Origin of the sequence: Candidatus Nanosynbacter sp. TM7-057, assembly GCF_022828295.1 — a bacterium.
Lineage (GTDB): Bacteria > Patescibacteriota > Saccharimonadia > Saccharimonadales > Saccharimonadaceae > Nanosynbacter.
This window is the reverse complement of sequence record NZ_JAJQJT010000002.1, coordinates 1-229,045: the sequence shown is the minus strand read 5'-3', so window position 1 is coordinate 229,045 and position 229,045 is coordinate 1. Positions and strand designations below refer to the sequence as shown.

At 44.5% G+C, this 229,045-nt stretch carries 250 protein-coding genes, 10 tRNA genes and 2 pseudogenes (1 of these 262 cut by a window edge); 48 read left to right on the top strand and 214 right to left on the bottom strand.

Going from position 1 to position 229,045, the window contains the following annotated elements; translation table 11 throughout:
• The 8 genes in view from rplM to infA are tightly spaced (at most 54 nt apart) and all read right to left on the bottom strand, a layout consistent with a single transcriptional unit that may run on beyond the window.
• Positions 1-56, bottom strand: partial view of a 50S ribosomal protein L13 gene (gene rplM / locus LRM45_RS03880; RefSeq protein ID WP_129632888.1) — the start only. Its footprint begins 376 nt before the window's first position; the window shows 56 of its 432 coding nt (coding positions 1-56); its start codon is at positions 54-56; the stop codon falls past the left edge of the window.
• Position 57: 1 nt separating this feature from the next.
• Positions 58-444 carry a 50S ribosomal protein L17 gene (gene rplQ / locus LRM45_RS03875; RefSeq protein WP_129636875.1) on the bottom strand — a complete coding sequence of 129 codons (387 nt, stop codon included), beginning with the start codon at positions 442-444 and terminating at the stop codon, positions 58-60.
• Between the two features lie 2 nt (positions 445-446).
• Positions 447-1,370 (bottom strand): DNA-directed RNA polymerase subunit alpha, encoded by a 924-nt coding sequence (locus LRM45_RS03870; RefSeq protein WP_129743800.1) that lies wholly within the window; start codon positions 1,368-1,370, stop codon positions 447-449.
• Between the two features lie 21 nt (positions 1,371-1,391).
• Positions 1,392-2,012, bottom strand: coding sequence for a 30S ribosomal protein S4 (rpsD, locus tag LRM45_RS03865; RefSeq protein WP_129632896.1), 621 nt, complete (start codon positions 2,010-2,012; stop codon positions 1,392-1,394).
• Positions 2,013-2,014: 2 nt separating this feature from the next.
• Positions 2,015-2,404 carry a 30S ribosomal protein S11 gene (gene rpsK / locus LRM45_RS03860; protein WP_129745336.1) on the bottom strand — a complete coding sequence of 130 codons (390 nt, stop codon included), beginning with the start codon at positions 2,402-2,404 and terminating at the stop codon, positions 2,015-2,017.
• 15 nt (positions 2,405-2,419) lie between these two features.
• A complete protein-coding gene (gene rpsM / locus LRM45_RS03855) occupies positions 2,420-2,806 on the bottom strand; it encodes a 30S ribosomal protein S13 (RefSeq protein WP_039327369.1) in 387 nt (128 codons plus the stop codon).
• A 2-nt stretch (positions 2,807-2,808) separates the two neighbouring features.
• Positions 2,809-2,925: a 50S ribosomal protein L36 gene (gene rpmJ, locus LRM45_RS03850; protein WP_129637195.1), complete on the bottom strand. Its 117-nt coding sequence runs from the start codon at positions 2,923-2,925 to the stop codon at positions 2,809-2,811.
• Between the two features lie 54 nt (positions 2,926-2,979).
• On the bottom strand, positions 2,980-3,222 hold the full coding sequence (gene infA, locus LRM45_RS03845) for a translation initiation factor IF-1 (RefSeq protein WP_129635133.1): 243 nt from the start codon (positions 3,220-3,222) through the stop codon (positions 2,980-2,982).
• Positions 3,223-3,327: 105 nt separating this feature from the next.
• Between infA and LRM45_RS03840 the strand changes: the two genes are divergently transcribed.
• The gene (locus tag LRM45_RS03840) at positions 3,328-3,903 is read left to right on the top strand and encodes a hypothetical protein (RefSeq protein WP_243826820.1); all 576 of its coding nucleotides are present in this window, start codon (positions 3,328-3,330) and stop codon (positions 3,901-3,903) included.
• Positions 3,904-3,954: 51 nt separating this feature from the next.
• Here LRM45_RS03840 and secY read toward each other — a convergent pair whose 3' ends face one another.
• From secY to LRM45_RS03805, 7 genes are all read right to left on the bottom strand, one after another.
• Positions 3,955-5,430, bottom strand: a complete 1,476-nt coding sequence (gene secY, locus LRM45_RS03835) for a preprotein translocase subunit SecY (RefSeq protein ID WP_243826819.1) — start codon at positions 5,428-5,430, stop codon at positions 3,955-3,957.
• Positions 5,431-5,604: 174 nt separating this feature from the next.
• Positions 5,605-6,078: a 50S ribosomal protein L15 gene (rplO, locus tag LRM45_RS03830; protein ID WP_129745344.1), complete on the bottom strand. Its 474-nt coding sequence runs from the start codon at positions 6,076-6,078 to the stop codon at positions 5,605-5,607.
• Entirely contained in the window at positions 6,078-6,668 is a 591-nt protein-coding gene (rpsE, locus tag LRM45_RS03825) for a 30S ribosomal protein S5 (RefSeq protein WP_129745346.1), read from the bottom strand. Before rpsE ends, rplO begins: the two co-directional genes overlap by 1 nt.
• Before the next feature lies 1 nt (position 6,669).
• The gene (rplR, locus tag LRM45_RS03820) at positions 6,670-7,020 is read right to left on the bottom strand and encodes a 50S ribosomal protein L18 (protein ID WP_129745349.1); all 351 of its coding nucleotides are present in this window, start codon (positions 7,018-7,020) and stop codon (positions 6,670-6,672) included.
• Between the two features lie 2 nt (positions 7,021-7,022).
• Positions 7,023-7,556, bottom strand: a complete 534-nt coding sequence (gene rplF / locus LRM45_RS03815) for a 50S ribosomal protein L6 (protein WP_129632941.1) — start codon at positions 7,554-7,556, stop codon at positions 7,023-7,025.
• A gap of 91 nt (positions 7,557-7,647) precedes the next feature.
• Positions 7,648-8,178 carry a hypothetical protein gene (locus LRM45_RS03810; RefSeq protein WP_243826818.1) on the bottom strand — a complete coding sequence of 177 codons (531 nt, stop codon included), beginning with the start codon at positions 8,176-8,178 and terminating at the stop codon, positions 7,648-7,650.
• Positions 8,179-8,206: 28 nt separating this feature from the next.
• Positions 8,207-9,145, bottom strand: coding sequence for a hypothetical protein (locus LRM45_RS03805; RefSeq protein WP_243826817.1), 939 nt, complete (start codon positions 9,143-9,145; stop codon positions 8,207-8,209).
• A 78-nt stretch (positions 9,146-9,223) separates the two neighbouring features.
• Here LRM45_RS03805 and LRM45_RS03800 point away from each other — a divergent pair, with 78 nt between their 5' ends.
• The gene (locus tag LRM45_RS03800) at positions 9,224-9,877 is read left to right on the top strand and encodes a non-canonical purine NTP pyrophosphatase (RefSeq protein WP_243826816.1); all 654 of its coding nucleotides are present in this window, start codon (positions 9,224-9,226) and stop codon (positions 9,875-9,877) included.
• Between the two features lie 5 nt (positions 9,878-9,882).
• Here the strand turns inward: LRM45_RS03800 and LRM45_RS03795 are convergent, their stop codons facing one another.
• The 19 genes from LRM45_RS03795 to LRM45_RS03705 form a co-directional block, all read right to left on the bottom strand.
• A complete protein-coding gene (locus LRM45_RS03795) occupies positions 9,883-10,302 on the bottom strand; it encodes an NUDIX hydrolase (protein WP_243826815.1) in 420 nt (139 codons plus the stop codon).
• Positions 10,303-10,369: 67 nt separating this feature from the next.
• On the bottom strand, positions 10,370-10,771 hold the full coding sequence (gene rpsH / locus LRM45_RS03790; RefSeq protein ID WP_146423292.1) for a 30S ribosomal protein S8: 402 nt from the start codon (positions 10,769-10,771) through the stop codon (positions 10,370-10,372).
• Positions 10,772-10,791: 20 nt separating this feature from the next.
• Positions 10,792-11,061, bottom strand: a complete 270-nt coding sequence (rpsN, locus tag LRM45_RS03785; protein ID WP_129630942.1) for a 30S ribosomal protein S14 — start codon at positions 11,059-11,061, stop codon at positions 10,792-10,794.
• Positions 11,061-11,645, bottom strand: a complete 585-nt coding sequence (rplE, locus tag LRM45_RS03780; RefSeq protein ID WP_146423291.1) for a 50S ribosomal protein L5 — start codon at positions 11,643-11,645, stop codon at positions 11,061-11,063. The genes rpsN and rplE overlap by 1 nt, the downstream gene beginning before the upstream one ends.
• A complete protein-coding gene (rplX, locus tag LRM45_RS03775) occupies positions 11,645-11,965 on the bottom strand; it encodes a 50S ribosomal protein L24 (RefSeq protein WP_129637438.1) in 321 nt (106 codons plus the stop codon). Before rplX ends, rplE begins: the two co-directional genes overlap by 1 nt.
• Positions 11,965-12,333 carry a 50S ribosomal protein L14 gene (gene rplN, locus LRM45_RS03770; protein ID WP_129630950.1) on the bottom strand — a complete coding sequence of 123 codons (369 nt, stop codon included), beginning with the start codon at positions 12,331-12,333 and terminating at the stop codon, positions 11,965-11,967. Before rplN ends, rplX begins: the two co-directional genes overlap by 1 nt.
• Positions 12,330-12,641 (bottom strand): 30S ribosomal protein S17, encoded by a 312-nt coding sequence (gene rpsQ / locus LRM45_RS03765; protein ID WP_129630953.1) that lies wholly within the window; start codon positions 12,639-12,641, stop codon positions 12,330-12,332. Before rpsQ ends, rplN begins: the two co-directional genes overlap by 4 nt.
• Positions 12,641-12,850 (bottom strand): 50S ribosomal protein L29, encoded by a 210-nt coding sequence (gene rpmC / locus LRM45_RS03760; RefSeq protein WP_129635100.1) that lies wholly within the window; start codon positions 12,848-12,850, stop codon positions 12,641-12,643. The genes rpsQ and rpmC overlap by 1 nt, the downstream gene beginning before the upstream one ends.
• Positions 12,850-13,263, bottom strand: coding sequence for a 50S ribosomal protein L16 (gene rplP, locus LRM45_RS03755; protein WP_129635102.1), 414 nt, complete (start codon positions 13,261-13,263; stop codon positions 12,850-12,852). The genes rpmC and rplP overlap by 1 nt, the downstream gene beginning before the upstream one ends.
• A complete protein-coding gene (rpsC, locus tag LRM45_RS03750; RefSeq protein WP_129743751.1) occupies positions 13,264-13,899 on the bottom strand; it encodes a 30S ribosomal protein S3 in 636 nt (211 codons plus the stop codon).
• Complete coding sequence (rplV, locus tag LRM45_RS03745; protein ID WP_243826814.1) at positions 13,900-14,358, bottom strand: 50S ribosomal protein L22; 459 nt, start codon at positions 14,356-14,358, stop codon at positions 13,900-13,902. It abuts the gene before it with no gap.
• 2 nt (positions 14,359-14,360) lie between these two features.
• A complete protein-coding gene (gene rpsS / locus LRM45_RS03740; RefSeq protein ID WP_129630968.1) occupies positions 14,361-14,627 on the bottom strand; it encodes a 30S ribosomal protein S19 in 267 nt (88 codons plus the stop codon).
• 6 nt (positions 14,628-14,633) lie between these two features.
• Positions 14,634-15,473 carry a 50S ribosomal protein L2 gene (gene rplB / locus LRM45_RS03735; protein WP_129630971.1) on the bottom strand — a complete coding sequence of 280 codons (840 nt, stop codon included), beginning with the start codon at positions 15,471-15,473 and terminating at the stop codon, positions 14,634-14,636.
• Positions 15,473-15,793, bottom strand: coding sequence for a 50S ribosomal protein L23 (locus tag LRM45_RS03730; protein WP_243826813.1), 321 nt, complete (start codon positions 15,791-15,793; stop codon positions 15,473-15,475). Before LRM45_RS03730 ends, rplB begins: the two co-directional genes overlap by 1 nt.
• 1 nt (position 15,794) lies before the next feature.
• Complete coding sequence (rplD, locus tag LRM45_RS03725; protein ID WP_129635108.1) at positions 15,795-16,394, bottom strand: 50S ribosomal protein L4; 600 nt, start codon at positions 16,392-16,394, stop codon at positions 15,795-15,797.
• A complete protein-coding gene (rplC, locus tag LRM45_RS03720) occupies positions 16,394-17,008 on the bottom strand; it encodes a 50S ribosomal protein L3 (protein WP_129630980.1) in 615 nt (204 codons plus the stop codon). The genes rplD and rplC overlap by 1 nt, the downstream gene beginning before the upstream one ends.
• A 190-nt stretch (positions 17,009-17,198) precedes the next feature.
• On the bottom strand, positions 17,199-17,531 hold the full coding sequence (locus tag LRM45_RS03715) for a hypothetical protein (protein WP_129630986.1): 333 nt from the start codon (positions 17,529-17,531) through the stop codon (positions 17,199-17,201).
• Positions 17,532-17,600: 69 nt separating this feature from the next.
• Positions 17,601-17,918, bottom strand: coding sequence for a 30S ribosomal protein S10 (gene rpsJ / locus LRM45_RS03710; RefSeq protein ID WP_178142850.1), 318 nt, complete (start codon positions 17,916-17,918; stop codon positions 17,601-17,603).
• A 94-nt stretch (positions 17,919-18,012) separates the two neighbouring features.
• The gene (locus LRM45_RS03705; protein WP_243826812.1) at positions 18,013-18,954 is read right to left on the bottom strand and encodes an L-lactate dehydrogenase; all 942 of its coding nucleotides are present in this window, start codon (positions 18,952-18,954) and stop codon (positions 18,013-18,015) included.
• A gap of 145 nt (positions 18,955-19,099) precedes the next feature.
• Between LRM45_RS03705 and LRM45_RS03700 the strand changes: the two genes are divergently transcribed.
• The gene (locus LRM45_RS03700) at positions 19,100-19,873 is read left to right on the top strand and encodes a hypothetical protein (protein ID WP_243826811.1); all 774 of its coding nucleotides are present in this window, start codon (positions 19,100-19,102) and stop codon (positions 19,871-19,873) included.
• A gap of 73 nt (positions 19,874-19,946) precedes the next feature.
• Here LRM45_RS03700 and tuf read toward each other — a convergent pair whose 3' ends face one another.
• The 3 genes from tuf to LRM45_RS03685 form a co-directional block, all read right to left on the bottom strand.
• Positions 19,947-21,131, bottom strand: coding sequence for an elongation factor Tu (gene tuf, locus LRM45_RS03695; protein WP_129637477.1), 1,185 nt, complete (start codon positions 21,129-21,131; stop codon positions 19,947-19,949).
• Positions 21,132-21,245: 114 nt separating this feature from the next.
• On the bottom strand, positions 21,246-22,457 hold the full coding sequence (gene tgt, locus LRM45_RS03690) for a tRNA guanosine(34) transglycosylase Tgt (RefSeq protein WP_243826810.1): 1,212 nt from the start codon (positions 22,455-22,457) through the stop codon (positions 21,246-21,248).
• Positions 22,458-22,473: 16 nt separating this feature from the next.
• A complete protein-coding gene (locus tag LRM45_RS03685) occupies positions 22,474-24,156 on the bottom strand; it encodes a hypothetical protein (protein ID WP_243826809.1) in 1,683 nt (560 codons plus the stop codon).
• A gap of 72 nt (positions 24,157-24,228) precedes the next feature.
• Between LRM45_RS03685 and LRM45_RS03680 the strand changes: the two genes are divergently transcribed.
• The 4 genes from LRM45_RS03680 to LRM45_RS03665 all read left to right on the top strand — a co-directional run bounded on the left by LRM45_RS03680 (position 24,229) and on the right by LRM45_RS03665 (position 28,819).
• Positions 24,229-26,196, top strand: a complete 1,968-nt coding sequence (locus tag LRM45_RS03680; RefSeq protein ID WP_243826808.1) for an alpha-amylase family glycosyl hydrolase — start codon at positions 24,229-24,231, stop codon at positions 26,194-26,196.
• A 112-nt stretch (positions 26,197-26,308) separates the two neighbouring features.
• A complete protein-coding gene (locus LRM45_RS03675) occupies positions 26,309-26,695 on the top strand; it encodes a hypothetical protein (protein WP_243826807.1) in 387 nt (128 codons plus the stop codon).
• Positions 26,696-26,822: 127 nt separating this feature from the next.
• On the top strand, positions 26,823-27,326 hold the full coding sequence (locus LRM45_RS03670; RefSeq protein WP_243826806.1) for a hypothetical protein: 504 nt from the start codon (positions 26,823-26,825) through the stop codon (positions 27,324-27,326).
• Positions 27,327-27,427: 101 nt separating this feature from the next.
• Entirely contained in the window at positions 27,428-28,819 is a 1,392-nt protein-coding gene (locus tag LRM45_RS03665) for a threonine/serine exporter family protein (RefSeq protein ID WP_243826805.1), read from the top strand.
• A 69-nt stretch (positions 28,820-28,888) separates the two neighbouring features.
• On the opposite strand, the gene fusA is transcribed toward LRM45_RS03665, so the two are convergent.
• From fusA to LRM45_RS04235, 12 genes are all read right to left on the bottom strand, one after another.
• Entirely contained in the window at positions 28,889-30,979 is a 2,091-nt protein-coding gene (gene fusA / locus LRM45_RS03660; protein ID WP_243826804.1) for an elongation factor G, read from the bottom strand.
• 89 nt (positions 30,980-31,068) lie between these two features.
• On the bottom strand, positions 31,069-31,920 hold the full coding sequence (locus LRM45_RS03655) for a serine protease (RefSeq protein WP_243826803.1): 852 nt from the start codon (positions 31,918-31,920) through the stop codon (positions 31,069-31,071).
• A gap of 4 nt (positions 31,921-31,924) precedes the next feature.
• Positions 31,925-32,128: a hypothetical protein gene (locus tag LRM45_RS03650; RefSeq protein WP_243826802.1), complete on the bottom strand. Its 204-nt coding sequence runs from the start codon at positions 32,126-32,128 to the stop codon at positions 31,925-31,927.
• 198 nt (positions 32,129-32,326) lie between these two features.
• A complete protein-coding gene (locus tag LRM45_RS03645) occupies positions 32,327-32,533 on the bottom strand; it encodes a hypothetical protein (RefSeq protein WP_243826801.1) in 207 nt (68 codons plus the stop codon).
• A gap of 12 nt (positions 32,534-32,545) precedes the next feature.
• Positions 32,546-33,040, bottom strand: coding sequence for a YajQ family cyclic di-GMP-binding protein (locus LRM45_RS03640; RefSeq protein WP_243826800.1), 495 nt, complete (start codon positions 33,038-33,040; stop codon positions 32,546-32,548).
• 80 nt (positions 33,041-33,120) lie between these two features.
• On the bottom strand, positions 33,121-33,600 hold the full coding sequence (gene rpsG / locus LRM45_RS03635) for a 30S ribosomal protein S7 (RefSeq protein ID WP_243822735.1): 480 nt from the start codon (positions 33,598-33,600) through the stop codon (positions 33,121-33,123).
• Between the two features lie 2 nt (positions 33,601-33,602).
• On the bottom strand, positions 33,603-34,016 hold the full coding sequence (gene rpsL, locus LRM45_RS03630; protein WP_129631024.1) for a 30S ribosomal protein S12: 414 nt from the start codon (positions 34,014-34,016) through the stop codon (positions 33,603-33,605).
• Positions 34,017-34,287: 271 nt separating this feature from the next.
• Entirely contained in the window at positions 34,288-38,121 is a 3,834-nt protein-coding gene (rpoC, locus tag LRM45_RS03625; protein WP_243826799.1) for a DNA-directed RNA polymerase subunit beta', read from the bottom strand.
• A 1-nt stretch (position 38,122) separates the two neighbouring features.
• On the bottom strand, positions 38,123-41,464 hold the full coding sequence (gene rpoB, locus LRM45_RS03620; protein ID WP_243826798.1) for a DNA-directed RNA polymerase subunit beta: 3,342 nt from the start codon (positions 41,462-41,464) through the stop codon (positions 38,123-38,125).
• Positions 41,465-41,634: 170 nt separating this feature from the next.
• Positions 41,635-42,282, bottom strand: a complete 648-nt coding sequence (gene tmk / locus LRM45_RS03615; RefSeq protein WP_243826797.1) for a dTMP kinase — start codon at positions 42,280-42,282, stop codon at positions 41,635-41,637.
• Positions 42,282-42,725, bottom strand: coding sequence for an HIT family protein (locus LRM45_RS03610; protein WP_243826796.1), 444 nt, complete (start codon positions 42,723-42,725; stop codon positions 42,282-42,284). The genes tmk and LRM45_RS03610 overlap by 1 nt, the downstream gene beginning before the upstream one ends.
• Positions 42,725-43,444: a dCTP deaminase gene (locus LRM45_RS04235; protein WP_243826795.1), complete on the bottom strand. Its 720-nt coding sequence runs from the start codon at positions 43,442-43,444 to the stop codon at positions 42,725-42,727. The genes LRM45_RS03610 and LRM45_RS04235 overlap by 1 nt, the downstream gene beginning before the upstream one ends.
• 104 nt (positions 43,445-43,548) lie before the next feature.
• Here LRM45_RS04235 and LRM45_RS03600 point away from each other — a divergent pair, with 104 nt between their 5' ends.
• Both LRM45_RS03600 and LRM45_RS03595 read left to right on the top strand, forming a co-directional pair.
• The gene (locus tag LRM45_RS03600) at positions 43,549-44,043 is read left to right on the top strand and encodes a dihydrofolate reductase (protein ID WP_243819209.1); all 495 of its coding nucleotides are present in this window, start codon (positions 43,549-43,551) and stop codon (positions 44,041-44,043) included.
• Positions 44,044-44,077: 34 nt separating this feature from the next.
• Positions 44,078-44,377, top strand: coding sequence for a hypothetical protein (locus LRM45_RS03595; RefSeq protein ID WP_243826794.1), 300 nt, complete (start codon positions 44,078-44,080; stop codon positions 44,375-44,377).
• Between the two features lie 34 nt (positions 44,378-44,411).
• Here the strand turns inward: LRM45_RS03595 and LRM45_RS03590 are convergent, their stop codons facing one another.
• The 4 genes from LRM45_RS03590 to hisS all read right to left on the bottom strand — a co-directional run bounded on the left by LRM45_RS03590 (position 44,412) and on the right by hisS (position 48,693).
• The gene (locus LRM45_RS03590) at positions 44,412-45,350 is read right to left on the bottom strand and encodes a thymidylate synthase (protein ID WP_243826793.1); all 939 of its coding nucleotides are present in this window, start codon (positions 45,348-45,350) and stop codon (positions 44,412-44,414) included.
• A gap of 91 nt (positions 45,351-45,441) precedes the next feature.
• The gene (locus LRM45_RS03585; RefSeq protein ID WP_129635252.1) at positions 45,442-46,035 is read right to left on the bottom strand and encodes an ATP-dependent Clp protease proteolytic subunit; all 594 of its coding nucleotides are present in this window, start codon (positions 46,033-46,035) and stop codon (positions 45,442-45,444) included.
• Positions 46,036-46,042: 7 nt separating this feature from the next.
• Positions 46,043-47,332, bottom strand: a complete 1,290-nt coding sequence (gene tig / locus LRM45_RS03580) for a trigger factor (RefSeq protein WP_243826792.1) — start codon at positions 47,330-47,332, stop codon at positions 46,043-46,045.
• A gap of 26 nt (positions 47,333-47,358) precedes the next feature.
• Positions 47,359-48,693, bottom strand: coding sequence for a histidine--tRNA ligase (hisS, locus tag LRM45_RS03575; RefSeq protein WP_243826791.1), 1,335 nt, complete (start codon positions 48,691-48,693; stop codon positions 47,359-47,361).
• Between the two features lie 316 nt (positions 48,694-49,009).
• Here hisS and LRM45_RS03570 point away from each other — a divergent pair, with 316 nt between their 5' ends.
• The 4 genes from LRM45_RS03570 to LRM45_RS03555 all read left to right on the top strand — a co-directional run bounded on the left by LRM45_RS03570 (position 49,010) and on the right by LRM45_RS03555 (position 51,404).
• Positions 49,010-49,213, top strand: coding sequence for a hypothetical protein (locus tag LRM45_RS03570; RefSeq protein WP_243826790.1), 204 nt, complete (start codon positions 49,010-49,012; stop codon positions 49,211-49,213).
• A gap of 61 nt (positions 49,214-49,274) precedes the next feature.
• Positions 49,275-49,859, top strand: coding sequence for a hypothetical protein (locus LRM45_RS03565; RefSeq protein ID WP_243826789.1), 585 nt, complete (start codon positions 49,275-49,277; stop codon positions 49,857-49,859).
• A gap of 69 nt (positions 49,860-49,928) precedes the next feature.
• Positions 49,929-50,360 carry a pentapeptide repeat-containing protein gene (locus LRM45_RS03560; protein ID WP_243826788.1) on the top strand — a complete coding sequence of 144 codons (432 nt, stop codon included), beginning with the start codon at positions 49,929-49,931 and terminating at the stop codon, positions 50,358-50,360.
• A 90-nt stretch (positions 50,361-50,450) separates the two neighbouring features.
• On the top strand, positions 50,451-51,404 hold the full coding sequence (locus LRM45_RS03555; RefSeq protein ID WP_243826787.1) for a hypothetical protein: 954 nt from the start codon (positions 50,451-50,453) through the stop codon (positions 51,402-51,404).
• Between the two features lies 1 nt (position 51,405).
• Here the strand turns inward: LRM45_RS03555 and LRM45_RS03550 are convergent, their stop codons facing one another.
• Complete coding sequence (locus LRM45_RS03550; RefSeq protein ID WP_243826786.1) at positions 51,406-51,945, bottom strand: TrmH family RNA methyltransferase; 540 nt, start codon at positions 51,943-51,945, stop codon at positions 51,406-51,408.
• A 268-nt stretch (positions 51,946-52,213) separates the two neighbouring features.
• Here LRM45_RS03550 and LRM45_RS03545 point away from each other — a divergent pair, with 268 nt between their 5' ends.
• Complete coding sequence (locus LRM45_RS03545) at positions 52,214-52,444, top strand: hypothetical protein (RefSeq protein ID WP_243826785.1); 231 nt, start codon at positions 52,214-52,216, stop codon at positions 52,442-52,444.
• 305 nt (positions 52,445-52,749) lie between these two features.
• Positions 52,750-53,208: a hypothetical protein gene (locus tag LRM45_RS03540; protein WP_243826784.1), complete on the top strand. Its 459-nt coding sequence runs from the start codon at positions 52,750-52,752 to the stop codon at positions 53,206-53,208.
• A 127-nt stretch (positions 53,209-53,335) separates the two neighbouring features.
• Here LRM45_RS03540 and LRM45_RS03535 read toward each other — a convergent pair.
• Both LRM45_RS03535 and LRM45_RS03530 read right to left on the bottom strand, forming a co-directional pair.
• A tRNA-Leu gene (locus LRM45_RS03535) sits at positions 53,336-53,422 on the bottom strand.
• A gap of 40 nt (positions 53,423-53,462) precedes the next feature.
• Complete coding sequence (locus LRM45_RS03530) at positions 53,463-55,073, bottom strand: FAD-binding oxidoreductase (RefSeq protein ID WP_243826783.1); 1,611 nt, start codon at positions 55,071-55,073, stop codon at positions 53,463-53,465.
• A gap of 84 nt (positions 55,074-55,157) precedes the next feature.
• On the opposite strand from LRM45_RS03530, the gene LRM45_RS03525 reads away from it, so the two are divergent.
• Positions 55,158-55,242 (top strand) — tRNA-Leu (locus LRM45_RS03525).
• A 96-nt stretch (positions 55,243-55,338) separates the two neighbouring features.
• Here LRM45_RS03525 and LRM45_RS03520 read toward each other — a convergent pair.
• Complete coding sequence (locus tag LRM45_RS03520) at positions 55,339-55,887, bottom strand: non-canonical purine NTP pyrophosphatase (protein ID WP_243826782.1); 549 nt, start codon at positions 55,885-55,887, stop codon at positions 55,339-55,341.
• A 363-nt stretch (positions 55,888-56,250) separates the two neighbouring features.
• On the opposite strand from LRM45_RS03520, the gene LRM45_RS03515 reads away from it, so the two are divergent.
• The 3 genes from LRM45_RS03515 to typA all read left to right on the top strand — a co-directional run bounded on the left by LRM45_RS03515 (position 56,251) and on the right by typA (position 58,789).
• Positions 56,251-56,327 (top strand) — tRNA-Val (locus tag LRM45_RS03515).
• A gap of 19 nt (positions 56,328-56,346) precedes the next feature.
• Positions 56,347-56,868 carry a hypothetical protein gene (locus LRM45_RS03510; protein ID WP_243826781.1) on the top strand — a complete coding sequence of 174 codons (522 nt, stop codon included), beginning with the start codon at positions 56,347-56,349 and terminating at the stop codon, positions 56,866-56,868.
• Positions 56,869-56,965: 97 nt separating this feature from the next.
• The gene (gene typA / locus LRM45_RS03505) at positions 56,966-58,789 is read left to right on the top strand and encodes a translational GTPase TypA (RefSeq protein WP_178142890.1); all 1,824 of its coding nucleotides are present in this window, start codon (positions 56,966-56,968) and stop codon (positions 58,787-58,789) included.
• Between the two features lie 64 nt (positions 58,790-58,853).
• On the opposite strand, the gene LRM45_RS03500 is transcribed toward typA, so the two are convergent.
• Positions 58,854-59,423 carry a hypothetical protein gene (locus LRM45_RS03500; protein WP_243826779.1) on the bottom strand — a complete coding sequence of 190 codons (570 nt, stop codon included), beginning with the start codon at positions 59,421-59,423 and terminating at the stop codon, positions 58,854-58,856.
• Positions 59,424-59,459: 36 nt separating this feature from the next.
• Positions 59,460-60,632 carry a replication-associated recombination protein A gene (locus tag LRM45_RS03495; protein ID WP_243826778.1) on the bottom strand — a complete coding sequence of 391 codons (1,173 nt, stop codon included), beginning with the start codon at positions 60,630-60,632 and terminating at the stop codon, positions 59,460-59,462.
• A gap of 101 nt (positions 60,633-60,733) precedes the next feature.
• Here LRM45_RS03495 and LRM45_RS03490 point away from each other — a divergent pair, with 101 nt between their 5' ends.
• Entirely contained in the window at positions 60,734-61,480 is a 747-nt protein-coding gene (locus LRM45_RS03490; protein WP_129743970.1) for a slipin family protein, read from the top strand.
• A 56-nt stretch (positions 61,481-61,536) separates the two neighbouring features.
• Here the strand turns inward: LRM45_RS03490 and LRM45_RS03485 are convergent.
• Positions 61,537-61,611 (bottom strand) — tRNA-Gly (locus LRM45_RS03485).
• A 68-nt stretch (positions 61,612-61,679) separates the two neighbouring features.
• Between LRM45_RS03485 and LRM45_RS03480 the strand changes: the two genes are divergently transcribed.
• The 3 genes from LRM45_RS03480 to LRM45_RS03470 all read left to right on the top strand — a co-directional run bounded on the left by LRM45_RS03480 (position 61,680) and on the right by LRM45_RS03470 (position 63,390).
• Positions 61,680-61,755 (top strand) — tRNA-Phe (locus LRM45_RS03480).
• A gap of 49 nt (positions 61,756-61,804) precedes the next feature.
• Positions 61,805-61,880: transfer RNA gene (locus LRM45_RS03475), tRNA-Gly, on the top strand.
• 532 nt (positions 61,881-62,412) lie between these two features.
• Positions 62,413-63,390 carry a DUF4238 domain-containing protein gene (locus LRM45_RS03470; protein ID WP_243826777.1) on the top strand — a complete coding sequence of 326 codons (978 nt, stop codon included), beginning with the start codon at positions 62,413-62,415 and terminating at the stop codon, positions 63,388-63,390.
• Here the strand turns inward: LRM45_RS03470 and LRM45_RS03465 are convergent.
• The 3 genes from LRM45_RS03465 to LRM45_RS03455 form a co-directional block, all read right to left on the bottom strand.
• Positions 63,317-64,480, bottom strand: a complete 1,164-nt coding sequence (locus LRM45_RS03465; protein WP_243826776.1) for an AAA family ATPase — start codon at positions 64,478-64,480, stop codon at positions 63,317-63,319. The two genes, LRM45_RS03470 and LRM45_RS03465, sit on opposite strands and share 74 nt — an antisense overlap.
• Entirely contained in the window at positions 64,467-65,216 is a 750-nt protein-coding gene (locus tag LRM45_RS03460; RefSeq protein WP_243826775.1) for a DUF6414 family protein, read from the bottom strand. Before LRM45_RS03460 ends, LRM45_RS03465 begins: the two co-directional genes overlap by 14 nt.
• A gap of 524 nt (positions 65,217-65,740) precedes the next feature.
• Positions 65,741-67,987 carry a hypothetical protein gene (locus tag LRM45_RS03455; protein WP_243826774.1) on the bottom strand — a complete coding sequence of 749 codons (2,247 nt, stop codon included), beginning with the start codon at positions 67,985-67,987 and terminating at the stop codon, positions 65,741-65,743.
• Positions 67,988-68,199: 212 nt separating this feature from the next.
• Here LRM45_RS03455 and LRM45_RS03450 point away from each other — a divergent pair, with 212 nt between their 5' ends.
• Entirely contained in the window at positions 68,200-69,783 is a 1,584-nt protein-coding gene (locus LRM45_RS03450) for an alpha-amylase family glycosyl hydrolase (protein WP_243826773.1), read from the top strand.
• Positions 69,784-69,799: 16 nt separating this feature from the next.
• On the opposite strand, the gene LRM45_RS03445 is transcribed toward LRM45_RS03450, so the two are convergent.
• The 7 genes from LRM45_RS03445 to tyrS form a co-directional block, all read right to left on the bottom strand.
• The gene (locus LRM45_RS03445; RefSeq protein WP_243826772.1) at positions 69,800-70,114 is read right to left on the bottom strand and encodes a hypothetical protein; all 315 of its coding nucleotides are present in this window, start codon (positions 70,112-70,114) and stop codon (positions 69,800-69,802) included.
• A 129-nt stretch (positions 70,115-70,243) separates the two neighbouring features.
• Positions 70,244-70,876 (bottom strand): DUF421 domain-containing protein, encoded by a 633-nt coding sequence (locus tag LRM45_RS03440; protein ID WP_129637248.1) that lies wholly within the window; start codon positions 70,874-70,876, stop codon positions 70,244-70,246.
• A gap of 59 nt (positions 70,877-70,935) precedes the next feature.
• Positions 70,936-71,481 (bottom strand): 16S rRNA (guanine(966)-N(2))-methyltransferase RsmD, encoded by a 546-nt coding sequence (rsmD, locus tag LRM45_RS03435; RefSeq protein ID WP_243826771.1) that lies wholly within the window; start codon positions 71,479-71,481, stop codon positions 70,936-70,938.
• A complete protein-coding gene (locus LRM45_RS03430; RefSeq protein WP_243826770.1) occupies positions 71,471-72,295 on the bottom strand; it encodes a phospholipase C/P1 nuclease family protein in 825 nt (274 codons plus the stop codon). Before LRM45_RS03430 ends, rsmD begins: the two co-directional genes overlap by 11 nt.
• Position 72,296: 1 nt before the next feature.
• Complete coding sequence (recG, locus tag LRM45_RS03425) at positions 72,297-74,339, bottom strand: ATP-dependent DNA helicase RecG (protein ID WP_243826769.1); 2,043 nt, start codon at positions 74,337-74,339, stop codon at positions 72,297-72,299.
• Complete coding sequence (locus tag LRM45_RS03420) at positions 74,340-75,095, bottom strand: HAD-IIB family hydrolase (protein WP_178142960.1); 756 nt, start codon at positions 75,093-75,095, stop codon at positions 74,340-74,342.
• Positions 75,095-76,315: a tyrosine--tRNA ligase gene (gene tyrS, locus LRM45_RS03415; protein ID WP_243826768.1), complete on the bottom strand. Its 1,221-nt coding sequence runs from the start codon at positions 76,313-76,315 to the stop codon at positions 75,095-75,097. The genes LRM45_RS03420 and tyrS overlap by 1 nt, the downstream gene beginning before the upstream one ends.
• Before the next feature lie 73 nt (positions 76,316-76,388).
• On the opposite strand from tyrS, the gene LRM45_RS03410 reads away from it, so the two are divergent.
• Positions 76,389-79,049 (top strand): transglycosylase domain-containing protein, encoded by a 2,661-nt coding sequence (locus LRM45_RS03410; protein WP_243826767.1) that lies wholly within the window; start codon positions 76,389-76,391, stop codon positions 79,047-79,049.
• Positions 79,050-79,054: 5 nt separating this feature from the next.
• On the opposite strand, the gene LRM45_RS03405 is transcribed toward LRM45_RS03410, so the two are convergent.
• From LRM45_RS03405 to LRM45_RS03375, 7 genes are all read right to left on the bottom strand, one after another.
• A complete protein-coding gene (locus LRM45_RS03405) occupies positions 79,055-79,861 on the bottom strand; it encodes a PIN/TRAM domain-containing protein (RefSeq protein WP_243826766.1) in 807 nt (268 codons plus the stop codon).
• An 11-nt stretch (positions 79,862-79,872) separates the two neighbouring features.
• Complete coding sequence (radA, locus tag LRM45_RS03400; RefSeq protein WP_243826765.1) at positions 79,873-81,222, bottom strand: DNA repair protein RadA; 1,350 nt, start codon at positions 81,220-81,222, stop codon at positions 79,873-79,875.
• Positions 81,222-82,202, bottom strand: a complete 981-nt coding sequence (locus LRM45_RS03395; RefSeq protein ID WP_243826764.1) for a GumC domain-containing protein — start codon at positions 82,200-82,202, stop codon at positions 81,222-81,224. The genes radA and LRM45_RS03395 overlap by 1 nt, the downstream gene beginning before the upstream one ends.
• Positions 82,186-84,642 carry an ATP-dependent Clp protease ATP-binding subunit gene (locus tag LRM45_RS03390; RefSeq protein ID WP_243826763.1) on the bottom strand — a complete coding sequence of 819 codons (2,457 nt, stop codon included), beginning with the start codon at positions 84,640-84,642 and terminating at the stop codon, positions 82,186-82,188. The genes LRM45_RS03395 and LRM45_RS03390 overlap by 17 nt, the downstream gene beginning before the upstream one ends.
• Positions 84,643-84,682: 40 nt before the next feature.
• Positions 84,683-85,804 carry a transcription termination factor NusA gene (nusA, locus tag LRM45_RS03385; protein WP_129743989.1) on the bottom strand — a complete coding sequence of 374 codons (1,122 nt, stop codon included), beginning with the start codon at positions 85,802-85,804 and terminating at the stop codon, positions 84,683-84,685.
• A gap of 116 nt (positions 85,805-85,920) precedes the next feature.
• A complete protein-coding gene (locus tag LRM45_RS03380; protein WP_243826762.1) occupies positions 85,921-86,379 on the bottom strand; it encodes a GNAT family N-acetyltransferase in 459 nt (152 codons plus the stop codon).
• Between the two features lie 36 nt (positions 86,380-86,415).
• The gene (locus LRM45_RS03375) at positions 86,416-87,105 is read right to left on the bottom strand and encodes an HNH endonuclease family protein (protein ID WP_243826761.1); all 690 of its coding nucleotides are present in this window, start codon (positions 87,103-87,105) and stop codon (positions 86,416-86,418) included.
• 20 nt (positions 87,106-87,125) lie between these two features.
• Here LRM45_RS03375 and LRM45_RS03370 point away from each other — a divergent pair, with 20 nt between their 5' ends.
• Both LRM45_RS03370 and LRM45_RS03365 read left to right on the top strand, forming a co-directional pair.
• Positions 87,126-89,627 (top strand): M1 family metallopeptidase, encoded by a 2,502-nt coding sequence (locus LRM45_RS03370; protein WP_243826760.1) that lies wholly within the window; start codon positions 87,126-87,128, stop codon positions 89,625-89,627.
• Positions 89,628-89,886: 259 nt separating this feature from the next.
• Positions 89,887-90,330, top strand: coding sequence for a hypothetical protein (locus LRM45_RS03365; RefSeq protein WP_243826759.1), 444 nt, complete (start codon positions 89,887-89,889; stop codon positions 90,328-90,330).
• Positions 90,331-90,456: 126 nt separating this feature from the next.
• Here the strand turns inward: LRM45_RS03365 and rnhB are convergent, their stop codons facing one another.
• From rnhB to rplS, 3 genes are all read right to left on the bottom strand, one after another.
• The gene (gene rnhB / locus LRM45_RS03360) at positions 90,457-91,446 is read right to left on the bottom strand and encodes a ribonuclease HII (RefSeq protein WP_243826758.1); all 990 of its coding nucleotides are present in this window, start codon (positions 91,444-91,446) and stop codon (positions 90,457-90,459) included.
• The gene (locus LRM45_RS03355; RefSeq protein ID WP_243826757.1) at positions 91,430-91,927 is read right to left on the bottom strand and encodes a hypothetical protein; all 498 of its coding nucleotides are present in this window, start codon (positions 91,925-91,927) and stop codon (positions 91,430-91,432) included. Before LRM45_RS03355 ends, rnhB begins: the two co-directional genes overlap by 17 nt.
• A gap of 69 nt (positions 91,928-91,996) precedes the next feature.
• A complete protein-coding gene (gene rplS, locus LRM45_RS04270) occupies positions 91,997-92,518 on the bottom strand; it encodes a 50S ribosomal protein L19 (RefSeq protein ID WP_129636976.1) in 522 nt (173 codons plus the stop codon).
• A 164-nt stretch (positions 92,519-92,682) separates the two neighbouring features.
• Here rplS and LRM45_RS03345 point away from each other — a divergent pair, with 164 nt between their 5' ends.
• Positions 92,683-93,816 (top strand): NAD(P)-dependent malic enzyme, encoded by a 1,134-nt coding sequence (locus LRM45_RS03345; RefSeq protein ID WP_129635289.1) that lies wholly within the window; start codon positions 92,683-92,685, stop codon positions 93,814-93,816.
• A 2-nt stretch (positions 93,817-93,818) separates the two neighbouring features.
• Here the strand turns inward: LRM45_RS03345 and LRM45_RS03340 are convergent, their stop codons facing one another.
• Complete coding sequence (locus LRM45_RS03340; protein ID WP_243826756.1) at positions 93,819-95,390, bottom strand: hypothetical protein; 1,572 nt, start codon at positions 95,388-95,390, stop codon at positions 93,819-93,821.
• A 37-nt stretch (positions 95,391-95,427) separates the two neighbouring features.
• The gene (locus LRM45_RS03335) at positions 95,428-97,050 is read right to left on the bottom strand and encodes a GspE/PulE family protein (protein ID WP_243826755.1); all 1,623 of its coding nucleotides are present in this window, start codon (positions 97,048-97,050) and stop codon (positions 95,428-95,430) included.
• A gap of 51 nt (positions 97,051-97,101) precedes the next feature.
• On the opposite strand from LRM45_RS03335, the gene LRM45_RS03330 reads away from it, so the two are divergent.
• Positions 97,102-97,662 carry a TrmH family RNA methyltransferase gene (locus tag LRM45_RS03330; RefSeq protein ID WP_243826754.1) on the top strand — a complete coding sequence of 187 codons (561 nt, stop codon included), beginning with the start codon at positions 97,102-97,104 and terminating at the stop codon, positions 97,660-97,662.
• Positions 97,663-98,142: 480 nt separating this feature from the next.
• Here LRM45_RS03330 and dnaE read toward each other — a convergent pair whose 3' ends face one another.
• The 11 genes from dnaE to LRM45_RS03275 form a co-directional block, all read right to left on the bottom strand.
• Positions 98,143-101,883, bottom strand: a complete 3,741-nt coding sequence (gene dnaE, locus LRM45_RS03325; RefSeq protein ID WP_243826753.1) for a DNA polymerase III subunit alpha — start codon at positions 101,881-101,883, stop codon at positions 98,143-98,145.
• A 19-nt stretch (positions 101,884-101,902) separates the two neighbouring features.
• Positions 101,903-102,199: a DUF5665 domain-containing protein gene (locus LRM45_RS04230; RefSeq protein WP_129635164.1), complete on the bottom strand. Its 297-nt coding sequence runs from the start codon at positions 102,197-102,199 to the stop codon at positions 101,903-101,905.
• Positions 102,168-102,455, bottom strand: a complete 288-nt coding sequence (locus LRM45_RS03315) for a hypothetical protein (protein WP_243826752.1) — start codon at positions 102,453-102,455, stop codon at positions 102,168-102,170. The genes LRM45_RS04230 and LRM45_RS03315 overlap by 32 nt, the downstream gene beginning before the upstream one ends.
• A gap of 15 nt (positions 102,456-102,470) precedes the next feature.
• Positions 102,471-103,364, bottom strand: a complete 894-nt coding sequence (locus LRM45_RS03310) for a UTP--glucose-1-phosphate uridylyltransferase (protein WP_243826751.1) — start codon at positions 103,362-103,364, stop codon at positions 102,471-102,473.
• 35 nt (positions 103,365-103,399) lie between these two features.
• Positions 103,400-104,848, bottom strand: coding sequence for an Asp-tRNA(Asn)/Glu-tRNA(Gln) amidotransferase subunit GatB (gatB, locus tag LRM45_RS03305; RefSeq protein ID WP_243826750.1), 1,449 nt, complete (start codon positions 104,846-104,848; stop codon positions 103,400-103,402).
• Positions 104,848-105,267 (bottom strand): hypothetical protein, encoded by a 420-nt coding sequence (locus LRM45_RS03300; protein ID WP_243826749.1) that lies wholly within the window; start codon positions 105,265-105,267, stop codon positions 104,848-104,850. The genes gatB and LRM45_RS03300 overlap by 1 nt, the downstream gene beginning before the upstream one ends.
• Positions 105,267-106,637: an Asp-tRNA(Asn)/Glu-tRNA(Gln) amidotransferase subunit GatA gene (gatA, locus tag LRM45_RS03295; protein WP_243826748.1), complete on the bottom strand. Its 1,371-nt coding sequence runs from the start codon at positions 106,635-106,637 to the stop codon at positions 105,267-105,269. The genes LRM45_RS03300 and gatA overlap by 1 nt, the downstream gene beginning before the upstream one ends.
• Positions 106,637-106,924: an Asp-tRNA(Asn)/Glu-tRNA(Gln) amidotransferase subunit GatC gene (gene gatC, locus LRM45_RS03290; RefSeq protein ID WP_243826747.1), complete on the bottom strand. Its 288-nt coding sequence runs from the start codon at positions 106,922-106,924 to the stop codon at positions 106,637-106,639. Before gatC ends, gatA begins: the two co-directional genes overlap by 1 nt.
• A 65-nt stretch (positions 106,925-106,989) precedes the next feature.
• Positions 106,990-107,784, bottom strand: coding sequence for a hypothetical protein (locus LRM45_RS03285; RefSeq protein ID WP_243826746.1), 795 nt, complete (start codon positions 107,782-107,784; stop codon positions 106,990-106,992).
• 30 nt (positions 107,785-107,814) lie between these two features.
• Entirely contained in the window at positions 107,815-109,785 is a 1,971-nt protein-coding gene (gene uvrB / locus LRM45_RS03280; RefSeq protein ID WP_243826745.1) for an excinuclease ABC subunit UvrB, read from the bottom strand.
• Between the two features lie 27 nt (positions 109,786-109,812).
• Complete coding sequence (locus LRM45_RS03275) at positions 109,813-110,412, bottom strand: hypothetical protein (RefSeq protein WP_243826744.1); 600 nt, start codon at positions 110,410-110,412, stop codon at positions 109,813-109,815.
• A 120-nt stretch (positions 110,413-110,532) separates the two neighbouring features.
• On the opposite strand from LRM45_RS03275, the gene LRM45_RS03270 reads away from it, so the two are divergent.
• Entirely contained in the window at positions 110,533-111,204 is a 672-nt protein-coding gene (locus tag LRM45_RS03270; protein WP_243826743.1) for an LOG family protein, read from the top strand.
• Here the strand turns inward: LRM45_RS03270 and LRM45_RS03265 are convergent, their stop codons facing one another.
• From LRM45_RS03265 to gap, 8 genes are all read right to left on the bottom strand, one after another.
• Positions 111,205-111,684, bottom strand: coding sequence for a hypothetical protein (locus tag LRM45_RS03265; RefSeq protein ID WP_243826742.1), 480 nt, complete (start codon positions 111,682-111,684; stop codon positions 111,205-111,207).
• Positions 111,684-112,646, bottom strand: a complete 963-nt coding sequence (locus LRM45_RS03260) for a carbohydrate kinase family protein (RefSeq protein WP_129744505.1) — start codon at positions 112,644-112,646, stop codon at positions 111,684-111,686. The genes LRM45_RS03265 and LRM45_RS03260 overlap by 1 nt, the downstream gene beginning before the upstream one ends.
• Positions 112,646-113,557 (bottom strand): class II fructose-bisphosphate aldolase, encoded by a 912-nt coding sequence (locus tag LRM45_RS03255; protein ID WP_243826741.1) that lies wholly within the window; start codon positions 113,555-113,557, stop codon positions 112,646-112,648. The genes LRM45_RS03260 and LRM45_RS03255 overlap by 1 nt, the downstream gene beginning before the upstream one ends.
• A gap of 432 nt (positions 113,558-113,989) precedes the next feature.
• Positions 113,990-114,952 carry a transketolase family protein gene (locus LRM45_RS03250; RefSeq protein ID WP_243826740.1) on the bottom strand — a complete coding sequence of 321 codons (963 nt, stop codon included), beginning with the start codon at positions 114,950-114,952 and terminating at the stop codon, positions 113,990-113,992.
• The gene (locus LRM45_RS03245) at positions 114,949-115,785 is read right to left on the bottom strand and encodes a transketolase (protein ID WP_243826739.1); all 837 of its coding nucleotides are present in this window, start codon (positions 115,783-115,785) and stop codon (positions 114,949-114,951) included. The genes LRM45_RS03250 and LRM45_RS03245 overlap by 4 nt, the downstream gene beginning before the upstream one ends.
• Positions 115,785-116,435, bottom strand: a complete 651-nt coding sequence (locus LRM45_RS03240; protein WP_243826738.1) for a ribulose-phosphate 3-epimerase — start codon at positions 116,433-116,435, stop codon at positions 115,785-115,787. Before LRM45_RS03240 ends, LRM45_RS03245 begins: the two co-directional genes overlap by 1 nt.
• Entirely contained in the window at positions 116,432-116,884 is a 453-nt protein-coding gene (locus tag LRM45_RS03235; protein ID WP_129631214.1) for an RpiB/LacA/LacB family sugar-phosphate isomerase, read from the bottom strand. Before LRM45_RS03235 ends, LRM45_RS03240 begins: the two co-directional genes overlap by 4 nt.
• 17 nt (positions 116,885-116,901) lie before the next feature.
• Positions 116,902-117,924, bottom strand: coding sequence for a type I glyceraldehyde-3-phosphate dehydrogenase (gene gap / locus LRM45_RS03230; RefSeq protein WP_243826737.1), 1,023 nt, complete (start codon positions 117,922-117,924; stop codon positions 116,902-116,904).
• A gap of 70 nt (positions 117,925-117,994) precedes the next feature.
• On the opposite strand from gap, the gene LRM45_RS03225 reads away from it, so the two are divergent.
• Positions 117,995-119,512 carry a RelA/SpoT family protein gene (locus LRM45_RS03225; RefSeq protein ID WP_129744816.1) on the top strand — a complete coding sequence of 506 codons (1,518 nt, stop codon included), beginning with the start codon at positions 117,995-117,997 and terminating at the stop codon, positions 119,510-119,512.
• A 42-nt stretch (positions 119,513-119,554) separates the two neighbouring features.
• Here LRM45_RS03225 and LRM45_RS03220 read toward each other — a convergent pair whose 3' ends face one another.
• The 8 genes from LRM45_RS03220 to LRM45_RS03185 form a co-directional block, all read right to left on the bottom strand.
• On the bottom strand, positions 119,555-120,085 hold the full coding sequence (locus tag LRM45_RS03220; protein WP_243826736.1) for an inorganic diphosphatase: 531 nt from the start codon (positions 120,083-120,085) through the stop codon (positions 119,555-119,557).
• Between the two features lie 3 nt (positions 120,086-120,088).
• A complete protein-coding gene (locus LRM45_RS03215) occupies positions 120,089-121,021 on the bottom strand; it encodes an NAD(P)/FAD-dependent oxidoreductase (protein ID WP_243803729.1) in 933 nt (310 codons plus the stop codon).
• Complete coding sequence (locus tag LRM45_RS03210; protein ID WP_243826735.1) at positions 121,014-121,691, bottom strand: FKBP-type peptidyl-prolyl cis-trans isomerase; 678 nt, start codon at positions 121,689-121,691, stop codon at positions 121,014-121,016. Before LRM45_RS03210 ends, LRM45_RS03215 begins: the two co-directional genes overlap by 8 nt.
• Before the next feature lie 58 nt (positions 121,692-121,749).
• Positions 121,750-124,263, bottom strand: a complete 2,514-nt coding sequence (gene pheT / locus LRM45_RS03205; protein WP_243826734.1) for a phenylalanine--tRNA ligase subunit beta — start codon at positions 124,261-124,263, stop codon at positions 121,750-121,752.
• 227 nt (positions 124,264-124,490) lie between these two features.
• Positions 124,491-125,357, bottom strand: a complete 867-nt coding sequence (locus LRM45_RS03200) for a tyrosine-type recombinase/integrase (RefSeq protein WP_243826733.1) — start codon at positions 125,355-125,357, stop codon at positions 124,491-124,493.
• Positions 125,358-125,653: 296 nt separating this feature from the next.
• Entirely contained in the window at positions 125,654-126,031 is a 378-nt protein-coding gene (locus tag LRM45_RS03195) for a hypothetical protein (RefSeq protein WP_243826732.1), read from the bottom strand.
• Positions 126,032-126,269: 238 nt separating this feature from the next.
• Positions 126,270-126,416: a plasmid mobilization protein gene (locus LRM45_RS03190; protein WP_243826731.1), complete on the bottom strand. Its 147-nt coding sequence runs from the start codon at positions 126,414-126,416 to the stop codon at positions 126,270-126,272.
• A 50-nt stretch (positions 126,417-126,466) separates the two neighbouring features.
• Positions 126,467-126,895 (bottom strand): hypothetical protein, encoded by a 429-nt coding sequence (locus tag LRM45_RS03185; protein ID WP_243826730.1) that lies wholly within the window; start codon positions 126,893-126,895, stop codon positions 126,467-126,469.
• A 328-nt stretch (positions 126,896-127,223) separates the two neighbouring features.
• Here LRM45_RS03185 and LRM45_RS03180 point away from each other — a divergent pair, with 328 nt between their 5' ends.
• Positions 127,224-127,613: a hypothetical protein gene (locus LRM45_RS03180; RefSeq protein WP_243826729.1), complete on the top strand. Its 390-nt coding sequence runs from the start codon at positions 127,224-127,226 to the stop codon at positions 127,611-127,613.
• Here the strand turns inward: LRM45_RS03180 and LRM45_RS03175 are convergent.
• A complete protein-coding gene (locus LRM45_RS03175; RefSeq protein ID WP_243826728.1) occupies positions 127,610-127,960 on the bottom strand; it encodes a hypothetical protein in 351 nt (116 codons plus the stop codon). The two genes, LRM45_RS03180 and LRM45_RS03175, sit on opposite strands and share 4 nt — an antisense overlap.
• A 149-nt stretch (positions 127,961-128,109) precedes the next feature.
• Between LRM45_RS03175 and LRM45_RS03170 the strand changes: the two genes are divergently transcribed.
• Entirely contained in the window at positions 128,110-128,391 is a 282-nt protein-coding gene (locus tag LRM45_RS03170; RefSeq protein WP_243826727.1) for a hypothetical protein, read from the top strand.
• 2 nt (positions 128,392-128,393) lie between these two features.
• Entirely contained in the window at positions 128,394-129,365 is a 972-nt protein-coding gene (locus LRM45_RS03165) for an H-type lectin domain-containing protein (RefSeq protein WP_243826726.1), read from the top strand.
• Between the two features lie 79 nt (positions 129,366-129,444).
• On the opposite strand, the gene LRM45_RS03160 is transcribed toward LRM45_RS03165, so the two are convergent.
• Genes LRM45_RS03160 through LRM45_RS03120 form a run of 9 tightly spaced genes read right to left on the bottom strand, consistent with a single transcriptional unit; the run spans position 129,445 to position 137,402 of the window.
• Entirely contained in the window at positions 129,445-129,702 is a 258-nt protein-coding gene (locus LRM45_RS03160; RefSeq protein ID WP_243826725.1) for a hypothetical protein, read from the bottom strand.
• A 9-nt stretch (positions 129,703-129,711) separates the two neighbouring features.
• Positions 129,712-131,109 (bottom strand): glycoside hydrolase family 25 domain-containing protein, encoded by a 1,398-nt coding sequence (locus LRM45_RS03155; protein WP_243826724.1) that lies wholly within the window; start codon positions 131,107-131,109, stop codon positions 129,712-129,714.
• A gap of 13 nt (positions 131,110-131,122) precedes the next feature.
• Positions 131,123-131,455, bottom strand: coding sequence for a hypothetical protein (locus LRM45_RS03150; RefSeq protein ID WP_243826723.1), 333 nt, complete (start codon positions 131,453-131,455; stop codon positions 131,123-131,125).
• Between the two features lie 21 nt (positions 131,456-131,476).
• On the bottom strand, positions 131,477-131,899 hold the full coding sequence (locus tag LRM45_RS03145) for a hypothetical protein (RefSeq protein ID WP_243826722.1): 423 nt from the start codon (positions 131,897-131,899) through the stop codon (positions 131,477-131,479).
• Complete coding sequence (locus tag LRM45_RS03140) at positions 131,896-132,351, bottom strand: hypothetical protein (RefSeq protein ID WP_243826721.1); 456 nt, start codon at positions 132,349-132,351, stop codon at positions 131,896-131,898. The genes LRM45_RS03145 and LRM45_RS03140 overlap by 4 nt, the downstream gene beginning before the upstream one ends.
• Positions 132,348-132,848, bottom strand: a complete 501-nt coding sequence (locus LRM45_RS03135; protein WP_243826720.1) for a hypothetical protein — start codon at positions 132,846-132,848, stop codon at positions 132,348-132,350. Before LRM45_RS03135 ends, LRM45_RS03140 begins: the two co-directional genes overlap by 4 nt.
• A complete protein-coding gene (locus LRM45_RS03130; RefSeq protein ID WP_243826719.1) occupies positions 132,845-133,933 on the bottom strand; it encodes a hypothetical protein in 1,089 nt (362 codons plus the stop codon). The genes LRM45_RS03135 and LRM45_RS03130 overlap by 4 nt, the downstream gene beginning before the upstream one ends.
• Positions 133,933-134,820: a phage distal tail protein gene (locus tag LRM45_RS03125; RefSeq protein ID WP_243826718.1), complete on the bottom strand. Its 888-nt coding sequence runs from the start codon at positions 134,818-134,820 to the stop codon at positions 133,933-133,935. Before LRM45_RS03125 ends, LRM45_RS03130 begins: the two co-directional genes overlap by 1 nt.
• Positions 134,821-134,822: 2 nt before the next feature.
• Positions 134,823-137,402: a phage tail protein gene (locus LRM45_RS03120; RefSeq protein WP_243826717.1), complete on the bottom strand. Its 2,580-nt coding sequence runs from the start codon at positions 137,400-137,402 to the stop codon at positions 134,823-134,825.
• Between the two features lie 47 nt (positions 137,403-137,449).
• On the opposite strand from LRM45_RS03120, the gene LRM45_RS03115 reads away from it, so the two are divergent.
• Entirely contained in the window at positions 137,450-137,677 is a 228-nt protein-coding gene (locus tag LRM45_RS03115) for a hypothetical protein (protein WP_243826716.1), read from the top strand.
• A 2-nt stretch (positions 137,678-137,679) separates the two neighbouring features.
• Here the strand turns inward: LRM45_RS03115 and LRM45_RS03110 are convergent, their stop codons facing one another.
• From LRM45_RS03110 to LRM45_RS03050, 13 genes are all read right to left on the bottom strand, one after another.
• Positions 137,680-137,988 (bottom strand): hypothetical protein, encoded by a 309-nt coding sequence (locus tag LRM45_RS03110; protein WP_243826715.1) that lies wholly within the window; start codon positions 137,986-137,988, stop codon positions 137,680-137,682.
• Between the two features lie 2 nt (positions 137,989-137,990).
• The gene (locus tag LRM45_RS03105; RefSeq protein ID WP_243826714.1) at positions 137,991-138,380 is read right to left on the bottom strand and encodes a hypothetical protein; all 390 of its coding nucleotides are present in this window, start codon (positions 138,378-138,380) and stop codon (positions 137,991-137,993) included.
• Between the two features lie 78 nt (positions 138,381-138,458).
• A complete protein-coding gene (locus LRM45_RS03100) occupies positions 138,459-138,968 on the bottom strand; it encodes a hypothetical protein (protein ID WP_243826713.1) in 510 nt (169 codons plus the stop codon).
• A gap of 16 nt (positions 138,969-138,984) precedes the next feature.
• Positions 138,985-139,371 carry a hypothetical protein gene (locus LRM45_RS03095; protein ID WP_243826712.1) on the bottom strand — a complete coding sequence of 129 codons (387 nt, stop codon included), beginning with the start codon at positions 139,369-139,371 and terminating at the stop codon, positions 138,985-138,987.
• 340 nt (positions 139,372-139,711) lie between these two features.
• On the bottom strand, positions 139,712-139,981 hold the full coding sequence (locus LRM45_RS03090) for a hypothetical protein (protein ID WP_243826711.1): 270 nt from the start codon (positions 139,979-139,981) through the stop codon (positions 139,712-139,714).
• A 61-nt stretch (positions 139,982-140,042) separates the two neighbouring features.
• The gene (locus LRM45_RS03085; RefSeq protein WP_243826710.1) at positions 140,043-140,690 is read right to left on the bottom strand and encodes a hypothetical protein; all 648 of its coding nucleotides are present in this window, start codon (positions 140,688-140,690) and stop codon (positions 140,043-140,045) included.
• Positions 140,691-140,708: 18 nt separating this feature from the next.
• The gene (locus LRM45_RS03080; protein WP_243826709.1) at positions 140,709-142,607 is read right to left on the bottom strand and encodes a head maturation protease, ClpP-related; all 1,899 of its coding nucleotides are present in this window, start codon (positions 142,605-142,607) and stop codon (positions 140,709-140,711) included.
• A 90-nt stretch (positions 142,608-142,697) separates the two neighbouring features.
• A complete protein-coding gene (locus LRM45_RS03075; protein ID WP_243826708.1) occupies positions 142,698-145,010 on the bottom strand; it encodes a phage portal protein in 2,313 nt (770 codons plus the stop codon).
• Positions 145,011-145,214 carry a hypothetical protein gene (locus LRM45_RS03070; RefSeq protein WP_243826707.1) on the bottom strand — a complete coding sequence of 68 codons (204 nt, stop codon included), beginning with the start codon at positions 145,212-145,214 and terminating at the stop codon, positions 145,011-145,013.
• A gap of 27 nt (positions 145,215-145,241) precedes the next feature.
• The gene (locus LRM45_RS03065; RefSeq protein WP_243826706.1) at positions 145,242-146,639 is read right to left on the bottom strand and encodes a hypothetical protein; all 1,398 of its coding nucleotides are present in this window, start codon (positions 146,637-146,639) and stop codon (positions 145,242-145,244) included.
• A gap of 3 nt (positions 146,640-146,642) precedes the next feature.
• Complete coding sequence (locus tag LRM45_RS03060) at positions 146,643-147,188, bottom strand: hypothetical protein (RefSeq protein WP_243826705.1); 546 nt, start codon at positions 147,186-147,188, stop codon at positions 146,643-146,645.
• A 10-nt stretch (positions 147,189-147,198) separates the two neighbouring features.
• Positions 147,199-147,519, bottom strand: a complete 321-nt coding sequence (locus tag LRM45_RS03055) for a hypothetical protein (protein ID WP_243826704.1) — start codon at positions 147,517-147,519, stop codon at positions 147,199-147,201.
• Between the two features lie 149 nt (positions 147,520-147,668).
• Positions 147,669-148,301, bottom strand: a complete 633-nt coding sequence (locus tag LRM45_RS03050; RefSeq protein WP_445083024.1) for a pentapeptide repeat-containing protein — start codon at positions 148,299-148,301, stop codon at positions 147,669-147,671.
• Between LRM45_RS03050 and LRM45_RS04265 the strand changes: the two are divergent.
• Positions 148,210-148,494: pseudogene (locus LRM45_RS04265) on the top strand (hypothetical protein); the annotation flags it as partial. The gene LRM45_RS03050 and the pseudogene LRM45_RS04265 overlap by 92 nt on opposite strands.
• Here the strand turns inward: LRM45_RS04265 and LRM45_RS03045 are convergent.
• The 15 genes from LRM45_RS03045 to LRM45_RS02980 all read right to left on the bottom strand — a co-directional run bounded on the left by LRM45_RS03045 (position 148,431) and on the right by LRM45_RS02980 (position 155,483).
• On the bottom strand, positions 148,431-148,868 hold the full coding sequence (locus LRM45_RS03045) for a VRR-NUC domain-containing protein (RefSeq protein WP_243826702.1): 438 nt from the start codon (positions 148,866-148,868) through the stop codon (positions 148,431-148,433). The pseudogene LRM45_RS04265 and the gene LRM45_RS03045 sit on opposite strands and share 64 nt — an antisense overlap.
• Positions 148,868-149,440 carry a hypothetical protein gene (locus LRM45_RS03040; RefSeq protein ID WP_243826701.1) on the bottom strand — a complete coding sequence of 191 codons (573 nt, stop codon included), beginning with the start codon at positions 149,438-149,440 and terminating at the stop codon, positions 148,868-148,870. Before LRM45_RS03040 ends, LRM45_RS03045 begins: the two co-directional genes overlap by 1 nt.
• Complete coding sequence (locus LRM45_RS03035; protein ID WP_243826700.1) at positions 149,437-149,841, bottom strand: YopX family protein; 405 nt, start codon at positions 149,839-149,841, stop codon at positions 149,437-149,439. Before LRM45_RS03035 ends, LRM45_RS03040 begins: the two co-directional genes overlap by 4 nt.
• Positions 149,842-150,072, bottom strand: coding sequence for a hypothetical protein (locus LRM45_RS03030; protein WP_243826699.1), 231 nt, complete (start codon positions 150,070-150,072; stop codon positions 149,842-149,844). It abuts the gene before it with no gap.
• Positions 150,069-150,422 carry a hypothetical protein gene (locus tag LRM45_RS03025; RefSeq protein ID WP_243826698.1) on the bottom strand — a complete coding sequence of 118 codons (354 nt, stop codon included), beginning with the start codon at positions 150,420-150,422 and terminating at the stop codon, positions 150,069-150,071. The genes LRM45_RS03030 and LRM45_RS03025 overlap by 4 nt, the downstream gene beginning before the upstream one ends.
• Positions 150,415-150,540 carry a hypothetical protein gene (locus tag LRM45_RS04225; RefSeq protein ID WP_275973435.1) on the bottom strand — a complete coding sequence of 42 codons (126 nt, stop codon included), beginning with the start codon at positions 150,538-150,540 and terminating at the stop codon, positions 150,415-150,417. The genes LRM45_RS03025 and LRM45_RS04225 overlap by 8 nt, the downstream gene beginning before the upstream one ends.
• Before the next feature lie 199 nt (positions 150,541-150,739).
• On the bottom strand, positions 150,740-151,336 hold the full coding sequence (locus LRM45_RS03020; RefSeq protein ID WP_243826697.1) for a hypothetical protein: 597 nt from the start codon (positions 151,334-151,336) through the stop codon (positions 150,740-150,742).
• Between the two features lie 44 nt (positions 151,337-151,380).
• Positions 151,381-151,608, bottom strand: a complete 228-nt coding sequence (locus tag LRM45_RS03015) for a hypothetical protein (RefSeq protein ID WP_243826696.1) — start codon at positions 151,606-151,608, stop codon at positions 151,381-151,383.
• A gap of 170 nt (positions 151,609-151,778) precedes the next feature.
• Complete coding sequence (locus tag LRM45_RS03010; RefSeq protein WP_243826695.1) at positions 151,779-152,105, bottom strand: con-10 family general stress protein; 327 nt, start codon at positions 152,103-152,105, stop codon at positions 151,779-151,781.
• A 17-nt stretch (positions 152,106-152,122) separates the two neighbouring features.
• Complete coding sequence (locus LRM45_RS03005; RefSeq protein ID WP_243826694.1) at positions 152,123-152,578, bottom strand: single-stranded DNA-binding protein; 456 nt, start codon at positions 152,576-152,578, stop codon at positions 152,123-152,125.
• Between the two features lie 2 nt (positions 152,579-152,580).
• A complete protein-coding gene (locus LRM45_RS03000; RefSeq protein WP_243826693.1) occupies positions 152,581-153,387 on the bottom strand; it encodes a hypothetical protein in 807 nt (268 codons plus the stop codon).
• Between the two features lie 10 nt (positions 153,388-153,397).
• The gene (locus LRM45_RS02995; protein WP_243826692.1) at positions 153,398-154,225 is read right to left on the bottom strand and encodes an ATP-binding protein; all 828 of its coding nucleotides are present in this window, start codon (positions 154,223-154,225) and stop codon (positions 153,398-153,400) included.
• 13 nt (positions 154,226-154,238) lie between these two features.
• The gene (locus LRM45_RS02990; protein ID WP_243826691.1) at positions 154,239-155,006 is read right to left on the bottom strand and encodes a PD-(D/E)XK nuclease-like domain-containing protein; all 768 of its coding nucleotides are present in this window, start codon (positions 155,004-155,006) and stop codon (positions 154,239-154,241) included.
• Positions 155,007-155,076: 70 nt separating this feature from the next.
• Positions 155,077-155,277 (bottom strand): hypothetical protein, encoded by a 201-nt coding sequence (locus tag LRM45_RS02985; protein ID WP_243826690.1) that lies wholly within the window; start codon positions 155,275-155,277, stop codon positions 155,077-155,079.
• Positions 155,274-155,483: a hypothetical protein gene (locus LRM45_RS02980; RefSeq protein WP_243826689.1), complete on the bottom strand. Its 210-nt coding sequence runs from the start codon at positions 155,481-155,483 to the stop codon at positions 155,274-155,276. Before LRM45_RS02980 ends, LRM45_RS02985 begins: the two co-directional genes overlap by 4 nt.
• 473 nt (positions 155,484-155,956) lie before the next feature.
• Here LRM45_RS02980 and LRM45_RS02975 point away from each other — a divergent pair, with 473 nt between their 5' ends.
• The 3 genes from LRM45_RS02975 to LRM45_RS02965 all read left to right on the top strand — a co-directional run bounded on the left by LRM45_RS02975 (position 155,957) and on the right by LRM45_RS02965 (position 157,267).
• Positions 155,957-156,232, top strand: a complete 276-nt coding sequence (locus LRM45_RS02975; RefSeq protein ID WP_243826688.1) for a hypothetical protein — start codon at positions 155,957-155,959, stop codon at positions 156,230-156,232.
• 175 nt (positions 156,233-156,407) lie between these two features.
• Entirely contained in the window at positions 156,408-156,791 is a 384-nt protein-coding gene (locus LRM45_RS02970) for a hypothetical protein (RefSeq protein WP_243826687.1), read from the top strand.
• Between the two features lie 95 nt (positions 156,792-156,886).
• Positions 156,887-157,267: a hypothetical protein gene (locus tag LRM45_RS02965; protein WP_243826686.1), complete on the top strand. Its 381-nt coding sequence runs from the start codon at positions 156,887-156,889 to the stop codon at positions 157,265-157,267.
• 67 nt (positions 157,268-157,334) lie between these two features.
• Here LRM45_RS02965 and LRM45_RS02960 read toward each other — a convergent pair whose 3' ends face one another.
• From LRM45_RS02960 to LRM45_RS02950, 3 genes are all read right to left on the bottom strand, one after another.
• Positions 157,335-157,676: an ASCH domain-containing protein gene (locus LRM45_RS02960; RefSeq protein WP_243826685.1), complete on the bottom strand. Its 342-nt coding sequence runs from the start codon at positions 157,674-157,676 to the stop codon at positions 157,335-157,337.
• Positions 157,677-157,755: 79 nt separating this feature from the next.
• Positions 157,756-158,973: an ATP-dependent nuclease gene (locus LRM45_RS02955; protein ID WP_243826684.1), complete on the bottom strand. Its 1,218-nt coding sequence runs from the start codon at positions 158,971-158,973 to the stop codon at positions 157,756-157,758.
• 57 nt (positions 158,974-159,030) lie between these two features.
• Positions 159,031-159,681 carry an ATP-binding protein gene (locus LRM45_RS02950; RefSeq protein WP_243826683.1) on the bottom strand — a complete coding sequence of 217 codons (651 nt, stop codon included), beginning with the start codon at positions 159,679-159,681 and terminating at the stop codon, positions 159,031-159,033.
• A gap of 70 nt (positions 159,682-159,751) precedes the next feature.
• Between LRM45_RS02950 and LRM45_RS02945 the strand changes: the two genes are divergently transcribed.
• Positions 159,752-160,747 carry a serine aminopeptidase domain-containing protein gene (locus LRM45_RS02945; protein ID WP_243826682.1) on the top strand — a complete coding sequence of 332 codons (996 nt, stop codon included), beginning with the start codon at positions 159,752-159,754 and terminating at the stop codon, positions 160,745-160,747.
• A gap of 7 nt (positions 160,748-160,754) precedes the next feature.
• On the opposite strand, the gene LRM45_RS02940 is transcribed toward LRM45_RS02945, so the two are convergent.
• The 4 genes from LRM45_RS02940 to LRM45_RS02925 form a co-directional block, all read right to left on the bottom strand.
• Entirely contained in the window at positions 160,755-161,216 is a 462-nt protein-coding gene (locus LRM45_RS02940) for an HIT family protein (RefSeq protein ID WP_243826681.1), read from the bottom strand.
• 9 nt (positions 161,217-161,225) lie between these two features.
• Positions 161,226-162,548, bottom strand: coding sequence for an FAD-dependent oxidoreductase (locus LRM45_RS02935; protein WP_243826680.1), 1,323 nt, complete (start codon positions 162,546-162,548; stop codon positions 161,226-161,228).
• Between the two features lie 122 nt (positions 162,549-162,670).
• Positions 162,671-163,714, bottom strand: coding sequence for a phenylalanine--tRNA ligase subunit alpha (gene pheS, locus LRM45_RS02930; protein ID WP_243826679.1), 1,044 nt, complete (start codon positions 163,712-163,714; stop codon positions 162,671-162,673).
• Between the two features lies 1 nt (position 163,715).
• Positions 163,716-163,952: a hypothetical protein gene (locus LRM45_RS02925; protein ID WP_129631287.1), complete on the bottom strand. Its 237-nt coding sequence runs from the start codon at positions 163,950-163,952 to the stop codon at positions 163,716-163,718.
• A gap of 57 nt (positions 163,953-164,009) precedes the next feature.
• Between LRM45_RS02925 and LRM45_RS02920 the strand changes: the two genes are divergently transcribed.
• Entirely contained in the window at positions 164,010-164,945 is a 936-nt protein-coding gene (locus tag LRM45_RS02920) for an MIP/aquaporin family protein (protein WP_243826678.1), read from the top strand.
• A gap of 52 nt (positions 164,946-164,997) precedes the next feature.
• Here LRM45_RS02920 and LRM45_RS02915 read toward each other — a convergent pair whose 3' ends face one another.
• From LRM45_RS02915 to LRM45_RS02905, 3 genes are read right to left on the bottom strand one after another with little or no spacing between them, the layout of a single operon-like run.
• On the bottom strand, positions 164,998-166,068 hold the full coding sequence (locus LRM45_RS02915) for a DNA recombination protein RmuC (RefSeq protein WP_129635359.1): 1,071 nt from the start codon (positions 166,066-166,068) through the stop codon (positions 164,998-165,000).
• Positions 166,069-166,086: 18 nt separating this feature from the next.
• Complete coding sequence (locus LRM45_RS02910; protein WP_243826677.1) at positions 166,087-166,581, bottom strand: hypothetical protein; 495 nt, start codon at positions 166,579-166,581, stop codon at positions 166,087-166,089.
• Between the two features lie 45 nt (positions 166,582-166,626).
• Positions 166,627-167,109: a phosphatase PAP2 family protein gene (locus tag LRM45_RS02905; protein ID WP_243826676.1), complete on the bottom strand. Its 483-nt coding sequence runs from the start codon at positions 167,107-167,109 to the stop codon at positions 166,627-166,629.
• A 79-nt stretch (positions 167,110-167,188) separates the two neighbouring features.
• Between LRM45_RS02905 and LRM45_RS02900 the strand changes: the two genes are divergently transcribed.
• Positions 167,189-167,263 (top strand) — tRNA-Gln (locus tag LRM45_RS02900).
• Positions 167,264-167,284: 21 nt separating this feature from the next.
• Here LRM45_RS02900 and LRM45_RS02895 read toward each other — a convergent pair.
• Positions 167,285-167,704, bottom strand: coding sequence for a hypothetical protein (locus LRM45_RS02895; protein WP_243826675.1), 420 nt, complete (start codon positions 167,702-167,704; stop codon positions 167,285-167,287).
• Between the two features lie 178 nt (positions 167,705-167,882).
• Positions 167,883-168,551: a tRNA (guanosine(37)-N1)-methyltransferase TrmD gene (gene trmD / locus LRM45_RS02890; protein ID WP_243826674.1), complete on the bottom strand. Its 669-nt coding sequence runs from the start codon at positions 168,549-168,551 to the stop codon at positions 167,883-167,885.
• Between the two features lie 107 nt (positions 168,552-168,658).
• On the opposite strand from trmD, the gene LRM45_RS02885 reads away from it, so the two are divergent.
• Positions 168,659-168,826 carry a hypothetical protein gene (locus LRM45_RS02885; RefSeq protein WP_243826673.1) on the top strand — a complete coding sequence of 56 codons (168 nt, stop codon included), beginning with the start codon at positions 168,659-168,661 and terminating at the stop codon, positions 168,824-168,826.
• A gap of 355 nt (positions 168,827-169,181) precedes the next feature.
• On the opposite strand, the gene LRM45_RS02880 is transcribed toward LRM45_RS02885, so the two are convergent.
• The 5 genes from LRM45_RS02880 to LRM45_RS02860 all read right to left on the bottom strand — a co-directional run bounded on the left by LRM45_RS02880 (position 169,182) and on the right by LRM45_RS02860 (position 171,466).
• Entirely contained in the window at positions 169,182-169,571 is a 390-nt protein-coding gene (locus tag LRM45_RS02880) for a KH domain-containing protein (RefSeq protein ID WP_243826672.1), read from the bottom strand.
• Between the two features lie 70 nt (positions 169,572-169,641).
• Positions 169,642-170,358, bottom strand: coding sequence for a ribonuclease III (rnc, locus tag LRM45_RS02875; RefSeq protein WP_146422716.1), 717 nt, complete (start codon positions 170,356-170,358; stop codon positions 169,642-169,644).
• On the bottom strand, positions 170,359-170,856 hold the full coding sequence (locus LRM45_RS02870; RefSeq protein ID WP_164999844.1) for an NUDIX hydrolase: 498 nt from the start codon (positions 170,854-170,856) through the stop codon (positions 170,359-170,361).
• Complete coding sequence (nusB, locus tag LRM45_RS02865) at positions 170,837-171,295, bottom strand: transcription antitermination factor NusB (protein WP_243826671.1); 459 nt, start codon at positions 171,293-171,295, stop codon at positions 170,837-170,839. Before nusB ends, LRM45_RS02870 begins: the two co-directional genes overlap by 20 nt.
• 24 nt (positions 171,296-171,319) lie before the next feature.
• On the bottom strand, positions 171,320-171,466 hold the full coding sequence (locus LRM45_RS02860; RefSeq protein ID WP_164999843.1) for a hypothetical protein: 147 nt from the start codon (positions 171,464-171,466) through the stop codon (positions 171,320-171,322).
• Between the two features lie 136 nt (positions 171,467-171,602).
• Here LRM45_RS02860 and LRM45_RS02855 point away from each other — a divergent pair, with 136 nt between their 5' ends.
• On the top strand, positions 171,603-172,133 hold the full coding sequence (locus LRM45_RS02855) for a hypothetical protein (protein ID WP_243826670.1): 531 nt from the start codon (positions 171,603-171,605) through the stop codon (positions 172,131-172,133).
• Positions 172,134-172,141: 8 nt separating this feature from the next.
• On the opposite strand, the gene leuS is transcribed toward LRM45_RS02855, so the two are convergent.
• The 21 genes and pseudogenes from leuS to LRM45_RS02755 form a co-directional block, all read right to left on the bottom strand.
• On the bottom strand, positions 172,142-174,643 hold the full coding sequence (gene leuS, locus LRM45_RS02850; RefSeq protein WP_243826669.1) for a leucine--tRNA ligase: 2,502 nt from the start codon (positions 174,641-174,643) through the stop codon (positions 172,142-172,144).
• A gap of 65 nt (positions 174,644-174,708) precedes the next feature.
• Positions 174,709-175,794, bottom strand: coding sequence for a hypothetical protein (locus tag LRM45_RS02845; protein ID WP_243826668.1), 1,086 nt, complete (start codon positions 175,792-175,794; stop codon positions 174,709-174,711).
• Between the two features lie 39 nt (positions 175,795-175,833).
• Positions 175,834-177,123, bottom strand: coding sequence for a glutamate ligase domain-containing protein (locus LRM45_RS02840; RefSeq protein ID WP_243826667.1), 1,290 nt, complete (start codon positions 177,121-177,123; stop codon positions 175,834-175,836).
• Between the two features lie 175 nt (positions 177,124-177,298).
• The gene (ligA, locus tag LRM45_RS02835) at positions 177,299-179,320 is read right to left on the bottom strand and encodes an NAD-dependent DNA ligase LigA (protein WP_243826666.1); all 2,022 of its coding nucleotides are present in this window, start codon (positions 179,318-179,320) and stop codon (positions 177,299-177,301) included.
• On the bottom strand, positions 179,295-180,392 hold the full coding sequence (locus tag LRM45_RS02830; protein WP_243826665.1) for a hypothetical protein: 1,098 nt from the start codon (positions 180,390-180,392) through the stop codon (positions 179,295-179,297). Before LRM45_RS02830 ends, ligA begins: the two co-directional genes overlap by 26 nt.
• A 2-nt stretch (positions 180,393-180,394) precedes the next feature.
• Complete coding sequence (gene htpX, locus LRM45_RS02825) at positions 180,395-181,270, bottom strand: zinc metalloprotease HtpX (protein ID WP_243826664.1); 876 nt, start codon at positions 181,268-181,270, stop codon at positions 180,395-180,397.
• Between the two features lie 63 nt (positions 181,271-181,333).
• Positions 181,334-181,903, bottom strand: a complete 570-nt coding sequence (locus tag LRM45_RS02820; RefSeq protein ID WP_243826663.1) for a LemA family protein — start codon at positions 181,901-181,903, stop codon at positions 181,334-181,336.
• A gap of 48 nt (positions 181,904-181,951) precedes the next feature.
• A tRNA-Leu gene (locus LRM45_RS02815) sits at positions 181,952-182,037 on the bottom strand.
• 124 nt (positions 182,038-182,161) lie between these two features.
• A tRNA-Cys gene (locus LRM45_RS02810) sits at positions 182,162-182,235 on the bottom strand.
• 68 nt (positions 182,236-182,303) lie between these two features.
• Positions 182,304-182,391 (bottom strand) — tRNA-Leu (locus LRM45_RS02805).
• 24 nt (positions 182,392-182,415) lie between these two features.
• On the bottom strand, positions 182,416-184,206 hold the full coding sequence (locus tag LRM45_RS02800; RefSeq protein WP_243826662.1) for a peptide ABC transporter substrate-binding protein: 1,791 nt from the start codon (positions 184,204-184,206) through the stop codon (positions 182,416-182,418).
• Positions 184,207-184,216: 10 nt separating this feature from the next.
• Positions 184,217-184,453, bottom strand: coding sequence for a preprotein translocase subunit SecG (gene secG / locus LRM45_RS02795; protein WP_129631344.1), 237 nt, complete (start codon positions 184,451-184,453; stop codon positions 184,217-184,219).
• A 1-nt stretch (position 184,454) separates the two neighbouring features.
• Positions 184,455-184,829 (bottom strand): phage holin family protein, encoded by a 375-nt coding sequence (locus LRM45_RS02790; RefSeq protein WP_129637061.1) that lies wholly within the window; start codon positions 184,827-184,829, stop codon positions 184,455-184,457.
• A 50-nt stretch (positions 184,830-184,879) separates the two neighbouring features.
• Entirely contained in the window at positions 184,880-186,457 is a 1,578-nt protein-coding gene (locus tag LRM45_RS02785) for a helix-hairpin-helix domain-containing protein (RefSeq protein WP_243826661.1), read from the bottom strand.
• Positions 186,458-186,512: 55 nt separating this feature from the next.
• Positions 186,513-186,860 carry a DUF488 domain-containing protein gene (locus LRM45_RS02780; protein WP_243826660.1) on the bottom strand — a complete coding sequence of 116 codons (348 nt, stop codon included), beginning with the start codon at positions 186,858-186,860 and terminating at the stop codon, positions 186,513-186,515.
• 96 nt (positions 186,861-186,956) lie between these two features.
• Positions 186,957-187,571: a GyrI-like domain-containing protein gene (locus LRM45_RS02775; RefSeq protein WP_243826659.1), complete on the bottom strand. Its 615-nt coding sequence runs from the start codon at positions 187,569-187,571 to the stop codon at positions 186,957-186,959.
• A 63-nt stretch (positions 187,572-187,634) separates the two neighbouring features.
• A pseudogene (locus LRM45_RS04260) lies at positions 187,635-187,754 on the bottom strand (WCX domain-containing protein); the annotation flags it as partial.
• Positions 187,755-187,771: 17 nt separating this feature from the next.
• On the bottom strand, positions 187,772-188,233 hold the full coding sequence (locus LRM45_RS02770) for an NUDIX hydrolase (RefSeq protein ID WP_243826658.1): 462 nt from the start codon (positions 188,231-188,233) through the stop codon (positions 187,772-187,774).
• Positions 188,234-188,274: 41 nt separating this feature from the next.
• On the bottom strand, positions 188,275-188,670 hold the full coding sequence (locus tag LRM45_RS02765; RefSeq protein ID WP_243826657.1) for a cupin domain-containing protein: 396 nt from the start codon (positions 188,668-188,670) through the stop codon (positions 188,275-188,277).
• 19 nt (positions 188,671-188,689) lie between these two features.
• Complete coding sequence (locus tag LRM45_RS02760; RefSeq protein WP_129637096.1) at positions 188,690-189,019, bottom strand: thioredoxin family protein; 330 nt, start codon at positions 189,017-189,019, stop codon at positions 188,690-188,692.
• The gene (locus LRM45_RS02755; RefSeq protein ID WP_243826656.1) at positions 189,019-189,411 is read right to left on the bottom strand and encodes a Fur family transcriptional regulator; all 393 of its coding nucleotides are present in this window, start codon (positions 189,409-189,411) and stop codon (positions 189,019-189,021) included. The genes LRM45_RS02760 and LRM45_RS02755 overlap by 1 nt, the downstream gene beginning before the upstream one ends.
• A gap of 198 nt (positions 189,412-189,609) precedes the next feature.
• Between LRM45_RS02755 and LRM45_RS02750 the strand changes: the two genes are divergently transcribed.
• Together LRM45_RS02750 and LRM45_RS02745 are read left to right on the top strand one after the other, a co-directional pair.
• Positions 189,610-191,382, top strand: a complete 1,773-nt coding sequence (locus tag LRM45_RS02750; RefSeq protein ID WP_320412725.1) for an ABC transporter ATP-binding protein — start codon at positions 189,610-189,612, stop codon at positions 191,380-191,382.
• Positions 191,383-191,419: 37 nt separating this feature from the next.
• A complete protein-coding gene (locus LRM45_RS02745) occupies positions 191,420-192,070 on the top strand; it encodes a DedA family protein (RefSeq protein WP_146475640.1) in 651 nt (216 codons plus the stop codon).
• Between the two features lie 2 nt (positions 192,071-192,072).
• On the opposite strand, the gene uvrA is transcribed toward LRM45_RS02745, so the two are convergent.
• Positions 192,073-194,886: an excinuclease ABC subunit UvrA gene (gene uvrA, locus LRM45_RS02740; RefSeq protein ID WP_243826654.1), complete on the bottom strand. Its 2,814-nt coding sequence runs from the start codon at positions 194,884-194,886 to the stop codon at positions 192,073-192,075.
• A gap of 121 nt (positions 194,887-195,007) precedes the next feature.
• Here uvrA and LRM45_RS02735 point away from each other — a divergent pair, with 121 nt between their 5' ends.
• A complete protein-coding gene (locus LRM45_RS02735; protein ID WP_243826653.1) occupies positions 195,008-195,394 on the top strand; it encodes a hypothetical protein in 387 nt (128 codons plus the stop codon).
• Positions 195,395-195,398: 4 nt separating this feature from the next.
• On the opposite strand, the gene LRM45_RS02730 is transcribed toward LRM45_RS02735, so the two are convergent.
• From LRM45_RS02730 to pyk, 25 genes are all read right to left on the bottom strand, one after another.
• Complete coding sequence (locus LRM45_RS02730) at positions 195,399-196,649, bottom strand: sialidase family protein (protein ID WP_243826652.1); 1,251 nt, start codon at positions 196,647-196,649, stop codon at positions 195,399-195,401.
• Between the two features lie 64 nt (positions 196,650-196,713).
• Positions 196,714-198,132 carry an exodeoxyribonuclease I gene (sbcB, locus tag LRM45_RS02725; protein WP_243826651.1) on the bottom strand — a complete coding sequence of 473 codons (1,419 nt, stop codon included), beginning with the start codon at positions 198,130-198,132 and terminating at the stop codon, positions 196,714-196,716.
• 46 nt (positions 198,133-198,178) lie between these two features.
• The gene (obgE, locus tag LRM45_RS02720; RefSeq protein ID WP_243826650.1) at positions 198,179-199,501 is read right to left on the bottom strand and encodes a GTPase ObgE; all 1,323 of its coding nucleotides are present in this window, start codon (positions 199,499-199,501) and stop codon (positions 198,179-198,181) included.
• 65 nt (positions 199,502-199,566) lie between these two features.
• On the bottom strand, positions 199,567-200,763 hold the full coding sequence (locus LRM45_RS02715) for a LysM peptidoglycan-binding domain-containing protein (protein ID WP_243826649.1): 1,197 nt from the start codon (positions 200,761-200,763) through the stop codon (positions 199,567-199,569).
• A gap of 189 nt (positions 200,764-200,952) precedes the next feature.
• Complete coding sequence (gene mltG / locus LRM45_RS02710) at positions 200,953-202,029, bottom strand: endolytic transglycosylase MltG (RefSeq protein WP_243826648.1); 1,077 nt, start codon at positions 202,027-202,029, stop codon at positions 200,953-200,955.
• Positions 202,016-202,429: a Holliday junction resolvase RuvX gene (ruvX, locus tag LRM45_RS02705; RefSeq protein ID WP_243826647.1), complete on the bottom strand. Its 414-nt coding sequence runs from the start codon at positions 202,427-202,429 to the stop codon at positions 202,016-202,018. Before ruvX ends, mltG begins: the two co-directional genes overlap by 14 nt.
• Positions 202,419-204,050: a hypothetical protein gene (locus LRM45_RS02700; RefSeq protein ID WP_243826646.1), complete on the bottom strand. Its 1,632-nt coding sequence runs from the start codon at positions 204,048-204,050 to the stop codon at positions 202,419-202,421. Before LRM45_RS02700 ends, ruvX begins: the two co-directional genes overlap by 11 nt.
• A gap of 1 nt (position 204,051) precedes the next feature.
• Positions 204,052-205,314 carry a cell division FtsA domain-containing protein gene (locus tag LRM45_RS02695; protein ID WP_129636425.1) on the bottom strand — a complete coding sequence of 421 codons (1,263 nt, stop codon included), beginning with the start codon at positions 205,312-205,314 and terminating at the stop codon, positions 204,052-204,054.
• A gap of 49 nt (positions 205,315-205,363) precedes the next feature.
• Positions 205,364-207,247 carry an alanine--tRNA ligase gene (locus LRM45_RS02690; RefSeq protein ID WP_243826645.1) on the bottom strand — a complete coding sequence of 628 codons (1,884 nt, stop codon included), beginning with the start codon at positions 207,245-207,247 and terminating at the stop codon, positions 205,364-205,366.
• Between the two features lie 73 nt (positions 207,248-207,320).
• Positions 207,321-207,668, bottom strand: coding sequence for a 30S ribosomal protein S16 (gene rpsP, locus LRM45_RS02685; protein ID WP_129634821.1), 348 nt, complete (start codon positions 207,666-207,668; stop codon positions 207,321-207,323).
• 76 nt (positions 207,669-207,744) lie between these two features.
• Complete coding sequence (mnmA, locus tag LRM45_RS02680) at positions 207,745-208,797, bottom strand: tRNA 2-thiouridine(34) synthase MnmA (protein ID WP_243826644.1); 1,053 nt, start codon at positions 208,795-208,797, stop codon at positions 207,745-207,747.
• On the bottom strand, positions 208,794-209,390 hold the full coding sequence (locus LRM45_RS02675) for a YdcF family protein (protein ID WP_243826643.1): 597 nt from the start codon (positions 209,388-209,390) through the stop codon (positions 208,794-208,796). Before LRM45_RS02675 ends, mnmA begins: the two co-directional genes overlap by 4 nt.
• Positions 209,387-210,544 carry a cysteine desulfurase family protein gene (locus tag LRM45_RS02670; protein ID WP_243826642.1) on the bottom strand — a complete coding sequence of 386 codons (1,158 nt, stop codon included), beginning with the start codon at positions 210,542-210,544 and terminating at the stop codon, positions 209,387-209,389. The genes LRM45_RS02675 and LRM45_RS02670 overlap by 4 nt, the downstream gene beginning before the upstream one ends.
• A 12-nt stretch (positions 210,545-210,556) precedes the next feature.
• Complete coding sequence (locus tag LRM45_RS02665) at positions 210,557-210,994, bottom strand: hypothetical protein (RefSeq protein WP_243826641.1); 438 nt, start codon at positions 210,992-210,994, stop codon at positions 210,557-210,559.
• Entirely contained in the window at positions 210,995-211,294 is a 300-nt protein-coding gene (locus LRM45_RS02660) for a hypothetical protein (protein ID WP_243826640.1), read from the bottom strand.
• An 11-nt stretch (positions 211,295-211,305) separates the two neighbouring features.
• Positions 211,306-212,124, bottom strand: a complete 819-nt coding sequence (locus LRM45_RS02655) for a TatD family hydrolase (protein WP_243826639.1) — start codon at positions 212,122-212,124, stop codon at positions 211,306-211,308.
• A 3-nt stretch (positions 212,125-212,127) separates the two neighbouring features.
• Positions 212,128-213,639: a methionine--tRNA ligase gene (metG, locus tag LRM45_RS02650; RefSeq protein WP_243826638.1), complete on the bottom strand. Its 1,512-nt coding sequence runs from the start codon at positions 213,637-213,639 to the stop codon at positions 212,128-212,130.
• 28 nt (positions 213,640-213,667) lie between these two features.
• Positions 213,668-214,456, bottom strand: a complete 789-nt coding sequence (rsmA, locus tag LRM45_RS02645) for a 16S rRNA (adenine(1518)-N(6)/adenine(1519)-N(6))-dimethyltransferase RsmA (RefSeq protein WP_243826637.1) — start codon at positions 214,454-214,456, stop codon at positions 213,668-213,670.
• Positions 214,456-215,475, bottom strand: coding sequence for a resuscitation-promoting factor (locus LRM45_RS02640; protein WP_243826636.1), 1,020 nt, complete (start codon positions 215,473-215,475; stop codon positions 214,456-214,458). The genes rsmA and LRM45_RS02640 overlap by 1 nt, the downstream gene beginning before the upstream one ends.
• A gap of 97 nt (positions 215,476-215,572) precedes the next feature.
• A complete protein-coding gene (locus LRM45_RS02635) occupies positions 215,573-216,763 on the bottom strand; it encodes a resuscitation-promoting factor (protein WP_243826635.1) in 1,191 nt (396 codons plus the stop codon).
• A 35-nt stretch (positions 216,764-216,798) separates the two neighbouring features.
• Positions 216,799-218,901, bottom strand: coding sequence for an ATP-dependent helicase (locus tag LRM45_RS02630; protein WP_243826634.1), 2,103 nt, complete (start codon positions 218,899-218,901; stop codon positions 216,799-216,801).
• A 4-nt stretch (positions 218,902-218,905) separates the two neighbouring features.
• Positions 218,906-220,144, bottom strand: a complete 1,239-nt coding sequence (locus tag LRM45_RS02625; RefSeq protein WP_243826633.1) for a hypothetical protein — start codon at positions 220,142-220,144, stop codon at positions 218,906-218,908.
• Between the two features lie 14 nt (positions 220,145-220,158).
• The gene (tpiA, locus tag LRM45_RS02620; RefSeq protein ID WP_129637313.1) at positions 220,159-220,917 is read right to left on the bottom strand and encodes a triose-phosphate isomerase; all 759 of its coding nucleotides are present in this window, start codon (positions 220,915-220,917) and stop codon (positions 220,159-220,161) included.
• Between the two features lie 24 nt (positions 220,918-220,941).
• Positions 220,942-222,180: a phosphoglycerate kinase gene (locus tag LRM45_RS02615; protein ID WP_243826632.1), complete on the bottom strand. Its 1,239-nt coding sequence runs from the start codon at positions 222,178-222,180 to the stop codon at positions 220,942-220,944.
• Between the two features lie 11 nt (positions 222,181-222,191).
• A complete protein-coding gene (gene pyk / locus LRM45_RS02610; RefSeq protein WP_243826631.1) occupies positions 222,192-223,613 on the bottom strand; it encodes a pyruvate kinase in 1,422 nt (473 codons plus the stop codon).
• Positions 223,614-223,748: 135 nt separating this feature from the next.
• On the opposite strand from pyk, the gene LRM45_RS02605 reads away from it, so the two are divergent.
• Positions 223,749-225,101, top strand: a complete 1,353-nt coding sequence (locus LRM45_RS02605; RefSeq protein ID WP_243826630.1) for a hypothetical protein — start codon at positions 223,749-223,751, stop codon at positions 225,099-225,101.
• On the opposite strand, the gene LRM45_RS02600 is transcribed toward LRM45_RS02605, so the two are convergent.
• The 3 genes from LRM45_RS02600 to LRM45_RS02590 all read right to left on the bottom strand — a co-directional run.
• Positions 225,098-226,453 carry an HlyD family type I secretion periplasmic adaptor subunit gene (locus LRM45_RS02600; protein WP_243826629.1) on the bottom strand — a complete coding sequence of 452 codons (1,356 nt, stop codon included), beginning with the start codon at positions 226,451-226,453 and terminating at the stop codon, positions 225,098-225,100. The two genes, LRM45_RS02605 and LRM45_RS02600, sit on opposite strands and share 4 nt — an antisense overlap.
• Positions 226,446-228,587, bottom strand: a complete 2,142-nt coding sequence (locus LRM45_RS02595) for a type I secretion system permease/ATPase (RefSeq protein WP_243826628.1) — start codon at positions 228,585-228,587, stop codon at positions 226,446-226,448. The genes LRM45_RS02600 and LRM45_RS02595 overlap by 8 nt, the downstream gene beginning before the upstream one ends.
• Before the next feature lie 64 nt (positions 228,588-228,651).
• Positions 228,652-229,045, bottom strand: a 394-nt coding sequence (locus tag LRM45_RS02590) for a calcium-binding protein (protein WP_243826627.1), incomplete at its 5' end; no start/stop codon positions are given.

The window sequence follows — 229,045 nt, the reverse complement described above, 5'->3', positions numbered from 1 at the left end:
TCAAACAATACCCAACGGCGAGAAACTTCAGATGGTTTTTGTGAATAAGTCTTCATCTTATTTTCCTTCCTTTGGCATTGGTTTAATATCGTCAACAAACTCGATAATCGCCATTTGAGCGCCGTCGCCGACTCGCAAACGTGTTCGTTCAACGCGAACGTGTCCGCTGGTTCGACCACTTAGCTGTGGCGCGATTTCATCAACTAGTTTGTAAGCAGCGGCGCGTGTGCTTAATGCTGCAATCACCTGACGTCGGCTTGCTAGGTCGCCCTTCTTAGCCTTGGTGATGATTTTTTCAATGTGACGCTTTAGTTCCTTAGCCTTTGGCAAGGTGGTCTCGATTTTTCCGTACTCAACCAAGCTGGTAGCCAGACCTTTGAGTAGGGCTCGTCGCTGATCACGCTCGCGGCCGAACTTGCGCCCTTGATATCCGTGTCTATGCATAGTTAAAACTCCAACTCCGCCATCTTGTCACGTACTTCGTCTAGTGCCTTTGAACCGAAACCTTTCAATTCTCGCAAATCTTGCTCAGTCAAAGTTACCAAATCGCGAATAGTGCGGATTTCATTGTTAATTAGCGCGTTCGTCGTGCGGGCGCTTAAGTTTAATTCTTCAATTGGCATTGCTAGCTCTGACTCTTCGTCTTCCTTAGCTGCGCCAAGTGCTGGTGCGCCAGTTACCATCGTGTTGCCAGCCAAAGCTGTGTATTGATTGACAAGGATCGCTGCTGCTTCTTCGAACGCCTCACGAGGTGTGATTGTGCCGTTAGTTTCAACAGTGATTGCCAACTTGTCCAAGTTTGTCTCCTGGCCAACACGAGTTGAGTCGACTTTGTAGCGAACGCGTAGAACTGGTGAGTACATTGCATCAATAGCAATCATGTCGCTGTGCAAACGCTTTTCGCTTGACTCTTCAATTGTCTGGTAACCGCAACCTGCCTCAACTACCAAATCCATAACCAAATGCTTGTTTGGGTCGTCGATTGTAGCAATTACTTGCTCTGGGTTAACGACTTCAACGTCAGCATTAGTTTTAATGTCAGCGGCAGTTACTTCGCCAGCGCCAGTTTTCTCAATGCGCAGTTCAACTGGATCATCAGTAAATACGCGCAGGTGAACGTTTTTCAAGTTCAACATAATGTCGACAACATCTTCTTTGATGCCTTCAACAGTAGTAAACTCGTGAGTTGCGCCTTCAATCCTGAAAGCCACAACCGCGCCACCGCGAACGCTCGACAATAGAACGCGTCGCAATGAGTTACCAAGAGTATTACCGTAGCCTGGGTGAAGTGGCTCGATTAGAAAAGTAGCACTGGTTGCTGAAATATCATCAACGCTCGCGAGTGCTGGATTGTAAATTGCTTTTGCCATAATTCTTCCCTAACCCTTCTTTTATCGTGAGTAATACTCAACAATTAATTGCTCGTTGATGTCAGCTTCTGCTTCCTCGCGCTTTGGCAAACCAGTTACTTCAATCTTCAGCTTCTTGCTATCAGCTTTTAGCCAACTTAGCGGGCCTTGGACTGAATTGTTGATTACATCGTCAATTCGTGTAAAGTACTCTGACTTGGTACTCTTTGGACGAACCGTGATGACATCGCCAGCTTTAACGCGAATCGATGGAATATCGACGCGTCGACCGTTCAATTCAAAATGTCCGTGGCTAACTAGTTGACGAGCTGCGCGGCGTGATACGGCAAATCCAGAACGATAAACAACGTTATCCAAGCGGCGCTCTAATAGCTTCAACAAGTTTTCGCCCGCCAAACCTTCTTGAGCGCGTGTTGCTTCGTCCATCAAGCGAGCAAACTGCTTCTCGACTAGGCCATACAAGCGACGAACCTTCTGCTTTTCGCGTAGCTGTGTAGCGTATAGGCTTGGCTTATTCTGACGACCATGTGCGTGCTGACCTGGAATGCCAGATTTTTTCGCCAAAATTTTATGTGCTTTTGGATGAAGCGCATAACCTTCGCGGCGGCTTTGCTTGACAATTGGTGAATTATCTCGTGCCATAATTATGCCCTCCGTGCCTTTCGTGGACGAACACCACCGTGAGGCACGCCAGTTACGTCCTTAATGCTTTCTACTGAGATGTCGAAGGCGCTGACCGCACGAATAGCGGCATCACGACCTAAGCCGACACCTTTCACGAAAACGTCAACAGACTTCAAGCCGTATTGAGATTTCGCAGCTTCAGCAGCTTTTTCAGCAGCAACCTGTGAAGCATAGGCTGTACCTTTTTTACTTCCACGGAAACCACATGCACCAGCTGATGAAGCGGTTAGTACGTTACCCTTCTTGTCGGAAAAAGTAACGATAGTATTGTTAAATGTTGCCTGAATGTGCAGCTGACCAGCTGGGACTGATCGGCGCTGCTTCTTCTTGGTAGATTTTGCGTCTGCCATTTCTTAGTCCTTTCTTTAGGTCTTACTTGCTGCTTTTGGTTGTGTACCGCCCACGGCGATGGCGCGACCCTTGCGAGTTCGTGCATTCGTACGAGTCCGCTGTCCGCGTGTTGGCAGTCCTGCTTTGTGGCGAAGACCGCGATAGGCGTTGATATCCTTCAAGCGCTTAATATTATTTGTCACCAAGCGCTGGAGATCACCTTCAACGGTGTATTCGCTGTCAATAATTTCGCGAATCTTGTTTTCTTCAGCCTCGGTGAGATCTTTCACCCGAGTGGTCGGCTCAATTTTAGCCGCCGCAAGGATGCTCGAAGCGTGCTTTGGCCCAATACCGTAAATATAGGTGAGCGCAATTTGCACCTGCTTCTCTGTTGGGATAACTACCCCAGCAATTCGAGCCATGCTTAACCCTGCCTTTGCTTATTCTTAGGTTTTTTCTTGTTGATGATATATAGTCGGCCTTTGCGGCGAACGAACTTATCATCGGGACTGATTTTTTTCACACCTGCACGAACTTTCATAAAGTGCTTAAATCTCCCTTCCCGAGTAAACCCGAGATTACCGTTAATATTTAACTACCGACCTTGAGGTCGATCGTCACGTAGGCGGAAGCTGATTCGTCCCTTTGTAAGATCGTAAGGGGTCATCTCAACCTCAACCTTATCACCAGGCACCAGACGGATATAATGCTTGCGCATTCGTCCTGAAATGTGCGCGATGATACTATGGCCATTCTCCAGTTCCACCTTAAATTGAGTATTAGGCAGTGCTTCCACTACCTTTCCTACCATTTTGATGACTTCCTTTTGACTCGCCATAAGTTACAGTTGTCAATTATACAGTACTAAACACAGTTTGACAAGGGTTTTCGCCGTAAATTTAAGTGCTATAATTGTACTATCAAATTTAACATAAGGATTTTTATGGCAAGCAAGAAAAAACCAGCAAACTTTAAGGTTACAAAATCGAAGAATGAGATAATGACCGCGGTGCTAATCGGTCTGGTGACGACTTTGATAGTGATAGTTATTGGCGTAATTTTATTACACGCCAACCGAACTTCCGACAAGACGTTTCAAACAGTCGAAAATGTTGACGGTGGATCCGTGAACTTGGGGTCTTTGGGCTTCCGAATTGAAGGAGATAAAATAGTTATTCGCAACGATTCAACTACGCAAGAGGTTCGCTATTTCCTGAAGACAGAAACTAAAAAATCAGGCTGCAAGGATAACAACAGCGTAACTACGGTAATTGCCCATTCCCAGGACGAGAAACAGTTGTTGCTGGGCTATGGTTGCGGCAATTCTGAGGCGCGAATGTTTGCAGTCAAGAAAGATGGCGGATGGAAAACGATTTCCCCAACCAACCAATTTAATTTGTTCAACATTCCGAGCTGTAAGATGGTTGATGAAAATAACATTAGTAATGAAATTGCGCCAGTCTGCCAAAATGAGAAAAAAGTTGGCGACAATCTATCTTACGATTACAAAATACGATAATCCCTTCACAAAAAGAATTCCCCGCTTTTCGGCGGGGATTTTTAATGTCAATTATTTTCTCTTAAACAAACGACGCTTCTTACTCTTCTTTTTGTCGCTATCAAGCAGCTCGTCTGGGTCAAAGTCATCATATGTAACCATCAGCGCACGCGAGTTGACTTGTCGCAGAGTTTCAAGGGCAACAGATACGATAATCAAGATTCCAGTACCACCGATTGACAAACGCAAACCTTGCAAACCTGTCAAATTGTACGTGAGATATTCCGCAACGAATGGCAAAATAGCCACGATTCCTAGGACAATTGAGCCGAACAAAATCAAGCGATTGACAGTTCTCATAAGGTATTTTTCAGTCTGAGCGCCTGGACGCACACCTTCAATAAATCCGCCTTGCTTCTGCAGATTTTCGGCAATTTCGTTAGCGTTAAAGACAATTCCAGTGTAGAAATATGTAAAGGCGATAACCAGAATAAAGTATAACGTTGGGTAAATAAACGCTTCAGCGGTGCTTCCTGTGAATGAGCCCGCGTTTGGAGCTTGGAACCAAGTGATCAATTTATTGGCGGTCGGCAGAAGATCGGCGTTACCAGACGCTTTCATGACTTGACCAACAAATTGCGGCAAGCTTAGGAATGCAACCGCGAAGATGACCGGAATAACTCCCGCAGCAATCAATTTAACCGGCAAAATACTTTTTACGTCGCCGTAATTACTATTTCCGTGAACGCGCTTTGCGTAGTTAATTGTAATAACGCGCTGAGCTTCGTTGATTTTAACTAGGAAGTAAAGGACGATGAGTCCGGCAATTGACATGATTAATATCGTCCAGAACATAACTGGGTTTACAGGGAGAGTGAACCAGTTGAAGACGTTTAAGCTGCCAGATGAGGTGTTAAACAATGATGAGATTAATGACGCGAGCATTTGTGGCAATTGGCTGATGATACCAGCGAAGATTACAATAGAAATACCGTTGCCGATTCCCTGCTCAGTGATCAACTCGCCAAGCCACATCAGAAGAACAGAGCCTGCCGTCATTGAAGTGATTGAAACGATCCATTCCATCATCGTAGGGTCGGCCAATGTCGTACTGCCGCCTTGAAGAACTGTCTGTCTTAAGATGAAGATGAAAGCGATTGATTGGACAATAGCAAGCGGCACAGTAATAACACGTGTCCATTGCTGAATTTTTCGACGTCCAGATTCACCATCTTTGTGTAGTTCCTCAAGCCTTGGAATGGCTTTGGTCAGAAGCTGAATAATAATACTGGCAGTAATAAATGGGCTAAGCCCAACCAACACTAGAGAGAAGCTCGACAACGCGCCACCAGATAGCAAGTTCAAGATACCACCAAGGTCAGATTGTCCAAGTACCGACGAAATCGCGTTACGCAGCTGCGTTGGTTCCGCTAATGGCACTGGAATGTGCGCTAATAATCGATAAACAACGATTATTCCCACGACAATAAATAGCCGTTTTTGCATATCTTTATTTTTCAGCGAGCGAAAAATTATTCTCCAATTCATGTTTTAGCCCCTCATAGTCACTAACAATTCTTAACTCTGTTAATTATACAGTACCTTAGCGGATATTTCCATACTAAAAACATAAAAGCGTATGCTCTATAGATGAAACCGCTATTTTAGGACAAAAGAAAATCCCCTTCTCTTTCGAAGGGGATTTATTATTACCGAGAAAATTTATTTCTCTTCAGCTTCTTTCGCACTTTGGCGTAGAGGTGTAGCTACTTTCTCGAATGAGCCACCAGCTTTTTCGATGGCAGCAACAACTGAAGCTGAGGCAGCTTGTACTTTCAAGTCAACCTTAGCCTTCAATTCACCACGAGCAATCACCTTAACCGTATGGAATGGAGTTGCAATGTAGCCCTCAGTGAACAACAAAGCGTTGTCAACGGTTTTGCCGTCAAATGCGTTCAAGTGATCCATGTACACAACTTGAGCTGGGGTTCGCAAGCTCTTGAATCCGCGAGCCTTTGGCACAGCTTGAGCTAGTGGACGCTGACCACCCTGGAACATTACGCGAAGCTTCTTACCTGTTCGAGCGTTCTGACCTTTAGTACCGCGACCAGCAGTTTTACCTTGACCAGCAGCAATGCCGCGACCAACGCGCTTTTTATTCCTGTTTGCTGAAACTTGGAGATCATTGTACTTCATTATTTAGCCTCCTTTTTAGCAACCTTTTTTACAGGCTGAGCGCTTAGCCATTGATCGCGTGGAACTAATGACTTTAGAGCTTCAATAGTCGCGTAAGCAATGTTGACCTTGTTGGTTGAGCCAAGAGATTTGGTCAATAGGTTGCGAATTCCTGTTACGCCGATAATCTGACGAACTACACCACCAGCGATAATACCAGTACCAGGAGCGGCTGGCTTGATCAATACGCGTGCACCAGAGAATTTAACTTCGCTGTCGTGCGGAATTGTCTCACCGTTTAGCGGCAATGTAATTAGGTGCTTTTTAGCGACTGACGTAGCCTTAGCGACTGCGGCTTGAACGTCTGCGCCCTTGGCAACACCGACGCCAACCTTATCTTTGCGGTTACCAACAACCACCAAAGCCTTAAATCGGAAGCGGCGACCACCTTTAACCACGCGAGAAACGCGGTCAATGTTGATTACCAACTCTTCAAACTCTTTTGGCGCGTCATCGCGCACATTTCGCCGGTCATCGCGGCGACCACCACGTGGATTTCGAGGTCGACGACCTTCTGCACGTGGGGTAGTATTTGCAGCTTGCTCTGCCATACTAAAACTCCAATCCTTCTTGGCGCGCAGCGTCAGCCAAAGCCTTTAGGCGGCCAGCGTATTGACGACCATTTCGGTCAAACACTACTGCGCTAATCTTAATTTTCTTTGCTTTCTTAGCAATTTCAGTACCGATAGCAGCACTTTTTTCAGTCATTGTGCCAGTCGCTTTTGTACCAACTGTAGTTGCTGCAGCTAATGTCTTGCCAGCTACATCATCAATCAATTGCGCGCTAACGTGCAAATTGCTAATAGTAACTGTCAAGCGTGGGCGCTCTGCCGTGCCTGAAACCTTAGCGCGAACGCGGTTTTTGCGAAGAGCGCGGTTGAGTAGCTTCTTATTTTCAGCCATGATTACTTACCTGTCTTTCCTGCTTTACGCAAAATCTGCTCGTCGACGTACTTGATACCCTTGCCCTTGTATGGTTCAGGCTTCTTCAAGGCGCGGATTTCCGCTGCAACTTGGCCGACTTGTTGTTTATTGATACCGCTAACAACGATAATCATTTTTTCGTTGGTAACAGTTACGCCTTCTGGGGCTTTGTATTTGACTGGATGTGAAAATCCAAGTGCCATTTCTAGCTCATTATTACTTGAGCTAACACGGAAACCGACACCGTTAACCTCTAGGCGTTTTTCATAACCTTTGGTTACACCGATTACCATGTTGTTGATTAGCGCGCGCATCAGACCATGCTGACTACGGGCTACTTTGGACTCGTCCTTAGGATGTACCGTGACTTGTCCGTCTTCGACTTTCACCTCAACTGCTGGTGTGATGAATTGCTTCAATTCACCCTTTGGTCCTTTAACGACCACATCACCAGAGTCAACCGTGATTGTCACACCGGCCGGAATAATCACCGGCAGTTTTCCGATTCGACTCAGACTCATTACTCACCTTTCGTGTGATTTGATATTAACCCTGATATTTTAGCATAGATTAGGGGTGAAATGCAAGGTTTTTTGAGCACTCTGCCTAGTTACCGTACGGGATGAGCAGAATAATCGCCAAGATGCCGAGAGTAATATATGTTACTAGGGCGGCTTTGGTCAAATACGGCTCTTTCATATCGTAGATTTTACGCACTTCGTAATAATCCCATAGCCGCCAGCCAGAGATCATTAAAAGAATGCCAGCGAAGATGCTTAAATAGCCGCTGACATCGATATGCCAAAGAAAGTTTGGTACATCAACTAGAGCGATGAGTGTAGCCACTCCCACTGTCGACCAGAAGCGTGCCTGCGGCTTTTGTCCAACAGCAATAAAGCAAGCGGCGGCGACCATGATTAACTCAACGAGAGGGTTTCCCATAAATAGCACCTGAATATAATAACTGGGGATTCCCTGCCTGGGGTCAGCACTGCCGATAAGCCAGCTTATCCCGTGCAGTAGCAGCACCATAACGACAATAGATAATAAGAAAGGCAAAAAATCGACAGCTAAGACGTCTTTAACAGTTATTTCTGCTTGGTCTGGTGTTTTTGTTATATGGAGGAAGCTACGCATATGATTACAGTATAGCAAAATATAATTCTTAAATATCGTAAACGTCTATCTCGATCGCCTTAAGTATCTGCCCGATTAGCGTATTGTCTGCCATCTTTAGCCACCCTTTGCCACCAATAACACAGCCGCCGAGAATTGAATTCAACGCACCTCTGTCTAGCAGCACTTGCTCATAGTTATGTGAACACCTAACCAACGCTGCTTGTAAATTATCGCAAAATGGCGACACTGATAAAAATTGTACATATTCCATGAATTCGCACTTTAATTGGTCGACTATGTTATCGTCTTTCTTGATTAGTCCGAGGAACATCCGATAGCCAACCGAAAGCGACGCCTCCGACCACTGATCGCCACGATCATACACTGTATATTTTTCTCGCACGACCGTCAAGAAATTGAGAGCCACAATCTGCATAACAATTGCCGCCAGAGCTTGATCAATAGGCGTCTGTATGTAACTTTCATCAATTGAATACTCCAGAACGCATTCACGAAAAAGATCGTCAGACTCTTTACTGTATTTTATATACGAAGTACGAAAAAGCGTATTAACAGAGCTCTCATTGCGAGCTTTACGATACGCCATATCAATTTGCTTACGCCACGGAGAAATCTGAACTTCGCGTAGCTTTTTACTCAGTTCACTTCGGTCGACTTCTACTATATTTCGATTCATTTCTATTCCGCACTCGCCAGCAGCCCTCAAAATATCATCTTCTGGAATGACTAATTTATCAAACTCTCGCAATGCCTCGTCATATGTCTTTTTCGCTTCTGGGCTATATAATTCAGCATCCATAAAACAAGTGTCGCCATATGTTTTTGCAGACAGTATGATATCGCTCAGAACAAATAACTCATTGTCTTGAAGACGCTTCAAAACGTACTGAGCTAATAAATGTTCATAAATATGAGCGATTAGTCCGTCGTTATCGGCTGTTTTGTATATGGATGAAATTATCATTGCTTGGTTCGATAATATTATAATGCCACCAAATTAGCAATTTTTCGATATTTATGATAATTGATATAATCATACTTAATGACAGCAACTATACTTTTCGCCACCAGAAACCCAGGCAAGCACGCAGAATTCGTTGCCGCGTTTCATAAATTCTCTCCGCAAACGTCAATTATTTCGTTGGCAGATTTAGATTATCAAATACCTGACTGCATAGAAACAGGTACGACATTTGAACAAAACGCCCTATTGAAGGCGCAACACACAAGGAATCATTTACACGGAAATGACAAAAACCTGATAATTATCGCCGATGATTCCGGCATGGAAATTGAAGCCCTAAATGGCGAGCCTGGCGTATTTACAAGGCGTTGGAATGGTCATGAGATGAGTGACCAAGAGATCGTAGATTATTGCCTGGAGAAACTTGAAGGTAAGGCAAACAGACGAGCACAATACACGACGTGTCTTGTAGTAAACTTCCCTGATGGTCGTGAGAAAGTGATTTTTGGAGAAAATTCTGGTGTTATCTTAACTGAGTCGCGCGAGGAATCTCGGCTCAAAGGCATGCCGTTTCGGGAATTATTTTTCGTACCCGAGCTTAATATGATGTTTCACGAAGTGCGCGAACTGCCGAAATTGAAGCGCAATGGATATTCACTCGGGCATGAAGTTGCAGTCGAAAAATGTGCTAGTGTGGTACGGGAAAATTACTATAGCGAATGTGTAAACTGAGAGTACTAGCGGTCAATTTGATATATCTTTGAAAGATTGTCAACCAGCGTAGAATCCAGCTTTTCTTGTTTGATTTCATGAATATCGAAATAGTTAAAGTTTGAAACTTCATCTGTTTTACGAGGTGTCGTTAATAGAGTAACTTTGTAGGCAACAATCAAAACGGGGTCATCGAACTTTGTATTCCAAGTTGGAATGATCAAGGGATTTTCTGCAGCGACTTCGATATCTGTCTCTAGTTCTTCCAGAAACTCTCGTTTCAACGCTTCTGTAATATCCTCACCATGTTCCAGCCCACCGCCAGGAAGGTCCCATGAGTCACTTCTCTCTTGAACGAACAGCAGTCTACCTAATTCATCACGCACTAATCCCTTTACTGCTACTCGATATGCCGACTTTATGTCTTTTAGCGCTCCAGCTCCCATACGATAAAAGTTTATCATAAAAAATAAACGCCCTGCAGTGAGGACGTTTATTTGATTTGCGTGAGGCTTAGTAAACCTTCAACAACAATTCGCCGCCAAGTTTAGCCTTGACTGCTTCGGCGCCAGTCATGACACCTTTTGATGTTGAGATAAGTACTAAACCGCGGCCGCTCTTTACCTTTGGAATCTCGCTAGCGCCGACGTAAACGCGACGACCAGGTTTTGAGATGCGGGTAATTTCGTTGATGGTGCTGTTAGTTCCTTTTTCATTGATAGTAACTACCAACACGCCACGAGGTTTAGCGTCTTCCAGTTTGACATCTGCCAAATAACCGTTTTTGACTAATTGCTCAGCGATGACTTTCTTCATCTTGCTGGACGGAACACGAACTTCCGTTTTGCCAACCAATTTCGCATTGCGGATGCGAGTCAGAAGGTCGGCGATTGGGTCTGTAGTTTGCATAGACATATTCTAATCTCCTTTCCTTCTTACCAACTACTCTTTGTTATGCCTGGGATTTCACCCTTGGCTGCTTTTTCGCGGAAATTGATACGGCTCAAGCCGAATTGACGCATGTAGCCGCGTGGGCGACCAGAGATGCTATCACGGTTCTTGTGCCTGGTTGGGCTAGAATTGCGAGGCAATTTTTGCAAACCATCGAGGTCGCCAAGTTCTTTCAACTCAGCACGCTTGGCTGCAAACTTGGCAATCATCTTCATACGCTTCTTATCACGAGCGACCATTGATTTCTTAGCCATTACTTGACGCCTCCTTTCTTCTCAAACGGCATGCCGAATTTTTCTAGCAACGCCTTAGAAGCTTCCTTGTTGCCGTTCTTGATAACAAATGTAATCTGCAAACCGTGCAAAACCTGAGTTTCCTCAAATGTCAATTCTGGGAAAATTGATTGCTCGGTGATGCCGAGATTGTAATTGCCACCTTTATCAAACTTCAAGCCAACGCCGTGGAAGTCACGAACGCGAGGCAAAGCAACGTTAATCAAACGATCCATGAACTCGTACATACGAGCGCCGCGCAAAGTTACGCTAACACCAATTGGCGCGCCCATACCTTTACGAATGCTAAATGTCGCGATTGATTTTTTAGCTTGTCGAGCCACTGGTGCTTGACCGGTGATTTTCTCGACAGTATTTTTGACAATTTCAAAATGACGCTTGTCATCTTTCTTTTTGCCGGTACCAACGCTCACGACGATCTTTTCCAAAGCTGGCACTTCATGCACGTTCTTTAGATTCAATTCGGCTTGTAGTTCCTTAAGGTAAGTTCCTTGATACAAGGCTTTCAAGCGAGGAGCTGGCACGACAGTTTTCTTTTCTGCCATTATTTAATCTCCTTATTTTTTACCTGGCGAGCAACACGAGTTTTGCCGCCGTCAGCATTCTTTACTAAACCAACCCGACTGGTTTTGCCTGATTTCTCATCAACAACCAAAGCGACTTTGCTGATATCCATTGGTACGTGAATATCTTTCTTACCGCCTTTTGGATTGTACTGGCTTGGCTTAACGTGGCGATGTCCAACGCCGACACCTTCGACCAAAACAGTTTGGTCTTTTGTGTTAACTTTTAGAACTTTACCAGTTGTGCCTTTATTTTTACCAGCAATAATTTTTACGGTATCGTCTTTATGAATTCGAGCCATTAGAGTACCTCCGGAGCTAAGCTGACGATCTTCATGTAGCCCATATCGCGAAGTTCGCGTGGAACTGGACCGAAGACACGAGTAGCTTTTGGCTGCTTGTCATCGTTGATAATCACTACGGCATTGTCGTCAAAACAGATTGTTGAGCCGTCTTTGCGATGAATTTGATCGCGAGTACGAACAACTACAGCCTTAACAACAGATTTTTTCTTAACGTTACCGGTTGGGCTAGCGTCTTTTACTGAGCAGACGATTACGTCGCCAACGCGAGCGTAACGGCGTCGTGTACCGCCAAGAACGCGAATACACAAAACTTCCCTAGCACCTGAGTTGTCGGCTACCTTAAGGCGAGATTCTTGTTGAATCATTTGTCGTCCTCCTTAGCCTCTTCCTTAGTTTCGCCAGAAACTTCATCCTTTAGTTTGATAGAACCGCGAGACTTTTCAATCACCTTAACTAGAGTAAAGCTCTTAGTCTTGGAAATTGGGCGAGTCTCTTCGATTTGCACCTTGTCGCCTTCACCTGCTTCGTTGGTTTCATCGTGAGCAGTGTATTTGCGAGTCACGGTGTACTGCTTGCCGTATAGCGGATGCGTTTCGCGGCTAGTGACCGTCACGGTGATGGTCTTGTCGCGCTTGGCACTCGTTACGACGCCAATCAATGTTCGTCGGGCCATTACTTGCTCTCCTTTGTGTTATTAATTTGTGTCAGCAGGCGTGCAATTTCCTTTCGGAGTGAACGCAACGCTTTTGGATTAACTAATTCGCCAGCAGCGTGAGAACGTTTTGCCTGAAGTAGGTCGTTTCGCTTTTCAGCCAATTCCTTCTTCAAGTCGTCAATAGTCTTAACAACTGCCGCTTTAACAGATTTCTTCGTTTCAGCCATTATGCGTCCTCCCGCTTGATGAACTTACATTTGACTGGCAATTTGTGGCTAGCCAGACGCATTGCTTCGCGAGCAACTTCCTCTGAAACACCCTGCATCTCAAATAGAACAGTACCAGCCTTTACCTTAGCAACGAAGAACTCTGGGTTACCTTTACCGCCACCCATCTTCAAGCCAAGTGGCTTTCGGGTAACTGGAGTGTGAGGGAAGATTCGAATCCAAATCTTACCACCACGCTTGATGTAACGAGTCATCGCCTGACGAGCAGACTCGATTTGGCGGGAGTTGATGCGCTCATTTGATTGTGATTGCAATGCAAAGTCGCCGAACGCGATGTAATTGCCACGAGTTGCTTGACCGCGGTTTTTTCCAATACGCACTTTGCGGTGCTTAGTTTTCTTTGGTAACAGCATTTAGCGACTCCTTTCTCCCTTATAAATCCACACTTTCACGCCAATGATACCAGCTGGTGTCTGAGCGCGAGCACAGTGGAAGTCAATATCAGCGCGCAAGGTGTGTAGAGGCACTGAACCTTCAATTACCTTTTCGCGACGTGCCATTTCAGCACCGTTCAAACGACCAGCCACCTCAATACGAATACCTTTAGCGCCAGCATTCATGGTGTTTTGTGCGGTCATTTTAGTTGCACGGCGGAAATTGATTCGGCGCTCCAATTGGCGAGCGATGTTCTCAGCTACCAATTTGGCTGCCAATTCTGGACGGCGAACTTCTTCGATGTTAATACGAACAGCCTGACCAGCAATCTTCTCAACTTGCTTCTTCAATTCGTTCACGCCAGCACCACCGCGACCGATAACAACACCAGCTTTTGCTGTGTGAATTGTAATCGTGATCAAGTTAGCGCTACGCTCAATCTCAATGCGATTGATAGTTGGGCGTGAGGCAAATTTCTTTTCAATCAACTCGCGGATTTCGTGATCCTGACGAATCGCCTCTGCAAACTCTTTTTTATTGGCCGTAAACCAACGAGAGCTCCAGTTCTTATTGACCTGTAGGCGGAAGTTGATTGGATTCACTTTTTGACCCATTTACTTCTCCTCCTTTTTTGCTGCCGGTTTAGCGGCTTTTTTAGCTGCAGGCTTAGCAGTTTTTGCTTCTGCCTTAGCTTCGGCCTTTTTTGCAGGCGCTTTCTTTGGCTTTTCTACACCAGTTACTTCAACCAAAATATTTGAAGTCTTTTTCTGGAATGGCAAAGCGCGACCGCGCGATGCTGGCTTAAAGCGGCGCAAGCGTGTACCAGTAGTAACGCTCAAAGTAGTAATTACCAAACTTTTAGCGTCCAAGCCGTGGTTGTTAATAGCATTTGCCTTAGCGCTTTCGATAGCCTTTTTAACTGGGCTAGCAGCGCGCTTTGGAACGTGCTCTAAGATAACTAGTGCATCAGCTACAGTACGGCCTCGTACCAATGCGGCAACCAAGCTTACTTTACGTGGTGCCTGATCAACGCCTTTTGCGTAAGCGCGAACAGTATAAGTTGTATCAGCCATGATTACTTCTTATCCTTTCCGCCGTGCTTACGGAACTTACGAGTTGGGCTAAACTCACCGAGTTTGTGACCAACCATGTTTTCGGTAATCAGCACTGGTACGTGCACTCTACCGTTGTGGACAGCAATCGTTCGACCAACCATTTCTGGTGTGATAGTCGAAGCGCGCGCCCACGTTTTGATAACGGTTCGATCGTCAAGGCTAAGAGCAGCAATTTTCTTTGCTAGCTTTACATCGACGAATGGACCTTTCTTTAATGAACGACTCATCGTGATTTACCTCTTCCTCTTCGCGTCGTGACGCGTGCGTACGATTAATTTATTCGAGCCTTTACGGCGACGAGTTCGATAACCTAATGTCAATTGACCCCAAGGAGTACGTGGTGCTTTACCAGTACCGTGGCGACCACCGTCACCACCACCATGTGGGTGATCTGCGGCGTTCATAACGACACCACGAACAGTTGGGCGAATACCCTTGCGGCGCTTACGACCAGCTGAACCGATCTTAACATTTTGGTGCTGGACGTTACCGACTACACCGATAGCAGCGGTAGCTTCCAAGCGAACTTTGCGAACTTCGCCAGATGGCAATTTGATAGTTGCGTAGTTGCCTTCTTTCGCCATCAACTGAGCTTTAGCACCGGCAGCGCGTACCATTTGTGCGCCCTTACCAGCGGTCAACTCAATAGCGTAAATCATCGTACCAACAGGAATAACTGACAATGGCAAGCGGTTTGAAGCCTCAATTGGAGCTTCTTCGCCGGTTCGGATAGTTTTACCCTTAACCATTGATGTGTCAGCCAAGATGTAGTGGTACAAATTGTACTGATCCTTAACTCGAGCAATACGAGCTGAGCGGTTTGGATCGTATTCGATTTCTTCAATCGTCAAGGTCAAGCCTGCTGGCAAATTGTGGTTCACCAAGCGGTAGTGACGACGAACGCCGCCTCCGCGATGACGAACAGTAATTCGACCTTGGTTGTTGCGACCGGCATTTTGCTTTTTAGCTTTAATCAGACTTTTAAGAGGTTTTCTTGTTGTAATGTCTGACAAATCCTGACTCGTCATGCCGCGACGAGCAGGAGTGGTTGGATTGTAAGCTTTCACTGGCATTACTTGGTCTCCTCCATCTGCTGCTCTACTGCGTCAAACACATCGAGCTTATCGCCTTCTTTCAGCGTCACGTAAGCCTTCTTCCAATCCTTGCGCGTTGTTGTGCCAGGATAACGATTCTTGCCTCGTGAGAAGCGTACAGCCTTGCCGTCTTGTACTAAGGTTTTAACCTTAACTACAGTAACGCCAAATTGCGCTTCTACAGCTGATTTGATTTCGTTCTTATTCAAGTTAAGTGGAACGCGTAGCACGTATACACCATCGGCGCTCTGTGCGTAAGCCTTTTCACTAACGCGTGGGATAATAATCGTCTGTTTCATATTACGCTTCCTCCTTACCCAACCATGCAGTAATTACAGGTAGAGCTTTCGGTGTTATAACGATTGTATCCGCATTCAGAATGTGATAAACGCTTAGATAATTAGCGCGAACCACCAAAACGTTCTGAATATTGTTTGTAGCACGCATAAGTTCTGGCGTCTTCTCATCTACAACGATTAGAACACGGCGCTCGAACTTGTTGTCAGCTAGGAATGTTGCGACTTCCTTGGTCTTGCCAGTAGTCTTAACATCTTTAACGACAATTTTCTTAGCTTCGTTAGCTACAGTCAAAGCTTGGCGAACTGCCACTTTCTTAGCAGTCTTTGACAATTTTTTAGTGTAGTTTTCGTTGCCGCGTGGGCCAAATACCACACCACCGCCGCGCCAGATTGGGTTACGGCTTGAGCCAAAACGTGCTCGACCAGTTCCCTTTTGCTTCCATGGTTTTTTACCACCACCAGAAACTTCGCCGCGCTGCTTGGTTGTAGCGCTAGCTAGGCGTGCGTTTGCCAAGTAGCTGTCGTATGCCAATTTCAACAATTCGTGATTTGGCACTTCCACAGCAAAAATGTCTTTAGGAAGTTTGGTTGAATCTGCCATTACTTGTTACCTCCTAAAATAATCAGCCCCTTTCGTGGTCCAGGAACAGCGCCCTTAACCCCGATTAGATTGGTCTCTGGATCAACATATGCCACTTCCAAGTTCTTAACAGTAACACGCTCGTGACCCATGTGGCCAGCCATCGTCTTACCCTTGAAGACTTTTTGTGGATACATCGAGCCAATTGAACCTGGCTTACGAGTATTACCTTTACCACCGTGCGTCTTACGATGACGCTTAAAATTGTGGCGTTTAATGGTTCCAGCGAAACCTTTACCTTTGCTGGTTCCGGTTGCATCGACAAAATCGCCGACTTCAAACGCGGAAACATTAATTTCACTGCCAACTTTCAGATCCTCTGGAATCTGGTCGACACGGAATTCCCGAATATGTTTCGGGGTCACTTGGGCTGGCTTAACGTGTCCAGCCACGGCCTTGCTCAGGTTCTTACCCTCTCCAAAAGCTACCTGTACCGCATTGTAACCGTCGGTTTCGACAGTCTTCACCTGAGTAACGGTGACAGGGCCGGCTTGGATCAGCGTTACCGGAATGGCTTTGCCGTCTTCAGCCAAGAGCTGGGTCATACCAAGTTTGGTACCGAGAAGTGTTTTCACTTTTCCTCACTCCCACTTAAATACTCCTGATGACGTGCGGTTTCTGGATTCTGGGAGAACGTTAAATGTAAACATCCGCTCATAACCAGACCTGCTCATTCACCAAGGAGAACAGTTGATATTACGCGTAATAGAAATTACTTCCTCACTATAGCACGTTATGTATATTATTGTCAATAAATGACAGGCTCTAAATCATCACGCCAACCGGCGTAAACGAAGTCAGAATTGCCATGAAAATTATCGTGACGTACCAAATTTTACGGTTGAATTGGTATTTCTCAATTTTTAAGACCAGCAGCAACGCAATAAATAGACCGACAGGAATGGCTTGGACGACCAAACCGCCAACTTCAACTGGATTTTTTAGACGAAGCCACAACGCACTTAATATCACAAAAACCACCAATTTCAAGAAAAATGAACCGTCATTGTCATAAATACGTTCGCGCCCTTTGCGACTAAACAGCTCGCTAGACTTCGAGCGATTGCGAGCATAAGTACGAGTTTTTTGTTTTGTCATAAGCTAAATGGAATTATAGCATAAAAAATCCGCCCCACTCAAGAGGCGGAAATTTTATATATCGTTAAATTACATACGAATTTCAGCGTCAACGCCAGCTGGCAAGTTCAAGTTCTGCAAGCTATCAATCGTCTTTGGTGTAGCATTTGTAATGTCAACCAGACGCTTGTGAACGCGGCGCTCGTAAGATTCACCACCAGTTTTGTAAACGTGCGGACTCTTTACGACAGTGTAAGTGCTGCGTCGAGTTGGCAAAGGCACTGGACCAGCCACGTTAGCACCTGTGCGAATTGCAGTGTCGATAATTTGTTTTGCTGATTGGTCGATGACTTTGTGGTCATAAGCCTTCAGACGAATACGGATTTTGATTCCTGTATCTTGAGCCATAGCTCCTCCTTGTGTGCGATCTCGTAACCTCTAATTGTCCTATTTATAGTCAATCGAGTTCTCGAGATAAATTATTATTAACTATGCGATTATATCAGCAATTTTCCGCTTTATCAAGATGAGAAATCATTTCTGCAATAATTCCAGCGGATTTATTCAGCGATTCTTTTTCTCGCTCGGTAAGCGGATAGCCCGCCAAAATCTTCACGCCGTCGCTACTGATTGTCGATGGCAATCCAAGTACAACATTATTCAAGCCATATTCGCCTTCAGCCAAAGAGCAAACAGGATAAACCGTGTGTGTCGATTTTCGGAGCGCCGAAACGATCTTAGACACAACAAACCCAATTGCAAAATACGTTGATTTCTTTGTTTCAATCACCCGATAAGCTCGGTCGCGAACCTTCTGCTCAATCCCGTCAATCATTTCCTCTGTAAATCCAGGATATTCTCTAATCGGCACTTCACCAATTTGCGCCGTTTCAATTGTCGAAAATGATGAATCGCCATGCTCGCCCAGAATATAAGCGTCAACCGCCTTACTGTCGACATTGAAAGCATCTGCCAAATACGACTTCATTCGTGAAGTATCAAGCGTCGTGCCCGTCCCAAACACACGATTTTTCGGCAAACCAGATTCCTTAAGCGCCACGTAAGTCAGAACGTCAACTGGATTACTGACAATCACCAAATACGGCTTCGTACCGTTCGCCATAATATTTTTCACAATATCACGCATAATTTTCGCATTAACGTCAATCAATTCTAATCGAGTCTGACCAGGAAGTTGCGGCGCACCCGCAGTAATCACAACGATGTCATCGTCATTGATATCAGAATAATTTCCCGTATGAACCACGACATTTCTGTCAATTCCCATCGCGTCATTAATGTCAGCCGCTTGACCCCAAGCCAAATCCTCACTACGGTCAATCAACACAATCTCTTCAATGACACTACGCAATGCGCACGCATAAGCCGCCGTTGCACCAACCATTCCACCGCCGCCAACAATTAGCAATTTCTGTTTATTCACCAAAATCTCCTTTTTCTGTTTTATATTAGATGTATTTATTCTGCCATAAACATTACCGCTTTGTCAATTAACTTTACTTTACAGCAAAAAACATGTATAATATCGGCAATCTATTAACTTTTACATATTATCAACGGGAGGATATATGGAAAAAAGAATGTTTGCAGAAAAAGCGCCACGCGTCGATACTGCAAAAGTATATCGAGCACTTGCAATGCTAGCTTTATTACCATCGTGTGTATTGGCTGGATGCGCAGGCGAAAAAGGAGTTGATGCTGGAAGCTCAAGTTCAGCCCCATACGGCGGCTCTGAAACCGCTACATCTCAACCAGAAAACAGCAATACCGAGAATCCGTCACAAAATAAAAAAGACGATTCTGCGGGAAAAATAGATATAGAAAAGAACTCAATGTATTACGCAAAATACAACGTTCGCGAAGGTTTTTCAGCTTACTGTGTACAACACGGTTACGAGGATCCTCAAATAGTAGACTGCTCGGTATATTTTTGCGATGGGGATGATATGGTTCGGCTTAAATTCGATTTTTTAGATCTCGCCGAACAAACTCAGAGAAAAAGAGTACCTGAAGCTTCGGATCTAATGAGAGAAACAAACACACTAGCAATACAATACGAGGATTATGTTCCAACCGAAATCACAAAGAATGAAGACGCATGTCGAGAGAAGAAAAGCAGCGTAGGGCAATTCACTAAGCCCGTATCTTTTCCGCGTCCGCGCGAAGAAAATGAGCAATACCTCTGCCTTCCTCAATTTATGGCCACGATAGATGGTAAAAAGGTGGGCATGAAAATCACAAAGACTACATCTGTCGATGAGAAAGAGAATAACGGACCGTACTATCCTCTATACAAGATTGGTACTTCTGAACAATGTTTTGACACAAGATTCCTTGATTAGACATACATTATCACAGCGACATCAAAAATCCCCCGAAAGTTCGGGGGATTTAATTAGGCTTGTGTTATCAAGATTATTTGTTGATCTTTGTAACAACACCAGCACCAACTGTACGGCCACCTTCGCGGATAGCAAAGTTCAAACCTTGCTCCATAGCGATTGGTGCAAGCAACTTAACCTTGAAGGTTACAGTGTCGCCTGGCATAACCATTTCTTTGTCAGCTGGCAATTCAACTTCACCAGTAACGTCAGTTGTGCGGAAGTAGAACTGTGGCTTGTAGCCCTTTGAAAATGGAGTGTGGCGACCGCCTTCTTCCTTCTTCAAGATGTAAACTTCAGCTTCAAACTCAGTATGTGGAGTAATTGTGCCTGGCTTTGCCAAAACTTGACCACGCTCAATGTCGCTGCGCTCAATACCACGTAGCAAGACACCTGCGTTGTCACCTGCTTGACCTTGGTCAAGAGATTTCTTGAAGGCCTCAATACCAGTTACAACTGACTTCTGAGTTGGCTTCAAACCAACGATTTCAACTTCGTCGTTCAATTTAACAACACCCTGCTCGATACGACCAGTTGCTACTGTACCACGACCCTTAATTGAGAAGACGTCCTCAATTGGCATAATGAATGGTTTGTCCATGTCACGTGCTGGCTCTGGAATGTAGCTGTCCATTGCGTCAACCAATTCCATAATAGCGTCTTCGTATTTCTCTTCACCCTCAAGAGCCTTAAGAGCAGAACCCTTGATGATTGGAGCGTCTTTGTCGAAGCCGTTCTTTTCAAGAAGTTCGCGAACTTCTTCTTCGATCAGCTCAACCATTTCTTCGTCAGCCATGTCCATCTTGTTCAAGAAGACAACGATCTTTGGCACACCAACCTGCTTTGCAAGCAAAACGTGCTCACGAGTCTGAGGCATTGGGCCGTCAGTTGCAGCGATAACCAATACCGCACCGTCAACCTGAGCAGCACCGGTGATCATGTTCTTGACGTAGTCAGCGTGTCCTGGCATGTCAACGTGTGCATAGTGACGATTCTTTGATTCATACTCTTGGTGTGAAGACGCGATAGTAATACCACGTTGCTTCTCTTCTGGTGCGTTGTCGATCTGGTCGTACGCAACAGGTTTGTTAACTGCGCTTGGTAGGCGCTTTGCCAACACTGCAGTAATCGCAGCAGTCAGCGTAGTCTTACCGTGGTCAACGTGGCCCATTGTACCAACGTTAACGTGCGGTTTGCTTCGGTCAAATGCATCTGCCATTTGTAGAAGTTCTCCTTAATTTAATTATTATTTTTCACGCGGGTACAGTCCATAAAAAAGACCTCACGGCGTATGAGTTTAATTATAACGATTTTCCAACCAGTTGTAAATAGCCTATTTCTTACTATAATACTTCGCCAAGAACGAATCGCGAAACTCGTAAAAAGTTCCATCCTCCAAGCTGGCTCGAATATCATCAACCAACTTAACGATAAATCGCTCGTTGTGGATTGACAACAACGTTCCAGCCAACGACTCGCGGGCGTGCAGAAGATGACAAAGATAAGCCGCCGTGTAATTCTTGCAAGTATAGCAATCGCAATCGTCCATAATTGGCGCAAACATCTCACGGTATTTTCGACCACGCACATTGACTCGACCAAACGGCGTATACGCGGCGCCATTCCTAGCCACTCGCGTCGGGCTCACACAGTCAAAAGTATCAATTCCCTGCTCAATTGCCGCAAAAATATCATCAGGCTCGGAAATTCCCAGTAAATGACGCGGTTTATTCTCAGGCAGAATTTGATTGACCCACTGAATCGTTTGTGCCATAGTTTCCTTTTCCAACGCGCCACCAATTCCATAGCCATCAAAATCCATCGCGCCCAAAAACTCGGCAGTTTGCTTTCGCAAATCCTCGTAATTCGCGCCTTGCAAAACGCCAAATAAAGCTTGATACGGCTTATCTGGACGAGCCGCCCTTAGGCGCTTAACCTCCGCCAAACTTCGCTCCGCCCAGGCATGCGTCCGAGCCAGCGCCTCAACTTGATATTCGTACGGATCAATCAAAGAGGTCAATTCGTCAAACGCAAAAGTAATGTCAGCGCCAATTCCAGCCTGAATTTGCATAGACAATTCTGGCGTGAATTTATGGTAAGAGCCGTCCAGATGCGACTTAAACATCACACCGTTTTCGTCCACCCAAGCATGTCGCGACGATTTTTTAGCAATTGCAATTTCTTCATCAACATCAGTGCTCATTGCCAAAACTTTCTTAAAGCCAGAACCCAAACTCAGCACCTGAAAGCCGCCGCTATCCGTGAACGTCGGACCGTCCCAATGCATAAATTTGCCAAGATATCCAGCCTTTTCAATCAACTCATGCCCCGGCTGCAGATATAAATGATAAGCGTTCGCCAGCACCGCCTGCGCGCCAACACCCTTCACCATCTCAGGAATCATCGCCTTAACATTAGCCTTAGTTCCAACCACAATAAACGCCGGCGTTTTAATATCACCGTGTGGCGTGTGAATAATTCCCGTTCGCGCCAACGTGTCGTTAAATCGTGAAGTTATTTCAAAAGAAAAAGGTTTTTCCTGCATAATCTGTTTGATTATATCACGAAATGGTCGACGGGTCGTTTCGCGACAAGCTGATCACATCGCTACATCGCACCAAGTAATATTTATTCTCTTCCGCGTTATTAACTATTAGCACAGGCTCACCGCGACTAAGTGGCAATTCCGACACACTTAATATTCGGCCGTCAATATCTGGCCTATCGTTAATTTCTGGATTCCAGACCACCAAATTATCCGCACATAGCGCAAATTTTTCAACATATTCATGACTATTCACCTCTTCTAACGGAACATCATTCCACGAAACCGCATTCAGCAAATCGCCAGGCAAACATCGGTATGCCGAAACTACACATTCACCCTTAAACTCTCGCACTCTGCTAATATCCTGGATTACATTACGAGCGGCGCATTCATACTGACTCAATACATCAAGCTGCTCATTAAGAGGTAGTTTATAGAAACACTCATCATTAACTACTTCACTTGCAAAATTTGCAATTTTATGAAGTTCATTTACCGCCATTTTAAGCTCTTCAGCTTCACCATCAAATCCTTCCAAACGAATAATCTTATCTCTGTCGGGTATTACATAAACCTTCTTCGAAAAGTCCCCAGATTCACCATCTATCGTCACTTCAAGCGCCGCGTAAAATTTATCATGATAGCTAACGAAACACGCCCCATCAATACACGCCCCAGAAATATCCATAAATTCATACTGTAATTCATTATTTTTCGTAGCGTCAGGGGCCAACGCAAAACCAGTCAAACTAACATCGACAAACTCGGGAAACTCAGACAACTGATCATTTAGTATTTGGGCATACTCTCTTGACACTTCGTCAAACTCCGACTTGTCAACATAAGAAAGATCCGTCGCTAACCGCCAAGCGGTCTCCTGAAAATCGTCATTAAAAACCGTTTCAAATAAATCAATAGAAGCCCCGATCTCCTCTTTGTCAATTGGCGCCATATCAAGCACATCTTTCATATCTACACAAAAAGTCGCAAATCGATTTTTAATATCAAACATTTCCAGCACGGGGCGATCATCGCGCCACGTAAAACTCGGCAACCATCCAGATAAAACCGCAGGATTAGCGTCTTCTACATTATTTCCCCTGTCGTCAATTTTAACCTTATACGCCTGGCATTTAACTTGAATTCCGCCATCATACGGAATCTCATTCAAAACATCATTCATCTCATCTATCAAAAGCTGCCTCGACTCCGCATCTTGAATGTTGCCGACACCAGCAACTTCTTCGATTTTGTCAGCATAGTGGCGCAATTTACGCACACATCGAGGAACGCCGCTATCATCTGGCAATAACTCTATTGATACAATCGCCTGCTTGTCAAGCGGAAAATAATAGTCCCTCTGCGAAGTTCGCACGCACAAAGCAGCCATCTCTTTGGTGTAAGTCGCAAACGGCGCTGAAACCTCAGGATCAATTTCCATGGGAGATATCAAATCCGCCACACCCTCAACCGACTGCAGACGATACGAATCATCCTCTTCGGATTGACTATATCCAACAACTCTAACCTTCTCGCCCTCAATATCGCCAGCGTGCGCAGCTTGTTCTATCTCAGCGATTGCAATCTCGTCATTTTCTTCACCAAGCAATAAATTCGCACCAGCAATTCGCCTCCAGTCCTCATCGGAGAACAGTTCGGGAGAATTAGACTCCGTATTAGGCTTTGAACGCTCCATATTGCTATATATTATACAACTTTAATAGATATTTACAAGCATAGCCCCTTCCGTATGCTGTATACTAGAAACATGAGCAATAAAACCCTCGTTGATTTGGATCAGTGGCTAGCGCCGCACAAATCCACAATTCAGGCGCGCGAGAAGTATATTTCTTCGAAGCTGAAAACGGTTTTAAGCGGCAAGACGCCAGCCGAATTCGCGATGGGTTTTTTACATTTTGGACTTCACAAAACAGATGCAGGCTGGATATTTCGCGAATGGGCGCCTAACGCCACTCGAATGTTTTTAATTGGCGATTTTTCAGATTGGAAAGAGCGCGAGGAATTTGCCTTAAATCGTGATAAAAACGGCGAATGGAGCATAAATCTTCCTGAAAATTCACTTCGCCACGGACAGAAATATAAATTGCGCGTCTATTGGCCTGGTGGCGATGGCTGGCGACTGCCTTCATACTCAAATTACGTCGTTCAGGACGAAAATTCTGTCGATTTTTCCGCAGTTGTATGGTCGCCAAAAACTCCCTATGATTGGCAATATAAAACCCCGCCCAAGCCAAAAGTTCCTTTAATTTACGAAGCGCATATTGGCATGAGTAGCCAGGAAGAAAAAGTTGCCAGTTTCAGTGAATTTACCACGGAGGTTTTGCCGCGAATTAAAGAATCTGGCTACAACACCATTCAGCTTATGGCAATCGCCGAGCATCCATATTACGGCAGTTTCGGTTATCACGTCAGCAACTTTTTCGCGGTTTCGTCAAGATTTGGCACTCCCGACGATTTTAAGAAATTGGTTGACACGGCGCACGGAATGGGACTGCGCGTCATCATTGACCTCGTTCACGCTCACGCCGCCAAAAACGAAGTCGAAGGTCTGGGCAATTTCGCTGGCGATCCGACACAATATTTCAAGCCAACAAATCATCCTGAATGGGATTCGCGATTATTCGATTACGGCAAGCCAGAAGTTTTGCATTTTTTGGCAAGTAATTGCCGTTGGTGGCTGGACGAATATCACATTGACGGATTTAGGTTTGATGGTGTAACTAGTATGATTTACCACGATCACGGACTCGGAAAAAGTTTCACTAGTTATGACGATTATTTCCGCGACAACGTCGACAAAGACGTGCTCGCTTATTTAAGATTGGCAAATGAAACCATTCACGCCGTTCGCCCCGACGCCACGACAATTGCAGAGGAAATGAGCGGTTTTCCTGGACTTGGCGCATCAACAAAAGACGGCGGGCTGGGATTTGATTATCGCTTGCAAATGGGTGCGCCAGATTTATGGATAAAAACTCTGAAAGAGAAAAATGATGAAGATTGGGATTTGGGGCAATTGGCTTACACTTTGAGTTCGCATCGGCCAGAGGAAAAAGTCATCAATTACGCCGAAAGCCACGACCAAGCGCTCGTCGGCGATAAAACGCTGATTTTCCGATTGATTGATAAAAATATGTATTGGCACATGGATAAAATTGATCCAGATCTTAAGACCGAACGCGGAATAGCCCTGCATAAACTAATTCGTCTAATGACAGCTGGGCTGCATGGCGGCGGTTATTTGAATTTTATGGGCAATGAATTCGGGCATCCGGAATGGATTGATTTTCCGCGCGAAGGCAATAATTGGTCGTTTAAGCACGCTCGTAGGCAATGGAATTTGCGCGACAATGGCTTCTTAAAATATCAATGGCTGGGAGATTTTGACGCGGCGCTGATGAAGATTATTAAGCAAATTGATAATCCTAATGTCCACCATTTGACGGTTCGCCAATCTGATCATATGGTCAGTTTTATGCACGGCGACTTTTTATTTGTTATCAATTTTTCGCCCGACAAATCCCACTCAGATTACACAGTACCCGCAGAAGCCGGCTCTTATAAATTGGCGTTAAGTAGCGACGATAAGAACTTCGGCGGACAGGAGCGAATAGACCATAATTCCCGATTTTTCACTTCCCCAGCTGATAACAATCACAATCTTAAAGTTTACTTGCCAGCCAGAACGGGCATTATTTTACAGAAAGTTGATTAAACTCCTCCCAATGTTGACTTTTTTACGCAAGTATAGTATAAGTGACGTAAGCTTTCGTCGATAATCCCGTCAACGAAAGTAGTCCTTGTACAGTTCGAGAAGGAGAGTCACCATGCTCAAGTTGAAAATTACGGTCACAGCCCTGGCTCTAGTCAGCCTAGATTTGATCATTATAGGGGATACTTATCTTACCGCCAGCGCTGCCATCGCCTGCACGGCGATGGCTCTGCCACTGGCGGGCTATCTCGCATGGAGGTGGCAGGTTCCGGACGATAATTCTCGGATTCCCTTCATTCTATGGGTGCCTGTGGCCGAACTACCGGTCATACGCGCATTCAAGGAGTTGGGGGTCATGAGCACCCCGCTTGGGGCTACCATCGAACCAGAGAAAATGACTACACTAGGAGGTTTTGTTGCGCTTACAAGCACTATAGCCATCCTTCTCGCAGTCATCGTGCCATCGTCGCCCACGCGCGACGACAGTGACGACGAGGACTAGTGTCCGTCAAGAAATAGTTCGCCTTGAGACTTTTAGTCTCGGCTTGAGCTCTCTTGGCGGGCTATTTCTTTTGGTTTGTGGAATTATTTCGTATATCCTATTGACTTTTTGATGTAGATGTTGTAAAATGAGCACAGTCTTTGTTGACAACCCCGTCAACAAAGGTAGTTCTTGTGGAAGGAAAGCCATGAACAGCAACAACACGAGTCTCGGCATCAGCCTGAGGACTGCAATCTTTACTATCAGTGCGTGCGCAGTCTTCGTGCTCACACTAGGCACGACTATCGGGGCAATTATCTGCTCCACAGCTCTCCTGGTGGCGGCGCAAGCCCTTACTATCCCCCTCGGCTGGGTCTACTTTAGTTCTACTGGTAAAATCCCAACAGTAGCGCTAAAGGTGACTGCAATACTTGGTACGGTAGTATATGTCGCGCTATTAGCCTCAAATATCGACACCCTAATCACTGATTGGGGTGACCTAACGACGGCGTTTAACGTCGTCATTGATGGAGAGGGGTGGGCCGACGCGCTGGCGTTCACGCTGTTTATGTGTACGTTGCCAGTGGTGACTGCGGTCATCGCGCCAGTGCCGCCCGAGCGCGATGATTACTGTAACGACGACGAGGACTAACCGCCCGTCAAGAGAAATAGTTCGCTTAAGGCTTAAGCCTTGAGCTAGAGCTCTCTTGGCGGGCTATTTCTATTGGCATAAAATTTGTTACACTAGATATTGTGAAGAAAAAAGTACCAAAATTCATTGAGCAATCATTAGCCCGAGTCGCTAATCTTTACAGCTTTGAGCCAGAGCATCATCTGGAGAAAATTGACGAAAGTTTGACGCCGAATATGCGAGCTTTGCGCCTGGCTATGACGATTGCCGAGCAGCTTCTGAGCATGGGCGTGGTTGCCCGCGATGTGGTTCGTATGGCGCAAGGAATCACGCGGACATATTGCCGCAGACCTGTTCATGTGGATGTGAGCTACACTTTGGTGACAATTTCTCAAGACCGCGGAGTTAGCCATGAGCCTTTGACGATGGCGCGAGTTATCGTTCCTGACGATCCTAATTATCAATTGATTCAAGCATTGCAATTATTAGCCCTCGACATTCGTCGCAAGCAACTTTCCCTAGAAGAAGCCGAGGAGCGATTGCAACAAATACTCAAAAAACCCACCGAACATTCCCGACTGGTCGTTTACGCGGCGGGCGGATTAGTGAGCGCGGGTTCTGTTATTTTGTACGGCGGCAGTTTACTCATGGCATCAATAGCGTTTCTGCTCGGATTCTCAGCAACTGGATTATTAAGATGGCTGGGACGTATTGGCGCGCCGTTGTTTTATTCGCAAGCCCTCGTGGCTATTTTCGTAACATTGGTGGCGGCGGGCGCAGCTTGGTGTAGCAATTATCTGGGACTAAGCGTCAACGCAACATTGTTGGTTATCAGCGGAATTGTCTTATTAGTCGCGGGACTAATGTTTGTCGGCGCATTTCAGGACGCAATCGACGAATATTACATGACCGCCAACGCCAGATTATTAAAAGTCGTGATGGCAACGGGCGGCGTAATTGCTGGCGTGATGGTCGGATTATACATTGCGACAAAATTTGGCATAACATTCCCTGCGACACCAGATCGATTGACATTGGCGGACGGACACACTCAGTATTTGGGGGCTGGAATTATCGCGGCGGCGTTCGTTCTGAGGAATCATTCTCGATTCTTTGGCATGATTATTTCAGCATTAATTGCTATATTCGGCTGGTGGATTTCACGATTAGCCATGAGTTTTGGTTTTGATATCGTAACAGCGAGCGGCATCGCGGCGGCGGTAATTGGACTAGTCGCAGTTATGACATCCAGATTATGGAAATTCCCTTCCCTGGCGATTATTGCGGCGGGAATCGTACCGCTAGTCCCAGGATTGTCGCTTTACAATGGATTGATGGGCGTCGTTCTATATCCACCGAACAGCGCAAACTTCCTACCAGCCTTGGCTATCTTAGCGCGAGCAATTCTCATCGGCGTGGCAGTAGCAATTGGCGCGTCATTCGGTAACATCGTCGGTCGCCCAATCCGCCGACAATTTATCAATTTATTCCGTCGCAACACGCAAGCATCATAAAAAATAACCCGAAATTTAGCCAAATAAAAATCCCCGGATTCGCTCCGAGGATTTTTTATGATGCAGAGATTATTTATTTCGCTTTTCGATAATCTCTTGCGCAACGTTTGGTGGAACCTCCTCGTATTGAGCTAATTCCATCGTTGAAGCGGCGCGACCCTGAGACATTGAGCGAATGTCTGATGTGTAGCCGAACATATTTGCTAATGGCACAAACGCCTTAATTAGCTTAGCACCACCCATCAAGTCTTCCATAGCGTCGATACGTCCGCGACGTGAGTTAAGGTCGCCGATGATGTCACCCATGAAGTCTTCTGGTGTAGTAACTTCAACCTTCATAACTGGCTCAAGCAAGATTGGGTTAGCTTGCTTAATACCTTCACGAGCAGCTATCGAACCTGCCAATGAGAACGCCAATTCTGAGGAGTCGACATCGTGGTATGAACCATCGTAAAGTGTAGCCTTAACGTCAACAACTGGATAACCAGCAATAACACCGCCTTCCAATGTTTCGCGAATACCCTTCATTACGGCTGGGCGATATTCCTGAGGAACCACGCCACCCTTAATTTCATCAACGAATTCAAAGCCCTTACCAGTCTCATTAGGCTCAAAGCGAACCCAAACGTCACCATATTGACCGCGACCACCAGACTGCTTAGCGTGCTTACCTTGAACTTCAGAGCGACCCTTGATGCTTTCGCGGAAGGCAACCTGAGGTTCACCAATATTGGCTTCAACCTTAAATTCGCGCTTCATACGGTCGATAAGAATGTCTAGGTGCAACTCGCCCATTCCTGACATAATTGTCTGACCTGTTTCTTCGTCAGTGTGAATTCGGAAAGTTGGGTCTTCTTCAGCCAAGCGTTGCAATGCCAACGCCATCTTTTCCTGGTCAGCCTTTGATTTTGGCTCAACCGCAATCGATACTGGTGGCTCTGGGAATTCAATTGACTCAAGAGCAATCGGATGAGCTACGTCTGCTAACGTGTTACCAGTCGCAGTAGATTTCAGGCCAACCACAGCGGCGATGTCACCAGCTTCAACCTTGCTAATTTCTTCACGCTTGTCAGCAAACATACGAACGATTCGTCCAATTCGCTCTTTTTCACCAGTTGTCGTATTAAGAACGTAGCTTCCTGAGGTCAAAACACCAGAATAGACACGAACGAAGATCAATTTACCAACAAATGGATCGGCAGCAATCTTAAACGCCAAAGCAGACAAAGGCTCCTTGTCTGATGGCTTGCGACTAACTTCGTCGCCAGTCTTTGGATTCTTGCCCCAAATTTCATCAACGTCTAGCGGGCTTGGCAAGAAATCAACCATCAAGTCAAGCAACTTCTCAACGATCACGCCGCGACCATCACCACCAGTGACTAGGTAAAAGTCACCAGCCAAAACGCGCTTGCGGAGAGCCATCTTTAGCTCGTCAACGGTAATAGCTTCTTCGCCCTGATCCAAGAATTTCATCATCAATTCGTCGTCAGCTTCAACAGCATTTTCAACCAACAGAGAACGTGCGTTTTTAGCTTTTTCAAGCATGTCAGCTGGAACCTCACCAACCTTCAACTCGTGATCTGTGTAGTCGTCGTAGGTGTAAGCCTTCATGTCAATCAAGTCGACAACACCGTTGATAGTCTTTTCAAAACCAATTGGCAAGTGAACTGGGAAAGCCTGCTTACTCAAGCGGTTGTGAATTGACTCAAGAGATTTGTAGAAGTCACCACCCGTCTGGTTGATCTTGTTAACGAAACAAATACGTGGTACGCCGTACTTATTAGCTTGGCGCCAAACAGTTTCAGACTGAGCTTCAACACCCATCTTACCGTCAAAGACCGTAACTGCACCGTCAAGCACGCGCAAACTACGCTCAACCTCAGCGGTAAAGTCGATGTGCCCTGGGGTGTCGATAATGTTAATCTTGTGATCTTTCCAGAAACAAGTCACAGCAGCTGACGTAATAGTAATACCACGCTCTTTCTCCTGCGCCATCCAGTCGGTGGTAGCACCGTCACCTTCACCACGAACCACACCGATCTTATGTGTCAAACCAGTGCGGTACAAAATACCCTCAGTTGTCGTCGTTTTACCGGCGTCAATATGGGCAATAATACCAATATTTCTAAAATTCTTTAGCGGAACATGCGTCTCTGCCATAAATTTTCCTTTATATTACGTTAATTTGCCGAGATTTTTGGTCAATTTTTTTGACACCAAAAAACTACTCTTGCGTTTTATTATATCAGTTATCTATGTTTTTGACTAGCTCTAAGCTGGGGGATTTTTAGACTCGTTGTCGTTCTGAACTGGTGCCGCACAGGCGGATAGTTAGCTGGAGGCTGCTCTATAGGCGGCTGCACGTATGTTGGCGGATATTGACCAGGTTGCTGCTGATAGTAATTTTGTTGCGGATATTGTTGTTGCGGCGGAATTGGCTGCTGATACGGCTGCTGTGGATATTGAGGTTGTTGCGGGAATTGTCCAGCGACAGGATATGGATAAGTATTCATCTTGCGTCGATTACTGACAGAAACGGCAATTGCGATAATTGACACTGTTAAGAATAATGCTCCCGTTGAAAGAATCACCACAACCACGATTATAACTGTAGTGTTATTTTCTGACTCGCTCATTCCAGCTTCTGCGCTAGACGCCTCGCTTTCCGTAGAATCATCTGGAGTATTGGATGAAACTTCGATCATCTTCGCCACCAAATAATTGTCGGGGTATTTTTTATCCAATTGTTCAAATTTAGCCTTTGCCTGAGAATATTTACCTTGAGAAAAACTCTCCAAGCCGTCTCCCCAGAGCTTAGTCAATTCGCCGTTCGCCGATAACGCAACATTATTTTTCTTCGCCATAGTTTTCAGATCAGCGATATCACGGAATATTCCCTCTCCAAAACAAGAATTGTTGCGCTCGCTCCTATCCGCACAGGATGAACCGCCGTAGGTGTTTAGTCCAATCTGCTTACCATCGTCATCAAACGCTGGACCACCACTGTTGCCTGCCGCAATTTGCGCACTCATTGAAAACAGCTTATGACCACCCGCGTCACTGCCCGAACCAGAAACATTCCCCTGAGTAACGGTTGGCACAGTCTTACTCTTCTTCGTATTTACGCCGTCGTCGACAATCGCTAGTGTGATATTTTAAGTTAGGATTATCTTTCTTCTGCTTGTTAATATCGCCCTGAAGCATTAAATCCAAATCTGAATATTTCTTCGTGTCCTTGTATTCCTCGGACATCGTTGAGCGATCAAAATAAGCTTTTTTGCGCGAAGTTACGATTGAGAAGTCTGGCATAATCTTCCTAAATGAAAACTTCTCCTCTTCCTCCTTCGGCTTTTCTGAACCTTTTCTGAAATGTAATCGCAAAATCGCATAAGCACGACTTTCTTTCAGCTCATCATCAGCATACGTAGTGGCGCTATACTGTTTTTCATTAGAGTCTTTATTTAAGACGTGACCTTCGCCAGTAAAAATACTCTTGTCGTATCGAATCTAATAGCCATATTTGGAAACGACTTTTTGCAAGCTCTTAGCATCTTCTTCGGCAAAAATCTTCTGGATCTTCTTTTTTGCGGTTTTACTAACTCCGGAAGAGCGGTTATTGTTAACGACAATCAGCCCAACTATAACGGAGATCAAGAAAACCACACCCAGAACGATGGCTGCAATTTTTAATTTCTTCATTGGCTTCTGATTCATACCGCTACGATCCTAACGATAATTTACAAACTGTAGAGGTGTGTCATAATCACTTTCTCGCAATAAACTAATAACTTTCTGCAGTTCATCCTTCGACGCAGAGGTAATACGAACGAGGTCGCCTTGAATTTGCGGCTTAGCTTTCGGCGCATTAGCACGAATATCAGCGGCAATTTGCTTCGCCGTCGGCTGATCAAGACCTTGCTTGAACGGAATCTCCCAAGTCGTCTTCAGGTTCGAAACAACTTTTTCTTTTGATAAATCCAGAACTTTGCTCGACTGACCACGCCCCGCCAATTTCTTGCGCACGATATCCAGAACAGCATCAACTTGCCAATCATTGTCGCCGGTAATTTTCAGACCCTTTTTGTCATCCAGCCAATCAATTGCCGCGCTCGTCCCCTTGAAATCATAACGCCCTTGGATTTCTTTTTCAGCCTGCATGAAAACATTATTCATCTCAGCCTTGTCAATTTCTGACACAATATCAAACGAAAAACTCGCCATTTCTCCCTCCTAATTTTTTCTATTATACCAAAAAATCGCCCTGTTTAGAGCGATTTCCTGATTTTGCTTTCAAGCAATAATTAGCCACGAGCAAAGTGCGCAAAAGCGCGGTTAGCTTCAGCCATCTTGTGGGTGTCTTCCTTCTTCTTGAAGGCAGCACCAGCTTCATTGTAAGCGTCAACGATTTCCAATGCCAATCGCTGTGAATATGGCATTCCGTTGCGAGCGCGGGCTGCTTGAACTAGCCAGCTAAACGCATAGTGCAATTGTCGATGTCCCTGAACTGGGAATGGAATCTGGTAGTTAGCACCACCAACGCGACGAGATTTAACCTCGAAGCTTGGGCTAACGTTCTTCAATGCTTTTTCAAACACTGCCAATGGATCTTCAGAATCCAATTTCTTAGCGGCAGTTTCTAGAGCTGTGTAGACAGCGCGTTCAGCCGCCAACTTTTTACCGTCTAGCATTGACTTGTTGATCAAACGCTGAACTAGTACGCTTTGGTATCGGCGATCAGGTTTAAGTTCACGCTGCAACTTCTTGGTAACTTTACGAGGCATGATTATTTATCCCCTTTCTTTGTACCGTACTTAGAGCGACCCTTCTTACGGTTGTTAACACCCTGAAGGTCAAGTGCACCACGTACGATGTGATAACGCACACCTGGAAGGTCAGGCACACGACCGCCGCGGATCAAGACCACAGCGTGCTCCTGCAAGTTGTGACCTTCACCACCGATATACGCCCAAACTTCATAGCCGTTATTCAACTTAACACGAGCAACTTTACGCAAAGCTGAGTTTGGTTTCTTTGGCGTCTTAGTCGTCACACGCACACAAACACCACGCTTAAGCGGTGCATTCTGGTCGTAATAACGTGTTTTTAGGGCGTTATGAATACGACCTAGTGCTGGCGACTTGGACTTTTTCTTAGCCGTTTGGCGCGGTTTACGCACCAATTGGTTGATTGTTGGCATCCAATTTCTCCTTGGTTGATTTACTAATTACGGCAATTCGCCTTACGGTTTGGATTCAGCAACTCCTCTCCGTGTCTATACCTTTTCCGCCGAGATTGCAGTCTGTACACATTCAAACCACCGCGCACTCCGAAAAGAGGAAACTCTGAGAAAAATTATAACACACTTGACGTCAAATATCTACCCAAAATATAAAATAATAGGTATCACTAAAATCAATAGAAAACCGCCCCGGAATTGAGGCGGTTCCCGTAGTTGTGAAGCCTACTTATTAAGCGGCGACTTCCTCTTCGACGAATTCGTCTTCGCTCGGTGTTTCGAATTCTTCATCTTCTTCGACTGCGCCAGTTCCTACTGGAATCTTGCGGCCGATGATGACGTTTTCCTTCAAACCGTGCAAGTGGTCGGCTCGACCAGATACGGCAGCGTTGATCAAAACGCGAGTAGTGTCTTGGAAGGATGCGGCTGATAGCCATGAGTCGCTCCAGATTGACACCTTCGTGATACCGAGTAGCAATTGTGTGTAGCTAATCAGGTTCTTACCTTCAGCAGCCAATTGCTTATTCGCATTGACCACAGCGGCCTTAGAAACGATGTCGCCAGTCACAAATTCGCTATCACCAGCATCTTCGATTTGCACGCGACTAAACATTTGGCGAACAATAATCTCCAAGTGCTTGTCAGCCACGTCCTGACCCTGAGCAGCGTAGATTCGCAGAACTTCGTTGATGATGTAGCGCTGAGTTGCCTCAACACCCTTAAGTCGCATCAAATCGTGCAAGTTCAACGATCCAGCAGTCAATCGATCACCAGCTTCAACAATATCGTTTGCCTTAACGACCAACTGCATATTGCCTGGGATTTCATAACGAGTTGGCGAAGCAGCCTCTGCCGCGATCACCAAAGTATCCTCAGCCGACTCAATCACACCGTCAAATGGTGCAATCAAAGGTCGAGTGTCGCTCTCGCCAGTTGCCAAAACGTCGCCAGCCTTAACGCTTGAGCCAGCCTTAACCACAACAGTTCGACCTTCTAATGGCAATCGTTCAACCTTGCCAGATTCTGGTGTAATTTGAACGATATACTTCTTGCCATCTTCCCAAACGTCGACCAAACCAGCAACTTCCGTAATGAACGCCTGACCCTTTGGTGTACGTGCTTCAAACAATTCTTCAACACGAGGCAAACCTTGGGTAATGTCACCACCAGCAACACCAGAGTTGTGGAAGGTACGAAGCGTCAACTGAGTACCCGGCTCACCAACTGACTGAGCGGCGATAACACCGACTGGCTGATGATTGCCAACCAATTTACCAGTCGACATATCAATACCGTAACTTCGCTGTGGAATACCGTTAAGGTTGTTCGTTGATAATACGGACTGAATCTTAACGCTTTCAATACTTTCGTCGTCATCAATTGAATCTGCGATTTCACGCGTGATCAATTCGTTCTTATTGACGTGACCTGGAATTGTTTCAGCAGCATAACGACCAGCCAAACGGTTTGAGAAATCAATCATCGTCTCTTCAGTTTCTGATCGGTAAATTGCGTAACCTTCATCGTCGCCATCAGTATCTTCAACGGTAAATACGTCTTGTGCAACGTCAACCAAACGACGAGTCAAGTAACCCGAGTCGGCAGTCTTAAGAGCCGTGTCAATAAGACCCTTACGTGCACCACGAGTTGCGATAAAGGCTTCAAGGCTAGACAAGCCGCCCGTGTAGGAGCTGCGGATTGGAAGCTCAATCTCATGGTTGGTTGCGTCCATCTGAACACCGATCATCGCGCTCGCCAACTTCACGTTGGAAATATCACCACGAGCACCAGAGTTGACCATCATAGAAATACTGGTGTCCATGTGCGCCAATTGGTCTTTCAGGAACGCCGTAATCTTATTGTCGACGTTTCGCCATGCGCTAACCGTCAAGTTATATCGCTCTTCCTCAGTAATCAAACCTTGGTCGAATTGCTCAGAAATCAAAGCCGCCTTAGCATCACCTTCAGCCACAAACTGAGGGATTTCCTCGAAGTGGACATAGTCGGTCATACCAGTAGACACAGCCGCAACCGTAGCAAAGCGGAAAGCTTGACCCTTCATACGGTCTGCAATCTTAGCGGTTTCCTCGGCGCCGTACTTGTTAAAGATTTGCGCCAGCACTTTCTTAAGCTGTTTCTTGGTCTGGACATTATTGTCATACGGGAAATCTTCAGGCAGAATCTCATTGAAGAAGACGCGACCCAAAGTTGTTTCACGCATTTTACCCTTCGCAAAGATACGAATTGGGGTTTGCAATTGAATTACGCCATTGTCGTAAGCCATTTCTGCTTCGTAAACAGAGCTGTAAGTCTTAATCTTGTCAGTCTGAGCTTGTGGCTTGTCGTAAGTCAAGTAATAGTTACCAAGCACGATATCCTGCGAAATGTGCAACACTGGCGCACCATCGGCAGGCTTCAATAAGTTGGCAGTTGCGCTCATCAATTCACGAGCCTCAGCCTGAGCCTCTTTTGATAGCGGCAAGTGAACAGCCATCTGGTCGCCGTCAAAGTCGGCGTTAAATCCGGCACAAACTAGCGGATGCAATTGAATAGCTTTTCCTTCAACCAAAACTGGCTGGAAGGCTTGAATTGACAAACGGTGCAAACTTGGTGCACGGTTAAGCAACACGTACTTGCCTTCAATTGCTGAATCCAGCGCATCCCAAACCACTGCTTCACCAGCTTCAATTAGGCGTGAAGCCGAGCGAATATTGTGCGCAAATTCATTCTTAATCAACCAGCTAATCACGAATGGCTTGAACAATTCCAGCGCCATTTGCTTTGGCAAACCACATTGGTTAATCTTCAATTTTGGACCAACCACGATAACCGAGCGACCAGAATAGTCAACACGCTTACCAAGAAGGTTCTGGCGGAAGCGACCCTGCTTACCCTTTAGCATATCGCTCAAGCTCTTCAAGCTGCGGCGACCACCAGTCGAGCTAACTGCACGACCGCGTGATGCTGAATTGTCAATCAAAGCGTCAACAGCTTCCTGAAGCATGCGCTTTTCATTACGCTGAATAACTTCTGGCGCGTTAAGTTCAATCAACTTCTTCAAGCGATTGTTTCGGTTGATAATTCGGCGATACAAATCGTTCAAGTCAGATGTCGCAAATCGGCCACCAGACAACGCCACCATTGGACGAAGATCCGGAGGAATCACCGGCAGAACAGTCATACATAGGCTTGATGGCTTAATGCCAGCAGATTCCATACTCTCCAGCATCTTCAAGCGCTTTAGTAACTTCTTCTGTCGCTGACCTTTTGCAGTTTCAACTTCCTCTGTCAATTCAGCGATAAGCTTTGGTAACTCAATCTTGTCCAAGAGTTCTTTGACCGCGCTAGCACCCATGCCAACTTCGATCAATTCGTCATATTCTTCTGGCAAGTTGCGATATTCGCTCTCTGAGATCAAAGCGCCGAAATTCAAGCTCTCCAATTGAGATTTCTTACCAACGTAAGCTTCCTCCAACTCCTCAACTTCACGGCTCTGCTCTTTAGCTAGTTGTTTAACATCAGCGCCATCTTCTTCAGCCATTTTTTCGTAGCGGATTTTGATAGCCTTACGAGCCAAATCAGTTTCCGCTTCCAAATCTGCCAAATATTGATCACGAGTTGCTTCGTCAACGTTTAAGATAACGTAAGTTGCAAAGTAAACGATTTTCTCAATATTGCGAACCGTCATACCAAGCAGCTGGCTCATTGCGCTTGGAGTGCCGCGCATAAACCAAATGTGCGCAACTGGAACTGCCAATTGAATGTGACCCATTCTCTCACGACGAACGATTGATTTAGTGACCAATTCACCATTCTTATCGACAGCAGCTTCGCGTGAACGTACGCCCTTAAGCTTTGAGTCGTGCGGATTGATATCCTTAACTGGACCAAAGATTCGCTCACAGAACAATCCGTCGCGTTCTGGCTTTTGTGTGCGATAGTTAATTGTTTCTGGCTTCAAAACTTCGCCATAGCTCCATTTCAGAATGTCTTCTGGGCTAGCTACTGCCAAACGAACCGCGTCAAAATCGCTGATGCCCGTTGCGTTAAATGCAGAATTTGCCATCTTACGCGTCCTCCTTTATTTCTTCTACTTCATCAATATCTTGCACGCTCATGCCATCGTCAATTTCACCGATGTCATCTGATTCGTCCAAGTATGTTTCTTCTTCCTCATTGTCAGCGGCAACGGTTTTGTCTTCTGGACCACTTGAAGCGATAACATGCTCAGCGTCAACTGCAGCCTCGTCGTCAACCAAATCAACTCGAAGACCCAAACCTTGAAGCTCCTTAACCAACACGTTGAAGGACTCTGGAAGTTTTGGACCAACAATCGGCTCATCCTTAATGATTGACTCGTAAGCCTTTGCGCGACCGTAAACGTCGTCGGACTTAATTGTCAACATTTCCTGCAAGGTTGCAGCGGCACCGTAAGCTTCCAATGCCCAAACCTCCATTTCACCGAAGCGCTGACCACCGTTTTGTGCTTTACCACCAAGTGGCTGCTGAGTAACCATCGTGTATGGACCAGTTGAGCGGGCGTGAATCTTGTCAGAAACCATGTGGTGCAACTTAATCATATGCATCACACCAACTGTTGTTCGCTCCTCAAATGGTTCACCGGTGCGACCGTCAAACAATTGACTCTTGCCGTCACGCGCCAAACCAGCTTTTTCTAGCTCGTCAGAAATCTTCTCACTTGGAACACCGTTAAATGACGGAGTTGCTACGCGGTAACCCAATGCTCGCGCCGCCATACCAAGGTGAGTTTCAAAAATCTGACCAAGGTTCATGCGGCTTGGCACACCAAGTGGGTTCAAAACTACGTCAACCGGCGTACCGTCTTCTAGGAATGGCATATCTTCAACAGGAAGAACCTTCGCCACAACACCCTTGTTACCGAAGCGTCCAGCCATCTTATCACCAACGCCAATCTTTCGTAATTGCGCAACGAAGATCTGAATTTGCATCAAAACGCCAGCCTTCAACTCGTGACCATTTTCACGACTAAAGATCTTAACGCCAACAACTTTACCGCCGCCCGCATTGTTCATTCGCTGTGAAGTATCGCGAACGTCCTTAGCTTTTTCACCGAAGATTGCGCGAAGCAAGCGTTCCTCAGAGCTCAATTCCTGCTCGCCCTTTGGTGTAATCTTACCAACCAAAACATCGCCAGCCTTAACCTCTGAACCAATTTGGACAATTCCGTTCTCGTCCAAGTGACGCAAACTTTCCTCGGAAACGTTTGGAATATCGCGCGTCACAATCTCTGGACCAAGCTTCGTCTCACGAACCTCAACGGTGTAATCTTTAATGTTAATGCTTGTCAATCGATCATCTTCGACCAAACGACGACTCATAATAATCGCGTCTTCCATGTTGTAGCCGCCCCATGGCATAAAGGCAACCAGAAGGTTTTTACCTAGGGCAATTTCACCGCCGGCAATCGAAGCGCCTTCAATCAGAATATCGCCCTTCTTAACCTTGTCGCCACGCTCGACGCGAACTTTTTGGTTGTAGCAGCGATCGTCATTGTTCTTTACGAAGTGCTTCAATGTGTAAATCTTTACGCCGTCAGCATATTTGACGTGAACTTCGTCGGCATCAGCGCGAACGACTTCGCCGTCGGCGCTAGCTTGAATCAAGTGACCACTATTCTCAGCCACAGCCTTCTCAATTCCAGTACCAACAGTTGCAGATTCTGGGCATAATAGCGGAACCGCCTGGCGTTGCATGTTTGAACCAGTCAAGGCACGGTCGACACGAGTCTTTTCAATAAATGGCACCAATGCCGCAGTCGAACCTAGAATCTGGCGGTGAGCCGCATCCATGAATGTAACTTGGCTAGCATCAACTTGTGATGGCTGCATGTTGCTGCGGGCGTTGACACGCTCGTCGCGGAAAGTTCCGTCTTCGTTAAGAGCTTCACCAGCATCAGCGATAACCTCACCAATTTCCTGTGAAGCATCCAAATAAACAAGTTCGTCAGTGACTTTGCCGTCTTTCACACGAAGATATGGAGTTTCAATAAAACCATATTCGTTAACACGCGCATAAGTCGCCAAGTTAAGCACCAGACCGATATTCGCACCTTCTGGCGTTTCCACTGAACAGATACGACCATAGTGAGTCGGGTGGGCGTCGCGAACCTCAAATCCAGCGCGCTCACGAGTCAAACCGCCAGGACCAGTCGAGCTCAAGCGTCGCTTGTGGCTCAACTCTGACAATGGGTTAACCTCGTCAAGTAACTGCGACAGCTGGCTTGAAGTAAAGAATTCACGAACAGCTGCAACAATTGGACGAGCGTTGATCAATTGACTTGGACTAACACTTTCCAAATCAGCCACGCTCATACGATCCATCGCATTGCGCTGCATTCGAAGCATACCAACACGGAATTGTCGAGCAATCAATTCACCAACCAAGCGAATTCGGCGGTTGCTCAATGCGTCAATGTCGTCAGCTGGCTCTTGCGTATTGTTCAAGCGAATAACTTCACGCAAAATCGCCACCAAATCGCTCATTTGCAATGTGCGATTTTCTGCTGTATTTGCAACATCCAGACCCAAGCGTTGGTTCAATTTATAACGACCAACCCGCGAATAATCAAACCGCTTGAAGTCAAAGAACATTCGTTCAATCATCTGACGAGCGTTATCAACTGTCGCCAAGTCGCCTGGACGCAATCGACGATAAACCTCAATCAACGCCTCATTTGCACCACGAGACGTATCCTTGTCCAAGGTTTCGTCAATGTATTTTACGTCGCCAGTATCGATATCAGCGAACAATTCCTTAATTTCGCTAGTCTTTGGATAGCCCAAAGCGCGCAACAAAGTCGTTGCTGGCATCTTGCGGCGGCGGTCAATCTTTACGTAAATTGCGCCATTAGAAGCCGTCTCAAACTCCATCCAAGCTCCACGTCCTGGAATGATTTTTGCGCCGTAGTAATTACGACCAGCCACTGTTTCAGCGGTAAAGAAAACACCAGCAGAACGAATCAACTGGCTAACAACCACACGCTCCGTACCGTTGATAACGAATGTACCGCGCTCAGTCATCCATGGATATTCACCGAGGTAAATTTCCTGCTCTTCAACTACGCCAGTTGTTTTATTCGTCAATTCAACTGTTGCGTGTAGCGGAGCCTCAAATGTCAAGTTGTTCTCTTTGGCAAATTGGTCAGTGTTTTTTGGCTCGCCAAAATAGTATTTGCCGAACTTTAATGACAACTTCTGACCAGTGTAGTCGTCAATTGGATTAATTTCTGAAAATATCTCACTCAAACCTTCTTCGACGAACCAGCGCCAAGAATCTTTTTGGTGAGCGATTAAGTTTGGTAGCGGCAGGGCATTATCACCAGAGGTGAAATAGACGCGCTCGCTACTTGTGGTTGGTTTTTTTGCCACAGGCGTAAACACTCCTCGCTTTAATTAGTGGTTAATAGACGGCCGTGAAGATCTCTAATTCATAGCCCAAAATCACGATTTGCCTACTCGCAATTTTCACCCGCCATGAATACACTACTTCTATAACTACTCATTATGACGAAAAGTGTCAATAAAATCAAGGGGTTTTACTAGTGTTTTTCAATATTATCAATCAACATATCATGAACTCCGTCAATTGTCCCGTCAGCAGAGATTACCGGAATTCCGTATACTTTGGCAATCTCCAAATATCCATCGTCGACTTTTTTCTGAAAATCTTGCCCGCGCGACTCAAAAGTGTCAGGATTTTTCAGCTCGCCGCGCATAGAAATTCGCTCTTCCCGCTTATCGCGACTCAAACTCAAAATAACCATAACGTCCGGCTTCAGATATTTTTCGTCGGTGAACAATTCCGTCAATCGCAGAATCTCCGACTCGTCATAACCTTCGCCTCGTCCCTGATAAACCAGCGTTGAAATATAATTTCTCGCGCTCAAAACAATTTCCCCACGCTCCAACGCAGGTTGAATTTTTTCCCGCCACAATTCACGCCGAGCTGCAGAAAATAGCGCCACATTCACCGCCGCAGAGCGAGCCAAATCGCCGTTTTTTATAACTTTTCGAAGCTCATTTGCTATCGGAGTTGATTTTTCCGAATCATCGCTTCCCGGCTCTTCAATCACGCAAACCGTTCGCCCGATTGATCGGAAATATTCCGCCAATTTCGCGACCTGCGTCGACTTTCCTGTCCCGTCATTACCCTCGATAACTATATATTTTCCCGCGTCACTCATCATCACCTCGTAATCACAGTATGCGGCTTATTCAGATAAAGCATCATCTTTTTCGCCTTGCCGTCAACTTTTATAAAATGCGTGTGCTGATGCGCCATCGACCTGGTTTTACTTCCTTGCGCTCGGGCGTAAATCGAATAGCCGTCATTCTCAAATTTCGCAATCTGATTCATATAGTCAATTTTTTCCTCATCGCTCAAATTCGCCAATGAATCCACGTGCCGTTTCGGTATAATCATCAAATGATCATCCACGCCGCAGCCATCCCAAAAATTATAGCCAAATCTGTTCTTAATAATCAGGCAATGCGCAGTTTCATCAACTACCTGATCTGTGTGATGCTTTACCAATTGACAAAAATCGCAGCCGTCAGACTTATGCTTTCTCCTGTGATCGATATATTCTTTTTCTTTCGTTCGTGAGCGAAACATTGAACCTGCCATCATCACAAAATCCCCTCGCTTAGACCCGGAATTTCCATCGGTTTATGACGATTATCCTTAAATGCCCGCGGCAACATCATTTCTGGACGCCAAGTCTTTATCAATTCATCCAAATCGTCAGTGTGCTGATATTTACCGCTCATTCCACCGCGTCCACTAGCATATCCGCCGTCAACCTGACCAGTGTGATGAAAAATCAATTGCCCAATACGTTCGCCGACAGGCAAAACCACACTTTCATGCTTATTCAAATTGTAAATCTCAAGCGTAATCCGATTTATATATCCCGGATCAACCCAGCCAGCATCAAAACACACCGCCACGCCGTTTCGCCCCCAAGAGCTACGACTTTTCACCTCAGCCGCGCCGCCATGCGTCCGAATTCCAACAAATTCGTGCGTATGCGCCAAAATTCGCTCACCAGGCTTCAAAACGATTATCGGATGATCTGGCGGAATATTCTTAAATTCCCGAAAACCGTGCCGCTCACACCATTCGGCGTGCGGAATCGCCTTAAGTGGACCCTTGAAGTATCGATTGACATCAGACTCGTCAAACGGATTATAAACTCGCGAAATATCGTCATATTCCTGTTTATAAAAATTAAAGCCTAGCGTAAAATCTAAGCTGGCTTCCGATACGTTTTTTGGGTTGAACGGCGTACAGACAATCGTCCCGTCTTCAATCGCCGCTAATATATCTTTATTTGAGTACACGCTCACTAAACACCTCCCATTGCGTGATTTTTCTACCAAATCTTATTATGGCAAGTTTATGCATTCCTATCAAGCTTTCGGTAAATTTTACAGCATGTTAAACTGAAATTATGGAAAAAGCCATTATTGTAGCTTACGATAAAAACCGCGCCATCGGACAAAATGGCGATATGCCGTGGGGGCGAAGTTTGCCGGCCGACTTGGTGAATTTTAAGCGCTTGACGAGAAACAGCAATGTCATTATGGGCAGAAAAACGTTTGAGTCAATTGGCTCGCGACCACTTCCAGACAGAGAAAATATTGTCATTTCATCCAAGCCAACTGGCGTCAAAAAAGTTCTGACGGCTATGAATTTACGAAGCGCCCTGGCCTTATCGCGATATCCGACTTTTATCATTGGTGGCTCACGAGTTTATAAAGACGCGCTAGATATTCCAGAAATTGACACTATTTACGCCACGGAAATTGACGCCGAATTCCCCGATGCTGACACTTTTTTCCCAGAGATAGATATGGACGCGTGGGAGGAAGTAAGTCGCACACATCATTCGGCAGATAATGAAAATAATTACGATTTTGATTTTGTGACGTATAAAAGAAAATAGCCTCCTTAAGTTGACAGTATTTGGTATTTATGGTATGATAAAGCGCATGAATGAGCAATATAATCTATGTATCATAGATCCCGAAGAGAGTGGCGATCTTAAAATTACAGATATACCAGAATATCAGAATTCAGTGCGCGCCCTCATTGCAATACTTGTCGATAATCCTGCCTGCAATGAAGATGGAACGGTCAATAGTAAAGCGTTCTTGATAGAAAGAGGAACATCTGAAAATGGCAACTCTACAGCAAAAGGAACGTATAGAGATATACAGTTTAATCCCGACACCAGACGATATAAAATTCTGCCGAAGAAAAATCTCCGTAAAAAATAAACCTTAGCCACTCAGGCTATAAGTGCAAATCACACTACACAGCAATCGGCGCCTTGATCGGTGGATGATGCTCGTAGTCCTCCAGGCGGATATCATCAATGGTGAAATCGTCGATACTCTTGATGTCTGGATTCAACCACAGCTTTGGTAGCGACAGCGGACGGCGCGATAATTGCTCGTCAACTTGCGCGCGGTGATTATTGTAAATATGTGCACTATTTAAGGTATGGATAAACTCGCCGGGTTGCTTGTCGGTGACTTGAGCGACCATAGACAGAAGCAGCGCATAGCTGGCAATGTTAAACGGCACCCCAAGGAACATATCCGCCGATCTCTGAGTCAGCGCCAAATCCAGCTTGTCCTTCTCGCTGTTTTTACCAGGTCTTACGTTAAATTGAAACATCGTATGACACGGAGGCAGCCCGCCAGCTTGGACGATGTCATCAATTTCCGCCACATTCCACGCGCTCACGATATTCCGACGCGACTCTGGACTTGTCTTTATCATGTCAATAGCGTTCTGAATCTGATCAATAGTTCCACCCTTCCCGTCCGGCCATTTTCGCCATTGGACACCATAAACAGGACCCAAATTTCCCCATTCTTCAGCAAACGCATGATCGTTCGCAATCTTATCAATAAATTCCTTCATGCCAGCGCGCCACTCGTCGCCGTTAATTTCCGGTATTTTCTGACCAGTTTTTTCTAGGTAATTTTTATATGGCCACTCATCCCAAATATGAACGCCGTTTTGCGCCAAATATTCAATATTGCCCGTACCCTTAAGAAACCATAAAAGCTCATGAGCGACACTTTTGAAATATAACTTCTTGGTAGTCATCGCCGGAAATCCGTCCGCCAAATTATATCGCGTCTGAATACCAAAAACCTCTGTCGTCCCCGTTCCCGTACGATCGCCTTTTTGTACACCGTTATCACGAACGTATTTCAATGCGTCTAAATATTGCCTCATAAGCCCTCCTTGCCTAACTCAAATTATGACAATATTCTCCAAAAACCACAAGCAGAATCACTAGTAGTTTTAACAACAAACACGCAATTTTTTACGACAATTTAGTCAAGACTTTGTCGATTAGTCCGTACTTTACAGCTTCATCTGGCGTCATCCAATAGTCACGCTCCATATCGGACTTGACCTTAGCCAACTTCTGACCGGTGTTTTTCGCCATAATCTTCGCTAGCATTTCCTTAACTTCCAAAGTTTCCTTCATGTCAATTTCCATGTCGGTCACTTTTCCGTGCGTTCCAGAAGACGGCTGATGAATCATCACCTTAGCGTGCGGCAAGCAAAACCTCTTCCCCTTAGCGCCAGAGCTGAGCAAAAACGCGCCCATACTTGCCTGCAAACCAATTCCATACGTCGCCACATCGGGCTTAATAAAATTCATCGTGTCATAAATTGCCATTCCATCATAAACACTGCCGCCTGGACTATTGATATATAGCGATATATCAGCCTGCGGGTCAACATATGCCAAATGCAGTAATTGCGCCACTACGCTGTTCGCGGTATGTTCGTTAACGTCTTCGCCAAGGAAAATAATTCTCTCATTCAACAATCTCGAATAGATATCGAAAGCACGCTCGCCGTCGGCCGATTTTTCAACGACAGTTGGAATGAGATATGATTTTGGCATATTTACCCTATTTCTTCGTGTTTAATTCGACCAATTTAGCAACGGTCTTATCTGTAATCATTCGATTGGCAATGTCGCGATGAACGTTTGGGTTGTCAAATTGCTCTAATATTTTCTTATCTTTACCGTATTGTTGCTTGAAGAAGTCAATTTGTTTCTGGATTTCATCGCGAGAAGCATCAATCTTCAATTCCTTCGATAGTTCTGCCAATACCAAGCCAGCCTTAACGCGCTTTTCAGCCGCTGGACGAGCCTCTTTCTTCGTCCACTCTTCCTTATCTTTGAAGCCCTGAGTCTTCAAATAACTCTCCAAACTCAGTCCGCTATACATCAAATTCTGAGTCAAGTCACGCTCGATTGATCGCAATTGATCCTCAACCAAAAGTTCTGGCAGCGCAGCTTTACTTTTTTCCGTCAATTCGCCAACCAACGCGTCCTTAAACTTCTCGTCAGCTTCACGCTCTTTTTGCGCGGTGAGCTCACGCTTGATGTCCGCTTTTACTTCTTTCATCTCTGTAAATGGACCGCATTTTGCAGCAAATTCATCGTTTAGTTCTGGCAATTTCAATTCATTAACCTTGTGAAGTTTCACGGTAAACACAACGTCTTGACCTGCCAAATTCTCAGCGTGATAATCCTCTGGGAATTTCAGTTTCAAATCAAATTCTTCGCCAGCCTTATGACCAATCACACCTTCTTCAAATCCAGGAATGAATTGACCTTCGCCAAGCTTCAAGCCATATTCCTTAGCCGAACCGCCGTCAAACGCCACGCCGTCTTTCTTTCCCGTAAAGTCAATCACAGCCTCGTCGCCGAGCTTAGCGGCACGCTTGACCTCTGATTTTTCGGAATAGTTTTTACGGATTCGCTCAATAACCTCGTCAACATCTTTATTCTCGACCTTGGCTACTTCTTTTTTCGCTGTCAATTTTTTGTAATCGCCCAATTTTACTGGCGGAATAACTTCAACTTCAGCCGTAAATTCCAACTCAGAACCAGGAACAAACTTTTTAACTTCAACACTTGGTCGATCCAAAGCTTGCAATTTTTCCTGCAAAAACGCCTCAGCTACTGCCTTTGACAAAGCATTCTCTAAAATCTGCTCCTGAAGCGCATTAGGATCAACATGCTTAGCGGCTATAGTTGCGGGAACTTTTCCTTTGCGAAAACCTGGAACTTTGATGTCACGCGCCAACTTCGTCAAGGAAACTTGTTCTGCGTCAGCTAATTCGCTAGCACCCAAAGAAATCGTCAATTGAACTTTAGTATCTGATAGTTTTTTTACAGTAGTCTTCATAAAGACTAATTATAACAGATATCAGACTATATCTCAAACAGAGCGTCCTCATCGCCATCGTATCGACGATCTTTGACAATTGTCACGATTCGTTCAGCGCTAACCTTTTGCTCATCAGACTCCACCAAGTTTCGAACCGTGTATGCACCGCTAGCAATTTCATCCTCACCCACGAACACCGCAAACGGAATTTGCTTTTTTAGCGCCGCTTTTATCTGCTTGTCAATCTTTCTACCAGTGATGTCCAACTCTGCTCGCACGCCTTCACTGCGCAATTTTCGCGCCAAATCGTCCGCGCCAGCCATAGATTCTTTTGACACCGGAATTATATATACATCTGTTTTAGATGTCAATTTCGGCAACAAATTGTGCACTTCCAAAAATTGTTCCATTGTCGTTGCGCCCATGCCAACGCCGACCGTAGCAATCGGTTCAACGCCAAATAGCCCGACCAATCCGTCATATCGTCCTCCGCCAAACAACGCTCGGTTATTCTCTGGCGAATTGTCAAAAAGCTCAAAAACCATGCCCGTGTAATAGTCCAGTCCGCGCATCAAAGTAACATCAAACACTGCATTCGTAATGCCTTTTTGGCTAAGCAATTTCATCACTTCGCGAAGCTGCTTGACGCTTTCATCTTCCATCAATTCGCTCGGTAAATCATCAACAGACTTCATGCTAATCATTTTTGCTAACTTCGGCAGACCCTCTGATGCTTGATTGCCAAAAATCTCAATCGCCTGACGCTTAAATTCTTCGGCAGGAATCTTATTTTTCCTATCGAGCAGCTTCATCATCATCGTCGAACCAACAATATCAAGCTTTAAAAATTGACTCATCAAACGATTGATCAATTGGCGATTATTAACCCTGACCGTAAACATTTCTTGCTTGGCGCCAAAATTCATCACGCTAGCGTGGCTCAGTTCAATAATCTCCGCGTCCGCCGCCGCGCCGTCCACGCCAAACAAATCCGCATTCAATTGCCAAAACTCACGCTCACGCCCACGTTGCGGTCGTTCATAGCGCATAAAATTAGCAATTGAATACAGCCGCGCAGGCATCGCTAATTCCTGACGCTTAGCCGCCACCATTCGAGAAATCGACGGCGTCATCTCAGGGCGGACTGCCACCATTCGACCACCACGATCTTCAAAAGCGTATGTTTGCTCGCCTGCCAATTCCTGACCTGACTTCGCCAAATAAATATCTAGCGGCTCCAGTAGCGGCGCGCCGTATTCTTCATAGCCAAAACTCTCAACCGTCTTGTGCCAAACATTAAAAATGTAATTCTGCAGACGCTTTTCCTCTGGAAAATAGTCTCGCGAACCTTTGTAACTTTGTGTAGATAAACTGCTCATGTTAGCTCCATTATGTCATTATTTCTTATTTATAGCAATCAAAAACGCCGAGGCAGAACTCGGCGCGTACAATCAAAAATCAGAGTCCTACCTCGGCAACACGTGTGAATGATGGAATTTAGGTAAAATCATACGCCTATTGTAGTAAATTTCATGATTTTTGTAAATACCTGTTGACAATAGATCAAGTAATTGATATATATATATCAGCTTTTGCAATCGCAGAGGCTGGCGTTTCGCCCAAAGCCATTGGGCTTGAGACGCCCCACTTCGCGGAGAATTACTATTCTCTGCCCGACTCCAGAAGGAGTACAAAATGGGTTGGCAGCTCTACGCTGAGAACGAGGACGAGAAGGTCCTGGAGAAGCAGCGGGACGACGGCGGCACTGAGTACCTGCACTTCTACAAGGACGAGTCCTTGTCGCAGGAGGCCGCCGCCAGTAGGGAGAATGGTCAGGATCACGACCACATCACCTTCTACCCCGACGGCAGTCTGAAGTACGACTCGACTCAGCTCTAGCCCCCAGACCTGGACACGTCATAAAACTGTCCATCTTACTTGAATATTTTACGTTATCTATATGAACACGCCGCCACTCAGCAACATCATCCGCAACGACATCGACATGTTCTGGTCGAATAGGCTCGGTTTAATTCGTAGTGCAGCTGATGTGCGGTCGTTTGTGTGCGAGTATCTGCCGTTACTTGGCATTGATTATGATACGTCAATTTCTAAGACTATCTTGCAGATTCGGTGTATAGATATTGCAGAGGCTCAACCGTTAGTTTCTGAAATAACCGCCCTAGTGAAGCTAGTTTGTAATGAGTGCACTATGAGTGCGCGCCTAAAACTTTGGCAGCGGCTGGCGAAAACGGTTGGGTATGAGAAAGAAATTAACAAAATAGACATAAATCTAACGTCTAGATCAAATATTATTAAATATATTAAAGTGCTTTTGTCAGATAGTTGCATGAATATGTGGCCAGCTCATGATATAGCGTATAAAATTGTCAACCTAATGGCGCATTATGATATTACCGAAGATGACCGCCCGCTGTATGAAATATGGGACTTAGCAACAGAGATAGAAGCAATGAATTTGGCCGAGATAAAAAAATCTGGCAAGCTGGATGAGATGATCGGACTGAGTAAAGAGCTTGACTAAATGTAGTCGGTTGAAAGCTGGCGGCGTTAGGTTGTTGCGCAGCACGACGAGCTACTCTATCCTTAACTTATGAGTCATATTACCCACCGAATCGCCGCCGCCATTCGCGCTAATGATTTGCCAGCTTACCAGCGTGAGCGCTATCCCGCCATTCAAGAAGGCGAGTTTGTTCGCTTTACGGATGAGGATTTTCATGGCGTTGATTTCGACCAGTTTGTCATGGGCTTTTTCGTGTTTCAGAATTGTAATCTGGACGACGCAAAGCACATTTATGGGCAACCAATTTATTTTACCAATTCGTCGGTTCGGAATGTGGATTTTCGTGGCGCAAAACTAATCATTGAAGCAAAGGATTGTGACTTTAGAGGAATGAAATATGACAAGGAAACACAATTTGTCTATGGTAGCGGGAAATTGGCAGCACGATCGCGTTTCATAAATTGTAAATTAGATGATGAAACTCGTGATTTTTTGAGCCAACAAGGCGTAGAAATTAGCTAGGTTTTATTATTCCCAATGCATGTTGTTGACAGCCATCAAAGACCTGAGTCGTGTCTATAAACCGACTCTTTTTCTTGCTAAACTGTTCATATGAAATATTTTACAATAGTTAAATACCACCCCTGCATTCAGCTAGCTCACGCCTATGAGTATTTATTTGTGTCTACGGTTACAGAATATCTTTACCAGCACAATAGATATAAGCTATTAGACTATTCATTAAACGGCGAAACCTACGAATCAGGCATAATAGTCATTAACGGCGAACGCTATAATAATGAATCTGAAAAATTATTAAATAATATAGCAACCATGAAAGCCGACTTAGGGTCGGAAAAATCTGGATATCTGCCGGTCGCGCAAGCGATATCCCAAATAGGCGCCGAAGAGCCCAATATGCTTTATATCGGCAATCCAGAAAGAGTAATTAAAGAACTGAAAAAGCTCAACACGAAATCCTGGAAAAATATAGATTCAGTTAGCTTACTGCCAGATACAAAGGCTGTAAATGAAGGCATTGTCGATTTAATATACCCGACAAATCAACTATCAAATATTAATTCACCTTTAGAACTAAACATCGAGATCAAAGACCAGCCTCTACAAATCTGCGCATTATGGTGCGAGCTAGCTAGATTTATAGGACTATCAGTTGGACAGAGAATTTGTCATAATTTCAGTACATATTTTAGTAGTGAACGTATAAACAATGACGACACAACCATGACATATACTGCCACTTTTTCTGTCAATAGACATTCTCAATCAGAAATAAATTTAGAAGAAGTCGCTTTATTATCCAGAAAAACCATAAATGAGATTATCACGCCGGATGTATTAATGAGGTTTTCTGCGTATTTGTCTTCCGCGTCATATTCTCACAATCCACACTTTGCACCAGATATATCTTATACGGCACAAAATCTTGGAGTTCTAATAGGTTCACAAGGATGGAAAAACATCGCCACTTCAGATAACATGAAAAAAATATTACAAGCAGGATCATACAGTCTACACTACGGAAATAGCTCAATTGATCTATAAATCACCCCTCGGACAACGTCAATACATTCTGCTGCAACCAGCAATACATCGCCACAGTCGCTGCCGCGCCAACGTTTATAGAACGAGTCGAGCCGAATTGCTCAATCGCCACAATCTGATCCGCAGCACCAGCCAGCTCCGCAGAAATCCCTGGACCTTCTTGCCCAAATACCAAAACCGCACACTTCGGTAAACTCGTCTGCGACATATTGACACTGCCAGGAATATTATCAATAGCAATAATTTCCCTACCTTCAGTCCGCATTTTTTCAACAAACTCTTCCGTCGTCGCCAGATACGTAATGTGCAGATACTTATCCGTCATCATCGCACCGCGCTTATTCCACTGCCTGCGCCCAATTACATAAATCTGCCGCACGCCAAACGCATTAGCGCTCCTGACAATTGTCCCCATATTAAAATCTCGCTCGGTATTTTCCAGCGCAATCACCAAACCGTGATCTTCAGAATCCAGCTCACTTATAATCTCCGATTCGCTCCGACCCTTAAACTTATCAATGACATTTCTTTTATCTTCCATCTCTGTTATTTTAGCAAAATTCCTGAACAAATAACAAAATTGAGAGCCTTCTATTGACTTAATCACCATAGAATGGTATAAGTAATATTGGTTTTCGTTAATGAGTTGAGATTACTCCTCATCCGAAAACGTTCATTGACAAGCAGCCAAAACACAAGGCGAGTTTTTATTTCTTCTAAAAACTTTAAGGGATAAAATCTCGTCTTGTGCATAAAGAATGCACATATATCACAGTGAGGGCGAGAAAACACCAGAAAGGTGAGGGATCGTGAATAAAAAGACCAATACGACAGCACTGGAGAATTTTCTTCGTCGAGCAACCGCGTCTGTCGAGGGGAAGAAATTGACCCTCGACTATATCCCGAAAGAAGGTCTGATATCACACGCGATTGCCACTGATGTAGAAGTTAGGAAACTTCTCGTCCAGCTAAGCGAAGAAGCCACTGCGCTGGCGCAAGTAGCGCAAAGTCTTCTGGGCCACACAGAGCCAGAAGACTAACAGCGCGGGATATATGATGAGTTGATCCACATTCTTTTTTATGGCTGCTTGTCATATATCCCCTGAAATCATTTTGGAATAGTCTCATTTGAGGCTGTTTTTTATGTGTTCTATTGACTTTTTTACACAAGTGTGATATATATAATATCAGCTTTTGTTGACAAGTTGAGTAAATCCTTGTCCAAAAGTGAACTTTGACAGGCAATCGAATACAAGATGAGGTTTTATTTCTTTTTTAAAACCACCATAAGAGAGATAAGATCTCATCTTGTGTTGTTAAAGAACAATACGTCGCAATCCTGCGGATGAGAGAACATGAACAGGAAGATAGCACAATGTTTATCGATGTCTCTGACGATCTCTTCACTACGGCGGAAGCCCTGAATGCGAAATGGCACACCGCCATGAATGTCATCTGCAAGGACGAATATATCCCTGCAATTCAAACCAGGCGATTCGTCCAACAGATTCGCGACATGTATCAGCGAGTGCAAGACCTCCAGACCTATGCGAGCACCCGTCTTGCGCAATCCCCAGCCATCGTTGTAGGTGTCAACATCTACAACGATGCCGTACGCATCTCGGCGGCTCTAGAAGAACTGAAAATCTTCGTCACTAAGCACGTCGCCATGACGGACGAAGACGAAGACCAGTTCGAGGGGGTCTTGAACGAGATTGATGGTATTCTTCTGTGCTTGATGTACGCAGGAGAATCCATGCAAAGCCGCGACGAGGCTGTACTCAGCAATCCCTGGATTGACTGACGTTATATAGTCTACATGGCGGGTGATTGTTCTTTTACGATTGCCTGTCATGTAGACTCTGAATTTACGACATTAAAAATCACCCTAACTACGGGTGATTTTCTTATGGTGAAAAATTGCCAAATATTGGTGCGGATGAAAGGACTTGAACCTTCACGTACTTGCGTACACTAGCACCTGAAGCTAGCGCGTCTACCAATTCCGCCACATCCGCATGGGCTACGCGTCAATTATAGCCCAATTTTCACCCAGTATCAAGCTTGATTACGAAGCTTACACCACGCGTTTAATTCCGCCGCCAGCTCCTTTGGTTGAGCCTCCGCTTTAATTCCTGGATTAAAAATTCCAGCTGGATCAAAGATTTGCTTCACCTTCGCGTATAATTGTTTTTCGTCATCTGGCAGATTTTTATAAATAAAGTTAGCCTTCAATCTTCCGTCACCACCAAAGCCCGCAAAAGAACCTTCGTACTTATTAACAATCTGAGAAATTTCCACCAACAACTGAAGAATCTTTTGGCGTTCACTAACCTTTTTACTGTCAAATGTCGGATGCAAAGAAATATAGTCGCTTGAAAAGTCAACAAAAACTGGCAAATCCACGCCGTACTTAGATTCCAGTGACTTCAACTCGCTAAGGAAACTGTCAATCTTTTCTGGCGCCATTAAAATCCCAGAGAAAACGCGTGGCGTAATCATATGCGGCTCGCTCGGAGTTTCCGCCAAAGCCAAAACAGAATGCAAGCTGAACAAATCCTGCTCTTCCAAATGTAGAGTTTTTATGTCAATCGCTTCTGATGATTCCAATTTTCGAGTCAATTTCTTCGCGGCTTTATTGCGCGCTCTGTCAGAAAAGTCGTCAAAGATAGCCAAGACCACCGCACCCTTAAAGCATTCTTTCGGCGCCCACTCAACCACTTTACCGACGACCGCAGCCTGACGGAAGAATCGCCCGTCGATTATTTCCACCGCCGACGCCTTATTTTTCATCGCTAATTCCACAGCTGATTGCGCGTCTGACAACTTTTTATATGATGCGGCAACAACTGAATATTCTGGACGAATAAATTGCGCCTTCATAATAACTTCGCAAATCACACCCAGACTTCCCTGGCTACCAATAAACAACGGCGTCAAATCGAACGACCCGTCTTTTTGCTTCACCCGAGAAATCCCGCTGTAGCCAACCGTATCTGGCAAAGCTGGATCCATTTGCGAAATCAGCTCGGCATTATCTGAGATTAAATTGTCAATCTCTCGATAAATCTCGCCCTCAAACGTCGATAAACCTTTTTTCTTACTCAATTCGCGTCGAGATATGCGCCCAGTCTGAATCACATCGCCATTACTTAGGACAATTTCAAGCTGCTGAATGGCATCAGCAAAACGGCCATGCGCGCCAGATAACATTCCAGACGGAGCTGTGTTAATTGCGCCACCAATCGTGCCTTCTTCCGCCACATATGAAGTTCGCGGCAGACCCAAGCCTTTATGAGTAGACAAAGTTGCGTTGATTGCCGAAAGAGAAATTCCCGCTTGAACATGAATCAGTTGCTGGCGAGGATCAATACCAAACACACGATTCATATACGTTTTTTCATCAATTGCAATGCCCTTATTCGTCGCTGCGCCAGTTTCATCATTGCCACAACCACGAACAAATACAGGTAAAACATGACCTTTCTCTGCCAATTGAGAGCAAAATCGCATCACTTTTCTGATGTCGTTCATATTAGCCGCACGAACAATCATTTCTGGTCGGCGCGCCAAAAGTCCATTGTCAACTTCAACTTGACTCAATGCAAAATCCTGCGACGCGACTTCGCCGCTAAGATGCTCATTCAAATATTTCGCAACTTTATTCATCAATCCTCCTTAGCATATTACTTCAATTTTAACATAAGCGCGGACAGTTGATAAGTAGAATTTGTTTTGATATAATCGGGTTATGCGGATGTGGTGGAATTGGTAGACACGCATGCCTTAGGAGCATGTGCCTCACGGCGTGAAGGTTCAAGTCCTTTCATCCGCACCAAGAACTGAGATTTTTCACTATAAAGAAAATCACCCATGCTCAGGGTGATTTTTAATTAATCTTTTATGGTGTCGATCAGTTTCGCCTCTGCTGAACTTATTTTTGCTGCAACCACTGCGCTAATTCCTTCCATACTACAGCTATCACGTCGGTCTTTTCATCGTCACTCATCTCAGCTATCGTCTTGTTTGCACCATCAACTTTGAAATATTTATCGTAGTCACGACCATTCTCGCCGCGTGGTTCGCTGAGTAATTCACCATGCACTTTGTACGTAAACGTCTTGATTTCTAGTCCATCTATATACGTAACCGTACGCTGAGTGTATGCCCCTCTGTCATCTTTAAGCAATTTTACTATGTTTTCTATGCCGATAGTATCAAGTGCGTACTTCGTATAAACCCCTGGAAAACCTTTGAGGCTTTTGATGAACAGTCCAGAATCCATAACAACCAGTGGGCTCTTTAGTAGTTTGTAGTATTTTTGAGCTTTATCAATGGATACTTCTTCTTGGCTATCTGATTGAATTTCCGGTACATCAGGTAGTTCCCTGTCGGGAGCTGTGAGTGTTAGACCCGCCCCCAATAATGCCTGGTTTGCTCCAGCTAATTTATATTTGTTGGTTGTGGCGTAGGTTATATTCATAAAGCCCCTCCTTTATTGAATTATTCTTTTCTTTGCCATGCAACTCTTGCATAAAAAACATTCTTCATTACCACTAGTACAGGAATTAGTATTGGAACAGACCATGATCGTATCAGTAACGAGGGACGATAGACTCATATCTGGATATTCCGACCCCTCAGTAAGCACCTTTTCTGCGCCTATTATCACCGTTCGTATAGTCTCCTTGTTTACTCAACTCATCAACGAAAGCTACTTTTGTTTATATCACACTTGTATAAAAACTCAATAGAATACACTCAGCACAACTTGTCAGGACTTGAAACCTGAACTATAATTAGCTCACATCACGAGTTCGTTAAATAAAACGACAGATGTAATTACGGGAAATTAGCTCAGTTGGCTAGAGCGCACGATTCACATTCGTGAGGTCACAGGTTCGAGCCCTGTATTTCCCACCATTTCACGTTAGGTATAAATATGGAATCTTTTTACGTTACGTCAACTCATCTTGACATAGATATGGCGACTGAACCTCATCCTTCTGGATTGGTTATATTCTCGCGAGAATTATCTACAAACGGGAAGCCGACTGGACACATAATAGTATCTCCCGAGAACCATCATACAGATGTATATTACGATTATCTTACAAGGAATGAAGCTTTAGTAGTAGAACGTGAACATTGGGGAGTAAAAAATCATCAAGGCAAGATTGTAAATTACTTCGCCCGAACAGAACCTGCTTATGGAATATACATACCTCAGCTAGACGATATGCCGGACTATCCCGAACTACTAATAGCTTGTACGAAGAATAAAAAAGCGAAGAGATTAGCCCATCAAGAATTAAGAGTAGACTCGACGCAAGTTAAATTGGCGACGAAAGCTCTCGGTATAGTAATGGCCGATCTAGATATTTTACATAGAGCCGACGGCAAAACTCGGCTGATAAATTTTCCAAAAGACCAACTTGACGAACAGCAAATTACAGTATGTTAAAGCATTAAACACAACTTTCACTCTTTTTATTTCCCTCTTATCGTGGTAAAATTTTATATTAAGAGGAAGGTCTGTGCTAATATCAGACCATATTTTTATGAAGGACGCTAGCAAGATTCGAAACATTGCCATTATTGCCCACGTCGACCACGGCAAGACAACAATGGTTGATGGACTATTAAAACAATCGCGAACATTCCGCGACAATCAAGCCGAGATGAGCCAGGAATTGATTATGGATTCCGGCGATCAAGAGCATGAGCGTGGTATCACCATCACCGCCAAGCAAACGTCAATTTTTTACGGCGATTATAAGATAAACATTATCGACACACCAGGACACGCCGATTTTTCAGGCGAAGTTGAGCGAACCCTGAATATGGCTGACGGCGTTCTGCTGATCGTGGACGCACAGGAAGGTCCGATGCCTCAGACCAAATTCGTATTAGCGAAGGCACTTGAACTGGGACTGAAGCCTGTTGTGATTATCAATAAGATTGACAAGCCAGCCAGGCGAATTGCCGAAGTTGAAGACGAGTTGAGCGATTTGTTTTTGGAGCTAGCGACCGACGATTCCCAATTGCAATATCCAATTTATTACGCAATCGGACGCGACGGAAAATCATGGAAAGAAGTTCCTGCAAACACTGACGAAGATGCGGATTTGACGCCAATTTTTGACGCGATTATTAACGATATTCCAGCGCCAGACGTGACAGAAGATGGCGCGTTTCAATTGCTTGTTACCAGCTTACAATATGACACATTCCAAGGAAAATACGCGATTGGGCGAATTGCTCGCGGATCCGTTAAGCGTGGCTTGCAAGTCAGTTTGATGAAAAATGGCGAAGTCGCGGGCTCGGCGCGAATTGAGAAAGTTTTTGGCTATCGGGGCTTGAATCGCGAAGAACTTGACGAAGCTTTTGCTGGCGACATTGTGGCGCTGGTTGGCGTGGCTGACGCACATATTGGCGATACGATTGCCGACAAAGAACAGCCTGAAGCGCTACCAACAATTGATATTGAAGCTCCAACTCTGAGTATGTACCTCGGACCAAACACCAGTCCAATGAAAGGGCGCGAAGGCGAATTTACGACATCCAGGCAAATTGGCGACCGATTGAAGCGAGAGCTTGAAACCAACGTGGCGCTACGAGTCGAGGAAAACGGAATTGGCTTTACGATTTCTGGACGCGGTGAGTTACATTTAAGCGTTTTGATCGAAACTATGCGACGTGAAGGCTTTGAGTTTGAGGTTGGACGACCGCAAGTCGTTACAATTACCGAGGACGGCGTCGAAAAAGAACCGATTGAAGAATTGCAAATTGAAGTTGGAAGCGAATTTATTGGCGCGATCAGCCAGGAGCTTGGCGCGCGACACGCCGAAATGAAATCCCAGGAAACGACCACCGCTGGCGCTGCTCGCCTGACTTACATTTTGCCAACGAGAGCGCTGATTGGTCTGCGCAACATTTTATTGACCGCCACCAGAGGTACGGTGATTATGAATTCCCTGCCTCACGGATATCAACCGCTTGGCGGAAAACTGCCAAAAACCCGCAATGGAGTTTTGATTGCATTTGAAGCTGGCACGACAACACCTTACGCCCTGCAAGCAGCCGAAGCCCGTGGCGAATTATTGGTCGGACCAGGAACAGAAGTTTACGCCGGAATGATTGTCGGGATTTACAATCGCCAAGAAGATATCGAAATCAACGTTTGTAAAGCCAAGCATTTGACCAACATGCGTTCCAAATCGTCGGATGGAACTGTGCAATTGACGCCATTTACGCAATTTAGCTTGGAGCAATGTATCGACTTTATCGAAGATGACGAGCTTCTGGAAGTTACGCCAAAATCATTACGACTTCGCAAGCGATATCTGGACGCAAACGAACGAAAACGCGCCGCGAAACAATAGTCGTGTAAAGCACAAAAATAACCGCCCCGTAATGAGGCGGTTTATTTTTATACACAGAGAGGAATTAGTTGACAAGAGTTTCTTTAACTCGTCGAGAAGCAAAGAAGTACAAGATTACCAATCCTTCTACTATTAGCATTGTAACGATTCCGGTAATAAATGCTGAAACGTCTACTCCTGACCTTCCGGATGCATATATAACTACCGCATTTGCAACATTGCCCAATCCAGCCGTGGCGATCGTAGCAACAGCTAGCCACTTACCAAGACGCTTCTGCATCGTTATAAACACAACTACACAAATAGCCAAGACTACCAGTATAGGTGAAAATATCAAGGCAATTACATTTTCAGGCTGGCTAAGATTCATTATTGCCTGGAAAAACACTGCTGTATTGACAAGGCTACCGATAACGAAACAAACCACAAAGAACATTAACCAACCCTTAACACCCTTCAGGGATTCTGCCATCACGACATATTGCACTGGCGCTGCTTGCGGCTGAGCAAAATATTGTTGGCTGACTGGTTGCTGCTCATACGGCGTGTTCTGTGGTTGTGGTGCGGGACCGTATTGTGCGTTTGGATCAGGCTGTGGCGCATATTGCGGCTGCTGAGGTTCTTGTTTTGGCATATTAACTTCTCCTTTTAAGAATATTGGTAATGCCAATTATACCACATCCTTAATTTCCTCTGGTAAAAATCCTTTGTCGTGCTTAAAGCCAGCTTGCCACTTATAGTCCTTGTTATAGCCCAAATCTTTCATCAATTTGGTCGGAGCATTTCTGAGATGCAACGGCACGGGAGAATTCGGATATTTGCGCGCCAGTTCAAAAGCGCCGTACATTAAATCGGTAATTTCACGCGACTTCTGGCTGCGAGCCAACGCAATAGCGCAATGGAATAAATTATACTTCGCCTCCGGAAGACCGACGCGCTCGACAGCCTCAAACGTTGCAATTGCCAAGCTTAGCGCACCATTACCCGCCAGTCCGATATCTTCCGATGCGAAAATCACCATTCGCCGAGCAATAAACTTCGGATCCTCGCCCGCGTCAATCATCCGCGCCAAATAATACGTCGCAGCCGTCGCGTCACTGCCCCGCAATGACTTGATAAAAGCGGAAATCACGTCGTAATGCGAATCGCCTTTTTTATCATAGCCCGGAAGCCGCTTCTGAGCCGCCGCCTTGACCACTTCCGGCGTTATTTTTTCATTAAAACTCAGCGCCAATTCCAAATTGCCCAGCGCCACCCTTGCGTCGCCGTCCGATAATTCCGCCAAATAATCCAGGACTTTGGGCGAAACTTGCTTGGACTTTTTCAGAACTTTCAGCGCTCTTTTTAATACCAATATAATTTCGTCTTTTGTCAATCGCTGGAGAACCAAAACCCGTGAACGCGACAGCAGCGGCGTGATGACTTCAAAGCTCGGATTCTCGGTCGTCGCACCGATTAACGTAATTAGCCCACTCTCAACATGCGGCAAAAACGCATCTTGCTGAGCTTTATTAAATCGGTGAATTTCGTCAACGAATAGAATTGTTCTAAGTCCTAAATTCCAGTTTTGGCGGGCGTGTTCAATCACTTGTTCAACGTCTTTTTTTCCACTTGTGACTGCCGATAATTCAATGAACTCCGCCTTCACCTCGTGCGCAATAATCCGCGCCAACGTCGTTTTCCCAGTCCCCGGCGGACCCCACAATATCAAACTGACCGGCTCGCCATTCTTAACAATCCGCCTCAATAACTCGCCCTCGCCAAGCAAATGACTCTGCCCTATCACCTCGTCCAGCGTCTGCGGCCTCATCCGTTCAGCCAGTGGCTGCCTACTATCACTCATACTCCCATTATATCGCGAAATCCATAAAGCCAAAAAGTCTCCGCCGTTTACACTTTCCTCGCACAAAATGCTACAATAGATCTATATAAATAGGAGGAAAAATGGGAGCATTTGTAGTAATAATCTTAGTATCTATCGGGCTTTATGTGCTTGGTGGCATTAAAATTGTCAATCAATATCAGCGCGGCGTGGTTTTAACACTTGGCCGATTTACTGGTGTTCGCGAACCAGGATTAAGAGTCGTCATTCCAGGATTGCAGACAATGATGTTGGTCGATATTCGTTCAACTCCAATTGACGTTCCAAAACAAGAAGTCATCACCAAAGATAACGTCACGGTCGGCGTTGACGCGGTGGTTTATTTCCGAGTCATCAACGCACCAAAAGCCGTACTGGAAACCACAAACTATATTTACGCGACTAGCCAATTTGCCCAAGCAGCGCTGCGCGACGTCACCGGTAATGTTGATATGGACGATTTGCTTGCCAAGCGCGAAGAAATTTCCCAGCAGATCAAGGAAATTGTTGATGCCGAAACCGACAAATGGGGCATCGATGTCGAGAACGTTAAGATTCAGAATATCGAACTTCCTGGCGATATGAAGCGTGCCATGGCCAAACAAGCCGAGGCAGAGCGCGAGCGCCGTGCTAACATCATCAATGCTGACGGTGAAAAAGCCGCAGCCGAAACATTAGCTCAGGCTGCAGAAATCCTAGCAAAAACTCAAGGCGCTATCAATCTGCGAACATTGAACACCTTAGAGCGAATCTCTACAGAGCCAAGCCAAAAGACGATGATGTTATTCCCCATCGAACTCATCGACGCAATTCGTGGCGGTAAGAAATAAACCACCTATCAATAAAATAAGCACTCTGTGGTTTTTACAGGGTGCTTTATAATTTCTGGTGCGGATGGGGAGAGTCGAACTCCCATCTCAACCTTGGGAAGGTCACATAATAGCCGCTATACGACACCCGCGCTCTATAAAATTATAACACCCTTGCCAGATGGCGACAACTTTAGTACAATATAAACAGCAAGTTTGTGGCTCTTTAGCTCAGTTGGTAGAGCAGAGGCCTGAAGAGCCTTGTGTCCCCAGTTCAAGTCTGGGAGGAGCCACCAAATATTGCATTTCATTCACGACTTTGCTACAATAAATCGTGAACAACATGCGGGTATAGCTCAGTTGTTAGAGCGCTTCCTTGCCATGGAAGAGGCCAGGAGTTAGAGTCTCCTTACCCGCACCATGAAAGACTTTTCAACACTTGGAAGGTCTTTTTTGTTTGTAGATAATCCGTAAAGTACGCTGATTTCAGGAGTGTAAACATTTTCGTTTTCATCAACCCAGAATCCAGCAGGAATTAGCAATTGTTTACACCGTAAGAGACAAGGTTTTGGTAGTTCGATAAAATGCCGCCCGTACTATCGGGCAAATACAATAAAATACTCTTTCTCTAAGGTTGAGCACCTGTTCACTGTCTTCATCACCAGTTCCTCTGCATAGGCTGCTAGGCCATCTTTGTTCATCTGTACGTGTATTTTGATTTCAGGTATTTGCATTGTTTTTCAGCCTCATATTCACGACTGTTGCTTACTAGTATGCTACGCCTAAAATGACAATACGTGTAAATTATTGAGGCTGCTTCCTCCGCCTTTGCTCTTTCTGTATCCAGAAAGTGTGTTACGACATATTATTCTTAGAGCTCCGTTATGCGAAAAATCGTATTGCTTAATGTGGTAAGCCTGTAACATTCTTGTTATAGCGTATATAATAATACTATGGCGACAAAGCAGGCACACTTCGTTCCGAAAACCTACTTGAGGGGCTTTCTTTTTGATGAAAAGAAGGAAAGGGTCTATGCATACAATTCACGATCCAATTTGATTACGCCAACCAAAATAGATAAAATATGCTCACAGAGTTATCTGTACAGAGTAAAGGACAAGGACGACAACGACTCAGATGAGATTGAAGAAATGCTAGCAAAGGATATTGAACCAAAATATCAGGGTTTGTTAAATACGGTAAGGCTAGGTGAATGGATCGACAAGACGACAATAGCAGATATTTCGACATTTATTGCCCTTCAGCATTTACGAGTACCAGGTACTATGGATTTTTTTGAAGAGACGGGAATAAAATTCCTAAAGGACGCCCTAAAAGATGAATTGTCTAAACTGCTCGATGACAATGCTCGAAAAGCCATAATAGATGAGTTCAAAAAGGATGATCCTGTACGTTTTGAAAAGCTATTAAAAGAAAACCCCGATTTTACCGGTGAGTTGTCCAGGCAAGATATTCAAGATATGATTGATGAAAATAATATGAAGCTTACGATAGATATTGGGAAAAACAATGTGATTAGGGGTATATTTGAACAGGTACTACCAATAGCTGAAAAATTTATCAGGCGAGGTTGGCACATCATGTTTGCACCAGACGGCTATGAGTTTATCACAAGTGATATGCCAGCTTTTGTCGCTAAGCTTATGCCTGATGGAGTGATTCATTTTTCTTTTGGCGGCTTTGGTCGACTGGATTCCGATATTATTTTCCCAATGGCTAAAGATGTGTGTATCGTAATTAACGGACCAGAATACTTTCAAAAGGTAGGCGTAGTAACGCCTGAAACAGTAGATATCATTAATAGGATGGTATCTAGTCGACCAAACATACAATATCTTATATCAGCTCAGCGGCCTTTGGTGAAGAAGTATTCTCGCTATCTGACCTCTCCTCCACAGATGCAAGAATAAAACTCGACATTATCTGCTCAATATAAGCTGTTATCTCCCTGACGTTGCTTAATTTGCGTAACGTAGACATAAATTGCTGTTCTATTTCATTTTTATTAATGGATTGCCGAAGACTATCAGGATAAGACTTGTAGACTTCATTAATCTTTCGCTGAATAATAGTAGTTTTTGCTGCTTGATTGAGCGATTCATACTTTATAAATGATGAGAACCGTGAGCTAAGGGGTTCTCCGAGATGCTGTCGTATTTCTTGCGGTGAAGAGTAGTTTGATGTACAGACTATGAGAGTGTTTGTCATATCGACGCTATAATTCTTATCGACAAAAATGCCCTCATCAAATAACTGATAGAACGCACTATGGAAGACATTCCCAGTCTTGTCGAATTCATCAAAGATAACAACATTGGATTGTCGTTCGAGTAGGTCTGCAGCGAATGATCTGCTACTAACACTTGAGCCATAAAGATAATCTGCTAGAGAACCCGTTTGAAGCATTGAAAATTGTATACGACTAGCTTCGCCACCAAGAATCTTGGCGATTATCTTTGCAGACTCAGTTTTTCCCACACCCGTTGGTCCATAAAGCATAACAGCTACAGGCTTCTTTTTATTATTCATTAAAGGAACTAAACAACGTGAAAGCGACTTAATGGCTTTATCTTGTCCAACTATAGTACTCTCTAAACTACTAGACACCTCCTTTATTAAGTCGAGACTGACGGATTTATACAGGTAATTACGCTCAGTAACCGACTCAGACCCAAATAGCAACTTAGCCTGTTCCACAAGAAGATTTGGAGGATTAACGACATAAACTTTTTGTAGATTTGTTTCCAGGACATTTCTCCATAGAGAGTTTGTAAAGTTGTCTTTCACACTAAAGAATTCATCAGGCCAAACTATAAGAGTATCTTCTTCAAAAATGAGAAGTTCTTCCTTTTTAAATAATAGTCGTGCAGCATCAAGCTTTGAAGCGAGCTGCAACAATGTTATATGCGAGTCGACAGATTGAAGGTCGTAAACCTCGCCAAACTTATCACTTGGTCCATAGAAAAAACTGACCTCCACAGCCCCTCTAGTTTGTTGCATCGTTGAATACACCAGCTAAGATAATATCGTAGACATTTAATTTTTCGTCACCTGAAGTGATCTCCTTGTTTTCAAGAATGCGATTAAGTTCATCTTCCGTATCATTAGGATTTAGGTCTAAACCTAGAGAACGGAGCGTTGAAGTATCTGTTGTGCCCACTTTCACACCATAGTATTGAAGGTCCATATTAATAATATCCGCAAGACGATAGTTATTTCGGAATGATGTACTGTTGAAACGAAGAATTGCATTTGTTTCGCCATCCCTTACGGCATTACATTCGAGATATCCTTGCAAGTTCTTCAGTACGGAACCGAGCTTTGATATTTCCATACCCACTCCTTGCCGGTCCATAGGAACATTACCACTTGCAGCGTCTGTAATCGCCGTATAGATTGTTAGACGAGTTTCTTCCGTTAGTTGGATATCGTAGCCCGATAAATGTTCGACGCCTTTACCCTGTTCAGCTTTTTCGATGAAGTCAGTGAGTATTGTGTTTGAGATAGTGCTTCGAACAATTTTTTGCGCTTCTGCAGAAGCGTGAATATCAGACTCAAGCCGAAACATTGAAAGTAGTTTTGGCGTTTTTGCCGAGACTTCTGTGGTTGTGCCTACCTCACCTTTATTTTCATTCTCAATTTCCCGCATGTAGCGACCCTTGTCTTGTATTTCAACAAAATCAAGGGCGGTTTGTTCATCAAAATATACAATCTTTGTTAATTTACTTTTAGTCATATTCTCCTCAGTACTTACTTACCTTAATTATACCCTAGCTGCAATATTGCTTCAATCTCGTGTATTACAATAAGAGTCATTACAGCAGCAGACTTACTATGCCTATTTGGTGCTTTAGAGTCTATTAGTCAACTTCGCAATCATGTCTCGAATTAAATCTAAATATCTTAGGATTTAGCAAGAACAAACTGGGAATACAAGATATATTTGCAAGCTGCGACTGATACGATCAACTAGATACTTTGAAAAACTCATATAATAACTACGCGTAAGTCTCTTGAGGAATATGACTTGACGCCCCTCTCAGATATCTTACATAACCAATGCGAAGAATATCATCCCACCTACAGATTTCAGCCTCTATTTCGTGCAAAATTGCACATTACCCCGCACCACAAACGAAATCATTTGATTCAATTAATCCTTTTCAGGGTTTATTTAGTTTCTAAAGCGCTCTTAGCTATCAAGGCATTCTGTTCGATTTGCTCATTAGCAACAGAGGCTTTATCGGACAGTGTATAGGTTTAGCTATTTTGAGATGAATGTTCTTGATTGCTTTGTTGTTTTTTCTTCTCGACATTTCTCCAGATGCTTTTTTCAAACTTATCTAAAACACTCTGACTGTGGTGTCTGGAGAACAGTTCATATGTGCCATTAAAGTACGAAGGTAGCCCAACGCCACTGTCATATGCTACATCTTGATCAGAACGAAGAAATAAGGGTGAGGGAGTATGTTGTTTGTTTTCATCGAATCCGTCTGGAAAGTATCTATCATGATACAGCTCTTCGATTTTTTTAATAAATTCAATAACTTTCCTACTTATGCCTTTATGTCCGAGGGATTGTGCGACTGCACCGATCGTCTTAGTTTTATTTACAACCCTTAGTACGTCCATTATACTGACTTTACTATCATTGCTATTTACCGCATCTTCAAGGTATTTAAAAATAGAGCTTAAAACTTTGCTTGAGTAATCTAATTGATTATTTTCTACCCCAATCAACGAGCTTTGAAGAAGTTTATCGAGAAAATCTTCTATGTCATTAAAGTTTTTTACGGCCTCCAGCTTAGGTAAGCTAGAAGGTAATGCTGCCAACTCTGATAATAAATATTTGATTTTCTGTTTATGTATTTCATTGACCTTATCGTTGGCCAAGATCTTGGGTAAAAACTCAGACATGACGAGTATGTTTCTATTCATACTTTGAACTCCGCTACGTACACCTATAGACAAGATCGCCAATCTTTTTAGTATAGAAATGGTAAGCTCCGAGATATTTATAATTTTCTTAACCTGGTTTTCAGATATATTATCTCCAATCCCTTGCGAGGCATATGCGAATATATTATCGCCAAACACAGTCAGAGTAATATCGACCAAGTCACGGTCATTCATTACGCCCAAGATGATACAGTCCGGAACATAATCTTGCATGATACGTAGCCTACGGTCAGTTAGTTCATCTTGGATGAATATTTGATTACATACGCTAGTTAAGCTATCAACCCCATTCTTTAAGACCGGATACATATCATCAGCTCCGGAAGCTTGGACTATTATCTTATGCAGATATTTTAGAATATTCTCTATTGGATCAATACGATGTTTGAACTGCAGAGCCTTTTTAGCTATTTGGTTCAGCGCATCAGAAGCTTCAAATAGCGCATCAACATTTTTCTGTTTAATGCTATTTTCTATGACTTCCGTAAAATTATAAATTGCTGTATGATAAGCAGGGTTTTCTTCTGGTCGCTCAATATGCTGGACTTCTAGGCTTGCTATCACCACATCTTGAACATGCCTGATATATTTTCTTATTGTTACAACATCATTTTCAGCTAACGCCTTTTCCCATATAAAGTACATTTTCTCTAGACTTGTCTGGATAAAAGCCGCCACATCGCTCTCAGAGATTAGACCAGCTTTGGGGTTATACTTAATTGATGTATTGTATTTTCGAGACAGTGTATATGCTATTATTAAGTTAAATGCCAGGCGTAACCAGTTATATGCAATATATGTATCTTTTTTCTCTTTGCTGACAGAATATAGTTCAATTAATCCATCAAGGTGATTTTGTAAATTATTAACTTTAGGATGAAGCTGAGTAGCGTATATGTTAGCTTGTGTAGCACGTTTATCTTTATCAGATGTCTTATTAAGTTTAATATTCAAGATATGAGAGATTCTTTTTGCAACATAGTCCATCTCATCAATTTCTTTTTTATATTTTTTTGCCAGCATAAGTACTAACTGATCATTATTCATAAGCTTAATAAGCCTGGCGTAAGAACAGTACAAAATTATGATGGATAATAAAAGCAGAAAAAGACCGATCCTAAGCATGAGTATTTCACTATCACTATTAACAGTAATGCCAATACCAAACTCGACGATTGTTATAAGTCCCAATAGAGCGTAGCTTATATCTATTACTGTATCTCGTGCAAATATTCTGTAAAATCTTGCAGGTAAGGCTTCGCTTGATCTGGATATCAATTGCGACGTAAACGCAAAAGCAATTGCAAGCATAGACCCAGTAATCGTACCAATACTAAAAAAGTGTGAGCTTAATTCCTCAGGATTTAAAATAACATTAGAGTAATCAAAACAAATTATTAACCAAGCTAGAGATATGAATATGAATACAGCAATCCAAGTAGCTGAAAACCTTTCAATAAATCTGTATTTAATTAAGTTCCGAGTACGTAATCTTGTCGCATATAGACTCAAGCCCCATTTTTGAATATATGTAGAGAAAAATGACATAGTGTCTTTATTATACAATACCACATAAGAATAAGTCATTATACACTTGTGTTGTGGCCACGGCATGGAAAGCATGATAGAACAGTAGATATAGCCCTATACATAGGACACTTCACTCATATGTCGGATAAAATAGGCAATGCTTAGGTCGTGCTCTAATTTGACATAAGGATATACTAGCAATCCTCACTCATCTCGCTTATACTTAAACTATGAAAACTTGGCAAGATGTCGCCTCTCTTTATCAAATTTATCCGCGCAGTTTTCTAGATACGAATGGCGATGGAATTGGCGATTTGAACGGCATTACCGAGAAGCTGGATTATTTATCATGGCTGAGCGTCGATTCGATTTGGATTTCCCCATTCTTCGTATCACCACTGACCGACTTTGGCTATGATATTGCAAATTATCGAGCAATTGATCCGACTTTCGGAAAAATGGACGATTTTCAGGCGCTACTTAAAAAAGCCCATGATCTCGACATTAAAGTTATGATCGACCTCGTTCCCTGCCACACTTCAGACCAACATCCGTGGTTTCAAGAATCCAGATCTTCACGCGACAACCCCAAGCGAAATTACTATATTTGGCGCGACGGAAAAGATAATAGCGAGCCTAACAATTGGCGAAGTTTGTCTGGCGGCAGTTCGTGGGAATTTGACGAACACACTGGGCAATTTTACCTGCATTCATTCCTAAAAACGCAGCCAGATCTGAATTGGGATAATCCTGAAGTGCGTGCTGAAATGAAAAACATAGTGCGGTTTTGGTTTGATATGGGCGTCGATGGAATGCGCGTCGATGCAATTTGGGGAATTTCCAAAGATCCCAACTTTAAAGACGACTCTCCAAATCCTGATTTTTATGGCAATCCAGACGATTACGGAGCATTTATCCACGACCACTGTAAAATGGGACCGCATTTTCAAGATTACCTTCACGAGCTGGCGGCGGTTTGTGACGAATACGACGACAAGCAAATGGTGTTTGAATTTTATCCCGACGATAAGCTGGGTGATATTTATCATCAATACAGCCAAATCCTGACAGTCCACCCAAAAGCCTCGGCGTTTTTCATGGAATATCGCGACAACGAATGGCACGCTAAAAATATTGAGAAAAAAATCGAAAATTACTTGCAATCAGCAAGCTCAACCACGCCATTTTTCTGCATCGGAAATCACGATCAGCCGCGAGTCGCCTCCAGATTGGGCGAAGAACGCGCCCGTGCCCTCAGCTTCTTAAATCTCCTCACTCCAGGAATTAGCGTGGTGTATTATGGCGACGAAATTGGCATGACGAATGGAGAATTGACCACTGATGACATTCAAGATAATTTTAGCCCCGCCAATTCTGTTGTTGATAGCCGAGATCTGGAACGTACGCCAATGCAATGGAATGATTCGCAATTTGCGGGCTTTTCAAGTGCGAAACCTTGGCTTCCTGTTAATGAAAATTACACAAGAGTCAACGTTGATAGTGAGAAAATCGCAAATGATTCCCTGCTTAATATGCACCGAAAGCTGCTAAAATTACGCCAAACCTTCCCGATTCTTAAAAATGGCAATTTGAGTATTGTAGAAAACACCGGCAACGGATTTATTCTTGGATTAAAAAGAGAACTGGTTGGTCAACGTGCTTACATTTTCATCAATTTCGCAGACGAGAAACAAAGCTTCTCCATTCCAGAAAACGCCAAGGTTATTACCTCGACTCACTCTGTTAATTTAATTACCGCAGAAAATCTCCAAATGACAATTCCAGGATATTGCGGAGTTTTACTTATTGCCTAGCAACAAAAACGTTCAACTAGAACAACGTTCCCATTTCTAGATCACATTCTCCCATAGGATAAATACCCGCACATCGAGCCGCCAGATCTGCCATTTTCTTTTTAGTTTTCTCATCGTTGGCAGCCTCGGTGAGAGCTTCCAAGTCTAAATAGTAATCATCAAGAACATCTGGATAGCTGTTTTGGCTAGATTCTGTCGTATCGTTTTCTAACTCCTCGTCACTAACCTTGCTGACTTCCCCATAAGTGCCGAAGCCATCTAGCTTATTGTTCAATATTACTCGTTGCGAATTTGTGTTTGTTCCACTTGGCAAATAATCAATACACGGCATTTCTCTATATTCCTCCTCTTTTCACTTTATCTATAAATTATTATACACCGCCACCAGATGTAGTGGTAGAGTTAACTTCACAACACTATCAAACAACGACGTTTTTCATCCCGTCCAGTTAATTCACTCTTAATTATAAGCAGTCAGGATCAAATCGCCGTCTACATACTCGCCCAAAAATACATCTCCATAAGATTCTAAGCCTCGTTTTTTAAGCTGACCAAGCAACCATTTCTCGTCTTTTCCAATTACGTCCAAGATATCAGCTTGCAATTGACCGTCCGTTATTAACGGGAATTTCGGATTTTCCTCGCCTTTGTGCGAAATAATGAGCTCGCCATCCTGTTCAACAACAGCCCTTTTCACGTCTTTCGTCGAGTAAATATTATGAGTTCGAAGCTTGAAAGAAACATCATGAGCACTTAAGCCGACCTTCTCACAATTTTCGATATTTATCTTCCCATTGTCTATAATTATCAAAGCTTTACCGTCAATCAGTTGCTTAGCCTTAACGCTATGCTTCTTTATCCACTTCAGTGTTAACACTAGCACGCACCATATGCACAAAATCCCAACATAGTCCAAAATCTTAATATCATTGTTATAAATAACGCCACCAATAATACCACCAAGTACGTAATTCTGAACTTGATCACTAGCGGAAGATGGTGCCAAATTACCTTTTCCTGTAACGTTAATTATTATCGTCAGTGCAAAAAATCCGATCAATAATTTTATTGCCACTAAAATAAATTCATTCATAATTTACCTGCTTTTTCCTATTAAAAACGCTCTGATATTTATCAGAACGCTCATCAGACTTATTTCAATCGCAGGAACTTGGTGAGGTGCGCCTCCCCATAACTACGACTGTCCACCACAACAGTTTTGTCTTGAACCGGCACCTCACCTATTCCTGGATGTGATAATATCATAGTTCCACCCGGTTTGAGTAGTCTCATTAACTTGGAAACTGTGGAAAACTGTGGATTATGGTACGGCGGATCGGCAAAAATAATATCAAACTCCCCTGTTGAGCTCGCGCTTTCCAACCAATTTATTATCGTTGTTTTTATTACAATAGATTTTTCTTCGACGCCCAAAATGCTTATGTTTTCAGCAATTACTCGCTGAGCGACTCGATCTCGCTCCACAAAAACCGCCGACTCTGCGCCGCGACTTAATGCCTCTAACCCAACAGCACCAGACCCCGCAAAAGCATCCAAAACCCGCGCGCCGCGTATCGATTCACCTAAAGAATTGAACATAGCTGAGCGCACTCGCTCGCCCATAGGATGTGTCGTTGAGCCGGGCGGAGTTTTTATAAATCGTCCGCCAAATTCGCCAGAGATAATCCTAACTCTCACTTTTTTCCGCCTCGAGCTTCCAGACAGACGCCAGCCAACCCAACATCACCGACTTTATAATAATCGGCATCAGCTCGCGATTTGTCTGCCAAGCAAGGTCTGTCGTCCAGCCGCTCTTGCTAAAATTGTCATACATTTTCATCGATGCCACGGCGTGAACTTGGTCCAAATAATACTCACGATAGCCGTGATTTTTCACTTGCAATATCTCATCACTACTCGGAATTGCGTCCTTAAAACGCGGATATGCCACCACGCTAGCCACGCCAGCCTCAAACGCCACGTGTGTCGTCATCATACCTTTGGCGCCCCAGAATTTCCAGTTGTTCTTAATCAGTTCAATTCCATTATCGCCCTTCATGAGATTTTTCTTCAAAATTGAGGTTCGCGTCTCCAACCCTTCACCGCCACGAAGTTCCGCCATAGCTTGTTCCAGAGGAAAATGATGCGCTGGAGTCAAACCGTCGGTAATCGCGTGCGCCATCCAAGCTGCCTCAAACGCTGCTCGCTCGGAATTATTTGTTCGCAGTGCTCGGGCTAAATTGCCAATATGTCCGTCAATCATTTCCAAGAGCGCAGTGTCGTTCGGATCGTCCGGATTTATAAAATGCCAAGGCTCGTCCACAGCCGGACTTTTTCGCTTAACGCCATCAGGACCATTCTTTCCCTCAAAATGAAGAATGTTTTTAATGTCAGGAAAATCACACCAACCCGGAAGAATTGGTTTTATATTTTTCCTTGCGACTCGATCTATTTTTTGGTGAACACCAATAAATCGACCAGAGCCATCCCTAATTGTTGTTCCTGCATACATATTAATTTAAAACAGTTAATCGCTGATAGCGACTGACGGCGTGCGCCAGATGATTATATTGTAGCAAATCTTGCCCCTCTTTGACAAAGCGTTCGGCTTCGACTTGAGCGCGAGCAATTAGCGCCGTATCCGCCAGCGAGGCAATTTTCAAGTTCAAATCCCCGTGTTGCATTTTGCCGTAAATCTCGCCAGGTCCACGCAATTTCAAATCAACCTCCGCCAAATAAAACCCATCTTGCGATTTCTCAATCTCCCGAAGTCGTTGGCTCGGCTTATCATGACCGCTCATCATCAGATGGCAAAAACTCTGATGTTTCCCGCGCCCAACTCGACCGCGCAATTGATGTAATTGGCTCAATCCGAAATTGTCCGCATTTTCAATCAACATCACTGTCGCATTCGGTACATTCACACCAACCTCAACCACGGTCGTGCTGACTAGCATATCCAGCTCGCCGTCCGCAAATTTCTGCATCACTTCAGCTTTTTCTTCAGCAGGAAGCTTTCCGTGCAACAACCCAACTCGACGATGGCTGAAAATAGTCTTGGACAATTTATTATATTCCGCCTCCACCGATTTTTTATCATTGTCTGGATTATCGTCAATCAACGGACAAATAACGTAAGCTTGGCGACCTTTGGCTAGCTCATTTTCAATCGATTCGTAAAGCTTCGGAGCTGAGGCTGGCGACCAAATCTTAGTCTGAATCGGCTGACGACCAGAGGGCAACTCGTCCAAAATGGAAATATCCAACTCTCCGTACAATGTCAGCGCCAAGCTGCGCGGAATTGGCGTGGCGGTCATACTTAAAAGATGTGGCATAAAATCAGACTTTTCCAACAAAGCTTGTCGTTGCTTTACGCCAAATCGATGCTGCTCGTCAATCACCGCAAACCCCAATTTATGATACGCAACTTTTTCTTGAATTAGCGCGTGCGTGCCGACCACAACATCAATGTTACCGCTAGCTAAATTATCCAACAATTGACTGCGCGCCGCACCTTTCACATGGCCCGTCAGAAGCGCAACAGACACACCAAATGGCGACAATAACTCGTCAAGCGTTTTCGCATGTTGCTGCGCCAAAATCTCCGTCGGCGCCATAATCGCCGTCTGGAAGCCAGCCTTCGCCACTTCCGCCGCCACCAGACCCGCAACGACAGTTTTTCCCGAGCCAACATCTCCTTGCAATAACCGATTCATCGGATGATCAGACTCCAGATCTTGCAGAATTTGCCACGCAGCTCGGCGCTGAGCGTTCGTCAAAGGAAACGGCAATTGACTGACAAAACTCTTCACGACCGACTTATTAAACGGAATCTTCCAGCCTGTTAATCTGGTCTGTTCTTGCTTATTAAATTGTGCCGCCAATATCATTTCGAACAGCTCCTCAAACGCCAGGCGCTCACGACCACGGGAAATTTCCTCGTGAGTTTTTGGCGCGTGAAGAAATTTAACCGCCTCAGAACGACTAACCAATTTTTGGCGCTGAATAATATTTTCCGGCAAAGTCTCGGGCAAAAAATCCATAATCGGACGAATATTTTTCATCAAATCTTGCACGGTTTTTGGGCGGATATTTTTTATCGATTTATAAATCGGCTGAATTCCAGATGCGTTTTCTATCGTTGTCTTAGCAACTTCTTTTGCTAACTCGACGGACGGATTGTTGATTTGATAGCGATTATATTGCATACCAAATTGGCCAGAAAAAATAAATTCCGCATCAGATTTTAATTGCGTTTCGCGATACGGCTGATTGAACCAAACCGCCTTAACTTTGCCTGATTTATCCGCCAAAACCGCGGTCGTAATTCTAAGTCCGCGCCGAACAATACGCGTCGAAACCGACTCGCAGCGCGCCTTAACCGTAACTTTTCCCGGCTGAAGATCTGCGATATTAACCGCAGTTGAATAGTCGTCATATGCTCGCGGTAAGAAATTCAGGGCATCAGAAACCGTCGTAAGACCGGCCGCCGCTAGAGCCTGAGCAGTTTTCGGCCCGACGCCTTTAATTTGCTCGAGAGGAGTTGCTAGTTTCATCTACGAAACGGCGTTGATGCCTTCCAGAGCGTAGGCTGTATCTTCCCAGCCTCTCACGCCGATTGAATCTACACCCATTTGCTTCACTGGAAAATCATTGCCGCCTTCTTCAATTTTATCGCCAAAGAACAGCGTTTCTTCTTTCGACCAGCCGTTCAGTTCAAGCAACCTGCCAATTCCATAAGCCTTATCAATTCCCGGAAGCGTGATATCAGTGCTGGTCGTACCACCAATCCGCACCTCAAGCCCAGGCAGCTTCTCAGCCACCTTGTCGCGATATATCGGACGGACATCCTTATATTTTTCAGCCCACGCATATTTATCTTCAGGTGTAGCTTGCTGACCCAAAGCCGACATAGTAATCTGACTATGTCGATCTTCAATTATTTCACCCGCAGGATTCTCACACCAAATGCCCATTTCCTTCGCAACTTCTTCCAACGCCGCGGTTATCTGAGTTTTTTGCTCGTCAGACAAATCATTCGCATACTGAATTTTCCATTCATCATCGGCGGCGTCAAATCGATAATATCGAGTGCCGCAAGTCGGCATCGCGTGGAACTTCTGAAGCAACTCTGGAGTAACGTTCAATCTGTCAATCACTTGCTTCTTTATCTGTTGAAAAGTACCTCCCGTAATCACGCAAACGTCATAATTCTCAAGTAATCGACTAAGAATCCCCGCCATACGGTCGCTAATTGGCGATTTTGTAATTGCTAGCGTATCATCCAAATCAAACCCGATAATTTTTTTCATTATTCATTCTCCCCCATAATTAGCACAAATGTATTTTTGCCTTTTTTCAGCAGCGACGTGTCATTGACGACTTTGTTTTCGGCAAGTTTTTCGCCGTTTAGGCTAATGGCGCCAGATTTTAACAATCGCTTTGCTTCGCCATTAGAGCCAACCGCACCGGATTCTACCAGCGCTTCAATCACATCAATTCCAGCATCAACGCAAGGAATTTCTTCAGCCAAAGCACCTAAATCATCGTCCGACAATTTCTTAAAATCGCCACCACAGAACAACACTTCAGTTACGCGCTCAACAGATTCACGACGCGCGCTACCGTGAACAATGTCAGTAACTTCACGCGCCAGAACTTTCTGGGCCGAACGAGCACCAGGATTTACGGCATGATTTTCAGCAATAGCCTCAATGGTATCGCGATCCAACATCGTAAATATCTTCATATATTCAATCGCGCTCTCGTCATCGACATTCAGCCAGAATTGATAGAATTTATAGACGCTGGTTTTATTTTCATCAAGCCAAACCGCGCCACCTTCAGATTTACCGAATTTACGACCAGTCGACTTATTGATAAGTAGCGGCGCAGTCATTGCATAAACTTCAGTGTTTTCTTTTTTGCGAATCAGATCCACGCCAGATAATAAATTACCCCATTGATCCGATCCACCAATTTGCAGATTCACGCCATATTGATTAAATAGATGCCAAAAATCATAGCCCTGAAGCAAAGTGTAAGTGAACTCCGCAAAACTCAAACCTTTGCCGTTGTTAATGCGCGCCTTGAAAAATTCGCGGCTCACCAAATCTGCCATATTGAAATTCTTACCGATATCGCGAAGAAACGGCAACAATTCCAGCTCAGCCAGCCAGTCAGCGTTATCAACCAAAGTAAAATCTCGTCCAGCAAAAATCCTCGAAACTTGGGATTTTAAGGCTTGCTTATTATGCTCAATTTCCTCGTACGAAAGCAAATTTCGCTCTTCCGTGTCGCGCATATCGCCAATCATTCCCGTGCCACCACCAACGAGCAAAAACACCTTATGTCCGCGCTCCAGAAAATGTCGAACCATCATATAAACCGCCAAATGCCCAACATGTAAGCTGTCCGCCGAAGGATCCGTCCCCAGATAGAGCGTGAAATTCTCCGAATCGATAAGTTTGTCGTCAGTAAATGTGGTCTGATTCCAGAATCCACGCCATTGTAATTCTTCTGATAATTTCATATCACTCCTTTTCTATATATTAGTATAGCAATTTTACAATTGAAGCGAAACATATGCGTGATATAATAGAATTGTGAAGAAAAAGACTACGATAAGCACCGCCGGACACGGCTCAAGCGATAAGAAATCTCCGTCGAAACGGATGAACTTATATGCCAATTTGGCGCAGAAACATAAGACTAAAAAAGACAAGGACGCGCGCGAACGAGCGGAATATTTGGCGACTTTGCCGAAACATCCCGTAAAGCGATTCTTTTATCGATTACACCCGAAGCGACTAGCGAAATATTGGTTCTCCAAGCGCGGCGGACTGATGGCTCTGAAAATTCTTGGCGTCGGTATTTTGTTGATGTTGCTACTTATCGGCGGAATGTTCGCCTATTTCCGTAAAGACCTCGATAAAATTCGCCCTGGCGAGCTTGCTAAGCGCGTTCAAACGACTGTCACTAAATATTACGACCGCAACGACAATTTGCTTTGGGAAGATAAAGGCACAGGCAATTATCAATTGGTTGTCGAATCTGACCAGATTAGCGACTATTTGAAAAAAGCCACTGTCGCAATTGAGGACCGAAACTTCTACAATCACCACGGCATCAGTATTAGCGGTATGTTGCGCGCAATGCTTTCAACTGCTTCACGACGCCAAGTTCAGGGTGGATCAACTCTGACACAGCAGCTAGTCAAACAAGTCTTCTTCGCAGATGAGGCCGGCGACCGATCAATTAGCGGTATTCCTCGAAAGATCAAGGAAATCATCCTTGCAATTGAAGTCGAGCGCATGTATAGCAAAGACCAAATTCTGTCATTATATCTGAATGAGTCTCCATACGGCGGTCGTCGTAACGGCGCAGAATCAGCCGCTCAGACGTACTTTGGAAAGCACGCCAAAGATCTGACACTGGCGGAAGCGGCGCTAATTGCTGGTATTCCACAGAATCCAACTTACTATAATCCATATAACACCGCTGGAAATAAGGCTTTGATTGCCCGACAACATACAGTTCTGGATTACATGGCCGAGCGAGGCGTTATTACCAAGGACGAGGCTGAAAAAGCTAAAAAGATTGATATCTTAAGCACACTTAAGCCACAGACTGAGCACTTGGAGAATATTAAGGCTCCTCACTTCCTATTGATGGTTCGCAATCAGTTGAGTAAAGAGCTTGGCGAATCAGTCGTTGGACGCGGCGGATTGACGATTAAAACCACCCTCGACTGGCGAATTCAGGAGAAACTTGAAAATGAAATGAAATCGTTCTTTGCAACAGGTCGACCAGATTCTGTGCGAATTAGTAACGGCGCCGCAACAGTCGAAGACGTTCAGACTGGACAAATCGTAGCGCTTGTTGGTAGTCGTGACTTTAATTACACTGGCTTCGGTCAGGACAACGCCGCAGTTTCCTATATCCAGCCAGGTTCCACGATTAAGTCGCTTGTCTTTGCCCAATTATTCGACAAACACGACAGCAAGCAAGCATACGGTAGCGGCACAGTCTTAGCTGACGAGAACATTGATAAACTGTACGGCGCAACTCTGAGAAACTGGGACAATAAATTTATGGGCGCCATCAATATTCGAAGAGCACTAGCTCTATCTCGAAACGTCCCAGCCATTAAAGCCGCTTACATCGTTGGTGACGGATCCGCTAAACCAGTCGTCGAGGGAATCCGCAGGATGGGCGATCCTAACTATTGCCGTCAGGAAGAAAATGCCGGTGGTTACGGACTCGGTGCAGCAATTGGCGCATGTGGAACCAAGCAGACAGAATTAGTAAATGCCTACTCAACGCTGGCGCGAATGGGAGTCCAAAAAGATATTTCAAGTGTTATTGAGGTAAAGAACAGCCAAGGTGAAATTCTGAAAAAATGGAAAGATGAAGGCAAGCAAGTTATCGACTCGCAATCAGCATACATTGTGAACGATATCTTGTCCGACCGAACCCCTGGACTTCACGGCTGGATGGGCATCAATGGCGTTCGAACCTCTGCAAAGACTGGTACATCCGACAAGGGTTCACAGCCAAAAGATCTCTGGATTATCAACTACAGTCCAGCTCTAGTCATGGGAATGTGGCTCGGAAACTCCGATACCAGCGTGATTGGTACATCAGCTTCTAACTACGGAATGCCGGTGATTAGAAAGGTTATGGAGTTCGCCCACACCCAAGTTTACGCCAAAGAAGGCAAATGGAAGTCAGGTCAATGGTATGAGCGACCAAGCGGAATCCAGACTGTCAACGGTGAGCTCTACCCGTCATGGTGGAATAAGAAACAAAGTCAATCTACAGAGAAAATCACCTTCGACAAAATCTCTAAGAAAAAGGCAACAAACTGTACTCCGGATGGCGCAAAGGAAGAGATTGAAGTGACAAAGATTATTGATCCTTTGACTAAGAAAGAGTCAATTACCGTTCCTTCAGGATACGACGCGAACGCAGAAGATGACGTTCACAAGTGCGACGACACTAAACCGCAAATTGGAGCGATATCATACACCAACAGTGGTAAGAAATATACGATAAATGTCGACGTTACAGCAGGAACTTGGGGCTTATCGGCAATCGAAATTACCGTGGACGGAAAGAGTATTAAGAGTTCAGAAATTACTTCAAGCGGCAAGCAGACCGCCACAGTAGAACTTGATACGGCAGGAGCGCACACAGTTTCTGTAACTGTAAGAGACTCGGCATATTACACCGCCACTTCAACTGGCAGCATCCAAGTTAACTAAATAAACTATTGTTTATTTACCAAATTAATCAGCTCAGCCTCGTGTTGAGCTGATGTTTTTGAGCGACCATTTGTGCGCTTTTTAGGAACGCTAGTCTTCTGCTTTACAGGTTTTTTCTGTTCAACCACAAGCTTCGCAAACATCATTTTTCCAGCGTCAGTCTGCAAGCTTCGTATAATCTCAATTTTCTTCGTTTGTCCAATGTAGCGCTTAGCGTTCTCAACAACCACCATCGTTCCATCTTTCAAATAGCCAACCGCTTGATGAGAATCTTGTCCCTTCTGTGACAACTCCAAATCCAGCTCGTCGCCAGGCAAATAACTCATCCTCAAACTTTTCGCCAGCTCATTGATATTCAAAACCTTAACGCCGTCAACTTGCGCCACCTTATTCAAATTATAGTCAAGCGTCAACACTGCTGCATCCATTTTCTTTGCCAATTTCAACAAGCGCGAATCCACACCTTCTGGCACGCGAATATTATCGTCATATAGCTCAAAAGAAGATTTCAAAATGTCCTTAAGCTCCTTAACAACATCCATACCGAATCGCGCCCTTTCACGCTTGTCATGGTCTGCGCCGTCGGCTAATAATTGCAATTCCGTTAATACACTCCTTGGTACGATAATTTTTCCCAGCAGAAATCCAGTCTTCGCCAGCTCAGTCACTCGCCCATCCATGAGTACTGACGTATCGACCAAAATCGGCGCCGCACCCACAGATGAATTTCGTCGCGGTTTTGCCAAGAAATAAACCTCAGCCGCCAAACCAAGCAACATTATAATTATTATCAATCCGTAAAAATCTTTCATTTTTTCCCTTTCTATTGTAAATAGTCAATCAGTGCCTGCCGCATATCACTGACGCCTTTTATAAATTTATCTTTATGAACTTTTGGCGCAATCGCATAAGTGAAGCCCAGTTTTTTTGCCTCCTTGATTCGCGCTTGCCAATTAACCGACGAGCGAACCTCGCCGCCCAAACCAATCTCACCAAACACCACGGCGCCTTCGTCTAGACTTCGCCCAGCACTAGCGCTAGCAATCGCCATTGCCACAGCCAAATCGGCAGCTGGATCGTTCAGCTTTAATCCACCAACCACATTGACATAAATATCTTTGTCCGCCAATTTCAACTTGGTTCTCTTCTCCAAAACTGCCACCAACAGATTCAATCGATTCAAATCAAAACCGCTCGCCGTACGCTTGGGATAGCCAAAATTCGTCGGATTAACTAGTGCCTGAATCTCCACCAAAAGTGGACGTGTGCCTTCCATGGTCGCCAACACAATTGAGCCATCCAGATTCTGACGCTCCGCCAGAAGTTCCGCCGACGGATTCTTCACGATTCTTAACCCCTGCTCGTCCATTTCAAAAATCGCCGCCTCATTAGTTGAGCCGTATCGATTCTTCTGCGCCCGAACAACTCGAAAACCGCCATATCGATCGCCTTCAAAGTTCAGCACAACGTCCACCAAATGCTCCAATATTTTCGGACCAGCAATTGAACCCTCTTTGGTGACGTGACCAACCAAAATCACCGCCGTGCCCGAAGCTTTGGCGGCACGAATAATTACATTTGACGAGTTGGTGATTTGACTGACAGACCCAGGAGCGGAGGAAATCTCACTGAGAGAAATTGTCTGAACCGAATCTACAATCGCCAGATCATATCCGCCTTGCTGAATTGACGCAGCAATATCTTCCGCGCTATTACTGGACGCCAATTGCATTTTTTCCGAATCAGCCGCACCCAAACGCTCCGCACGGAGCTTCACCTGAGAAACCGATTCCTCACCGCTTACATATAAAACCGATTTTGTTTTGGCGATATGTGCCGCAACTTGCGCCAAAAGCGTACTTTTCCCAATTCCAGGCTGACCCGCCACCAACACCACGCCGCCAACCAAAAATCCACCACCCAAAACAGTGTCCAAATCGTCAATTCCCGTACTTAATCTTTCTAGTCCAGACTCAGAAGCAGCTTCACGAATGCTAGACGTTTCTAAGGCTTTGCCGCGCCCAGCCGATTTATCGACAACGGACGACCCGCCAGAAGAAACGACCTGCTCGACTAGCGAGTTCCATTCCCCGCAATTTTCACACCTGCCAGCCCACTTTGAAAAACTAGCCCCGCACTGCTGACAAACAAATTGACTTCGAGCTTTCGCCATTATTTCGCCCCCTCCAAACTATCCAAACTTTTATTCAATTCATCAATCTGCACACCCAACTCCCTGAGCCGCAAAACATCAGAATTGTAAGAATTGATCTCAGAATTCAAATTGACACGCCTTTCGTTCAACTCCGAGAGTTCCACCTTCAGAGCTTTACGTTGACTATAAAAATCACTCTGCGACAAGAATCCGCCACTAATGCCCGCTCGCCGATTAAAGTCCGCCACGCGACCATTATAATCCGCCAAATCAGTCGAATATTGTGATAATTCTCTGTTCAATTTTTCCTTCCGGACCTTCAACGACTCACTCAATTTCTGTGCTTCATTTTCTCTGGACTCAAATTTTTCTTGATATTGCGCGTGCAATTTCACGACTTCAGATCTATCGGTAAAATATCGTCGGTAATATTCCTCCAACTCATCACCCAAATCGGCAAATTCCGTACCTAAAATTGAATGTAGCTCGTTAGCTCTCGTTCCAGGTTGCGCACGATCATAATACTCCATCCGCTCGGACAATTTCTTATTTTTCACATTATTATAAGCCTGCTCCAAAAGCTCGCTCAAATGAGATTTTTCCGACTCACTCAACCTTTCCCAGGCAGCGTGCAACATCTCATGTGCCGCCGTCACTTCTTTCACACCATCAAGCTCAGAATTGGTCACGTTATAAATATAAATATCCCTAGACGACGGATTGTAACAACCCAAAATTGCGTTTCCCTTTTCCACGCGCCGACAATCTTCATTAAACTCATTTGCCGATTTAATTTGCGGATTAGAAATATAGAACATTTTTCTGCCAGTGTCTGACATTTTCACGCGGTCAGCAATAGCGACAATTTCCGCACTTGGTTTATATTGCCACAGCGTAATCTCGTCAATGATTTGCTGACGATTCATCATCACAAAAACCGCAGCAGAAAGTACAATTATCGGCGTGAGGACGCTGAATATTTTACGCACGATTGACATTAATCACCACCTTATCATTATCAATTTTAGCCTCCAGCGTGTCGCCAGGTTTTGCTTTATTGGACAATAAAACATCGCTCAATGGATCCGCCAATTCCGACTGAATTGTTCGTCTTAAAACTCGCACGCCGCGCTGTTCATCAAATCCCCGATCAATCAACCAACGCTTCGCCGAAGAAGTAATATCAAGCGTCATTCCATGTCGACCAACAGCTTTGATCAAGTCAGATGTGAGATTGTCAAAAATCTTTCGCACGACCGAACGAGAGAGCGGCTTAAATGTAATCACGCTATCAAATCTACCAATCAATTCTGGACGCAAAAACTCCTCAAGCTCACGCAGAGCGGCACGCGAATTTTTCTCGTGACGATTTTCGCTAGCCGACTTTTTCTGCCCAGACACACCAAATCCCAGCTCCGAATCCTGAATCATTTGCTCGGCGCCGACGTTGCTTGTTAATATGATAATCGTCTGCCGAAAACTCACCGTTCGCCCGTGAGAATCGCTTAACTTGCCGTCCTCCAGAATTTGCAAAAGCAAATTCAAAACGTCAGGATGCGCCTTTTCAATCTCATCAAACAACACCACACTATATGGTCGACGACGAACTTTATCCGTTAATTTCCCGCCATCCTCATAGCCAACATAACCAGCCGGCGCACCAACCAGCCGACTAGCCGTGTGACGCTCGGAAAACTCGCTCATATCAATTTTAATCAAACTATCCTCGCCGCCAAAAACCTCCCGCGCCAGAACTCGCGCCAATTCCGTCTTACCAACTCCAGTCGGGCCCAGAAAGATAAACGACCCAAGCGGCCCGCTCTGACGATTTAGCCCAGCTTTATTACGACGAATCGCGCGCGCCAGTTGCTCAATCGCTTCATTCTGACCAAGAACACTCTGGCTCAGTCGCTTCTCCAGGCGGATCAAATCCTTCATCTGATTTAACGATAATCTGTCAATCGGAATATTCGTCATCGCCGAAACCGCTCGACGCAAATATTCATCGGTCAATACGGGTTTATCACTGGCTTCATCTTTCAGCGCTTCGGCTTGCAATTCCAATTGTCTCATTCGTATCTTAAATTCTGCGGCTTTTTCATAATCCTCAGCTTCGACCGCGGCGTCAATTTTTCCAGCTAATCGCTTAATTTGGCGAGCCAACTTGTCCTTACGTGACAATTTTATTGGCGAACTAGACTTCAATAAACTCGCCGCCTCGTCAATCACGTCGATCGCTTTATCTGGCAAAAATCGCTCCGTCACGTAACGCTGACTCAAATCCACCGCCTCAGTCAACATTTCGTCAGGAATTTGAACTTGATGATGCTTGGCTAATTTTCCTCTCAATCCTCGCATCATCTCCACCGCCTCTTCCGATGACGGCTCATTGACTGTCACCGACTGGAAGCGCCGTGACAACGCAGCATCTTTTTCGATATGCTTTCGATATTCATCAAACGTCGTCGCACCGATTAGTCGCACCTCGCCTCGCGACAACGCTGGCTTCAATACGTTCGCCGCGTCCATCGAACCTTCGGCCGAACCAGCGCCAACCAACAGATGCAACTCGTCAATAAACAAAATAACTTCTTGATGTTTTTTAACGACCGCCAGAACTTTTTGCAATCGCTCCTCAAATTGCCCGCGATATTTCGTCCCAGCAATCATCGCAGTCAAATCCAATTGAAAAAGTCGCTTACCCTTCAAAAATTCGGGAACTTTATTATCGGCAATCCTCTGCGCCAAGCCCTCAACGACTGCAGTTTTACCGACGCCAGGTTCACCAATTAGCGCTGGATTATTCTTGCTACGCCGACCCAAAATCGTGATCATTCGCTGAATTTCCGACGCTCGACCAATCACCGGATCTAAAAATCCTTCGCTAGCACGCCGCGTCAAATCGACACCGAATTTCTCCAAAACTCGCAAATCGCCAGAATTTTTACTCGCCACACTGCGTTCACTCTGCAGAGATTCAAATTGCTGTTTATCAAACACATCTTCCAAACTTCCGCGCAGATTGTCAATGTCAATGTTCATATCCCGCAGCAATTTAGTCGCTCGCGCCTCGTGCTGCTGCAGCATTCCATAAACGATGTGTTCCGTGCCAATTTTTTCCTGTCCAAATTCAACCGCTAATTGCCAAGCAATTCTTATCAATTCAACAACTTCAGCGCTCAAACCCTTACTTACAATCGTAATCACCAGCGGCTTCGCGGTCAGATTCAACGCCATTTCCGCACGATCCAAAGTTACGCCGTTTTCCGCTAAAATCTTTGCACCCAATGACGAATTCTGCGCCAACACACCAAGCAGAATATGCTCCGTGCCAACATATTCACTCCCCTCATTATGCGCCAGAAAACCAGCCCGCCCCAAACTGGCCCGAGCCGTTTCCGTCAGCCGAGGTTCTAATTCAGAAAAATCTTCTGACATATCGCCCTCCTTTCGTTTTCGGCGATTTGCAGAAGGCAGCTTATTCCGCCACCTCCTCAACTACGCTCATCAAGCTATCCTCAATATTCTTTCGAGGTTTTGGCTCTGCCTTAACAGGAGCTTTTGCTTCGATGTCTAATTCATAGCCAGTCAATCGACTTGCCAAGCGAACGTTCTGTCCGGCGCGACCAATTGCTATTGACTGCTGATCTTCGCTAACGTAAACCGTCGCACGCTTCTCATCTTCATTGACAGTCACACTCAAAACCTCTGCCGGGCTCATCGCATTAGCAATAAATCCAGCCGCATCTTCCTCGTATGGAATAATGTCAATTTTTTCCTGCTCGCCAATTTCATTCATCACAGCCTGAACGCGGGCGCCGTGACCACCAACAAACGTGCCAACTGGATCAACGCCAGGTAGCGCTGAAGAAACTGCCAATTTAGTTCGGCGACCAGCTTCGCGAGCGATTGCCTTAATCTCAACTGCACCAGTTTCCATCTCTGGGACTTCTTGATTGAACAAGAATCGCACAAACTCTTCATTGCCGCGACTAAGAATCAATTGAGGACCGCGACCTTCGCGCTCAATGTCCTTAATGTAGACCTTAATTCGACGGCCAACGCCGTAATATTCACCAGGAATTTGCTCGCTCTGAGGCATAATTCCGACAGCCTTGCCCAGCTCAATTCGCACGACACGTGGCTCAACTCGCTGAACTGTACCAATAACAACCGTACCGATTTTATCCTCAAATTCCGCCAAAACAACTTCACGCTCAGCTTCGCGCAAACGCTGCAGAATCACTTGCTTAGCAGTCTGAGCCGCAACTCGACCAAAAGTCGTCACGTTATGAGTTTCCATCACAACTTCACCGCCAAGTTCAGCCGCAGGATCTATCTCCTTAGCTTCCTCTAGGTCGATTTGATTGGCATCATTCTCAACTTCTTCAACAACCGTTTTAACAACCGACACGACAGCCGTACCGTTATTGATATTCAAGCTTGCGCGAACCAATTGATCACGTGTGCCATTATCACGACGCCAAGCCGCCGCAATCGCCTGTTCAATCACGCTCAAAACTGTTTCTTCTGGCAAGTTTTTTTCCTCAGCAATCGTACGAACCGCCAACGTCAACTGCTTAATGTTCAAGTCTTCCATTACATTCTCCTTCTTATTAATTATATCTTTTTCCGTCTCAAACTTCCATAAACGAAAAACTCCGACCTGCCGGCCGGATTAGTACTTCTCTATTGTAGCGGAAAGATTCTATTCTGTCAATCCAATTCTTTTCGCCAAAGAGATAAACATTTCTTAGTGGATGGCGATATTTGGTCAAAGCCAATTCTTCGGTAAAATTCTTCAGCGGATTTCAAGGAATACAATTTGACGGCACGCGCGTCTGGATATTCACTGGCCAAAGCTTCAATAGCCGCTCGACCAATTCCTCGCTTGCGCGCAGCTTCCCTAACAAAAAGATCTTCTATAGTAATCTCGCCGTCACCATTAGAACATACAGTCATAAGCCCGGATGATAACTCTTCACCAGAAGTGTCGATAGCAAATACATCGCTACCATAGTAATTATTCATACCTTTTAAATATTCTATTAAATCCTTTTTCGCACCATCCGGAAACTCACAGCCCAAAACAGACTCCGAATGAGCTACGGCCGCTCGTTCCAAAGCTTCATCATCATTCACCGACAATTTAGTAAGACATACTTCAGATTTCATTCTACCATTTTATCATAAAAATGTATTTTGTCAATATTACACTTCCACGCACTTTTCCAGGATTTCCGACATCGCACTTTTTTCAGCTTCCGTTACCCACAAGCGATATTTGCGTTTCACAGCCACTTGTCGCGCAATATATTGACATCTAAAAGATTTATTACTCGGCAGCCAAGTCGCCGCATCGCCATCACCTTTGGCTTGATTTGCTGGGCCATCAACCGCTAATAAATTTAACGGATCATTCGCTAATTTCTCTCGTTCTTCTGGAGAAATTTGCTGCGCACCCTTCTGCCAAGCATCACTCAAAGCCACGACGTGATCAATCTGAACCTTAGAACTGGTTTTTTCGCCGCGCTGAAATTGGATTGTTTGACCGGTGTACGGATCATTCAGCACACCCGACAAAACTCGACATTTTTCATCAATTTTCTCATCCGTCAAATCTCGCGCCAGAATCACTTCCCGCACAGAGCAGCCGTTAATTTTGCCCCAGCCGTTGCCGAATTGCTTTCTGGAATAGCCGGTTTTTGGCGCACGTCCTTTAACTTCTATCTTTTCCAATTCCGATTTGGCGTTCGAATTACCAAATAATTCTCGTTGCGTTGAAGTTTGAATTGTCTGAGGTTCGGGTTGCGAAATTCGCGAAGCCCAAATCGCCACGCCGACTATCAAAATTACCAGCGCAATCACCACTTGCCGACGTCGTATTTTATTCACCCTCATGACTGTATTATAATTAAACTATGACTAAAGTTCCACGCTTACTTGACACATTCACACCAAATCATTACAACTTAACTCTCGATTTAACGCGCGCCGAGGAAAAAGAATTTTCTGGCACAGTTATCATTTCTGGCGAGTCAACTGGCGAGTCAATTTCGCTACATTCCAAAGGCTTAACAATTCAATCAGCCACAATCGACAATCAGCCTGCCGACGTTTCATTTGGTGAGTTTGATGAATTGAGATTATCCCAGCCGAACCTTGAAAACGGAAATCACACAATTCACATCATTTTTTCCGGAACCATCACCGACGCAATGCACGGCTTGTATCCTTGCTACTTCACTCACGACGGCGTTAAAAAACAGCTTTTTGCAACTCAATTTGAATCACATCACGCCCGCGAAGTTTTCCCTTGCGTTGACGAACCAGCCGCCAAAGCTGAATATGATTTGACGCTGATAACTCACCCAGGGATAACAGTTCTGGGAAATATGCCCGTAAAATTCCAGAAAGAAAACGGCAATTCACTCACGACAACGTTCGAGAAAACCCCACGAATGAGCAGTTATCTTCTGGCCTTCGTCATCGGTGAATTGCACAAAAAAACCGCTCGCACCAAATCTGGCGTCGAGGTTAACATCTGGGCAACGCCAGCTCAGAATGAAAATACATTAGATTTTGCGTTAGATATAGCCACTCGTTCAATTGATTTTTATGATGAATATTTCGGCGTCAAATATCCACTACCAAAATCCGATCACGTCGCCCTTCCTGACTTTTCGTCTGGCGCCATGGAAAACTGGGGCTTAATCACTTACCGAGAAAGTTGTTTACTGGCAGACCCTGAGTTGACCCCAGAATCATCCAGGCGCTTCATTGCCACGGTTATCGCGCACGAACTTAGCCATCAATGGTTTGGCAATCTCGTTACCATGAACTGGTGGAACGACTTATGGCTCAACGAAAGCTTTGCCAATATGATGGAATACGTGGCGATTGATGCGCTCCAGCCAGATTGGCGTATGTGGGAAGATTTTGCCACAAATGAAGTAACAGCCGCACTCAGGCGCGACAGCTTAGACGGCGTACAATCCGTTCAGGCCGACGTCAATCATCCAGACGAAATCAGCACTTTGTTTGACCCAGCGATTGTTTATGCTAAGGGCGGACGGCTGCTTGTTATGGTTAGAAAACTTATCGGCGAAGAGGCATTTCGCGCTGGACTTAAATCATATTTTGAAAAATTCGCGTATAAAAATACCGTCGGAAATGACCTATGGCAAGAATTAGAGTCGGCGAGCGGTCAGCCAATTGTCAATCTAATGAATGCTTGGATTTCCCAACCTGGCCTTCCTGTCGTATCAGTTTCAAACAGTCACGACGCGGCGATTTTAAGTCAGGAGCGATTCTTCATCGGCGAACACCAACCATCTGACGCATTATGGCCGATTCCATTATTCGCAAACCAGCCGCTTGACGTAAAAATCTTGAATCAAAAAGGAACCACCGTTTCTATTGAAAAGCCATTACAATTAAACTGCGGCTTAAGTGCCCACTTCATTACCAAATACGATGAATCCACTCGCGAATATTTATTGAAAAACATTACGGAATTGCCAACCTTAGATAAGATTTGTATCTTACAGGACGCGACAATACTCGCCCGCGCTGGATTTGAAAACTCGGCGTCACTACTTCCATTAGCGTTATCCTTAAAAACCGAAACCAACGAAAAAGTCTTCGGTATGGCGGCTGGTGCTTTGACGGAACTGCGAAAATTCGTCGATGATAATGACGCCGCCAGAGATTCATTAAAGAAAATTTCTGGAGAATTTGCACGCGCCACATTTGAGGAATTAGATTGGGATGAAAAAGACGGAGAATCAGACGACGACCGCGAACGACGCACCACAGTTTTGAGTTTGATGATGTATAGCGAAGATAAAGAAGTTTTGGACGAGGCAAAAACGCGTTTTGACAGCAATAAGCTGGAAGACTTACCGACGGAAATTCGAGCTTTAATTATCAGCACAAACGTAAGACATTTCGAGACGCCAGAGATGATTGAAAATCTCTTTGCCGCATATAAGAACACGCCGTCAAATGACCTGCAGAATGATATTGCAATTGGACTAACTTCCACCAAAAACCCTGAAACGGCAGAAAAAATCCTTGCCAATATTAAAGATTCCAATATTATCCGCCCGCAAGACGCCAGCCGTTGGTTCGTGTATTTGATTCGGACGCGGGAAAATCGCCAGATTGCGTGGAATTGGCTGAGAGAAAACTGGGCATGGGTCGAAGGTACGTTTGGCGAAGATAAAAGTTACGACGATTTCATTCGCTATGCAGCTACGGCGCTACTAACACCCAATGAACTTGACGATTTCCGACAATTCTTTGAGCCGATGGAAAATATTCCAGCCCTCTCCAGAACGATAAAATTAGGAATTACCGAAATATCCGCGCGAGTTGAGCTGATTAAACGAGACAAAGAGGCGGTTATTTCCGCGTTGTAAATAATTTGGTCGCATTATTTTACGGTTTTTGACAAATTCTATTGACTTTTTTGCACAAGTGTGGTATAAATTGACACAGCTTTTGTTGACGAGTTGAGATTTAATCCTTGTCCGAAAGCGAACCTTGACAAGGTAGTTGTTGCGGGATGAGTTTCTATTTCTTTTTTTAAAAAAATATCAAAAAGAGATAGGATCTCATCCTGCACTGAAGAAAAGTGCTTTACTACAACCGAGTGGGGATGAGAAGAAAGAAAGAGTAATGGAACTCACAAAAGAGAACCTCGAACGCATGTACACCGAAAGTCTGAAAGACGTTTCCGTGTATGAGAGCATCTTAGAGGAGAAGGTATCCACGCTGAATGCCTATAATAATGGGATCAGCGATATCATGGGTGATTACCCTAACCTCCGGAAGACGCATATCCAGGAGGATTCGGAAGCCCTTCGAGATCTACTGGTCGTGATTTGCCATAATGGCCTGGAAGGGTCATTGGAGGCAGTAAAAGGAAAGATCAACGAGATGCTGGGCACGGTCTCATCCATAGCGGAAGGGGAGTCGTCTATGTCTGATTGGCCAGGATGCTACTGGATCCAGTACCGTGATTTTTTGCATGACCTGAGAGATCTCATCACAACGGAGATCCCCTTGTATCAGGCAAGCAGCCTTGCTATCGCCAGAAAGCTGGCAGAATCCGGATCTTAATCCGTGGACCAGCCCATATGCGGAATGTGCGATGAAGCAGACTTATTCTTCATTACGACTGCCTTGTCGTACATTCCCTGTAATTAATACACTTAACGTTAAGAAGTCCTCATTCGGGGCTGTTTTTTATTTCAGCACCACACACTCTTCAACTACGGGCGGATTTCCATCAACAGAAATTGCCAGTATTTGCATATCGCAGCTTTCATACTGCGCATTTTTGGCAATGAATATTTCAGCAGCAAAACGCATTTGTTGCTGTTTTTTATTTGTAATTGCCGCCAGACCATCACCAAAATTATCATTTTTACGATATTTGACCTCTGTAAAATATAAGACATCACCATTTTTGCTAACAATATCAATTTCGCAATATCGCGTTCGCCAATTCCGCTCTATGATCTCATGACCATCAGCCACCAACCAATCTGCCGCCGCTTGCTCACCTTTATCGCCAATTTGACGCGTCGTGTCTTTTTGCTGGTTTTTAGACTTTCCGTCGTCAGACGCATTTTGCGAATTCACCCCAGTATTAGCATATTTAGCAAGCGGCGCAAAACTCAGCCGATGTAGCGGAGTTACGCCCAAATTATCAATAGCCGCTCGGTGCTTTGCCACTCCATAACCAACGTGTGAAGAAAAATCATATCCCGGATAAATATTATCCTGCTTCGCCATAAATTTATCGCGAGCCACCTTAGCAATAATCGACGCCGCCGAAACGCTCGGAATCAGACCGTCGGCTTTCGCTATAATTGTTACATACTTTTCTAGCGATGTACCCGCCAAAAAATTGACCGTCCCATCGATAATAATCTCATCAAACTTCGAGCCGCTTTTCTGACATTTCGCTTGAATTTCTTTGACTGCGCGCCGCGTTGCCAGCTTAAGCGCCTCGCTCATTCCTATTTCATCCAGCTCCTCAGCAGAAACCCAACCCAACGCCCAAGCCGATGCTTGCTCGCGAATTTCCCCATCGAGCAATTCACGGCGTTTTTTAGTCAATTTTTTACTATCATCAAGCCCTTCAATTTCAGCGCCACCCAAAACCACCGCGCCAATCACCAACGGTCCAGCCCACGCGCCGCGCCCGACTTCATCAATCCCCAGAATCACCCGGCAATCTTCCCTTTTTCATCATAAAATTCGCAATAATCCAGCCAATCCAAATTGTTGCCGCGCCTAATGTATTCGCCAAAATATCCCAATTCGTGTCGTCCAATTTTATGCTCGCCAAGCCCACCTTGACTATAAATAATTCCGCCAGTTCGTTAATGCAGCCCAACGCCGAAACTAAAGCGAAGACTGAAAACGCCATCACCAGCCAATGCGCCCGCCATTTCATCGACGAAACCAAATACACCCAGAATAGCCCCGCAAATAGCCCACCGCCCACAAAGTGCGTCGTAAAACTAGTATCCTGTCCGTCAATTAACGGCGATGGCAAATACCAAGATATGAAAAACAACAAACACGCTACGTAAAGTAGCCAGCGATATTTTTTCTCATTATCAAAGCCGTTTTTCTTCAAAACGTAAGGCGTCGCCGCAGCCAAAGTCGTCGGAACAAGGACGGATATATAATGAAATATTGCCATATTGAGATTATAACATGAGAAAACCGCCTCAGATTAAGAGACGGTTTTTAATGATTAACCAATTGACAATTACGCGTCTTTATGGCGAGCTGCAACTTCAGCAGCCTTAGCGTCAAGTTCAGCCTGAGCGGCATCTTTTTCAGCTTGTTTTGCAGCAGCAGCCTGAGCAGCTTCTTCCTTTAAGCGCTCAGCTTCCGCCTCTGCCTTAGTGTCATGAATGTCATTGACAGCGGCGCGATCGAAATTCTTAGCTGTCAAGCGAGCTGACTTACCGCTACGCTGGCGAAGGAAGCTTAAGAACTTGCGGCGAACCTTAGCACGACGAACAATCTCAATCTTCTCAATCAGTGGGCTGTGCATCAAAAATGACTTTTCAACGCCAACACCTGAAGCGATTTTTCGAACCGTAATGCGTGATGTGTGTGATTTTTTATTATCGGTGCGGATAACAACACCCTCGAACATCTGAATACGCTCTTTGTTGCCTTCCTTAATTTTCTGGTAAACGCGAACTGTGTCACCACTGCGAGCATCGACAACTGCTTGCTTTTTTTGTGCTTGGTTGATTTTGTTGATTAACTCAAAACTCATAATTTTTTCCTATCTTCCGAACTCGCTCCGACTGGCCACGCAGTTGTACCTCTGCGGCTCCATATCAAACAGGGCTCGAATATTTAACTCTCGTACAATTACATAAGATAATAACACAAATCTGAAGAAATATCAATTAAATAAAATTGGAGTATAATATAGTTATGGATTACAATAAATTAGCACTCGAACTACACGAAAAATACAAAGGTAAAATTACGACTAGTCTCAGAGATAAAGAGGAGCTTAATCGCGACAAGCTTAGCGCCTATTACAGCCCTGGCGTCGGCGCAGTCAGCCAAGCAATTGCCGAAAATCCAGCCGATTTACCAAAGTACACTTGGACAAACAATCTAGTCGCCGTAATCTCAGACGGCTCAGCAATTTTGGGCTTAGGTAATTTGGGGCCAAAAGCCGCCATGCCAGTCATGGAAGGAAAAGCTTTGCTATTTAAGCATTTTGCCGATGTCGACGCCGTGCCAATTGTGTTAGACGTTCACGAGCCAGAAGAAATCATTGCCACGGTTAAAGCCATCGCGCCAAGCTTCGGCGCTATCAACCTCGAAGATATTGCCGCACCAAAATGCTTTGAAATTGAAGAGCGATTGAAAGCAGAATTAGATATTCCAGTCTTCCATGACGATCAACACGGCACGGCTGTCGTTGTGTTGGCGGGCTTAATTAACGCCGCTAAATTGACAGGACGAAACCTGGCAGATTGCAAATTCGTAGTCATCGGCGCGGGCGCGGCTGGCACGGCAATCATCAAATTGTTAAATCTTTACGGAGCAAAAAACATCGTAGCAGTGGACAGCCGGGGAATTGTCGGAAAATCACGCACAGACTTGAACGCTGAAAAAACCGCGCTATTGGAATATGTCGATGCATCACAATCTGGCTCAATTGAAGACGCCATCACCGACGCAGACGTGTTCATCGGCGTATCGCGCGCAGGGCTTCTCACTCCAGAATTAGTCCAAAAAATGGCAAAAGATCCAATCGTATTCGCACTGGCAAATCCTGTTCCAGAAATTATGCCAGATGTCGCCAAACAAGCCGGCGTCGCAATCATCGGCACGGGTCGTAGCGACTTCCCAAATCAGGTCAATAACTCCCTAGCCTTCCCTGGAATTTTCCGCGGCGCATTAGATCACGGAGTTAAGAAAATCACCGACCAGCACAAATTGGCGGCCGCTGAAGCACTAGCCAACCTGGTTGAAAATCCAACCGTCGATAAAGTCGTCCCAACTGCATTTGATGAGGGTGTTGTTGAAGCTATTGCGAATGTTATTAGATAAGCCTAAGCACCAGCACCGTACTTAGCCGCATCACGAGAGTCTCCATCTATAAACAGAGCCACTAACGACTCCTGGTTCTGTTTGTCACAAGCTCCCAAAAATAGCACTACTTCAGTCACTCCAGCTTCCTGAAGAGATTTTTTAGTTTCACTTTCATCGGGCATATCTTCAATGCTGACTTTTGACACATAAACTCTCTTAGCGTTATGCGTTTGTTCTTTCCAGGCGTAAATTATAAACGGATAAAGCTCTTTTAATCTATTATTTAAGCCGATTGGCAAACCGACAGACTTATCTTCTGAAGTTGCCATGCATTTGGCGGCCATAGTTAATTTGTCCTTAATAATAGGCAGAATGTCCCGCTTCTTCTCGTCGTTTTCGTATCCAGTCATTTTATGCTCGACCTTTTTAGCCTCTTCAGTGCGCGCGTCAATTACTGCGACCACAGTACCGTCACCACCACGCTCAACATGCAGTACATTCACAATAGAATCTTCTTTAAGCCACGGAAACGTCTCGCTATCAAGTATCACAGTATCTCCCGCCTTTAGTCTAATTTCTACCAGCTGAGAGCTGCTTTCTTCGATTGTCAGCTTCGGTTTGCTTGACCTTTTTCTCTTAGCGACTTTCCTCAGAGATTCACCCGCAATTTCACCCGCCGCTTTGTAAGTTGTGAATTTTTCAGAAAGAACCTTTAGCTCGCCTTCTAGAATTGACTTCATTTTTTCTTCCACCACAGATTTGGCAAGAGTTTGCGCATTCGGACAATTTTCCTCAAACACAATTTCCGTATATTCACGAGCTAACAATTCCTCGTCCAGATCTCTCATCCCATCTACACAGTCGAGTATGGTTTTAGTCCACTCCAGATCTCTTTCACAATTAAAGAAGGCTTCAATGCGCTCCATACGCACACCACTTTCATTCCCAGACATCGCCTCAAGCTCATCGGCTTTAAGCATTGAAAAATTTGTCAATAGCTCAACCAAGTGACGTGTCTTTTCACGAACTGGATCGTATTCAGGTCGACTTACTCCAAATTCTATAGGTGGAAAAGCGCTGTTTTTTCTATAAATCCTATCAATCACAGACCTCTTAGTATCTAATGTGAGTTGTATATATTCAGAGTCGGCAGCATCTGGGTTGAGATTATTATTCCTCTGAAATTTCTTTACTTTAGGAATTTTATACCCCTCAAGATTGCAGTATTTCGGAACATTAACTTCCGCTATATTAGCAGGAAAAATCTTATCTAACGACGACATAAAAGCATTTAGCGAGGCTTCATATTCCTTATTAAACTCCTCTTTCAATCGAGAACTTACTTCGTCAAAATCGTAGCGGATCTCCAAATATTCAGGAGACTGGTCGTATGTATCCTTAGCCTGCTTAAGACTATCAATTACAGGCTCATATTTCTCAACCAAGTCCTTAAATATGGATGAATCTTTGGGTACATCTTCATATATATATTCAAGGAAATTGATAACAGTATCAAAAATTTCACAGATAGAGTCTTTCTCAGACTCTGAAGATTCGCTATCGTAACAAGAGTGTTCCGGAATTTCGCTCATAAACTAATATTTTATCAGTTTATGGCTATAAAGTCAATTATATTACTCTATTAACTTCTTCTAGCGTTGTTTCGCCACGAAGAGCCGCCAACACGCCAGCCTGGAGTAACGTCACCATGCCATCTTCTTTTGCAGCCTTTTCAATTGCTTCCGTATGAACATCCTCAACATCGCCGCGCAGGAACTTCTGAATATTCTCGCTTACAACCAACTGCTCCATTACTGGAATTCGCCCCTTGTAGCCAAACGGAACGTCATCCGTCGGCACCGCACGCCAAAGCTTAAACGTATCAAGATCTGGGCAATCAACATTCTCCGGCAAATCCTTCAAAACCTCTTTCACCCATTTACGAGTCGCCTCATCTGGCTCATATTCTTCCTTGCTATCATCCCACAATCTCCTCACCAGCCGCTGAGCAATCACCAGCCGAACCGCCGAGCTAAAAATCGGGTTTTGCCCAATCATATCGATCATACGACTAAACGCCGCCGCAGTCGAATTGGCGTGAAAGCTAGACAACACCAAGTGCCCCGTAATTGAAGCCTGAATTGCAGTCTTCGCAGTTTCATTGTCGCGAATCTCACCAACCATCACCACATCTGGGTCAAGGCGCAAAACACTGCGCAAACCGTCAGCAAACCTCTGTCCATTTGTCGTATCAATCGGAATCTGAGCAATCCCAGGAATCGTATTTTCTACAGGATCTTCCAGTGTAATAATCTTTCGATCCTGAGTATTAAGAGCGTTCAAAATGCTATATAACGTCGTAGACTTTCCTGAACCAGTAGGACCAACCATCAACAACATCCCGCGCGGATGAGAAATAACTTCATCAATTTGCTCGCGCTCTTTCTTTGAAATGTTCAAAAGATCCAAGTTCAGCATCGATTCATCAAAGTTAAACAATCGAAGTACCAAGTCCAAACCGTACACCGTCATCACGGCTTCCACACGCAAATTCAGCACGTGCGATGCGCCATCTCTATGGATTTCCTGCTGCATATGTCCAGACTGAGGCTCTCTGGAAGCGGTAGAAATATTCGCGCGCGACGCCAAAGTCGCCATAATCACTCGATATCTATCTCTACTAAGTTCCGCCACCGTGTGCAAAGCTCCGTCAACACGCATCCGAATTCGAATCGACTCACGCTGATTTTCAATGTGAATATCCGACGCACCCAGCAAATCCGCTTGGTCAATCAAATAATTAAACACGTCATTTGTACCCACGGAAGCCAAAGTCTGAGTAACCTGCGCCAGAGTATCGCTATCACCCTCCTTAGCAATTTCGATGTTGTCGTAAATCACTTTTTTTGGCGGATCAAACCTAAGCATAATTGACCGAAACGCCGAACCAGAAATTAAGAAGAAGAAGATTCGCTTGCCATTTTCAACATACTGATCTCGCATCCGCTTCATCAACGATTCAGAAGTTTGCGACGTAACACCAAATCGATAAGACTGATCTTCCTCGTTAAAAGCCAGCGGAACCAGCCTGCCTTTATACATTTCTTCAATTGTCAAAACATCTTTAAGCAAAGGCAGAGTGTCTTCAAATTCCCTCCCATCAAGATATTGAAGTCCTAAAATTGACGCTCGACGACGAGTAGCTTCCTCATCTTGCTCACGGCGTCGCGCCTGAATTTTATCTTCGTCCATATGAAAATTATACCAAAAAGCTTACGGTTTTACGAGTGATATAATAGTAATATGAATCCAGAAATTACTCTGTTAGTTCACAATATTCGCTCGACACATAATGTTGGGGCAATTTTTCGCACAGCCGAAGGATTTGGTATAAAAAAGATTATTCTTAGTGGCTACACGCCGTATCCAGAATTGAGTTTATGTAGCAAGGCGCCTGTTTGCGCACTTGTCGATGGAGAAATTCGGTCTGAAGATCCTCGCCTGCCGCATATTCGCGAAAAAATCACCAGCCAAATTCATAAAACTGCTTTGGGCGCGGAAAGTTTGGTGCCGTTTGAGTTTTACGAGGATATCAATGACTGGATTGAGAAAAATAGACAAACAGAAAACTTGCCAATTGTCGCGCTGGAGCAATCAAAAGACAGTGTGATGCTATCAGAATTTCAGCCGCCTGAAAAATTTGCACTACTACTCGGCGAAGAAGTCCACGGAATCACGCCAGAGCTTTTGGACAACTGCGACTTCACTGTAGAAATCCCAATGTTCGGCCAAAAAGAATCATTCAACGTGTCGGTAGCGACAGGAATTGCGCTATTCGGACTGATTTTCCCGAGAATGAAATAACCTCAACAACGAATAAATCACTCAAGTCTGATTATTGACTTTATTAAACATATGTGTTATATTTGTATGAGCTTTCTCTGGAATCCCCCGGAGAAAGTAGTCCCCTACATGAAAGGTTAGAGGAAATGTTTGACGTTTTCTTTATTCTCACAATTCTAGCAACCATGTATGTTGCATGGTACGCCTACAGGGCCCCTTCGGGGGTTAGTCACATATGGCACACGCTAGCCGCCGCGGCTGGCGTGTGGATGACAGTCTTTTTCATCTACTTCATGGTAGCAGAATCGCCACACCGGCCGATGTACCACACGGTGCTGGTGGCTTTGTTCTACTGCACGACGGCGGCCACTTACACTACCCTACAAGAGAGGGGTAAGACAGAAGTGAGGAATGAACTGCGGGACAATAAGTCCCGCTGACAGATAGTTAGCCCGCCAGAGCAACCAGCTCCGGCTGAGGCCTCTGTCAGCGGGCTAACTATCACTTTAGAACTACACACTCTTCACCCAGAGTGTTTTTTAATTGGCTTAGTAGGCTATCATTAGCATCCACCTTAAACGGCAGACGCATGGCTGATTTTTCTTTCTCACCCAGTACCAAAACCACGTCAGTCGTGCCAGCATTCTCGCTACAAACAGACTTCATTTTCACTAACCGCGAATGGTCATTCGGGTCTTTAATATACACAAATAACTTTGAAGCGGGAATTTCTGGCGCAACATTAACAGGCACCGAATGAGTTTTTGGCTGCGATTTGGCGACGTCATTCTTCACAGCAGACTTCGGAGAAACTCCATTTTTCTGATTACGATAAGCCTCGCGGCGCTCTTTTTTTACAGCAGAGCTAATTTTTGGCGCTTCCATTTTACGTCCAGTCGACTCATAGCCATTGATATCGTTATCTGTAATCACAATAATATCATCGGCAATTAGTTTACTTTCATTGCCCAAATTTCCGTCACGATCTCGAGCTGAATTTTTACCAGAAACTCGAATCACTGCATCCTGAACCAGCTTGGCGCCAACTTTCTCATACAGATTTGGGAAAACAATTATTTCACCCTCGCCGAATTTATCCTCAATCCCCACGAACGCCATTTTCGAACCGCTTTTTGTGACAATCGTACGAACGGTGCTAATAATCCCCCCGACTGTCATCATTCGACTATCGTACTCAGGAACTAATTGCGTCAACGGTTGAGTTTGCTCGCTCAAATACGTTTCATATCTATCAAGTGGATGCGCCGAGATATACAACCCCAACAATTCTCGCTCCCACATCAAGCGCTCTTTGTCGTCGTGTTTCACAGGAGCCTTCTGGAGATGAAGAGTCGATTGGACACTCGCCGCATCATCGCCACCCAACATTCCAAACAAATTGGTCTGCCCGCTGGCGGCTTCTTTTTGGAGCTTGGACGCAAATGATGTAATAGAATCCAGATTGAACAGCAAATCAGATCGATCGCCCATATCATCAAACGCACCAGATTTAATAAGTGACTCCCAGGCTTTTCTATTGAACTTGCTGGTTGAAACGCGCCTGGCAAAATCCTCAACCGACGCAAACGGCCCATCTTCGCGCGCCCGCAGAACTTCCTCGACCGCACCAACACCAACGCCCTTCACCGCCGACATACCAAAGCGAATTTTATTCTCATTCGGCACCACAGCAAACTCAACGAACGACTCGTTTACATCAGGGCTCAACACGCTAATTCCCATGTGCTTACATTCGGTGATTTCAATTGCCAGACGATCAGTGTCGTCATGGTCGCTAGTCATAAGTGCCGCCATAAACGCGTCGGGATAATGCGCCTTCAAATAAGCCGTCCAATAAGCAATCAAACCATAACAAGCGGCGTGCGACTTATTGAAACAATAGTTGGCGAATTCTTCCAGCTGAGTCCAGAAAGTTTCCGCAATTTCCTTAGTTGCGCCACCAACTTTAACCGCACCCTCGACAAACTCAGGCTTGACCTTTTTCATCAAGTCAATCTTCTTCTTACCAACAGCTTTACGCAACGTGTCAGCCTGACCACCAGTAAATCCACACCATTCCTTAGAAATCTGCATAAACTGTTCCTGATAGACCAAAATTCCATAAGTATTTTTCAGCGAGTTTTTCATTCCAGAATGCAAATAAGTTATTTCTTCCTCGCCGTGTTTGCGCCTAATAAAGCTGTCAATAAACTGCATCGGTCCCGGACGATAAAGGGCCACCATAGCAATAATATCTTCAAACGTAGTCGGCTTTAGTCCGCGCAAATATCGCTTCATTCCCGCCGATTCCAACTGGAATACGCCAGTCGTGTCGCCGCGCTGAAACAGCTCGTAAGTCTTTTTATCATCAAGTGGCAACTCCGAAAGATTAATTTCTTTCTTGTAAGCTTTTCGGATAATCCTCATGGCGTTATTAATAATCGTAAGGTTCGAAAGTCCCAAAAAGTCCATCTTCAATAGACCCAACTCTTCAACCTCGCCCATCGGGAACTGAGTTGCCACCACACCCTTTTGCGCCATTTCAAGCGGAATATAATTGACCAGCGTATCTGGCGCGATCACCACGCCACAAGCATGAACGCCATGACTACGAATCGTCCCTTCCAGCTGAATTGCATAATCCAAAACTTCCTTCGCAGTCGGATTATTTTCATATTCATTCCGAAGATCTGCGTCTTCTTTAATACTCACAGACAACGGAATATGTCGCCCCTGACTTGGTGGCGGAACTAACTTCGCCAAGCGGTCGCTCTCAGCATACGGAACTTCCAAAACCCTGGCAACATCACGCACTGCCATACGACCAAACATCTTGCCAAACGTTGCAATATTACTGACGTGATCCTCGCCATATTTTTTCGCACAATATTCAATCACTTCATCGCGACGCGTATCCTGAATATCAACGTCGATGTCGGGCATAGAAATACGATCAGGATTCAGGAATCGCTCAAACAGTAGCCCATATTTCAGCGGATCAAGATCTGTAATGTTCAGCGCATACGCAATAATCGAGCCAGCCGCGCTACCGCGCCCAGGCCCAAAAACAATTCCTTGAGATTTTCCCCAGTTGATAAAATCCTGGACGATCAAGAAATAACCTTCATAGCCCATATTTCCCATCACACCAAGCTCCATCTTAGCGCGCTCACGAACCTCATCAGACAACTTCGGAATAATCTCGTCAGGATCCAACTTTTCAGCCTCCTCCTTCGAGGCTCCATTGTAACGCTGCAACAAACCTTGATATGTCAATCTAAGCAGATACGAATGTTCATTCTCGCCGTCTGGCAATGGATATTTTGGAATAAGAATTCGCCCAAGCTCAATCTCAACATCACAGCGATCAGCTATTTTTTTCGTGTTACGAATAACTTCAGGAAATTCCTCGCCCCAGTGATCAATAATATCGCGCGGATCTGTCAAATGAAGCTCAAAATCCTTCAAGCTCATTCGCTTTTCATCGCTGAGATACGAGCCCGTCCCAACGCAAAGCAGAATCTCGTGCGCGTCTTGATATTCGTGCGTCAAATAGTGACCATCACAAGTCACCACCATTTCAATATCAAGCTCTTTTGAAAGCTTAATCAAGCCCTCGTTGATCTTCGCCTGCACGTCCCAGTGCGTGTTCGACTTCGGATGTCCGTGGTCCTGCAGCTCCAAATAATAACGATCCCCAAAAATTGACTTATACCATTTGGCAATCTCACGAGCACGATCATAATCATCCTCCTTCAGCGCCACGCCAATTTCACCGCTCGCACAACCACTCAGAACAATCAATCCCTCATTCAATTCCTCTAAAAGTTCATGGTCAATTCGCGGTTTGTAATACATTCCCTCCAGATTGGCACGCGTCGACAGCTTCATCAAATTATGGAATCCCGTATTGTTCATCGCCAGCACAGTCAAGTGAAAACGCTGCTTGTCCTTACCCGGATCGCGGTCAAATCGAGAACGAGTCGCCACGTAAGTTTCAATTCCGATAATCGGCTTAATTCCCGCTTTTTTGGCAGTTTTGTAATAGTCCAAAATACCACTCATCGTGCCGTGATCAGTTACGGCGGCAGCCTCCATCCCGAGCTCCTTAACCTTATCGACCAAGTCATGAATCTTAGTCAATCCGTCCAGTACCGAGTGAAAAGTGTGATTATGAAGATGCACGAAATCTGACGGCTTCAAAGCCGCCGACGATGATTGTTCGCTTGTCCCCTCAGTCATTAATAACAATTATAGCACGCTATTGACGACGTTGCATTGTCTCAATTAAGTGGTTGATAAAATCAGCCAACGGCGGGAAAATGTCGGCAAATTGTCCCAAAATCCAAATCAATATCGCGATCAATAATGTCGCACCCAAAGCACTTCCAAGGCCAAAGAAAATTCCGCGAACAAAATTCACCCAGTAAACTTGGTGGCGAGATTTATGAAAATCAAAGAACAAATCCTCCAAAATCGCCCGACGAGCACCGTTTTCGTTATCACGAACGACTTTTTTTGCCAACTTATTTGACTGTTCTTTGGCTGACTTTTTCACTCTTTCTTACCTTTTTCTTTGAGAAAAATTTTGAGAAAAATCCGCTCTTTGAAGCGAAGTTTTTGGCTAATTCCACGCCAATTGAAACTGTACTTACAATTCCGTTTAAGTTAGCAATTCGCTGGCTTATCGCCTCCACGTTTTGCTGAGTTTGGCGAATTTGGCGCGTTAATTTGATGATAGAAACTGTCATAGCGATCATCATGATGACAAAAATCACCATCAAAACCACTAATATAATAAGCAATCCGTTCATGCTATTTATTATACATTATTTTAGGCGATCCGCCAGATGAGCACGTAATTTATCGCCAAAATTAGGATCACGCAATCCAAAGTCAATCACTGTTTTTAGATATTCCAATTTGTCGCCAGTATCATAATAAGTGCCGTTCGTAATCTCTACGCCGTAAAAATCAAAACCATCGTCAATCATTTGCTGCATAATCGGCTGAATCGTAAACTCGCCGTTGCCGTCAAATTCTTCCTTGGCTTTATCTAGATAGCTGAAAATCTCGCCCGGAAGTAAATAACTACTGACGCTCGCCAAATCAGAAGGCGCGTTCTCTTTGCCTGGCTTTTCAACGATATTCGTCATTTTTATAACGCCGTCTTTCACTCCTTGACCATTGATGACTCCATAACGATCAAATTCCGCGTCATCAGTTATCTTCTTACATGACAGAACCGCTCCATCTAAGCTTTCTGACGCCTCAATCATCTGTTTGAAACGACTTGGACTAGCCGCAATAAAATCGTCTGCAAATGTGTAAATCACAGGCTCGTCATGATGAATCAAATGCGAAGCACAAGCCAAAGGCGTTGCGTTGCCGTATGGACCTTTTTGGCGAATATAAATAAAGTTTGCCATCTCAGCCAAATTCTGCACCTCGTCAATGAACGGCTGTTTTTTAGGACCGCCAGCGCGCAAATTAGCCAAAAGTTCTTCATTCGGCTCGTCAAAATGGTCCTCGATTGCTCGCTTATTCGCGCTACCGATAATGATGATATCTTTAATGCCAGCCTCAACTAATTCCTCGACGACGTATTGAATAATTGGCTTATCAATCAGCGGCAACATTTCCTTTGGCATGGCTTTAGTTTGTGGCAAAAATCGCGTACCAAAACCGGCAGCAGCGATGATAGCTTTAGTTGGTTTTCTCATATTTCAGCTCCTATTCCCTATTATTTTCAGCAATTCTAAAGTCTTTCGCGAATCAGTTTTTGCGCAAGGCTTGGGTTGGCTTGACCCTTAGACTTCTTCATAACTTGCCCAACCAAATAGCCAATAGCCTTATCTTTTCCAGCCTTGATATCTGCAATTGACGCCGCCGAAGCTGGATCACTCAGAACTTCATCAACGATTGCAGCAATCGCCGATTCATCAGAAACCTGCAACAAATTCTTCTCTTCGGCAAGCTTACGCGGATTTTTCGCGCCAGCCAAAAGCTCATTGAATAGTTCCTTCGCATTCGTACTGGAAACTTCAGACTTCTCTGTCATTTCAGCCAATTCTATCAAATCGTCAACCGCCACACGTGTAGATTCATTGTCCGTTTGCGCGTCACTTTCGTCAGAAGCTGTCAATGCGCTCGCAAACCAATGCGCGACTCGCTTAGCGGAAGCCTCGCCCGACTTTTCCTGAACTTCCAATGTAATCTGGGCATAATCCTGATTAGACAAAAGCGAATTGATAACAGATTTGTCCAAGTTTAGCGCGCTCCATTTTTCCCTATATTCACCCGGAAGCATCGGCACCTTGGACTGAATTTCAGCAATCACCTCGTCAGTCAACACAACTGGCGGAATATCTGGATCTGGCATATAGCGATAATCCTGCGCGTCTTCCTTTGACCTCTGAGAAATAGTTATCTGCTTGTCATCATTCCATCCTCTGGTTTCCTGAACAACTTCTTCGCCACGCTCCAAGATATCGACTTGACGCTTAAACTCGTACTCAGCAGCCCTTTCAACGCTGCGGAAGGAATTGAGATTCTTAATTTCTGCGCGCTTTCCAAGCTCCGTCGCACCCTTTTTTGCTACTGAAATATTAACGTCAAATCGCATATTTCCGTGATACAAATTACCGTAAGTCACACCCGCGTAAACCATCAATTTATGAAGTTCCGAAACGTAAGCTTTAGCCTCCTCAGCCGAATGCATATCCGGCTCAGAAACAATCTCAATCAGCGGCGTGCCAGCACGGTTAAGATCGACTAACGAATAGCCGTCGTGATGCGTCAGTTTACCAGCATCTTCCTCCATGTGAGCGTGGTCAATTCGCACGCGTTTCAAAGAACCATCTTCCAGCGGCGCATCGACATATCCAGCCAAAATAATCGGATTATACATCTGTGAAGTCTGATAGCCCTTTGGTAAATCTGGATAAAAATAATGCTTTCGATCGAACCGGCTAACGTGCGCAATCGGCGAATTCAAGGCTTTTCCAGCACGAACCGCCAACTCAACGGCGTGCTTGTTCAAAACCGGCAACATCCCCGGCAGACCAAAGTCAATCTGATGCGTCTTAGTATTCGGCTCAGCGTCGCGAGCGTCATTGTCGGCCGGGCTAAATAGCTTGGTTTTCGTCGCCAGCTGAACGTGACATTCGATACCAATTGTCATTTCATAATCGTCATATACACTCATTATAATGCTCCCAAATCTCTTAATGCCTGTTCAAAACTCGCCATAGCTCGACGAAAACTCTGCGCCGTCACCGTTACGTTGGTTTCGTGGGCAATTTGATTACGCAATTTATGTGCCGCCCAAAGCCCATTTTCATCGCTCCAATATCCCTTGCGAGATTTCATACGTTCGCCCATCGTTTCGCCAGCCACGCCGCAGTCGCGCATAGCTTTGTCCAGCAACTTGTCCGCCTTCATTATCGCCATCTGCATACTTTCCGATTTTCTAGTTTCGACATTGCGCAAAATTTGCCGCCAAACCCTCTGATACATTTCTTTGTCAATTTGACCGCGACCACGAGAAGTCAATTGAATGAAAATCATCAGCAAGGCGCCGATAGTCAACGCCGCAACAACTATCGCAACCATCAATCCATCCATCAAATCTTCTCCACTTCTGAAACCAGCTTCAGCAAGTTCTTGTCCGACTTGTAATCGCCAATAAGCTGCACGCCAATTGGCAATCCTTCATCACTATTCCCAGCCGGCGCCGAAACTGCAGGAAGTCCAGCCAAACTTGCCGGCACGGTCATAATGTCCGCCAAATACATTTTTATCGGGTCACTGGCATTCTCACCAATCTTAAACGCAGGAGTCGGCGCGACTGGCATCAATAGCGCGTCATATTCGGTAAATAACTTCTTGAATTCGTCAATCAACAACGTCCTGGCTTTTTGGGCCTGCATATAATAAGCATCAAAAAATCCACTCGACAATACGAAACTTCCTATCATAATTCGTCGCTTATTTTCAGTCATAAATCCTTCATTTCGACTACGACCATAAAGCTCCGCCAAAGTCTTTACTTCCGCCGCTCGATGACCATATCGCACGCCGTCATATCGCGCCAAATTTGATGACAATTCCGCTGGCACAATTATGTAATACATCGCCAGAGAATGTTGCATCATACTCAAATCTACTTCCTCAATTTCGTAGCCAAGCTGCTTCAATTTCTCCGCATAATCAAGCGTTTTTTGGCGAACTTTCGCGTCCACGTCGTCGGTCATACATTGTTTGACTAGACCTATCTTTTTCTTTGCAAATTCTGGCTGACTATTCCAAAAATCAGGCAAAGTCGTCATATCCTTATCATCGCGACCAGCCATAATTTCCATCACCAAGTCCGTATCTTCAGCGTTCGTAGCAAAACAACCGATCGTGTCCGTACTTGATGCCATCGCCACTACGCCGTAGCGACTAACCGCCCCGTAAGTCGGCTTAATTCCAACTACGCCGTTAAAGCTGGCTGGCTGACGAATCGAACCGCCAGTATCCGTACCAAGCGCGAACGGAACCACGTCGAGCGCCGTAACTACCGCCGATCCACCAGATGATCCACCAGCAACTCGCGTTTCATCTGCAGCGTTCTTCGTTGGACCGAATGCCGAGTTTTCCGTCGAACCACCGTGCGCAAAAGCATCCAAATTCGCTTTGCCAATACAAATCGCACCTTCCGCTTCCAATTTTTCAACAGCCGTCGCCTGTAATGGAGCGTTAAAGCTTTCTAGCATTTTTGAAGCGGCAGTCGTTGGCGCACCAAACGCCAAAAAATTATCCTTCACAACAAATGGCACGCCCGCCAATCGTCCAGAGATCTCGCCAGCATCAACTTTTTCTGCACGCTCCAGCGCACGCTCTTCCGTCAAGCTAAGCAGTGCATTATACTCCCCAATTTCACGCGCTCGTCGCAATGCTTCTTTTACATTCTCGACCGCGCTCTTGCCGATAAAATCACTAATTTTACTCATTACAATACCTGCGGAACTTTCACTTGATTATTCTGTTTTTCTGGCGCCAAATCGAGCAACTCCTCAACAAGAATCCCCGCCTGAACTTCATCCTCACGCCAGACATTGCTCAGCCCCGTAACTTGATAAGTCGGCTCAACACCCGACACGTCAAGCTCGCCCAACTGCTCAATATAGCCAATTATATTTTCCAAATCTTGGCGCAGTCCGTCGGTTTCGTCATCAGTCAATGCCAGACTACTCAAACTCGCCAAGTGCTGAATATCGCTGGTAGAAATAGTTATCATATCAATATTATACCACTAAAAAAAGCCGCCCATCAAAGTGAGCGACTTTATTTTTCCAAGTTTTATTACATTGAGTAATCTTGGTAGTTCTTGTAGCGACTGTAATCTGATGGAATAGTCTTTACTGAGCTGCCCGTGTCGTGCGCTTTAACGGCGATTGTGATAGCGCCAGTCAATAATACGACAGAAGAAGCCACAATCAGCATCAAGGACAAAGCCTTTGACATGTTGCGTCCCTTGACAATTTGGCAAATGAAGTAAGCGCCAGTAGCAACAATTGCAAGAGCTAATGCGTATGGCAAGAATTCACCCAAGTACAAACTCTTATAGAATTCACCACCGTCACCAACGCCGATAAACAGCAATGAGTTGATCAAAATACTCACCAATCGAGCAACCAAGTCTACAGCTGGAATAATCAAAACCGCCAAACCGCCGTAAGTTACCAATTTGTAAGCTGTTCGCTTTGTGTAGCCTTCACGCTCCGGAACAGCTTTTGATACGCGTGAGAATAGAACTAACGACAATACAGCCAAAAGCACAGCAAACACTGACGCTGCAACAATTCCTGTTCCTTGAGTTACCATTGATGGGGCAAAAAATCCGCCAACACTTCTTAATAACATTGATGTTGAATTTGTCCACAGACCGAATATCTTGGTTATGATGTCAATCAGCAACATGATTGAAATAATCGCCGAACCCATTGCCAAAGCGTATTCCAAAGTTAGCATCTTTGCCTTGCCCTTATTTGGGTCTTCATATGCGTATTGCGGTGGATATGCTTGGTAGGCATTTGGTTGCATCGGCATTTCTGGTTGCGCGACGTTTGTTGGCTGTGGCTGTTCTTTTGCTGCCATAATCCCTCCTAATCTAATAATATTTTTATTCTACATTGTATGGCGAATTTCTGCAATTAAGTCACGCAGTTCTGCCGCTTTTTCAAATTCCAAATTAGCACTATGTAATTCCATTTGCGCCGTCAGATCTTTAATCAAAGCCGGATATTCGTCTTTTGGAATTTTCTTCAGGTTAAGCTTTGGCTTTTTATCAGATTCTTTTTGCGGAATAATCGAGCGCAAACCATCGTCAATTTTCTTCTGAATAGTTTGCGGCGTGATATTATGCTCTTCGTTATATTTCTGCTGAATCGCTCGACGTCGATTCGTTTCGTCAATTGCTCGACGCATACTATCCGTAACATTGTCGCCATACATAATAACTCGTCCATCAACGTGCCGCGCCGCCCGTCCAATCGTCTGAATCAAAGCCTGCTCACTACGCAAGAAACCTTCCTTATCAGCGTCCATAATTGCCACCAAACTGACCTCCGGAAGGTCCAAACCTTCACGCAATAGATTAATTCCAACCAGCACGTCATACGTTCCAAGTCGCAAATCTTTCAGAATATCACCACGTTCCAGTGTATCAATTTCGCTATGCAAATACGCCGTCTTCACGCCGTTTTCCGTCAAATAAGCGCTCAAGTCCTCCGCCATTCGCTTGGTTAGTGTCGTCACCAACACGCGATGACCTTTCGCAATCGTCTGGCGAATTTCCTCCATCAAATCATCAACCTGCCCGTCGGTCGGTCGAACTTCAATCGGCGGATCAAGCAACCCAGTCGGTCGAATAAGCTGCTCAGCTGGCTTTGGCGAGTGAGAAAGTTCATAATCTCCCGGCGTAGCGGAAACATAAATTGCCTGATGAATATGCTGATTGAACTCATCAAATCGAAGTGGGCGATTGTCCAGCGCGCTTGGAAGACGAAAACCATGCTCAACCAGAACTTCCTTACGGGCGCGATCACCGTTGTACATTCCCCGAACTTGCGGCAACGTCATGTGCGATTCGTCAACCAAAAGTAGCCAATCGTCCGGAAAATAATCAATCAAAGTTGCCGGCTGCTCGCCAGGTTCTCGGTCGGTCAAATAGCGCGAATAATTCTCAATTCCTTTCACAAAACCAGTTTCCTTTAACATCTCCAAATCATATTTGGTTCGCTGACTCAGCCTTTGCGCCTCTAAAAACTTACCATTATCCTCAAACCATTTCAGTCGTTGATTAAACTCATTTTCAATTCCAACAATTGCCTTTTCAATTCGCTCACGTGGCGTCGAATAGTGGCTGGACGGAAAAATTGTCAATTGGTCTGGACGATCCAAAATTTCACCAGTCAAAGGATCAATCTTCGTCAGCCGCTCAATTTCATCGCCAAAGAATTCCACGCGAACCGCAGTATCTTGACCTGCCGGAAAAATATCCACAACATCGCCGCGCACCCGAAAAGTTCCTCGCGCAAAATCAATGTCATTGCGCTTATACTGAATGTCGGTCAATAAGCGGATAAACTTGTCCTGAACTCGGCGCTCGCCAACGGTCAATTTAATAGCCATATCAGCGTAAGTTTCTGGCGAACCAATGCCGTAAATACAGCTCACACTTGCCACGATAATCACATCGCGGCGCGTAAGCAGCGCAGAAGTCGCAGCGTGCCTAAGCCGATCAATCTCGTCATTGATTTTCGAATCTTTCTCAATGTAAGTGTCGCTCGAAGCGATGTACGCTTCTGGCTGATAGTAGTCAAAATAGCTAACAAAATAGTGGACTTCATTGTCCGGAAAAAATTCCTTAAACTCAGAAAAAAGTTGTGCCGCCAAAGTCTTATTATGAGCCAAAACCAACGTCGGCACATTGCGCTTAGCGATAATATTCGCCATCGTAAACGTCTTCCCTGAACCAGTCACACCCAGCAAAGTTTGCTCGCGCTGACCTTTTTCCAAACCATCGACTAACTGAGCAATTGCTCGCGGCTGATCGCCCGTGGGCTGATATGAAGAAGAGAGGCGAAATTTATTCACCTCTCTATTTTACTATATTTATGAAAACTAGTCTTGGCTATAAGTTTGAGACGAGCCAGAAACTTCACATTTGCCGTCAACCAAGCGACTCGGAACCGATGCCAACTTCAAGTCTGAGCACGGCATGCCACCTTGCTGCGTGCCCGCAACAATTGCAATTTCACCGGTGCCGTTCTTTGGTCCGATAATAGTATAAGCGTTCGTCAAGCCATATACTGCCGCATATTTTCCGTATGCACGGTCAATGATTGGCTCATACACAGAACCTTCACGCTCTGGAATTGACTGACCGACTTTAGACTTCAAGAACTTCTTCAAAGAACTGTCAATATCCAATTTATCAACATCACTTGCTGAAGTTAAACGAATACCCGTGCTGTCGCCTTTGGTTCGGAAGTCTTTATATTCTTTCTTTGCCTCATTTGATGGATCCTCGCCTTCACCGCGAGTTTTTTCCAGTGAATCAGATGAGTCTTTCTTTGTTTGGCTGGTTTTCACTGAAGAGTTAGAGTCACTATTTTTATGCATAGCACCAGCAATTATCCAAGTAGCCATAGCAACAATGATTATACCCATAACAATCACCGCCACGATCAGCCATTTATTAGCCGTTGATTTGTTCTCCACAAAACCTCCATTTAGATTGTGCTTTGATTGTATATGATGGATTATTTACCGTCAATGTATTGTAACCATAGGTATTTTATGATATAGTAATAAAGTTAAAATCATAAAATAAAAAGGATAATGATGACACCGAAAAATGTTTGTATTCCGCGCGAATTACAGCTTCAGGCTGCTATGTTCAGATTAGGAAAAGTCGATGATGAAATTCATGCTGGCTATGAAATTCTCCAAAAATATCATAAAACCGTGACTTTTTTTGGATCAGCCAGGATAACTGAAGATAACGAATATTACCAAAAAGCTAAAGACTTAGCATTTCAATTAGCTAAAGAAGGCTACACAATCATCACTGGCGGCGGTGGCGGAATTATGGAAGCAGCAAACCGCGGCGCTATGGAAGCTGGCGGAAAATCAGTTGGATTCAACATTCGCTTGCCACACGAACAATCTCTAAACAACTATACGACAGATTCGTTCGCATTCACTCACTTCGCACCACGAAAAATCGTTATGACGCTTCTGGCTGACGCGTACGTTTGCTTTCCTGGCGGATTCGGTACGATGGATGAAATTTGTGAGATTATCACATTGACGCAAACTAAGAAAATGACGCCAGTACCAATTATCCTGTTTGATAAAAAATTCTGGGGTAAATGGGATGATTTTGTTTGCGAAAATATGCTTCCAAATAAGCTAATTTCTGACGGCGATGAAAAAACCTACACAATCACCGAAGACATTACGGAAGTAGTTGAGCTAATTAGGAATCAGCGAACTTGTTGCGACCGATAGCTATTTCTTAGTTTTCGGCTCAATCCAACAAATTCCGCCCTGGCAAACCACTCGCTCCACAGCTGGATTATATGTGCGCGGGTGGTTTTTATATCGGCGCGTAATCTCAAATCCTAGGCCTCGCTTGCCATACGTTGTTTGCTGCTTTCCCAGAGGTAACTGGCAGTGATAGTTATTTATAACGTCAATTGGATTAAACGAAATCACTTGCCCATCAACATCCAAAAGCACCCACTCAGAAGCCTTAAACGGCGCCCATTTGTCCACCTTAGGCGCAATAGCCATTAGTGATTGATAGATTTCTTCCGCCGTAGCGTTTGACGGATCTAGGCCTAGAGATCGAATAATCGAGTGCGCCCTAGCCAATATCTCCGCGATCAATCGCACATCACTATCATCTCTAGTCATCTGCCTGAGCTCGGTTAATGCTCGACGCTTTTTCGCGTCACCGCCCAACAATTTTCCCAAATTTTGCGCCATTATAATTCCCTTTCTTGAATTGGCATAGCATGAAGTACTGTGCCAGCATATAAAATTCCAGCCTTTGCTCCAATTTTCATAACCACCGAACTAGCATTCGCGCTGCCCATAATCACAGAGTTTTTCAAATTGCCACTTCGCGCCCATTCGCTCAAAAATCCCGACGCAAACGCATCTCCAGCGCCAGTTCTGTCAATTGACGGCCTGTCGTCGTACATTAGCGCTCGCACGATGGTTTTTCCGTCGCTTGCAATTGAGCCGTTTACTCCGTCCGTCACCAAAACGACCGGAACTAATCTCAAGCCTCTTCTAACCAAGGCTTCTAAATCCTCGCCAGACACCAATTGCTGCATTTCCTCTTTATTAAGCGTCAAAACATCGACATCAGACAATAGTCCCAGCAATTTATCTTTTTGTGCAAGCTCTTTCTTTCCAGGATTAAAACAGATTTTCATATCGCGATGCTTGGCTTGTTGGAATAATTTGTGAAGCATCGGCATATTTCCCGCCAAAGTTGAAACGTATAGCCAATCCGCATCCTCTTCAGACAAATCAAAATCCGCCTCATGATAATGCGTCGAAGCGCCGCGGTATGTCAATATTGTTCGCTCGCCATTTGAAGCCAATAGTAACACCGAATATCCCGTGCTATATTTTGGCGAATACCTCACCAAATGCGTGTCAATATTTTCCTTATCCAAATCTGCAATTACCGCTTGCCCCGCTGGATCATGACCGATTGCTCCCATAAAACTAGCATAATGACCTTGCCTGGAAAACGTTACCGCAGCGTTTGTAGCGCCACCGCCAGTTGAAAAATGAATCTGGTTTACGTCAGCCTTTGCCCCCAAATCCAGTCGCGCAAAACAGTGTTCTGGACTCTCACAAACTGGTGTCAGTGCGTCCGATTGACTTAAAAACACATCTTGAATCGCCGCACCAACGGTGATAATTTTTGCCATTAAACCACCGCCTTCCTGACGGAATTAAACGCCTTAATCTTCGACTCCACCACTTCCTGTACAGCCGCATAAACTGGAGGCATTAATTTAACAATGGCGTACTCATTTGGATTTTCTCGCAAAGTTTTCTCCAGGGTTGTTCGGAAAGCGTAGCGCATATCAGAATTGATATTGATTTTAGAAACGCCAATTTTCGCAGCATCCTCAAAATAATGCAGTGGCGTGCCAGACCCACCGTGCAACGAAATCTGACAATGAATCGCCTCACGAATGTTAGCCAACAAGTCCAAATCTAACACTTTCGGAACTGGATATTTGCCGTGCAAATTGCCAATCGCCGCCGCAAAAGTATCAATTCCAGTCGCCTCAACAAACGCACGCGCACCCTCTGGCGTAGAGAAAGTCTTTTTTATCTCCTCATAATTTATATCTTCCGTATGAACATTTGAACTTCCGCCAAAATAATGCGGCTCAGATTCCACTAGCGCACCAGTAAACTTGGCATATTCAACAACTTCACGAGTCTTCGCAATAATCTCCTCATCCGAAGCATCGTGATTCGCCTGAGAAATATCAATATGGATAAACTCATATCCAGCGTCAATCGCTCGCTTACAACCCTCAACCGTCGGACCGTGGTCCAAATTCAAATACATTTCAATTCCGTACTCAGCCTTATAATTGTCCACCAAATCGCGAACGTTCTCTAGGCCCATAGCCTTCACTTCGGCGTCAGAAACCTCAACCAACACTGGCGATTGGAGTTTTTGCGCCGCGCGTGCCACCGCAATCAACGTCTCTTGATTGTCAATATTAAATGCCCCAACCGCAAAACGCTGCGCCCGTGTCCGTTGCATTAAATGACGCGCCCGCGTCGTGTTTTTCCGAATCTCTGAAATCGATAATCCCATACTGCCCCCTAAAATACTTATGGTAATTATATCAATTACCGCCCGCTATGCCAAGAGAATTGACATTATGTTATTTTGGTGGTAACATAAAATGGCTCTCGCTCGAGGCTTTGTCTAAGGGCGGAAGTCGCCCTTTAGCTTTGAGCATTCCCCGAAAGGAGGGGCTATGAGTCCTATCGTACGCGCGGCATATTTTGCAGGCGTATCGTTCTTGGCTATTATCGTGCTACTCTGTGCAGCATGGTGGGCAGCACTTATCTGTCTACTAGCGGTCTATGGACCGCTCGAGGGAGTGGCATTTGCGCTGGGGAGTATCTCACTCCTCTCGATTATCTATGGTATGAAACATCATCGTAGATAATCACATACCCGTCAGGACTACTTGCTTTGAGGTCTTTAATTAGATCTTGGCAGTAGCTCCTGGCGGGTTTTTCACTGGAGAAAATTGACAACACTACGAACAATTGAATCGACGTCCAAACCGTGCTTTTGCCACAATTCAGACATCTTGCCCGACTCTCCAAATGCGTCATTAACGCCAATTCGCTTCATCTTCACAGGCAAATTCTCACTAAGAACTTCTGCCACACTCGAACCAAATCCACCAGCAATCTGCCCCTCTTCCGCCGTAATGACGGCTTGGCATTTTTGAGCCGCGTCAAGCACAGCATCCTCATCCAGCGGCTTAATCGTCGGAAAATGAATCACTTCCGCCTGAATGTCATATTCATTCGCGAGCTTTTCCGCCGCCAACAGCAACTGATAAGTCATCACGCCAGTTCCAAACAAGGCAACATCTTTGCCGCGCCTCAACGTATAGCTTTTTCCAATCTCAAAAGTAGATTGATTCAGAAATAACGGTGTTTTTTCTCTTGGCAATCTTACGTAATTTGGGCGTTTATCTCCAGCCATTGCCGCCGCCATTAGCTTGGCTTCATTAGCGTCGCCTGGCGCCAAAACCACCATATTAGGCAAACTTCGCATCAGCGCAATATCTTCCAACATTTGATGCGTCGCACCGTCCGGACCAACGTTTAGCCCAGCATGAGAGCCTATCAGCTTAACTGGCTGATTGTTCAGACAAATAGTCGTTCGAATCTGCTCCCAATTGCGACCCGGACTAAACGCCGCATAACTGGCCGCAAACGGAATATTTCCCATAGCCGCCAATCCAGACGCCACGGTAACCAAATTCTGCTCCGCCACACCAACTTCAATTGCCCGCGGCTTCCCGATTTCCTCATAAAACTTGCCAAAGCCAACGCTTTCCATCAAATCCGCGCTCAGCGCCACCACCAAATTATTTTTCTTAGCAATATCAACCAAGCCTTCGCCAAAACCAACGCGAATTGCCGCAAGCTCCAAATTCTGCCAATTCTCCATTAAGAAACTCATTCGCCACCTCCTTCACTCAATTGAGCAAGCGCCCGCTCCGCTTCCTCGGCGTTTGGAGATTTTCCATGCCAACGGTAATCATATTCCATAAAATCAACGCCACGACCAGGAATTGTATGCGCAATTATCACGCTCGGCTGCCGAGAATTCTTTGCCTTATCAATCGCCTGAATTATCGCCAAATGATCATGCCCGTCAATTTCCTGCGCATCCCAGCCAAAACTTCGCCATTTGTCCGCCAAATCACCTAGCGGCATCACCTTTTCCGTATCACCACCAATCTGAATATTATTTCTATCAACAATCGCAATTAAATTCGACAGATTATATTTTTTCGTAAACATCGCCGCTTCCCAAATATTCCCTTCGTCAAGCTCGCCATCGCCCAAACTGCAGTAAACGAATCGCTCAGAATTGCCACCCAAATATTGCAATGAATACGCCATGCCGGCCGCCTGACTTAGACCGCAACCCAGAGGACCGCTAGTTGTTTCAATTCCCGGTAAACTGCCACGTTCTGGATGACCTTGAAGTTTGGAGCCAAATTTTCGCAAATTAGCCAACTCTTTTTTATCGAAAAATCCTCGCTCCGCCAGCGTGGCATATAAAAGTGGCGCATAATGACCATTGCTCATTACGAAAATGTCCCGATCTTCCCAATTAGGATTCTCAGGATCTAGTCGCATGGCATGAAAATACAAAACCGCCATAACGTCAGCAAAACCCAAACACCCAGCCGAATGCCCCGAACCAGCCTCAGATAATTCGCAAATAACAGACTTTCGTAATTGTTGCGATATTTTCTTCAATTTCACTATTTGGTCGACATTCATTAAAGCACGCTCGTTTTATTAATCTCCTGCTGCAATCTGGAGAAAATGGCGCGCGGATCTGACGATTTCTGAATAACGCCGCCAACGTTCAGAACGTTGACACCGCCCTGAACCAAACTGTACGCATTATCTACCGCCACTCCACCGTCCCAACCGATTTCTACATTTGGATTAATAGCTTTAATAAGTCGTATTTTTTCTAGTTGCATAAGACTAGCAGTGCCGCCAAATCGCCCCAGCTCACCGCTAAAAATCATCACATGATCTGCTATTTTTATCAATTCCTCAATCGTTCGCGGAACCGTCGGCTTTAGTAGCGCTAATCCCGCCATAATTCCAGCTTGACGAATCTGCATAAGCGCAGTCTTCACATCCCCCGTCGCCTCTGCGTGAACAATAATCATATGCGGCCTTAAAGCAATCAACTTCGGAACATACTCAGCAACATCATTGACCATTGCGTGAATATCAATCATCCAACCCTCTGGCGCCCATAATTCTGGAATTCCAACCGTCAATGTCGGAGCAAATTCGCCATCAGAAATATCAATATGCACACGCTCAACAAGCCCAGTTATTTTATCAACCTGCTCTTTGTATTGTTCGGCATTTTCTGCCAAAATTGCCGGTGCGATTACAGAATTACTCATGACAATTCATCCAACTGCGCATTACGCCTATTAAATCGCGGAGCATTCGCGTAAGGAGTGTTCAGCCATGTTTCCACAATTCCCTTCCACGCCGATTCGTTGTCTTCCAAAACTCGCGCTGGCAAACATAAAACATTTGAATCGTTATCTTGGCGTGTCATTTTTGCCTCGAAAGCATCCCAAATCACGCTGGCGCGAATTCCTTTGAATCGGTTGGCCGCCATACACATTCCTTGACCGCCGCCACAAATTAATATCGCACGCGGATCTTTGCTATCATCACCAATGACCTTCAACGCCGCCGCCTGCGCGAATTGCGGAAAATCGTCATCAGGATTTAATTCTACACCGCCGACGTCTTGAACGTCATAGCCGTTCTTAACCAAATAGGCAAAAACTTTTTCCTTCAACATAAAACCGCGATGATCGGAACCTAGATAAATCTTCATACTTCTTATTATAATGGTTATGCTTTATTCTGCAAATAATATCCGACGTCTGCTACCAGCTCGACCAAGCGATTAGAATAGCCCCACTCATTGTCATACCAGACCATAACCTTGATCAGGTTACCGCCAACTACCTTCGTCAACGGAAGATCGACAATTCCAGAATATGAATTACCAATGAAGTCGCGGCTTACCAAAGGCTCCTCAGAAACACCCAAAATGCCTTGATAGAAATTACTCTGGGCGGCTTTTTTGAACGCGTCATTTACCTGCTCAACAGTCACATCTTTCCTGAGAAGCGCCGTCACATCACTAAGCGACACCACTGGAGTCGGTACACGCACGCTAAGTCCATCAAATTTTCCAGTTAATTGCGGTAAGGTTTTAGTCACAGCAATTGCGGCGCCAGTCGTAGTCGGGACAATGTTTTCGGCGGCGTTGCGACCTTCTCTAAGATCCTTGGATGGCGCGTCCTGAAGTTTTTGGCTAGCCGTATAACTATGCACCGTCGTTAACATTGACTTTTCAACACCAAACTCCGCGTCCAAAATCGCCATAACCGCGCCCAAAGAATTGGTCGTACAGCTAGCATTAGACACGATTGGCGTCGCATTTTTTACCTTGTCATCGTTAGTTCCCAAAACAATCGTATCAACTCCCTCAGACTTCGTCGGACCACTGATAACCACACGCTTTGCGCCAGCCGTTAAGTGCTTGCCCGCGCCATCTTTATCGGTGAAAAATCCTGTTGATTCAATCACCACATCAATTCCTAAATCTCGCCACGGCAGATTTTCTGGATCTTTCTCAGCCAGCACCTTAACCGACTTGCCCTCAATAATCAGCTCGTTTTCCGTAAAATCAACCTGACGTCCGTACTCGCCGTAATTGCTATCATGCTTCAACAAATACGCCAAAGTTTTCGTGTCAGTCAAATCATTGATCGCAACAATTTCCAAGTCGCTTCGCTCGTTCGCAATCTTAAACGCATTGCGTCCGATTCGCCCGAAGCCGTTAATTGCTATTCTCGTTACAGCCATATCGCCCTCCCTGTTAGATATTTTCGCTTTAGCTTTTCTTAATTATACTACAAAGTTGTATAATATAAATATGACGCGCGAAGAGTTATTGTCAATCGCTGAACAAAAATACGACGAAGTGCCAGTATTAGTTTTAGCGAGCGCAATCGATTACGCCACGGAAAAGCACGCTGGACAAAAGCGCAAAAGTGGCGAACCCTACATTAATCACCCATTGGCGGTGGCGGGAATTCTAATTGAATGGGGCATGGATATTGATACAGTCGTGGCGGGAGTTCTGCACGACACCGTTGAAGATACCGACGCAACTTTGGACGATTTGGAGAGTTTGTTTGGGCGCGATGTGGCGTTTCTGGTAGATGGCGTAACTAAAGTTTCACAAGCTCGCGCCGGGATGCGAAATTTGGATAGTTATTTACCACACACGAAGGACAATTTGACCAAGTTAATGATTGCCGTGGGCGAAGATGTGCGCGTGATAATTATCAAGCTAGCCGACCGCCTACATAATATGCGAACCTTGCAATTTATGACACCAGAAAAGCAGAAAAAAATTGCCAGAGAGACGATTGAAGTTTTTGCGCCACTGGCTGACCGCTTAAATATGGGACGAGTTCGTGTTCAATTGGAGGAGCTGAGCTTTAGATATTTGATGCCGAAAGCTTTTCAAGAAACCAAAAATTTGATGGACAGTCGACTGAAAAAATCGCAACGAAAATTGGATCACGTTCGCCGCGAAGTTGAAGCGCGACTGAAGGCAGAAAAGCTAGTTTTTCAGATGGACGGGCGCGTTAAGAGCGTTTATAGTCTATTTAAGAAATTGGACAAAGTTGGTGATATTGATAAGATTTATGATTTGATTGCCCTAAGGATAATTGTTGATGATTTATCAACTGGATATTTGGTTCTGGGGATTTTACATGATATGTATCAGCCGATGTATGAAAGAATAAAAGATTACGTTGCCAATCCAAAGCCAAATGGCTATCAAAGTCTTCACACAACCGTACAAACGCCAAGTGGGCAAATTGTTGAATTCCAGATTCGAACCAAAGAAATGCACGAATACGCTGAGCGTGGATTAGCGGCTAGTTTCCATTATAATGAGCAAAAATTGACCGACGCCTATAAAAAAGGAAAAATCGGAACTATGCCAGCCGATTTGTCGTGGATTCGCGAACTTCAAGAAGCCGCCGCTTTAATTAGCGAAGGAAAACGGTTCGACTCCAACAAATTCCGAATGAAGTTGTTTTCTGACAGGATTTTCGTGTACTCACCAAAGGGCGACATTTATGATTTGCCTCGCGGAGCATTTCCCTTGGATTATGCCTACCGAATTCACTCCGATATCGCGGCGCGCGCAAGCGGATTTAAGATCAACGGCGTAATGAAGCCGTTTAATTACAAATTACAGCACGGCGATACAATTGAAGTCTTAACAAGCAAATCCGCTCGTCCAAAACCAGATTGGCGGGACGTCATAATTACACCACACGCCAAAGATAAATTGCGCTTGCAATTGTCCCGCTCAAACGGCATCTTACAACAATTAACTGGCGGCGTTTCCTCGTTCTTCCGACACAAGTAACGCTCGCCAGTCTCTCGGTTTTAATCAATAATCAAACGTGATTTATTTTTCGTTCCAACGAGTAATTGACTCGCGGATAATTTGCTTTGCCCTTTCTACGTCGCCGAATCCCTTGACTACTGTTGAACCAGGCTTCTTCAAATCCTTGTAGTGATTGAAATGGTGTTCAATTTGTTTCAACAATTGTGAAGGTAGATCTTCTAGTGAGTTGATTGCGTTGCCAGTGTTTCGGTCATCGGCTGGCACAACGATAACCTTGTCGTCGACTTCATTGTCGTCAACGAACTCCAATACGCCAATAACCTTTGCCTCCATAAAAATGCCAGTAGTCAATGGTTCGTCGGTAATAATTAGCGCATCCAATTCATCGCCGTCCTCGTCCAAAGTTTGTGGAATGAAACCGTAGTTTGTTGGCTTTGCAAAAATAGCTGGCTCAACACGGTCCAACCGCATCACTGCAAGCTCACGATTCCACTCAATTTTATGACTTGATCCCTGTGGAATCTCAACAACTACATTTACGATGCCGTTTTCGACATCACCAGGTGTTAAAATTTGATTAAAATCTGCCATTTTTTACTCCTCTCTGGCCTTTTCTTGTAAATATTCACGAATCTGCAGCGCTGCCACCGCACCTTCACCAACCGCCGAAGCGATTTGCATAGTTGCCCCCGAGCGTACATCGCCAGAAGCAAAAACGCCAGGAATATTAGTGTGCAGATGTTCGTCAGTAATGATGTGTCCGCCCAAATCCAACTCAACGTCCGAGTTTGTCAGGAATTGCGTGTTCGGAATTAGCCCGATAAATACGAATAACCCATCAGCGGTAAATTCTTTCTGCTCGCCGTTTTGAGTCGATTTAACGCCGTAAAACTTATCGTCTTTGACAATAATTTCATCAGTCGTTGCACCGATGTGAACGGTAATTTTTCCATCATCGACATACTTCTGCAAATCTTTTTGCAAAATGTCACTGGCGCGTAATTTACTGCGAACCAACAGATCAATATGACTAGCGTATCGCGTCAAAAATATCGCCTCTTGCACCGCTGAGTTTCCGCCACCGACAACGATTAGATTTTTATCGCGATAAAACGCGCCGTCACAAGTCGCACAGTAATGCACGCCTCGACCATATAATTCGTCTTCGCCCGGAACGCCTAATTTGCGATGATTCGAGCCAGTCGCCAATAACACCGACTTTGCGCGGACAGATTGACCGTCAATTGTCAGCTCCAACTCGCCATCAACTTGCTTCAATTCCGTCACGTCGCCATATTCAATCTTCGCACCAAATCGCTCCGCCTGTTGTTGCAATTCAGACGCCAATTTCATTCCAGTCACACCCTCAGCAAAACCAGGATAATTGTCAATTTGATCAGTAATCGCCGCCATTCCGCCGACCACGCCACGTTCATATAATGTCGTGTCGACATCTTCGCGCGACAAGTAAATTGCCGCCGTTAACGCGCTTGGACCAGCGCCAACAATAATAACATCTTTAGACATTGAAACCTCGCGATCGATAATATTGCTTCATCACTTCTGGCATTTCCGGCTCTGGAATATCAGCTGGCTTTTCAATAGCCATCACCACGAACTTAAGTGGAGAATTTGCAGGAATTTTATCACCCTGAGCTTTGTCGCCGTAAGCCTTGTCGGCTGGAATTGTTAGTTCGCGCACGCCGCCAATTTTCATACCAATCAAACCCTCTTTCCAACCCTGAATGACTGCAGTATTTGCCGGGCCATCCATATTGAGCGGGGCTTTCAACTTACCGTCGGTGATTGATTGATCGAAAATCTCACCCTTAGCATTCCAGCCAATGTAATAAACAGCCAACTTGGTGTCATCCTTAACCTCAGCGCCTTCGCCCTCGACCAAATCTTCCTTAACAAGCTCTTTCACGTCACCGGCTTCAAACGCACCAACTCGTGAGCTAAACTCAGAAAACTTGCCGTAATATTTTTGGCTCAATTCATTAGCCTGAGCCTCTACTTTCTTTTTTCGCTCGTCAGTAGCCTTGGTGTATTCATCCTGGGCTTTCTTAAGCGCGGCTTGGTCTTTGGCTTCATTTCCAGGTGCCACCATCATAGCGACAAATCCGCCAACTGTCCCTAAAAACATCATGCCGGCAATAACCCAAATACCTATTCTCTGGCCTTTTGTAGTTGCCATATTCCTCCTTTATTTACCTTTCAATTATAGCAATTTTTATCAAGCGCAACAAATCACATTAAACCTGAGCGGCGTCGAATTCTTCCGCAGCCATCGCGGCAATCTCCTCAATAATCGGCGCAATGTCCCTATCTTCCAGCGTCCGCTCAGCGCTCGTAAATTTTACATTCAAAGTTACAGTTTTTGTCGAATCGTCATTTTTTGGCTGATATATCGCAATCGGCGTTATGCTAATTTGTAACTCACCGTGTTTTTTCGCAACTTCTTCAGCGCAAGCATAAACCTTCACATAATCAACATTCGAATCCATTTTCAATGAAATATCTCTGGCGGTCGACGGGAATCGGCTTAACGGCTGGTAATTATAGCCCTGATTTTTACTCAGATTTTCCTGCAATTTTTCAATATCAATAGAAAACGCTGCCGTGTAATCTGGCAATTTGAAGTTGCGTCGAGCAGACGGAGCTAGCTCGCCAACAATTCCCAAATTGTCGCCGTTCTTCGCCACAATCCAAGCGCTGCGTTTCGCATCAAATGGCGCTGGGACGTCGCTGTCAGATTCCGTAATCTTCATAAAATCAACCTCAACACTCAAATCTTTCATCAACCTTTCAGCAATTTTCCTCACCTTGTAAAACGGTGCGCCAGCTTGAGGCTTTTTATTCGCATAAACCCCGTCAATGAAAGTCTTTTCAATTGGCAAATTCTCATCGTTAAATCCTAATTTCTTATCGTGAATTTTGCCAATTTCAAACAGTATAAATTCGTCATGTCCAGATTTTACATTGGCGTGAACTTTATCCAGCAAACTCGGCAAAATGCTAATTCGGTAATATTGCAAGTCCGGGCTAAGCGCATTACTCAAGCGATACGCACGACCAGGATCTTGGTCGGAATTTTTCAAAACTCGCTCATGAACGAAACTATACGTCAAAACTTCGTTCGCTCCAGCTCGCGACAAACTTTGGCGAATTCTCTGTTTCAATTCACGACGCTCATTCTTCGGTGCAGGCTTAATACTTCGCTCTGGCAAATGACGCGGCAATCTATCAAAGCCATATAATCGCCCAACTTCCTCAACAATATCCTCAGGAAGCTCAATATCTGTTCGCCAAAATGGACTGTAAACCATCACGCCAGCTTCGCCATATTTATTACCATCGTCAACGATAAATTCAACATTCTTTAGTAGTGCCTCCATCTCATTCTCGGCAAAGTCAACACCCAGACGTTCTTCGACAAACCTTTTAGGAATCAACAATCCACCGTGCCAGTGCTTACCATCGACCAGCACTTGTCGCAATGAAGAATGATTCTTAAATAGCATAGGACTAGCTTGCTCACCACCAACCATACCAATTAACCATTTTAAGACAGGGTCAATTTGTGCTGGCGATTGCCCCTTATTAAACCTAGTCAGGGCGTCGGTGAAAATTCCGTGACGCATAGCCGTGCGACGTAGCGCGTACATGTCAAAATTGGCACATTCAAGGACAATATTCTTCGTTTCAGCCGAAACTTCCGTATCAACGCCGCCCATAATTCCAGCTAGCCCAATCACACCTTCGCCGTCAGCGATAACAATATCGTCAGACGTCAATTCATATTCCTTGCCATTAAGCAAACCGACTTTCTCGCCATCGTGCGCCATTCGCACGCCAAGTTTATGCCCGCGCAATTTGTCATAATCATAAGCGTGAGTCGGCTGTGCCGTCATGAACATCACGTAATTTGTCGCGTCAACAATATTGTTAATTGGCTTTCCGCCCATTGCGACTAATTGACATTGCAACCACAACGGGCTTGGATGAATATCTACATTTTTTATAGCAATCACAGAGAATGCGGGCGCAAGCTCATTGGCTTCATTAAACACTTCAAGCTCTAAGCCATCGCTATCTGCGAATTCTTGAATAGCATTATACCAATCAGGGCTGGTAAATCGTTGATGAAAAATACCAGCAATTTCGCGCGCCACGCCGAGTTGCCCAAAACAATCCGGCCTGTGTGTAAACATCTTATTCTCAATTTCCAGCACGTAATCGTCCAGCCCAAACACTTTCGCAAAACTTGCGCCAGCCTGAAGCGTGACGCCCGCCGGAATATCACGCTCATTGATCTCAATAATTCCCTCGTGATCCGTACCAATCGCCAACTCGTCAGCCGCCGCCAGCATGCCCTGGCTTAAGATTCCACGCAGCGGTCGCGCATCCAGCACGAACGGCTCGGCGTCATCAAAACTTGCTGGGACGGTGCTTTTTGGTGGCAACCAAATTGCCCACATATCAGCATGAACATTAGGCGCACCACAAACCACTTGCACGTAACCATCGTCATCCCTTGGAACGTCCGCTACGCCACCATCGTCAATTTTAGTCACGCTCAAACGATCCGCATTCGGATGCTTTTCACACTCAACAACTCGCACAACGCGCGCGCCACCATATTTGGCTTTCAGGTCAATCACTTCCTCGACACCACCAAGCTGCTGATTGACACGCGACACCAACTCATCAACTGGCGGCAACTCAAAATTAATCAATTGTTTTATAAGATTTAAGCTAACTTTCATACTGATATAATTATATCACTGAAAAATATTACATGATATAGCAAACTGCTCAACCATGAATCTTGTTTTTTCCAGTGATGTTAAAGGCCGTTGATGGCGGCGGTCGCCGCTCATCTGAACTGTCTTCAGTATAGCAAAACGCAAGCGTTCTGTCAATACGCTTGCGTTATAAAATTGGCAAAAATGATACGAAAACTGTGGAAAAGTCCGCACCATTACCTCTGTTGTTATGATGTTGCGCTAAATTTTAATCTTTCAAAGCACGCTGCCATCTGGCCGTCCAGTCCATGCAAATATCGCTGCGTAATCACCGCGTTTGAATGACCGAGCATCTCCTGTGACTCCATAAGTGTCGCCCCGTTTCGCTGAATGTCTGTAGCGAACGAGTGCCGCAAAGCGTGCGGGTGAAAATTGCGAAATCCAGCCAGATAGAACGGCTGACGCATTAAATGCCGCAGCTCCTCGACGCTGAGCAGTGTGCCGCTTGACTTCTGCCACAAATAATCATCAATACGCTGACTAACGATCCACTGCGTCAATCTTTCGCGAGCTTCTCGACTCATATGTACCTCCCGCCGTTTGCCACCCTTGCCAGTAAATACAATCATCCTGTCGCTGATATTCATTAGCCTTAAGTTCCTTAGCTCAGTGATTCGCAAGCCACAGTCAAACGACAATTTAACTAACAACCACTGAATCTGATTGCAATATCCCAACACCTGCTCGATTTGCTCCCTCGTGTAGAAAACTCGGCGGATTGGCTCGGTCTCCTTTTGCTTAACGATATGGCGGATTTTCAGCTCAGGCATCTCTACGCCCATATCCCTGAAATATCGAAACATCGCTATCACATGGCAAATCCGCGTATTGATAGTGCGGCTATTCAGACCTCGCCGTGCCTGCTCTGTAATCCAGTCGTTCACCTGCTGCGTCGTAATTTCGCTCAGACTGCTGGCTGGCACGCTAGTTCTAAAATCTCGCATCACCCACCGCTTAGCACTCAATGTTTGGCGGCTCATCCGGCGTGTAAACTCGCAGTACTCCAGATATTCGTCAAAAGCTCGCTCGATTGGCATAATTGTATTTTTCGTCATGATATTTTAACTCCACTTAAAAAACCAGTTCTATATAGAATGTTTATATTGAACCTCTAAAAGCTCAATTGTATATAGAACCCTCACATTTAATTTTCTGATAATTCTGTTATCAAAAATGGGTGGCGGCGGGCGGATTTGCGTTAATTTGAATAAAAAATACGGCCAAACGGCCGCTTCCATTACACAAAACTCCCAAATACTCGCATATATCTAGGATTATTGCATAATATTTGCATACAGGCAAACGCAAACAAGCCGCTACGCGAGCGACGTCAAAATGTTGGCAGTGATTGCTACGTTATCAAGTTGTAGCTGCGCTTCATCTGCGCTAACTTATTTAATCCGTCAATACTGATCGATAAGGATGCCTGCTCTTGCATTTTCTGCTTATGGCGCTCCTCTGCCGCCTTGGCTTTCGCCTGAGCAATCAATTTGCGCAGCCAATCTACCGTCTTTGCCAGATTTGCACTCGACCAAATAAACGCAAAATATTTACGTGGGTTTCGTTTACGCTTTGCCAGCTTAATCGAATAATCAAACTCTTTTGCGTAGTTGATCTGGCGATTCCTGAACATCGGCAAATAGTTGTCGTCAGTGATTAGCTTTGTCGCCTTACCCAATCTCTGCTGCATTTTCTGAATTCGTCGCTCGTCTATGGTTATATTCCCCATTTTACCCTCAAAACGCCATTCTGCTCTTGACAAACAAAAATAGCCTCTAAAATTGATAACAATTTTTTGAGGCCAGATACAGACAGCCCACCCTGATTTACATCTGGGCGGGCTGAAAATCCTGTACGTTCACCGTCGATTGTAGCAAATCTGCTTCATCTTGTCAACAAAAACGCCCCCATTTTCAGAGGGCGGAATAGGTACATGGATGTTCAAACCATGCGTTTGCAGTTTATCACTATTTATTAGATTCCGCAACGGCAACGTCAGTAACGACCAGCCGTCGTATATATTCGCTAACTGTCATATTCAACTCGGCGGCACGCTTGACGATCATCTCGTGATCGCTCTCTGAAACTTTTATGTGTATATGTTTAGTTTTCACACTATACCTTTCTGCCCGATACGATGCCTCGGGCAGGGCTCTGTTAATATTTAATAAATAGCACTGACGTTAAAATATTTCAATCCGTCGTAGCGAATTTCAGCTTCATCGTTACCACTCGATTCAATCTGCTCTACTGCGTTTCTGAGCGCCTCTCCAGCATTAAACACCTCTGCCAGCTCGTCGTCATTGTAAAAGAATATAGTACCGTTATCTACTACCGCTTCATAATCCTCATATCTATCTAGCTCCTTCACCGTCTCAATGATATTCTCTAGCATAGCCTCTTCATCCAATTCGATGCTGATGTTCTCGATTGTAGCGTTCTCCGCTGTACTTCTGCTGAATCGTTTACGCATCTCTCTCCTCATAACCGTCTCAAGTTCTTCTATATCACCCCTCAAGCTCTTATCTGCTTCAAAAGTGAATTCTTGTGTTGGTTGGTCGCCCGTGTAGTACCACCCTGTAAATGTTGCCATTTTCTTATCCTTTCTTGGCGGCGGCGGTTGAGGGGCTGTTTATTTTTAGTGTTTGTGTTTTCTAGGTTTTATTTTCTAGTTTTGATTTTTCGTTTATTTACAATCTCCAATTTTACAGTGATTTTAATTCTGAAAAACTGAAAGGTTGATTTGAACATTTTTATACCTACTTTCTTTTGCCGCCGAATTGTTAATTGTTGCTTGGTTGCCCCTCAACCATGTCTTAAGTATAGCAAACGTGTTGCCGTATGTCAACACTTTTTATGAAAAAAGTCAGAGATTTTTCAATATTTTTCATCACATCTATCAACCCTGTGGAAAACTCACAATGTTACACGGTATAGTCCTACCACGACATCTCAACTCGCCATCTCTGTTAGCGTTCAGTGCTGACGGTACCAGCCAGAGTGTTTCGGGTAATATCTTAGTGCAGGCTGGCTGGGTGCAGTTCTGGGGCAACAATACAAAAAGACAGCCAATCCCTGTCGTATTTCCAAAGCAGTTCAAACAAGTCTTCTCAATGTCGCCGACCTTAATTGGCTATAAAACTGGCAGTAAAGCTACCAGCATCAGCGAATTTAATCAAGTCATCGGTAGTGGTTTGAATATTGAATCTGGCGCTGTAACAAATACCGGCACGACACTCAACGCTTCGACTACTGGAATATTTGGCGGTGCCTGGCATGGGGTTTCGTGGGTGGCAATTGGCGTTGTCTAAGACTTCTTAATATACTGAATTGTCACGAATGAGGTCTTATAACCGGATTGATCTGCGTATGTTTGGATATTGATATTGCTATTATCGGCGTAAACTGTCACCGTATAAGCTTGCTGGTCAGCGGCGTGTGGCAGGTTAATTGTCGCGCCAATACTGTATTCCTTTGCAATGCCGCGAATATTAATAACCATGTCAAGATTATTTATGCCGTGAGGTACGACTGTCTTACCAGCGGCTTTTAAGCCGCCCATTGAAAATGTCTTCTGATAGATTGTGCGGCCATCAATCCACTTCATGCCGGTGTCGACCTCTGACGTGCTGCGGTCGCCGCGAGCTGCTGGAGACAAGTGTCGTGGTAGGACTATACTATAATATAAATATGCTATTGACGCTAAAACGAATCATTATTCGACTCTATAAAGAATATCGCTATATTTTCTACGGCAAATAACGTCAATATCTCCTAATCTGTACATTTATAATCAGGAGGATTCATATGGAAAACACTGAAAAAGTACAGAATTATAAGGGTGGCGAGATTCGCCGAACAGTTGACGGCTATTATATTTTCGTCAAAGGCGATGCACACAGCGGACCGTATGTGAGTATTTCGGCAGCCAAAGGCACAGCCGACACTACCGAGGCTGAGCCAGAGACGCCAGTAGTAGAGTCTGCCGACGAGGTTGTCGAGCCAGAAGTTGAAAATATCAATGATAATGCTGAGCCTGAGACAGCCGACACTACCGAGGCTGAGGCTGAAAGCACTGACGAAAAATAACTATGGCACTAGGTTTTCCTAATAGCAACGGTGGCCGCACCACTGATAGCGCACTATTCCACGCGCTCGGCAATGCTTTTGTCGGCTCGTGGATTAGCGGCTTTAGAGTGCGTCAAGCCAGTCCTGTCGGCATGAATGTGCTGATCGGCGGGGAGAATGGTATACCTGATGATTTATTGGTGCGCGATGCTATGTCGGCAACGTTTCCAGTGAGCAACTTAAGCACGCAGCCTGTTCAGGCGAGCGTTACCACGGCAAACAGCGCCAATCCGCGAATTGACGCGGTGGTGATCTATATTGACACAAACGTGGCCGCCTCACAGACTGTAGCTAACAACGAGAACCGTACGAAAGCGATAGTTGTACCTGGCACACCAGCAACCAACCCAAGCGCACCAACGCCATCGCAGATCAAGGCGAAAATTGGTGCATCTAATCCATATGAAGTAATCGCTGAGATACGCGTAAACGCTGGCACAACAACAATTCTTGATTCTGTTATCACTGATAGGCGCAATCCAGCCACACTGGCTGACGGACGAATTAACAGGGCTGAAATGTTCAAAAACGGCGTGATTGGCTCTGACGCACTTGGCAATGATATAGTCCTACCACGACACTTAAAATGGTCAGATTTTATTCAATCAAAAAGAAACAACTCCAGCAAATCATCTAGCTCAATTACCCAGCACGGCGTAGCGATGCTCAACGTTCCATCAAACGCTCTCGAGGCTACTGTTCAAATCACTTTTCCAAAGCAATTCAAAACAATTCCTACTGTAGTTTGTAGCTTTGGTGGCTATGGTCAACCTGGCGACGCTTGGACAGATACTCCAAACTCGTCCTGGGGCGGATGTGCGTTTAGCGCTGTAGGTGTTACGAATACGTCATTTACTGCTCGATGTCGACGATTCGATGGCGCTCAACTTTTAGGAACGTACTATGTAAATTGGATTGCGATTGGCTCAGTCTAAACTATAAGAGATTTCTTTCCAGTTCAAAAACCGCCTCGGAGCTTATCGAGGCGGTTTTCAGTTGTTTGGTAATTTCGAACTATTCAACGGCTTCTTTCATCTGACGTACTAAGTCTAAAATAATAGTCTTAGCCGCAGATAATCCAGCCGCGATTGCAGACAGAGCAGTAGCTAGTGTCAGAGCGTATAATTCGTGCCAACTCGCCGCGAATAATAAGTTGACTAGATTTACGCCTGCCAGTAAAAATGTCGCGGTAAACGTCTGCGCAAATGTCCACAAAGCACGTACGATTACGTCTTTGTAGTTGATATTCTTTAATGCTTCTAGTGATTTCATATTTCCTCCTTATTTCTTAAATAAACTTATTAGAAAATCGATAATTAGCTGTAGTAAGCTTTTGGTTGGTTTTTCGGTCTTTACTTCAGGTTTTATTTCAGGCTTAGCTTCAGATGTCTCAGGCTGTTGAGGTTTACTCATTGCTTTTAATTCATCTATAGATATTTTTGACGTTGAAAAATCCAAATTAAATCCGTCAATCTTTCCGCTCTCTGTGTACTGATGAATAAGCGAGCCGTGTGCGTAATTATCTTTTGTACCGTAATTCGGGTACCAATCTACACGTTCCAAGCCCAATTTCTGAATAATAGCCTCACCTGCATAAGTGAATACTTGCTTGCCTGTCTTCTGTAAGACTAGGTTCTTAAATAGCTTCAACTGCTCGAGTGTGCCTTCAAAATCTGGCTCCAAGTCGACAAATAACAGAGGTGCGTTGACAAGCTTTTGAGCTTCGATAAAACGCTCTGCTTCAGTCTTTGCTTCTTCTTCGGTTGAAAAATAAGGCAACCAGTAAATGCCTAATAGCTTATCACCTGCGGCTTGAGCGAACTTGACCAGTTTAGGGTCGATTTTATTCGCATCACCACCAAACGATTGACCGACATGACCAGCCTTAAGAATAACACCAGCAAACTTATGTAAATGATTTACAATAGCATCATCTTGGTGATTTGAAATGTCCAGTATAATCTTGCTGTAGTCTTCTTGTGGTTCTTGTGGTTCTTGTAGCTTTGGTTGAGGTGTAGATTGAGGTGTCAAGTCTGGCAAATCGTGTAAATCCTTATCCTCAAACAACTGACGACTCATATATTTTCCACTCCTGGCTGTGACGTACCAAACAGTATCTCCAGCGACTGGTTGACCATTTGTGACGTAACCCTTCATCGCAATGACATCACCTTTTTCTAGTTCCTGAAAAATAGCTGAATCTGTGTTAGCTTCGTCGCGAGCATTGCCGTCTTCTTCCATTTTCCTATCTGTAGGCTGAGTTTCGTCGTAATCTTCGGCAATCCGTCGTCCGTCGCAACAATACGAATAGCCTAGGTAATCAGGTCCATAATTCCCCATCCAATTCATAAGCTCTTCAATACTGTTATAAATCCCTCGCGCTCCACTGTGAACTTCACTGTCATGGATTTCGATTGAACCGTCCTCACGCTTTCGCATTAAGAATACGTGTCCATAATCCGCGTAAATGCCTCTTGAAAATCCCAAAAATCCAATCACCCAAATACCAACGGGTGCGGGACCTGTGTTTATGCGACCCGCGTTCAATTCATTTAAGTACGCTGTTTGAGCGTTCGGTGAGCGAGTTAGTGAGCTAATCGCGTCATCTACGTATTGTAAACACCAACCACTCTGCGCACCGATATTTATATTTGGATTATAGGTTTGCCTGACTGCCATTATCGCCTCCTATTTACGGTTTATTCACGACTCTCACAATTAAATCGACCATAAAGCCAATCACAGTAATTACTGCTGTCATTACGCCAGCACCAATCTTGGCTTCGCTCTTGGACAGGTAATTGCCTTGCATCAATTCTACGCGAGCTATCAGGGCTTTCAGTTCCTCGGCATCGGCTTTCGATTCAGCCAGCTGTTTGACCGACTCCGCTAGCCGCGACACATTATCGTTTATTGAACCTAGCCTTTCATTTAACACATCGTCGCGTGCAGTCATCATGATGCCCAATTCCCGCACCGTTTTGGGTGTTTGATTCATCGATTCATTGTCTCGTTTATTATTCATTCTCACTTACCACATTACAGATTAGACATACTCAACCTTGATCTCGCCGTCAGACGTAGCGAACGCGTAGATTTTGAATGTGTTGCTGCCGAGATCGACCAAGAAATCTGATATATTTAGCCACGTCTGTACACCGCCATTACTTCGTTGGCGCTGGAAATAGCGAGTGACATCCTCTAGTCCCGAGCCGTGGCTGCTGCGCCTACCGACCATCAGCTTAAAAACCATGCCCGACTGATACGTGCTGGATTTCGGCGTAAATACGATTTTGAACCGCCTCAGAAACGTTGCGTCACTCTTGTCGATTGCCGTTTCTAACTTGACACGAAATACCTGCACGCTGTCAGCACCAACACGCTGCGCGGCTTTCATCTCGGTAATTTCACGCTCGCACCGCGTAATGATTCGCGCCATCGTCTCGCCGTCTATCTCTTGAATCCTCATAACATTCTACTTTCGATTGTCAAATCGACACTAGTATTTGCCACCACAGCACACTTCATCTGTGCTAATACACTGCTCAGCCCCTTTCGCACGTACACGTATGCAAACCACTTACGAACATGCCGCGCGTCGCTCGATATTGGTATTATGTCAATACGCGTTGGTGCTGCACTGTTTATCAACATCTTGTCAATAATCAAATCGGCCAACAGGAATGTTTTATCCTTTTTTGCTGTCGCCGTGATGATAAATGGCACGCCAGAGGCTTGCTGTTGCCCACCAACTACACTAACCGCCTGATTAAAATCCCATTCGTCGTTGCTGGCACTCTCATAAAATACCAGCCCGCTTGATGCCATCACCTGGCTAGTCTTGAGGTCGCGGATGTTGCGATCAAGTGACGCCAGGATGTCTGCCAATTGGTTTTCAGGCAACATACTCAGCCGATTCATAGCAGGCTCGCTTTCATACTGAACGATCCCTTGTCAGTCCCCAGAAAAATACACTTGGCGTAGACATATTTCGTCTGCCCTGGTTGCGGATTGTCGATTGAAGCGGTAGCGCTAAACGCCAGTTGATATGGCACCTCTAACTTATTGATATCTGGTGCGCTCTGATCAATAATACTACCACCAATTATTTGTGCACCCGCCAGCGTATCGGGGTTGTCGCCGACGTAAAACTGCGGCAAAAACAGCACGTACGGCCACTGTTGTTTGCGTGCGGTAAATGTCGTCTCAATCTTGATTATCCTGCCACCAAGAAAAGCGGGGTCATGTGTGACGGGTATTATCGCGTCGTATTCCTGTGCACTTTTCGTTTCGTAATAAATAATACCAGAGTTGTTGCTGGTTCTCTGTGTGGCTTTCATTTGCTCAGTGGCACGTAGCAACGCCCGTAACCTACTGATGGCGCGACGCTCCTCCACTAGATTCAATCGCTCGCTCATAGGTCGTAATTATCCAGCGTTAAAGTTATTTCTTCACTCATATTCTCATCGACCTTGACAGATATTTGCTCGATACGGTAATAGCCACTCAGTGGGCAAGATGAATACTTATTTTGCTCAACTACGATACGATCGCCTACTCCGATATTATTTAGGTCAAATTGCGTACCACGCACTGTGACGCGCGGCAGGTCGACCAGCCGACTCATCACCGCCACATCAGCCTCGCAGTGCCCCGCCAGTGTCGATAGGTTCTTAATACTGTTATACAGCTGTACTTTTTCACGCAAGATAAACTCCTGCTGGCTCGGTACGTCTTCAGCACTGTAGCGAATTGTCTCCTCGCCCATGCCAGAGGCCTTGCCGATAATGTTGTTGTACAAATTCGCACCAGACTGCGGTAACTCCATACGAATAGCACCGATTCCTAACCCGTCATCAGGATAATGCACTGTCACGTCTGGCCGTTCGTTGCCGAGTGTTTGGAACGTCTCAAACTTGCGATCGTAAGTGAATCGAAAATCGAATTTGCCATCTTGCAAATTGGTTAGCGACACGAGGGCATCTTTAGCATTGATATCTTCCCAGTCGTCCATTCTGTCACGTCGTACACCGGTGCGGTACTGCCTACCACCCCTGGTGATACCAACATCTCCGTTAGGTCGATTCTGCACCTCCTGGATGATACCCCAGGCAACGTCGGTAGCTTCAATCCCTTTCCAGCGACCATTCAGATATCGTGCGTCAATCAGATTCAAATAACCGTCACACTGCACTAGTACTCGTGCGTTGTCGGCATTGAGGTTGCGGTTCGCCTCTACTACCACTGCGCCGAATAAATACTCGCCATTACGTTTAACTCTGATGTCGCTCACCCACGGCTTCAAGATAGTATTTGGATTCTCGCCAATCCGACGGCACTTCTCCTCCCAATCTGGCATTGACATATTAAAGTCTAGCGACTCTACGCCGTTTCGTGTCATGCTCCAGTCGAGGTCTTGGCAAAGTCTGGTGATGTCGGCTACCTTTGTTTTGCCGCGATGCCACAGCTCGATAGTGTAGCGCGGTGGTACGTACTCGTCCATTACGCCACTCCTGTATAGCCGTTGTACCACTCAACGATAGCTGTGCCAGTATCAGCACTGTTCGAGGTATTGAAAATCAGCTCATTTAGCCCTGGCACCAAACGCCAGTATTGGCTGCTGGTGAGGTTATTATCGATACCTACCCCATTTAGCGTCACTTCTCGGTTGTATGTGTCAAATACGATTGTGTCGCTATCTGTTGTGCTGATATTCAGTGCCAAAATCTCGCCAGTTGTCTGGTTGGACACAGTCGGGTTGGTGACCTTGCCAGCAATTGTGATTGTCGGCCAAATATACGTGTTGCCATCATTTGTGGCGTGATTCAGTCCCCCGCCAGATATCCAGTGCAAGCCGTCACGCTCCCAAAGTAGCCCTGTAGGGCTCCACAATAAACCACCGTCACGTGGACGCTCTAGCGTGATTCGCTGTGCTGCGCCGTCGGTATAGTCATACATTCGCGGATCGCCCGCTACTAGCTCGATGTCATAGTCGGCAATGAGCGGCCACTCAATTTTTGGATCGAGAGGCTGTGTCAATTTTGTAATAGTCTGATAGACGCGTCCAGTTGGCGTGAATAGCTGCACTCGCAATTTATCGCGGATTTTGATGGTTCTGGCAATTTTCGCCATCTCAGCGTGCATCTCAGCAAGTCTTCCGTCGTGCTCCACTGCCACAAAAAAACTCAGCGGTATTTGCCGCACACCGTAAAACTGCTCATCTACACTACCGCCATCGGCACCAGAAAACACATATTGGCTATTGCGAATGTCAGGATCGCCAAAGCCTTTCAATGGCGGTGTTAGGTGCGATAGCCCTTGTTTGCTGCCTGCCAGAAACACACTCTCATTAGTGCGCATATTGGTGATTTGCACGTCGTATGTTCTCATGTCTATCCTCTCCTCATTTGTTGCACTAGGCTGCGGTTATATTGATCGACATCGATGCCGTTTGTCAGGTTGACGGTTTGGTTGATTTGCGGATACCCATCATTAGAGCCGCCATTGTTTTTACCGCCCCAGATATCGTCAGCCTGCAAAGCAACGCTACCATTACCAGATACACTAAAATCAGGCGACAGCGAAGTTGTCATTCTGTCAGAAATCGCACCGTTCATCGTATCGACCGCTGATAACACACCTCCAATACTGTCAGTGATGCCGTTAGCAAATCCTTGTCCTAAAAATCCACCCATCTTTGCCATGACGGTCGATGGTGAATGAATACCAAAGAAACTCTTAATACCATCAAGTACAGACTTACCGAACCCTTTTATTTTATTTAGAATCCAGCCAGTAACGTTGTTGATTCCGTTCCATAATCCCTTAATGAAGTTTTCTCCAACGCTCCACAGAGTTGACGGCGATAACACCTCTCCAATCTTATTGATGACTTTCCAGGCCGCGTCGCCAATGTGTCCAAGCATACTGCCGATGCCACGAATCATCGCAAATAGCAGCTTGACGGCAGACTCGCCTAATTTCTGCAACATTACTGGTTGCGTCAGTGTCGTAACGATTGCGTCAACGACACGTGGCAGCGCGTCAGCCAGCGCGTTAATAACTGTAGGCAATGCCTCAATTATGGCTAAGAATAGCTGAATCGCACCCATGATCAGCGCCTGCAGCATAGTCGGCTCCGTCAGTGTTGTGACCAGGCTATCGACGATTTGTGGAATCATTGGTGTTATGACTGCGATAATCTGTGGCGCAGCTTGCAAAAGCGCCATAAATAATTGCATAAAGCCTTGAACTAGCACCGGCACCATAGCTACGATTTGACCAATCCACTGTGGTGCTGATTGTACTAGCCCCTGTAACAATATGATAATTCCCTGGATAATGGCCGGTAATAACTGTCCCATAATTGGCGGAATCAATGGCAGCAATTGTGTTATAATTTGTGGCAAAGCCTGCGCAATACCGCCTATTGCTTTAGATAACGCTGGTGTTAGATTTTTTAGAAATGTCTCAAACGAGCCTGTGAAGTTATTTATCAACTGGCTCAAATCCAAGTCTTCATTACCAAACCCAGAAACAAGGTTCGACCACGCCGATTTCATTGAGTAAAAGCTACCACTAATAGTCTCGCTAGCTTCTTTAGCGGTCGTACCAGTAATACCCATTTTCTCCTGGACTTTATGGATTGCTTCGATAAGTTTATCGAACGGAATATCTTTAACGTTCTCAGCCGTCGCCTTGAAACCCTTGCCCATCACACCTGTTTCATTGACTAAACGCGCCATCTCGCCAGCAGTACCACCGTAGCCCAATTTCAAGTTGTCGAGCATGGTGTAGTTATCTTTTGCGAATCCTTGGTAGGCATCTTGAATCCTTGCAATGTCAGTACCCATTTTGTTGGCGTTATCAGCCATATCTGTAACGGCCATGTGAGCATATTGAGCTGATTTTTCAGTGTCGCCTTTCAGACCTTGCAATAATGACGCTGAAAAGCTTGTAACAGTCTCCATATATTGGTTTGCCGATAATCCTGCTGTTTTATAAGCATTCGCCGCATACGCCTGAACTGTGTCGCTTGATTTCTTAAACAGCGTATCAACACCGCCAACCAACTGCTCCCATTCTGCAAATCCCTCGACAGATTTTTTGGCTAGCCCACCAATCGCTACTGCTGCGACTGCTGTTCCAACAGCAAATGCCTTGCCTAGTCCTTTAGCCACGCCACCGACATGACTCAATGCACCGCCTAACTTCTCCTTTAAGCCGCTAGCCAGAGAGTTGATGTGCGGCATCACCTGGCTAACCATGCCACCAACGGCATTGCTAATTTTCCCGCCAAGTGCACTAAACATATCAGAAATACCGCTGCCAATCGTCGATAATCCTGGTGCCAAGTTGCGTCCAATCGCGCCACCGATTCCACCGAATACTGCGATCATTTTTTGCGCGACAGGGGCTAGGATTGTACCTATACCCTTACCTAGCCAGATAAATGGTGCGGCGAGTTTTTGCGCTACTAACGCCATGCCTTGACCGACTTTAGCTGCAAAACTAGTTACTGCATTGGCGGCGACAGATAATTTCGATGATATGAACACGCCGATATTGCTAAACGCATTCGCAACAGCATTGCGTGCTCTAACGAAAGCCGCAGATATTGCACTAGCAGCTTTGCTGGCAGCGTTAGTCATTGGTGAAAAGAACGTGGCGATGCGATTGCCAATATTTGCAAATCCTGCAGTAATTCTACTTGCCAACGGTGCTAACTTGTTAGTGATTGGCTGAATAAGCTCTTTTGAGATGACGGCAGCACTTTCAACTGCCGCATTTTTTATGCCAGCCCCCAACTCCTTGAATCCAGTTCCAATCTTGCTCCAAGAATCAGCCATCTTCTTGGTGAGTTCGTCATTATCCTTGGCAACACTCTTCATTTTTTTCTGAACATCAGAAACAGACTTGTCAAATTTTGACCTGTCAACTTTGTAGGTAACTACTATTGTTCCTTGGTTCATATTTCGTTTCCGTGGTATAATTTCTTTACTAAAGAAAGGATCTTATAATGAAAGATGTTGAAACATTCAAAAAGCTTGCTCTGATTGGTTTGATTCCATTTTTTAATGGCCTGCCATGGTTCTACATGGGAAGAATTACCCGAGGATTGATGTACACGTTTACTTGTGGATACGCTTACCTTGGGTCTGTCAAGACAATTGCCAAAGCTGGTGAGATCGTCGACACATACAACGCTAAGCGTGGATACGTCAATACTTCTCGTCGTGATGGATAAGATCACCTCAAACCCCTTATAGTTTTTGTCAAAGAGCTATACATCTTTTTGTAAGCGTCCTTATTTTGTGCTGCTGCTATCACAGACAGGAGGCTCAGCGTTCGCTCGCATTCGCGACGTATTGCTGCTTTTGCTAACTCCACCGCGTCAGCCTCGTCCATTTCTAAAACCTGCTCGTGTGTGTATTGCGGATAGTTGAGCAAGATTATATGCACTCTCTCCTCAAAGCTTGTGAGAACTTTATCAGCCTGAATCTTCAAATACTGTTCGTATTTTTCAATATCGTATCCAGGCTGATTGTTCTCGTTCATGACTACGCCTCGACTTCTCGCACCTCAACGCCCTCAGCGGCTAGCTTAGTTAGCCCTGTAGTTGCTAATCGTACAATTTCAAGCAGCAAGGCATCGACGTTGTCATTATCAAGTGCATCAAGCAAATCTCTTAAAGATAGCCCGCCCTCAACTACTGTCGCTCGAGCTACAACATCCATAACAATCGCACTACCAGTAACGGCCTTGCCGTCTTCGCCGCCAATACTTAATCGTGCAGTATTTGCTTCAAGGGCTTTGTACTGCTTTACTCGCGGAATTAGATATTTATAGTGCTTTGCTGGTTCGTCACCGTCTGCTGGCATTTCAATGTCCAGCAATACACGCTTCTCAAGCTGCTTCTTTTTTAGAACAAACGCCATCTCATTCTCCATTCCGTAGTTGTAATAACTACATTACTTTTTTATCAATTTAGGTATTGACACGGTGTTTTTAGCACCGTGTCACCCCTGTTACGCAAATGTCAGGTCGCCCTTGATCAACTTGCCAGTTACGCTGATTTCAAACTCAGTCAAACCGTCTTCTTGGCTGATGTCACTCAGGGTTGCTGTAGCGTCGAGCATGTACAACGTATGACCTGCTTGAGCTGCTAATTTCGGCACTAACTTGAATACACCAGGCACCTGTGTCGAGCTACCTTTTTGCAATCCAACCTGTACAGCACCCTTTGCGCCGACAGTAATACCAGTAGTGCCGTCAATCGTCTCGCCACTGTTATAGACATAGCCAGGCACGATGTTTTTGAGGTTGTCCTGCCCGATGTCAGTAATCTTGAACTTAATGGTCGATTTGAACGATTTGATAAGTTTGAGGTTCGTGCCATCAATGAAATCACGTGTCACCTCGTCCTTATCGTTATCAAAGTCTAGGTCGTTCACACCTAGGACTTGCTTGAAGTTTTTACCAGTCTTGTCCCCGAAATATAGATCGTGGTTCAAGCCGGCGTAATCGATTGCTGCCATTTAATTACTCCTTTGCTTAATCTTTCAAAACTAATGTTACAGATTGGGCGCTCCATACCCCCATCCGTAATTCAGAGGCTTCATAGTCGCTGTCTTGCATCGGAAATACGCTCACACGAATGAATCTCGAGTCAGTGTATGGCAATTGCATTAGTGCCGTACGTAGCTTGCTGTCAAGCTCGTATAGCTCGGCCGCATCAGCTTTTAATACGGTAATCGTTAGCTCGGTGGTCAGTTTGGTATTACCTAAGTTACCACCGTCATATTCACCGCCGTTAGCCGCAACTGCCGCCATACCGTCTTGGCTTTTGTTTGCTGGTAATCGCCCGACAAACACATTTTTGCCAAGCTCTCCACCAACGGCAATAGCCACTACCTTTGCGATCTCCAATGCTACATTCATCTAAAAAACCTCTTGTAATCTTTCATGGTGCTTCTCACACCCTCATCAACGAAACCTTTACCAGTGCCAGATGTAGTGTACTTACGTACCACATGAGTGCCATTCGCACGCCTGCCGCGGTTCTGGTACTGCGAGTAGACTGGCTTCCATGTCAATCTGATAGCATCTCTGCCAATTCGCCGTACCTCGACATTGCGGGACTTGAGCGACCCTCTACGTCTGAACGGTGCGGTGAGGTTGGATACTGTCAGAGTGTGATTCGCCATTGCGTTCAATCCTGTCGCTGCCTGATTCTGGAAGAATCGTTTGACGGCGACTGTATTGTCGACCACCGGCACGATTACACCTCTCTGTCGAGCCTTTCCAGCTCAATTTCAACGTGCTGTACTGTGCCGCTTGTGATAACCGCCCTGCCGACTGCTACGTTAGCGACGCGGTACACCCGCTTGACGCCAAACAGTGTCACCTCGGCGAAATATCCCTCGATCGAGTAGCCAGTTGATGACAACCAGCTATCTCGGCCGTCCAAGTATGCTCTGGCATCACCCGTCATAGCGTCGTAGCTACCGCCGCGAGTCAAGCCACTTGTCTGCTCGACGAGGCACCTCACACTGTGTCGCTCGCCCCCCGTCTGGCGGTATACACCGTCTACGGGTGCAACCAAGGTGATGTTATCGCGGAATATCATAACGATGAACTCCACGCTGACTCAGTGGCGTATCAGTGTAGCCAGACACCACACAACTGCTGCTTGGCTTTACAAACTTTGCCAGTAGATCAACGTTTGCCTCCGCGAACTGATCAATAACTTGCTTAGTGTTGTCATACGTCACTGAATGACTCAGCACTGTTTCAGATTTTACGTTGTTGTAAAAGCTACCTTGATTAGCTATTGACAGCGTGTCAAATAACCTTGCAATGAGGATTCTCAAGCTGTATGGCAACGGTGTTCCATATCCCCATACCGCCTTGACGACGCACCGTCCAGTACTCAGCGGATCAATCATCTCGATGACATTGAACCAGCTGACGTTCAGTTCGTCGCCTTGACTCACTGACTTGACCACCAGCGGTCTGCCACTTTCTGTCGTCACCTCTGGCAATAGGCTAGTGAACGGATCGACAATTAGAAAACGTGAGCCGCAAGTTGTCTCATATCGACGCGGCGTATTTGCCTCGCCCTGCATTTTGACATCTAGCAGCGCCTCCAACGTCTCCGTCGCCTGCTGCAATAACTGCTCAAAGTACTTATTCTCGGTATCAGAAAGGGGGCGTAAAAGTACGCCCTCGATATCTTCTTTAGTTACCAGTGCTGCCATCTCTTACGCCCCTCTCTGTTAGGCTACGTGTTTAATAGCCACTGCTGCTGCGATGCCACTCAAGCCACCACCTGCGAAGATTTCCTGCAAGTATTCGTGCTTATTTTGCTTCAACGCAAAGTTGGTGTAGCTCTCAATTGACTGATCGCCAACCACCTTGTACTTATTGAATACAACTAAGTAGGCGTCGTTCTCGGCGTCGTTGGTGTCGTTGAACCACTGTGGCGTAAACTTGCCAGCAAGCTCCAAGTCTTCCAAGATGTTAACGCCTGGAGTGTACAGCATATGCTTGTCAGTACCTCGCTCATCTTTCAGGGCGGTGAGGTAGCCACGCTTTGCGATGATGTAAACGTCGCCCTCAGCCTCGATTAAGTCGCGTGCATTCAAGATAGCAGTACGGCGACTTTCTCCTGTTTTTGGCGTATAGGTTTTAGCAAACACGTTGCCAGCCTTGGCGTCAGCTTTGACAGATACAAACGACTTGATCTTGTCGTCGCTAGTGTCGACTAGTCCGTCACCGATAACGATCGCACGCTCGATACTTGCGATAATCCGCTTTGGCAACTCTTGCAATACGTAACGCAACAGTGAGCCAGTGCTCTTATTCTTGCGGATAGTTTCTTTATCCAGGGTCAGGTACTTGTAGATATACTGACCTTCAAGCACACGGTTTTCGATAGCAATCGTAGCCTCTTTCTTGTCTTTACCAGCCTGGTGTCCCAATGCACCGTCAGTGTTGGTGTCCCAAGCGGTGTTGTAGGCGTCAAGTCCAGTTTTATCGACTAGGTTCCAAATTGGTCCGCCAGCCTTAAACGCACTCTCAACTGCCTCAACAACTGGTGCTGGGAATAGTTTGTCGGCACCAGTGACAGCCATCTGTACACCGTTAGCCTCAAGCTTGTCCATCCAAGCTTCACGAACGGCTGCCGCACCTGCTCCTGCCTGTGCTACCAGCACGTCAGCAAAATCTTCTAATGCCTTTGGTGTGTCCAAGTAATTTACGACAGTACCTTTGTCGACAGCTGCTGGATCAGCTGGTTCTTTAACTTGCATCTTTGCAATGTCTTTCGGATCCATTTCCGTATCCTCCTCAGGATTGTTATCAGTTGGTTCATCCGGTACTGATTGCTCAGCTTCGTCAGTAGGCTCAGCCTCTGGCGCGGCTTCCGGTACCGCTGTTTCGTCAGTCTTCGTTTCAGGTTCAGGTGCATTTTCGGTCGGCTCTGCCGCCTTAGCCGCTTCAGCCTCTGCTTTCGCCTTGATCTGTTCAACCAGGCTCTGCATTGGCTTGGCATCTGCCTGCTTTACGGCCGACATACTGAATGCAAAGTTCATACCAATCGCATTCTGCACGCCCTCGTCTTGTTTTTGCTTCTCCGGTGCCTCAGACACCTCATCAGCAAAACCAAGCTCGACAGCCTTATCGGCAAGCATCCACGTTTCCGCTTCCAGCAGCTCAGCGATTTTATCCTCGTCAAGCCCTGTCCGTTTGGCGTAGATAGGCGTGATGCCCTCCTCGATTTTCATCAGAACGTCTTTGGCTTTCTCCATGTCATCAACCGTGCCCATCGCGCAAACAGACGGACGGTGAATCATGATCATTGAGCCTGGCGACATGATAATCTTGTCACCCGCCATCGCAATTACTGATGCAATCGACGCCGCTAAACCATCAACTCTGACAGTGACATTTCCGTTATGATTCACAAGCGCGTTATAGATTGCCAAGCCTGCGAACACATCGCCACCGGGGCTGTTAATGACAACAGTCAAATCGCCCGCATGCTGCTTGAGTTCTTCGCGAAATAGGTCGGGTGTGACTTCGTCGCCCCACCAGGTATCGCTCGCGATAGGCCCGTCAAGTATAAGCTCTTGATTATTCGATGAAACGGAATTGCTCCACTTCCAGAACTTCATGCTTTATTTCCTTGTTAAAGTTTGCTTTCGACTCCTGCTTGCCCGTCCAATTTGAGCGTCTTGCTCTCGTCTTATTTCTAAGACTACAGATTACGATTTATCGAACTCATAACGCACCTGGTTGTCTGTCGAAGTGGCGTTCACAATCTTGATATTGTTGACATGTTTACACTTCGCGTTACTACAACGCACCTGTGCGATCATCTGCGTCACACCCTTGATGTTCAGGTAGCGTCCGCACTCCTCGCACCGCAAATCTAAATCAGCCATCTCATCGTCAATGATTCGCCGCTCAGCATTCAAATACGCCTTGACAACACGGTACTTCGGGTGGCAATGGCCGTTCGGGTGTACGTCGTAGCCGTCATTCTGCGCAAAATTGTTGATGAATATGCCGCCGTCCCTGCCAATGATTGCTTCATTCAGGCTTAGGATTGGCTCATCAACCGCCACCCACTTATCGATCAATGTGGCGCAAAATTCGCACGGCTTGCCGGTCTCACTCTCCATCGCTTTTTCGATCAGCGTTCCCGTTTGGTTTTGCACCTGCTTCATGGCTTCAACGCTCGACAGTGCATCAGCTCGTGATATCTCAGTGCGAGCCATTCTCTGTACTCGCCATTCGTCGGTCTTCATAATGCCGCGCAGTTTCTCCTCTAGCTCAGACTGTGCCCAGCCGTGCGATGCCGCATGATCAAGCACGCGACGGATTGAGACGGCTGTATCGTCAGCGTATGAGCGCGCCACGTTTAGCAGATAGGCTCGGTATGCTTCCTGTGTTGATGCTGCTACCACAAAGCCTGTTAGCTCGGCGGTAGACACTCCGTTATCTATCAGTAGCTGCTTACCATCCTCAAAGTAAATTGCCCCCTGAACTATCATCAGTGCCACGATAATCAACAGTAGCGCTTCGGCAAATTCGTTTTGCTCGTCGTCTTCTTCAGTACTGTTTTCGGCCGTCTGGCGCGATTCAGCAATAGCTCGATCAACTTGCTTCTGCATAAACTCAGTCGTTGCGTCATAAATCAGCTGCTCAAAATCATCGAGCGTCTGCGGCTGATTATCGGCTGATGCTTTTGGGCTGGTGCCGTTCGCTTCTCCCCAAACCCCCGTGTCGCCAACCTTGCGGCGGTCTGGCGCATCTGCTACTTCATCACCCTCATCAACATCTGGCTTGTCATTTTCAATCTCTGGCGGCTGGTAGTCACCCTTGCGTAGTAGCTTAAAGTTGTTCGGCAACTTCAGCGCATCGATGATGCTATCAGTACTGTAGCCTGCCGCCTCCAGCTTAAGAATGCTATTGATACGAATATCATCAGCCTCAGCCTGCACTTTGACCTCGTCAACAACTTGCGGAATAGCGAATTCGTAAGTAATGGCTATGCCCATGCCACCAGTGATTCGGTTTAGCTCGTGCGTCAGCTGTGTGTAGTTGCGTAGTAGCAATGGATCAACGACGTTCTCGGCGAATACCTGCTTTGACACCTGCGCGTTGGCGTATGTCGCAGTGTCATCAATGCCTTTCATGATTGCCGAAACGCCAAATGACGTATCAATTCGCCTGTCAACCTGCTTGAATAAGTTCTCGAAGTCAATATCTTTGTTTGGTTGCGAGAACGGCACCCACTCAACAGCTGCGGTAGTCGACGGTTTACCGGTCTTAGAGTCAACTGGTCGGTGCGTGTATGTAACGTTGTTGTTGCTCCCTGCTCCGCGATGAGCGTCTTGCAACATCGCCACACTCTCTTGGAATGATTGCCGTGTTGGTGCGGTAATAATGAATTGCCCGGCCGGTACTGCTCCATTCTCGAAAAAGCCGGCCTGAAAATCGGCGATGTAATCGTCGAGTGTCGCCCAGCGACGTGATGCTTCAGATGGTGAATAGCCGGCGTACAGGTCGTTTGGATCAACACCACCAGGTAATACCAGCACTTCATCTTCAGTAAACGTCTGTGTGCCGACTGTGTATGTTGTCTTGTCGCCAACTCGTGCAACTCGCGGAAACTCCAAGAACGTAAAGCCGGCAATATTCTTGCCGCCCTGCCCCCTGAAGTCACCGCCAGGCTTTGCTACTCCGCCATAGTTGCTCCAAACCAAAATGTACGTCTTCCGTAGAGACAGTGTCGAAACGGCTATCTTTTCAGCAAATGCCACCGAACTGTCGGATTTATTCGGGTGGTACAGGGCGTTAATGACTTCATGTGGTACTTGCTTGCCGTTGCCGTCAATAGCAAACGGTCGCACTGTCATGTATTTATTGGCAACCGTTCGAATATTAGGATAAGCTGTCGCGTAACTGCTGGCACGGTAATGATCAAACATTGATAATCTCTGAAAAGCGGGGTCAACGCCACTCACACGTCGTTCACCCCTTAATCCCATGGCTGTTTTAATAATTCCCATCTACTTATTGCTCCTGTATAAATAAACCGACCAAAATATCAGCTGTACGCCGACAAACACCACTGTGGCGACCTTGCCGCCATAATATAGCCAAATGCAAAATGGCACACCAATGAACATCAACAGCCCTATCCACGCTTCGATGACAGTGTCCCTGTCTGGTTTTTCAAACTTGATATTGCGCAAAAAGTCTTTCAATTTCATATAGTCCTCTAACTGTAAATATACGGATTACATAATTCCGCCCCACTCCATCACCACCTCGTGCTTCAGCTGTAGCCAAAAACCCATCAATACAGAGTCGAATATGTCAGGCGATTTGCCGAGCCGCTTCTTGATTGATTCCTTAGATTCCAACACAAACACCTTGTCTTTGTACTCGTGGTGGTGCATCTGCGCCTCTTTAATGAACTCATTGAGAAATGGAAAGCTCTCGAGGATTTTCACCTTGCCGCTGTCAAGACCCATTGCTAGCATGTACGCCACCTGCGACCGTAAATTGTTAAACGCCATCAGCTCCTGTGAACGCTCAGCATCCTCTCGGCTCTTTGGCTCGTCATCGAATGTTAGGAATGGGTCGGGCGAAAAGCCAGACTTAAACACCGCGAACTCAGCACCGCGGTCTTTGCCCCCATCGATAACACCAACGCCAACACCCACGCCATCAACTGCGATATTCTCGTAACCAATAGAGAAGTTATCTGAATGCTCAATCAGCCACTCTGCCTGTTTGCCTGTTTCCATCTGTTCGCTTGAATCTTTCGTGATGCTGCCGTCAATCAGTGTCAGGTTCTCCCAGTCCGCTGCCACGCTACGGTCAACGCCATCACGCGCCACGTCGTAGCCGGTCGTCTTGCGTCCTGGCTCGTAGCTCTTGACGATTGCCTTGGCGAAAATACTCGAACGGAATATCGTCTTGCTCTCGTCCTGGTATTCCCAGTTATTTTTGAGGTACCGCTCGACCCACCATGTCGGGTTGGTCATCATCGCGTCGATGTCTGATTGCATTTGCCATGAATCAGATAAATCGAACTCGACCACACGAATGTTTAACGGTAGCGGCTCATATTTACCATTTCCGCCGTATTTCCAACGCATATATACCTCTTTGATATGATCAACGTCATTCGGGTTGAGGGTGATGATAGCGATGCTCGGCTGCCCGTTGGTGTTGCGGCGGCCCTTACGGGATTTGGCTGTAGTAAACATCGTCAATGATAATTCGTCAGCCTCGTCAATGTGGCTAGCGGTGGCGTTGATACCTTTAATTTTCTGGCCGCTCCTGTCTTTCGTCTCATCCGCCTCCACAAATCCAATCTTTGAGCCGTTAGGAAACTTGATTTCATAGTCTTGGCCGTTATATGTGTAATCCTCGCCCTCCTTGAAGTTTTTGCGATCGAGCATTGTCAGGTATGATGGAATTACCGACCGCTTCGCAGTGCTAATATTTTTACGAAACACTGTCCAGTAGGTCTTCTCGAACGTGTCACAAATATCAATGCCGACACTTGCCGCGATGTCTGTCTTGCCGGTACCAACTGCACCAATCAAATAAATAGTATCGACTTCGGGACAGTCGTTAATAATATCGACAACGCTTTGCTGCTTCGGCTTTAATTCTAGCGACATGAGCTATTCGCCTTTCGTTTTGCGCGGCTTGATAGTCGATACGATCTTTGGCGGCTGCTTCTCGCGAACATCGACAGATAAGTCGACATGATCAACTGGCTTGCCGAATGCTCGGTCTAACATATCCTTGATCGCTTTGTTGTCAGGCTTCTGCGTAGCGATGAAATAATACTCATCATCTACACCATCCAGCTCACCGTCGAGAAATGCCGCGATAGTTTCGGGGTCAGTAACTTGCTCTGCCGGTAACCGATTGCCCTTGCGGTTGGTCTTTATAACGAACAGTATCTGCACGCCTGTCGCCAGTCGGAACTGTGCTTCATACAGCTTGTCAGCGTTTCTGGTGATTCGGTCTAAAATCCGCTGCTTCTCTTTCATCCGATCTAGCACTTTTTGAGTTTTTTTACCCTTAACCCCACCACTACCCTTTCTAGCACCGCCATGAGTTGACGGCGATGTACGATTACAACCAGCTACGTGGATATCGTAATTGTCTTGCCGCTTATACTTTCGGCCGCATTTAGGACATGATTTGAAGTCATCTTTCATGATTATAATTCTAGAGATTGACGCGTAGTTCCTCTGGTATTGACTGCTCAGAGACAGATGAAATATGCACGCCGTAACTGTTTGCGATGAGCTGTGCTTGCATGAAAGTCAAATCTTTCGTGTTCCTCAACTTGCGCAGCATATTCTGGTATGGTTTTTTGTTTCGATCTTGCCAAGACTGCAAGAGAATGTAGTGTGACAACGGCTTGCATTTTCGCTCGTCGCCAATAATAATTGCTTGTTTTGAAATATAATAAATGGCGACCTGTCCGATCTCCTGACGGCGTCGCCTCGTCTTGTCTTGTTTGTCGATTTTTAGCCATTTGACCATGTTTGTTATCCCTCCTCTACCTCTGAAATATACAGATTAGGCGCTGGCAATCGCGGCCTCCCAACCGCTCAATCTCACCAGCGCCTAGCTATAAAATGCTTTGACTGTTTTATCAAGCAGTCAAGCGTTCCACTTCAGTCATAAACCCCTCAATCGTTCGATTGCTCTTGTGTTTTCGGCGGAATGACGATCAGCTTGTCAAACGGCAGGATGAATGCTTGACATCCCAACAGCTGCTTCACTTCAACTACGGCTTCGCTACCTTTTATCGCAATCACCTCGCCGCACAGCGCCTCTATCGATTCGTCGCCATGCTTAAACGCAACCCTGTCGCCAACTTTAACCCCTGGCGTTTCAGACTGCGCACACTTCTCGTCGTTGCTCTGCTCTTTAACACCATCAGCAATTGCCTTTGACGCGGCGCTAGCATTTTTAGCTATCGCTTCAAAAGATCCAGCGGCAGGCTTCAGCTTCCAGCTCTTGATTCTCAAAACGTTTTTCCAAGTAAACGACCATCGACGACAGCTTTTGACATCGTGATGCATCTCCGTTTCAATCTCTTCAAGATTCGTGAGACTCAAGAAATAACCTCTACGATAATTGACGTCAAAATTACCATCCGAATAATAGATAGCAGCGTCCCTCAGGTCAGCGCCACTCAGGTCAGCGCCACTCAGGTCAGCGTCCCTCAGGTCAGCGTCCCTCAGGTCAGCGTCCCTCAGGTCAGCGCCACTCAGGTTAGCGTCCCTCAGGTCAGCGTCCCTCAGGTCAGCGCCACTCAGGTCAGCGTTATCGTCAACAGCTGCTTCAACTGCTTTTTTCGTCGTGGCGTTGTCTGATTCGTACTCAAACAATACATCTCCACTGAACCATGATTTAATTTCAATTTTGACTTTAGACATTTTAGCCTCCTATTTAGTTATTGACTCAATAAACTCAATCGCCGCATCACAACCCTTACAGACAACAGTCTGAATGCCAGCCTCATTGAGCGTTTTAATCCACTGTTTTTGATTTGCCGACGTTACACCTCCCTTCTTGCGTTTCATTTCGATAGCAACAAGACGATGATTTTTACCATAAACACCGTCACCACTAACAACAGGATTGTCTCCATAGTGTATGAACTCCATCGTTGCGTCGCTATAGTCTGCTGGGACTATCACGAATAAGTCTGGCACACCAGAACTCACACCAAGCTTCTTATTCTTTGCTTTCTGGCTCCAGCTTCGGGTGTAGGTTTCATTTGGCACGCGAAAGTGTGGATAGCCTTTTAGCCGCAACCACTGCACAAATGCTTCTTGCTCCTGATCCTCGGTTGGATTATCTATGTTTGCGAGATTAGGCATTATTTCCACTCCTTAATTCCAAAATAAATCTTCCAATCTCGCTCATTTTCTTTGATAGATTTTTCAGCTTCTTCTCTAGTCGCATAGCGTACAGGTTCACCAGCATCACAGTCAGCAAGTTCACACGCGGTGAGCGTTTCACGTCCATGGTCATAATAGACAATCCAGCCACCCTTGCCATTCTCGAAGTCTGGCTTAAATGTTGATGCTTTTCGCAGTCTGACTTCAGCCAGTTTGCGTTCATAAGCTTCTTTACATTCTTCTTCGGCGTGATAAGCATTACCATTGTCAATATTCAATCTGTCAATGATAGCGTCCGTGTAATTGCGACAGCTAACCTTGCCCCAATAGTCAATGTACCAATATCTATCGCCCCATTTAAGACTCCAACTAATACTGCTTGTTGGTTCGAACCACTCGTCAAAATTATTGATTTCTCTAACAAGAATTGAATGTCTATGGCCTGATTCACACGCTTTCAAAACCCTCGTGCCATCGATTTTAATTTTCTCTTTGAAGATTGCCCCAGCTTTAACTGTGGGCAAATCTTTTAGTAGCTTATATAGTCTCATTTCTCCTCCAACAATTCAGAATCTTCGTGAATATTACCAACTACCTCAATTTTCGAAAAACTGATAGATATATCAGTTAGTGATTCTGAAGTATCATTAATTGGGTTGTACAGTTCAAAGCCGCAATTTTTGAAAACCACGACGCCATATTGCCACTCAAAAACTTCGCGCTGATAGTTCGCGTTGCGATATTTTGCGATATCACCCTCTCGGATTTTATTTTTAACGATATCAATAGCGCCAGTTTCCTGTTCTACAACATATTTTTCTGGATTATTCAAAATCTCGGCAAAACTTTTAATCAGTTTGCCATCACAAATTTTTTGAATATCATAAACATACTGTTTTGATTCAACCAACCAGCAGCGAAAATGCTTTATTGAGCGCTTATCCTGTTTCATCTATATTTCCTTCCCGTCCTTGTAACATTTCGAGTAGCCCATCTCACCACCAACCGTTTTACAGCGAGCTTTAGTATTCGTGTATTGAGCCTCTCGCTCTGACATTTGATCCTCCCAAACAGCAGCCCAGTGCAAAAAGACAATTATTGAAATTATCAGTACAAATACACCTAAGACAATCACTACGTCTTGCGGTTCAGCGTTCTTCATAAACTTCGGACTAATTTTCATTTCTTATGCTCCTCCTCATACCTTTTGATAAAGTTGTCTATATCTTCCCACACGGTCCCGTTCGGAGATTGCTGTTTAATGCGGTTGAAGGTTTCATACTGCCTTGGAATTACCTCAGTCAGATATTTCACTTCTCCATACAGTCTTACGATTTCCAGAATACGTTCACTGATATTGCCATTTACACATCTCTTTGTTTCATCGTAATTATACGGGTCCATATACAAAGATGTGGCACTAGTTTCGATTGGGCTTACATCTTTTAATACGCTTTCTAAACTGCCTCTCTCCAAGATTTCTTCAAGCAGTTCATTTTGTTTTTCAATTGATTTTCGCATCGACTCAAACATTATCGTATTCCTTTACCGCCTTAATTATTTTTTTAATTGACCAATGCCCAGCTACGATTAAGCCAGTGATAAAAATAGCGTGCGGTACTGCTTGTAAAATCCAAACTAATGTTTCCATTTCGTTCCTTTTCCTCAACCGTAGAACTGGGAGCAAGGCGACATCAAAGTGTATATCATTGATTAATTGCTTTAAGGTTTTGATGTCGCCTATTAGACAGACGACCCGGGTGGGTAAAATGGTCATCTGTCCAGTTCTGCGGTTGATGTTAATGTTCGCCCAGTTTTTCGACATATGGTAGGTCGTTGGTTAATGGCGTTTATATGTCGTCAGATTTAATCGGTGCAACGCCAGCCACGATCTCGTTTCCGTCCCATGCATAATCTGGCGAGGACTTTATCAAAATCGGCTCGTCATGCTTGCCAACATGAATGACTACGCCACTCATCATGCCGTCGCTCTGCTTGAATTGTCGCAGTGCCTCGATAAGCAATTTAGGATTAACTACGACCGACTTTACAGGAAACGCCTCTGAACTTTTTTGCTCAACGAATGGGCGTGTCTCTGGAAAGCGCAGCTCGGTTTGCTCTTGAAATGGAATCTCGGCTTTAATCGGGAAGCTCTCGTCAATCGGCATCATTTCGCCGTACGGATTTGTGCGAACAATAATTTTGCCGTCGTGAACATACGCTCGGTCAAAGTCAGTCTTCATGACTTTATCAGCGGCAACGAGAACGCTCTGCGGGATATTCATCGAGCAGGCTTTTGCTCCAGGCTCGGCGTCAACTTCACGGCGGATCAGCTTATAACCGTCTGTGGCAATGAGCATGGCTTTATGTATGCCTTTCTCCTGCTCGACAACCTCCAGTCTGACATTCTCCAAAACCTTGTTCTGCGGTGTTGGCTTCTGTGCCATTTTATATACAGCGATCTGCTGTTTGGTTAGCGAAACGATACTGCTCACTTCTCCCACCAAAATCCTTTCTGCTCAGCCGCAGCCTCAGACTGTTTGTCGTCTTTCAAACTGCCAGCTGGCTTATTATTTATCTTGACCGCGACATCTACGTCCCGAACGCCGTGCTCCAGCAGCCATTTCTTGGCGCGCTTGGCATCAGATTCGGTAGCGTAGGTTTTCGCGTACGGTTTGTTCTTCTCGTCGCTCCAGCGAACGGTGAATGTGCAATTCATCAGAGACATTACGTAACCTCCAGTTTCTTGCGCTTGCGGCGCTGCTTCTTGCGAAGTGCTTTTTTAGTCATTTGGATACTCTATCGTCAAGGTTGATTCCTTAATGTCTTCCAGGTTCAAGTTCTTGCCGCCAAAACTGATTTCGTATACAGTCCATTCCACTTCCATTTTCAGTCTCCAAACCTTTCATACATACAGTTTTCGTGCATGTCTGAATAGTCTTTTCGCTCTGTGTCAGATTTAACGAGTGCTAAATTGCACATACTACATCTGCCGTACGGTGCGGTTTTTTCAAATTCAGCTAGCTCGTCATCCTGCTTAGGTCGGCGTTTGCTGATTCGGCCGCAAATCCGAGCTGCCTCCCGATTGAGTGCAAAACCCGTTTTATTGCCTCTTGACCTCGATCCGCCCTTTCTGCCAATTTCACGGTAGAAGTTTGGGTTTTTCGCGAGAATTGTTGCGGCAGCTTTCCTGCCGCCCGCTTCCGTTCCTGCCATAACTCTCCTTTCACTTATTAAAATGGTATTTCGCTCAAATCAATCGGCGTGTCGAGGTCAACGTCCTCGGTAGCTTTCGCCGCTTGTTTAGTTGTTGTATTTGCTGATTTAGTGTCCTCCTCGGCATATCGTTCTGTGGCTGGTGCGGTATTGCTACCACCCTTGGCGTCGCTCAAAAGCTGGAACTGGTCGATGATAACCTCAGTGGCTTTGCGCTTGATGTCGTCTTTCTCCCAGATTCTCGTTTGCAATCTGCCGGTTATGCCAATCTGCTTGCCTTTCGGTGCGTATTCTGCCAGCAGTTCAGCTGCCTTGTTCCAGGCGACGCAATCGATAAAGCTTGCGTCGGCATCTTTGCCGTAGCCATCAACCGCTAGTGCGAATGAGGCTACGGACTTGCCGCTATTCGTCGTTTTGACTTCGATGTCTCGGACAACGCGACCGATTAGAGTTACGTTATTGATTGCTGCCATATTTAGAAACTCTTTTCCTCGCGGATTTCAACACCTGGAATTTCACGTAACCCATTGGCGATAGCTTCGCGGATTAGTTTGTCGCTTGGCTCGCATAGTGATCGTGGCACTAACTCAGGATTGACAACCGTAAATACTGTTTTAGTCTTGATGCCAGACTTGACAGTTGGCTGCTGTGCTTTAGCAGCTTTGGCTGCTTCAGCCTCGGCAATCTCTTGTTCGCGTTTACGTTGTGCGGCTAGTTTTGCAGCTTCAGCCTCATCACGCTCGGCGGTTGTTAGTTCGTCTTTACGCGTCAGCAACTCGTTGATGGCTTTGGTGAATGCCAGCTTGATTTCAGCGTGGTTCTGATCGGCTTCAGGTAACTCAGCGAATGCCTGCTTTAATTCAGCGCCTCGCTCGTCGCAGGCTTTCTGGCTGCGTAGTGATTTGGCGTTGGTAGCGAACTTAGCACAAATAGCGTCAACGCGTGCCTCCTCCTCTCTAGCCAATCGCTCCTGTTCTTCCTGATAAGCTAGAATCTTTTGGCTGATGTTTTTCAGAGCCTCCTCAGCCGGTGCCAGAACGTCCTTTTCAGCGTCGATGAACTGTGACTTGACGCTGTCAAAGTTGCGAGTGATCGCCAGCCGAGCGTTCTTGACTTCGGAGCGGTGCGAGGTGATCAGCTTGCGGATTGCGACTGCTTCTTTAGCGGTTGTATCATCAGTGACCTCTTTGGCTTTCGCCTGCTCAAGTAATTCTTGAGATTTCACCTTAAACGGTGATATTGTTGCGACTTGTGAGTCGACATATTGTTGTAGTTGCGACATGTATCCTCCTTTATTTCCTGTCTGCTTCAGATTTGCCCAAGCGAGCGTCTGTCATTTCGACACGTGAGCTTGGGATGGTTGGCTTAGCGGCTGCTTCGATTTGCTCTCGGCTTGCCAATACTGGTGCTGCCGTAATCCACGCGTACTCAGCATCACCCCGAACGCCATCGACGATCTTCGTAAAGTCTGGTTCGATGTAACGTCCCAGTCGGCCAGTACGGTCTTTTGCAACATATTTGTCGCTGGCTGGATCAACGATAATCAGTCGCTTGGTGTCGCCGGTTTCGCTATCATTGATCGTTGTCATGTAGCCGACGATGTCCACCAGATTGACCAGCTCCTCAGATAGCCTTGTGGCTACCATTGGGCGTTTAATGACTCGGCCATCATCGTCTTTCTCTTGAACGTGAGCCACGATAACGATATGCTTACCGCTATCACGCATGGTTTTCAAGAACGTTCGCATGGTTGATTTCAACCAGCCCCAGCCTGCCATTGTCGGGTTGCCGTCACGCTGGACCAGTTTGCTGTCGGCTCTATTTCGCATGTAGGCGATCAGCTTCTCCATCAGCTCGCCAATCGGGTCGATGATCACCGTATCGTAGTTGTCAGTGAGTGCGATCTGCATAAACTCCTGCATATCGTCCCATTTTTCGATCAGCGCTACGTCAGCTGCAATGCCGCGAAGTCCGAAGTATTTGCTACCGTTTTCGCAGTCAGCGATAATCGGTCGTGGTGCTGTGGCTGCAAACGTTGTTTTACCAACGCCGCCCTCGCCATACACAACCATCAGAATTGATGGTTTTTCGGTCGGGTCTAAACTATTAAAGACTTTCATATTCTCCTTTCTTTTACAGGCTCCAGTCGCCCAACTCCCTCACTTCTTCAATGAGGAAATTCGGCTCGCTGTCGCCAAACTTTATGATCTCGTCGACACACGTACGCAGCTTGCGTTCGCCGGCTTCAACAAAGTCGATGCCGGCAATCATGAATTGCACGCGGTATGGTGCAACGGTTTCAACCACACAATAGGCAAACTTGACTAACGCCGGATCTAGTTCTAGGCTTGACGCCGTCACCAGTGTGTAAACTGCTGACTGTAAATCGTAGTGCATTGACTGCGCGGTTTTGAAAAACTTGTCAAACTTTGCGGTAGTTTTCAGGTCGGTTATCGTGGCCGATTCATCAGTGCGAATCAACACATCAGCCTTACCTTTCATATCTACGCCGTCGGCGGTGCGAGCGTACATTTCGTGCTCAAAGGTTGCACCTTTGGCGAAAATGTATTGCTTCGCCAACGGGTGATTCTCGATATTCTTCAAAATCTGATCAGCGGCTTTGAACATATCCAGAGTGATAATGTGTTTGCCGGCGGCTTTTTGTTCGTTACGCCACGCTTTGGATTCTTTCGAGTAGAAGTTTTCAAACGGGCTGATAGCGAACTGATCTTCACCGCCGAGCACCAGCATATGGACCAGCTGACCAAGATCGATAGCTTTACTATCTAGGTCTGGCAAGTCTCCGCGTTTAGCTGCAACTGCGTAATCGATACCGTGATCAAGAATCAGCTTCATTGATGAGTATGACCACTCTGGTCGGCTATAGTAAGCGTCTGCCACTTACGCCTCCCCTGCCAAAGCACGGTCGAGAAATGTCGGATCGATTAGGTTTTCTAATTTTTCAAACAAACTATTTTCGTCCATAAAACTTACCCTCAATCCACTTCATTCCTTTGTCGAAAATCCGCAACCACTTCGCTGCTTTGACCGACTTGTCGAAGTCACAGTCGTCCAACTTGCGCAGCCTGTCAATCACCCTATTGATAGGCTCGCGCTTATGTACCGTCACCAGTTCAGCTGGTGACGGTATCACGTTCACGTGTATCTTCATCGCCAAATCTCCTTTCGCGATTTTAATTCTTGGATAGTTTCGTCGAACACGCCGTTGGCGAATAATACGACCGCCAGCACCGCGATTGCCGCGAACTGCACCCACCAGAGGCGCAAGTCTGTTGGCTCGCTGATTGCGATTATCGCGGCTGGTAGTCCAACTACCCAGCTAATGATTTTTTTGATCTGTTTGTTTTTCGCTGCCATCTTTCAGCTCCTTTCGTTTTACGTACAAGAGTGCTCGCAGTCACTCTCATACTTGTTAGATATCTTCGCCTGTACATCCTGACAAATTGAACGTGGTTGCTAATTATTCCTAGCCAACTCTCCGTTTTTGCCAAAAACATACCTCTGACGTTTGATGAAGCTACAAATGCTGAACGTACAGGATTTCTAGCCTCATTTTTACGTCAAATAAAAAAAGAATCGACGCGAAGTCGATTCATGGTCGATAGATTTGACTAACAGAGGTAATCGCTGTTTATATCATGTAAGATTATTTCGTGATATAATTATATCATTTTACTGGCAAGTAATCGACCTTAGAAAACTACAAATAACCAAGGTAAAATTGCTCTAGGGCAAAATACAGCCATCCTTGAGCAGGCGGGAGATAGTCCTCAAGGACTCCCCTCTCTTCAGACTTGGAGAGGGGTCATTACCTGAATTATAATATAGCTATGAACTACGATAGATATCTAGAATTACAAACTCGCCTAGAATGGTTTTATGATTTTCATCCAGAGTTTTTTAATGATATTTCACCCGAGCAGAAGAAACTACTGCAGGATACGTTCCTGTACGACGCACCCGACGAACACTATCCGGAGTCATTACGGGATTTTTATGATAAGAATATTGACAACCAACCAACACTTCAGAATGATATGCTCTTAGCGATAGATGCTTTATATAAAGCGGCGGGAGCTGGAAGCCTGTTTGATTATGATGAATAAAGCCTCTCTTCGTACGACCATGCCACCGAGCTTATAAGATTTAAGCTAACTTCCATACTGATATAATAAATTCATGATTCACAACTTGCATTCAGCATATTCTTTACCAGCAGACCACGATACACGTCATAAAACTGTCCATTTTTCACACTCAAAATAGTACAATTATAAAGACATGAAAAATAGCATCGGCATCACAATACCAGATTTTATCACTCAAGCCTTTCCTTTACTTAATGAAGCAACATATGTTCGTGAATTTGCTTCTTTCATCACGCTATATCCAGATGCGGTCTATTATCTATTTCAAACAACAGCTGGTCAGTCGCTCATACTTGTAGCAATTGACTATCCCGACCCAACAGACGAGAGCCAACAAGTAAAGAAAATATCTGGCGGTTTTGAGTTTGAATTCACATATCTTATCAAGCCGTATGCCAATGACCAACACCTCAGAATCTGTCCAAATGATGAAGTAGAAGAACTATTTTTCGTCTCAGACCCAAATGGTCGTTGCCACTATTATCTGGCAGCGGTCAAACAAAAGCGGAGTTGGTAAATTTATGTTGACTGAGCGTTTCTAAGTTCGAGAATACCCCATCCTGGTAGTATAAAGCTACCTGAGTAGGGTTACTACCTTGTTATAATAAACCTATGATCCATAAGCTATACTCTGTCTACGATTTACCAGCAGACCACGACGAGTGCCACTTGTTTGAGCATCTGATCATTAGGCGATTCTTAAAGGAAACGGAAAAAGCTGGCGGCAACCGAGCTTTTACTGGAAAGTTAGACGGCACGACTAGCGAATCAAGCGTATTTTTTACGTCCGCACTATTCACAAGCGAGTCTAATACATTATTTGAAAAAACTATCAACGATATTACGCCTTTTGAGATGTCTCTTATTCAACAGTCCATCTCACACATAGAAGCCGAGATGCAATCCAACATTGATATAGCAAAAACTATAAACGTCACAAACATGAACGCAATCCTAAAACAAGTAAAGGCGACGATAATTCTGGATTATTAGCTCTAACTGATTTTCTAGCAGAGAAAAGATCCTGAAGAGGAAATATTAACGCCGCCAATATGCAAGCTTATTGACAAACCTTAAACTCAATACCAATCACGCCATAAATCTTTTGGTCTTCAATAGAATAAAATTCAGAAATTTGATTTTCTAACCATTCGACATTATCACCGCCGAACTTTCGCGGATTATTGTGAGAAAATAAGTCACGAAATGTCGCGTATCTCAGCAAACCAATAACCTCAGCGGTAACAGTTTGCTCAGAATTATCTCTATTTGTAAAAATAATCCGATCTCCAATCTGGATTTTCTGTCGTTTGACGTCATATAATCGCGACTCGATAGTCTTATTGCCAGAAATAATAGCATTAAACGGCTCAGTCGCCAATTTTAATTGGTGTGAGGTCATAAAATTATTTGCCTTTCTTGCTATAATTAAACCATCATATAAATAAATATTCAAATATCTCGTTTAGCCGAAAACCACTCTATTTTGAGATAATTTCTATAATTTTACGAATTTCTTTTGCTTTCTCGTCATCGCTTTTTAGAAAATTGTCCATATCATTTTCACAAAAATCAATTACATGCTCAATGTTTTTTGGTTTTCCAGTGTACTGTTCGATAGCTCCTTTCTTCAGATAAAACGCGTCGGATGAATATCTTAACTCTATTTGCTCGTCTAGGTCAGGATGCTCGTTTCTATATGCAATTATCTGCTTGTCTGTTTTTACTGGCGGTAGGCTCTTATTTTGACTTTTGTAAAATCCTCTATAGAAATCCGTTTTTGTAGTATCTAGATCCTTAATAAAATAGACTTTTAGCCCGAAAGATTCAAAAAATGATTTAAATGAAAATATGCTCCTCTCGCCATTCACGCCATATACAGTAATGTATTGACTAGCTTCTTGATGTAGTATCTTTATAGCAGCTCTAAAGAAATACTCATCATCTTGACCCTCGACTAATAAAACCTTATCCAAGAACAGCACTCTAGCAGCTTGGGTGTTATTTAGAATCTCTATCAGCTTTCTTTGATCTTCTCTAATATTGGGAGCGCACACCACGGAATTACGCTCTTCATTTAGCGAAAATCGTTTGACATACCCTATTGTCTTGTTGCTTATGAATCCTTCCGAATGAGTTACTATTATATATTGCACATCTTGCTCGTCCGCTAGATTTTCGAGTATTTTAAGATATTCAAATTGAAATTGGTAATGTAAGTGAATCTCCGGCTCATCGATAATAACAAGACCGCCATTTACATCATCCCGACCGTACGCCTCAAATATCAAGTGCATAATCGATTTTTGTCCAGCGCTAAGACTGTTAATATCTCCTAGATTCCGCTCATTTTTTGTATCGTAAAATCTAAATTCGTATGACCAAGTTCTTAAGTCCGTGAGTTCTATATAAAATTTTAAATTCAATAGTTTAAGCTTGCTATTTATATCATTAACCATCTTCAAACTATTTACAGCGTCTTTGGCTTCATCAATATCCTTTTTGCCTTTTAAAAAATTAAGATATTCCTCACCAAGCTTGAGCTTTACAATATTGAATATAGCTGGCTCACTACCAGATTGATCATGATTACTGCGATAAGAAGAATCGCGCCTAATTTCTCGTAGTTGGCTTGCTGGGTTAGATTGCAAAGAGGTTTGTAGAGAGAAAGTATTATAATTACGAAAAGCAGACAACATAGAAAATGTACTTCCAAGAGGCTTTACATGGTCGGCATGTTTATTATTATGTATCGCTCAGATTGAATCACGAGATGGTAAAAATAACTTTACATGGTCGGCATGTTTATTATTATGTATCGCTATAGCTTCGTTGATAGCCTGGTAGTATTCTAGATAAAATTGTACGGAATCCGGCGTGGAATCAGTATATTCTACATTGTATGTGCTTTTTTCATAATTAAAGATAATATCTATAACAATTTTTATATCGCCATTTATAGGCCTAAAATCTATGGGAAATTCTATATGAGAATACTCCTCAAATATATTTTTTATATGAGTGTAATTATTTGTTATATGGCTCATGTTAGTTTTGTCAACATCATCAAGTGTAAATGATATTCTTATTCTCTGTGGTTTCGATTCCGAATTCCAATTAGGCTGGAGTCGAAGACCTGAAATATTATTAGATCGATCATCTATCACAAGGACATTTCTTCGATTTTCACCTGACAACGAAAAATTATAATCCCTAAACTCACAATACTTAAATAGGACTCTTGTGAATACAAAATTCATAGCCTCTAAAGCCGTTGACTTGCCAGATCCGTTCCCTCCAATAATAATATTAAGATCTGGGTCAAATTCAATATTAAAGGCGCTGTTTATATCCTCCTCGTATTTAAAGCTAAGGATATTTGATAATTGTAAATAATTGACTCTCATTATGTTGGTTATTATACGCCTACTATAATGCTTAAGCTGAAATAATATTAAAATATACTATAATATACCCATGAATACTTCACGAAAAAATCGCATCATAAAAATTACTATTCGGGTAGTCTGCTCAATTGTCGTTATAATCGCCTTATTAGTCGCCGCAGCTTTCTTTTGGCCAGCAACATCCAAGCAATTGCAATCTTCAAGCTCTGAGAAATTGAACTATAACGACGCCATCGCCGCTGCAAATCGTACTGTTAGTGAAGACACTTCAAATACCGACGTTAGATCAGAATGTCGATCGATTATTAAAACCCACGGCAAAAGAACCGCCAAAGCCGTTATGATGATTCACGGCGTAAGCGCATGCCCACAGCAATTCGCAGACCTGGGCGACACCTTTTTCAACGCTGGCTACAACGTCTACATTCCCCGCGTTCCCAGCCATGGCCTCACCGATAACAAACGGCATGGAGAAATTACCATTCCAGCAATGGCACAATTTATGAACTCCAGCACTAGCATAATTAGCGGTTTGGGCGATGAAACGGGAGTTGTCGGACTTTCTGGCGGCGCAAATATGGCAACCTGGATTACTCAGTACAATAGCCAAACGATATCACGAGCGCTACTTCTATCACCTTTTTATCAACCTTCAGCATCAGAAACTCCTTCCTGGAAAATCCCGCTTTTACGAAATCTTTACGGACGTAATATTCTTCCAGATTCGTTCACGGGTAGCAATTTGTCATATCGCGCTCTTGGAAAATATATAATAATCGCCAAGAACTATAAATCCGATCTAAAAGCTCCAGAGCTAAAATATGTCGGGGTTGTAACTAGCGAAAACGACACTGCAATTGATAAAAATCTCGCAGTCAACATACCTAAGCAAATGGCTGCAGCTTCTGGCGCCAAATTCCAATATTATTCAATTCCGGCCTCATTTGGCATCGGTCACGACATTGTAGCCTTAAACCAAGACGAAGTTAAAAAGCACGCCGACAAATTATATCCGTTCTATTTGGATATGTACGAAGGAAAAGACGTAAAATTAGAATCAAAATAGAAAATTACTATTTACCTTGCACGGCTAAAATTCGCGCCTGAATTTCATCCAATTGAGCGTCATCCATTTTTGGACCGTCAGCCGTGGTTAACCACCCGGGATATTCCTCATAAAACGCTTGCTCGTGCGACACTGGCGACCCAATTCCCTTTGCCAAATCGCCATGAAGAGGCATCAATTTGGCATGCACATGCGCCACACCTGTGCCTTCAAAAATCAGCGCCACTCGTGGGGTATCAAATGCTTTTTCCAAAATACCGGCAACCTTTTTCACTGCCAGCATCATTTCGGAATATAAATTATCGTCTAAAGAAAATATGTAATCGCCCGGATTCTGCTTCGGAATCACCACAGTAAAACCTGGCGTATTCGGAAACGGTGTTAAAAATGCTAGGAATTTCTCATCTTCCCAAATCTTCCAAGATTTCATTTTTCCAGATACAATGTCATCAAAAATTGTGTGATTCATAATCCTCCTTTATGCAAATAAATCGTTTAATGCCTCACTCACCGTTGGATGAGTGAATATTTGGTCACGCAGCACAGTATATGGCAGGCCATTATCCATTACAGTTTTGATAATATTAATGACTTCTGGTGAGTTACGACACAATAAGCTAGCACCCAAAATTTGTTCAGTGTTTGCATCAATCACCGCACGCAGCAATCCTGTTGTAGCATTATCAACATGCAGGCGTGGAATCGCCATAGCAGGCAGCTCTTTTACGATAATTTCGCACCCCGTCGCACGCGCCTCAGCCTCTGTCATACCCACCCGACCTAGCGGCGTTTGCATAAAGACCGTGTACGGCAAGGTTTTTTGTTTGGCGCGAGTGTACAGACCGTCACCCAGCAACTGGCTTCTCACAATCCGAAAATCGTCCAGCGACGCATAGGTAAATTGTGGCCCACCCGTTACATCGCCCATTGCCCAAATGTGCGACCGACTAGTACGAAGTGTTTCATCAACCACAATTGCCCCGCGCTCATCCGTCGCTACACCAGCAGCTGGTAAATTCAAGCTCATCGTTGCCGGGCGACGGCCCGTGGCCATCAAAACCGCATCATAACCAGCGTAATCATCATGATTTACTGTGCGAATCGTCGCAGTAGACTCACCCTCAATCGCTGTCACATCCACACTAAACACAATCTCAATACCCTGTGCCTGCAATGCTTCAGTAGCAGCCCGAGCAATTGCTGGATCTTCACGTGCAAGCAGAGCATCGCCCCTCTCAAATACTGTTACTTTTGTACCAAGTTTGGCATAAGTTGAGGCAAATTCTAACCCAATATAACCGCCACCAATGATAGCTAGCTGTTTTGGCTGCGTCATTCTATCCAGCAATTCAGTACTGGTATACACAAACGGCTTATCAACACCTGGAATATCTGGGATGATTGATTCCGCACCGGTGTTAATAAAAATCTGCGGTGCACTAACTACTAGCTCGTCGCTACCCGCCACAACCTTCACAGTACGATCATCTACGAACGATGCCTCACCCTCAATGACGCTCACTGTTTCACGATCCGCAAGCATATGATAGTTCTTCTCATTCAACCGCGCTACCACTGTTGTCTTACGTGCCATCGCCTCATCAAAATTTTGATGATGTTCGGCTGCATTGACTAGCACCTTAGTAGGAATACAAGCAATATTAATACAGGTGCCGCCATACATCTTTGGCGACCGCTCCACTAGCGCTACCTTTTTTTCCGCATTTGCCAGCGCTACCGCCAATGTTTTGCCAGCTTTGCCAAAACCAATGATAAGTGCGTCAAATTGTTGTGTATCCATTTTACCTCCTCCTATCTTTTTTAGCGATCTCTCTCGCTGCAACAAATTCTCTATCGGCACACAGGACTGCCTTTTTTATTACAAGTTTTTGGGCTACTACTATTATCGTGTGTAATAGCTCCTTAAAACTGCTCCAAAAAGTCCAACTTGCCGCTCTCAAAATGACGGACATCTTCGATTCCATACTTCATCATAACCAAGCGGTCGATTCCGCAGCCAAAGGCAAAACCGGTGTATTCATCTGGATCGATGTCAGCAGCTTCCAATACTTTCGGGTGGATCATGCCGCAGCCTAACAGTTCGATCCAACCTTCACCAGAGCAGACTTTACAATCAGGATTTTTTCCTTCACAAAACGGACAACTTAACGCAAACTCGAAGCTCGGCTCAGTGAACGGAAAGTAGAATGGATTAACGCGAACGTCAAGTTTCTTGCCATAATATTCCTGCAAAAATTCTTGCAGCGTAGCAATCAAATTGCCAACATTAACCCGACGCGAAACGTACACGCCTTCGACTTGATAAAACGTATGCTCGTGGCGCGCATCCAAATCTTCGTTGCGGAAAACACGATCAGGAACGATAGCGGCAATCGCCTCGCCTTTTTCCAAATTGTCGCGATATTTCATTAGCACACGATTTTGCATAGTCGACGTATGTGCTGGAGCAATCAAACGATCGCCATTAGAATCAGTTTCCTCTGTCATAAACGTATCGTAATCGTCGCGCGCTGGATGACCTTTTGGAAAATTCAGGCTCTCAAACATATGGAATTGATCGTCAATCTCTCTGGACTCTTCCGTAACAAAACCCATGCGATTAAAGATCTCAGAAATGCGCTCAATTTCAGCGCTCAGCGGATGAATCGTGCCTTGTTCGCTCGGCAAAAGTTCAGGTTTTGGAGAATTCATATCCATCGGCGCCGTAACGTCAATCGGTTTCAAGTCAACTTTTTCCAGCTCTTCCAGTCGTACAGCAATAGCCTGTTCAACAGCCTGCTTCAGCTCGTTAATCTGCCTACCGAACGGACCACGCTCAACTGGTGGCAATGACTTGATTTGATCGTACAACTCCCTAAGTCGTCGATCACGTAAAAACTCACGCGGAGATTTGGATTGCGAAACCGCCAAAATTATTTCTCTTCTCAATTCGTCTAAGTCAACCATTTTATCGTCCTTGCATTAAAAACATTACAATCACCGCACCAGCCATAATAGCAATTAAAATCCACGCCCACGCCAAAGTCGTCGTCTGTTTCGTGCCTTCCAAATATCTTATGTCGTCGACGCCGTCCATAGTTGCCTTTTCTTGCAAACTCGAAGCTTTCGCCTTCTCTCTTAATTCCGCCGCAATTCGCTCTTGCAATTCACTACGCTGATCTTGTTGATTTACAAATAATCCCATAACTACAGTATAGCAAATTATGTTATAATAGTCGTGATATTACTTTAAGGAGGGAATATGGCTACGAAGAAAACTTCAAAGAAAGCCCCAGTTAAAGCTGCAGAAAAGAAAACCGCTGCCGCTAAGACTGAAACAAAAACGACCGTCAAGTACGTCGTTGCTGAATCTACCGCTAAAAACAAGCGTGTCAAACTAGATTCTAAATTACCAAACAATTTAATTAACATCGTTATTGCAGAAGTTATCGGCACATTCATTTTGACACTTGCCGCATTATTCGCATCAGACATTTTGTCATCAATGTATGTCGGTTTTGCGTTGATGTTCATCGTTGCAATTATCGGCAACATTTCTGGTGCACACGTAAACCCAGCTGTCACGTTTGGTCTATGGACGATGCGTAAGCTAAAGACCGTACTTGTACCATTTTACTGGGGCGCACAATTCCTCGGCGCAATGGCGGCTATCGTACTTGTAGGCTCATTGACCAACGGCGGATTTGCCCTAAGCTTCGACCAATTCACCGCGTTCTCTTGGAGCATCTTCGCGATGGAATTAGTCGGCACTGCAGTTTTTGTATTTGGCGTCGCCGCAGTTTTGCAGCGCAAAGAAATCAAAGCAGCTGGTCAAGCTTTTGGAATTGGCTTGGCATTGATGATTGGTCTTGTCGTATCTGGCTCAATCTCTTCATACATTAAAAGTACTGCTATTGCAAAAATCCAAAAAGATCAAAGTACTACTCAAACTGAGAAAAACGGCCGCACTTACCCACGCGAGATCTACATCTCAGGCGCAACTTTGAACCCAGCAGTTTCTTTGGCTGTTACAGAAAAAACCGACTCTCAACTACGCAGCAACGGAGTATTGCCAGCTGAAGGTGAAAAAAGCTATTCACGCTTTAGCCTGGAAGTAATTGCCGCTACCCTAATCGGTGCAGCATTAGGCGGTAACCTATTTCTACTCGTCAATTACCGAAACAAAGACGAAGAATAGATTATAACTTCACAATAAAATATCCCGCTTAATCGGCGGGGTATTTTTTATGTCAATCTTCCTGAGTCGGCCGATCAATCAGCTCCGGCTGCGCTTGGTTATCGCCACCAGAAATTCGCACGACATCCTTATCGATCTTCCCTAGCTCCTTGTACGTATTGTTATAATGACCAACGGTCGTACTTAAACTCTTGCCCATTTTTGTCATCAGCTCGTCAAACTTTTTAATGTGAACGCCCAATTGCCCAACTCGAACTTGAATATCTTTGGCCTGCTCCTCAATTTGCAAACTACGAAGCCCCTGAAGAACGGTCTGCAGGTACGCCAGAAAACTAGTCGGGCTCACAATAATAACCCGCTTGTCCCGGAACGCGTATTCAATCAAATCGCGACTCGAACCACCCTGACCAACATTGTTAATCAGAAGATCGTAATACAAAGATTCGCTAGGAATAAACATAAAGGCAAAGTCCATGGTGTTTTCGCGCGGACGAATATATTTACTAGTTTCGTCGATTCGCCCCTTAAGGTCAGCCTTCACCTTATTTAGCCACATTTCACGCTCAGATTTTGTCTCGGCGTTAATCATGCGATTGTAATTCTCCAAAGAAAACTTACTGTCCACCGGCAATATTTGACCCTTGTCCAGAAAAATAACCGCGTCAACAATTTCGCCATCCTTGAAGCGATATTGCATTTGATATTGCTTGGCTGGCAAAACATTATCCAGCACGCTTTCCAGATAAAACTCACCAAAAACCCCGCGTTGCTTTGGATTCTGCAGCACGTTTTGCAAGGTTTTAAGATCGGTCGCCACATCAACCACACGCTTATTGGTTTCGTCCAATTTTGCCAATCGCTGCGTCACGTCAGCTACCAACTTTGCGCTTTCCGACAATTGTTTCTGTACGGAAGTTTGGACTTGCGCATTACTTCGCTCCAACTTATCGCTAACGGATTCATTCAGTTTCGCAATAGTTCGCCCCAATTCCACGACATCGGTTTTAATCAACTCGACGGATGATTGATTTTTTAGCTCGCTGATTTTTGATTGCAGGACAAATAAAGTCGCACCCAAACCAATAGTAATAACAATTAAGAGAATAATGATAATGATTTCCATACACTTAGTGTACAGTGATTATAACGCTAAGACAACTCGCGCCAAAATTGCAAATATTGCCATAAATAAAATTGCTGCGCCATTGCCACGAATTCTGTTCAACCAGATTAACGACAAATATACCAAAACTGTAGCCAAAACCACCCATAGCAATGACAAAATCCAAGATCCGCCAGCCCATAATGTAACACCCCACAATGACACAGTTGCCGCGATTACTACTAGCAAAGGTCGCTTAATACCAAATACCGCCAACACTGGAACTAGCATAATTCCCGCCAAAACTAACGCAACGTAAGATGCGATGCTCGTGCTGTTTGCGCAAATAGAAATATGCTCAGCGTTCGCGCAAAATACGGGTGTAATCATAAATTTATCAAACGCAAGCGCCAGCAACCAGATAGCCACGCCGCTAGCAACTAAAATCGCCAAAATCCTCAAGAAAACTCGCCTTGAAAATGGATATGTGTAATCTGATATTTCTTCACGGAAAATAGCTGACAATAATTTCATACGTAAATTGTAACGTAAACTTGTCAATATTGCAAATGTATTTGCTTAAATATTATGCTTTTTCAGGAGATTCATCGGTTTATACCAAATAATCCCTACGCAAGCAATCAATAATCCGCCAATAACGTCAAGTGGCGTATGCACCAGAGCAATAACCCGACCGACACATATTAAGATTGTCATAACCAAACAAACAACAGCTAGCCGCCAGCTCTTCGCTCCGAAAAATACCGCCAAAGTAATTGCCATTGTAAATAGCGCGTGATCAGACGGAAAACCCGGATTATTAAGGAATGACGCGCCGGCAGATACGCCCAAAATCTCGAACGGACGCATTTGATCTGGTTGATAAATTGACCCGATAATTTTTGCCGCCACATAAGCAGTCAAACCAGCCATCAGAACTTGGCTGTAAACTTGATATTTCTCTTTATTTGGCACCAATTTTATCAGCGCGTACGCACCAATTAGCACGACCGGCACCACTAGTCCGTCAGCAATTAGCTTCACGATCCATTGCAAATCCATACTACCAGTATATCGCGTCAACGCTGACCAGTAAACGCTTGCGGAAATCATTTTTCTATAGTACAATTATGTTTGCCGTTGGGATGTCGCCAAGTGGTAAGGCAGCGGGTTCTGGTCCCGCCATTCGGGGGTTCGAATCCCTCCATCCCAGCCAAGTTTGAAATTTAGCAGCCAATTATTTGGCTGTTTTTTTCGTCGATAAATTTGCGCAAATCAACAAAATCCACATCATGAATACCAGAAAAATCGCAGCCACATTATTCACATTCTTTATCGTTGCACCAAATATCACCGCCACATGACCATTCGCAAACGCCAAAAAACTAATTACCGTCATAATCCCCAAACTCAAAAAAACAGCCATTCTGCTCGTCAGAGTAATTCTTTTTGGCATATTCATATCAATTAAAAACGGCAACGACATTAGCTCAACAACTACCAATATTATCGCAATCGGAAGACTTAAATATGGCGTAATTCCCGCAGAGGTAAGGGCCGCAGAAAACTTCTCAAATGTAAATAATTGACATAATAATGGCACCATTATCAATAGTCCTGTAATCAATTTAACAACTTTATTCACTTTTCTAGACATAATTTCAGTATAGCTTGCGCGTCAAAAAAGCTCAAGCTTGTTGTATTTTTTACGAAAGCACTTGCACTTTTTGTAAAAACGTCATAAAGTTAAATCAGCGAACGTTACAAAAATAAACACCATAAAACAGTATCTTTCGCTCTACGACAAATCCACCACAACTTAAAATACCCCGTCTCTATGGGGTATTTTTATTGGTCAATATCCGCGATTGTTCAGCGCGCCACTCGACAATTTTTCCGTGGTGTCCGCTCAATAAAACATCCGGCACACGTAAACCTTTAAACTCCTCAGGTCGTGTATATTGCGGAAATTCCAACGTTTCTCCATCTGAAAAACTTTCAATTTCCGCAGACTTTTCGCCGCCCAAAACTCCAGGAATCAACCTAACAATAGAATCAATCATCATCATTGCCGCCAGCTCTCCGCCCGTCAGCACAAAATCGCCAATACTCCATTGTTCATCAACTAGTTCTAAAATTCGCTCATCAACACCCTCGTATCGCCCGCAAATAAATATCACACCCCTGTCATCATCGGCTTCTTTCTGAGCTTTAGCCTGCTTCCAGCGTTGCCCGCGCGGACTCATTAATACCACTTTCGCTGTTTCATCTTGAGATTTCGCAAATTCTACCGCTTTCCATAACGGCTCAATCATAAGAAGCATCCCGTCGCCGCCGCCATAAGGAGTATCGTCAACCTGACGACGAGGACCCAAACCAAACTCCCGCAGATTCACCGTCGTAAGCTCCACGATACCGTCTTTCTGAGCCTTCCACATCATGGAATTATTAAAAACTCCCGTCGTCATTTCTGGGAAAAGCGTAATTACTTGAAACTTTCTCATCTGTTACAGTGTAGCAAGTATTGACTTTTTTGTCCAGGTATGATATATATGTATCAGCTTTTGTTCAACCGAACAGAAGTAGCCCTTACATAGAAAGGACAACTACAATGACTGCTACTGCTCTCATTTCCATGTTCATCGTCATGGTTCTCATCGTCGTCTCCCCGCTGATCGTGCGTGCCCTCACCAATATCATCTGGAGCGGCGGTAAGGTCGCTGCAGGCGGCCTCGTCGGCTACCTCACGAAGTACCTGGATAAGAAGGACGGCGAGTGAGTCAAGACTCAGTGGTGTTCCTGGTGGAAGTCCTTATGGTGCTCCCGCCGGGGATACTCATTTTCTGGATCGACACGCTCCAACCACCCTTCCCACTAGAGGATGTTGGCGGTTGGATCTCTCGACCCATCACAAAGGGCTAACGCCCGCCAATGAGAATAGCTCGCCTTGAGACATTAAGTCTCGGCTTGAGCCTCTTGGCGGGCTATTTTCATGTCTTTTTGCAGAAATTATTCCCCACCAAAAAACCGCCCCAATAAGGACGGTTTTTTAGCACAAATAAGGCTCTCAATGGTTACCCATTGTCTCGCATAGAGCTGTTCTCGCATAATGTCTGTGCTTGAACTGGTTTTAATTATATATCAAGATCGTCGAGTTCTGCAAGCTCTTTTCTGGTGTTTTCTGCGTAAGATGATTCATTTTCCACAGTTTCATCTGTTGAGTTATCCACAGAAGCATGATCATTATAGCTATTGCTCTCACGCTCACCAGAAAAACCATCATTGTTAACGATCTTCAAGTTATATCGAGCGTCATTCTTTGCGCCCAAAGCTCGCAGAAGCGTACGCAAACTCTGTGCCGTACTGCCACGCTTACCAATAACTCGACCCAAATCTGCTGGATTAACTGTCAATGTTAGTAAAACGCCTTTTTCATCAATTGTTCGGTCTACTATGACGTCTTCTGGATGTCCAACCAACGCCTTTACAGTATATTCTACAAACTGCTGATCTATTGTTGACATTCTGCCCCTCCTCCTGGAATTAAACTGTATTTTCATTATACACGAGCAGTTTACGCCGTGCAAACTTTAATTATTTCTCGCCAGATTCTTTATATTTAGCAATTGCAGCACGAGCAGCTTGCTGTTGGGCAACTTGCTTAGATGGACCAATGCCTCGCCCCATCATATTATCGCCAACAAAAACCCCAAGGGTAAAGACCTTATCGTGATCTGGACCTTCTTCGCTCAGGACTTTATATACCGGCGTTTGATTGTCAACTCGCTGAGAAATCTCCTGCAAATACGACTTCGGATCACGCCAGCTGCCCGACTCCAAAATTCCATCCAACTTAACAATTATATGCTTGTGAATAAAATCGCGAGCATCATCAAAACCACGCTCCAAATAAATAGCGCCAATTACCGCCTCAAATGCATTGGCTAAAATCTGTAAATGCGCTCGCTCCGAGCCGTTCTTCTCGCCCTTTGACATACGAATCAGCGGACCATAACCCAACTTATCGCCAGCATCGCCAATACTTTCCGTTCGCACCAAAGCTGCCCGCCAAGCAGTCAAAATTCCCTCTGGCTCAGAAAAATGCGTAAACAAATATTCCGTTACCGCCAATTCCAAAACCGCATCGCCTAAGAATTCCAAGCGCTCATTGTGATGATGAACGGATTTTCGGTGCTCATTCACATAGCTACGGTGAGTCAAAGCTGTAATCAGCAAATCCAAATTCGTAAATTCAAAACCTAATTTTTCGCGCGCAAAATCTTGATATGGCGCAGTGTTCATTCCGTTCATTTATAAATTCTCCTGTCTAATTCGTTTCATCGCCAAAAGAATCAGCTTGCCAATATCTTCATATTCAACTTCATCCAGCGCCTCATGAAAACTAAACCATTTAAGACCATTCATCCACTCTTCCTTTTGGAGTTTCTCATTAGGATCTAGTGCCTTAACTAGATAAACTTGCGTTGTCATCAATACCAATTTATCAATTCGACGATAACGAAAATTTACCTTGCCTAGCCAGCCGTGCAGTTCAATTTTCTTCAATCCAGTTTCCTCGCCGATTTCCCTACGAGCCGTCACTTGAGCTGTTTCACCTGGCTCAATATGACCTTTGGGAATTGTCCAGCGGTCGCGAGCGTCTTGATAAAGCAAAAATTCCGCCTCACCCTTTTTATTACGACGAAAAATCACACCACCAGCAGTTGGCTCGCGTACAATTTCCTGAATCAATGGCTTCTTGCTGCCACTAAAATATTTTTTTATCTTATCAAAGTTGCTTGTTCTCACTGTCGGACTCCTCCACGAGAGTACGGAGTGCCGTGCCAAGCACGCCATTCACAAACTTACCCGAGTTATCCGAACCGAACGCTTTTGCTAATTCTACTGCTTCGTTAATCACCACTTTTGGTGGAACAGTATCTGCACAATATAGCAATTCATATAAACCAATTCTAAGTACTGCCCGATCAATTCGCGGCAACTGACTGATAGGCCATTCTGGCGCCAATGGCTGTAATTTCTCATCCAATTGACTCTGTATCGAAAGTATGCCGCTGATCAAATTATCGATAAATTCAATGTCGTCAACTGATGATTTATATTCAGCCAAATTACGCTTTAAAATAGTCTTATAGTCAACATCGCTATCGCCAACCTCTTTGCGAAATTCATGTTCATAAAGTGTTTGCAATGCGACAATTCGTCCCAAATGACGGTTTGATGCCATTATTAAGCGTCCTGTTCGTAATTATTATTTTGTTGTTTTACCAGTTTCACGCTTGGTTGTTTTTACCTTAACTGGTGAAGTTGCGTTAACACGACGTGCCAATTTTAATACTAAGTGGCTGCGACGAAGACCAGTTTTACGTGGGCTGCTCTGTTTCTTAGGTTGTGCCATAATTTGTTCTCCTCTTTTAGGTTGTCATAAAACTTACGTACCATTATACCTTTTTTATTAGACAATCTCAAGAGCTTGTCTGCAAAATTAGATAATAATATTGACTTTTTATGTTGTTTATGGTAATATAGCAAACATGAACACGGAACGATTTACATCACAAAGCAATAATGAAGATGACAGGTCTGTAATAGAAATACCAAAATCTGTAGTTAAGATCGGTGCAGTAGCATTGGCCGCGTTAGGATTAGCTGGAGCTGCGAACGCCTCAGGCTTATTCTATAGCCCTAAATCACCAGAAAAAGGACCAAGCCCTGCCCACCAAGTAGCTCAAGTTGTAGAGAATTATAGCAATGGAGTCATTACGGAGCTGCCAGAAGATACAGAAATTCACACCGTCACACTTGAAGAGGGAGAAAATCCGACTTCAGCAGCCGAAGCGGCTATGGAAGAATATAACGAGGAAAATCCTGAAAATAAGATAGACCCTAATGAAGCAAGAAGCTCCATATACGAAACTGCTGTCTACATGAAAGATCTCTACAAAAGCAAGACTGGCGACTCAGAGATCCAACCAGGAACTACCGTCAACATTGCCATAGGCGACATAAACGGTGATGGGAAGCCAAGCATAGCCATAACGAAAATAGAAGACAAATCTAAATAGACCGTCTTCTAAACCACGATATTCACCAACCTACCTGGAACATAAACCATCTTTTTAGGTGGTTTATTGTTTGTGAACTTCTGGACATTTTCATCAGCCAGAGCCGCCGCTTCAACACCCTGCTTGCCCATATCACTCGGCAGTTCAAGTTTCGCACGAAGCTTGCCATTCACTTGAACTATAATAGTCATCACGCTGCTCTTTAGATATTTTTCATCCCACTTTGGCCAGTGACCGATGTGAACCGTATCATCATGACCCATTTCATGCCACAATTCCTCTGTAATATGCGGAGCAAAAGGCGCCAAAATCTGAATCAAGCTTTCTAATGCAAATCGCCATTCGTCCGACGTATCAATTCCATGCGATTCTTTTATCTTATACAAACCATTGACCATTTCCATCATCGAAGCCACGGCTGTGTTAAATTTCTCCTCTTCAATGTCACGAGTAACTTTTTTAATCGTCAAATGAGTTAATCGCAATAATTCTTGAACTGTTTTTTCATTCGCGTCAAGAGAATCGCTTGGATTCTTATCAACGAACTCCTGAACCAAGTTCCATGCTCGATTTAAGAATCGATAAGTTCCCGGAACACCACGAGGATCCCATGGCGCATCCATGTCATAAGGAGCGATGAACATTTCATAAACTCGCAGCGCATCAGCACCATATCCACTATCCATAATCTCCATCGGATCAATAACATTACCCTTAGACTTGGACATTTTCTGACCGTCTGGCGCCATAATGTAAGCATTGTACATCATTCGCTTAAAAGGTTCTGGAGTCGGAACAAGGCCGAGCTTATAGAAAAATCGCATCCAAAAACGACTGTATAGCAAGTGAGCCACGGCGTGGTCGGCACCATTGTAATAATCAACCGGCATCCAATGGTTAATTCTCTCGGGATTCCATGCTTCATTATCATTGTGCGGGTCGAGATATCGCAAGAAATACCAGCTAGAACAAGCATAACCATCCAAAGTGTCAGTCTCACGACGACCTTCTGCCCAATTGTCGCCGTCAGGTTTATTTTCCGTAATCGGTACAGTTTTTCCAGTTTCAACATCCACCCAGACTCGCACCCAATCATCAACCTGTGCCAAAACGGAAGTATTACCGCCTGTTGGCTTAAAGTTCTCCACCTCTGGCAAAATCACCGGCAAGCATTCATCAGCCACGGCAATTGGTACACGACCATCAACATGAACAATTGGAATTGGAGCGCCCCAATATCGCTGACGAGAAATCAACCAATCGCGCATTTTATACGTGGTTTTGCTTCGCCCATAATTCTGCTGCTCCAGCCACGCAACAATTTGCTCGCGAGCATCCTCACTCCTAGTCCCGTTAAATTGTCCGGAATTTATCAACTCACCTTCACCAGAATAACAGCCGACATCAGCTGAATGCTCAGGCTTATCAATAACTTGGATAATCGGCAAGTCAAACTTCTCGGCAAACGCAAAATCGCGCTCGTCGTGCGCTGGCACCGCCATGACTGCGCCGGTTCCATAACCACCCAAAACATAATCCGCCACCCAGATTGGCAATTTTTGACCATTAACTGGATTTATGACATAACTGCCAGTAAATACGCCTGTTTTCTCTTTATTCTCTTGACGTTCAACATCGGATTTTTGTTGCGAAGCTTGGACGTACGCTTCAACCTTTTCGCGCGTATCAGAATTGACCAACTGAGAAATCAGAGGATGCTCCGGCGCCAAAGCTATATACGTCGCACCAAATAACGTGTCAGGACGAGTTGTGAAAACTGTAATCTTGGAATCTTGACCGCTAATCGTAAACTCAACTTCCGCGCCAACTGATCGACCAATCCAATTCTTCTGCATGGTTTTAACCATTTCCGTCCAATCAAGCGCATCGGTTGCCTCTAAAATTTCATCTGCATACGCCGTAATTCGGAAAAACCACTGCTTGAGATTTCGCTTGGTTACAGGATTACCGCAGCGCCAACATTTTCCACCTTCAACCTGTTCGTTAGCAAGTACTGTGTTATCAGTTTCACACCACCATTGCAGCTGCTCTTTTTGATATGCCAAATCGTGCTTATACAATTGCGTAAAAATCCACTGAGTCCATTTGTAATATTCTGGATCAGCTGTAGAAATTTCCTTTGTCCAATCATAACTAAACCCAAGTCGCTTCAATTGCTCCTTAAAATGAACCTTCGCTTCATCGTGCGCCACGCGCGGCGTTTTTCCGACTTTAATAGCGTAATTTTCAACCGGCAGACCAAAGCTGTCCCAGCCGATTGGATGATAGACATTATAGCCCTGCTGACGCTTGAATCGTGCCTTGATGTCGGCAAATTGAAAAGTACGACCGTGACCAATGTGAATTCCTGCCCCTGTAATCCCCGGAAGCATGCTCAAACTGTAATATTTCGGCCGAGTCATGTCATTAAAATCAACCGCGTAAGTGCCGTCATCCTCCCATTTGTTTTGCCATTTTTGTTCAATTTCTGTCGGATTATAGCGTCTCATATCTGTAATTATAGCAAATAATCCCGCTCATTACGAACGGGATTATTATTAGGCAATTAAGTTATTTACCTAGTCGAGGTTGATGATAATCCGCTCGAATACCCTTCCATAAAACCTTCTATAAACTCTTTCAAGCTCTCAGCGTCCGACGGTGCCTTAATCTCCTCAGACTTGTTCATGTTAATGTCAAATGAAATTTCTACAGAAGCCTTCTTGCTATCACCTTTCAACTCTAAGGCTTTCAGTTCATGGGATGACCTATCAACCCACACCTTCAATGAAGATTCGTCAATAGATGATGATTCACTACTCTTGTAGCCATTCGATTTTCCACACTTACTGAGCGCCTTGCCTGCTGATGATTTTTTAAACTCATCATTAAATTTCGACAATTTGCTGTTATCGCCCTGCAATTCAAAACCACGCCCACCATTACGATCACTAATCTTTGAATCTTTTATAGTGAAGAAGCTATTCTTTTGATAAATCTGAGCCAATTCCTTACGTGCACTTTCGTCACTTTGGATTTTCTTCAGAGCGTTAATTCCACACTTGTATTCGCTACCGATTTCATCTGGAGAAATCTTCATCCACGTGTCACTCATTTTATCTATCTCAGAACTCATCTTCCCCAATGTCTGATCACGGTAAGTTTCTACTTGAGATCTTGATAGATTTCCGCCAGACGAAGACTCCATAACTATCTCAAGCAAAGTGCCATACAAATCCTTAAAGTTATTTATCTTCACATATATCGTTCCGTCACTATCAAGAACCGCATCACCCTTAAGAGGGATATTTTTCTCAACTCCCTTAATATTAAGCTTAGCGTCAATATTAGCCTTTGACTTTCCCGAATCAGTAGCAGTCTTTACGTTTAGTTCTATTTTCCCCTGGTCGCGCATGTCAATGACTACCTTACCGTCGGCAGTCATCTTCTTTGCCATAATAGCATTAGACACAGCGTCCGTAACCATCTTTTCTGGATTCTGCCACCACAAGAAATAAACTAGCACAGCAGAAATAACAGCAATAAGAGCTATAACTCCCAGCACTATGCCAATTATCAATCCCGTTTTCTTCTTTTTTGGTTGCATCGGCATGCCGTTATATTGCGGCTGCGGTGCAGGTTGATTACCTTGATCCATCATTCCCCCTTGTTTTGTATAACTTGAATTTAATATATCACATTAATCTTTAAATTGTGAGAAAAATTGGTTTTTCCTAGCAATCCACTCCGGCGTTTGCCTGACTAAGTATTTATCGTCCTCAGTGCTATGAAGGTTGATTTTTATAGATTCCTCTAGCCATACGCCGCCACTTGAACCCTTAAACAGAGCAACGCCTTCAGATTTCAATTTGTCGCGCACAAAAGACCCAGCCTCGATGGCATTCTTACATTCCTTCACCTGGCAACCTTTTTGACGAGCGGCTGACGCCAAATATTGATTAGCTTTCTCACCAACCGTCACAACCCAATCCAACAAATCCGGGCTACAATGAGAACCAAGTTCAGCGTGAGCTTGTTCGAAAATCCCCTTTAAGCCATTCATATTGCCAAGTACAGCAATTCGCTGCGGAGTCTCAATTCGATACAAAGACTGTAAAGCCGCTAAGGCGGTCAACGGCGTCGAACTATAGCTATCATCAATCAACCAAGTATTGTCCGCACCCTTCAGCAAATTCATCCTGCCAGGCAATGGACGCAAATTCTCTATACCCTTTTTTATATTCTCCTCAGTTTCACCAAACGCATACCCAATAGCTGCCGCCACGATTGCTGGACGAATATTATGCTCGCCGATTAGCTTAACGTTGACTTCTAATCCATTAGGATTTTCTGGCGACATAATAAAGCCGTGATGTCCGTCTTTCAGGGAAAAATTACGATCGTCAAAATTATACTCCGCCACGGGATCACTTCCGTAAGTAGTGATATTAGGATTCGTCAAAAAACTAGCAAAACGCCCGTCGATGTCATCACGATTTATCATCGCCATTCGCGAGAAATTCGCCAGCGAAATCATCTCATTCGCTACTTCCTCCAAGGAATATTCAACCTGCATTCGACCATTCGTCACAGAAGTTACAACCGTAATATCTGGCACAACATAAGTCTTAAACCAATCATTATAGCCAAGTTCCTTTGGATTAAATTCCTGAACAATCACCTGAACTTCCGGTTTCTCGGCCTTAATTCTCTTCTTTACGGCGCGCATCACTTTCCACCATTTGAATAAGCCTTTTTCAGGCATTTTCACACCCATCATCTGAAGAAAAACATCAGCTTTCGTCTTCGGCTCTTCATTGCGAAGTTGAATATCAAATTGTTGCGCCAAAACCGTACCGATAGCTATTTTCGCACTAGCCTTTCCAGCGCTACCAGTTATCGCCACAAGCTTCACGTCTGGATGAACGGCAAAAAATTCTCGCACTAATTTTGCTAGTTTTTCTTCCCTTTTTTTTGAAACAGTAACCATAACTATATCATACCATAAGCACTATAGAAGAGCTGCTACGCGCCCACCCGGGGCATATTTGAATATGTGTTTGTCTTTCAATTGGCAAGCATAGGAGAATGCCCCTATGCGTACCAGCTCATGTTTAATTATGCATTATCGCCCAAAAAAACACAAGCTTTATATCTCACTGCGACTATTGATCTGCGTCGCTTATTATTTTCAATAATTCTTCTTCGTCAATGATTTTCGTGCCGTATTGCTCAGCCTTTTTCAATTTGCTAGCACCAACCTTACCACCAGCCACCAAATATGTCGTGTCTTTAGAAACTGCGGTTTGAAAAACTCCACCGAGATTACGAATTTTGTCCGCAGCAGCGTCGCGCCCCATAGATTCCAGAGTACCCGTGACGACAAAACTTTTTCCACTCAAACCACCAGATTTTTTATTGAACCGAGGAACGACACCTAGCTCAGTGAATTTATTGAGCAATTTTACATTATCCTCATCAGCAAACCACGCCACTACGGATTCGGCGACAATTTCACCCACGCCATCAACTTGTCGCAAGTCATCAATCGTCGCTTTCGCCAAATTTTCCATACTCTCAAAATGATTCGTCAAATCAATCGCCGTTTGCGCGCCAATATGACGGATTCCCAAACCGTACAAAAATCGCTCTAATTCTGGACTTTTTTTATCAGCAATTGCCGAGATTAACTTTTGTGCAGAAATATCAGCAAATCGATCCAACTTCAACAAATCGTCCTTAGTGAGTGTGAAAATATCCGCCAAATCGCCGACCAAACCATTATCAATCAAAACCTCCACATTCTTTTCGCCAAGTGTATCAATATCAAGCGCACCCTTAGATGCGAAATGCGCCAGAGCTCGCTTCAAAATCAGCGGGCCACTAGAGCCCTTAACTCGGTAAACAGCTTCACCTTCCGGTCGCACAAATTCCAACTCCGGATATTGCCGTTTTAATTCTGCTTCATAATCAATTGGCTCAGAATCTGCAGGTCGCAATTCCTTCAAGACACTCTCAACTTGCGGAATAATATCGCCAGCCTTAAAAATCACCACAGTGTCGCCTCGCCGAATATCCAAACGCTCAATCTCATCGGCGTTATGCAAACTGGCGTGCTGCACCGTAGTTCCCGCCACCACCACCGGATCGAACACAGCCACCGGAGTTGCCGCGCCAGTTCGCCCAATAGAAATGACTATATCTCTAACAATCGTTGTAGCTTCTTCGGCCGCATACTTATAAGCCACCGCCCCACGCGGGTTTTTGCCCACCATCCCGAGATTATCGTATATCTCTCGATCGTTAATCTTAACAACCAGCCCGTCCGTATTAAACGGCAAATCATGACGCTTATCGCTCCATTCGTCGACAAATTTCATCACGTCGGACAAATTGTCAAAAACACTAGCCTGCTGATTGCGAGAAATCCCCAGCGCCGTCAAAGCCTCGTAAGCAAAACTATTCGTCGGAACTTCCGAACCATCATCGCGAATCACATCATATCCGCGAAAATGCAACGGGCGCGCCGCCACCAGCGCAGGATCTAATTGACGAATTGTTCCCGCAGCCAAATTGCGCGGATTGGCAAATGTAGGCAACCCTAGAGATTTCTGCTTTTTATTAAGCTCCTCAAAATCCCGCTTCAGCATGACAATTTCACCGCGAATCTCTGTCCGACCACGCAAAAAATTCTCAAAACCCACAGCCTCACGCAGACGAAGCGGTACGTTTTTAATAGTCCGAACATTATTCGTTACATCTTCGCCAACAAAACTATCGCCACGTGTCACAGCTTGCGACAATACGCCGTCGACATAAATCAACGCGCACGCCAAGCCATCCATTTTTATATCCGTAAAAAATTCATGTCGCTGACCCGGTATCAATTTATCAGTTCGCTCAATCCACGCCTCAACTTCACTTTTATTGAAAACGTCATTCAAACTAACCATTCGGCGCATGTGCTTTACTTTTTGAAAACCGTCGAGTAGCTTATTCCCAACTCGCTGCGTAGGACTATCGACAGTAATCAATTCTGGATGATCCGATTCAATCTTCTTCAACTCATCCATCAGACTGTCATAAACCGCATCGCTCACACTCGGTTTGTCCAAGGTGTAATATTCGTAGCTATAACGATTTAACAGGTCTTTAATTTCGTCAATTCTTGGTTTTTTTGGTGTCACTTTCAACCACCTTTCTGTAGAACAAATATACATATACAGAAATCATAATTATCGTTACGTAAAGTAAAATCAAACCAGTTGTTGGGACAATTGGCAACCAATCAATACCGCTAATCCAACCCTTCAGTGCTCCATCAAACAGAATCACCGGAATTAGAATAACAGCCCACAAAAGCACAGATAGAACAACAGCCCACGCAAATCTCAGCAAAATCCTTAGTCTTCGACCCGTCACAATATCACCCGACAAACGCAGCGCGTGAAACGGATACATTCCCGGCAACGTTACGATGATCATCGCAAAAACCGTAGAAGTCGCCCAATAGACAGACATCGCCACTATCAGAATCGCTGCACCGCCAGCCGCCATCAGAATCGGCGTTTGATTTAACACTCCCGAAGCATTAAGCGCGCTATAAATAATCACCGCCACTGCCGCCGGCACCATTTGAATTAGGAAAACTCCGATGACAATTATCAGCGCAATTATGGGAGATCCAGAGCTATATAAACCATCGCGCATTTTCGGTTTTTTACCAATTAAAATAGCTCGCGTCAGCCAAACGGACGACAGCCAAGTTAATAGTCCCAGAAAGATTCCCGCCGCTTGCTGCACATTTCCACCAGCCGTTCCGCTACCAGAAATATAACTAACCGCAACGCCAGAGAATAGGCTAATTGTCGTATAAATTCCGCCGAATCCATTTGACTCGGCCTGATTCATTACGTCTTTAAGTTGTTGGTATGTGTCTTGTGACATGACGCTGGCTAAGGCAAACGTCAATATCGACATGACGATAATTAACGCCAAAAAAGTTTTCTTATTGCGCCACACTAGGCGGTAAGCCTCACTAGTCAGCGACCAATATCCTGGAATTTTAAGATCTCGTTGGTAATCTCGTCGCTTAGTTAACCGAAAACTACGATGAGGGCGACGCTGCAGAAAATTACGCCGCTGCTGATTCAATTTACTAAAGTCACGTTTAATACCAGGCCATACACCTTTTTTATGATCAACATTTGGCTTCTTAGGATTCTTGACTACTCGTTTTTTGGAGGTTTTTGTTGCCATAATTACATCTTTGTTGCGTTATTTCTCAGTCTTGCAATTCTATCTTCTAGTGGCGGATGAGTACTAAATAGTTTTGAGAAAAATCCAGGCTTCAAAGGATTATTCATGAACAAATTGGCAGTGGAAGAACTTTGTTTTTGCATTGGTCTGCCGTATTGGCGCAATTTCTCCAGCGCGCTTGCTAGCCCTTCAGTGTCTCGTGTCAATAGCACCCCTGAAGCATCCGCCAGATACTCACGCTGTCTGCTAACCGCCAATTGGGTTATCGTTGCCAAAAGCGGCGCCAATATAACCACGATCAGCCCGAGAGCATAGACAATAGGATTAACATCACTATCACGGTCGTCACTATAAAACATCATTCTCAGCGCCAGGTCTGCAAATAGACCAATCGCACTAACCAAACCAAAAGCAATCATACTCACACGGATGTCGTAATTTCGCACGTGGCTCATTTCATGCGCCATAACCGCCTCCAGCTCACGCTTGTCCATAATATCCAAAAGCCCAGTAGTCGCACCAACAATAGCGTGATTTGGGTCGCGACCAGTCGCAAAAGCGTTTGGAGCTGGATCGTCGATAATATAAACTTTCGGCATCGGCATACCAGAAGCGATAGACAAATTCTCCACCACTCGCCAAAGTTCAGGAGCGTCATTTTTACTAATTTCCTGAGCGCCAGTCATCATCATAGCCAACTTGCCAGCTATGAAATATTGCAGCCAAGCATATAACATTGCACATATAAAAATGATGAGCGCTAATGAATAGCTATCAGTTGCCGCGCCGACAAATAAGCCGATAATTCCAATAATTATCACAAAGACCGACATTATCAATATTGTGTTGCGTTTGTTTTGAGAAACTGCATTGTACATATGTTAATTATACCAAAAATCGCCCGCTAAAAATAGGCGAGCGATTTTCATTTCAAGGTTCAATTAGAACTTTACTTCAACTGGATTTTCGACGCTTGCACGGTCTTCAACGTCAAAGAATTCTTTAGATTGGAAGCCAAACATTCCTGCGATTATATTTGTTGGGAAAGTTTGGATCTTCGTATTCAGGTCGCGAACGCCACCGTTGTAGAATCGGCGAGCTGCTTGGATTTTATCCTCAGTGTCAACCAGCTCTTGTTGCAATTGTAAGAAGTTTTGATTTGCTTTCAATTCTGGGTAAGCCTCAGATACAGCAAATAAGCTCTTCAAAGCGCCTTCCAAAGCGTTTTCAGCCTTAGCGGTTTCAGCCACGCTGCCAGCATTCATGATTGCTGAACGAGCTTCTGTGACCTTCTCAAACACTTCTTTTTCGTGTGTAGCGTAGCCTTTTACCGAGTTGACCAAATTTGGAATCAAATCAGTTCGGCGCTTTAGCTGAACAGTAATGTCGCTCCATGCTTCTTCTACGCGGTTACGCAATACAACCAAACCGTTGTACGCACCGATTACAACTCCTACGAGTACTAATAAAACTACTGCTACAACAATAAGCGTAATTACCAATGGACTCATTTCTTACCTTTGTCCCTTTCCTATTCAATATTATTTTCTTTACAACTTTGGTGCGCAAGGCGGGAATCGAACCCGCACGACTTTTGGTCAAGGGATTTTAAGTCCCTCGCGTCTACCAATTCCGCCACTCGCGCTTATTTATATGCAATCCAGACGCCTACGCGCCAGACTGCTTATATTATACTATATTCGCTAAGTAAATTGTACAATTTCGCAAAATAAAAAATAGCCCAATACTCAGGACTATTTATCAAAAATTGGAGGCACGTACGAGAGTCGAACTCGTCTAAAAGGTTTTGCAGACCTCTGCGTAACCGCTCCGCCAACGCGCCACCACTTTTATTATATCAGATTTTACAAAACATATCACGAACAGATCGTCTAATAGTTGCAATATGTTTGGTGCGAGCGAGAAGACTTGAACTTCCACGAGCGCAATGCTCACTAGCCCCTCAAGCTAGCGCGTCTACCAATTCCGCCACGCCCGCATAACCACTTACCATTATACCTGATTACGGGGTTTTGTAAACGGACTTTTTCTCTGTCGCCCAATATTGAACATCAACATAGCGATCGACGGGATTGACAACTTCGGTGCTTGCGTCGAGAGCTTTAACGTTCCGAATATGAATATAGTCAAACTTCGGCTGATACAAGGCAATTGCCGGGGCGTCCGCTTGCCAAGTGGCAGTGAACTTCGCATAACGATCAGCGCGTTGCTTCGCTGAGATTTTAGATCGACCACTCTCCAAAGCATCGTCCGCTATCGCGTTATTGTAATTGGAGAAATTCAAACCACTGTTGGTCGCCTGTGAAGAATGCCAATAGGCGTAAACATCAGGGTCGCCGCCCAAGGAGAGCTCATAAACCAACACATCAAAATTGCGCGGCTGCAAAACTGTCTGAAGAATATTTTGAGTGGCGTCGTTCGGATCGACAACTTTAATATCCGATTCTATGTTAAGTTCGTCATACCAAACTTGAGCCAAGTACCTGGCGACCTTTTCGTAATTGCTATTCTTTAAAACAACCACATTGAGTTTTAACTTATCATTTCCCTTCTGACGAACATTATTCGCACTCTTCCAGCCCTCAGCGTCAAGTAGAGATTTCGCTTTCTTGACGTCATAACTAGACGAATTCGAATTCTTTCCTAGGAATTTGTTAAGCGTTGGGCCAGATAATTCCTCTGTAGACAATGACAGAGATTGGCGCAATTTGGACGTGTCGACACTGAGTGACAAAGCTTGACGAACAGCTTTTGATCGCAAGAACTGACTGTTGTTATTAAACAGCGCGTAAACTCCGTTATTCAAAGAATGCGCTTCTGCGGCATACATAGATTTTACCTCGGCGGATTGATCGTTATAAATCAACTCTGGAGTTCCTGTAATTTCTCGCGTACGCAAACTTTTCGCAATATCATCCTGCGTCGGATACGCGTACAACTGGAATCGCTCTAACTTAGGCGTGCCGCCATAATAATTGCTATTCGACTGCAAATATAGCACTTTTTTACTACCATCGCTCGTTACATTCTGCAGCAATCTAAAGGCGAATGGACCGCTGGATATAGGCGACTTATTAAAATAATGTTCACGTAAATTCGACGGTTTAACGTCTTTTAATATATGCTTAGGGATAATCGGAAATGTCAAAGCGTGGACAAACGGCGAATATGACGACGGCAAGATAAACTTCACCGAATCGTCAGACACTTTCTCGAATTTTATAGACTTCCAGCCAGATATCTCAGCTCCAACTTCTGGATTCGCCAATAGTTTCAATGTAAAGATTACGTCGTCCGCCGTTAAATCTTGCCCGTCTGACCACTTCAAGCCCTTCTTCAACTTAACCGTATATTCAGTTTCTTTATCATTCACGCTGATACTATCCGCCATGTCAGCCTTTATATTGCCCGTTGAGTCATATCGATACAAACTTGAAAATAGCAATTTCGCGGCGGATTTTTCAGCATTGGTTTTTGCGAAAATCGGATTTAAGTTTTCCAAAGGACCCAACACGCCCTCAGAATATGATCCGCCAGAAGTGTACGCCATTGTCGTGAAAGAATTGCGAGAAATATGCCACTGCACCGCACTGGCGCCAATCATTACCAATACTAGAATAATCCAAACAGAAACCCGACGTCGCACATTAGACAAACGGTCTAACCTGGACGTCACGAATTTATGCGCATGGCGCAAGCTTCCCTTTTCAATCTTACGCAGACGCTTATTGACATCTTTACTGGAAACTTTTAGCCGCGCAAAACGATTCCATGACGAATTATCCGAGCTCAAATCTATTCTCCTATTTTTGCAATCCCGGCAAAATCATACTTGCCAAAATCGATAGCACAAAAATCACCGCAAAAACAATAGTTACATCGAACAAGTTTTTATCAAATCCGCGACGAGTAGTGAATAATTCTCCAGACGAGCCGAATCCTGCACCCAAACTTGCGCCTCGTTGTTGCAACAAAATTGCAATAATCATCAGTACGGCAGATCCAAGCGTCACGTACGGTAAAATTGTATCAATTGACATATTACTCCTTTTCTTCCCGCTGCAAAACCAGCGCGCTACTTATAATATAGTTTACCAAACTCAATATAATCCCGGCAATAATTGAATGCGCAAAAGTCATAGAAATTCCTGGCGCCAAAGCTAATGAAATGTAAACCATAAAGCCATTTACAATTAAGGTAAACAGTCCTAATGTCAATAGGATTGCTGGCAGAGCTAGAATTGTAACAATTGGCTTCAATACGCTATTCACTACCGAAAATATCAGCCCCGCTATCATAAACGTCCACGCAGAAGTTGCGCCCGGAGTTTCATTTCCAAGCAGCCGCACTGCAACCCAAATACCTACCGAGTTAAGAATTAGCCGAATCAAAAACGTTGCAAATTGTCTTTTCATTAGTCTTATTATATATAATTTATGCTTTATTGTCGATTGGTCGCCCAAACTTAAGACAGGCGTTTAATCAAATTCGCCTTTTTCGAGCCAACTTCCGCCTGCAATTCCGCATAATCCGCCTCGATAATTTTTTTCACACTGCCAAACTTCCTCAGCAATTTCGCGCGTGTCTTCGGGCCGATCCCTGGAATTTCTTCCAGTTGGTTTTTCGTCTGATTTTGACGCTTCAGCGCTGTATGATAACTCACAGCAAATCGGTGTGACTCGTCACGAATCCGCTGGAAAAGCTTGACGATATCTGTCGTCGCAATAGAACTTTTTGTAAAATTGTCCCGGCTGGAACCGTCATCAATAGCAGAGCCTCGTAAGTTCTTTGAGTGCGAGCCGGCGTTGCGCTGAGCAGGATGCAAATTTACCACATACACATCATTGTCTTCGTGAACAGTGACATCCTGATGAATAGATTTTTGCAGTTCCTCGATATATGACATGTCAATTTGTGAGCCAGTTTTATGAATAATAATTTCTTCCTCGCGTTTGGCAATGCTAATAATCGGCAATTTTATTCCGCGCTCATCCCTTGCCTTAATCGCCGCCGAAAGTTGACCCTTTCCGCCGTCAATCAACAACAAATCTGGACGACCCCAGCTTTTGATATTTCGCTCGCCAAGTCGCCTAAAAATCACCTCGTACATATTTCCAGTGTCGTCGTTTTTTTCACCCACCTTAAATTTGCGATATTCCGCACGATCGCTCGCACCATTCGTAAAAACTACCATACTCGCTACAACTTGACGTCCGCTCATATGCGAAATATCATAACCCTCAATTCGCACTGGAATATTTTTCAAGCCAAGTAGTTTCGCTAAATCAGCCAGAGCCTTGTCTTTTGAAATATCCAAAAATTCCTTATCGCCAAACATAACGCGTCGCTGAAGCTCTTGCATGGCGCGCAACTTATTCCTCAGACTTGCCGCCCGCTCAAAATCATGAAGCCCCGCAGCCGTTTTCATATCACGCTCCAACTCTACAGCAATAGCCTTGCGATTTCCCTTAATGTAACTTATCAATTTACGCAAACCAGCTTTATACGCGTCCGAGCCATCACTTATTTTCGGACTTAAGCCCAAATCTTCATCTAACTTTGATTGTCCAGGGCGTCTTTGGTGAGTGAGGTATGGAAAAATTCGCCTCAAATAGCGCAATGCCTTTTTTAACGCAAAACCATTGTAAAATGGACCAAAATAATCCGCACCATCATCGGCAGGATTCCGCGTAAAACTAACCGTCGGCCAATCGCTTTTCATATCAATCCGAACATACATCTGAGACTTATCATCGCGCAACAGAACATTGTATCGCGGCATATAACGCTTGATCATCTCGCTTTCCAAAAACAACGCATCAACCTCACTCTCAGTTTCAATCCAATCAGTATCAAAAATCTCCGCCACCAGCGCCATAGTTTTATTATCTCGCCCGCGCGAATCTTGAAAATACTGACGTACGCGATTTTTAAGAACCGCCGCCTTGCCAACATAAATTACCTCGCCGCTCGCCGACTTATGAAAATAAACGCCGGGCGTTCGCGGCAAAGTTTTTAGCTTGGCTTGCAATGCTTGATTCATTAAATATATTACAATCTAAATACGCCAATTATGCAAGTATTCTCCTAGTGATTGACTAATCTTCCAACCACTTTTTGAGAACTATCGCTTGATTATGTTCCGTATCTTTGGCGCCATATAACAGTGTAACTGCAGATTGTTTGTTCCAATTATTCTTCGCCTCGGCTGCCACAGGATTATTATCCAGCTCCTTCGTATAACGGCGAGAAAATTCCAGGAATTTTTCTGGATCATGATTAAACCATTTACGTAATTCGTCGGTCGGGGCAATTTCTTTATTCCACTCGTCCAATGCAGCTCGCTCTTTACTAATCCCGCGCGGCCACAATCGATCAACCAGCACACGATAACTATCGCCTGACGCGGTCGACTCATAAATCCGTTCAATTTTATACTTTGTCATAATTTCATATAACTACAAAGCACTAATCAGGTCAATAAAAATAGCAGATTAGCTATTCCTCAAAATCTAGGCGATGATATCACGTAAATATTCCTCCTATTTAACTGAATATCTTAATATGGTTTTTTGTTTTTCTTCCGATGTTCTGTTTTTATTGCTTAAGTATATTTCTTTATGAAAATTACCTATTCTTGTAAGATCACGTTTTCTCGCAAATTCATTCATCCGTTCAAATGATTTTGGCTCCTCATCATAACTTCCAACATGTAAAATCTGAATAGATTTACCCTCTTCTATTTCTCTAAAACTCATCTCATCATACAATGCATTAGGCTTTTTCTTTTTTATATTCTCAAGTGCCTTTGTGAATATTTCTTGTGTAATAAAATCAGGTTGTTTAATCATCAATGTGTATTCTAGTTTATTTTTATCAAGCTCTTCTCCATTTACTTTTTTCCAAAAGCCTTCTAATGGATATACCGTAAAATCTGTAATCTCGTTATCAGTTTTATTTTTCATTGCATTTTTAAACAACATTTTAATGGCATAGGCAAGAGAATATAATGCGGATATTCTATCTGAAAAATCTACTTCATTCGGATTTCCTTTACCTTTTACCAAAATAAATTTTTGCTTTGGCACTTCTACAATGATAGGTGTTTGCTTTACACCATAAAGATTCTTTTCTTGTTTTCTCCACTCATATTTCATTATCCGGTCCTCCCTTTACATTTGGTTAATTTTATTATACAAGAGAATACTTGACACTATTTGTCATATTATATATTTTTCTGCCATTTTATTTATCATTTTTTTAATTTGCATTCTAACTTCTTCAGGTTCCAATACTTCTGCTTCATCTCCAAATGAAAAAATATAATTGTATAGATTATACATAAAAGCAGAGTCGCCTACCGATGCTCATTAGCATACAAAGCGTAATATTCTTCAGGAAGATAATTCATGTTAAACCACCGAGCTTCCATTATTTCAAAGTTGCACTTTATGTCAAAATTAGACGCGTGCGCCGCAAAAACTCGAACTGAAAATTTGGCATATGATTCATGAGAATTAGCTTTTCCGAGATATCGCAGATTATGTATCTTTAATCCAATTTCTTCCAAGACTTCTCTAGCGGCAGCCTGCTCATAACTCTCATTACGATTCGCTCCTCCTCCCGGTAGAGCCCACTTTTGGCGGCTAAAACGATTTTTGACCAGCAAAATATCACCATCATCACGATAAACAATCACCCGCACGCGATCTTTTTTAGAACCAATCCTAAACACCAGCGACATTACGTAGGCAACCCCACGAAAAATTGCCCGCACGAATGAGCTGAATATCTCGCCGACTATTGATCTGCATGCCATAAAAATCACTAATTTAGTAGGTTTTCTCTTTTGATAGTAGCCTATTCTGTAGTTACACCGTCAAAATCTTCTTCGTTAGCTTCCGCTTCTTCACGCGTTGCCCGAACGATTCCATCTTTATGATGTGCTGGACTATAAATAGTATAGAGTTTAAGCGGCTCTTCGCCGGTATTTATCACATTATGCTCAGCGCCCGCCGGCACAATAATCGCACTACCGTCAGAAACAGCATATTCATTGTCATCAATCAAAACCTTACCTTCGCCAGACTCAAATCTGAAAAACTGATCATTTTCCTCGTGAATTTCCGAACCAATTTCCCCGCCAACGGGCAGGCTCATCAACACCAATTGACAATGTTTGGCAGTATATAGAACTTGACGAAAATTATTATTTGCCAACGTAAGCTCTTCGATATTTCCACTAAAACCCTTCATAAATCCCCCTTCTATTTTTTTATTTCGCAGCTTTTTCCAGAGCGTCAATCAACGTCTGCTTTGGCTTCATGCCAATCATTTCAGCAACTTCCTCGCCGCCAACAAAAATCTTCATGTTTGGAATTCCCTGCACGCGATATTCCATAGCCAATTGCGCATTTTCCTGACTCGCTTCAGTGTCAACCTTAACAATATCAAACTCTGTTTCTTCAGCAATTTGATGCAAGAGCGGAGCCATTGCGCGACATGGCGGACACCACGGCGCCCAAAAATCAACTAGTACAGGACCGTCGCTTTTTAGCACCTTATCTTCAAATTCTTGCTTCGTTGTAATTTCATATAAAGCCATTATTTCCTCCTTTTCTGGCATTTTTTACAAACTCCCGTCACAACCAACGGGCCATCAATATAACAATCGCTAATTTCATGCGCAATCTGTTTTCTCATCTCATCGGCAATTTTAACATCCATCAAGCCATCGCAGCCGCTACACACAAAATGATCATGATCGTCCTTACGAATATCATATCGCAAGCAACCCTTTTTGGTCGATGGCGCCAAACCAATCATCCCGTCGCCACACAGGCGTTGAGTTATTCGATGTACCGTCGTGTCGCTGACTTCAGGATGAACGTTCCGCAATTCCTGAGCAATTTCCGCATTCGTCGCGTGATGCTTGCTCTTTAAAATCGCCATCACATCATTCGTGTATTTTGTCGATCGCCTAACAATTTGCGTCATGTTCCTATTGTAAAGTATTTACAATAAATAAACAAGGCCTTTGCTCCACAAATTGACTTATCTCTACATATTCCATATAATAGTCAAAGTCTATGAACTCCCGACGGCGAGTTCCTCTAATATACATTTTGAATAATTAAGAACACTCAGTTTTCTGCGCAGTTTATAAATATTAATTTATTATCGAAAGGAATTGATTTGAAAAACAAACCAAACAGCAAAGAAATATTTCGTCTATTTTGGAAGACGTCAGAGTCATACAAACACCGTCGAAACTTGGCAATATTTTTTGCAATGCTGACTCTCGTGGTTACCATTTTTGTCGGGCCGCTCATAATTGCTCAGCTTCTTGGTATTATCCAACACAATCAACTGCACGACGCAAAAAATCTATGGACACTAATTGCTTTATACAGCGTCAGTGGATTATGGTCGAGCGTCATCGGCTGGCGATTAGTTTTATATCTCGCCTGGACATTCGAAACCGCCATGCAACGAGATTTATACGCTCGATGCTTCAGCAAACTGACCAACCAAACATTATTCTTTCATTCAAATAAATTCGGCGGGTCACTCGTTAGCCAAACAAATAAATTAGTCGGCGCGGTAGAAAGCTTTTGGGACACGATAATTTGGTCAATTTTGCCACTGGTTGTTTCACTGGTCGGTTCAATAATTGTCCTATCAACCCTTCTCTGGCAATACGCGTTATTCTTACTAATCTTCTCAATTGTTTTCAGCATCGTCGTTTATTATGGATCCAAGCCAATGGCGAAATTGACAAAAAAAGAAGCCAAATCCAGCAATAAATTGAACGGACAATTAGCCGACGTAATCTCAAACGTTCTAGCGGTCAAGTCATCTGGCGCCGAAGCTACGGAGCAGAAATTTTTCACAAAAACCGTCGGTTCTTGGCGAAACTCGAGCCTCGACGTAATGCGTGGATTTTTGAAAGTCAGCACCGTGTATTCGTCAATCAACATGGTTATTAAAATTGGAGCAATCGCCTTCGCAGTGTACGCAGCTCAGAATAATCTGGTGTCAGTGGCGTCTGTTTATCTTATTATCACCTACACTGGAAGTGTCGCACATGAATTGTGGAACATGAACGGAATTATGCGCAATTACAACCGAATTATCGGTAACGCAAATGACATGGTAGAAATCTTACAAACGCCAACGACATTGATTGATAAAAGCGATTTGAAGCTAAAAGTTACAAACGGCGAAATTTCTATGGATAAAATAACTTTCACGCACGACGAGGGTCAAGGCGACACTCTATTCCACGACTTCTCTCTGGATATTAAACCGGGCGAAAAAATAGGTTTGGTCGGAGCGAGCGGTTCTGGAAAAACGACACTCACTAAGTTGCTATTACGCTTCGCCGACATTGACTCGGGAAAAATTACCATCGACGGACAAGATATTTCCGAAGTCACCCAAGCAAGTTTGCGTGCAAAAATCGCTTACGTACCGCAAGAGCCATTACTATTCCACCGCTCTGTGCGCGAAAACATCGCTTACGGTCGACCTGATGCAACGGACGCAGAAATTGAAGAAGCCGCCAAAAAAGCTGGTGCTTACGATTTTATCATTGGACTTAAAGACGGTTTTGACACAATGGTTGGCGAGCGCGGAACCAAATTATCTGGCGGACAGCGACAACGAGTTGCAATTGCTAGGGCAATCCTGAAAGATGCGCCAATTCTAGTCCTCGACGAGGCGACTTCAGCGCTAGATTCTGAGTCAGAAGCGTTGATCCAAAAATCCTTGGAAACGTTGATGGAGAATCGAACCTCAATTGTCATTGCCCATCGCTTATCTACAATTGCTAAGTTGGATCGTATAATTGTTTTGAAAAATGGGAAAATTGTCGAGGACGGGTCGCACGACGACCTCATCAATAAAAAACGCGGTGTTTATGCCAAATTATGGGCAAGGCAATCTGGCGGATTTATTGAAGAATAGCTCAATCTGCATACGCTAATTATGTTATAATTAAGATATGGAATCTTTTATTCACTTGATAACTAGCTTCGGCGTATTGGCAATTTTATTAGTGATTTTCGCAGAATCCGGTCTACTAATCGGCTTCGTCTTACCTGGCGACAGTCTACTTTTCACCGCTGGATATATGGTTCAGCAAAACATTCTACACATCGACATTCACATTTTTGCGCTTTTGGTTTTTGCAGCGGCAGTGCTGGGCGACAGTGTTGGCTATAGTTTCGGCCATAAAGTTGGACGCAAGTTGTTTGAAAAAGAAAATTCCCGATTCTTCAAGAAAAAATATTTAGAGCAAACAGAAAAGTTTTATGACAAACACGGCTCAGCGACAATCGTCCTGGCTCGATTTGTGCCAATTGTAAGAACCTTCGCCCCAATCGTTGCCGGCGCCAGTAAAATGCACTATAAAACGTTCTTAACTTTCAATCTTATCGGTGGATTTCTTTGGTCGTCAGCATTCGTTTATCTAGGCTTTTACGCTGGCGAGTTTTTGACCAAAGCAGGCGTAAATATTGAAGTTGCAGCAATCCTCATTATTTTCCTGTCTGTTTCACCAATGGTTATTCATGCTTTGAAACAACCAAATACTCGCGCTTTATTAAGAAAACAATTGTCGGTTCTCCTCTCGAAAACCAAGCGTAAAAAATAATCTTAAAGCATCTTTTTCAGATATTTGCCAGTGAACGAATTTGGCACCTTGGCGATATCTTCAGGCGTACCGCAAGCCACAACGGTACCGCCGCCAATTCCACCCTCTGGACCCATATCAATTATCCAGTCGGCTGACTTTATGACGTCCAAATTATGCTCAATGATAATCATACTATTACCGCCCTCAACCAATTGCTGTAAAATCCCCAACAGTCGCTTTACGTCAGCAGAATGAAGCCCAGTGGTCGGCTCGTCCAGAATGTACATAGTTTTTCCAGTGGAACGCTTGGAGAGTTCCGTTGCCAATTTAATTCGCTGCGCCTCACCGCCTGAAAAAGTAGTTGCTGGCTGACCAAGTTTAATATAGCCAAGCCCAACCTCAACCAACGTCTGGAGTTTACGTGCAATATTCGGCACGCTGTCAAAAAATTCCGCCGCTTGATCAATTGTCATATCCAGAACATCAGCAATCGTCTTATCTTTATACTTAATTTCCAGCACCTCGCGATTATAACGCTTGCCGTGACATTCGTCACATTGAACGTAAACGTCCGGCAAAAAGTGCATTTCAATTTTTATCACACCATCACCCTGACAATTTTCGCAGCGACCGCCCTTGACATTAAAGCTAAAGCGCCCAGATTTATAGCCCCGAACGTTAGCCTCGGGCGTGCTGGCAAAAAGTTCGCGAATCGGCGTAAAAATTCCAGTATATGTTGCTGGATTAGAGCGCGGTGTTCGACCAATTGGCGACTGATCTATGACAATCGTCTTATCAAGCAAATTCACACCTTCTATGGCGTCGTGCAATCCTGGCGCTGTCGTTGCGCGATTAAGTTCCGCCGCTAATTCCCGCGCCACAATGTCATTCACGAGCGTCGACTTTCCGCTACCAGAAACGCCAGACACTACAGTCATCAACCCCAAAGGAAATTCCACATCAATGTTCTTAAGATTATTTTCGCGAGCGCCACGAACAATCAACTTTCTATCTTTCATAACTTTACGACGCTTTTTCGGAACGGCAATTTTTTCCGCCCCAGATAAATAGCGACCCGTTATACTATTCTCATTTTTCGCAACAATTTCAGGCGTCCCCATTGCCACCACTTGACCACCATTCACACCAGCTCCCGGTCCCATATCAACCAGAAAATCACTCTGACGAATCGTGTCCTCGTCGTGTTCAACCACCAGCACAGAATTTCCTAAATCACGAAGGCGCTTCAACATATCAATCAACTTGTCGTTGTCACGTTGATGAAGTCCAATTGACGGCTCGTCCAGTACATAAAGCACACCCTGAAGTCCAGCGCCAATTTGCGTCGCCAAGCGAATTCGCTGCGCCTCGCCACCACTAAGCGTGTTAGCTGCTCGACTTAGTTCCAAGTAGTTCAGCCCAACATTACTCATAAACGCCAAACGAGATTTAATTTCCTTCACAATCAAGCGAGCAATCGTCATTTCTTGCTCAGTCAATTGAAGCTTATTATCAAACAAATCCAATGCATCATCGACACTCAAATCACACACGTCAACGATATTCAATTCATGAACCGTCACCGCCAAAACCACAGGTTTCAGGCGCGCACCTTTACAGGCATAACAATCCCTCTCGCGCATAAATCGCTCAATATCTCGTCGCATAAAATCGCTATCAGTTTCTTTCCAGCGTCGCTCCAGATTAGGAATAACACCTTCATAAGTCGTATCGTAATGTCGACCGCCACCCAAATCAACGCGATATTTTTGGTCGCCAGTTCCGTATAATATTTTATGTTTAGCATCATCAGAAAGCTTGCCTACGGGAACTTTCAAGCTAAATCCGTGAGCTTCAGCAACAGACGCCAATCGCTTCATATTCCAAGCGTCAGAATTCATTCGATTATACGGTCGAATCGCGCCTTCGGAAATTGTCAAATTGTTATTAAAGACCAATTCTGGATCAACCTCCAGCCTCGAACCCAAACCCGTACACACAGGACAAGCCCCCTGCGGCGCGTTAAAACTAAACAGTCGCGGCTCCAGCTCTGGAATATCGACATCAGGATGATCAACACAAGCGTATCTCTGCGAAAATGTCTTCACTTCATCATTATCTGCGTCCAAAACCTCGATAACTCCCTGGCCCAAATCCAGCGCCTGCTCAACGCTCTGACTCAATCGAGATCGCATTTCCGCCGTCAACGCCAACCTATCAACCACCAGCTCGATGTTATGCTTGTAGCTTTTTTGCAGCTCCGGAAATTCATCCAGCGCGTACACCACGCCGTCCACGCGAACCCTGGCATAACCAAGTCGCTGATATTGCTCCGGAATATGCGCAAATTCACCTTTTTTATTCTTAACAATTGGCGCCAATAGCAAAATTCGCTTATCGACAAATTGTCGCAGAATCTCGTCAATAATCACCTCGGTCGTGCGACGCGTCACTTCATTGCCACAAATCGGACAATGCGGCACACCAATTCGTGCAAACAAAAGCCTCAGATAATCATAAATTTCGGTAACCGTAGCCACGGTCGAGCGCGGATTGCGGCTGGTCGACTTCTGGTCAATTGAAATCGCTGGGCTAAGCCCTTCAATCGAATCAACATCAGGCTTATCCATCGTCCCCAAAAACTGACGCGCATAAGAATTCAAGCTCTCCATATAGCGGCGCTGACCTTCAGCATAAATCGTATCAAATGCCAGGCTGGACTTCCCAGACCCACTAAGCCCAGTAATCACCACCAGCTTATCTCGCGGAATCTCAATATCTACATTTTTCAGATTGTGCTCACGAGCACCTTTAACACGAATTACCTCTGTCATAACCGCTATATTATACAGGTTTTTGACAATTTTTTCCAGTCCAAATATCGACGCAAATCAGAGTTAAAACACATTACGCTTATGATTGCAAGTCAATATCTTATTTGCTACAGTTAGATCTATGAGAAAGCTGGGCATTTACTTAGTTATAACACTCGGAGCGATACTACTCGCGCCTTTTGTAATTGACCAGCTGTTTTTCTTCTTTTTCTTAGGAAAAATCCCATTCACGAACATCAGCCTGCCCGCAATTTTAATGGTTATTTTCTGGGCAATTATCGTACCATCAGCAATTATCCTCAGAAAATCACTTTCTGTCCTGTTTTGGGAGCTCATTAGCATTGCCGGCGAAATCGCACAACGACGAATTAACAGAAAAATCCGCTACTTTACACCAAATCAAAAAAGCGAACTTATTTTATTATCAATTTATTTACTTTCCAGTATGAAAAAGAGCGAGCCTTATGATGAGATTGAATCTCAAAAGCTCGCTCCGTCTATGACTTAATTTTTTACAACCGTTTTCTCAGCACCAACGCACCAGCCGCGACAGCCACAGCAGCTAATCCACCGACCATCCAAGTTGAAGTTCCTGTTTCAGCCAAACGCCCTGATGCTTTTCCTGGCTTTTGCCCAGGAGTGGCAGAAGTAGAGCCTGTGGATGAGGCGACAGTTCCGGCTGCACCTGAGCCGGTACTGCCAGGAGTTACGGGTGGAGGTGTCGGTAGAGTTGCCAGGCGATAATAAGACGCGCCGGTTGTCATGTTATAGAACATTGCGAACATTCTGGACGCTGATGAAGACGAATAAACGCTACCAAAACCAGCCTCATTATCACCCCGCGACGTCCAGGTTTTACCGCCGTCTACTGACATTACAATATATGGCAAATTAGAGACATCCATGACTGCTGGTCGAACGTAGACAAACAGCTTCTTACCATCATCACTAACTCCTGTCTGCGTAATATAATCACCCACCTTCTGAATCGGAACTTCAGCAGGAATGGACTCCCAGCTGGCACCACCATCTAATGAAATTTTACGACCATTAAATAGACTATTACCGTCAGTGCTAATGGACATAAGGGTTGTATCATAGACGACATGAGTTCCAGCGTCCGTCCAAGTCAATCCGTAATCATCAGACCTCTTTACTACACTAGGGGTCCCATCTATCGCAATCATCTTTCCGCCATCAAGCACGCGCTCAGGACAAATATTACCTTTTTGCGTCCAAGTTTGACCATCGTCAATAGAAACATAAAGCGGAGGGGTTTCACCGTCATCTCCACACCTAGCCAGAGTGGAGCCGTCTGGGCTCATAAATAAATGGTTATTACTGGGGTCTATATTGTTAGACTTCACCCAATTGCGCCCACCGTCAGTTGACATATAAAAAGATTTTTCTCCACGCCGACCATTCACAATCATCTTAGACCCGTCTGTGTTTACTAGCAATCTATTCGCGGAATCTGGCATCGCAAAACTATTCCAACTTACACCATTATCTGCGGAGATTAACAATTTCATATCGCCAGTATTAGCATCTTCTCGCAGTATAAAAAGCTTTGATCCGTCTGGACTAATAATCGCTTCTCTAAATTCATCATCTCCTGGTACAGTTACATCCTTCCACGTATACTTAGGCGATTCCTCCGCTCTAACCAAAGGAGATAAGACTGTCAATGCTGATAATGCAAATACAAATAATAAGGACAGTACCCCTCTGCATACTGCGCGTTTTCTGTTCTTAATTAACATCCGTTCCCCAATTTTTTTATTTTTCTATGCGAAACCATCTTTCTGATTTTAGCATAACCGAATTTCAGGCGTCAACAGAAGGCAGGACAGATTCCAGCCATAACTGCAATTCTTGCAAAATAAACTGCTGTTCGTCGGTCGCACTAGGCGCTAATCGTTGCAGAGATTTCATAAATTGCGGCAGTTGCGCCTGTAAATGCTCATTGCGCCATTCTTCCCATTGTTGCAGTTCATCTTCACTAAGCAAATTAGGAAAACTTCGCGCTTTATAATGCAACAATAGTGGCGACAATCGTTCATCCTGAAAATCCGGATGAAAATCAGCCAATTCGCGCTCGCCAGCATTACGTACGGCTTCAACGCGAACTCGATCGCTATTGTCCAAAAAACCATCGTATAATTGCGCTTCTGGATCGGTCATTTTCTTAAACTCTGGCTTATTCTCAAATATACTACGCAACCTTTCAGCAAAATCTGGATGAGAAAGTAAAATATCTTGGTGCTTTTGTACAGTTTCCGCATCCAGAGAAATCTTCTCCCAGCCATTGCCCTGAGTCAACACGCCAAGTGGCGAAACTGCCGGGCAGCGATTATATTGCAATTCCTTAACTGGCAATTTAACGAAATCCTCAGCTTGCCTTTCTTCCCATGTTGCAAATATCTTCGCCGACAATTCCTCAACGCTCAGATCAACAAACGGCGTCGGATCATAACGCAAATCATAAACAATCACGCCACCATTTCGGCTCGTGGTTAGCGGAAAAGCCACGGTCGTTTTGGCGAATTCTTTATCATAACGACCACTCGCATAAACAAAAGGTTTTTTATCATCGACATTCACCAGTTTCTGAACCAATTTCTTATCGCGCATTTTCAGCAAATAGTCGTACATTTGCGGCTGGTTCTGCTTAATCAATTTAGTCACAGCAATCAACGCGGTCACGTCCGCTAGCGCGTCATGGGCGTTCTCGTGCTCTATTCCGTTAGCTTTCGTGATGAGCTCCAGGCGATTACTCGGCTCACCTTTATCGTCAATTGGCCACTCAATTCCCTCAGGTCGAAGCGCCCTGGTCAAGCGAACCACGTCCAACAAATCCCACCTGGATCGACCGTCTTTCCAAGTCCACTCATATGGATCGTAAAAATTCCGCCAGAACAAATGACGAATAAACTCGTCGTCAAAACGGATATTATTAAATCCAACAGCAATCGTATCAGGCGTAAATATTTCCTCGCTTAACATACGCGCAAATTGAGCCTCAGTATAGCCTTCTTCGACAGTTTTTTGCGGCGTTATGCCCGTCACCATCAACGCATCAGGACTCGGCAGCGTATCATCATTCAACGTCACGAGAATATTGCACGGTTCACCAATCGACTGCAAATCCATATCGGTTCGCTGACCAGCAAATTGCATAATTCGATCTTGCCTGGGATTAAGACCGCTAGTTTCAAGATCGTAGAAGAAAAATGTTTGCGCCATATTTATATTATATCATCAAGCTCACGCTAATTTACACCAGCAGAATTTATTGCTCGACCAATGTAAACGGCATAGATTCGCCAATCTGAATCAAGCTTTCACCAATCGCCCCTTGACGCAATAATTCGTGAGTAATTCCCATTTTTCGCATAATATCTCGCAAGCGATTAACGGATTCGAATTGGTCAAAATTGGTACGACGAGCAAATTTTTCAATCTTAGCACCCGTAACAATAAACTCAATCTTCCCATCTTCATCGTCACTCTCATTAGATTCAGCGTCAGGAACACGCCTTACAGACCAAGCATCAGAAATGACCTGATCGTCCAACGAAATTGTCGGCAAATCTTCCTCTTTTTCATCAACAATCTCAGCTTCACGCTCTCGATATTTAGCAACTTCATCACGCAACATTCGTAGAAGCTCAGTCACTCCGTCGTGTGTCTGGGAAGAAATCGCTACGACCGGCGCGCCATTAGCTACTTTTTGAAGGGCAGTCGACTGCATAGCAATAATCTCATCATCTAAGCCTTCGCATTTGGTCAGCGCTATTATCTCTGGGCGCTCCGCTAATGATTCAGAATATTTTTCCAGCTCGCGACGAATTGCCTGATATTTCTCCGCCGGGTCATCACTATACACATCAATCATATGAAGCAGCACAGCCGTTCGCTCGACATGTCGCAAAAATTGATCACCCAAACCTTTACCTTCTGATGCACCTTCAATCAACCCCGGAATATCAGCAATCAAAATCGACCCATCATCAACATCAGCCACTCCCAAATTAGGCGTCAAAGTCGTAAATTCGTAATTAGCAATCTCCGGACGCGCATTAGAAACCACACTCAGGAACGTCGACTTACCAGCGTTCGGAAAGCCAACCAAACCAACGTCGGCCAATAATTTCAATTCCAACTCTGCCTCAAATTCCTCGCCAGCCTCACCAAGTTCAGCAATTTTAGGCGTTTGGCGTGTACTAGACGTAAAGTGTGCATTTCCAAATCCGCCATCTCCACCGCGAGCCACCACTGCCTGCTGCTGATCTTCGGTCAAATCCGCAATTACCATACCGTCGCGCTTCACTAGGGTACCCATCGGCACCTTAACAATTAGCGGGGCACCACTTTTTCCTCGTTTATTACGTTTTCCGCCATCACCACCTTTTTCGGCTTTAAGCTCCGGCTTATATCTAAAATTCAAAAGCGTATTAAGATCCTTCGTCGCCAAAAAAACAATATCACCACCACGACCGCCATCGCCGCCATCGGGACCGCCCTTATCGACGTATTTCTCATGGCGAAAACTAACTACTCCATTACCGCCTCTACCGGCGCGCACTAAAACTTTTGCAATATCTACAAACATATCTTTAGTATACCAAAAAACACCCCATCGGTCGACGGGGTGTTACACTGGTGTCATTTTAAATTTTAGTGAATGAAGTTATAGCGACCAGCCTCAGCAAGCGGCACGATACGAGAAGAGATAATATTATAACCCGCATAATTCATATCTGAAACATAGATATTCTGACCATCTACTCGTTCCACGATACCGACGTGTCCATAGCCATAGCCACCCCAAACATTCTGTATAATAGCACCCGGCGCTGGAACATTGTTAACCACGAGTCCAGCAGCACGAGCACTAGCACTCCAAGCCTTAGCATGACCCCAGAAACTACCAATTGGACGACCCAACTGCAAACGACGCTCGTATGCATACCATGTACAGTTACCGGCGGCATAACGATTACCGACAGAAGCAGTCAACCAGCTTCGACTCGCACTCGTAGTAGTCGACGACGAAGAATATCGATTGCCATATGACCTACTTCGCGAAGCAACATAACCAGGTCGCTCATTTTCCGGAAGCTCACCTCCAGGCAACACAATCCTAGAGCCAGTAGACAACTTAGCACCGTCATCGATATCATTATATAGAACAACACGCTCAGCGCTCGTCTTATACTTTTCTGCCAGAGATTGGGCAGTATCGCCGTCTTTAATAGTATAGACAACACCGTCAACAAGAGGCACAACTAGAGTCTTATTTGGCTCTACAGCGTCCGAAGTTGTATTATTAGCCCAACGAAGCGTCTGAGATGAAATCTTAAATTTCTTAGCAATAGACTCCATCGTATCACCCTCTTTGGTCACGTAAGATGAAATGCCACGCGCCGCCGAAGTGTCTGGCTTAACAATGTCAGGTTTTGTTATAACTTCTGTATCATTCTGAGAAAGACTCTTCTTAATTGTTAGTGAAGTTTCAGACTCGCGTAAATCACCAGCCGAAGGCAATTCCGCCGTTTCCGCCAAGTTAGTTACAGCATTAGCTGCTGCTAATTCATCTACTGAAGCTGTTTTAGACTTAGCAGACTTAGATGCCGATGAAACACCAGTAGTTTCAGATGATGCCAAAGTTTTTGATCTTTCAGCGGATACATTACTACCACTATTGCCGTAGATCAAAAATGATATAGTCAATAAAAATATTCCACCGTAGATTGCAAATGATTGCAGTTTACGTTTTTTACTCCGAAGAGATGTAAAATGGTTACGAATAATCGTTCTCCTTGCGCCAATGTTACCACTAGCACCTCTACCAAATTGTCTTTCTTCTCGCAATAGAACAGGATATGTTGTCGACCTAATTGATTATTATTATTCTACATTAGTTTTGCTATATCCGTAGCGACAATCTTGGCAGGTCATTTATCGTAATTCACCTCTGTTGATAAATTAGACAAATGATCTAACATCTATTTTACACAACATTGACAATAAAGTCAATAAATTTTATAAAATGCGTTTTTGTCAAGAAATCTGACACTTCTTTTGACAGTGAGTCTTGATATTAGACTCATGCTCTTCGTTGGTTCTCGCAAAATACGTAATATCATCGTCGCCACTCAGGAAATATAGATAATCAGAGTTTATCGGGTCGGCAGCGGCGTTCAACGCGCTCAAACTAGGCGAAGCGATTGGTCCAGGAGTTAAGCCTTTTTGAATGCGTGTATTATATGGCGATTTAAGGTTTGGCGAACGCTCTACCCCTGTTTTGTCAGCAATATATTGATATGTTACATCAGAGCCCAACGGCATATTGGCTTTCAGGCGATTGTAAAATACGCTAGCAATCTTACGCTGATCCTCGCAAGTTGCCACACCAGACCCACAGCCAATCGATTCACGCTGAATAATCGACGCTAGTGTTACCCCTTGATATAAGGTCAGCCCACGAACTTTAAATTTCTCCCCCAGATTATATTTCTTAACAATTTTCTCCAGATGATCAATTGAGCGCTGCAAAACCTGTTCTGCAGTTTCGTCTGGGGAAATATAGAATGTTTCACCGTAGATATACCCTTCAAGCCCAGCATTTTCCGGTCTACCCGCAAAAACTGGACTGTCATACTTAGCAGCAAATGCCTTTTTTATCTGATCATCTGAAAATCCTGCCTTAAGCAACACGGATTCAACCTCTCTGCCGTCAGAATTCTTTATTTTTTTATTCAAAGTCGATCCAGGATAAAATGTTATAGCAATCTCATCAGTTTTACCGCTGGTCAAATGATTAACTATCTCATCGACAGATTGCGAAGATTTTACAGAATAAACGCCAGCCTTGAATTTGCTTGCCGAATTATGAAGCCTTGTGTAAATAGAAAATGCTAAAGAGTTTTTGATAATTTTATTATCCTCTAAAGTTTTAGCTATATCACTAGATCCCATACCTTCTTTAATATTGATTCTGAAAGCTTGCTGACTATTTACGTCGACAGGAGAAAGCATCTGCTTATACCACACTGTTGCCCCGAGAGCGCCGACTCCAGCGATAGCCACAACTATTGACAACACTAATAGCCAAATACGTCGTTTACGAATTTTCATAATTCTCCTCCAAAAAATCTTGCAAAATTATGCTAGCAGCCTCCGCATCAATCTCGCCCTTATCTTTAATTTTATTCCCCAATCTCTGCTCAGCCTGCACACTTGTTAAAGATTCATCTTGAAAAACAATCTCCGTATCAAGCTCAATGTCTTCAAATTGCTTAACAAATTCTTCTACAAATTCCGTCTGCTTTGTTGGTTCACCGGATTGATTTCGTGGATATCCCACCACGATAGTATCAATATCGTGCCTCAATACTAGCTCTGTTATTTCCTGAACAATATCTTCATTATTCTCCAACCAGCCAAACGGCACGGCAATTTTCACTTGCGAATCCGCCATAGCCAAGCCAATTCGCCGCGACCCAACATCCAGCGCTAAAAAGTTTTTACTTGACATCTTTTATCTTAAACTCGACATTAATCTTATTGATATCTTTTGGAACAGATTTAACCCAGAATGGCGAGAATTTAACATCGACATCCTCAACGCCTTCGATAGATTCAATAGCAGACTGAACCTCTCCGTAACTCTTGCCTTTGGCTTGATCCTTTACGTTCGCTTCTTTAATATCTGGACCAACCTTGCCATTCGTAGTTAAGCGCACAGTCTGTGTATTATGCGCCTTAGAAAATTGCGAGAACGCAATCTTGCTTACTCCATTGTCATAAATTCTCTGTGACTTCTTACCAGAAATCTCCTCTTTAAGCTTTGCTTCCACAAAGTTTTTTAGCTCATTCTTATCAATAGCCAACGCGCTGGCGGTAATTGTCGATTTCAGAGTTACAGCTCCAGTCGCTTCGCCGTCTATCGCTACACTTGAGTTAGGATCTGATCGATTTTCAACGTAGCTTTCCGTTATAACCGTTGCCGAATCGCCAAATGATGACAACAATTGCTCTTTTAGTCCATCAATCTTCTTTTCACTCAGCTTGCTTTTTGCCGATTCTATATCGCTAGCCGTCACAACCGTTGCAGTTTTATCGGTGCCGCCACTAGTAGCAGACCGCAGCGACGCAGAAATGTCATCAACCGAAATACTCATACTACCAGTTGCCGCATTATACTGAGCCCCGCCCTCACTGGCGGTAATAGACCCAGAAGCAGATCCCGGACATTTATATCCTGGACAACTCCAACCCAACGTAGCTCCTGGAACAGTCACAGAAGAATTCAAAGTATAAGATAGTCCACTATTTTTCAAGATTGTGCCAGCTGAAATAGTCACACTACTTGACGACGAGTTGCTGAAGACAACTACTCCGGTCGCCTTTTCTCCGACATTCTTCTTGCCCGTAGCAGAAAATTCAACACTAACTTCCTTTGCTAATTCTTTCTTTACAGACTTAATGACATTAGATTTCGCGCTTGTAGTGGCTGTTTCATTCAAGCTGACGGTATCACTGACTGTCATACTAGTAGTCCTTGCTGAAATAACGACCGTGGCATGTGGCGCGAACCAAATTGCCCAAACCAAAAATACGATCAAAAGTAAAGCACCACCGCCTATCAATAAGAACTTCTTACGAAATGTATTAAAATCAGGGACTTTTGGTTTTTTAACCATCTTTTTCAGAGAGTCCAACCCCTTAGGCTCCTTCTTGTTTGCGTCAGCTATAACATTGCCTACAGCAGAGTCTTCATCGGATTTCTTTGATCTTTTCGCGGAATCCGCCATATCTCCAACCGCCAGTTTGCCGCCATCAATTACATCATTGTCGTCATCAACTTTCAGAACTGGAATCTCCGCAATTTCTGGCTTGCTCTGAAGTGTTTTTGCAATAGGGATTTTCGCCGTTGCCGCCAATCCAGCCAAAACCGAATCATTCGTGATTAACACAATTCTCTTATCCGCCGAAGTTGCCGCCCGAGCTAGTAATCGAATATTGACTGCACTCTGTAAAACGCCAATTCTTCGAGGCGGCACCAACGCAATAATTCGCTCTTTCGACGCCTTAATCTTACTAATTATCGTCGTAATGTCGTCTTCTACATCGATATAAATAACGTCTTTATTCATTTTAAATCTTTAACAACCTATTTACTTTTTCAACTAAACTATTACCGTCTTGACTACCGATAATTGTATCATATCCAACTCGCAACAAGCCCATTGCAGTTACAAATGTGTGATCGCTAATATCTCCGGTTTCGTCAACTATTCCTGTAATATCACTTGGATTGATATATTGAACTACTGGTTTCTTAGTAAAAGGCAAGTCCTCTGGCCAGCGTCGAGTCTTCAGAGCTTCAGTAATTTTCTGCAAGCTCGATCCGCCACCACACAGTAAAATCCTATTCGGCAAATAATCGACATTATCAAAATCGCTCAGCGCCAATTCAACACCTGATAGCCAAACTTCCAAAGTCTTGTCGATCGCCGCGTCAACTTTTTTCTTTACACTAGGCTTCAAATTCTCATTATCAATATTCAGCTTCAACTTTTCTGCATCTTTGAAGCTTAAATCCAGGTCAGCCGCAATAGTTCTAGTGAAACTTCGTCCGCCAATACCAAACATCTTCGTGCCTTCGACTCCGCCGTCATTAACAACTGCAATATCCGTCGTGCCACCACCAATGTCCGCTAGAATCGCCGTGAAATTGCTATCCGTATCCGATCCTAAAACGCTCCTACTCACCGCAAATGGCTCAGCAGCCACAGCCACTAAATCCAGCGCAAGCTCGTCCGCAACCTTCTCTAACGCGCCGATATGAACCATCGGAGCAAATGCCGTGTAAATCTGCACCGCCACATCTCGCCCCTGAAAACTAATCGGATTCGAAACTTTATAGCCATCAATATGAATACTCACCAGCGCCGAGTTAACCAGCTTCACTTCAACATCCTCATTGCCAGTTTCTAGTGCAATTTGTGCCTGAGCCTTTCCCTGGGCTCGCTCCTGGACTTTCTCAATAATAAATTCCATCTCAGCAATGTCTAATGGCTTATTCGGCTGCGGCCTGCGATAGCGAATAGTATTCGTAACACCCTTAACTAATTCGCCCGCGATACCAATAACGACTCGCTTGCCCTGAACGCCAGCTTGATCCTCAGCTTCAGACAGAGCCTCTTCGCAATTCGCCACAACACCAGCAATATCAGCAATCGCACCACTGTGCATATCACCCATTTCCTGCTGTTTTCGACCAACACCAATAATCTTCAGCTCGTCGTCTTTAACTTCAGCGATCAACGCCTTGACCACTTCCGTACCAATATCTAAGCTAACCAATAGCTCGCGACTATCTTTATCAGACTTCTTTAACATATCTTTCAATGCCATATAAGAAATATTATATAACGCTTGTGATTTTAGAGCAACAGTTAATTATCTATCTTAAAACAGCCTTGATTCGACGAATTCCAGCCGAGCTAGATTCTTCTTTGGTGATTTTGAATCGCTTGCCATCTTCAGACAAAACTCCAGTGTGTTCGACGTGTGGGCCGCCGCAAACTTCAAAGCTAACGATATTATCATCTTTACCAATGGAATAAACCTTAACCTCATCACCGTAACGCTCACCGAATGCACCAATTGCGCCCATGCTCAACGCCTCATCGGTCGGATATACAGCAAAACTAACTGGCAAATCTTCATCAATCCAAACATTAACCTGATCTTCAACCGCCTGTTTTTCCTCAGGTGTCAATTTGTCGTGATTAAAATCAAAGCGCAATCGATCGGCGGTAATATTGCTTCCGTGCTGCTGTAAATCTGGCGCATTCAAAACCTTGCGTAACGCCGCACCCAACAAATGCGTCGCCGTGTGATATTTCAAATGAATAGAGTCATGACCTTCCAGACCACCGCTAAATTGCCCCTTGCGAGCCGTCTTAGAGCGCTGTCGTTGTTCATTCATTTTCGCGGTAAATTCCTCGCGCCAATTGTCCGAAAGCTTAATTCCTTGTTTATATGCTTCTTCCGTACTGAGTTCCACTGGAAAACCGAAGGTGTCGTACAAAGTGAACAATTCTTCACCAGTCAAGCCATCGTCAATGTAGCGCTGCATTTGTCGCAAGCCTTTTCTTAGAGTCTGGCGAAAAGCTTTTTCTTCCTTGACTAGCACGGCGATGATATTGTCGCGATTATTCTTCACCTCTGGAAAATCAGCCTCGTACAAATCAGCAATCGTCGGCACAACTTCTTGCAGGAAATTCTGCTCGATGCCCAAATCAAAACTATAACGAATTGCCCGACGAAGCAGACGACGCATCACATAGCCCTGTTCTTTATTACTTGGCACACACCCATCAACCGCCATAAACGCCGCAGCTCTCAAATGGTCAGCAATCACTCGCATACTTTCGGTATGCGAAGCGTAATCTTTGCCACTCAGATCTTGCAGCTTTTCAATAATCGGCCAAAGCAAACTAATCTTAAAGACGTCAGGATCATTATTTACTGCAGCCGCGATTCGCTCAAGTCCAGATCCATGGTCAATATTTGGCTTATCAAGTGGCTCAAATTGTCCCTCAGCAACTTTTTTATATGCCATAAATACGTTATTGCCAATCTCCATAAATCGACCACAATCACAGTTCGGATGACAATTTTCACCAAATTTTGGATCATGTTCAATAAAATCAAACTCATAAAACATCTCACTATCTGGACCACACGGATCACCAACCGGGGTAGTCTCCGGGCCACCATTACGACTCCACCAGTTTTTACTGCCGTCATAAAAGAAAATTCTTTCACCCGGATTTACACCACGCGCCGCACCCTGCTCTTCGCTGCCGATATCTGCCATTTTTGCATCAATGCCCTTTTCTGCAAACTTTTTCTGCCACAGTTTAGCCGCTTCAACGTCTTTATCGATATTATATTCCGGTGCGCCAATAAAACACGTTACATACAATCTCTGCGGATCAAGACCAATTTCTTCAGTCAAAAACGTCCACATCCAGCCAATTTGCTCTTCCTTAAAATAGTCGCCCAAACTCCAGTTCCCAAGCATCTCAAAAAACGTTGTATGACGATTATCACCAATGTCGTCGATGTCCTGCGCTCGCAAACACGTTTGAGAATCGGCAATTCTCTTACCTTCGGGATGTGCCTCACCAAGCAAGTACGGAATCATCGGCTGCATTCCGGCGCCCGTAAATAAAGTCGTCGGATCATTAGTTAAAATCAACGGCGCACGCTCAACAACGGCGTGACCCTGTTTTTTATAAAATTCAAGATATTTACTACGTATTTTTTGGGCATTCATGAATATAATTATACCATAAAATAACCCCACCTTACAGATGGGGTTTATAGATCAAATCGCCAATCTCAACAAATTATTCAGCTACTTCTTCAGCTGGCTCTTCTTTTGGCTGATTCTTGCGAAGTTTTTCTGGATTACGGATGGCTTTGTGCTTGTCGGCGGAAACTTCCTTAACCCACTTTGGCAACTTAACACCAGCTTCTTTCAATAACTTAACTACGCGTGGTGTTGGCTGTGCGCCATTGTCCAAATATTTCTGAGCCAATTCAACTTGGATATTTGATTCTTTAGTGTGTGGGTTGTAGCTACCGACATAAGCGACTACACGACCGCTTGATGGATGACGATGTGCTTCTTGTACCGCCAAGCGATATACTGGATAACCTTTGCGGCCCAAACGTTGCAAACGAATTGCTAGCATAAAATTAATTCTTCCTTTAACTCTACGTTTTATTATTCCTTACTTTAGAACAGTTTACACTATTTTTCCTATAACGTCAATCTGTTTTCACGATTCCGCCACCCAAACATTCATCGCCGTCATATATTACCGCAGATTGACCCGCGGCTACGGCACGCTCAGAAGCAGAAAGGTGCACAATATCTCCGTCAATTTTCGCGTCGAATAAAGCGCCTCGATGACGCAACCGAACCTGCACGTCCTTATCTTTATACGGCGCTTGATTAATCCAATGAATATCCGCCAACCTAAGTTCTTTTCGCCACAAACTTTTATTATCAATCGAGCGCGAAACATAAACTTCATTCTTCTCCATATCTTTACCGACGACATAGTACGGTAATCCGCCACCAACATTCAAACCATGACGTTGACCGAGTGTATAAAAAATTGCGCCGTCATGTTTACCGACGACAGATCTAGTCTGTTGATCAATGATATTTCCCGGCGCAGTTTTAATATATTCCGATAAAAACTCACGAATTCCAACTTGCCCGACGAAACAAATTCCCATCGATTCCTTTTTACTCGCCGTCCACAAACCACGTTCTTTCGCCATTTCGCGAACTTCCGCTTTAGTGAAATTGCCCAGCGGAAATATGGTTCTTGACAAAGCCTCCGAAGTCACTCGATATAAGAAGTAGGTTTGGTCTTTATTATCATCACGAGCACGTAACAATTTAGCCGACGAAGATGATTCATGAGCAACGCGTGCATAATGCCCTGTCGCGATATAATCCGCTCCAGCCGCCAACGAAGCCTCCAAAAATATCTTAAACTTCACTTCTTGATTACACATAATATCTGGGTTTGGCGTGCGACCCGCTTGATATTCGCGAATCATGTAATCGACAACGTTTTGCTTATATTCTTTCTGGAAATCAAAAACTCGAAAATCAATGCCCAAGCCAACCGCCACACGCTTGGCGTCAGCAACATCTTCCGCCCAAGGGCAATGCATTCCGGGAAGATCTTCCGACCAGTTTTTCATATAAACGCCCGTTACATCGTAACCCTGCTCAACCAAAAGTGCTGCGGCCACGGAGGAATCCACACCGCCCGACATTCCAACAAAAACTTTCTTACTCATCTAGACAACCCCAGAGCAAATAGCCCAATTCTCATTAATTCACCCATTGCCAGCCACCAGCCCCACGGCGTTAACCACCACCACGAGCTCCAGTTTTTATCAAAAGCAACAGGATGGCTTCGAATCTTCACATCGTTAAACTGTGCTGAAAATTCAAGCTGCGCCCGACGCATATGATAACCACTCGTCACCAGAATCACATCTTCAATTTTTCGCGAATCGACAATTTTCTTCACCTCGGTGGCGTTTTGTCTGGTCGTTTCGGAAGATTCGTCCATAACAATGGCTTTCTCAGGAACACCACTGTTAATCGCTCGCTGATACATAGCCTTAGCGTTGGACGGACCAGTTTTATCGGCCGCCGCGCCCGACACAACAATCAACGGCGCCCAACCTTCTTTATACAGTTTAATAGCCTCGTCGGTTCGCGCATTCGTATCGCCACCGCTGACAACAACTATTGCATCAGCCTTACGACAATCACCTTCGCCCACGCCTTGACATTTTCCCAAATCATCTGGAGATAAATACGCGCTAAGCCCAAAAATCACCAAAGCAGCAAAAATAATCAAGCCAACTAGTTTATGAATCATCGACGAGCCCTCTTCATTTCCGCTTGCACAGCTTCGATGATAAATTCGCCAGCTCGCTTTACATTCTCATCATTGTTCAACTTGCCTAAGGTAAGCCTTAAACTACCGTCAATCTCTGATTCACTCAGACCAACACTCGCTAGTACATGAGAACGCGTTCCAGAATTAGCCGCGCAAGCACTACCCGTAGCCACTAGAACTCCACGAGATTCTAATAAAAACACCAATCTTTCGGCATCAATTCCAGAAAATGATATATTCAAAAAACTCACCAAACTTTTTTTCATATCTGACGATATCAACATATCAGGAAAAGCTTGCTTCAAATCTTTTACCAAATTTTCTCGTAGTTTTCGCAGTCGCTTCACTTCAGCAGAACGTCGTTTTTGTGCCAATTCCAAAGCAGTCGCAAAACCAACCACGCCAGCAACGTTTTCAGTTCCACTGCGCAGCCCCAATTCTTGACCGCCACCAAAAATATTCGCTTTCAATGTAATGCCAGGTCGCACCCACAATAAACCAACTTGCTTTGGACCATAAACTTTCGCCGCAGACAATGTCAATAAATCAACACCCAGCCTTTTAATCTTCACGTCAATTAAAGCCGCCGCCTGCGAAGCATCTGTATGAAAAATCAACGGTAAAGGTTCATCATTTTCTTGGCGCCTGAGTCGCTCAGCCTTTACAATTTCCGCAATTTCTTCAATTGGCTGAATGTAGCCCAGCTCATGATTCACCAGCGCAACACTAACAAATCCAACATCTGGCGTTAACATTTTTTTAACCGTGTTCGGGTCTATTCGTCCATTTTTCATTGGCGGAATTAGCTTCACTTCCGAACGCGCTTTTGCGGAATTAATCACCGAATCATGCTCAATTGCCGAAATTAAACTTACGCCATTTGCTGCATTGAACGCCAAATTGACAGACTCAGTTGCTCCAGCTGTCATTATCAATTCATCAGCCATCACACCTAAGCAGCGCGCCAGCCGAGCCTTCGCGTCTTGATATTCACGCTTTGTAAATATGGCGGGAGCGTACGGACTAGACGGATTGAAAAACTTTTCAGAAAAATATGGCAACATCGCCTCAACCACCAACGGATCCATTGGCGTGGCAGCAGCATGATCAAGATAGATATAGTCTTTATTCACTTTTTTATTATATCAAAGCGACCGACCGGTTTGCGGATCTTTCTTATACAATTGTCGAGAAACTCGCTCGTAATATTCCTTAGTTGCCAAGACAAAATTCTGAAGCTCGTCGCCCTCCAAGTAACTATAGCGATAATTCGGCTGAATCTTCAAAATTCCCTTTGGTTGCACTTCATAACGCGTCGTCAATTCTTGCCGACCACCCTTACCATCAGCAACTTCTTCATACCAAATCCAAGTATCTTTATCTAAATTAAAAAATTCTCGTCGCGCAACATACGCCGGCTTCTCGCCAAAAATTGTTGCGCCAATTTCACTTTCCAATTGGATTAGCTCGCGCTCGGTAAATTTCTTTAATGGACGATCTTTTTTACGGAATTTCAATAAAGACACCGCGTCGCTATCATCAGCAAAAACCAAACTTCGTACTTTTTTCAAAAACTTAGTCACTTATTGCACCTCGTTAGCTTTAGTTTTTCGAAGATCTGCTAACATATTGCCAATTTCTTTCACAGACTCAACAGGATCGGCAGGCTTCTCATTTTCACCAAGCACCTGTTTACAAAAATCAACCGCCTCATTATTAGGGATATTCGCTTTAAGATTATTTACGTCAAACGCAGTCTTCCCTAATTCAGGGCTTACTTTAGAATTGTCACCGCGCTGCTCAGCGTCAGAAAAAATAGCGGCAAGTTTTTCGCGAGCTTCAATTTCGGGTGTTTTTGTAACACATTCCGGCGTACTATTCATTTTCTCCACTTTCAAATGCCAAAAAGTTCTTTTGTGTTGTGAAGAGTAGCTTGGCTTAAAACATCAAAATCAATATTTCGCTGCTTCGCCCAATATTCAGCCACCAATCTCACATATTCTGGCTTGTTTATATTACCACGAAACGGCGCCGGTGTCAAGAATGGCGCGTCAGTTTCTAGCAATAATTGCTCCAGCGGGATTGAAGCGAACAATTCTTTCTGCAATTGATCCTTTGTGAACGTACTAATTCCATTAAGTCCAACGTACAAATTTCGCGAAAAACCTTTTTCCAAATTTTCACGCGTATCGGTAAAACTATGCAAAACACCGCGCAGTCCAGGAAAATTATCGAAGATTGGCCAAAAATCATCCCAAACTGACGGCTGATCCTTCGCACCATCGCGAACATGAAAACTTACCGGCAAATCATAATCTATTGCCACTTGAAGTTGTGCCTCCAAGCCCTCAATTTGCGTTTCCCGCGGACTGTTATTGTAATAATAATCAAGTCCAATCTCACCAATTGCCACAATCGGAGAATTTTCCGTCTTATTCTCCAGCAAAGTTTTGACATCTCCCCAGCCGTCTTTCGTATCGTGCGGATGAACGCCAATTGCTGCCCAAGTAAACTCATGATTCGCGGCAAATTCCACAGCTTGGCGACTACTTCGCTGGTCAGTACCGACACAAATCATGCCAATATTCGCCTCGACCGTTTCTTTGTAAAACCTCTCGCGATTGTCCGTAAAAAATTCCGTATCGTGCAAATGACAATGCGAATCTATCAGACGTAAACCCTCAGTCGCACTTTTCCTATCTGCTTCAATCATAAACTATTTAACCTGAGATTCTGTTTTCGGAGCGCGTGGATCTGGCGTGTGAATATATTTGCGCGGGAACAAAGGCGTCAATTCTGACGGCACGACACCACTAGCAAACATATCATGAATTTTCTCGGCAGTTTGCGGCATGAATGGGCGTAGCATGTCGGACACTTGCAACAATGTACCGCAAGCGTGCGCCAAGATCTCACTCAAATGCGACTCTGCTTCTGGATCTTTATCACGATTTTTAGCAACTTGCCAAGGCCGAACTCGCTCAATATATTGATTCAAAGAACGAACAATTAGCCAAATTTCGTCCATAGCTTGGTCAAACATATAACTTTCCATCGCCTGACGATATGGTCCCATATCGTGCTCGGATTGTGGAGCGTCGCCAATAACGCCTGCTTGATAACTTTGCACCATTTTAGCGACTCGCTGAACCAAATTGCCCAAATCATTGCCAAGCTCACCATTATACGCAGCTTCAAACTTTTCCCAAGTAAAGTCGCCGTCATCTTGCGTTGGTACGTGGCGCAAGAAATAATATCGAAACGCCTCAGCGCCGTAATCTGGAATAATGTCAGTCGGACCAACACCATTTCCGAGGCTCTTTGCCATTTTCATTCCGCCAGAATTAATAAATCCATGGACAAGCAAAACCTTCGGAAGCGGCAAATCCAGCGCCATGAGCATTGCTGGCCAAATACCAGCGTGGAAACGAAGAATGTCCTTGCCAATGACTTGCACGTCAGCCGGCCAAAAAGACTGCCACTCTTCTGGACGATCAGGATAACCTATAACCGTAATGTAATTACTCAAAGCGTCCAACCAGACGTACATGACTTGATTATCATCACCGGGAACTGGCACGCCCCAGCTAAGATTTTTACGCGGACGAGAAACCGACACGTCTTTCAGACCGTCTTTCATCAATTCCAAAAACTCTTTTTTACGGAATTCAGGTACGATTCTCATTTTATTTGACTCAATAGCCTGACGAATATTGTCCGAAAAAGCGCTGGTTTTAAAATAGTAATTTTCCTCACTCAAACGCTGATACGGCGTCTGGTGATCTGGACAAACCCCATTATTATCGGCAGCTTCTTTATCCGTAACGAAAGCTTCGCACCCCTGACAATACCAGCCTTCATATGAACCTTTGTAAATGTAACCAGCCTCAACGAGCTTTTGCCAAATATATTGCACCGCAGCAACGTGATGCGCATCAGTCGTTCGAATAAAATCCGTCACTGAAATATTCAGCTCGGAAATCATCTTCTTAAAATTGACGTGCGTTTGATTGACGTATTCTTGAGGGGTTTGATTTTGACTGGCGGCTTTGGCAGCAATTTTATTGCCATGCTCATCCACGCCAGCTTGAAAACGAACCTCATGCCCGTTCTGTCTGGAATAACGCGCCCACACGTCTGCCAACATATAATCCATAGCATGCCCAACGTGTGGCAAGCCGTTTACGTAAGGAATAGCGGTAGTGATGTAAGCGTGTTTCTTAGTCATGATATATATTATATCACCACTAGAGCAATTATCGCAGACGCCACTCTTTCAGCAGCCTCTTCCAATCTTCAATCGCCAAATCTTCAGCGCGAGCATCTGGTGAAATTCCTGCATTTTTCAGCAATTCTTCCGCCACAATCTTATCAATCCCCAGCCCACCGCTCAAGCTGGAACGTAACTTCTTACGCTTCGCAGAAAATCCAGCCTTAACAATGCGGAAAAAATCCCTCTGATCTTCTGGGGTAATTAACGGATTGTCGCGGGTTTTCAAAACCACAACCTGCGAATCAACCTTTGGCGGTGGCGTAAAAAACTGCCTAGGAACTTCAATATCCAACTCCGCCTCAGCAAAAATCTGAACACTCACAGACAGAATACTCATATTCCCAGCCTCTGCCGCAATTCGCTCGGCAACTTCTTTTTGCACCAACAACACCGCAATACTCGGCTTATTTTCTGCGGTCATCAATTTTTCAACAATTTTGCTGGTAATGTAATACGGGACATTAGCTACGACTTTGTAATTTTTTGGCAATTGATTCAGGTCAAATTGTAATATATCTTGATTTACGACAGTTAATTTTTTCCCAGGAAATTGCCCTGGTAATTTTCGCGCCAAATCTGCGTCAAATTCCACAGCAGTCACCGAATTAGCCCGGGCTAACAAGCGACTGGTCAAAGTACCTAGTCCTGGTCCAATTTCCAGTACAACATCATCGCTCGTCAATTCGGCCGCTTCAGCAATATCTGCCAAAATCTCCGGATCTTTCAGCCAATGCTGTCCAAGCGATTTTTTTGGTCCATGAGAAGAAGCCATTAGCGTCCATCTCCATTCGTCCAGTCGGTCGCCAAATCGAATCCGTGCGGATGTTTGGCTGCAAATCCACCCGTGTCATAAACCTTTCCAGGACCCATGCTTGTCTCCACTACCGAACATCGCGGATAATTACCATAATTAGCCGCCACCAAAATATAACCATCTTTATCAACCTTCGCACCATCCGCCCGCACCGTATAAGTACCGCCGCTACCACAAGCTTTTATCACAATATTCATCGGCAAATCATAATACGTCTCGCGATGCGCTACACCCTTGGAGTCGGTAAATATCTGCGCGCCCTTACTTTTCGTCAATGGATTTTTAGGCTTCGTACCAATTATTTCAATCTGCTTCTTTGACTGCTTTGTGATTTCGCTAGCAACTTCCTTACGACTAATTTCGCGCTCATTCTCTACCTCAACCTGATAAGTCACCTTCCGCACACCTTTTTCCCCAAGCTGCTTAACACTCTTAAACCCAATCGGCTGAGAATCGTCCTTAATCTGCTCAATATCAAAATTAATATCAACTTCTTCAGTTATCGTTCGCTGTTTTGATCGCTCAATCTTCATTACCAGACCCACACCGTTCACCAAAAGATCGTCAGAATTCGTAAAATGCGTCTTATCTTCGCGATATAAAGTCAGTCCAGCAGCCTTCGCAATCAAAGCCGGCGTTTGTTCGGCAGTGGTTATTTTCAGGCGTTTATTTCCATCGACGATTGTTATTGGACGAGCGCGGAAAATATTGACCTGATATTTTGCGCCGGTCAATTCCATATCAATATTCGGTTCAACCGCGTCAATCTTTTCGTCAATCGTAATCTTAGCCGCACGCAAAGCCTGCCGAACGGTCAATGCGTTTGTGATAATCGTCTTTTCCTCGCCGCGATCATAAATACGGACCAAATGCTCGCCAGAAGCCTTTCCATCAGCAAATGAAATCATCGGAGTTGCAATCGCAACCAACACAGCCAATCCAATAATTTTTCCAAAAAATAAACCTTTTGTGCGCATAACCATACAATAACCAGTAAACCTAGTCAAATAAATTATACCAGATTAAGCGCTTTTTATCTATAGACTGCAGCCAACTTACGCCACCAGTGTCAGTTTACCACCATTTTTGGCGGTTCCATGCATTGTAAGCCCCAGCCCAACTGCCATATCTACTTACAGCATAACTATTGAAGACTCTAATTTGACAAACTGGATCACTCTGCCAATTTGGGCAAGCCTGAGAAAGCTTATTTATATTCGTCTGACCAAGCCCAGCATATTGCCCGTTCCTAGCCGTCGTTCGCCAAGTCGACTCTTTTGTAAAAATAAAGTTCACATAGCCATAATCATCAGGGCTAATACCAGCCGCAGACATCCAATCCGAATGAGATCCAGAAGGTAAACTAACTTTCGTCCCCACAATCTCAATCTGCTTCTTTGGCTCTTTTGTCACAACACTAGCAATTTCCTTACGACTCACCTCCACGCCGTTCTTCATCTCGATTTCATAAGTAACATTTTTCTTACCGTTCTCGCCCGCTTGTTTTACTTCGCGATATCCCGAATCTCGATTCGCGTCTTGAACTTTTTCAACCTCAAATTTCACATCTTCTTCTGCGGTTATGGTTTGCTTACCATTACGCCAAAGCTCAATTTTCATTCCAGGAATAATTTTTGCCGAACGATCCACAGATAGCGTATCATCTTTCTTTGGATCAATGTTCTTCTCTTTCAATAGCTCGCCAACCGTCTTAGCGTGTGTGCGAATGACAGATTCTTTGCCATAAAGTACAAAATTAACCATCGAGGCTCTGTCAATTTTCATCACCATGTTTGCGCCATCAACCGCCATATTATCGGAACTGGATAAAGTAGTTTTGTCCTCTTCAAAAACTTCAATTCCAGCAACCTTCGCAATCAAAGCTGGCGTCTGCTCAGCGGTAGTTACCTTTAGTCGCTTATTTCCATCGACGATTGTTATTGGACGAGCGCGGAAAATGTTAATGTTGTACTTCTCTGCCACCATCTCCGAATCAAGACTCGGCTCGACTACGTCTTGACGTTCATCAATAGAAAACTTAGCCAATTTCAAAGCCTCGCGAATCGTCCTCGCTTTTGTAACAATCGTCTTTTCTGCGCCCCTGTCGTAAATCGTCACCAACTTTTCGCCAGCCTTAGCCGCTGGCTTATCGGCGTCAGCCAATGCTTGATTGACAAAAAATAAACCGCCAACCAGCACCAATATCGCGCCAGAAACGAACGTAATTTTCTTAGAATAGTGTTTTGCCTGTAATCTTATACCCATAAGTTCACACCCACAACGTAGGTGTCCTTATTATATCAAATTTTCTCCAAGCGTGCGAACTCGACGTTCAATTTCTTAATATTTCCATTATCAAACTGAACCGTAACGCTCAAGCCTTCGCTGTCAATGATTTCACCCGAGCCAAAACTTGGACTACGAACTCGATCACCAACCTCCAAACCAATATCTTCCGAATAAAAATCAGGCTCTACGATCGGCTGAGCCGGTCTATCAACACCACCAGCCATCAAGCCCATCTCGTCCAAAAACCTCGACGGCATATTATAGCCGATCTGACCAAATTGCGTCCGAGAGCTAGCACAGCTAACGAATAATTCTTCTCTCGCCCGAGTTACGCCAACGTAGCACAATCGGCGCTCCTCTTCGACGTCATCAGCGTTGCCGCTATCAAACACCCTCGCGTGCGGCAAAATCCCCTCTTCCAGTCCCGCCAGAAAAACCACCGGGAACTCCAAACCTTTAGCCGCATGAAGCGTCATGAGCGTTACTTGTTGATCGGCAGTTGTATCCGTCGAAGACATCAAAGCCATCTCTTCCAAAAACGTCGCCACGTCAACGTAAGCCTTCGCCTCTGATAAAAGCACGCCGATATTTTCCATTCGCTCCTCAGCTTGCGGCGTTCCGTCATTTATAAAATCTTCATAGCCAGTACTTTTCATGATTTTTTCAATCAGTTCGGCTGGAGATCCGTCAATTTCCTGCTGCAAATCGTGTAATTTTTGACCAAACTCTAGCAACGGACGTTTTGCGCGCGCTGTCAAAGTATCCGCCTCCTCAACCGCCAGCAACCCGCTAATTATATCTTTCCCTGACACGTCATTCCAGTCCAGAAACTTAGAAATACTTACTGCTCCAACACCACGTTTTGGCGTATTCACAATTCGCAAAAAACTAACTCGATCACTCGGCTGATATAACAATCGCAGATATGCCAATAGATCCTTAACGACCGCTCGATCCAAAAATCGCAGACCGCCGACGATTTTATACGGAATATAGCTCTGACGCAAGGCTCGCTCAATTGCGTAACTTTGCGCATTCGTTCGGTACAACACCGCCACGTCACCATATTGACGACCGTTCGCAATTTGCGCCTGAATCTCATTCGCAATCGCCAAGGCCTCCTCGGACTCATTGTATAATTGCCATAATTTCGGCTCAACACCGTCGCCATTCGCCGTCCATAAATTTTTATCAGTTCTATGAATATTATGACTAATCAGCGCATTTGCCATATTCAAAATCGCGCCAGTCGAACGATAATTTTGCTCCAGCTTAACCACCGTCGTGCCCGGAAAATCACGCTCAAAATTGAGAATATTAGTGTAATCAGCCCCGCGAAAACTATAAATCGACTGAGCGTCATCACCAACCACACATAAATTGCGACGCGAATTAACCAACAGCTTAATTAGCGCATACTGCACCGCATTCGTGTCCTGATACTCGTCAATCAGAATATGCTCGAATTGCTGCTGCCATTTGTGACGGATGTCTGGCTTACTTCTCAATAATTCCACGGTTTTTATCAATAAATCGTCAAAATCCAACGCCGAAGCATCTTTCAGAGCTTTTTCATAAGCAAAAAACAATTCAGCTATTTTCTGTTCTCTTGGACCGCGAGTCGAAGCCGAAAAATCCTCGGCATTTCGCATTTCATTTTTAGCGTTCGAAATAACCGAAAGTACAGCTCGAGGTTTAATATCTTTATCCGTCAAGCCGCGAGACTTCATAATTTGCTTCATCAAGCTTATTTGATCATCGGTATCGTAAATTAAGAATCGCTTATTCAGACCAATATTTTCACCATCCATCCGCAACATTCGCACGCAAATACTGTGAAAAGTTCCCATCCACGGCATAAATTGCCGATTTTCAGAGTCCTCACCCAATATTTGCGCTAGCCTCTGACGCATTTCCTTCGCGGCTTTATTAGTAAATGTAACCGCCAATATTCGACTAGGAAATATTTTCAACTCGCCAATCAAATAAGCGATTCTATGAGTCAGAGTTTTAGTCTTTCCAGATCCGGCTCCAGCCAAAATCAACAACGGCCCATCAACGTGCGTCACCGCTCGAGCCTGCTCGCTATTTAATCCGTCAGTAAAATTAGACATATATCTATTTTATCAGCAAAAAGTACGAAACAGCGCCGCCAGCCATACCAATTGCCAAAAATAGAACAATAAGCAATGCTATTAATAATCCAGATTTTTTCTTTTCCTTGTCGACTGAAGGTTTGACCTCTGTAGATACGGCGGCAAACATCGGCGCTGGCTCAGAATCCATAGTTTCTTTTTCGGATAATTCAGAAGACTCAATCAAAGAGCTGTCAATGTCAGTGGACATTTTATCGTCTGAATCTTCAGGAACGCCAGCCTCCTCAATTGCTATAATTTCTGGACTCAAATCCATTGGCGAGTCGGGTGCATCACCCAAAGAATTTTCGCTCATGTCGTAATTAGATAAATTGGTATTATATTGATGTTCCAATTTTATATCCTCAGAATCAGCAGACACAGACGTGTCTTCATCACTATTCATCTCAGAACTAGTCATAGTTTGGTTAACGGAACCAAGCGGTCGCTTCTCCACTTCAACATTAGCAATAAACGGAGACTCCAGCGGCGTAGTCATCGGTGTAGCAGGAGCTTCGCTATTACTTACGGCCAATGATTGAGCTATCTTATCAGTCAATGACAACTCCTCAGCAGGCGTATCTTCAATTTTCGTAAAAGTAGATTCATTATGTACGTCTTTAAGATCGGGGGTGTCACTAAGATTATCTGATTGAGCAACTATATCAGACATCTCTTTTCCTACCGCAGAATGCCTATTATTTATGCTAATCACGTCCACCAAATCAGGTGAAGGCTGAATAGTCGTGCCAGTTCGGGATGGAGCGGGAGCAACGGGTTTTTGGATAGCGCTGACAGATGAAGGTCTAACAACATCCATGAAACGACCAGTCGAGCGTCTCGCGACTAACGGCGCAGCTTTGACTTCGCTAGCAGCCACACCAGGAGCTCTGTTAGCTATTGAGTCGTTAGCAACTTTCTCGTTCGTAGGATTATCAACCTCTTTAGGAGTCGTATTGTCGCTAGAAGGATCTTTTTTTGCTTCAGGCTGAGAGATCGACGATAAAGAAGTAGAAGCAACAGGCGAAGGTGTAAATGGAGTTACCGGAGGTGCAAGGCTAGTATCAATAGAACTCTCCGGTGCAGACTTTTCCCCTACAGGCGCAGACATAGAAACCTCGCTATTATTTTCATTAGCCGCCGCTGGAGATTCCTTTTCTCGCTGCTTATCCATAAGAGAGCTTACCGCTCTATCCAACTCATCAAAATCAATATCTGTCATATGCCCCCTATTTTTTAACCTTTATGTGCTTTCGAGATTATCTCCTTAAATTGATATGCATCCAAACTGGCTGCCCCAACCAATAAACCATCAAGTTCATCAATTGCTAAATAATCTGCGGCGTTTATTGACGTAATACTTCCACCATAAACAACTCGAACTGATTCCGCCGCTTTTTTACCATACAAATGAGAAATATGTCGTCGAATCATCTGTGTAGCTTTTTTTACATCAGACGCTTTAGCGCTGTCGCCAGTACCGATCGCCCAAACTGGCTCATACGCAATAACTACTTCATCCAGCTCGTCCGCCGTCACATTAGCCAGACCGCTAGTCAATTGATCAGCCAGAACATCCTTCGTTTCACCAAGAGTCTTCTCTTGAATCGTTTCACCAACACACAAAATCGGATGAATACGATTTCGAATTGCTGCCTGAACTTTCAGCCGAATGTCTTTTTCGCTTTCAATGAAAATATAGCGACGCTCCGAATGCCCAATTATCACATAATCAGCAATTCCACGAAGATGCGCCGCTGGAATTTCTCCCGTGTACGCCCCCGAATCTCGCCAATAGCAATTCTGAGCCGCCAACTTAGCGATTCGACGATTAATTTGCAAACTCAAACTCTGCAGCGTCAGAATAGTAGGCGCCAGCACCACTTCAACATCTCTATGCGATGGCAGCGTATTCATCAGCTTATGCAAATATAAGCTAGCCTCCTGCATATTGAAGTTCATTTTCCAGTTACCAATGATTAACTTTTTTCTCATGAGATAATCCTTATGCTTAGTTTATCACCTCAAACCGTATGCGTCTAGTAAACTTTCAATTCCAGGCAATTTTTTACCAGCCATCAAGGCCATGCTAGCTCCGCCACCAGTGGAAACATGGGTGAAATTGGCGCCGTCATGTCCGTCCCATTTCAATATAAAATCAGCCGTATCTCCGCCGCCGACTATTGAAACGACTCCTTTATTCTGGGCAATAGCCAGTGCTACTCGCGCTGAACCGATTGCAAAATTATCAATCTCAGCATAGCCCAGCGGACCATTCCAAATAACCATCTTCGCGCCGGCCAGTATTTTCGTGAATTTCTCAATCGTCTGACTTCCAATATCCAGCGCCATATCTGAGTTCTTTATTTTATCAATATTAACTTCTTGACGAGGAAAATCCTTAGAAATCTCTGGCGCAACTGCCACATCAATCGGCAATACCAAAAAATCGTCAACATTCTCTACGCCAACCTTAGCCGCCGCCAAATCATAAATTTCCGCGACAACCTTTTCCATTCCTGGCTCAAACACACTCTTGCCGACATTAAATCCACGGCAATGTAAAAACGTGTTCGACATAGCGCCGCCAATTAAAATCCGATCCGCCTTTTTAATTAGACGCTTAATCAGTAATATTTTATCGCTAACTTTCGCGCCGCCAACAACCGCGACCAACGGACGTTTTGGCTTATTCATCGCCTCAGTGATAGTTACATATTCTTTTTCTAATAGTAATCCTGCTAGCCCCGGAACACACAATGTAATCGCATGAGTGCTGGCGTGTGCCCTGTGCGCGACCGCAAATCCGTCTTGCACAAAATAATCCGCTCGGACAGCGCGTTGAATTGACTTGGCAAATGTTAAATCATCAGCCTCCTCCTCGTCATAAAAGCGTAAATTCTCCAGCATAAGAATGCTGCCTCGTGGCGCGCGGCGAACGGCTTGATGAACAGCTTCGCCCACGCAATCATCCAGCAATTCTACCGGACGGCTCAGTAACTTGGATAGGTGATCTGCGACAACTTTCAGACTAAACTTGAGATCCTTACCTTTTGGTCGCCCCAGATGAGACATGATAACAATCTTACAATTCTGCTCCAACAAATATCGGAGTGTGGGCAGCGAAGCGCGAATTCTTAGATCATCAGAAATCTGACCGCGCTTTGTTAGCGGCACATTATAATCTGCTCGCAGAAGAATAGTTTTTCCACGTAGATCAATATCGCGAATTGTTTGCTTCGGAAATTTTCTGCCCACCCAAATTCTCCCTACGACAATGTCTTGACTTGGATATTGTCAGTTTTGCCCGGCTCTGGATTGTGACCGCTAACAAGCACAACCGTAACTGGATCTGCGCCGAAATAACCTTCTTGTTTCAACTCGTCAGCTAACTTAGTTGCTGCATTTGAATCGTTTGGTCGAACATATGGACGAGAAGCGTACCTTAGTGCCAATTTTTGCGCAGTCTTCACATCTTCGGTTACACAAACAATTGGTAGGTTCGGACGATATGCGGCAACGTTAATTGCAGTAGCGCCAGTGTGTGTTTCCGCAATAATAGCTCGAGCCTTAATTCTCCTTGCCAATTGAGCTGCCGTGTAGCTTAAAATCGCGTCAGTTTTTTCACGCATTTCAGCCTTTTCTACCAACATCACTTCACTGTGTTCTTGAGTGTAGATAATAGTCTTGCGCATCGCACGAACGGTTTCAACAGGATATTTACCGTTGGCAGTTTCGTCAGACAGCATAACTACATCAGCGCCTTGGATTACGGCATTTGCAACGTCGCTTACTTCAGCGCGACTTGGCTCTGGATTGTCAACCATACTGCCCATCATTTGCGTGGCAACGATTACTAACTTGCAATATTTACGACACAAGGCAATAATTCGACGCTGTACAACTGGGACAATTTCCGCGCCAGCCTCCACCGCCAAGTCTCCGCGAGCGACCATAATACCGTCACTAGCCTTAACGATTTCCTCCAAATTCTCTGGATCAACGGCAGACTTAGTCTCAATCTTGGCAATAATATTGGCTGTCGAACCCAGGTCTGTCAATCGACGACGCAAATCAATAATGTCATCAGCTTTTTGAATAAAACTCAATGCAACATAATCAAAATCTTGGTTCGCGCCCCATTCCAAATCGTTAATATCTTTCTGAGTAAGAATGTCGCCACCAAAATCTGTGTCTGGCAAATTCAAACCCTTGCGGCTCATCAAAAAACCGTCGTTCTGAACTTCTACGCGAATTGCAGTCTGGCTAACAATTTCTCGCACAACCGTCCTGATCTTGCCGTCAAACATGTAAAGTGGCTCGCCGACTTTCATCTTCTCTGCCAAATTGTACTGCACTGGCAAATTAAAACTGCCGTCATGATCAGTAATTTCTGAGTCCAAGACCAACATATCGCCAACCTTAACATTCAGCATGTTATCTTTCAGAACGCCCAGGCGAATCTTCGGACCTTGCAAATCTTGTAGGATTGCGACAGGCTTGCCCAACTGTTTACTAGCTGTGCGCACCCAATCGATCTGCTCAATTCGCTCCTCGTTAGCGCCGTGGCTAAAGTTCATACGGATGCCGTTAACACCGGCCTCCAACAATTGGTAAACCTTTTCTTGGCTGAACGTTGCTGGCCCAATTGTTGCTAATATTTTTGTTCGTTTAAATATATTATCACTCATTTTTAAAATTATATCACGAAATAACAGTGATGAAAAACGCTTGATACAATATAATATGACAATAATCATTAACAGGAAATAAGCTTGCAAAACCCTCAAGACAAAATTTTAATTGGTGAAGCCTATTATTTTGATGTGGCAGGTAGGCAAATTGTTGCTAAAGGATTTGGTCAGTTTGACCCCGCCAATTACCATCTTAAGGCAGAACTTTCGACAACGGCCCCAGGCACATACAATAAGTTATTTATCGTCATAAAAACTCGCTCACAATACGTAACGCCTTTTGCATTTTACCGCAAACATCTTAGCGAAAACTCTGTTTACACCCCCGCTTATGATGTTCGCGCCTACCTAAAATGGCCAGTCAACGCTGGCATAGAATCAATTCTTCGAAAATCAACTACAATAAATATTCTCATTAACGCAGAACATACACCCGATACCGTAATCACCAATATCGACATGAAAAATATTACCAGTACAATTACTAAAAGGGCGGTCACTTCTAGAATATGTTATGCTACCTATAAAAATATTAACCTCACCATATCAGCAACTCATTCGATCCTCCGCACAAATAAATTGACAATCAGTACAGACAAATCTCGGCTTCAGCCCTACCTCAATTACACCTTTTCTCACACAAAAGGATCTTTCCAGGTAACTGATATCGGTAAAATACTTCTCGCATTTCAATTATATTGGATTAGCCACTTCGACAATACGCATTGTTTTATACAGTCAGTGGATTTGAACGGAATCGCAACACTGCATCTCGCGAATCCTTTTTTAGAAGCTGTATCTCCAACCAAATATCGTCCCTCAATAAGTCTGCAAGACTCCATGAAACCATTAACTCTTATAAAAATGACCCATTTTTTCATCAACCCAAACCGCCAAAAAGCTCTTGGATCTTATAGTAAAATTGGGCTAGCTTTCACGCGAATTATCGATTATCGTTTTCATACAAATTCAAATGTATTTCATATGAATATTGCAAATCTAATTTTTGCCCTTCAAAGTTTTGCAGAAGGAATCGCAGAAAACGAACTTAAAAAGCAGCATAGAAAATCAAAAAACGAAATAATTAAAAGTATTGAAAAAGCTATTCAGTTAATTCAGTTCAGCGGCGATATTAACGATAATGTTAAAAAATTCTACAATAAGCCAACCAATACAGTCTATCATCTTTTAACTCGCCCAACTTTCAACCAGTCTCTCAATATCGCCCTAGAAAAATTAGGAATAAGAATAGAAAATCATAAGACAATGCTAAAAGTAATACAGAAAGCTCGACAACAAGTTGTGCATAGCGAAGGTTATGACGTTGAATTTCTCTTAAGTATTCTCACTAGCACTGTGTCCCAGATAGAGATTGGTGAAAAAGATCCAAAAACTAAATTCGTTCGTATTGACGGCCAGCTCGAAAAACTTTATATACTACTACGCGAAATGATAATAAGATATTTTGATAATTACGGCAACTAGCGAACTTCCAAACTACCATCAACATGCGAGATCAATGGATCAAGTAAAAACTCAATGGCTCGTCGATTTCCAGTTGTTATTTCCACAACAGAATTCATGCCTGGAATTATTTTCAGCTCAATATTTTTCGAGGTTTTTAGACTATCAAGCTTAACCTTAATCCGATATATTAGCCCCAATTTATCGTTAACTATCGCATCTGGGCTAATCGATTGAACAACCCCACTCAAATAACCATATCGCTGGAACGAATATGCGTCAACTTTTACAACAACTCGTTGGCCAACATTTACAAAACCAATATCCCTACTTTGTAGCGACGCCTCCACAACAAGCGACTCTTCAAGCGGCGTAATCTCGGCAATTATTTGAGCCGCCGACACCACGCCACCAATGGTATTTGTCTTTAAAGACAATACTGTGCCGTCAACTGGCGCCACAATTGTTGTCTGTTCTAATGCCACCCTTGCTCTTGTCAGAGAATTTTCAAGTTCAATAATTTTATTGTCCTGAGAGATTGCAGTAGCTGTATTACTCACCCGAAGTTCATTTAAGCTCACTGCGGCTTGATTTTTCGCATTGTCTATTGCAGACTCCACCTGGGCTATCTGCTGCTTTTGTGAAGATAACGATGATTCAAGAGAAGAAATCTTCTGTCTTACAGAATTAAGATCACTACGAAGCTGCATTTGCTGCAATGGCGCTCCATGCTCCATTAGTTTATTGATCTGCTGTTCTTTAGCTTTATCCTTAGTTAACATATCATTAAGATCCTTGCCTACACTATCCAATTGGGAAAGTTGCTTCTGAAGATTTGTTAAATTTGTTGAGGAGAGAAGCTTCCTGGATTCCAATATATCATTTTGCGCATGCATTTTTTCAATCAAACTTTGCTTCGTCTCCTCTGTTAAACCTGACTTATTGATATCATCCATGATAATTGAAGACGAGACTCCTTTTGCGATAGATCTTTCAATTTTAGCAATAGCTAAGGTCTTCTCCACCGATTCAACATTCTGCTGGGCGACTTTTTTATCTAGCTCAACCACAATATCACCTTTTTTAATGCGCTGACCTTCGTGCACTTTTATATCAACAATTGTACCTGACACTGACGATTGTAAAATTTTTGTACCGCTTTCCGATGCTAATTTCCCTTGACCCGAAACAACCACGTCCAACTTTCCAAAATACAACCAAGCTCCAGCAGTCATCAATAATAAAACTGTCATCCAAATAACAATATGTCCGAGCGGAGAGGTTGGTGTTTCAATAATCTCTTGAGCGGCTGGCAAAAATTCATATTGCAAGCGCCGATCTCGATATTGCCAATACGCTGACAACTTAGACATCTTCACCTCCCATTTGCTGGTTATACAAATAAGCATACAAGCCATTCTTTTTTAGCAACACACGAGGTGTTCCGTACTCCACTAATTGCCCTTTATCAATTGCCATAATTTTATCAACTGATTTCAATGTTGATAGCCGATGTGCGATTATAATAACAGTCCGTCCGGCAACAATTTGTTTCAAGTTTTTCTGAATGACATTTTCTGATTCATAATCAAGCGCGGAAGTTGCCTCATCAAAAATCAATATCTTTGGATCATGGAGTAGTGCTCTTGCGATTGCTATGCGCTGTTTTTGCCCGCCAGACAAGCCCTCACCACGTTCACCAACTTGCGTATCATAACCTTCTGGTAGCTCTAATATAAAATCATGTGCTCCCGCAATTTTTGCAACACGAACAATTTCTTCCATGCTCGCCGAAGGCTTGTGTATACAAATGTTTTCACGAACGCTAGCATTAAACAGAAAATTCTCCTGTAAAACAACACCAATTTGCCTCCTCAGCCAAGATGGATCAGTTGTCGCAATATCAACTCCATCAATAAGAATTTTTCCTGATTCTGGAATATACAATCTTTGCAATAGTTTTGATATTGTACTCTTTCCAGATCCGCTTCGCCCAACTACGCCCACAACTGTCCCTGGATGAATACCAAACGACACATTACGAATCACCTCTGGCCCATCTAGCGTATATCGAAAATAGACCTTATCAAAACGAATGTCGCCTTTTATGCTTGGTAATCGAGATTTAGCTGGATCAAGAGTTGGTTCAGTTTTGTTATTAAAAATATCACCCAATCGCTTAATTGACACTCCTGCTTGCTGAAAATCCTGCCAAGATTGTACCAGCCGCAGCACTGGCCCGCTCACTCGACCCGACAGCATCCGAAACGCAATAAGAGCACCGATGGTCAAGCTGCCAGACATTACCATATGCGCACCAAACCATAAAATAGCAATATCAGAAATCTTCTGAATAAACTGACCGATTATACCGGCATTATTTGATAAAATTGATGTCTTATAACCAGCTCGAACATAGCTAGCAAGTCGCCCCTCCCACTTCTTTTGCAGTTCCGGCTCTAGCGCAAAAGACTTAATGGTTTGGGCTCCATTGATTGACTCCACCAGATATGATTGTGCTTCGGCGCCAGTATTAAATCGCTCGTCCAACCGATATCTAAATAGAGGCGTCACAATAGCAGATAGTATTACGAACACCGGCAAGCTAGCTAGAACAACCCAGGTCAACGTCGTACTATACCATATCATTATGACGATATATACAAATATAAAGCACAGATCAATAACTGTTGTCATTGGCGCACCTGTCAGAAAAGAGCGGACTTTTTCTAGCTCCATGACCCGAGCAGTCGTGTCGCCAACGCGCCGAGTCTCAAAGTATCGTAGCGGCAATGCAAATAGATGACGAAACAGCCGCGAACTTAAAATCACATCAATTCGACTCGTGGTGTGAGTAAAAATATAACTTCGCGCAATGCCAAGCATCATCTCAAATAACGCAACAACAATCAGCCCAAATACAATCACGTCTAGTGTCGATACGCTATGGTGTGCTAACGCCTTATCAATCACAACTTGCGTGAGAATCGGTGCAAGTAACCCTATAATCTGTAAAATAAACGCCGCCAGCAGTACTTCTAATAATGGCCTCCTGTATTTTATGATAGTCGGAATAAACCATTTGATATCAAACTTACGCTCGACATCCTTCCAAAACCGTTGCGCGAATAACAATACTCGACCAGTCCATTCTTTCTCAAACGCCGCTCTTTCGACAATTTGAGGCGGCGAACCGTCAGGCATAAGTATAAGTAGTTTACCGTTGTCAATACGCGCCAAAACAGCAAACTTATCTTTCTTCATACCAACAATCACTGGCATTGGTAATTTTTCCAGCTGCTTATATTTCACCGTAGATATCTTAGCCTTTAACTTCAGAGTTCGGGCGGCACGAAGCATATCAACCTCATTCATAATACCCTCCTCCAATGCCAGGGCGTGCTTCAGCTGCTCAGGATCAGCTGCAATACCATGAAATTGCGCAATCGTAATAAAGCAGTACAAGCCTGGGTCTATTGAGTTTGATTTTTGTGACTTCTCCGACATATACGCAATCCAAGCCCACCAGATTTTATCAAAAGTGTAGCAGAAATTTTACAAAGACCAAAGCTTAAGCGGTTGGAGCTGTCCAGTATTGCGTAACTATAGATTCTACTTGAGACGGCTGGCTAGACAATGCCTGCTGCCAGGTCATTCCCGTATCCTTCTGGAAAGTAGACATTGCTTGGATCAAACTCTTGATCTGTGTATGTGTGATAAATTTACCATCTTCAGATGTAAACGTTTCAATCTTATAATTATCTCCTCGATACCATGAGTCAATTACCACTGAATCCAGAGATCCCGGCATATATACCACTAAATCGTCACTGCGCCGCTCAAAAATAACATCCTGTAACTTATGCTTCAACCGAACTTCATCAGCAAGGCCGTTCATGTCATAAATCCTGTCTACCCCATCTCCCCTGTTGAAGATGTAGGTATCATCACCGTAGCCGCCGCGA

Excerpts from the sequence above, each read along its gene's own strand:
- LRM45_RS03110 (WP_243826715.1), bottom strand. The coding sequence starts at position 137,988 with ATGAACGAGAACAATCAGCCTGGATACGATATTGAAAAATACGAACAG.
- LRM45_RS02700 (WP_243826646.1), bottom strand. The coding sequence starts at position 204,050 with ATGAATAAAGACGTTATTTATATCGATGTAGAAGACGACATTACGACG.
- LRM45_RS03105 (WP_243826714.1), bottom strand. The coding sequence starts at position 138,380 with ATGGAGAATGAGATGGCGTTTGTTCTAAAAAAGAAGCAGCTTGAGAAG.
- LRM45_RS02920 (WP_243826678.1), top strand. The coding sequence starts at position 164,010 with ATGGCTACGAAGAAAACTTCAAAGAAAGCCCCAGTTAAAGCTGCAGAA.
- LRM45_RS02595 (WP_243826628.1), bottom strand. The coding sequence starts at position 228,587 with ATGTCGGAGAAGTCACAAAAATCAAACTCAATAGACCCAGGCTTGTAC.
- LRM45_RS03500 (WP_243826779.1), bottom strand. The coding sequence starts at position 59,423 with ATGCCAAAACAAGAACCTCAGCAGCCGCAATATGCGCCACAGCCTGAT.
- LRM45_RS02820 (WP_243826663.1), bottom strand. The coding sequence starts at position 181,903 with ATGAGTCCATTGGTAATTACGCTTATTGTTGTAGCAGTAGTTTTATTA.
- rpmJ (WP_129637195.1), bottom strand. The coding sequence starts at position 2,925 with ATGAAAGTTCGTGCAGGTGTGAAAAAAATCAGTCCCGATGATAAGTTC.
- LRM45_RS03795 (WP_243826815.1), bottom strand. The coding sequence starts at position 10,302 with ATGGGAGCTGGAGCGCTAAAAGACATAAAGTCGGCATATCGAGTAGCA.
- LRM45_RS03430 (WP_243826770.1), bottom strand. The coding sequence starts at position 72,295 with ATGTATGCAGGAACAACAATTAGGGATGGCTCTGGTCGATTTATTGGT.
- rplN (WP_129630950.1), bottom strand. The coding sequence starts at position 12,333 with ATGATTCAACAAGAATCTCGCCTTAAGGTAGCCGACAACTCAGGTGCT.
- LRM45_RS03155 (WP_243826724.1), bottom strand. The coding sequence starts at position 131,109 with ATGGCAGTCAGGCAAACCTATAATCCAAATATAAATATCGGTGCGCAG.
- LRM45_RS02600 (WP_243826629.1), bottom strand. The coding sequence starts at position 226,453 with ATGTCTAAGTTGTCAGCGTATTGGCAATATCGAGATCGGCGCTTGCAA.
- LRM45_RS03640 (WP_243826800.1), bottom strand. The coding sequence starts at position 33,040 with ATGGCGAGTTTTTCGTTTGATATTGTGTCAGAAATTGACAAGGCTGAG.
- LRM45_RS03130 (WP_243826719.1), bottom strand. The coding sequence starts at position 133,933 with ATGGACGAGTACGTACCACCGCGCTACACTATCGAGCTGTGGCATCGC.
- obgE (WP_243826650.1), bottom strand. The coding sequence starts at position 199,501 with ATGTTTGTAGATATTGCAAAAGTTTTAGTGCGCGCCGGTAGAGGCGGT.
- metG (WP_243826638.1), bottom strand. The coding sequence starts at position 213,639 with ATGACTAAGAAACACGCTTACATCACTACCGCTATTCCTTACGTAAAC.
- LRM45_RS03805 (WP_243826817.1), bottom strand. The coding sequence starts at position 9,145 with ATGATAATTTCATCCATATACAAAACAGCCGATAACGACGGACTAATC.
- LRM45_RS03450 (WP_243826773.1), top strand. The coding sequence starts at position 68,200 with ATGAAAACTTGGCAAGATGTCGCCTCTCTTTATCAAATTTATCCGCGC.
- nusA (WP_129743989.1), bottom strand. The coding sequence starts at position 85,804 with ATGGAAGACTTGAACATTAAGCAGTTGACGTTGGCGGTTCGTACGATT.
- LRM45_RS03465 (WP_243826776.1), bottom strand. The coding sequence starts at position 64,480 with ATGCAACAAACTAGAGGGGCTGTGGAGGTCAGTTTTTTCTATGGACCA.
- rpsK (WP_129745336.1), bottom strand. The coding sequence starts at position 2,404 with ATGGCAGACGCAAAATCTACCAAGAAGAAGCAGCGCCGATCAGTCCCA.
- mltG (WP_243826648.1), bottom strand. The coding sequence starts at position 202,029 with ATGAAAATTCGTAAACGACGTATTTGGCTATTAGTGTTGTCAATAGTT.
- typA (WP_178142890.1), top strand. The coding sequence starts at position 56,966 with ATGAAGGACGCTAGCAAGATTCGAAACATTGCCATTATTGCCCACGTC.
- LRM45_RS02780 (WP_243826660.1), bottom strand. The coding sequence starts at position 186,860 with ATGACAAAGTATAAAATTGAACGGATTTATGAGTCGACCGCGTCAGGC.
- LRM45_RS02950 (WP_243826683.1), bottom strand. The coding sequence starts at position 159,681 with ATGAGAGTCAATTATTTACAATTATCAAATATCCTTAGCTTTAAATAC.
- LRM45_RS03490 (WP_129743970.1), top strand. The coding sequence starts at position 60,734 with ATGGGAGCATTTGTAGTAATAATCTTAGTATCTATCGGGCTTTATGTG.
- LRM45_RS02855 (WP_243826670.1), top strand. The coding sequence starts at position 171,603 with ATGAACACGGAACGATTTACATCACAAAGCAATAATGAAGATGACAGG.
- rpsQ (WP_129630953.1), bottom strand. The coding sequence starts at position 12,641 with ATGGCCCGACGAACATTGATTGGCGTCGTAACGAGTGCCAAGCGCGAC.
- LRM45_RS02995 (WP_243826692.1), bottom strand. The coding sequence starts at position 154,225 with ATGAAAGTCTTTAATAGTTTAGACCCGACCGAAAAACCATCAATTCTG.
- LRM45_RS02640 (WP_243826636.1), bottom strand. The coding sequence starts at position 215,475 with ATGCGCACAAAAGGTTTATTTTTTGGAAAAATTATTGGATTGGCTGTG.
- nusB (WP_243826671.1), bottom strand. The coding sequence starts at position 171,295 with ATGGCATCAAACCGTCATTTGGGACGAATTGTCGCATTGCAAACACTT.
- LRM45_RS03340 (WP_243826756.1), bottom strand. The coding sequence starts at position 95,390 with ATGAGCGAAATTCCGGAACACTCTTGTTACGATAGCGAATCTTCAGAG.
- LRM45_RS03125 (WP_243826718.1), bottom strand. The coding sequence starts at position 134,820 with ATGAGAACATACGACGTGCAAATCACCAATATGCGCACTAATGAGAGT.
- rplP (WP_129635102.1), bottom strand. The coding sequence starts at position 13,263 with ATGCTGTTACCAAAGAAAACTAAGCACCGCAAAGTGCGTATTGGAAAA.
- LRM45_RS02635 (WP_243826635.1), bottom strand. The coding sequence starts at position 216,763 with ATGGGTATAAGATTACAGGCAAAACACTATTCTAAGAAAATTACGTTC.
- LRM45_RS03585 (WP_129635252.1), bottom strand. The coding sequence starts at position 46,035 with ATGCCAAAATCATATCTCATTCCAACTGTCGTTGAAAAATCGGCCGAC.
- ruvX (WP_243826647.1), bottom strand. The coding sequence starts at position 202,429 with ATGTCAAGTAAAAACTTTTTAGCGCTGGATGTTGGGTCGCGGCGAATT.
- rplO (WP_129745344.1), bottom strand. The coding sequence starts at position 6,078 with ATGAAGTACAATGATCTCCAAGTTTCAGCAAACAGGAATAAAAAGCGC.
- gatB (WP_243826750.1), bottom strand. The coding sequence starts at position 104,848 with ATGAGTGTATATGACGATTATGAAATGACAATTGGTATCGAATGTCAC.
- LRM45_RS03195 (WP_243826732.1), bottom strand. The coding sequence starts at position 126,031 with ATGGGGAATATAACCATAGACGAGCGACGAATTCAGAAAATGCAGCAG.
- LRM45_RS03025 (WP_243826698.1), bottom strand. The coding sequence starts at position 150,422 with ATGTTTGAGTCGATGCGAAAATCAATTGAAAAACAAAATGAACTGCTT.
- LRM45_RS02760 (WP_129637096.1), bottom strand. The coding sequence starts at position 189,019 with ATGGCTTTATATGAAATTACAACGAAGCAAGAATTTGAAGATAAGGTG.
- LRM45_RS03800 (WP_243826816.1), top strand. The coding sequence starts at position 9,224 with ATGACAGCAACTATACTTTTCGCCACCAGAAACCCAGGCAAGCACGCA.
- LRM45_RS02910 (WP_243826677.1), bottom strand. The coding sequence starts at position 166,581 with ATGAAATTATTGTCAGCTATTTTCCGTGAAGAAATATCAGATTACACA.
- mnmA (WP_243826644.1), bottom strand. The coding sequence starts at position 208,797 with ATGAGTAAGAAAGTTTTTGTTGGAATGTCGGGCGGTGTGGATTCCTCC.
- gap (WP_243826737.1), bottom strand. The coding sequence starts at position 117,924 with ATGGCTGTAACGAGAATAGCAATTAACGGCTTCGGGCGAATCGGACGC.
- LRM45_RS03015 (WP_243826696.1), bottom strand. The coding sequence starts at position 151,608 with ATGAATTGCACATTCACCGTTCGCTGGAGCGACGAGAAGAACAAACCG.
- LRM45_RS03330 (WP_243826754.1), top strand. The coding sequence starts at position 97,102 with ATGAATCCAGAAATTACTCTGTTAGTTCACAATATTCGCTCGACACAT.
- LRM45_RS03120 (WP_243826717.1), bottom strand. The coding sequence starts at position 137,402 with ATGAACCAAGGAACAATAGTAGTTACCTACAAAGTTGACAGGTCAAAA.
- rsmA (WP_243826637.1), bottom strand. The coding sequence starts at position 214,456 with ATGGCTTCTTCTCATGGACCAAAAAAATCGCTTGGACAGCATTGGCTG.
- LRM45_RS02945 (WP_243826682.1), top strand. The coding sequence starts at position 159,752 with ATGAATACTTCACGAAAAAATCGCATCATAAAAATTACTATTCGGGTA.
- rpsD (WP_129632896.1), bottom strand. The coding sequence starts at position 2,012 with ATGGCACGAGATAATTCACCAATTGTCAAGCAAAGCCGCCGCGAAGGT.
- LRM45_RS02630 (WP_243826634.1), bottom strand. The coding sequence starts at position 218,901 with ATGTCTAATTTTACTGACGGATTAAATAGCGAGCAGGCTCGAGCGGTG.
- LRM45_RS03345 (WP_129635289.1), top strand. The coding sequence starts at position 92,683 with ATGGATTACAATAAATTAGCACTCGAACTACACGAAAAATACAAAGGT.
- LRM45_RS03540 (WP_243826784.1), top strand. The coding sequence starts at position 52,750 with ATGAGAGAACATGAACAGGAAGATAGCACAATGTTTATCGATGTCTCT.
- trmD (WP_243826674.1), bottom strand. The coding sequence starts at position 168,551 with ATGAGAAAGTTTCAAGTAATTACGCTTTTCCCAGAAATGACGACGGGA.
- rpsM (WP_039327369.1), bottom strand. The coding sequence starts at position 2,806 with ATGGCTCGAATTGCTGGGGTAGTTATCCCAACAGAGAAGCAGGTGCAA.
- rpsP (WP_129634821.1), bottom strand. The coding sequence starts at position 207,668 with ATGCTAGCAATTCGTTTGCAACGTTTGGGCCGCAAAGGTTATCCAGTA.
- uvrA (WP_243826654.1), bottom strand. The coding sequence starts at position 194,886 with ATGACAGAGGTAATTCGTGTTAAAGGTGCTCGTGAGCACAATCTGAAA.
- LRM45_RS03530 (WP_243826783.1), bottom strand. The coding sequence starts at position 55,073 with ATGAATAAAGTTGCGAAATATTTGAATGAGCATCTTAGCGGCGAAGTC.
- LRM45_RS03010 (WP_243826695.1), bottom strand. The coding sequence starts at position 152,105 with ATGGCAGGAACGGAAGCGGGCGGCAGGAAAGCTGCCGCAACAATTCTC.
- LRM45_RS03550 (WP_243826786.1), bottom strand. The coding sequence starts at position 51,945 with ATGGAAGATAAAAGAAATGTCATTGATAAGTTTAAGGGTCGGAGCGAA.
- LRM45_RS03310 (WP_243826751.1), bottom strand. The coding sequence starts at position 103,364 with ATGAGAAAACCAACTAAAGCTATCATCGCTGCTGCCGGTTTTGGTACG.
- LRM45_RS02940 (WP_243826681.1), bottom strand. The coding sequence starts at position 161,216 with ATGAATCACACAATTTTTGATGACATTGTATCTGGAAAAATGAAATCT.
- LRM45_RS03055 (WP_243826704.1), bottom strand. The coding sequence starts at position 147,519 with ATGGTCAAATGGCTAAAAATCGACAAACAAGACAAGACGAGGCGACGC.
- rplD (WP_129635108.1), bottom strand. The coding sequence starts at position 16,394 with ATGGCAGATTCAACCAAACTTCCTAAAGACATTTTTGCTGTGGAAGTG.
- LRM45_RS03730 (WP_243826813.1), bottom strand. The coding sequence starts at position 15,793 with ATGAAACAGACGATTATTATCCCACGCGTTAGTGAAAAGGCTTACGCA.
- rpsG (WP_243822735.1), bottom strand. The coding sequence starts at position 33,600 with ATGCCTCGTAAAGTTACCAAGAAGTTGCAGCGTGAACTTAAACCTGAT.
- LRM45_RS03445 (WP_243826772.1), bottom strand. The coding sequence starts at position 70,114 with ATGCCGTGTATTGATTATTTGCCAAGTGGAACAAACACAAATTCGCAA.
- LRM45_RS02655 (WP_243826639.1), bottom strand. The coding sequence starts at position 212,124 with ATGATTGAAGCAGATAGGAAAAGTGCGACTGAGGGTTTACGTCTGATA.
- LRM45_RS03315 (WP_243826752.1), bottom strand. The coding sequence starts at position 102,455 with ATGAACGGATTGCTTATTATATTAGTGGTTTTGATGGTGATTTTTGTC.
- LRM45_RS03215 (WP_243803729.1), bottom strand. The coding sequence starts at position 121,021 with ATGTCTAAAGATGTTATTATTGTTGGCGCTGGTCCAAGCGCGTTAACG.
- LRM45_RS02675 (WP_243826643.1), bottom strand. The coding sequence starts at position 209,390 with ATGATTCATAAACTAGTTGGCTTGATTATTTTTGCTGCTTTGGTGATT.
- LRM45_RS03610 (WP_243826796.1), bottom strand. The coding sequence starts at position 42,725 with ATGATGGCAGGTTCAATGTTTCGCTCACGAACGAAAGAAAAAGAATAT.
- LRM45_RS03375 (WP_243826761.1), bottom strand. The coding sequence starts at position 87,105 with ATGAGGGTGAATAAAATACGACGTCGGCAAGTGGTGATTGCGCTGGTA.
- tpiA (WP_129637313.1), bottom strand. The coding sequence starts at position 220,917 with ATGAGAAAAAAGTTAATCATTGGTAACTGGAAAATGAACTTCAATATG.
- LRM45_RS03065 (WP_243826706.1), bottom strand. The coding sequence starts at position 146,639 with ATGTCGCTAGAATTAAAGCCGAAGCAGCAAAGCGTTGTCGATATTATT.
- LRM45_RS03200 (WP_243826733.1), bottom strand. The coding sequence starts at position 125,357 with ATGACGAAAAATACAATTATGCCAATCGAGCGAGCTTTTGACGAATAT.
- LRM45_RS03335 (WP_243826755.1), bottom strand. The coding sequence starts at position 97,050 with ATGGACGAAGATAAAATTCAGGCGCGACGCCGTGAGCAAGATGAGGAA.
- LRM45_RS03045 (WP_243826702.1), bottom strand. The coding sequence starts at position 148,868 with ATGCCTAATCTCGCAAACATAGATAATCCAACCGAGGATCAGGAGCAA.
- LRM45_RS03240 (WP_243826738.1), bottom strand. The coding sequence starts at position 116,435 with ATGAGTAATTCTGTAATCGCACCGGCAATTTTGGCAGAAAATGCCGAA.
- LRM45_RS03675 (WP_243826807.1), top strand. The coding sequence starts at position 26,309 with ATGCTCAAGTTGAAAATTACGGTCACAGCCCTGGCTCTAGTCAGCCTA.
- LRM45_RS02975 (WP_243826688.1), top strand. The coding sequence starts at position 155,957 with ATGAACTACGATAGATATCTAGAATTACAAACTCGCCTAGAATGGTTT.
- LRM45_RS02765 (WP_243826657.1), bottom strand. The coding sequence starts at position 188,670 with ATGAAGGGTTTTAGTGGAAATATCGAAGAGCTTACGTTGGCAAATAAT.
- LRM45_RS03600 (WP_243819209.1), top strand. The coding sequence starts at position 43,549 with ATGGAAAAAGCCATTATTGTAGCTTACGATAAAAACCGCGCCATCGGA.
- LRM45_RS03070 (WP_243826707.1), bottom strand. The coding sequence starts at position 145,214 with ATGAAATTGAAAGACTTTTTGCGCAATATCAAGTTTGAAAAACCAGAC.
- tyrS (WP_243826768.1), bottom strand. The coding sequence starts at position 76,315 with ATGAAATTATCAGAAGAATTACAATGGCGTGGATTCTGGAATCAGACC.
- LRM45_RS02745 (WP_146475640.1), top strand. The coding sequence starts at position 191,420 with ATGGAATCTTTTATTCACTTGATAACTAGCTTCGGCGTATTGGCAATT.
- pyk (WP_243826631.1), bottom strand. The coding sequence starts at position 223,613 with ATGAGTGATAATATATTTAAACGAACAAAAATATTAGCAACAATTGGG.
- rpsN (WP_129630942.1), bottom strand. The coding sequence starts at position 11,061 with ATGGCTAAGAAATCAATGGTCGCTCGTGATAAGAAGCGTATGAAGATG.
- rnc (WP_146422716.1), bottom strand. The coding sequence starts at position 170,358 with ATGAACGGAATGAACACTGCGCCATATCAAGATTTTGCGCGCGAAAAA.
- LRM45_RS03495 (WP_243826778.1), bottom strand. The coding sequence starts at position 60,632 with ATGAGTGATAGTAGGCAGCCACTGGCTGAACGGATGAGGCCGCAGACG.
- LRM45_RS02735 (WP_243826653.1), top strand. The coding sequence starts at position 195,008 with ATGAGAAAGCTGGGCATTTACTTAGTTATAACACTCGGAGCGATACTA.
- rplS (WP_129636976.1), bottom strand. The coding sequence starts at position 92,518 with ATGAGTTTTGAGTTAATCAACAAAATCAACCAAGCACAAAAAAAGCAA.
- LRM45_RS03285 (WP_243826746.1), bottom strand. The coding sequence starts at position 107,784 with ATGGCAGCAAAAGAACAGCCACAGCCAACAAACGTCGCGCAACCAGAA.
- hisS (WP_243826791.1), bottom strand. The coding sequence starts at position 48,693 with ATGAGCAGTTTATCTACACAAAGTTACAAAGGTTCGCGAGACTATTTT.
- LRM45_RS03245 (WP_243826739.1), bottom strand. The coding sequence starts at position 115,785 with ATGAATGTCGACCAAATAGTGAAATTGAAGAAAATATCGCAACAATTA.
- LRM45_RS03555 (WP_243826787.1), top strand. The coding sequence starts at position 50,451 with ATGAAATATTTTACAATAGTTAAATACCACCCCTGCATTCAGCTAGCT.
- LRM45_RS03225 (WP_129744816.1), top strand. The coding sequence starts at position 117,995 with ATGACGCGCGAAGAGTTATTGTCAATCGCTGAACAAAAATACGACGAA.
- LRM45_RS03470 (WP_243826777.1), top strand. The coding sequence starts at position 62,413 with ATGGCGACAAAGCAGGCACACTTCGTTCCGAAAACCTACTTGAGGGGC.
- radA (WP_243826765.1), bottom strand. The coding sequence starts at position 81,222 with ATGGCGAAAGCTCGAAGTCAATTTGTTTGTCAGCAGTGCGGGGCTAGT.
- LRM45_RS03135 (WP_243826720.1), bottom strand. The coding sequence starts at position 132,848 with ATGAGCGAGCGATTGAATCTAGTGGAGGAGCGTCGCGCCATCAGTAGG.
- LRM45_RS03150 (WP_243826723.1), bottom strand. The coding sequence starts at position 131,455 with ATGAATAATAAACGAGACAATGAATCGATGAATCAAACACCCAAAACG.
- LRM45_RS03030 (WP_243826699.1), bottom strand. The coding sequence starts at position 150,072 with ATGAAAATTAGTCCGAAGTTTATGAAGAACGCTGAACCGCAAGACGTA.
- LRM45_RS03180 (WP_243826729.1), top strand. The coding sequence starts at position 127,224 with ATGTTACACGGTATAGTCCTACCACGACATCTCAACTCGCCATCTCTG.
- LRM45_RS03355 (WP_243826757.1), bottom strand. The coding sequence starts at position 91,927 with ATGGCAATATTTCATTATATATCCGTCCTTGTTCCGACGACTTTGGCT.
- LRM45_RS03100 (WP_243826713.1), bottom strand. The coding sequence starts at position 138,968 with ATGGCAGCAATCGATTACGCCGGCTTGAACCACGATCTATATTTCGGG.
- LRM45_RS03595 (WP_243826794.1), top strand. The coding sequence starts at position 44,078 with ATGATAAAGCGCATGAATGAGCAATATAATCTATGTATCATAGATCCC.
- LRM45_RS03650 (WP_243826802.1), bottom strand. The coding sequence starts at position 32,128 with ATGCCAGACTTCTCAATCGTAACTTCGCGCAAAAAAGCTTATTTTGAT.
- LRM45_RS02980 (WP_243826689.1), bottom strand. The coding sequence starts at position 155,483 with ATGGCAGCGAAAAACAAACAGATCAAAAAAATCATTAGCTGGGTAGTT.
- LRM45_RS02885 (WP_243826673.1), top strand. The coding sequence starts at position 168,659 with ATGACTGCTACTGCTCTCATTTCCATGTTCATCGTCATGGTTCTCATC.
- LRM45_RS03390 (WP_243826763.1), bottom strand. The coding sequence starts at position 84,642 with ATGTCAGAAGATTTTTCTGAATTAGAACCTCGGCTGACGGAAACGGCT.
- rplB (WP_129630971.1), bottom strand. The coding sequence starts at position 15,473 with ATGCCAGTGAAAGCTTACAATCCAACCACTCCTGCTCGTCGCGGCATG.
- LRM45_RS02830 (WP_243826665.1), bottom strand. The coding sequence starts at position 180,392 with ATGGCAACAAAAACCTCCAAAAAACGAGTAGTCAAGAATCCTAAGAAG.
- LRM45_RS03000 (WP_243826693.1), bottom strand. The coding sequence starts at position 153,387 with ATGTCGCAACTACAACAATATGTCGACTCACAAGTCGCAACAATATCA.
- LRM45_RS02755 (WP_243826656.1), bottom strand. The coding sequence starts at position 189,411 with ATGACGCAAATTGTTAGGCGATCGACAAAATACACGAATGATGTGATG.
- LRM45_RS03170 (WP_243826727.1), top strand. The coding sequence starts at position 128,110 with ATGGAAAACACTGAAAAAGTACAGAATTATAAGGGTGGCGAGATTCGC.
- LRM45_RS03140 (WP_243826721.1), bottom strand. The coding sequence starts at position 132,351 with ATGAATCGGCTGAGTATGTTGCCTGAAAACCAATTGGCAGACATCCTG.
- LRM45_RS04225 (WP_275973435.1), bottom strand. The coding sequence starts at position 150,540 with ATGGAAACATTAGTTTGGATTTTACAAGCAGTACCGCACGCTATTTTT.
- LRM45_RS03075 (WP_243826708.1), bottom strand. The coding sequence starts at position 145,010 with ATGGGAATTATTAAAACAGCCATGGGATTAAGGGGTGAACGACGTGTG.
- LRM45_RS03440 (WP_129637248.1), bottom strand. The coding sequence starts at position 70,876 with ATGAATGAATTTATTTTAGTGGCAATAAAATTATTGATCGGATTTTTT.
- LRM45_RS03565 (WP_243826789.1), top strand. The coding sequence starts at position 49,275 with ATGAACACGCCGCCACTCAGCAACATCATCCGCAACGACATCGACATG.
- LRM45_RS03380 (WP_243826762.1), bottom strand. The coding sequence starts at position 86,379 with ATGAAATCTGAAGTATGTCTTACTAAATTGTCGGTGAATGATGATGAA.
- LRM45_RS02690 (WP_243826645.1), bottom strand. The coding sequence starts at position 207,247 with ATGAATGCCCAAAAAATACGTAGTAAATATCTTGAATTTTATAAAAAA.
- rpsC (WP_129743751.1), bottom strand. The coding sequence starts at position 13,899 with ATGGGTCAAAAAGTGAATCCAATCAACTTCCGCCTACAGGTCAATAAG.
- htpX (WP_243826664.1), bottom strand. The coding sequence starts at position 181,270 with ATGTACAATGCAGTTTCTCAAAACAAACGCAACACAATATTGATAATG.
- pheT (WP_243826734.1), bottom strand. The coding sequence starts at position 124,263 with ATGAAAGTTAGCTTAAATCTTATAAAACAATTGATTAATTTTGAGTTG.
- LRM45_RS03020 (WP_243826697.1), bottom strand. The coding sequence starts at position 151,336 with ATGGCACAGAAGCCAACACCGCAGAACAAGGTTTTGGAGAATGTCAGA.
- LRM45_RS03645 (WP_243826801.1), bottom strand. The coding sequence starts at position 32,533 with ATGAATCAGAAGCCAATGAAGAAATTAAAAATTGCAGCCATCGTTCTG.
- LRM45_RS02625 (WP_243826633.1), bottom strand. The coding sequence starts at position 220,144 with ATGACAGATATTGATTTTGATGAGTTGGATAGAGCGGTAAGCTCTCTT.
- LRM45_RS03715 (WP_129630986.1), bottom strand. The coding sequence starts at position 17,531 with ATGACAAAACAAAAAACTCGTACTTATGCTCGCAATCGCTCGAAGTCT.
- LRM45_RS03590 (WP_243826793.1), bottom strand. The coding sequence starts at position 45,350 with ATGAGGCAATATTTAGACGCATTGAAATACGTTCGTGATAACGGTGTA.
- LRM45_RS03060 (WP_243826705.1), bottom strand. The coding sequence starts at position 147,188 with ATGAAAGATGACTTCAAATCATGTCCTAAATGCGGCCGAAAGTATAAG.
- LRM45_RS02915 (WP_129635359.1), bottom strand. The coding sequence starts at position 166,068 with ATGGAAATCATTATCATTATTCTCTTAATTGTTATTACTATTGGTTTG.
- LRM45_RS03840 (WP_243826820.1), top strand. The coding sequence starts at position 3,328 with ATGGCAAGCAAGAAAAAACCAGCAAACTTTAAGGTTACAAAATCGAAG.
- LRM45_RS03510 (WP_243826781.1), top strand. The coding sequence starts at position 56,347 with ATGGAATCTTTTTACGTTACGTCAACTCATCTTGACATAGATATGGCG.
- LRM45_RS03115 (WP_243826716.1), top strand. The coding sequence starts at position 137,450 with ATGAAAGATGTTGAAACATTCAAAAAGCTTGCTCTGATTGGTTTGATT.
- LRM45_RS03165 (WP_243826726.1), top strand. The coding sequence starts at position 128,394 with ATGGCACTAGGTTTTCCTAATAGCAACGGTGGCCGCACCACTGATAGC.
- LRM45_RS02895 (WP_243826675.1), bottom strand. The coding sequence starts at position 167,704 with ATGTCTAGAAAAGTGAATAAAGTTGTTAAATTGATTACAGGACTATTG.
- LRM45_RS02860 (WP_164999843.1), bottom strand. The coding sequence starts at position 171,466 with ATGGCACAACCTAAGAAACAGAGCAGCCCACGTAAAACTGGTCTTCGT.
- LRM45_RS02905 (WP_243826676.1), bottom strand. The coding sequence starts at position 167,109 with ATGGATTTGCAATGGATCGTGAAGCTAATTGCTGACGGACTAGTGGTG.
- LRM45_RS03570 (WP_243826790.1), top strand. The coding sequence starts at position 49,010 with ATGGGTTGGCAGCTCTACGCTGAGAACGAGGACGAGAAGGTCCTGGAG.
- tuf (WP_129637477.1), bottom strand. The coding sequence starts at position 21,131 with ATGGCAGATGCATTTGACCGAAGCAAACCGCACGTTAACGTTGGTACA.
- dnaE (WP_243826753.1), bottom strand. The coding sequence starts at position 101,883 with ATGACTGAGGGGACAAGCGAACAATCATCGTCGGCGGCTTTGAAGCCG.
- LRM45_RS03145 (WP_243826722.1), bottom strand. The coding sequence starts at position 131,899 with ATGAGGATTCAAGAGATAGACGGCGAGACGATGGCGCGAATCATTACG.
- LRM45_RS02845 (WP_243826668.1), bottom strand. The coding sequence starts at position 175,794 with ATGATGGATCAAGGTAATCAACCTGCACCGCAGCCGCAATATAACGGC.
- rplE (WP_146423291.1), bottom strand. The coding sequence starts at position 11,645 with ATGGCAGAAAAGAAAACTGTCGTGCCAGCTCCTCGCTTGAAAGCCTTG.
- rpsS (WP_129630968.1), bottom strand. The coding sequence starts at position 14,627 with ATGAGTCGTTCATTAAAGAAAGGTCCATTCGTCGATGTAAAGCTAGCA.
- LRM45_RS03560 (WP_243826788.1), top strand. The coding sequence starts at position 49,929 with ATGAGTCATATTACCCACCGAATCGCCGCCGCCATTCGCGCTAATGAT.
- LRM45_RS03185 (WP_243826730.1), bottom strand. The coding sequence starts at position 126,895 with ATGGCAACATTTACAGGGTGGTACTACACGGGCGACCAACCAACACAA.
- LRM45_RS03040 (WP_243826701.1), bottom strand. The coding sequence starts at position 149,440 with ATGAGACTATATAAGCTACTAAAAGATTTGCCCACAGTTAAAGCTGGG.
- LRM45_RS03210 (WP_243826735.1), bottom strand. The coding sequence starts at position 121,691 with ATGGCAACTACAAAAGGCCAGAGAATAGGTATTTGGGTTATTGCCGGC.
- LRM45_RS03080 (WP_243826709.1), bottom strand. The coding sequence starts at position 142,607 with ATGAAGTTCTGGAAGTGGAGCAATTCCGTTTCATCGAATAATCAAGAG.
- LRM45_RS03670 (WP_243826806.1), top strand. The coding sequence starts at position 26,823 with ATGAGCACAGTCTTTGTTGACAACCCCGTCAACAAAGGTAGTTCTTGT.
- LRM45_RS03680 (WP_243826808.1), top strand. The coding sequence starts at position 24,229 with ATGAGCAATAAAACCCTCGTTGATTTGGATCAGTGGCTAGCGCCGCAC.
- rpsE (WP_129745346.1), bottom strand. The coding sequence starts at position 6,668 with ATGGCAGAGCAAGCTGCAAATACTACCCCACGTGCAGAAGGTCGTCGA.
- rplR (WP_129745349.1), bottom strand. The coding sequence starts at position 7,020 with ATGGCTGAAAATAAGAAGCTACTCAACCGCGCTCTTCGCAAAAACCGC.
- rpsH (WP_146423292.1), bottom strand. The coding sequence starts at position 10,771 with ATGTCTATGCAAACTACAGACCCAATCGCCGACCTTCTGACTCGCATC.
- LRM45_RS03365 (WP_243826759.1), top strand. The coding sequence starts at position 89,887 with ATGGAACTCACAAAAGAGAACCTCGAACGCATGTACACCGAAAGTCTG.
- leuS (WP_243826669.1), bottom strand. The coding sequence starts at position 174,643 with ATGAGACGCTATAATCCGACAGAAATTGAACAAAAATGGCAAAACAAA.
- rpsJ (WP_178142850.1), bottom strand. The coding sequence starts at position 17,918 with ATGGCTCAAGATACAGGAATCAAAATCCGTATTCGTCTGAAGGCTTAT.
- LRM45_RS03700 (WP_243826811.1), top strand. The coding sequence starts at position 19,100 with ATGGAAAAAAGAATGTTTGCAGAAAAAGCGCCACGCGTCGATACTGCA.
- LRM45_RS03520 (WP_243826782.1), bottom strand. The coding sequence starts at position 55,887 with ATGAATATAACCTACGCCACAACCAACAAATATAAATTAGCTGGAGCA.
- LRM45_RS02770 (WP_243826658.1), bottom strand. The coding sequence starts at position 188,233 with ATGGCATGCAGATCAATAGTCGGCGAGATATTCAGCTCATTCGTGCGG.
- LRM45_RS02790 (WP_129637061.1), bottom strand. The coding sequence starts at position 184,829 with ATGAAAAGACAATTTGCAACGTTTTTGATTCGGCTAATTCTTAACTCG.
- tmk (WP_243826797.1), bottom strand. The coding sequence starts at position 42,282 with ATGATGAGTGACGCGGGAAAATATATAGTTATCGAGGGTAATGACGGG.
- LRM45_RS02840 (WP_243826667.1), bottom strand. The coding sequence starts at position 177,123 with ATGGTTACTGTTTCAAAAAAAAGGGAAGAAAAACTAGCAAAATTAGTG.
- rpsL (WP_129631024.1), bottom strand. The coding sequence starts at position 34,016 with ATGCCAACAATCAACCAATTGGTGCGTAAACCGCGCCAAACGGCTAAG.
- LRM45_RS03035 (WP_243826700.1), bottom strand. The coding sequence starts at position 149,841 with ATGAAACAGGATAAGCGCTCAATAAAGCATTTTCGCTGCTGGTTGGTT.
- pheS (WP_243826679.1), bottom strand. The coding sequence starts at position 163,714 with ATGGTTGACTTAGACGAATTGAGAAGAGAAATAATTTTGGCGGTTTCG.
- LRM45_RS02965 (WP_243826686.1), top strand. The coding sequence starts at position 156,887 with ATGATCCATAAGCTATACTCTGTCTACGATTTACCAGCAGACCACGAC.
- LRM45_RS03300 (WP_243826749.1), bottom strand. The coding sequence starts at position 105,267 with ATGGATGGATTGATGGTTGCGATAGTTGTTGCGGCGTTGACTATCGGC.
- LRM45_RS03685 (WP_243826809.1), bottom strand. The coding sequence starts at position 24,156 with ATGGAGCGTTCAAAGCCTAATACGGAGTCTAATTCTCCCGAACTGTTC.
- LRM45_RS03460 (WP_243826775.1), bottom strand. The coding sequence starts at position 65,216 with ATGACTAAAAGTAAATTAACAAAGATTGTATATTTTGATGAACAAACC.
- LRM45_RS03405 (WP_243826766.1), bottom strand. The coding sequence starts at position 79,861 with ATGAAAGATTTTTACGGATTGATAATAATTATAATGTTGCTTGGTTTG.
- LRM45_RS03395 (WP_243826764.1), bottom strand. The coding sequence starts at position 82,202 with ATGTCAATCGTGCGTAAAATATTCAGCGTCCTCACGCCGATAATTGTA.
- LRM45_RS03810 (WP_243826818.1), bottom strand. The coding sequence starts at position 8,178 with ATGCGTAGCTTCCTCCATATAACAAAAACACCAGACCAAGCAGAAATA.
- fusA (WP_243826804.1), bottom strand. The coding sequence starts at position 30,979 with ATGGCAGAGACGCATGTTCCGCTAAAGAATTTTAGAAATATTGGTATT.
- LRM45_RS03160 (WP_243826725.1), bottom strand. The coding sequence starts at position 129,702 with ATGAAATCACTAGAAGCATTAAAGAATATCAACTACAAAGACGTAATC.
- LRM45_RS03455 (WP_243826774.1), bottom strand. The coding sequence starts at position 67,987 with ATGTCATTTTTCTCTACATATATTCAAAAATGGGGCTTGAGTCTATAT.
- LRM45_RS02925 (WP_129631287.1), bottom strand. The coding sequence starts at position 163,952 with ATGGGATTATTTGTAAATCAACAAGATCAGCGTAGTGAATTGCAAGAG.
- LRM45_RS03085 (WP_243826710.1), bottom strand. The coding sequence starts at position 140,690 with ATGGCAGCACTGGTAACTAAAGAAGATATCGAGGGCGTACTTTTACGC.
- rpoC (WP_243826799.1), bottom strand. The coding sequence starts at position 38,121 with ATGGCAAATTCTGCATTTAACGCAACGGGCATCAGCGATTTTGACGCG.
- LRM45_RS03265 (WP_243826742.1), bottom strand. The coding sequence starts at position 111,684 with ATGGCGCAAAATTTGGGAAAATTGTTGGGCGGTGACGCGAAAAAGCGT.
- LRM45_RS02695 (WP_129636425.1), bottom strand. The coding sequence starts at position 205,314 with ATGGCATTGAAAGATATGTTAAAGAAGTCTGATAAAGATAGTCGCGAG.
- rplQ (WP_129636875.1), bottom strand. The coding sequence starts at position 444 with ATGCATAGACACGGATATCAAGGGCGCAAGTTCGGCCGCGAGCGTGAT.
- LRM45_RS03095 (WP_243826712.1), bottom strand. The coding sequence starts at position 139,371 with ATGAATGTAGCATTGGAGATCGCAAAGGTAGTGGCTATTGCCGTTGGT.
- LRM45_RS02955 (WP_243826684.1), bottom strand. The coding sequence starts at position 158,973 with ATGTTGTCTGCTTTTCGTAATTATAATACTTTCTCTCTACAAACCTCT.
- LRM45_RS02785 (WP_243826661.1), bottom strand. The coding sequence starts at position 186,457 with ATGAATCAAGCATTGCAAGCCAAGCTAAAAACTTTGCCGCGAACGCCC.
- LRM45_RS03370 (WP_243826760.1), top strand. The coding sequence starts at position 87,126 with ATGACTAAAGTTCCACGCTTACTTGACACATTCACACCAAATCATTAC.
- rplV (WP_243826814.1), bottom strand. The coding sequence starts at position 14,358 with ATGGCTGATACAACTTATACTGTTCGCGCTTACGCAAAAGGCGTTGAT.
- LRM45_RS02660 (WP_243826640.1), bottom strand. The coding sequence starts at position 211,294 with ATGAATAGTACGCCGGAATGTGTTACAAAAACACCCGAAATTGAAGCT.
- rplX (WP_129637438.1), bottom strand. The coding sequence starts at position 11,965 with ATGGCTCGAATTCATAAAGACGATACCGTAAAAATTATTGCTGGTAAA.
- LRM45_RS02985 (WP_243826690.1), bottom strand. The coding sequence starts at position 155,277 with ATGAAGATACACGTGAACGTGATACCGTCACCAGCTGAACTGGTGACG.
- LRM45_RS03005 (WP_243826694.1), bottom strand. The coding sequence starts at position 152,578 with ATGGCAGCAATCAATAACGTAACTCTAATCGGTCGCGTTGTCCGAGAC.
- LRM45_RS03255 (WP_243826741.1), bottom strand. The coding sequence starts at position 113,557 with ATGGGATTATCGATTTCAGAGATTCGGAAAAACACGACGCGGGCGCGT.
- LRM45_RS03260 (WP_129744505.1), bottom strand. The coding sequence starts at position 112,646 with ATGGCAAAAATTATCACCGTTGGTGCGGCGATTCAAGATGTGTTTTTA.
- tig (WP_243826792.1), bottom strand. The coding sequence starts at position 47,332 with ATGAAGACTACTGTAAAAAAACTATCAGATACTAAAGTTCAATTGACG.
- rpmC (WP_129635100.1), bottom strand. The coding sequence starts at position 12,850 with ATGGCTGAAACGAAGAAATCTGTTAAAGCGGCAGTTGTTAAGACTATT.
- tgt (WP_243826810.1), bottom strand. The coding sequence starts at position 22,457 with ATGCAGGAAAAACCTTTTTCTTTTGAAATAACTTCACGATTTAACGAC.
- LRM45_RS02730 (WP_243826652.1), bottom strand. The coding sequence starts at position 196,649 with ATGTTAATTAAGAACAGAAAACGCGCAGTATGCAGAGGGGTACTGTCC.
- LRM45_RS02970 (WP_243826687.1), top strand. The coding sequence starts at position 156,408 with ATGAAAAATAGCATCGGCATCACAATACCAGATTTTATCACTCAAGCC.
- LRM45_RS02775 (WP_243826659.1), bottom strand. The coding sequence starts at position 187,571 with ATGAAATATGAGTGGAGAAAACAAGAAAAGAATCTTTATGGTGTAAAG.
- gatA (WP_243826748.1), bottom strand. The coding sequence starts at position 106,637 with ATGAGTAAAATTAGTGATTTTATCGGCAAGAGCGCGGTCGAGAATGTA.
- LRM45_RS03250 (WP_243826740.1), bottom strand. The coding sequence starts at position 114,952 with ATGAGTTTCTTAATGGAGAATTGGCAGAATTTGGAGCTTGCGGCAATT.
- LRM45_RS02935 (WP_243826680.1), bottom strand. The coding sequence starts at position 162,548 with ATGGATACACAACAATTTGACGCACTTATCATTGGTTTTGGCAAAGCT.
- LRM45_RS03420 (WP_178142960.1), bottom strand. The coding sequence starts at position 75,095 with ATGAAAAAAATTATCGGGTTTGATTTGGATGATACGCTAGCAATTACA.
- sbcB (WP_243826651.1), bottom strand. The coding sequence starts at position 198,132 with ATGGCGCAAACATTTTTCTTCTACGATCTTGAAACTAGCGGTCTTAAT.
- recG (WP_243826769.1), bottom strand. The coding sequence starts at position 74,339 with ATGAAACTAGCAACTCCTCTCGAGCAAATTAAAGGCGTCGGGCCGAAA.
- LRM45_RS02960 (WP_243826685.1), bottom strand. The coding sequence starts at position 157,676 with ATGACCTCACACCAATTAAAATTGGCGACTGAGCCGTTTAATGCTATT.
- secY (WP_243826819.1), bottom strand. The coding sequence starts at position 5,430 with ATGAATTGGAGAATAATTTTTCGCTCGCTGAAAAATAAAGATATGCAA.
- LRM45_RS03870 (WP_129743800.1), bottom strand. The coding sequence starts at position 1,370 with ATGGCAAAAGCAATTTACAATCCAGCACTCGCGAGCGTTGATGATATT.
- infA (WP_129635133.1), bottom strand. The coding sequence starts at position 3,222 with ATGGCGAGTCAAAAGGAAGTCATCAAAATGGTAGGAAAGGTAGTGGAA.
- LRM45_RS02880 (WP_243826672.1), bottom strand. The coding sequence starts at position 169,571 with ATGTCAACAATAGATCAGCAGTTTGTAGAATATACTGTAAAGGCGTTG.
- LRM45_RS03220 (WP_243826736.1), bottom strand. The coding sequence starts at position 120,085 with ATGGCAGATTTTAATCAAATTTTAACACCTGGTGATGTCGAAAACGGC.
- secG (WP_129631344.1), bottom strand. The coding sequence starts at position 184,453 with ATGTCAATTGATACAATTTTACCGTACGTGACGCTTGGATCTGCCGTA.
- LRM45_RS03235 (WP_129631214.1), bottom strand. The coding sequence starts at position 116,884 with ATGAAGATTTATCTAGGTTCCGATCATCGCGGTTTTATGTTGAAGGAA.
- LRM45_RS03270 (WP_243826743.1), top strand. The coding sequence starts at position 110,533 with ATGATGACACCGAAAAATGTTTGTATTCCGCGCGAATTACAGCTTCAG.
- gatC (WP_243826747.1), bottom strand. The coding sequence starts at position 106,924 with ATGATAACTATTTCTACCAGCGATATTCAGCACTTGGCGAGTTTGAGT.